Origin of the sequence: Lysobacter capsici (assembly GCF_014779555.2) — a bacterium.
Taxonomy (GTDB): Bacteria; Pseudomonadota; Gammaproteobacteria; order Xanthomonadales; family Xanthomonadaceae; genus Lysobacter; species Lysobacter capsici.
Genome location: NZ_CP094357.1, coordinates 6,028,860 through 6,239,188 on the forward strand (window position 1 = coordinate 6,028,860; position 210,329 = coordinate 6,239,188).

Below are 210,329 nucleotides of genomic sequence, written 5' to 3' on the forward strand. Positions count from 1 at the left end.
TCGCGGAAATAGTTCTGGAACGCGGGATACAGCGCGACGTTGCTGCGGTAGCTGAGGATCAGGTCGAGCTGGATCTCTTGGGCTTCAGGGCGGCGCATATGGAAGCTGTCGAGCTGATAGCCGTCCGGCGAGAGCCGATGCGCCGGCGCGCCATGCGCATGCTGGAAACGGATCGCCTCATCGGTCAACGCGGCCCGGCAGGCGTCGCGATTGTGCGCGCTGGGATCGCGCCAGTAGGCCTGCCACGGCTCCCATTCCTGGCTCAGCCCCTCGATGTAGGCATTGCCGTTCTGGCTGACGATCGCGGCGATGCGCTCGGGGTGTTTCATCGCCAGGCGAAAACCGATCGGCGCACCGTAGTCGAAGACGTACAGCGCATAGCGGGTGAGTTCGAGCGCATCGACGAACCCCGCCATCACCTGCGCCAGGCGATCGAAGCTGTACTCGAACGACGCGCGCGGCGGCGCCAGCGTGTTGCCGAAACCCGGCAGGTCCGGCGCGATCACCCGGTAGCGCTGCGCGAGCAAGGGGATCAGGTCGCGGAACATGTGGCTGGCGCTCGGAAACCCGTGCAGCAACAGCAGCACTGGCGCATCGGACGGCCCCGACTCGCGATAGAAAACGCTCACCTCGCCGACTTGCTGCGTGGCATAGCGAACCGATGCGGTCGCGGTGCTCGCTTCCAATGCCGATGGGTTGTTAGTCGTCGGCTTGCGCCCGTCGCCGTTGGCCCAGGCCGCGCCGCTGATCGCGCCCAGGCCGATCGCGGTGACGAGACTGCGTCGGCCTTGATCCAACGCGCTCTTGTCCAGCCCGCCCTTATTCAACTCGTTCCGATCGAACCCGTTCATCGCCAGTGTCTCCAACGCCGCTGCGTCCATCGACGCGTCGAGCGGGAGTCTAGGCAGTTTCAATAGCGGTAATAAGCCGGTACCGTGGAAATCCAATATTTCAGATGATGAAATCATGGACCGGCTCGACGCGATGCTGATTTTCCTGTCCGTGGTGGACAAGGGTTCGCTGGTCGCGGCCTCGCGCGCGCTGGGGCGATCGCCCGCGACCGTGACCCGCGCGGTGACCCTGCTCGAACAACGCTCGGGCGAGCGGCTACTGCACCGCAGCGCGCGCCGCCTGCGGCTCACCGACAGCGGCGAACGCCATGCCGCCGTGTACCGCTCGGTGCTGGCCGAATTGTCGGAGGTCGAGGACGCGGACAAGCGCGGGATCAAGAACGACAGCGCGCTGAGCGGAAGTTTCGCCATCACCGCGCCGGACTTGTTCGGCCGGCTCAAGCTGTTGCCGGTGGTCGAGGACTTCCTCGCCGAACATCCGCTGGTGCGCGCGCGGGTGCTGCTGTTGAACCGGATCGTGAATCTGGTCGACGAAGGCGTCGACATGGCCGTGCGCCTGGCGCCCCTGCCCGACTCGGGCATCGTCGCGGTCCGGCTCGGCGAGGTCAGGCGCCTGGTGTGCGCGTCGCCCGGCTACATCGCGCGTTGCGGCGCGCCGCGGGCACCGGCCGAGCTTCGCGCGCACGCCTGCCTCGGCGAGGACGAGGCGAAGGAGCGCGAGCTGTGGCAGTTCGTCGATCGCAGCTCGCCGCGCCAGCGCGCGATATCGGTCGCGGTGCAGCCGCGCATCGCCCTCAACGGCGCGGTGGCGGCGATCGACGCGGCGATCCGCGGCAACGGTATTTGCCGAGCGCGTTGCTATCAGGTCATCGAACACCTCGCCGCCGGCCGGCTGGTGCGGGTGCTGCCCGCGTTCGAACCCGAACCGGTGCCGGTGAACCTGCTGTTCCATCGCGTGCCGCGCCGCAATCGGGTGTTGCGGGCCTTCATCGATTACGCGACGCCGCGCCTGCGCGCGGAACTGACGGCGATCGCCGCGGCGATGGTGTAGGCGATGGCTCGACTTCGACGAAAACGATCCAGACGCGTGTGCCGCGCGCCCTGCCCCGGCCGGCCTGCGTTTTGAGAACCCCCGGCGGCGGCCTATAATCGCCGCTCGCCGCGGGCTGCACGCCGCGCGACCACCACCGCACCCTCAAGCCGACGCCAGAGGAATTCACCCCTTTCTGGAAGCGCTTGTCATGCCGGTTTCTACTCGTCCGTGGTTTTCCCGTCGCCTGCCTGGGTCGCGGCCGAATGGCCCGGGCTTACTCGCACCCAGCTCGCTCGCACTCAGCCTGCATCGCATCCTCGCGGCCGGCCTGCTCGGCCTCGGCGCCGTCGGTAGCGCCAGCGCGCAAACGTCGCCCGATCGCGATACGCCGCCGCCGGCAGCGGCCGATCCGCGGACCCTGGAAACCGTCGAGGTCACCGCCAACCAGCTCGGCACCGTCACCGAAGGCAGCGGCGCCTACACGCCCGGCACCATCGCCACCGCCACGCGCCTGGTGCTGACGCCGCGGCAGACCCCGCAGTCGATCAGCGTGATCACCCGCCAGGAGATGGACGACTTCGGCCTGACCGGGATCGACGATGTCATGCGCGTCACCCCGGGCCTGAGCATCGTCACCTACGACAGCGAACGCACCGAGTATTACGCGCGCGGCTTCGCGGTGCAGAACTTCCAGTACGACGGCATCCCGATGCAGCGCGATTCGGCCTATTCGGCCGGCAACACGCTCAGCGACATGGCGATCTACGACCGCGTCGAAGTGCTCAAGGGCGCGACCGGCCTGCTGACCGGCATGGGCGATCCGGGCGCGACCATCAACCTGATCCGCAAGAAACCCTCGCGCGACGCCGTGCGCGGCAGCGCCACGCTCGGCGCCGGTTCGTGGGACGACTACCGCGCCGAGGTCGACGTCGGCGGCCCGCTGACCGACGACGGACGCGTGCGCGGCCGCACGGTGGCCGCGTTCCAGGACGGTCACACGCACAGCGATCATTACCAGCGCAGCACCCAGGTGCTGTACGGCATCGTCGAAGCCGACCTGGGCGAATCCACCTTGCTGAGCGTCGGCGCCGACGCGCAGGACAGCGATCCCAAGGGCTCGAGCTGGGGCGGCATCCCGCTGCTCGACAGCAACGGCGACTTCAACGACAAGCCGCGCTCGTTCAACAACGGCGCGCGCTGGAGCCATTGGCGCCAGTACACGCGCACCGGTTTCGCCACGCTGGAGCATCGCTTCGGCAACGACTGGCTCGTCAAGCTGCAGCTCAACCATCAGGTCAACGGCTACGACGCCGCGCTCGGCGCGGCCGCGTCCGGCAATCCCGATCCGCTCACCGGCGCGGGGGTCGGCCTGTGGCTGGGCCAGTACATCGGCAAGACCGTCAGCAACGCCGCCGACGTATACGTCAGCGGCCGCTTCGATTGGTTCGGCCGCGAGCACGAACTGGTGGTCGGCGGCAGCCTGTCGCGCAAGCGCTGGACCAACACCGGTTACTTCGCGCCGGCCGACTATCCGACCGAGGTGCCCGATTACCGCGCATGGAACGGCGACATCCCCGAGCCGGCCTGGCAGCGCGGTTTCGGCGACAACGTCGTGACCCGCGAGAATGGCGCCTACATCGTCGGCCGCTTCGACCTGGCCGACCCGCTCAAGCTGATCGTCGGCAGCCGCATCGGCAGCTACAAGTCGGTCGACATCGACAAGAGCGGCGTGGTGGTGCCGTACGCCGGCGTGGTCTACGACCTGAACCGGAATTTCTCCGCGTTCGCCAGCTACAGCACCATCTTCAAGCCGCAGAGCTATCAGGACGAACGCGGCCGCGCGCTGGATCCGCTGGAAGGACAGAACTACGAAGTCGGCCTGAAGGGCGAGTTCTACGACGGCCGCCTCAACGCCAGCGCGGCGGTGTTCCAGCTCGATCAGGACAACTACCCCGATCCGACCGGCGGTCGCACGCCGTCGGGCGGCATCGCCTACCGCGCCCTGCCCGGCGTGCGCACCAAGGGTTACGAATTCGAGATCTCGGGCCAGTTGCTGCCGGGCTGGCAAATCCAGGCCGGTTACGCGCACAAACTCGCGCGTCAGGCCGGCGCCAAGGTCTCGACCCTGGAACCGGAAGACCAATTCAGCATTCACACCAGCTACCGTCTGCGCGGCGGTCTGCAGGGCTGGACCGTCGGCGGCGGCGCGCGCTGGCAGAACCAGACCTTCGGCTCGATCCCGCATCCGTCGCTGGGCACGGTCGAACACCGCACGCAGCCGTACTGGTTGCTCGACCTGATGACCCGTTACGAGATCAACGACAAACTGTCGGCGACGCTCAACGTCAGCAATCTGCTCGACAAGCGCTATTACACGATCTTCAGCTACTACAGCACCTACACCTGGGGCGAACCGCGCAACGTGCGCGTGGCGCTGACCTATCGGTTCTGACGAAATTCGCGACGAAAGCTATCGAAGATCATCGCCAGGCAACCGGAACTTTCCCGCAACCCCATCACTCCGACTTGTACCAGGCCCCTGCCGCGGCAACCGCGGCAGTTCGGCCGGACACAGCAGGAGCCAAGGATGTGAGCGAGCGAACGACCACGAAGCGGATCTGGTTCACGGCATCGGGCATCAGCCGCGACGGTTCGATAAAACATTTTGCGGTGTCGCGCAAAGCGGGCGCGATCTACATCCGCGACTTCAGCGGCAAGGAGCATCGCTGCAACCTGCCCACGCCCAGCATCGCCGCGGTGCGGCGGCTGATCGCCTCGCTGTTCAACGTGAGGATCAGCGGCGTGGTGATGCAGCCGGCCTAGAGGTTGTGCATCGACACACGGCCAGAGGACGCGCGGTCACTGCGCAGTCGCGCCGCGCATCGTCACCGGACGCCAAAACCAAAGCGCCCCATCCACACGGATGAGGCGCGCGCATCGACTGCCGCGGTGGCGATCCACGATCAGGGAATGATGCAGCCGCAATTGCGATAGCAGTGGTAGTACGTGACGTCCGTATAGCAATCGTCGCCGCCGCCGTCGGCCAGGCACTGATTGATCGCGGCCGTCTGGCAACGCGAGAAACAGCCGGAATTGCAGGCCGCGAACGCCGTGGTGGCGAAGCTCAGGCCGAACACGAAAGCACACAGGGTCATCAACTTGGTGGTGCGGATCATGCGTCTCTCTCCTTGAGGCCCAGGATCGGGCGCAGGCAGCCTAGCATCGGTGCTGCGTCGCGGAAGAAGGCGATTGCGCACCTGCGTCGCAGAAAAAACGGCTCCGTGTACGCACTAACGCGATCGAAGCGTCGCGCCGACGATCATGGGAACGTGGCGATTAATCGATCGCGCCGGTTCGGCATCGAACCGCGGAATCCTCGCCGATATCGGCACGCGATTGGCGCGACGGCATTCGACTCGATTTCGCACGGCGGTCGACTGGCGCGCCACCGAGCCTGTCGTCGTTCAATCCGCGGCTTCAATGGACTCCGGCAACTTCATGCCCGGCGTCCAGCCGCTTTTCGCCAGGAACGCCTTGGGATCGTCGAGTTCGATGATCTCCTTCAGCACGGCCTTTCGATCCTTCGCTTGCAGGTAATACGCCTTGACGATGCGATAGCCGACCCAGTAGCCCATGTCGTAGGGCTCGTCCGAACCGCTGCGGTAATCGTAGAACCACGCGGTCAAATCGATGCCGTCCATGTCGCGCACGAACGCCGATTCGATCTCAAGCTCCTTGCCGCGCGTCCAGCCCGCATGCTTCGCATTGGCGACCTTGCCGGAAATCAGTTCGCCGATGAATTCGGCCGCGCCTTCGGCCAGCGCGAACCGCAGCACCGTGGCGTTCGGATCGCCCTTCTCGAACTCGGTGACTATCGTCTGCTGGATGTGGGCGTATTCGTGGGCGATGACATGGACGAAACGGTCTTCCACGTCCGGGTTCATGAAGTCCGCGGCGCACAGGGCTTCCAGGCCGATGGTGACGCCGGCCGGGTTGGTGATGCCCACCGGCCGGCCGCGGCCGACCACGATCGCGACCGGCGGGAATCGCGCCTGCGGGTACAAGTCCGCGAGGCGCTCGAACGATACGACGAGGCGTTTTTTCACCGCCGGCAGCGCCGCGAGGCAGTCCTTGGCCTTCGCATACATGGCCGGATCGCTGGCCAGGCGATCGGCGATGCGCTGCGCGGTGACGCGGCGGAGCTTGGCGAACTCGTGCAGGCTCTGGGTGCCGCCGGCGAGGTAGTCCTGTTCGATCTGCGCCACGCTCGGCTTGCCGCCGGTGGCGTCGTACAGCGCATAGAAACGCGTGACATCGTCGATGCGGATGTCCGGGCCTTGCACCTTGCCGGCGTGAGCGGCGGCGGACGCTGCCAGCGCAGCGAGGAAAATCGTCAGACGCAATAGTGTCGGCATGATAGCGAACCTGGAATGGATTGCGTGGCGGCGCATCGGTCGCGGCCATCGCGTGGATAACGGCCCGGCGGTGTCACTCGATGCCGGCATGAAGGCTTCGCCTTGGGCTTGCGCCCGCCGCGAGACCGAAGCTTTGCTTACCGGCCGCGAGGCCGGATGGTGAGGCATTGCGACATCGCGCCGATCGGGCCGTGGCGGTCGTGAAGAATGCTGTGGGTCAGGCCGATGCCGTTGGCGCCGAAGCTGACGCTGGTATCGAGCCCCAGCCATTCGCCGCGCGGCGACGCGAACAGATGCGCGGTGAGATCGAGATTCGGAAACACGACCTCGTCGGTCGAAGCGCGCGGAGTGATGCCGTTGGCGATATCGAGCATGCCCAGCGCGCGCGCGGTGGCGCTGACCTGTTCGCCCGCGATCAGCGAACACGCGGTGCGCAGCCAATAGGATGCGCGTCCTGGTTCGACCTGCGCGCGACGCACCTCGACGCTGCGGACGAAGCCGCCCGGCCACACGCTGCCCGGTTCCCACACCGGCATGGTCTCGACCGGCGCGATCGGCGGCAGCGTGCTGCCGGCCCAGGCCGCGGTGTCGTAGTCCTGCATCAGCCAGGCCCGCAGGATCACCGCGACCCGGCCGGCGTGGCTCAGGCGCGCTTCGACCAGTTCGATCGTGCGGCCGGGCCGCAGCACCGCCACTTCGATGTCGACCACGTCGATCGGCAGCACCCCGAGGATGTCGTAGGACAGGCGCGCGAGCCGCAGCCCGTCGTCGCGTCGCGCATCGCGGTCGGCCTCGACCGCGTGGGCCAGCAGCCCGAACGCGGGTGCGATGTGCTGCTCGGCGGGGTTCCAGCCGCCGCCGACCTGCTCGGTCGCGCGGAAACGATGGCGGTCGACCCGTTCGAAATACGCCGCCGGTGACGGCGGGCCTGGCGAATGCGGCATCTGCGGTTCTCTGCTGCGCGGGCGCTGTTGCGCGCGCTTGTCGGGATGGTACCGATTCGGACGCGATCCACTGTTTTTTTTCGTCACCGCCGCGGCGCGATCGGGCGCGACCGGCTCAGCATCGACTGCGCACCGCGGCGGCGCGCGACGATCGCTCAGGCCGCGCATGCCTCGTTGCGCAACCAGCGGCAAAACGCCTCGACCGCCGGCGAGGCGTCGTCGCCTTGCCGACGCACGATCCAGAAACCGTAGGCGTTCGCCAGGACCGGCTCGAAGGGCTTGATCAGGCGGCCGCGCCGCAGATCGTCCTCGACCAGCGGTGCCACGCCGAGCGCGATGCCGTGCCCGGCGACCGCCGCTTCCTGGGCCAGGTAGATGCTCGCGAACACCGGACCGCGCGTCGCGTCCACCTTGTCCACGCCGCTGGCCTTCAGCCACGCCGCCCAATCCGGCACGCCGGCGCGGCCGGTGGCGCTTTCGTCGTGCAGCAGCGTGTGCTGCCGCAGATCGTCGGGCGTCGCCGGCGGCGACTGTCCATCGGCCAACACCGGCGCGCAGACCGGGAACACCGGCGCGTCCAGGAATCGCTCGGCCCGCACCCCGCTGTAGCCGCCCGGCCCGTAACGGATGGCCACGTCGATGCCGTCGCGGACGAAATCGGCCGGCTCGTTGCCGGTCTCGATGCGCAGCTTGAGCTCGGGGCAGTCGCGATGGAAGCGGTGCAGCCTCGGCGCGAGCCACTTCGCGGCGAACGATTCCATGGTGCTCACGCGCAGGTGCGCGGTGGTGGGCGCGATGGCGCGGTCCAGGGCCAGATCGAGCGAGGCGAACAACTCGCCCAGCGACGCGGCCAGCGCATCGCCCTCGGCGGTCAGCTCGACCGCGCGATGGCCGCGGTGGAACAGTTTCACTCCCAGGTAAGCCTCCAGGCGCTTGACCTGATGGCTGACCGCGGCCGGCGTGACGAACAACTGCTCGGCGGCGAGCTGAAAACTCAGGCATCGCGCGGCCGCTTCGAAGGCCCGCAAGGCATTGAGCGGAACTGGATGGCGGGGCTTCACGAGGAACCTCGAACGCACGGTGCCGGGGTCGCATCCTATCAAGTTAGTTTTACTAAGGCGTGCGCGAAAACATCTCGTTTGTCGGCGACGGCGCCGGCGGAAATGATGCGGCCATCGAAACGGCGGACACGCGGCATGCGATTCGAACTACTGGACCAGGACGTAGCGATGTTCGTCGGCGACGATCACGAATCGGTCGCTTGCGCCTTCTTCGACGGCGACGACGCGCTGCTGGTCGATACGCTCGGCAGCCTGGACGACGCGCGCTGGCTGCGCCGCGTGCTGTGCGAGGAACTGGGCAAGACCGTGCGCGCGATCGTATCGACCCACTTCATGAGCGACCACCTCGCCGGCCTGTCGTTGTTCCCCGACGCGCTGACGATCGCGCATCGGCATTACCGCCACTGCTTCCTGTCGCAGAACCAACGGGTCGACAGGTTCTATCGCGAACCGCGGCTGCTGTTCGACAGCGCGATGACGCTGCGATGGGGCCGGCACGAACTGCGGCTGATCCATAACCCCGGCAAGACCATGGATCACCTCAGCATCGACGTCGCCAGCGCCGATCTGGTCTGCGCCGGCGACAACATCGTCGGCAACATCGTGTACCTGTCCAAGGCCGATCCCGAACTGATCCGCGCGGCGATCGAACGAATGCGGCAATTCGGCCGGCGCAGCGTCGTCGGCGGGCATATCGGCCGGTTTCCCGCCGCCGCGCTCGACAATGCGCTCCATTACCTGGACCAGTTGCAACAAGCGGTCGTGCGCATCCGCGTGGCCGCGACCGCGCAGGCCATCGACGATCGCATCGCCGCGATTGCGATCGAGGCCTGCCTGGCGCCACGGGTCGAACCGACCGGCTTCGAACGCGAATGGCATCGACGCAATCTGGATGTGATCGTCGCCCAGTCGGTGTTCGCGCTCGATGCCGCGCTCGCGCCGCGGGCGGTGCAAGCATGAGTCGCGACGATCTGACGCTGCGCCGCCGCATAGGCCGGCGCGAGTTCCTGTCCGGTTGCGCCGGCCTCGCCGCCGCGGCCTTGCTTCCCGGTGCTCGCGCGTTCGCGGCCACAGGCAGCGACGAACTGCGCATCCAGCGGCTGGCGTGGGCGGGCATCCGCCTGCAACTGCCGCAGGCGACCTTGTTCATCGACCCGCTGATCAATCCCGATGCCTGGGGCGCCGCGCTCAAGGACCCTCTGATTCGCGTCAACGATACCGTCGGCGATACCAGCGTCCTGATCACGCACGCGCATCCCGACCATTTCGACGCGACGGCCGCGGCGCAGGCGCTGAGCCAGGGCGGCACCCTGGCGTATCCGCTGGGAACCAACCCGCTGCCCATGCCCGCGAAGGCGCGCGCGCGGCCCAGCGCGCCGTGGGAGCCGCAACTGCTCGGCGACTTCACCGCCACCGCCGTGCCCGCGTCGGACGGTTACGGCGATCCGCAGGTCTCGTGGGTGGTGTCGGCCGGCGATCGCCGCATCTTCCACGGCGGCGACACGCTCTGGCACGGGCACTGGTGGCGGATCGGGCGCCAGTTCGGTCCGTTCGACGCGGCCTTCCTGCCGGTCAACGGCGCGCGCTTCGGCTGGCGCAAACCGGTCAGCGGCCTGCCCGGCGTGCTGACCCCGGAACAGGCGGTCGCGGCCACGACCATCCTGCGCGCGCGCCGCTTGATTCCCATCCACTACGGCGTGACCGGCATGGACGACTACGTCGAAGTCGACGATCCGATCGGCCGCTTGCGCGAGGCCGCGCGCGACAAGCCCGTCGTCATCCAGCCGATGGCGCCGGGGACGTGGCTGGACTGGACATCCTGACAACGCATGCCCGCGATCGATCCGATCGCGAGCGCCTTGGCCCGGTCATTCCAGCGCCGCATCCACGATCTGCTGCGCTTCTTGCAGCAACCGCCGCAGCTGATCCTCGCTCTTGAAGCTTTCGGCGTAGATCTTGTAGATCGCCTCGGTGCCCGACGGCCGCGCGGCGAACCAACCCTCGGCGGCGACGACCTTGATCCCGCCGATCGCCTCGCCGTTGCCGGGCGCCGCGCTGAGCACCTGTTCGATGGCGTCGCCGGCCAGGCGGTCGGTGCGCAATTGCGCCGGCGACAGCTTCGATAGTTTCGCTTTCTGCGCCGGGGTCGCGGCCGCATCGATACGGCTGGCGAAGGGCTTGCCGAGTTCGTCGGTCAATCGCGCGTAGGCATCGCCGGGGTCCTGGCCGCGACGCGCGGTGATTTCGGCCGACAGCAACGCCGGCACCAGGCCGTCCTTGTCGGTCGACCAGGCCGTGCCGTCGCGCCGCAGCAACGATGCGCCCGCGCTTTCTTCGCAACCGAAGCCGAGCGAGCCGTCGAGCAGGCCGTCGGAAAACCATTTAAAACCCACCGGCACTTCAAACAGCCTGCGGCCCAGACGCTTGACCACGCGATCGATCAGCGCGGTGCTCACCACGGTCTTGCCGACCGCGGCCCGGTCGTCCCAGTGCGGCCGATGCTGGAACAAATAATCGATCAGCACCGACAGATAATGATTCGGCTCCATCAAGCCGCCGCTGCGGGTGACCACACCGTGGCGGTCGTGATCCGGATCGCAGGCGAAGGCCACGTCGTACTGGTCTTTCAACCCGATCAGGCGCTGCATCGCGTAGTTCGACGACGGGTCCATGCGGATCTTGCCGTCCCAATCCGCGGTCATGAACGCGAAGCGCGGATCGACCACGTCGCTGACCACGGTGAGGTCGAGCCGGTAACGCTCGGCGATCGCGGACCAATAGCGCACACCCGCTCCGCCCAGGGGATCGACGCCCATGTGCACACCGGCGCCGCGGATGAGATCGAAGTCGACGATGCTCGCCAGATCGGCGACATAGGTGTTGAGGTAGTCGTGCTCGTGGATGCACGAGGCCGCGCGCGCCTGTGCGTACGGCATGCGCTCGACGCCTTTCAGCCCGGCCTCGATCAATGCGTTCGCGCGATGCTGCACCCACGCGGTGATCTCGGTGCCGGCCGGGCCGCCGTTGATCGCGTTGTACTTGAAGCCGCCGTTGTCGGGCGGATTGTGCGACGGGGTGATCACGATGCCGTCGGCCAAACCGGTGGCGCGGCCGCGGTTGTAGGCCACGATCGCGTGCGAGATCGCCGGCGTCGGGGTGAATTCGCCGCCGCTCGCGATCATCGTCTCCACGCCGTTGGCGGCCAGCACCTCCAGCGCGTTCTCGAACGCCGGCTGCGACAGCGCATGCGTGTCCAGGCCGATGAACAAGGGCCCGTCGATGCCCTGGCTGGTGCGGTAATCGCAGATCGCCTGGCTGATCGCGAGGATATGCCAGGCGTTGAAACTGCGATCGAGCGAGCTGCCGCGATGGCCGGAGGTGCCGAAGGCGACGCGCTGCGCCGCGACCGACGCATCGGGGCGCAGGTCGGCATAGGCGGACAGCAACGCCGGGATGTCGGCCAGAATCGAGGCCGGCGCCGGCTTTCCGGCCAATGGACTGATGATCTGGCTCACGGATGCGATCGCATGGTTGCAATGCCCTGCCGATGGATGCGGCTTGCACTGTACAAAGCCGCGCGTGAGCGCGGCGATGAAAGCCTCGGCATCGGCCGGATGATCCTTCGGCGGCTCGATGCCGTAACACACTGCAGCGCGGCGCCATGCCTTAGCCCAGGCAGACGCCGTCAAGCGCGTGCTTCGTACCAGCCCTTGGACGCATTGACGATACGCACCACCGACAGCATCACCGGCACTTCGACCAGCACGCCGACCACCGTCGCCAGCGCGGCGCCGGAATGCACGCCGTAAATGCCGACCGCCGCGGCGACGGCGAGTTCGAAGAAATTGCTGGCGCCGATCAGCGCCGAAGGCCCGGCCACGCAATGGGCGACGCCAAGCTTGCGATTGAGCAGATAGGAGACGCCGGAATTGAAATAGACCTGGATCAGGATCGGCACCGCGAGCATCGCGATGATCGCCGGCTGGGCGACGATCTGCCGGCCCTGGAAACCGAACAGCAGCACCAGCATCGACAGCAGCGCGACCAGCGAGATCGGCCCGAGCCGCTGCAGCAACGTTTGCAACGCGGCCTCGCCGCCTCGCGCGAGCACCGCCTTGCGCACCACCACGGCGATCGCCACCGGCACCACGATGTACAGGCCCACCGACAGCATCAGGGTCTGCCACGGCACCGTGATCGAGGACAGCCCCAGCAGCAGGGCGACGATCGGCGCGAACGCCACCACCATGATCAGGTCGTTCAACGCGACCTGACTCAGGGTGAACTCCGGGTCGCCGTCGCACAGGTTGCTCCAGACGAACACCATCGCCGTGCACGGCGCGGCCGCCAGCAGGATCAGCCCGGCGACATAAGCGTCGATCTGCTCGACCGGCAGCCACGGCGCGAACACATGGCGGATGAAGATCCAGCCCAGCAAGGCCATCGAGAACGGCTTGATCGCCCAGTTGACGAACAAGGTCACGCCGATGCCGCGCCAATGCCGGCCGACCCGGCGCATCGCGCCGAAATCGATCTTCAGCAGCATCGGCACGATCATCAGCCAGATCAGCACGGCGACCGGCAGATTGACCCGGGCGATCTCGAGCGCGCCCAGCGCGGCGAACGCATCGGGAAACCCATGGCCCAGCGCGGTGCCGGCGACGATGCAGGCCGACACCCACCAGGTGAGATTGCGTTCGAACGAGGCCATCCGCTTGGCCGCTGGCGGCGCCTCGACGGCGGCGTGGCCGCGGTCGCTCATCGGCCGCCGGTCTTGCATGTCGTCACCGCGGTCGTGCATTGGTTCGCGTCCGGCCCGCAGGCCTCGGCGTCGCCGGCGCAGCAGTTGTGGGTCAGGAACGCGATCAGGCCGTTCATCGCCTCGAAGTCCGCGCGGTAGTTGACGTAACGCCCGCGCGCCTCGCCGTGGATCAGGCCGGCGGCCATCAATTCCTTCAAGTGGAAGGACAAGGTCGCGCCCGGCAGCGACAGCGCCTGTGCCAGTTCGCCGGCCATGCGGCCGCCATGTCCGGCTTCCACCAGCTGGCGGAAGATCGCCAGCCGCGAGGCATGGCCCAGTGCGGCCAGGGATTGGGTTGCCTCTGTCATTTCCATTAATCTAGAATAATCGAACAGACAGTCGCGAGCAACCCGTCATGGCCTCTTCGCCCCCGCCTCTTATCGACCTGCCGCATATCGACGCGGCGGCGCTGCCCACGCCCGATCCGGCGCGGCTCGGCGCCGCAAGCCATCGGCCGCGCATCCTGATCCTGTACGGCTCGCTGCGCCCGCAATCGTTCAGCCGCAAGCTGGCGCTAGAGGCCGAGCGCCTGCTGCAACACTTCGGCGCCGACACCCGCGTGTTCGATCCGCACGACTTGCCGATGCTCGACAGCGTCGCCGCCACGCATCCCAAGGTGCAGGAACTGCGCGCGTTGTCGCTGTGGTCGGAAGGCCAGGTCTGGGTCAGTCCAGAGCGGCACGGCGGGGTGACCGCCGTGTTCAAGAACCAGATCGACTGGCTGCCGCTGGAAGAAGGCAGCGTGCGCCCGACCCAGGGCCGCACCCTCGCGGTGATGCAGGTCTGCGGCGGCTCGCAGTCGTTCAACGTGGTCAACGCCTTGCGCCTGCTCGGCCGCTGGATGCGCATGATCACCATCCCGAATCAGTCGTCGGTGGCCAAGGCCTGGCAGGAATTCGACGAACACGGCCGGATGAAACCGTCCGCGTACTACGACCGCGTGGTCGACGTGATGGAAGAGCTGGTCAAGTTCACCCTGCTGACCCGCGCGCACAGCGACTACCTCACCGACCGCTACAGCGAACGCAAGGGCGATCTTGTCTCGCAGCGGCTCGCGGTCGCGTCCGCGGCGATCGAAACTGCCGCGAAGACCGCCACCGAAACCGTCGCCGCGCCGATCGCCGCCGCAACGCCCGCGCCGTGTTGCGCGACCGCCTGCTCTTGAGAACGCCATGCACGCCGTCATCTATCACAATCCGAACTGCGCGACCTCGCGCAACACGCTGGCGCTGATCCGTCACGCCGGCATCGAACCGCAGGTGATCGAGTACCTGCAGCATCCGCCCAGCCGCGAGCGCCTGATCGAATTGATCGCCGCCGCCGGCTTGAGCGTGCGCGAGGCGATCCGCCAAAGCGGTACGCCGTATCTCGAACTGGGCCTGGACGATCCGCGACTGAGCGACGCGGCCTTGCTGGATGCGATGCTGCGCACGCCGGTGCTGATCAACCGCCCGTTCGTGCAGACCGAACTGGGCGTGCGCCTGTGCCGCCCATCGGAACAGGTGCTGGATATCCTGCCGCCGGTCAGCGCGCCGTTCGCGAAGGAAGACGGCGAGGTGGTGATCGACGCGAACGGACAGCGCACTCGATCGCCGCGGCCATGAACGGCGCGCGCCAGGATCGGCCGCGCTATTTACCGATATCGATCCTGTCGCTTGCGTTCGGACCCGCGGTTTCGAACGCCGTCCCGAGCGCCGTCAATGGGCCGGCGTCGCCGCGCTCTCGGTGTGCATCACGCAGCGCCATTGATCGTCCAGCTTGACCCAGGTCGAGGTGTCGTACACCTCCATTTCAATGGGCTTTCCGTTCTGCTCGAATTTCTGATTGACGTGGTAACTGGCGACCGCCACATCGTCGCGCGGAAACACCACGTCCATCCCGGATATCTCGTAGGCGGTCAGTTTGTACCTGCCGTCCTTCGCCATGCGGGTGTAGGCCGCATGGTCGAACTTGTTCGTGCCATGCCCGCTCACCATGACCGCCGGTTCGGTCAGCATCGCGGTGGCGACCTCGGGGGCGCCGTCCATCATCGATTTCCAGAATTCGTTCTCGAGTCGTTCGATCTCGCCTTGCTGTTTGCTCACCGTCATGACCGCGATCCTCTCCAGGATGATCACGCTCATGGATAAGCGCCGCGGCGTTATCATCGGGTGAGCGACGTTGCAACGGCGACCGACCATCCGTCCACGCGCGGGCCGCGTCGCGGCTGACGTGAATTCAGCCACCACCCATCGAGCCAGAGGCCGACGATGTACGCCAAAGCGATGACGCCCATCCTGAACGTCTCGGACATGCAGCGCAGCTTCGCGTGGTTCGAAAAACTCGGCTGGAGGAAATGCTGGGACTGGGGCACGCCGCCGACGTTCGGCAGTGTCGGCTCGGGCGAATGCGAAATCTTTTTCTGCCTGAACGGGCAAGGCGGCCGCGGCGGCGGCGAACGCAGGCCGACCTTCGGCCCGGGCGCCGACGAGGCCGCGGAAACCGGCGTGTGGATCTCGGTGTGGGTCGACGACGTCGATGCCGTTCACCAACGTTGCCTCGAGCAGGGCATCGACATCGCCTGGCCGCCGACCGACATGCCCTGGGGCGTGCGCGAAATGCATGTGCGTCATCCCGACGGACACGTGCTGCGGATCGGCCGCGGTATCGGGCCGAGCTAGCGTCAACGCCTGCGGCCGCGATCAGCCGCCGCGGTCGGCCTCGTGCTGGCGCAGACGTTCGATAAAGGGTTTCTCGCGCAGGCTGCGTTCGATCGCCCACAGCACCGCCAACGCGGCCTCGCTGTCGGGCCCGAGCAATTCGGCCGAGGCGCTCGCCATCGTCGTCAGCGCCGCGCGGATGTTCACAAGTTCCTTGCGCCCCTTGGGCGTCAGCACGATCACGGTGCGGCGTCCGTCGGCCGGATCGGATTTCGAGCGCACCAGCGACAGGCGGGTGAGTTCGCGTATCCACACGATCACCAGCGAATGCGATTGCCGCAGCACGCCGGCCAGTTCGGTCACGCCGAGCGGGCCGTGCTCGTCCAGCGCGAGCAGGGTCGAGATCGTGCGCGGCGGCGCATCGACGCCGACGCTGGGATACCAGTCCTTCGCGCCTTGCACCAGTTCGTCGGCCAGACGCCGCAGCAGATGGGCCAGGAACGCAGGGCCCTGCCGATGGATGAAATCGTTCATGCGTGCGGCCCTTGCCCGGAGGTCGCCGATCCTGCGACGAAACCATATTGCCGGCGGCCCAGATATATGTCAACGTTTACGTAAATCGGAACGTATCCGAGCCGGAAGCGTAGCCATGATCCAACTGCGACATGCACAACTCGCCCTGCTGCTGACCTGGGCGGGCGCGACCGTGCCGGCCATGCACAGCGCACAGGCCGCGGCGGCGAGTTCGGCCACGACCGCGCGCTGCGAGATCGGCAGCTATCGCATGGCCGACGGCAGCGCGCTCGACATCGGTCCGGGCGAACCGGGTCAGCTGCGCTGGCGCCGTACCGACGGACGCACCGGCGCGCTCACCGCCACCGGCGAAGGCCGCTGGATCAGCCGTTACGGCTGGACCGATCGATCCGACGGCCACGTGGTCACCATCGCCGATTGCGGCCAGCGCGGCATCCGCTTCGACGATGTCGCCGGCCGGCGCGAAGCGCTGATTCAAGTGGACACGCGATTCCGCAGCAACGGCGTCGAACTCGCCGGACGCCTGACCCTGCCGCCCGGCGATGCGCGCGTGCCGATCGTGGTGCTGATCCACGGCGCCGAACACAGCTCGGCGCTGGAGGACTATTCGCTGCAACGCCAGTTCGCCAGCGCTGGCATCGGCGTGTTCGCCTACGACAAGCGCGGCACCGGCGTGTCGTCGGGTCGCTACACCCAGGACTATCTGCTGCTGGCGGTCGATGCCGTGCAGGCCGCGCGCGAAGCGCGTCGTCTCGCCGCGGGCCGCGCGGGCCGCATCGGCTACCAGGGCGGCAGCCAGGGCGGCTGGGTCGCGCCCTTGGCCGCGCGTATCGAGCCGGTGGATTTCGTCATCGTCAGCTTCGGCCTGGCGGTGTCGCCGTTCGAGGAGGATCGCGAGGCGATCGAATTCGACCTCAAGCGCGCGGGTTTCGGCGCCGACGCCGTGGCCCCGGCGATGGAAGTGGCGGATGCGACCGCGGCGGTGGTCGAAAGCGATTTTCGCGAAGGCTTCGAACGGCTCGAGGAAGTGAAGCGCAAGTACGCCAGGCAGCCATGGTTCGCGTCGATCCGCGGCAACTACAGCGGCTTCGTGCTGGGCGCGTCGGAGCAGGTGCTGCGCAAGGACGCGCCCGGCATGGTCGAAGGCATCCCGCTGCGCTACGACCCGATGCCGGTGCTGGCCAATCTGAGCGTGCCGCAGCTGTGGCTGCTCGGCGGCCAGGACCGCGACGCGCCGCCCGCCGAAACCCTGCGCCGCCTGGCGAGCTTGAAGCAGGCCGGCCGGCCGATCCGCTGGGTCGTGTTCGCCGATGCCGATCACGGCATGTACGAATTCGAGACGCGCGCGGACGGCGAACGCATCTCCACGCGCCAGCCGGAAAACTATTTCTCGCTGATGCGCGACTTCATCATCGGCGGCTCCGCGGCGACGCCTTAGCGCGATCGGGCCGCGCGCTCACCGCTTGCCGCAAGGCACATCGGGGCAGACGCGCGGCGACGGCAGGCGCTGGAAGGTGTCGTCGTTCCAGCGCAAGGAATCGGCGGCCTGGTCGTAGCGAAACGGCTCGGGCGCATCCAGTCGGGATTTGCTGGCGCCGAACAGGTCCGGGCTGGCCGGTATCAAGCTCAGTCGCATCGCGCCCAGTCGCGCCTGCAGTCCGTCGCGCCCGTGCACGACCTCGAGCCGGCCCAGCCGCTCGCTTTGAAAACTGCCCAGGTAGCGCCGGGTTTGCGCGCGCGGCGGCGACCACGCCCAACCGTTCCAGGCGCTTTCGCCGCGGACCTTTTCCACCGCGTCGCGACGCTTGGCGACGGTGCGGGCCAGACGCGCGGGATACCCGTCGACCAGCGCGCGCAGGCGTTCGCTTTCGCCGCCCTGCCCTGTCGCCAGGCCGATAAACGCTTTCATCAGTTCCAGTTGCACGCCTTCCATCGCACTGTCGCTGTTGACCACCAGCGACAGGCCGGTGTCCAAGGCCGGCAACAGCAGCGTGACCGACACCACGCCGACGTAACCGCCCGGGTGCATCAACACCTGCTGGTTCTTGTACGCACACGAATACCAACCCAGGCTGTAGCCATCGCAGACGAACTCGCCATCGGACAATTCCGCCTTCGCGCGCGGACGTTGCGCGAGCGCGAAACTTCCGGCCGACGGCGTGCCGGTCGGCGAGCGCCGCCGCAGGTTGGCCCGCATCCACGCGGCCATGTCGTCCGACGACGCCAGCAGACCGCCGGCGGCGTGCATGAGTTCATCGGGCTTGGGCGGATACGCGATCCAGGCCTGACCGTCCCAGCGATGATTCCACGTCAGCCGGCGCGCGGGCGCGCGCGAGCCCCGGCTGTAGACCTGATCGAGCCGCAAGGGGCTCAGCACTTCGTGTTGCAGCCACGCCTGCCATGGCCGGCCGGTGCGCGTTTCCAGCGCGGCGCCGTAGATCAGGTCGCCGAGGTTGGCGTAACGAAAGCCCTCACTGCGCGTTTGCGTGTAACACGCGAGCATCGCCGGGTAGTCGGCGGCGGGCACGTCGCGGACGTAGGCGGTCAGGAAGTTCAAGGTGTCGGTCTTCAGGTTTTCCTGATGCGACAACAGGTCGGCCATCGTGATCGTGGCCGGGTCGGCCGGCGCCGGCAGTTCGAGCCGCGGCCAGATCTGCGCGAGCGTTGTATCGAGCGGCAGCACGCCCGTTTCGTCCAGGCGCGCCGCAAGCAGCGCGAGGAAGGATTTGGTCTGCGAAGCGATATAGAACAGCGACCGATGATCGACCCGCCCCGGATGCCCGGCGTGCGCGGTTCCCTGCACGAACAACAGCGGCGTGGCGTCGCCCTGCACGACCACCGCCGACACCGCGGGAAATGCGCCGGGGATCTGTTGCATCCGAGCGAGCGTCTGGCGAATTTCGTTGCTTGCCGTGCGCACCTGTTGCGTGGCGAGCGCGTCGCTGTCGGCGCGGGGCGATTGCGCGGCGGCGGTCGAGGCGATCAACGCCAGTACGATGCCGCCGAGACCGCGTCGAAACGCGGCCGCGCCCGGGCCATGGGTGTTTCGTGTATGCATGCCGATCTCCGTCGTCCGCTGTCGGGGCCTCGCGTGGGTGTCGAGGGTTACGGGGAATGGATACGGTGGATGGCGTTGTGGTTGCGATGTTGGCGCTTGAGGCGAGAGCCGCGGTCGCGGCAATGCGGTCGCGACATAATTTCGAAGTTAGTGTGGTGACGCGGTCGCGGCTTGCGCCGCTCCTACAGGTAGGCCATGTGGCTTTTTCTCGAAGTCGCGCCTACCTTCCAGCGCTGCGAGGCTTGTAGCTCGCGCTAGCAACAGCACACCCGAAGGGCGGCGCACATGGATGTGCGCCGTGCGCCACCGGGACAGGATGTCCCGTGTGGCGCATGCCTGCGTCGGCACCGATCGCGCGGGCCCTTGATTCAAAGAAAAGCATTTTTCTTTGGTTACCTTTTGACCGAAGGGAATCCAGGCGGACTTTTGTCGCTTTTGACAAAAGAAAGTAACTCGGCCGCTTGCGGACGAAAGCTGTTGATCTTGTCTCTGGCTTTAGAGCTTCAAAGCTTTCAAAGCTGCAAGCAGGATCAAAAGCGTTCCGCCGCTAAAGCGGCGGGTCACTTTCTTTTGTCTAAAGCAACAAAAGAAAGGTAACCAAAGAAAAATGCTTTTTTTTGAATCAAATGCCCGCAAGATCGTTGCCGACGCGGGCACGCGCCACACGGGACATCCTTGTCCCGGTGGCGCGCGGCGCACATCCATGTGCGCCGCCCTTCGGGTGTGCTGTTGCTAACGCGAGTTACAAGCCTCGCAGCGCTTGGGGAACACCTGATTTTTGGCTAAAGCACAAGCGAAGCATTGAATAATGTGCCGGGCATGCTGCGATCGTCTCCATCGGTCGCCAGCAGCAAGCGGATGGTGCCCGCCTCCATCTGCGCATCGATTCCCTCGATCTTCTGCAGCGGACTCACCGGCTCGACACGCTCAACTCGCCCATCACTATCGACAATCCCTATCGCCGCGCCGACGCAAGGACCATCGTGATAGGTATCGTCGACATTCTCCGCGACCGCGCTGAACACGATCCGGCCATCGGCCAACACCGACCCATCGGTGAAACCCAATGGAACGCCATCGACCCGGCCCAGATCGACGCTGACGATGCGCGCGGGCAACTCGGGCAAACGCGGGTCGTCGGAGCCGCCCAGCGCATCCAGCACCTCGGCCAGCGGGTAGCCGATCAATGCGTTTTCCGGATGACCGCCGCTGGCGCGTTGCAACAGCACCAGTTCCTGGCCGCGCACCACCGCGCCTTCGATGTTCAAACCGGGAAAACGCGCCTGCAACGCCGCGTACGGCGCGGACAGATCGACCGGACGCGGCGGGCCGCGCAATGCGCCCGATGCGTCCAGACCCAGCAGCACACCGGTGCGTCGGTTCGACTTGGAACCCGAAGCCAGCGCCAACAAGGCGCCATGCGGGTGGCCGGCGAACGGCGGCAGACGGACCAGCGCTTCGAGGTCGGGCTTGAGCGCCTTGCGCGCGGCCGCATCGTCGGGCAACTCGCCCGGGAAGATCCGCGTCCAGCCCGCATCGTGGCGTCCCGCCAGACCGAAGACACCCAAGTGCAGTTCGTCGTCGGCGATCGCGTACAGGACATCGCCGACGACCACGATGCCGCTGGCCGCGCTCAGCCGATCGGGCAGGGCGGCTTGCGCGGCGGAAAACTTCAGCGGACGCAGCGGACGCAGATCGATCATGGCGTTCGCGTCACCGGCGCTTGGGTTTGCTGTGCCACAGCGCGTTGACGATGATCCATTTGCCGTCGAACCGGCCCATATGGAAATAGTCGACGAACCACGGCGTTTCCAGGCGCACCGATGCGGCCTCGTCGGTCACGTCGAGGACCCGGCAAGTCCGGTTCCATTGATCTTTCGGGGTCTTCAGCGCGCCCTGCCTGGTCAGTTCGACCAGTTCTTCCTTCGACATGCGGCGCAGGCCCAGCCGTTCGTATGGCGTGTCGCCGATCACCGCGCGCTTGGCCAGGTCCGGATGCAGTGCGCGCGCGACCCGCTGCGGGTTCGCTTCGAGCTGACCGTCCACGTAATCGAAGCAGGTCGCTTCGATCGCGGCGATCGTGGCCGGGTCGGCGACGGGTGCGGCGGGCGCCGCCGCGGATGCGGCCGCAAGAACCAGCGAAAACGCCAACATCGTGACCTCCATGGGTCGAAACGAAACAGTGTGGGTGCGGTCGTGAACTGCATGCAATCGCGCAATCGCACCACGGACCATGCGTGCGCCACGCATCGAGGCGTACGCGCCGGCGATCATCGGCGCTGCAAACCTCGCCGCACAAGTGCCGCGGTCCACGCGCGATATTCGGACGACTGCCGAAGCATCTGCGTCATCGCCGCCAACGCGCCGGGACATCCGCATGCGCGAGGTCCCGGCACGCCGACGGCGCAACGCTCATCGCGATCCGGCGCCGCCATGCTGGGCGAATGGCCGCGCGCTCCCGTCCATGGCGATCAACTCCACCGTGTACGGCTCCACCCGGCCGTCGGGCATTTCCATGCCCGGCGATCCGGCCGGCATGCCGGGCAGCGTCAGGCCGCGCGCCTGCGGACGCTCGGCGAGCAGGCGCTTGATGTCCTCGACCGGAACATGGCCTTCGATCACGTAGCCGTCGATCTGAGCGGTGTGGCACGAGCCCTTGCCGAACGGAATCCCGAGCCGCTCTTTGATCGGGTGGATGTTGTCCTGATCGCGGACCTCGACCGGAAACCCCGCCTGGCGCAGGTGATCGACCCACAGGCCGCAGCAGCCGCAGGTCGGACTCTTGTGCACCAGCACGCGCGGCCAGGTGTCGGCGACCGCCGACTGCTGAGCCGATGCCGTTGCCGGGACCGGCGTCGCCGCGAGCGCGGTCTCGGGCGGGCGGGCGCAGGCGCTCAAGGCCAACCCGGTTGCCAGCAACAGCGAGCGTCCCGCCGCATGGCTTATTCGCATGTCCGTTCTCCTTGGTGCTGGTTCGCAATAACCGATGGAGTGGGTGAAAGATCAATGTTGATGCTCATGACTGTCTTCCGTTGTCGAGGATGGTTTGGCTGGTGTCGCCGGCTGGGCCATGTCCGCGTGGGTGTCGGCGGCCGGCCGGTTCTGCGAGGACGTCGATTGGCGCGGCGTGGCCGCCGATGCATGGGCATGCGGCTTGCCGTCGGCGTGGGTGTGCGGCGTAGCGCTGCGCGCCGGCGACGGATCGGACGCGTCGCTCATCGCGTCGTGGCCGGCGTGGTCCCGCGGCATGACGCCATCGTGGTCCATCGCTTCGGCCGCATGCGCATGCCCGCCGGTCTCGCCGCCGCCGTGCGAATGGCCGCCGCTGGCGGCGACCAAGGCCTCGTACTTCGGCCGGTCGAGTTTGGGCAGCTGTTGAAGAAATGCCGCCAGATTCCAGATGTAGTCGTCGCCCATGCTCCCGCCCCAGGCCGGCATGCCGCTGGCCTTGATGCCGTGCTTGATCACCCAGAACGCCTCACCGGCGGATACGGTTTTCCGAGTGAGGTCCGGCGGCGCCGGATACAGGCCCTTGCTCAGTTCGGTCGGCTCCATGCCCGGCGCGAGGTGGCAGCCCATGCACATCGCGGCGTAGTTGCCCGCGCCCTGACGGATACGCGCCTCGTCGCCGAGATCGGCCGGCACCCGCAAGGCGTCGGCGCGCACGGCGATGGAGCGGACGCGAGCGGTTTCCAGCAACGCGTACACCGCGCGCGTGTGCGGTTCGTCGGCGGCGACGTTGTAGGCGCCGCTGTAGACGGCGATCGCGCCGACCAGGCTGATGAAACCCGCCGCAACGGCGACGGAAAGGATGGATCGCGCAGCGACGTTCATGGCGCCTCCTTGCGATCAGCTGCAGAACCAAAACCGGAATAGCTATCGGACCTGCCGCGACCTGGCGGAACCCACCGGGACCTAGAGCGAAGGGCTTGCGCGAAGCGGTACGCCTGATGCGGCGCACAGACGCGGCCGCCCAAAGAATCGAATGACATGGGAACTCCACATGCGTCGAGAGATGTCCGTTGAACACGGACACGACCGCCGCGACCGCCGCGCGACAGGCGGGGCGGACACGGCGACACAGGCGCGCGAGGCGCCGATGCATGCTCAGGCGATGGGAGGTCGGATCAAATGCGGCAAGGCCGGCGCGGGGTACGCGAGCGCCAAGTCCCCGGCCGCGCGATCGCGCGCGGCCAGCAACGGCGCCTGAGGCACCATGGGAATCAGCGACGCGCACACCTGCGGGCAGGCGCAGCGACATGCCGAGGATTTGCAGCAGTCCGGCGCGGCGGGGTCGCAAGGTTCTGGCGCCGCGGCGGGCGCATCGGCGTGGTCCGCGTCGTGCTGACTCGCCGTCATCGCCAAGGCATGGCCGGCGCAATGCGATCCCGCGGCCTTGTCCGCCGCGCCGATCGCCCGCTCGCTCCACGGCATCGCCATGTTCACGGACATTTGCACCGACGCGTGCGCCGACCCGATCCCGTTCAAGACCAGGATCAGGCTCAGCAGAACGCGCAGCAGCACGGTCGATACGGACATCGCCGCACGATAACGCATCGCGAAGCGCGCGGCATGTTTACCGGCGTGGGAAGGTTGTCGCGCACGGCCTCGCGCTGTCGCGATACCGACCGCGCCTTCGCGCCGCTTCAACGATACGGCGGCGGCGTCTTCTGTCCGAAAAACACCGGCCAGTGAAGCACCGAGGCGACCGGTTCGCCGTCGAGCACGGCGGGCCGATAGGTCCATTGCAGCGCCGCGAACACGGCCGCGGTGTCGACATCGTCATGCCCGCTGGACTCGCCGACCTTGAGGTTTTTCCTGCCGCCGTCGCGATCGATCTGGATCAGCAGCACGACCTTACCGCGCAGCTTGTCGTCCTTGACCGAGGCGGGCCACTTCGGCGGATTCGCCTTCATCGAGGCGCTGTCGGGCCGGGCCTCGACATCGACTTCGACCGAGGCCCAGCAGCCCTCGTACACCGGAAAATCCACGGGTATGCGCAACCTTCCCGCCGCGGACTGGCCGCCTTCCATGGCCGGGTTGTAACGCCAATGCTTCGCCGCCTCCAGCGCCGCCTCGTCGAAATAGGCCTGGCCACCGGATCGTTCGACCGTCGCCTTGCTGAACTCGCCGTTCTTGTCGACGTCCACCAGCACGATCACCGTGCCGCCCACGCAGGCCTCGATCGCTTGCGACGGATATTTGGCTGGATTGAGCCTGCGCGAGGAAATATCGACGCTGGCACCGATATCCGATGCGTGCTCGGCGGCGACGGGCGCCGCGGCGAATATCGCGACCGCGCCGAGCACGAGCGAAGCAACGGCTTGTTTCATGAGCATCCCTTCATCGAGCCGCGGCCCGTCTCGGGCCCGGTGTTGGTGGTGTGGACGAAGGCTAGCACGCGCGCCGCGACGCCCAGGCCGGCGTTCGATGGCGCGAACGAGGGCGACACGCCGAGCCGCCCTGGAGCGCGCCGGCACGCTGCGCGCGATCACCCACAAGGCGGCCGCGCCTACGACGATCCAGACGCGAGACCGCGAACCTCAATCCGGACTTCGTAACGGCTCCCGGCCGCGTCCCTCACGCCGCGCTTCCGCCATGGAGTCGGCGCGAGTGAGCGCGCCGCGAAGCCGAACTGCCATGAAACTGAAACACAAGCGGCGCCCAATGTCCGTCATTGCGCACTCACTCGTATTCGGTTCGATGCCGAAAGCCGCCAACCGCACCGTGGTCACCACCTTCCGCACCCAGCCGGGCGTCCGCGAGGCGCTGGAGATCGCGGCGGGCATGGAGAACCGCAGCATGTCGAACCTGATGGAGCGGCTGGCGATCGAACACTGCCGCAGCAAGGGGATTGCGATCGCCGGACTGGAAGCCGACGACGACACCCGCGGCCACCGCGGCCCATCCGGTCAAACGGGCTGATCCGCAATCGACACACAGGGGACGTGCTGATGAAGAAATTCCTGGGACCCGGTCTGGCCCTCCTGCTTCTGCTGGGGGTGGCCGCCGGGATCGTGTTTTCGGCCAAGGACAAGCGCGCCGGCGACCAAGCGGCGCGGCAGGCCGCCGCCAGCGATGCCGCGGCCGCGCGCCAGATCACCGTGCGGGTGCTGACCGGCTCGGAGAAACTGGACTTCCTGCGCGACCCCGAACTGACCCGCATCCTCGCCGGCGAAGGCATCGCGCTGGACGTGCAGAAGGCCGGCTCGCGCGAGATCGCGACCCGCCCGGACCTCAAGCAATTCGACGTCGCCTACCCGGCCGGCGCCGCCGCGGCCAAGAAGATCGCCGCGGTCACCGGCTCGCGCCGCGTGTTCAACAGCTTCTACACGCCGATGGCGGTGGCCAGCTGGAAGCAGCTGCTGCCGACATTGGAAGGCAACGGCATCGTCCACCAGCAGGGCGGCACCTATTTCATCGTCGACATGCGCAAGCTGGTCGAGCTGATGGAAAAGGGCGCGCGCTGGAAGGAACTGCAGCCCAATCCCAACTACGCGGTCAGCAAGTCGGTGTTGATCACCAGCACCGACGTGCGCACCAGCAACTCGGCGGCGATGTACCTCGCGCTGGCGAGTTATCTGGCCAACGGCGACAACGTGGTCGATACCGAAACCGTCGCCGACGGTGTCGCCGATCGCCTGGTCCATCTGTTCGCCAAGCAGGGCTATCAGGAAGCCAGCTCGTCCGGTCCGTTCGAGGACTACGTGACCATGAAGCTCGGCAAGAGCCCGCTGGTGATGATCTACGAGCAGCAGTTCCTCGAATACGCCTTCAAGCACCCCGCCGTGGACCCGAACATGGTCCTGCTGTACCCGCAGCCGACCATCCTGACCAAGCACACCATCGTCGCGATCAGCGACAAGGGCGAGCGCTTCGCGCAGGTGTTCGAACGCGATCCGCGCATCCAGGCGATCGCGCACCGCTATGGCCTGCGCGGCACCGACAACGCCGCGCTGTTCGCTCAGGCCAAGGCGCGCAAGCTCGAGGTGCCGCAGACCCTGGTCGACGTGGTCGATCCGCCGACCTACGACCTGCTCGAACGCATGATCTCCCGCATCGAATCCACTCTCGGACACTGATCCCATGACCATGCAGACTTCGTCGCAGCCGGCCGCAGAAACCTCGGTGCTGACCCTGGACATGCCCGAACCGGCCGCGATCGTGCGCGAGCCCGATCAGGCCAGCGCGATGATCCCGTTCAAGGACGAACTGCGCACGCAGCTGTTGTCGCAGGCCGACGGCTTCATCCAGGACCTGCTGACCCTCGACCCGCATTCGGAGGATTTCCGCAGCCGCGTCGACAGCGCGTTCCGCCTGGGCCGCAAGGAAATCGGCGACAGCACCTTGCTGACCAACAAGTTCCTCGACAAGAGTTTCGTCAAGGACGCCGACAGCCCGGCGTTCAAGGTGATGAGCGAGATGCGCATGCTGTTCGAGGACCTCAACCCCTCGAAGGAAGGCGACCTGCTCGGCGTGCACAAGCTGCTCGGCCTGATCCCGTTCGGCAACAAGCTGCGCGCCTATCTGCTGCGCTTCGATGCCGCCGGCGATTCGATCCGCAAGACCATCGACCATCTATACGGCGTGCAGGACGAACTCGCGCGCGACGATCAGGCGCTGTACGCGACCATGCAGAAACTGCTGGAGGCGCTGACCCGACTCAAGGCCGCCGATATGTTCGCCAACGAACTCGACGCCAAGCTGTCGGCCGCGATCGACGGCCTCAAGGCCACCGATCCCGCGCGCGCCAAGGCGGTCGAACAGGAAGTGCTGTTCTACGTGCGCCAGGCGAGCCAGGACATCAAGACCCAGATCCTGGTCTGCATCAACGGCTACAAGATGCTCGAAGGCCTGCGCAAGACCGGGCGCGAGTTGCGCAACGGCTGCGACCGCATGGCCACCATCGGCATGTCCAGCCTGTCGATCGCGGTAACCCTGGCGCGCGCGCAGGGCTACCAGATCAAGGTGATGGATGCATTGGCGTCGAGTTCGAAAGCCATCGAAGGCTTGATTGCCTCGACCTCGACTCAGTTCGGCCAGCACGTCGACCGCGTCGCCGAGTTCCAGAGCAATCCGCTGATCGGCGTGCAGGCGCTGCAGACCGCGTTCGACACCACCTTCGCCGCGCTCGACCGCATGGACGAGTTCCGCGGCAAGGCGATCCAGACCATGGGCGTGAACATCGGCAACCTCAAGACCCTGATCGACAAGGGCGAGGCGCGCATGAACCGCGAAGGCACCGCGATCGCGGCGATGCAGCACGCGACCGCCGCGCCGGCCGGTCCGGTCGCGCTCTGACCTTGCCCGCGACTTCGCCAGGACCCGCCTTGTCAGGAACGACCGCCATGATCCGACTGTTACGCCTGTTCGCCGCCGCCGTGGCCGTGTCCGTGCTGGCCGCGTGCGGCGGCGGCGCGCAGGACGGCGCCTCGCCCGACAGCGACGCCCGTCCGCGACGCGCGTTCACCGTGCTCGCCGGTTCCGAGATCAAGGACGTCGATACGCAGCTCGGCGACGACATCCGCAAGGCGACCGGCATCGATGTGCGCTTCACCTATTCGGGCACGCTCGACGCGATCGACCGGCTCAACGCGGGCGAAGCCTTCGATGCGGTGTGGGTCAGCCACGGCAAGTACCTGGCGATGAATCCCACGCTCAAGTCGCGGATCAAGGCGCAGGAAAAAATCATGCTGTCGCCGGTGATACTCGGCGTAAAGGCATCGAAGGCCGCGGCGCTGGGCTGGGACAAGACCGACCCGACCTGGAAGGACATCGCCGACGCCGCCGGCAGCGGCCGCTTCACCTTCGGCATGACCAATCCGACCGCGAGCAACACCGGCTTCACCGCGGTGATCGGCATCGCCGCGGCGCTGGCGTCCAATCCCGATGCGCTGACCGAAGCCGACGTCGCCAACCCGGCGCTCAAGGCGTTCTATCAGGGCCAGCGCATGACCGCCGGTTCCTCGGGTTGGCTCGCCGATGCCTACGCAAGCGACCCGTCCAAGGCCGACGGCCTCATCAACTACGAGTCGGTGATCCTCTCGCTCAATCACGGCGGCAAGCTGCCCGAGCCGCTGGTGCCGGTGTATCCCAAGGAAGGCATCATCACCGCCGACTATCCGCTGATGCTGCTCGACACCGGCAAGCGCGGCGACTACGACACGCTGGTGGCGTATCTGCGCTCGCCCGCGTTCCAGACCCGGTTGTCGGCCGCGACCTTGCGCCGCCCGGTCAGTCCGGACGCGACCGCGGCGTCGGAGATTCCCAACCGTACCCTGATCGAATTGCCGTTCCCCGGCCAGCCACAGGTCATCGATCGCCTGCTCGACAGTTTCCTCGCCGACATGCGCATCCCGTCGACCTCGCGCTACGTGCTCGACCTGTCGGGCTCGATGGAACGCGACGATCGCCTGGGCCAGCTCAAGACGGCGATGAACACCCTGGCCGGCGGCGACAGCGCATCGCTGAGCTCGCGTTATGCGCGCTTCCAGAACCGCGAACGCATCGGCCTGCTGCCGTTCTCCAGCCGGCCGATGCCGACCCGCACCTTCGACATGGGCAGCGGCGCCGACAGCAACCGCGCCACCCTCGCGGCGATCCAGGCCGCGGTGGAGCCGATGGCCGCCGACGGCGGCACCGCGATCTACGACAGCGTGCGCCAGGCCTTGCTCGAACTGGCCGGCGAGAAACGCAGCCGTCCGGACAAGCGCTATTACACCGTGGTGCTGATGACCGACGGCGAAAACAACGAAGGCATCGACCTGCAGGAATTTCTGCGCTGGCGCGAGAGCCAGGACGATGCGGTCCGATCGATCCGGGTATTCCCGATCATCTTCGGCGAGGCCGACGCCTCGGAAATGAAGTCGCTGGCCGATGCCACCGGCGGCAAGGCCTTCGATGCGAAGTCGCAATCGCTTGCGCTCGTGTTCAAGGACATCCGCGGCTACCAGTGACCTCATCGATCGATGGATAAGCCAGTCGCCCTTCCGACCGCGAACAAACTGCAGCTGTATCTGTACAGCACGCGCAATATCGTCGGCTGCTGCCTGGGCGCGATCGGGCTGGTGTTGCTGTTCACCGGGGTGATCGGCGCGGGCTGGCCGTTGATCGTGGCTGGGCTGTACGCGGCCGGCGCGATCGGCTGGCCGCGCAGCACCCTGGCCGATGCGGTGGCGAACCACGAAATCTCCGCCGATCAATTGGTGCAGCATCTGGACCGGCTGGTGAGCCAGGTCGCCAAGGCTTTGCCGGCCGCAGCGCTGGAATCGTTGCGCAGCATCCAGAACACCTTGCGCGACCTGTTGCCGCGTCTGCGCACGCTCAAGGATTCCAGCGCGCTGTCGGCGCAATCGGCCTTCACCATCCAGGAAACCCTTCGCCGCTATCTGCCGGACATGCTGGCCAGCTATCTGCGGTTGCCGCCGGCGTTCGCGAAGATGCAGGCGCTCGAGGACGGTCGCACCGCCGCGCAGACCTTGACCGATCAGCTGCAATTGCTGGATGGGTCGTTGAAGAAGATCGCGCAGGAAGCCTTCGCCGGCGATGCCGAGGCGCTGATCGACAGCGGCCGGTTCCTGCAGCAGAAGTTCGATCCCAAGCCGGCGTACGAGCTCGCCGTCGATACCAAGGCCGGGGATTCCAAGCCGTAACCGCGGCGTCGCGATCGAGGCGACGCCCACGACCCGATGCGGGCCGCGGGCGTCACCGGTAAACATCAGAGCGGGCAGGGACGGGTGCCGTCTCCGCGCTTGAGGCAGGTGATGAGGTTGGTTTCGCACTGCGCGCTGGTGCCGGCGGCAACGCACAGATCGTAGGTGTTCCAGCAACGGGTGCATGCATTGATGGCCGCGCTGGCGCTCATGAACATCGAACAGCCGAAGACGAATGCGGCCAGGGCCGCGGTGGTGCGTCGCTGCATCTTCATGAAAATCTCCGTTTAGTTGTGTGCTTCCCTACCGCCCGGTCACTCATTGACGGGCCGGCCGATGGTAGGCCCGGGCGAAAATCGTGTCCACACGCGACGAAACGGCCGTGACCGACGGCGCGTTTCGGCCTTCAAGCGGGCTCCGCGATGAGGCGAGTGCATCGTCGTTCGCCGCGAGCGGCATCGATATCATGATGCGCGCCCCATTGCCCGCATCCTCGCCCTCATGCCGACGCGACGGCCGACGCGCTTCGACGATCGCGGCGTTTATGATCGCGTATCGGCCAATCCTGGATGGCGCATTGAACGCTCCCGTCGCGACAAAGAGAAGGCGCATCCGGCGCCGCTGGTATGTCCTGGTGGCGATGGCGCTGGTCGGGGCGGCGTTGTGGCGGCAGTTTCCGGGGCCGCGTTTCGGCCTGGCCTTCACCCTCGCCACCGGCATCGGCCGCGACGCGCTGCAGCAACGCATCGACGGCCTGGAGGACGCGGCGATCCGACGCGCGCCGATGACTGCGCAGGACAGGCAATTCCTAAGTGATTTCTACCGCACCCTGGCCAGCGGCGGAAAGCTGGTGATCCTGGCGCGGCAGACCGGTCGCATGATGGATCACTATCTCGATGGATCGGGCCGCGACTATCGCCTGGATTCGGCCATCTTCACCGGCAACGCCAAGGTCCGCGCGCAGATGGCGCTGCTGGACAGACGCCTCGCCGGCCTGCCCTGTCTCGATGGACAACGCGTCTCCAGCGCGACGTTCTACATGCCCGACCGCAGTCAGACCGATTCGGTGTTCGGCCTGTACTACGGCCGCGTGCATCTCACTCAGAACAAAACCGCCGACGGCTGCCGGCATCACTGGCGCGCCGAGGTCCCATGGGTGTGGCCGTCCTATCCGAGCCTGCGAGCGAAATACGGCGACCCGCATGCGGAAAGTTTTCCGCTGCCCAATCTTCAATCGATCCTGCTTGGCCCGCGACGCGCGCTGCGGGTCGACAACGGGCTGGGCGAGTACCTGACCCAGATCGGGCTGGCGAGGTCGTTCCTGGCCTATGCCGAGTGGGATGAGCAATCGCGAGCCGCCGCCGCGAAGTGATCGACCGCGCGTATCGGCGATTGCTCCAGGCGTCCCGAATCACGTACGTTTGCCGACCGTGCGCGCATCGCGACGGCGCACAACACGCGAAGTCGCCGGCCACCCAGGCGCGGCGGCGAATGGATGCAACACCCGGACAGCCAAGGAGCCGCACCGTGTCGATGGACGATCGAATCTGGAACCTGATGGTGGCCGCCATCGGACAACGCATCGACAGCGCGCCCGCGCTGGCCTTGATCGAGGCCATCGGCGCCAAGCCGCTGCGCGCGGTGACACCGCGCAACCTCTACGATCACACCGCCTCCAAACAGCACGGCCTTTCGGTGACGTGCAAACCGACGCCGAAGCATCGGCCGTATTGGCCGGAGCGCAAGGAAAAGCGCGCCTACATCAACTACATCACCCAGATCATGATCGAGCCGGCCTACACCGGCCCGCTGCCCGGCGGCCTGCGCTGGGGCCTGAGCAAGCCCGAGCTCGATGCGATCGCGAATTTCGAACTGCGTGGTTCGGGCGGTATTCCGTACTGGAATTTGCACGCGCCCGGCCCGCAGGTGAAGCTCGCCGCGACAACCTCCAGCTATGCGCTGTTCCCCGAGGGCCAGCCCGCTTTCGACCGGATCTGGATGCAGCTGGATGAGGAGTCGGACTTCGTGTCCGCCTACGCCGAGTACGAACAGACCAAGCCGCTGGTCTATGTCGAGGACGCTTTCTTCACCGTGTGGTGCGGCTTGAACGGGCTGCTAGACGAAGAGCGATTCAACGCGCAGGTACTGCAACCGCTGCGCGATCGCTCGACCACGCCGCTGGCGTTTCTGCACGGCCCGTGCGGCCGGCTGCTGTGGAGCGGCGACATCCGGCCGCAGTATCTGGCGTTCGTGGCCTTGTACTACAACGGCATCGGCCTGCCGGACGAGCAACGCTGGGTGTCCGATATCAACAAGGCGTTCGCGGTCTCCAACCATTTCCAGGACGACCCCGAGCGGATGACCCAGGACGATTGGGCCAACTACGACGCGATCGCGCCGCTGATCGACGAGCGCTTCGCCCAGTGGCAGCGCGGCGAGCTCAAGGCGGAAGCCAGGACGCCGCGCTAGTCGGACCGGCTCGCTCAACCGCGGCAGCGACGCGGCGAGAGAGGGTCGCTAAAGATTTCGATAGCCGCCTGCGCGCCCGGCTGGTCTCATGACGCCTCGAACAGCGCCACGGATACCGCCCTGGCGCAACCCTCTCGGAGCAACGCATGACCACCCACAATCGAACCGCCACCGTGTTCGGTGCCTATGGCCATACCGGCCGTTTCGTCGTCGCCGAGTTGGTCGCGCGCGGCTGGACCCCGATCCTGTCCGGCCGCGACGCGGGCAAGCTGGCTGACCTCGGCCAGGCGTTTCCCGGACTGCAGCAGCGGCCCGCGTCGATCGAAGACGCCGCCTCGCTGGATCGCGCGCTGGACGGTGCGGCGGCGGTGATCAATTGCGCCGGGCCGTTCCTGGACACCGCCGCGCCGGTGATCGAAGCCGCGCTGCGCGCGCGCATCCACTACCTCGATGTCTGCGCCGAGCAGCAGGCGGTGATCGATATCTACGAACGCTTCGCCGAATCGGCGAAAGCCGCCGGCATCACGATCCTGCCGGCGATGGCGTTCTACGGCGGCCTCGCCGATCTGCTCGCCACCGCGGCGCTCGGCGACTGGAATGATGCCGAGGCCATCGAGATCGCGGTCGCGCTCGACAGCTGGCATCCCACCGTCGGCACCCGCCTGACCGGCGAGCGCAATCATTACCGGCGCCGGGTGGTGTCGAACGGCGCGCTGGCGTTCGTCGCCGATCCGGCGCCGACGCGCGAATGGAGCTTTCCCGCGCCGTTCGCCACCCAGGAAGTGGTCGCGATACCGTTGTCGGAGATCATCACCCTGTCGCGGCATGTGCGCAGCGACGAGGTGCATTCGTACATGAATCTCGCGCCGCTCAAGGATCTGCGCGATCCGAAAACGCCGACGCCGGTGGCGACCGATGCGCAGGGGCGTTCGTCGCAACGGTTCGTGATGGATACCGTGGTGCGCAGGAACGGACAGGCCCGCCATGCCAGCGCGAGCGGACGCGACATCTACGCGATCACCGCGCCGTTGATCGTGGAAGCGCTGCGGCGCATCGGCGATGGACGCAGTCACGCGACCGGGGTCGTCGCACCCGGCGAGGCCTTCGACGCGCGCGACTTTCTCGAAGCCTTGCCGGCGCTCAGTCTGTCGTTCCGGCAGCAGTGAGGTCCATGCGGCCGTCGCATCGCGGCGACCGTCGGATCATTACGCATCGTGATGAAAGGCCGGACCGTTTCGCGGCCCGGCTTTTTCATTTAAGCCAGCGACTAAGCCAGCGAATCACGAGCCGCCCAGCGACGACCCGTGAATCCATCCAGCAACATCGCGGCGACCGCTAGATCTTGAAATCGTCGAACGCCACCTGCTCGTCCGGCACGCCGAGGCGATGCAACAACTGCCGCGTCGCCGCCAGCATCGCCGGCGGGCCGCACAGGTAGAAATCGCAGTCCAGCAACGCGGGATGATCCTTCAGCAGGCGATCGTGCGCGGCCTCATGCACCAGGCCACGCACCAGCGCATCGTCGCATTCGGCCGCTTCCGACAGCACCAGATGCCAGCTGAAGTTAGCGTTGCGCTGCGCCAGCGAAGCCATTTCATCCACGTACGGCGCATCGCGCAGTACCCGCGCGCCGTACCAGTAATGGATGCGTTCCTGCGCGCCCTGGCTGAGCAGCGAATGGATCATCGCGCGCAACGGCGCCATGCCGGCGCCGCCGCCGATGAAGACCTTCTCGCGTGCGTTCGGACGAATCGCGAAGTCGCCGAACGGGCCGCTGAAGTTGACCCGGTCGCCGGGCTGCAAGGTGTACAGATAGGTCGAGCCCTTGCCCGGTGGCTGACGTTTGCGATCCTGCCGGCCCGGACTGAAACGCGCCAGCAAGGTCAGGCGGCCGTCAGTCGCATCGATCGGCAACGACAACGAGTACGAACGACGCACGGCCTCACGGTTGGACAAGGTATCGGGCAAGTCCAGCGCGGCCCAGTCGCCGTGATGCTCGTCGGGCCGGACAATGCGATCGCAAGGCAGTTCGTAGTCGGGCACATGCACCTGCAGATACGCGCCGGGCTGGTACTCCGGCCCCGGCGGCTGCGCCGGCTTGAGCACGATCTCGCGCAGGAACGGCGTGACCGCGCTGACCCGCTCGACCGTGGCCTCGTGCTCGGTCCACAGACTCGCGCCGCCGGCCACCTCGACCTCCATATCGGCGTCCAGCGGCAGATTGCAGGCCAGGCGATGACCGATCTTGAGCTTGCTCTCGCTCAGGTGCGCGCGATCGGCCGCGGTCGGCGCGGGCGGCACGCCGCGATAACGCACCTCGCACAGCCCGCAACTCTGGCCGCCGCCGCAGTTGGACGGCAGTTGCAGGCCGTTGCGCGCCAAGGCCACGTACACGCTGTCGCCGGCCGCGGCCTTGACCGTGCGCAGCTTGCTGCCGTTGGGTGCGTACACGGTCAGTTCGCGCGCGCGGCGCCAACGCTGCGGAACGAACTCGCGCAGATGGAAGCTGGCGACCAGCAGCCACACGCCGGTCAACGCCAGCCACAGGCCGCCGATGCCGGCGCCGATCACCAGCGGGTTGTTGAAGTTCGAGCGATTGGCGTAGTCCATGATGTGCAACATCCAGAACACATCGAACAAGCGCCAGGTGCTGTTGCGATGTTCCAGCACTTCGCCGGTCTGCGCCGACAGGTATACGGTCGTATCCTGCGCATCGTCGAAGTCGACCCGCCACGAACGCGCCTGGTGATCGCGCACTTCCTGGGTCCAGTCCAGCAGGATCGGCGTTTGCGGCTTGCCGGGACCGCTGTACGAGGCCACCGCCAGCGCGCGCGCGAGTTCGCGGTCGATGACTACCGCGCGGCCGGTGCGGGCATCGAACAAACGTTGCCGCTTGCCGTCGAGCGCCTGATACACCGGGCGATCGAGCAACCAGCCCGACACGATCACCTGCGCCGATCCGGCCTGCTTCAACACCTCGCCCGCCGCCAGCACGTCCGCCGGCCAGGCGCGCGGCGCGGGAGCATGCGCGCGGAACTCGTGGCCCTGCACTTTGTCGTGCGGCAGCAACCCCATCATCAGGCCGCTGGCCATCCACAGCACGAACTGCAGACCGATCAACAGGCCGACCCATTTATGCAGCCAACGCATCCACGGCGTCATGCGGTTCGCCTCCAGCGGAAGCTGTAGAACACCAGCCACGCGCCGCTCAGCGCGAACAGCAGGCCGACCGACGCGGCGATGCGCAACAAGGTGTTGTTGACGTCGCTGCGCTCCTGGTAATCCATGATGTGGAACATCCACAGGAAATCGAACCAGCGCCACAGGCTGTGGCGGCGCGCCAGCAGGTCGCCGGTGTCGGGCGAAAAATAGAACGTGGTCGCGCCGCTGTCGGCGAAACGCACCGCCCACATCGGCACCGGCCGTTTCGCCACTTCCTGCGGCGCCTTGGTTACCCATTCCACGCCGATGATCTCGGCTTCGCCCTGGTAGGCCTTGCGCGCCAGCGCGACCACCGTGGCGCGTTCCAGCGGGGTGATCTTCGCGCCGCTGCGCGCGTCGATCAGCGAGGCTTGTTTGTCCTGCCCGATTTTTTCCTGCTTGATCTCGTACACCTCCTGATCCAGCAAGCGCTTGAGCTTGATCGAGGTGATGTTCGGATAACGATCGAGCAAGGCGGCCTGCCCGATCCGCGGCGTGGCCGCGGCGAGCGATTGATTGTGCGCGTGGGCGAGGTGATCGCCGTGAATGATCTCGAGCGGAACGACGGTCATATAGACCCCGCTGATCATCCATAGCAGCGCCTGCACGCCGACGATCAGGCCGATCCACTTGTGGGCGCGGCGCGCCCAGAATGCCGGTTTCATAAAATGTCTCGCAATGCCTGGATACCCTGCCCGCCCCACCGGCTCGCGCCGATGGAACGGGCACCGTCGACTACCAGCGGTAGCCGAACCGCGCATACCAACGCCGACCCAGCAGATCGTAGGTCATGGTGTCGGTGTTGGCGTCGGTGTAGCTCTGGATGAAAGGCGGCTTCTTGTCGAACAGGTTGTCGATGCCGAACGACACCTCGAACGATTTCACCGGCGAGTACTTCAGCTGCACGTTGTGATAACTCACGCTCGGCGAGTGATCGCCGATATCGCCGCGCGCGGCATTGATGTCGTCGGCCTTGCCGATGTACTGCAGGCTGTAGGTCCCCGACCATTCGTCGCGGCTCATGGTCAACGAGGTGAACGCGCGCCAGTGGGTGTAGCTGCCGCGCCCGCCGGTGATCTTGCCCGCGTAGTGGATGACCTGCGCGCCGGGGAACGGGCGCACGTCGTACTTGTCCAGGTACGACACGTCCAGGCTGATACTGGAATCGAACCCGGCCAGCTCGAACTCGTACAGGCCGCCCAGGTCGATGCCCGACACGCGTTCGTCGGCGGCGTTGACCGGCTGCGAGGACAGGAAATCGACCTCGCCAGTGATCGGGTTGCGGGTGAAGTTCTCGTTGCCGCAGAACGGATGCGCCAGCCCGGGCGTGTTGTAGCAGATCGCCAGCTTGGTCGATCCGTCGATGCGCTGGATGGCGTTGTCGATGCGGATGTTGAAGTAGTCCGCGGTCAAGGTCAGGCCCGGCGCGAAGCCCGGCGTCCACACCGCGCCGAGGGTCAGCGAACGCGCGTCCTCCGGTTCCAGGTTCCTGTTGCCGCCCGAGGTGGTCAAAATGGTGTTGCCCGGTTGCACGTAACCGGCCGGCACGCCATAGGCCTGGCAGTTCTGCCGCACCTGCGAGCCGGCCGGCTGGCTGGCCCAGCCGCTGCACGGATCGGTGGTGGTCAGGTTGCCTTCGGCGATGCCGCCGAACAGCTCAGGGATGTTGGGGATGCGGAACGCGGTCGCGTAGTTGGCGCGCAACTTCAACGACGGCACCACCTGCCAGTCCAGCCCGACCTTGTAGTTGATGTCCTCGCCGAACAGGTCGTAGTCCGAATAGCGCACGGCCAGGTTCAAGGTCAGCGATTCGGCCAGCGCGCGGCCCTGCAGCAGCGGCACGGCGAATTCGGCGAAGGCTTCCTTGGCCAGATATTCGCCGGCGATCGGATCTTGTTGGTTGGTGTTGGCGATGCCGAGCACGGTCAGCGGGTCCGGATCGCGCCAGCCGCGCTCCTTGCGCACCTCGATGCCCGAGGCGAACCCGACCCAGCCGGCCGGCAGTTCGAACAGCTGGCCGCTCAGGTTCGCGGTGAAGCTCTTCTGTTCGTTGCCGCCGTGATCGCGGGTGGTGAACAGGATGTAGTCCAGCACCTTCTGCGAGATATCGCCGTAACCGAGGTAATCGCCGCAGGGAATCGCCGCGCCCGGCGCGTTGCTGCAGATCGCCGGGTTGAGCGTGTTGTCGACGCGGTCGAGATTGGCGACCTTGGTCGATCCGTCGGTGCCGGTGTTACGGCCCCAGTTGATCGCGGCCGACCAGTCCCAGTTCATGCCGAGGCGTCCTTCCAGCCCGACCACCGCGCGGAAGGTGTTGGTTTCCTGGAAGAACTCGCGCGGCCCGGCTTCCTGCAGGCGTCTGCGTTGCAGCAGCAGGTTCTGCCCGGTCGGGTTGGTCGGGTGATTGGCCGCGATGTTGATCGGACGATAGACGCCCAATCCGCCCGGCGCCGCCAGCTGGTCCGACTGCCGGTTGGTGTACATCAGCTCGGTGAACAGACTCAGGTCGTCGCTCAACTGCATGTCGCCCAGCATGCTGGCGCTGATGCGCTTGATCGGATTGACCGCGTTGAGGGTCGGGTTGCCGTTGTAGTTGTGCTTGGCGGCCGAGTACGGTTCGTAGAAATTGCCGTCGCCGCCCGGCACCTGGTTGAAATTGATCCGCCGGCCGTCGGCGAGCAAGGCGCGGCCGCCGATCGTGGTCGAACTGCCGACGCACTGCAGACGGCCGTCGACTTCGCCCAGGCCGCACGGCGCGCGCGAAGCCATGTTGACCGTGCCGCCTTCGGAATAACTCAGGCCCGCCATCAGCGAACCGCGATCGCTGTGGGTGCCCCAGACCAGGTCGAACGCGGCATCGTCGCCGTCGTTCTCGAAGGTCTGGCCGTAACGCACCGCCACCTCGGCGCCGTCGTATTTTTTCTTGGTGATGATGTTGACCACGCCGGCGACGGCGTCGGCGCCGTAGATCGCCGAGGCGCCGTCCTTGAGCACTTCGATGCGTTCGATCAACGCCACCGGGATCATGTTGAGATCCACCGAGCTGTTGGCGCCGGTGCCGCCGTTGACGACGCGGCGGCCGTTCAACAGCACCAGGGTGCGGTTGATGCCCAGGCCGCGCAGATTGACCTGGCTGGTGCCGTAGCCGTTCTCGGCCCAGTACGCGTTGGATTGGCTGCCGGCGAAACCGGCCGAGGCCGGCAGGCGTTGCAGCAAGGTGTCGACCGAGGTCGCGCCGGAGCGCTGGATCGCTTCGGCGTCGAGCACGGTGACCGGGCCGACGCCGGACAATTGCAGCCGCTTGATGTGGCTGCCGGTGACCTGGACCGCATCGAGCGTGGTGGCCTGGCCGGTGGTCTGCTCGCCGGCCTGCCCGGCCGCCGGTTGCGCGCCGCTGTCCTGGGCGAACGACGACGGAACAAAACCAACGCACAGCAGCAGGCCGACGGCCGCCGCGAGAGGGTCGCGCTTGAAAAACATGGGTTCTCTCTCCCCGAAAGCTATGACGTGTTCGAAGCCGGCCCGCGGTTCCCGATCGGGAACCAGGCGAATGCCAAGGGCGCGGCGGAATGTCGCCGGAGGCGACCGAACAGGGTCAGGCGATCGGAGGTCGGAACAGTCGCGAGATTTCCTCGCCCACCGGCGGCAGCAGATGTTGGGCGAGATAGTCCGAGGCCAGCAGGTGCTGGGCGGCGAACAAGGGCGCGTTGCGCCCCGGGAAGAAGGTCAGCATGCAGCTGCAGGCGCAGCCGGACAGGCCGTCGCAGTCGCAGTCGTCGTGATGGGCCAGCGGCGAAGCGGGATCGGTGCCGGCGGTCTGCTTGCTCTTATCGACACCGCTGGCGGTGTCGGCGATGGTTGCTTCGGTCTTGGCGGTGGACGTACCCGAATGATGCGATGCACTGCTCTGAGTTCCGCGCCCCAACTCGTTCACCGCCATCCGCGTCGCCGCCCACGCGCTGAAGATTCCGTCCGTGCAGAGCACCAGAATAAGGGCAATTCGCAGGAGCACGCGGAGCGACGGCATGAGCGTGTAGCGAGACCATGAGCTTGTATATACCACAGCAATAACATGCCTATACAAGCACTGTCAAACGCATCGCAGCGCGGCATGCGCGGCCGTTGGCGCGGTTGTATAGACCTGTAATGCTACGGTGCATGGACGCTCCCAAGCCGCACTATCTCAAGCTCAAGCACTACATTCTTCGGCATGTCACCGACGGCGACTGGAAGCCCGCCAGCCGCATTCCCAGCGAGAACGACCTGGTCAAGAAGTTCGGCATCTCGCGCATGACCGTGAACCGCGCGCTGCGCGAATTGACCGACAGCGGCGTGCTCGAGCGGGTCCAGGGCGTGGGCACCTTCGTGGCCGGGCCGAAGGCGGAATCGGCGATGTTCGAGGTGCGCAGCATCCGCGACGAGATCGTGTCGCGCGGCCAGACCCACAGCGTGCAGGTGCTGACCTGCGAATCGGTGCGGGCGCGCGCGACCGTCACCGCGCAGTTCGCGCTGGCGCCGGGCAGCGAGCTGTTCCACACCCGCCTGCTGCACAACGCCAACGGCAAGCCGCTGCAACTGGAGGATCGCTTCGTCAATCCGGCTTGCGCGCCCGAGTACCTGGACCTGGATTTCCACGTCGAGATTCCGCACCAATACCTGATGCGGGTCGCGCCGCTGGAACGCACCGAGCACATCATCGAGGCCGAAGTCGCGCAAAAGCGCATGGCCGCGCAGCTGGCCGTCCACGAAGGCGACCCGCTGCTGGTGCTGACCCGGCGCACCTGGTCGCGCAGTCAGGTCGCCAGCTATGTGCGGTTGATCTGTCCGGCCTCGCAGTACCGCTTCGTCGGCTCGTTCTCGGTCGGCGATTCGCGCTAGCCCCGCTGTCGCCGCATCGGTCGCGCCGCCTGGCGGCGGTCGCGGTTTGCGCCGGCTATAGTGCCCGCCGTTCCCTCACGATCGCGCGCCATGAACCTGATTGCCCACGTAGAAATTCCGGTCCTCGACCTGGATCGCGCCATCGGCTTCTACAGCAGTGTCTTCGGCATCGCGTTCGGCCGGACCGTGCAGGTGCACGACAGCACGATGGCGTATTTCCCGTTCGAACCGGGCCGCGACGGCGCCAGCGGCGCGCTCGCGCAAGGCCCGGAATACGCGCCGGCGACGACCGGCGCGGTGGTGTACTTCAGCGTCGACGACGTCGGCGCGACCCTCGACAAAGCCGTCGCGCTGGGCAGCACGATCCTGTTCCTAGCCTCCGCCGTCACCGAGCGCGGCATGGTCGCCGAGATCAGCGACAGCGAAGGCAATCGCATCGCGATCCAGTCGCGCTGAGGGTTCCCCCGCTGTCCGTGGGTCGCTGCTCAGTGGCTCAACGCGGCGCCGGGCAGGGACGCTGGCCGTCGCCGTAGCTCAGGCAGCCGAGGTAGGACGAGAAGCAATAGGCCGGATCGACGCCGCCGCTGCTCAGGCAGGACTCGTAATTGAGTTCGCAACGCTTGCATACATCGGTCGCGGCGTTCGCGCTGACGAACATCGACATGCCGAATACGAATGCGGCCAATGCCACGGTGCTGATTCCCTGCGCTTTCATCGAAGCCTCCTGAAGTTTCGTCGCCGGCGGATGCGCCGGACCTCGCGCCTTGCATGGCGCCGTGCATAGCCGCCTGATCGTAGGCGCGCATGGCGGCGCGATGTGTGCGCGGCGACGCAGTTCGCCGGCTGCGGCCGATGCTCGGCGATCGGCATTGCGGCGCCCAAGGCAGGCCGTCGAGCCGAATCGCTCGCCGGCCTGCCCGACCGCTTTAAACCATTTCGCGGCCGGCATCATCACAAGCCTTCCTGTCGCTGGCGAATCCGCCTGAGGAAGCTGCATGTCACCCGCAACCCACCGTGTCATCACGATCGTCGTCGCCGTGTTGTTGTCGTGGCCGTGGCTAGGCGCGGCCGCGGCCAGCCCGGATCAGGCCTATGCGCGGGCCAACGCGCAGGCCCCGCAGCTGATTCAAAAGACGATGCAGGACCGACGCATCCCGGGCCTGCAGATCGCGGTGGTCAAGGACGGCAAGGTGGTGCTGTCGGAAAGCTACGGCCTGGCCAACGTCGAGAACCGCCTGCCCGCGACCCGGACCACGCTGTTCCCGATCAACTCGGCGACCAAGTCGTTCACCGGCGTGGCGATGATGCAACTGGCCGAAGCCGGACTGGTGGACCTCGATGCGCCGGTGTCGCGCTATCTGGACGACTTGCCCGAAGCATGGCGCGCGGTGCGCGTGCGCCAGTTGCTCGCGCATACCTCCGGGCTGCCGGATATCCTCGATGAGCAGGGCCTGCTCGGCGGCGGCACCGAGTCGAATGCGTGGGGATTGGTCAAGAAGCTGCCGATGCAGGCGGCGATCGGCGAGCGCTTCGAGTACAACCAGGTCAACTACGCCCTGCTCGCCCGAATCATCGCCAAGCAGAGCAAGATGCCGTACGAACGCTACCTCGCGCAGCGGCAGTTCGCCGTCGTCGGCATGCCCTCGACCCGGTTCGGCGACAGCTACGACCTCGTTCCCGGCGCGGCCACGATCTACAGCTACTTCCCGCGCAAGACCGACGACCCGGGCAGCGCCGAGCGCCTGTCGCACTGGTTCTACGACATGACGCCGAGCCTGTGGGCGGGCGGCGGCATCCTGACCACCGCCGATGAAGTCGCGCGCTGGATGGTCGCGCTGTCGGACGGCCGGTTGATCAACGACGCCAGCCTGCGCGGCATGTGGACGCCGGAGAAATTGAACGACGGCAGCGATGGAAGCTGGTCGGCCGGCTGGCCGGTGCTCGGCACCGCCGCGAATCCGCAACGCGCGGGTATCGGCGGCGCGCGCGCCGCGTTTATCGTCTATCCAAACGAGAAGCTCGCGGTGATCGTGCTGACCAACCTGGTCGGGGCGAATCCCGAGCGCTTCATTCCGCAGATCGCCGCGCTGTATCAACCGGCGCAGCGCGCGGCTGCGCGTTGATTCGCCACCGCAACCGCTCGCGCGTAAACCTCACCCCCATCGCCCATCGGAGCAAGACCGTGCGCAAACTACTCCTCATCGCAGGACTGTCCCTGGGCCTGATCGGCCCGGCCATCGCCGAGTCGCAGGTCGACCTGTCCAAGCTCGACACCGGCATGGCCGGGCCGCGCGCGCAGGTGCTGGTGCTCGGCTCGGTACATCTGTCTGGCATGCCTAAGACCTTCAAGCCCGAGTCGCTGGAACCGGTGCTCGACCGGCTCGCCGCGTTCAAGCCGCAGATCATCACCATCGAGGCGCTCTCCGGCGAAACCTGCGATCTGATGGCGCGCCATCCGGCCGTGTACGCGCTTGAAGACGTGCGCACGTATTGCCGCGACCCCGCGCCCGCGCGGACCGCGACCGGCCTGGACGTGCCCGCGGCCATCGCCGAGGTGCGCAAGACCTTGAAGGACTGGCCGGCGCAACCCACGCCGGCGCAGCGGCGGCGATTGGCGGCGACCTTCCTGGCCGCCAACGATAGCGCTTCGGCGTTCGTGCAGTGGTTGTACCTGCCCAAGTCCGAACGCCATGTCGGCGACGGCCTGGACGCGGCCTTGGTCGCGCTGCTGCAGAAGTTCGAAACGCGCAACGACGAGAGCTTCCAGATCGCTGCGTCCCTGGCGGTGCGGCTGGGGTTGCAACGGCTGTACGCGGTCGACGACCACACGGGCGACAACATTTACATCGACGATCCGCAGCGTTACGGCCAGGCGATCCAGAAAGCCTGGGACACCGCCGGCGAAGCGGCGCTGGCATCGCGTAAACGGCAAGATCAGTTGTCGGCCGATTCGCAGATGCTGGCCCTGTACCGATTAATCAACCAGCCCGAGGCGCAGCGCCTGGCGATCGACGCCGACTTCGCCGCGGCCATGCGCGACGCCTCGCCGCAGCACTATGGCCAGCGCTATGTCGCCGGCTGGGAAGGGCGCAATCTGCGCATGGTCGCCAACATCCGCGCGGCGTTCGCCGATTACCCCGGCGCGCGCGTGCTGTCGATCGTCGGCGCCTCGCACAAGCCCTGGTTCGACAACCTGCTCGGGCAGATGCAGGGCGTGGATGTGATCGACGCCGGAAAAATCCTGAAGTAACCCCGTGCGGCCGGGCCGCGCCGCGGTTATCGTCACCGCAGCGCGGCCGTTGCTTGCGACGGCTTGCCTCGAGCGCGAGCGCGCGACGGCCGCGCGCTGGTTCACTCCGGGAGAGCAGGCAATGCAAAGGACACTGCGGGCGGGCGTGTTGATCGCGGCTCTCGCCGTCGCCGCGAGCGCGCACGCGGCGACGACGACGACGACGGCCAGTCCACCTGACACGGTCACCGCGGGCGCGGGCGCGCCCCTGCCGATCGTCGATATGGACGCGGTCGTGGTCACCGGCGCGCAGCCAGGGCCGGGCTTGTGGAAGTTCCACAAGGGCGATCGCACCTTGTGGGTGCTCGGCACCTTGTCGCCGCTGCCCCAGCATATGACCTGGGTGTCGCGCGATGTGGATGCGGCCATCGCGCAGTCTGGTATCGCGTTGCAGCCACCCGGCTTGTCGGTCAATGCCGACATCGGCCTGTTCGGCCGGCTGTCGCTGATCCCGTCGCTATTCAAGCTGCGCAAGAATCCCGACGGCGCCACCCTCGAGCAGCGACTGCCGCCGGAGCTGTATGCGCGCTGGAGCGTGCTGAAAGCGAAATACATCGGCGGCGACCGCGCGATCGAGCGCTGGCGCCCGGTCTTCGCCGCCAGCGAGCTGTACCAGGCCGCGCTGAAGAAGAACGGCCTGGTCGAAACCGGCGGCATCATCGGGCCGGTGCTGGAAAACGCGGTCAAGAGCGCCGGCATCGCCAAGCAGCCCACCACCTTCACGATCAAGGTCGACGATCCCAAGGCCACGCTCAAGGCCTTCAATGCCTCCTCGCTGGACGACGTCGCCTGCCTGCGCAAGACCCTGGAGCGGCTGGAGACCGATCTCGCGGTGATGCGGACCCGCGCCAACGCCTGGGCCACGGGCGATATCGACACGCTGCGCGCGTTGCCTTACGACGATCAGAACCTGGCCTGCCTCAGCGCGCTGACCGAATCGGGTTTCAGCCAGCGGATGGGCATCGCCAATATCCAGGAGAAGATCGCCGAACGCTGGTATCGCAGCGTGGACGAGGCGGTGCGCGACCATCGCGTGGTGTTCGCCGTGCTGCCGATCACGCAGTTGCTCAAGCCCGACGGCGTGGTCGCCAAGCTGCAGGCGAAAGGCTACGAGGTCGAAGCGCCCTGATCGGTTCGGATTGCTCGGGCCGCCTGTGTACCGGTGGTCAAAGCAGGCCGATGGCGCGACACTGGCGGCCGTCACCGCATGGGCCGCCAGCGTGATCGCGCGGCGGCCCGTCCCGCGATCTTCGATCACAGACAAGTGAGTCGAACGCCGATCCCGCACAGGAGCCGCCCGATGGCCACCGCCTCCAGCAAGAAGGTCGTGCTCGCCGCATTGTTCGGCAACACCGCCATCGCGGTCACCAAGCTGATCGCGGCCGCGATCACCGGCAGCTCGGCGATGCTGAGCGAAGGCATCCACTCGCTGGTCGATACCTGCAACGAACTCCTGCTGCTGTACGGCATGAAGCGCGCGCAGCGGCCACCCGACGCGACCCAGCCGTTCGGTTACGGCCGCGAAGTGTATTTCTGGAGTTTCATCGTCGCCTTGCTGGTGTTCGCGCTGGGCGCGGGCATTTCCTTCTACGAAGGCATCACCCACCTGCAGCATCCAACGCCGATGGAACGCCCGCTCATCAACTATGCGGTGCTCGGGATTTCCATGGTGTTCGAAGGCATTTCCTGGTGGGTGGCGATGAAGGCTTTCCGCGCGACCAAGGGCAGCCGCGGCTGGTTCGAGACCTTTCGCGCCAGCAAGGATGCCAGCACCTTCACCGTGTTGTTCGAAGACACCGCGGCGCTGTGCGGCCTGTCGATCGCGTTCGCGGGCGTCGCCCTGTCGCATGCCACCGGCAATCCGATCTACGACGGCTACGCCTCGATCGGGATCGGCGTGGTACTCGCGGTCGCCTCGTTCCTGCTCGCGCGGGAAACCAAGGGCCTGCTGCTCGGCGAGGCCGCGCATCCGCATGTGCGCGACTCGATCCTGCGCATCGCCGACAGCGACGAGGGCATCCGTTCGGCGAACGGCGTGTTGACCATGCAGCTCGGTCCTAATTCGGTGCTCGCCACCTTGAGCGCTGAATTCGAAGACGATTTGCTGATCCCGCAGGTCGAAGCCTGCGTCAATCGCATCGAGGCCGCGGTGCGCCGCGAGCATCCCGACGTGGTGGCCTTGTTCGTGAAACCGCAGACCGCGCAGGTCTGGCGGCAGCGCATGGCCCGGTTGCGCGACGATCCGCCATCATGACGATGGTCTGAGCGCGGCGCGGTCGGCCTGCATCGCCAAGGCGCGCCAACGCATCATCCGGACTCTTCGTGAGCGGCTCGTTGTCGCCGCGAACCGCGCCGTGCCTGCGTTTAATGCTCTCTTCACCGTGCCACCGTAGGCTGCTTGTGTACCGATCCCCCCGGTTCGGCGGAGATGAAGCGCATTCGCCTGCTGCACGCTCCCATCCGCGCCGTCGCGATCGCGGCGCTCGCGATGTCGTTCGCCGGTTCGGTCGCCGCGGCGGCCGGCACGCAGGCGTGCAAGCAACGCGTGCTGCGGGAATTCGGCTGGCGCTTCGTTTCTTCCGAGAGCAACGCGGTCGAGATCCATCCCGGGCATCCCTGCGACCGGCGCGATCTGGCCGAAGCGAAGGCCGCCGGCGATCTGACCGTCGCGATGCCCGCCGGCCTCGCGGCGAGCGAACGCGAACGCGTGTTCGACGGTTTGTTGCGGCATCCGGCCACTCACTGCGCCTACGGCTTCGCGCTGGGCGCGGCGACGCGGCGCGCGGTCGATCGGCTGGTCGACAACCGCGGCTTCGCTTTCACCGCCGTGCAGATCGGCTGGATCGGCTTCGGCGCGAGCGGATCGGCGCACGACGGCTGGACGCCGATCGCCTTGTTCGGCCGCGGCTACAAGCCTCGCGGCGGCAATTCGCGCGCGATCGACGCCTTCTACGGCGGCCGGGTCCGCGCCGAATGCGGCGTCGGCCGGCAGGTCGCGCAATACGCCACCCAGGCTGAACTCTATGGCCGCGACGGCTTCGACAGCCAGTTCGACGCCGACGAAATCGTCATCGGCACCTTCAATCGCCTGCACCGCACACGCAGCATTCTGCTGGGCAGCTCCGCCGGCGACTTCACCCACGACGGTCGCGCCAGCGCCGCCGCGGCGAGCGGGCGACAGGCGTTCATGGGCTTGCCGGGCTTCGTCTTCCACGTGTTCGACCGCGCCAGCCTGGACGATCTGAACAACCAGGCCGAGAACTTCGTCGTCTACGACGTCAGTGCGCAGGCGGCTGCGGCACTGCGCCGTCATGGCGGCTTCGAGTACTACAACGACCGCAACCGCGAAATCTGGTCGCTGGCGCGATCGTTGAAACTGGACAAGTCGAAACGCTTGTTCGAGCGCCTGCTGTACGAGCGCGATACCGCCCTGCGCGCCGCGTTGTCGGACGATGCGCGCGTCACCGTCGCGAAGATCGACCGCCTGCTCGCCGATCCGTTCTATCGCGGCTTTTCGATCTATGTTCACAAGCTCGGGATCAAGCCGGTCGGTTTCCATATCGCCCGCTTGCTCGACCGCAATCCGCGCACGCCGTTCCGGGTCGAACTGGCCCTACACAATCTGCACACGAGCTTGTACGACCGCTATGTGGCGTATCGGCTGGCGCAGTGCGCCGGCACGGTTACCGACGTTAGTCGCGGATCTTGAAGTCCGGGTTTTCATTGAGGCTGCCATCGACTTCGAGCACTACGAAGCGCTGGCCGTTGGCATGGAATACGACCGGGATCGGGTCGAGGAACATCGGCCGTCGTACGAAGCGCAAGGTCCAGCCGAATTGTTCCAGCGTGGCCAGCGCGTCGAGCTGGGCTGGCTTCAGGCCCTCGCGCAGGCCTGCCGGGCTGACGACTTGCGCGGATTGGCGGCGGTCGCGGTCGGTCATGGGGCGGCGTCTCCTCGCGCGCTACGGGGTAGTGCGCACATTAACGCATGATCGAGGTGGGTCCTGTCGTGTGATGGGGGCCTTATTTTTGGGTTTGCTTTTGAACGGATGGAATCCGGCTGGAACCTTCAAAGGCTTCAAAGGCTTCAAAGCTTCGGAGCTTTGAGGCAAAGGCAACAGCTTCCGCCCGCAAGCGGGCGGGTTACTTTCTTTTGTCTAAAGCAACAAAAGAAAGGTAACCAAAGAAAAATGCTTTGTTGTGAATCAAGTGCCCTCAAGTTCGGTGCTGACGCGGGCACGCGCCACACGGGACATCCTGTCCCGGTGGCGCGCGGCGCACATCCCTGTGCGCCGCCCTTCGGGTGTGCTTTTGTTCTCGCGAGTTACATGCTTCGCAGCGCTTGAGGAACGTTGAGTTCGATGCTGAAAGGCCGGTATTTACGGCGAATCTATTACGCCAACGTACGCAACGTGGGCTCGCGTTCCCATTGCCGGGTCTTGGCCAGCTTGACGAAGGTGGCGGGCTTGTCGGCGGCGACTACGCCGTCGTCGGGCTTGATGCCGGCCGCGGCCAATACCTGGCGTGCGCCGTCGTCGAGGGCGATCGCTTTGAGATGGCCGAATGCGTCGCGGACGAAATCGATCGCCGCCGCTTCGCTCGCCAGGCGTTTGCCCGCGGCTGGCGACAGCACCAGCGCGACCGCGTCGAACACCAGAGACGGCGTGCCGGCGAGTTGTCCGTCGGCGGGTTGTTGCTTGCCGTCGCTGAGCTTGGCGCCGCCGAGTTTCGGCGCGACGATCTTGACCCGCGCGCCGGCCGCCTCCACCGCCTTGCGCAAGGCCTTGAGCGTGGCCGCGTCGGAGCCTTCGTCGATCAGGATGCCGACGCAACGCCCGGCCAGGGTGTCCTTCATCTTGCCGATTAGCTGCAGCATCGGCGAAGGCGGCATGTCCACCGGCTCCACCGCCGCGGGCGGCGCTGGCGGCAGGCGCTCGAGTCCCAGGCCATCTGCGACCCGTTTCGCGAGATCGGCATCGATGTGGCGCAGATGGCCGACGATCGCTTCGCGCACATGCGCGGTCCCGACCTTGGACAGTTCGAACACCAGCGCCGACGCCATGTGCGCCTGTTCGGGCACGGTCTGGCTGCGGTAGAAAAGCCGCGCCTGGCTGTAATGATCGGCGAAGCTTTCCGCGCGGATGCGGCTCTTGACGCCGTCGTCGCCGGCCACCGCCGCACTGCGGAAACCGGCCGGGGTTTCGCGCGGCGAGGTCGGGTCGAGCGAACTGGGTTCGTAGTTGACCCGCCCCTTCGGCACCTGCATCTGCATGTGGCCGTCGCGTTGCTGATTGGTGAACGGGCACTTGGGCGCGTTGATCGGCAGCTGATGGAAGTTCGGCGAGCCCAGCCGCGACAGTTGCGTGTCCAGATACGAGAACAAGCGTCCCTGCAGCAGCGGGTCGTTGGAAAAATCCATGCCCGGCAGGATATGCGAAGGACAAAACGCGACCTGCTCGGTCTCGGCGAAGAAGTTGTCGGGCCAGCGATCCAGCACCATGCGCCCGATCACGGTCAGCGGAATGGTTTCCTCCGGGATCAGCTTGGTCGGGTCGAGATGATCGAACGGCAAGGCATCGGCCTGTTCCTGAGTGAACAGCTGCACCGCGAGTTCCCATTCGGGGAAGTCGCCGTTCTGGATCGCTTCGAACAGATCGCGGCGGTGGAAATCCGGATCCGCGCCGGCCAGCTTGACCGCCTCGTCCCACAGCGTGGATTGCAGGCCCAACTTGGGCCGCCAGTGGAACTTGACGAAGGTCGAGTCGCCGCGCGCGTCGAGCAGGCGGAAGCTGTGGACGCCGAAGCCTTCGATCATGCGCAGCGAGCGCGGAATCGTGCGATCCGACATCGCCCACATGATCATGTGCATCGCTTCGGGCGTGAGCGAGATGAAATCCCAGAACGTGTCGTGCGCGCTGGCGGCCTGCGGGAAGCCGCGATCGGGTTCCATCTTGACCGAGTGCACCACGTCGGGGAATTTCATCGCGTCCTGGATGAAGAACACCGGGATGTTGTTGCCCACCAGGTCCCAGTTGCCTTGCTGGGTGTAGAACTTCACCGCGAACCCGCGCACGTCGCGCGGCGTGTCGATCGAGCCGGCGCCGCCGGCGACGGTGGAGAAGCGGCAGAACAGCGGCGTGCGCTCGCCGACTTCGGTCAGGATCCGCGCGGTGGTGTACTTCTTCAGCGACTTGGTCAGTTCGAAATAGCCGTGCGCCGCCGAGCCGCGCGCATGCACGATGCGCTCGGGGATGCGCTCGTGATCGAAGTGGGTGATCTTCTCGCGCAGGATGAAATCTTCCAGCAGGGTCGGTCCGCGCTCGCTGGCGCGCAACGAATTCTGGTTGTCCGACAGCGGCAGACCCTGATTGGTGGTCAGCGGCGGATGCTTGCCCGAGGCCTGCTGGTGCAGCTCATCGCCGTTGCCGCGTTGATCGCGATCGGCCTTGTTGGCGGAGCTCTGGCTGGCGTTGTCCTGACTGGCGCGAGCGGGTTTGGCGGGTGATGCGGGGCTGGATTTCTTCCTGGCGGCCATGAATGCGACTCCTGAATGGGCGTACATGCCGACAATCGGCTTCGCCCGATCCTGCTCGCACTCAAGTTAAGGTCGTGTGGCATCTCGCATGCGGAAAATGTTGAACCTGTCTGGTTCAGACTCGCGCGGCCGTATTCGACGATGCGTGTGACGCGCGTTGCGATTCATGCGTCAGGCCTCGGGTCCATTCGCCAACGCTCGCGCGGCGGATCGCCCCTTGTTTCGTGCACGACCGGTCCGATCGCGCGCAAACATCAACACCCCGCCGTCGTGTGGCGAACGCTCTCAAACGCCCCAGGCGTTCGCGCTCACCGCGCCGATGGCGCGAACCAGGACTTTCCAGGAGCGGTAAACAGCAAGTAAAGGCCAACGCCATGCGCGAGCAGTTGAACCGCGATGGAGGCCACCTCGACATTGGAAATCGAAATGCCCTGCCGCGCGGCCATGAACGGCGCCGGCAACGCAAGAACCGTGAGAACCAGATAGGTGATGCGAGCCCAGTTCTTGCCGATGGAGATGAATTCGATCAGGAACACCGTGAACAGGGCCGCCACCACACGCACCGCGATCACGAAGCCCGCCGGACGCGGTCCGAAGTCGGAGCTGATGAAGGGCGCCGCCAGCGTGAGCACCAATGCGACGTAAAACAACGCGACAGCGACGCGTACCTGGGAAGGCTTCTTGCTTTTCATGGAGTCGTCCTTGATCGTTCGGTTTTCGTGGTGTTGGGCGCGACACGCGAAGTGCCCAGGCACGCCCATCGAAGAGTGCATTGCAGCTTAGGCATGGTGGCGAAAGCGATCAAGCTGCCGTTTTTGGCTCATACCGCAACCCCAACAGCATAATGTGCGGCGAGCGTAGCCCGGGCATTGCGCTTACCTTTGATCAAGACAACCCGCAGTAACTCGCAGCAAGCAGAACGTATGTCGCGCGTGGTTGTACGGCACATATTTTGTTTGCACTGTGCGCCGACACTGCCTAAAGAAAAACGAGCGGCCTTGACTCCCGTTTGGCAAGCGGTACAAGCTTCCAACGGCATCGCACTCGCACTTCAGACGCATCCATGGTCGGCATCCTAGTCTGACCCGAGCCATCGTTTAGACGCTCTCGTGGGCAGCTCAAGCTTTCGCATTGAAGGGTGACTCGACTCAATGGCAGCAATCGATCGCCTTTACAAGCGCCAAGGACGTTTTCGTATGACCATCAGCCCTGAATTGCAAACCAAGATCGACGCACTCGAAGACGAAAGACTCAAAACCGAGATCATTGATGTGCTTACCGGCCCCGGGAGGAAGCGCGCAAGCGACGAGGCCATTTACGAGTCGATACTGGCCGGTTATGCGCAGGCCAGGGAGCAACGGGCGAGGCTAAGGAAATGGCGGACCGACGAAGTAGCTGCCTTCGCGCAACACTTCAAGGAAGTTCAGCCAAGCGACTACGTCGAATTTCTGCGGCAAGAAAGGGAGTTGAACGAGATCGAGTCGATGCTTGCCTGGGATGTTCGTCGTCTAATGAGGGAATGGATGCCGGGCTTGGACTCCGGCGACCGTTCCGAGCTGTTCCGCAAGTTCAGGGACTATGCCAAGTCAGATTTTAATCAGCCAAGGATAAAGGACGTTTCACCATGACGATCGACCCTGAACTTCAAAGCAAGATCGATGCATTAGAAGACGAAAAACTCAAAGCGCGGATTCTTCGTGCGCTTACAAGTTCCGGCAAGAAACAGGCAACCGATGAGGAAATTTACAAACTGATTCTGTCCTCGTACACCAAAGCCAAGGAGCAAAGGGCCCGACTTAGACAATGGCGGGACGACGAGGTGGCTGCCTTCGCGCAATATTTCAAGCAAAAAAGACCGGAGGAGTATATTGAATTTTTACGACAGGAAAAGGAATTCAACGAAATTGAATCGGGACTTGCGTGGGGAGTTCGCCAGCTTATTTGGGAGTGGATACCAAATTTAGACGGATCGGATTGCACTGCGTTATTCAGCAAATTTCGGGACTACGCCAAATTGGACTTAGCTTGATCAAGGATGATTGATCCGTGGCGAACTATTTCTTAGCCGACACGAGCAGTCTGATTTATGCTTATCGTGCGGGTGGCGCGAAGTTGCTTGATACTTACATAGAGGTAGCCGAGCTAGGACAGTATGAGTTCGTCATATCCAAAACCGTAGAAGCTGAGATTGCAGACGGCCCTCTCAGATTCGAGCTTGGAAAATATATCGCCGACCGAGAAATAGCGATTCTCGAAGTTCCCGAGACGGAAAGGCAGTTGGCATCCACTACCAATCCTGAAGAGCTTAGAAAGCTATCTAAGAACGCAGGCGAACGCTCCCTGCTCGAAATCGCCACCCGCGAACACGCCGAAGGCCGCAACGTCGTCATCTGGTCGGACGACAAGCACTTCGCGTCGCCGCAGATACAGCGTCAGCTGCAGCAGGAATTGCCGGGTTTGCAGACGAAGACCACCGCCGAGTTGCTCGACCAGTCGTTTCGGGACAACTTCATCAGCGAGGCGGAGTATCAGCAGCATCTGGCGGGCTACCGAACGCAGTCCGTTTTCCAGGAAAGCCCGCGTCTGAACTCGTTCGACCCGTCGTTGTCCGGCGCCGCCGCCGATCTGGCCGAAGGCGATGTCTCCTTGCGCGCCCCGAATGGGCAGCGCGGGTTCGCCTCGACAGAGTTGCTGATCGGCGAGTCGCCCAGACACACCTTGCTCCGTTCCGGAGGCCTGCTGGCGACGGGTATCGACGTGAGCCTGAGCGCTCGTCGCGTCGCGGATCAATTGGACCAGAACAATTCGACGGCCGCGCAATCCGAAGCCCAACACGCCGTGGCGCGCAATGCCGGCGGCTGGATCGGCGGCGCGTCTGTCGGCGTGATCGCTACCGCCGCGTCGACCGGCCCCGGTGTCGTCGGCTTCATCGTCATCGGCGGCGCGGCCGTGGCCGGCAGCCATGTAGGCGAGCATGTCGCTGACGTGCTCGACAGCTACAAGACCTTCAAGCAGACCGACCGCGACGGCGTTCATTGGCAGTCGAACGGGCGGCAATGGGTGCGGCAGGATCTGGGCGACATGCTCGACGACGGCCAGAACAAGCCGGTCATGCAGACGTTTTCCGCCGATCCGGAAAAGGCGAACGAACTGAATTACCGGGCCAGCAACGTCGCCACGGAGTTGGCGATGGGAACGCTGCCCCCACCGCGCAATCCGTATTCGCAAGCGGCCGCGCAAGGCGACCCGGCCAGTTTGCGTCGCGCCGATTGGGAGCGTAATCCGCAGACAGGCGCATGGGATCGCAACGTGATCGTCGGGTTCGAGCAGCCCGGCGTGCCGATCATCCGGGTCGATTCCGCCAGCGCCGAGCGCGCGGCCGAACTGGATCGCGCGTCGGCGCAGGTGATCCGCGACAACATCGCCAACGGCCCCGCGCCGATCGCCGCGCGCTATCAGATGGTGCATCGCGGTGAAGGCTGGGAACGGTTCGGCGTCGTGCCGCCCTCGATCCAATCGGCGCTGCGGGACGATTCGCTGATCGCTTCGGATGGGAAGCTGTACCAGCGCGCGGCGGACGGGCAGTGGCAGCGCAACGGCGAGGCCGGAATCGCGGCCGGGAACTTGCGCCAGGAGCTGGAAAGCACGCGCGCGGTGCTGCAGCCGCAGTTGGCGCAGCATGAGCAGCAGGTCGCCGCGGTCGCGCAGCGGCAGCCTCCGACCTTGGAGGACATCGAACGGACCGATTTGCTGGCCACCTACAAGGTTCACAACGTCAACCCCAAGCCGGAGCAGCTCGAGGCGGCGCTGGAAGCGGTGCGGCGCACCCAGCACGAGCACGGCGTCGCTCCGCTGGCGAGCTCGCTGCATCTGGGACGGAACGCGCGCGGCGGCTTCGACATCGACAGCCCGATCGAACACATTGGCCGCGATGCGGACGGCGCCAATCGGGTTCAGGCCGTGACCAGCCCGCTCGAAGTGCAGTTGGCGATGCTGGATCTGCGTTCTCCACCGCCCACGACGCCGCAGCCGCCGGAGTTGCGCATCGCCAATCTGTCGCCGCAGCAACACGATGCGTTGGAACAGGTCGTGCGCGAGGCGAACCGCTTGGGTTTGACGCGCGACGACGTGCAGGACGCGGCGAAGCAAGCGGTCGCGGGCGCGATCGCGGCGGACCGCGCGCCGGAACTGGTGGTCGGTCTTGCCGATGCGGACGCGGGACGAGCGCCACGTGCGCCCGAGGTGCCGCGCGAACCGCAAACGTCATCGCCTGCACCGACGAAACCGCTGCCCGATACGCTCACATCTGAAACGCCGCAGACATCGCAAACGACGCTGCCCCGCACCGATGGCGCGCACTCCAGCAGCGAACCGCCGCAAGCCGAGCCATCGGTCGCGATGCCGGCGCCCGCCGTCGTAGCAGCGGCGGCAGCGCCCATTCGGGACGCGGACGCCGTGCGCGTCGTCGCAAGCCCCGAGCCGGCACCCGTTGTCGCGGCAGCGCCGACCTTGGCGGTGGCCGAAGCGAACCGGCCCACGCCGACCGTCGAGCCGGTCCCTGCGTTTGCATCGGTTCCGCACCAGACTGAAACGGCGGCCGTATCCGCGTCCGCGGCGGTGCCCGCGCCGGATGGGGCAACGGCGATACGCAATCATGAGGCGACGCCATCCCTGGCGACGCCGACGCAAGAGGTCGCCCTCGACGACGGCAACTTGCGGCGTGGCGACCGCGGGCAAGACGTGGAACTGCTGCAGTATCGGCTGCAGCGCGTCGGCTACCAAAGCCCGAACGGCGCGCCGCTGCCGCAGCATGGCGAGTACGACACCGCCACCGAGCAGGCCGTTCGCCAGTTTCAACGCGATCAGGGCTTGCCCGATACCGGCGTGGCCGATCCCACGACGCAGCAGACGATATTGGCGGCGCAGCATGCGCGGATCGAGTCGCAAAAGGCCACCGATCAGACAGCGCCGGCGCCAACTCAGGAATCGGTGCGCGACGTTGCGCGGGCAACGACGACGGAGCCAGCGCAAACGACGCGCGCTCACGATGCCGTCGCGCAGACCGACGCTGGAATGAGAAACGTGGCGCCCGGCGAAACCCGAGCGGACGCGGCGACCGGGCCGGCGCCGCGGACCCCGACCGCGGCGGATGTCGAGACGCACGCACGCAACGGTTCGGCGATGGACGTGTCGCGGTTGTCGCCCAACGATCAGGCGATGTTCGCGAAAATTCGCGGCAACGTATCGACCGACGTGCCGGACGAAACCGTGGCGGCGTTGATGCTCGCGGCCAAACGCAACGGCATAGCCGACGCCGGGAGTATCGGGCCGATCGGTGCCGCCAACGGCAAGCTGTGGTTGGGCAAGGACGTGCCCGGCTTTCATACCGGCGTTTCGCTGTCCGAGCCGCCGCCGGCGCTGCAGGACACGGTGCGCGAAACGCAGGCGTTCAATCGGCAGCGCGATCAGCAACTGGCGCAAGAGGCCGCGCAGCGTGGGCAGGACGATCCGAGCCGCGGCGCGAAGCTGTAGGCCCGACGGCAGGATGGACACGGCTGCACCCCATATGGTCTCCCTGCTCGCGGATCAACGCGCCGGCCCGTACGGGATCGGCGTTGGCGGCCTGCTCGGGGACGTGATGCGGGAGGTCAAGCAGACGCATTTCAAGCGGACCTGCGCGGCCGACGATATCCATCTGGCTGCGTTTTGCCTGGTCTGGTTCGAGCGAATGCAGACGCACTCGACCGCGCTCGCGCGTGCCGCCGAGATCCGGCGTTGGCCCCACCGCTGGCAACGCCGCTTGATCGAGTCGGTGAATCCCGGCTGGCGGGAACGGTCGCAGATGGAATCGGGATTTCCCCGCGAGTTCTGGCAGGCCATTGCCGAAACGGTCCCGCCGCCTAAACGATGAACGACGCCGTTTCGGCGTCGCCTCGATATCGCACCGCCATGCGCGTAAAGCTGCGCACGCCGCACCGAGGGCCGATGCGGCGTGCATGTGGCGGTTTACTGCTTCAGTTCACTCTCAGGACTTCAGGAACGCCAGCAGATCCTGATTGAGCTTGTCCTTGTGGGTGTCGGTCAGGCCGTGCGGCGCGCCCGGATAGACGATCAGCTTGTTGTTCGGGACCAGCTTCGCCGACGCGCGCCCGGCCGCATCGATCGGCACGACCTGGTCGTCGTCGCCGTGCACGATCAGGGTGGGCACGTCGAATTTCTTCAGGTCCTCGGTGAAATCGGTGGCCGAGAACGCGGCGATCGAGTCGTAGGTGTTCTTGTGCCCGCCCTGCATGCCCTGGGCCCAGAACGAATCGATCATGCCCTGCGATTTCTTCGCGCCGTCGCGGTTGAAGCCGAAGAACGGACCGCTGGCGAGATCCTGGTACAGCTGCGAACGGTCGGCGATCGACGCCTCGCGCAGGCCGTCGAACACTTCGAGCGGCAGGCCGCCGGGGTTGGCATCGGTCTTGAGCATCAGCGGCGGCACCGAGGAAATCAGTCCGGCCTTCTTGACCCGCGCGGTGCCGTGACGGCCGATGTAACGCGCCACTTCGCCGCCGCCGGTGGAGAAACCGAACAGGGTCGCGCCGCGCAGGTCGAGGTGTTCGAGCAACTGGCCCAGATCGTCGGCGTAATGGTCCATGTCGTTGCCGTCCCAGGGTTGGCTGGAACGGCCGTGGCCGCGGCGATCGTGGGCGATGGTGCGGTAACCGTTCGAAGCCAGGAACAGCATCTGCGATTCCCAGCTGTCGGCGCTCAAGGGCCAGCCGTGGCTGAACACCACCGGCTCGCCGTCGGACGGGCCCCAGTCCTTGTAATAGATCTGTACGCCGTCTTTGGTGGTGAACGTGCCCATGGTGTCGCTCCTGTGGTTGATGAATTCGTGGTCGATGAGGGGAGAGTGCGGTGTGCGCAGTTACGGCGCGGTGTCGACCAGCACCAGTTCGGCGTCTTCGAGCGCGGTGACGCGGATCGAGGCCTGGTCGCGGATCGCGGCGCCGTCGCGCGCCTGCACCCGCAGGCCGTCGACCTCGACCACGCCCTTGGCCGGCACCAGATAGCCGTAGCGGTTGTCGCCGAACACGTACTCGGCCGATTCGCCGGCGGCCAGGGTCAGGCCCAGCACGCGCGCATCGGCGCGGATCGGCAGGGTGTCTTCGTCGCCCTTACCGCTGGCCAATACAACGAAGCGGCCGGCGCGGTCGCCCTTCGGGAACGGCTTGGCGCCCCAGGTCGGCGCGCCGCCGCGCTGATCGGGAATGATCCAGATCTGGAAGATGCGGGTGGTTTGCGCCTCCAGGTTGTATTCGGCGTGCTGGATGCCGCTGCCCGCGCTCATCACCTGCACGTCGCCGGCTTCGGTGCGGCCGCGGTTGCCGAGGTTGTCCTGGTGGCTGATCGCGCCGTCGCGGACGTAGGTGATGATTTCCATGTCGGCGTGCGAATGCGGCGGGAAGCCGGTGTTGGCCTGGATGGTGTCGTCGTTCCAGACCCGCAGCGCGCCCCAGCCCATGCGGGCGGGGTCGTGGTAGCCGGCAAAGGCGAAGTGGTGCTTGGCGTCGAGCCAGCCGTGGTTGGCGCCGCCGAGGCTGTCGTAGGGGCGAAGTTCGATCATGGCCGTGGTCCCGTGTGTGTTTGCTGTTGAGGCACACGATAGGCGCCTGCGATTGGGTTTAGAATGGAACCGATGGAAAACTATCGTTTCCAAAAACGTCATGAATAAGCTGCCCGACCTGGAAGCCTGGGCGATCTTCGCCAAGGTCGCCGAAACCGGTTCGTTCGCGCGCACCGCCGCCGAATTCGGACTGGCGCAGGCGACCGTGTCCAAGGCGGTCACGCGCCTGGAGACGCGGCTGAAGACGGTGTTGTTCCATCGCACCTCGCGGCGCATGTCGCTGACCGAAAGCGGCCGTGGCGCGCTGGAACGCGCCACTCGCATCCTCGCCGAGGGCGAGGCGGTGGAAGCGGAAATCACCGCCCAGGCCAAGAGCCCCAGCGGCCAGGTGCGGATCGCGGTGCCGATGTCGTTCGGGATCGCGCATCTGTCGCCGCTGCTGCCGGAGTTCATGAAGCGCTATCCGGACATCGCGCTGGAGATCGTGTTCGACGACGGCGTCACCGATCTGGTCGGCGGCGGTTACGACCTGGCGCTGCGCATTTCGGCGTTGGCCGATTCGAGCCTGCTGGCGCGGCGGCTGTGCGGCGTGCGCATCGTGCTGGTGGGGTCGCCGGCCTATTTCGAAACCCATGGGCGGCCCAGCCATCCGCGCGAACTCAGCGAGCACCGCGCGCTGCTCTACACCTATTCGCGCTTCGGCAATGCCTGGCGTTTCAGCCACAGGCGTCATGGCGATTTCTCGATCAGCCTGCCGACGCCGCTGCGGGTCAACAACGCCGAGGCCTTGAATCCCGCGCTGCTGGCGGGATTGGGCGTGGCGCTGCAACCAGAATTCCTGGTCTGGCGCGAACTGCGCAACGGCAAGCTGGAGATGGCGATGCCGGAGTGGTCGCCGCCGCCGATCGCGCTGCACATCGTCACCCCGCCGGGACGCATGCGCCCGCAACGGGTGCAGGCGCTGATCGATTATCTGGCGCGCAAGTTCGAAAAGGCGCCGTGGGCCGATCCGGACGGTTGATGGCGGACGCGAAGGCTCAGCGCGGTTCCTGCAACCGCCCCTGCGCCAATAGCAGGCGACGTGTGATGCCGATCGCCTCGATGAAGCGCTCGTCGTGACTCACCACCAGCAACGCGCCTTCATACGCGCGCAACGCGCGCTCGAGATCCTCGATCGTGCTCAGGTCGAGATTGTTGGTCGGCTCGTCCAGCAACAGCAGTTGCGGCGCGGGTTGCGCATGCAGCACGCAGGCCAGGCAAATGCGCAGGCGTTCGCCGCCGGATAGCGCGCCGACCGGCAACTGGCCGCGATCGCCGCGAAACAGCCAGCGCGCGAGCAGGTTGGCGCGTTCCAGCGGCGACAGATGCGCGGCGCGGGCGGCGAAGTTCGCGGCCACGCTCGCGTCCGGGTCGAGTGCGTCCAGGCGCTGCGACAGCAAAGCGATGCGTCCGGCGCCGCGGCGGATGTCGCCGGCGTCCGGCGCCAGCTCACCGGCGATCATCCGCAGCAGACTCGACTTGCCCGCGCCGTTGGCGCCGAGGATCGCGATCCGTTCCGGCCCGCGGATGGCGATGTCGACGCCGCCCCCCGCGAACAGCGCGCGACCGCCTCGCCGCAGCTGCAACTGCCTGCCGTCGAACAGCAACCGGTCCGTGGGTACGCGCGTCGCCGGCAGGCTCAGGTCGAGTTCGGACGACTCGCGCAACCCGCGGCGGGCTTCGTCGAGGCGTTGCCTCGCCTCCTCGACCCGCGCCGAATGCACATCCGCCGACTTGCCCGCCGCCACCTGCGCGCCGCGCTTGCGGTTGCCGGCGACGATGCGCGGCAAGCCGGCGCTCGCCAGCGAACGACCGGCGTTGCCGGAGCGGCGTTCGGCGCGCTCGCGGGCCTGTTGCTGCTCGCGTTGTTCGCGCTTCACCTGCTGGCGCAGATTGCGCACGTCCTGCTGCGCGGCCTGGGTCTGGCCATCGACCGCGGCCTGGTAGAAGCCGAAGCCGCCGCCGTACACGCGCAGCGCGGACGGGCCGATCTCGGCGATCTGGTCCATGCGTTCGAGCAGTTCGCGATCGTGGCTGACCACGATCAGTCCGCCGCGCCAGGTCTCGACCAGGCGATACAGATGATGCCGCGATGCGCGGTCGAGATTGTTCGACGGTTCGTCCAGCAACAGCAGGTCGGGCCGCCGCAGCAGTTGCGCGGCGATGCCGAGGGAGACGATTTCGCCGCCGCTGAAGCTGTCCAGGCGCCGCTGCAGGGCGATATCGCTCAAACCCAGCCGGGCCAGGTCCGCGCGCGTGCGTTCCTCGAGGTCCCAGTCCTCGCCGACGGTATCCAGCAGCGAGGGGTCCGCCGCACCCTCGGCGATGGCCCACAACGCATCGAGCTTGGCGTGGACGCCGAGCACCTGCGCGACGCTCGCCTCGCCCGAGAACGGCAGGTGCTGCGGCAGGTAAGCCACGACGCCGTGAGTCTCGACCTGCCCGGCCGTGGGCTTGAGCTGCCCGGCCAGCAGCCGCATCAGCGTGCTCTTGCCGCTGCCGTTGGGCCCGACCAGCCCGCAGCGCTGCGGACCGAAGCTGCACGACAGCCCGTCGAACACGGGCGTGCCGTCCGGCCAGGAAAAACCGAGGTTTGCGGCGCGCAGGCAGAAGCCGCGAAAGGAAACATCCGTCATCGACGATCTCCATCGGTGCCGCGCGGACGCGAGCGATCGCGCGGCGGTCAGACCACGACCGATCCGCGGCGCGCGCGTTCGGCGCGGCAGGGCGGATGGGTCGGCGTGAGGTCCCGAGAAGTCGTCTGATTACATGGAGGCTGCCGGTTGAACGTTGCGCCGTAGTTTACCGCGCCGCGACGATCGGGCCAGCGATGCGCAGGATCGCTTCCAGGCCGCCGCCGTCGCGATTGCGCAGCACCAGCGTGGCGCCGATCGATTCGGCCAGTTGCTGGGCGATCGCCAGGCCCAGGCCGGTGCCGCCGGTGCTGCGGTTGCGCGAGGCTTCGAGCCGGTAGAACGGCTGCATCACCTTGCCCAGTTCGTCCTGCGGAATCCCGGGGCCGCGATCGCGCACCTGAATGCGCACGCCGCCGGCCGGGTCGTGATCGAGCTCGAGTTCGGCCGCGCCGGCGTAGTGGATGGCGTTGTCGATCAGATTGCCGACGATGCGCCGCAGCGCATGCGGACGCGTGGTCACCGGGCCGTCGACGCGGCCGGCGAAGGTCACCGGCCGGTCGGTGTCGAGGTAATCGCAGACCAGGCTGTCGAGGAAGGCATTGAGGTCGATCCGTACCGCCGGCTCCGACGCGCCATGCGCGCTGCGCGCATACGCGATGCCTTCGCGCACCAGATGCTGCATCTGGCCGAGGTCGTCGAACATCTTGTCGCGCTCGCTCGATTCGTCCATCGCTTCGGCGCGCAGCTGCATGCGGGTGATCGGCGTCTGCAGGTCGTGCGAGATCGCCGCGAGGATCTGCAGGCGTTCGCGCATGTAGTGGGCGATGCGGTCCTGCATGGCGTTGAACGCGGTGATCGCCTGCGCCACTTCGGTCGGGCCGCCGACCGGCAGGCGCTCGCCCTCGCCGGCCGGATGCAGGGTTTCGGCGGCTTTCGCCAGCCGGCCGAGCGGCCGGGTGGTCAGCCGCACCGCGGCCCAGGTGCACAGCAGCAGCAGCGCCAGCTGGATCGCGAGCACGTAGGGCAGCCATTTCGCCAGCGGCATCACCGAGGGGCGCACGTCGATGACCATCGCGGCGCCGTCGCTCAATTTCAGATGCACCTGGAAATGTTCGCCGTCGCCGGGCACGGCATTGGCGCGGGTCGGGTAACGCGGGCCCAGGGCGCTGGCGATCATCGCGGCCATGTCTTGCGAGGTGCCGCTGACCGGCGGCTCGTTGCGTGCGGCCGCGTCGGCGGCGCCGTCGTCGAGCATGTAATGGAAGGTGCGCCGCCGCAGCAACGGCAGCCAGCGCTCGCGTTCCTGCGGCGGCAGGCGGTCGAGCAGGTTCACCGCGACCACCACGTCCTGCTCCAGGTTGCTCATCAGCATCGAGGTCGCCGCCGTGTAGCGCTCATAGAACAGCAGGCCGAACGACAGCGCGTGCGCGATCAGCAGACCGCTGAGCAGGATCAGCGACAAACGCGAGGCCAAGGTGCGCGGCAACCAGCGCGAGCCGCGGCGCGCGGCCGGCGTCGGCGCCGCATTCGTATTCGCGTTCATTCGCCGTCCCCCAGCAGGCTCACCGGCATGCTGAATACATAGCCTTCGCTGCGCACGGTCTTGATGTAGCTCTGCTCGCGCGCGTCGTCCTGCAGGCGCTGGCGCAGCCGGCTCACCAGCAGGTCGATGGAGCGTTCGAAATGCTCGGCGTCGCGGCCTTGGGTCAGGTTGAGCAGCTGATCGCGGGTGAGCACGCGGTTGGCGTGATCGAGGAACACGTGCAGCAGGCGGAACTCGGCGCCGCTGAGCGCGACCACGGTGTCGTCGGGATCGAGCAGATGGCGCGCGGTGGTGTCCAGGCGCCAGCGTCCGAACGCGATCGTTCGGCTGGCCTGGGTGACCTGCAGGTTCGGCGGCAGCATGCGCGTGCGCCGGATCACCGCCTTGATCCGCGCCAGCAGTTCGCGCGCGGCGAACGGCTTGGTGACGTAGTCGTCGGCGCCCATCTCCAGGCCGATGATGCGGTCGGTCTGGTCGTCGCGCGCGGTCAGCATCACCACCGGGATCGCGCGGTGCTTACCGGCGCGCAGGTTGCGGCACAGGGTCAGGCCGTCTTCGCCGGGCATCATCAGGTCGAGCACGATCAGGTCGACCGCGTGGGTGTCGAGCAGCGCGCGCATCTCGCGCCCATCCGCGGCGACCGTGGCGCGCAGGCCGTTCTTGTGCAGATAGTCGGCGACCATCTGACGGATCTCGCGGTCGTCGTCGACGACCAGGATGTGATCTACGTGGTCCATGCGGGGCCTGTGCGAAGCGCGGTGAGGAATGGAGCCGGCGGCGGAACGTCGACGGCGATTGTGCCACCGCGCGGCGGCGACGCCGCGGCGAGCGCGCTCGGATCTCGCCCGCGCCGCCGCCGGGTCGCTCAGCGTCGCGCCAGCAGCGCGCGGATCCGCGCGTCGGTGACGTCGTATTCGCCCTCACCGTAATGGCGGTAGACGATGCGGCCGTCGCGGTCGATCAGGTACAGCGCCGGCCAGAAGCGGTTGCCGTAGGCGTTCCAGGTGGCGTAGTCGTTGTCCTGCGCCACCGGGTAGTCGATGCCCAGGCGTTTTATCGCGGCCTGCAGATTGCCCGCGCTGTGTTCTTCGTCGTACTCCGGCGTATGCACGCCGATCACCACCAGGCCCTGGTCGCGGTAGCGTTCGTGCCACCGCTTCACATGCGGCGCGACGTGCAGGCAGTTGATGCACGAATAGGTCCAGAACTCCACCAGCACCACCTTGCCGCGCAGCCCGGCCATGCTCAACGCCGGGGTGTTGAACCAGCGCGCGATGCCGGCGAATTCCGGCGCGGCGGCGGCGCGCGCCGCGTCCGCTTGCGCGGCCGGGGTGCAGGCCGCGGCGCTCAGGCACAACGCCAGGCCGGCGATCGCCGATCTCCATATGGCGCGACGGTTCGAGTTCGCAGCGCCGGCAACCGCGGCGGTTTGGGGCAGCGTCATGGTGAAGGCTCCACAGCGTTTGGGAAAGACGAGGTGCGATCGAGCGCGCGGGCCCGCGCCTGCCCGCGCTTGTTGGCCTGCGCCCACTTGCCGACCAGGCGCACCGCGACGGCGGCGCACAGGATCGAGAACGGAATCGCGTACAGCACGCTCATGCTCGGAATGCGCTTGAAGAACGAGTAGCCGAAGATCGCGGCGATCACCCAGATGCCGGCGGTGTGCAGGCGCTTCCACGCCGCCGCGGTCATGTGGCGCGAGGCGAAGCGGAAGGAGGTCAGCGCCAGCAAGGCGATGAACACGTAGCCCAGCGTGCCCGGCGCGTTGGTCAGGGCGCTGCGGCCGGGCCAGAACTGCGGGTTGAGCACACCGTAGGCAATGATCGCCAGCAGGTGCACGAAGTGCGAAAACGCGAACGACAGGCCGATGTAGCGGCGTTCGCGCATCAGGCCGCGGGTGAACTCGTTCGGCACCAGCGTGGCCAGCGAGGACGCCACGAACGCGAGCAGGAACAGGGCGAACGAGCTGCGCGCGGTGGCGCGGATCACCGAACGCACCGCTTCGGTGGTGTCGGGATTCAGCGCCAGGATCAGCGCCGACATCGCCAGGATCAGCGCGCCGATCAGCCAGAACAGCGGCCAGCCGCGGGGGAATCGATAGTTAGCGTTCATCGCAGGACTCCGTTGCGAGATGGGTACCCAGGACCACGCCCTGCTCGCGCAGTTGTCGTAGCAGGTCCAGGCCGTGGATATGAAGTTGCTCGGCGTCGCCGCCGGTTTGCGCGGCCAATGCGGCGAGGTGCTCGCGGCCGCGGTACGCGTTGATTTGCAGTGAGGTCAGCAGGCGATAGGCCAGCGGCGCGATGCGGGCGAACCGCACCTGGTGGTCGCGATCGCGATGCACGAGCAAGGTGGTGGCCTGCGGCGGCGGTGCCTGCGGGATGTGGGAAGGACCGATCTCCAGCACCGGCCAGCGATACGCCAGCGGCATCGCCAACGGCGACAACAGCGGCCGGCCGTCGAGCAGATCGCCGTGCGGATCGTGCGCCGGCGCCTGCGCATCGCTGATCAGCAGGGCCTGTTCCACCCATTCGTAATGCGCGAGTTCGGGCAGCCACGGCGGCAGCGCCAGATCGTCGGCCTGGGTTTCGATGAATTCGACGAACTCGCCGGCGATGCGGGTAAACAGCGGCGTGCGGCTGCGATGGCGGGCATAGAACGCCTGCACCAGCGCGCTCCAGTCCGCGGCGCCGAGGGTTTGCCGGATCACCGGGAAGCCGCCGGCCAGCAGGCTTTCGATCGAGCCCAGGAACAACTCGCGGTACACCCGCATGCGGCGCGCTTCGAGGCCGGGCGGCGACGGATGGCGGGCCGGGTCGCGCAGGTGACGCGCCAGCACGGACTGCTGTTCGCGCAAGGTCTCATGCATGAGCCGGCTCCGGTTGCGCGATGCCGGCGTGCGAGGTCTGCATCGCGCGGATGCGATCGGTTTCGGCCAGCAGTTCGGGCAGCGGCGGGAAATTGAAATCGCGTTCGAGCAAGGTGGGACGCACACCGAAGCGGCGGTAGGCGCTGTCCAGCAGCGACCACACATCGGCCTTGACCGGCGCGCCGTGGGTGTCGACCTTGAGGTCGGCCGCTTCATCGTAGTGGCCGGCGATGTGGTACGAGGCGATGCGCTCGCCGGGCAGGCGGGCGAGAAAGGCCTGCGCGTCGTAGCCGTGATTGATGGCGTTGACGTAAAGGTTGTTGACGTCGAGCAGCAGGTCGCAATCGGCTTCGTCGAGCACGGCGCGGATGAAATCGATCTCGGCCAGGGCCTGATACGGCGCGGCGTAGTACGACACGTTCTCCACCGCGATGCGCCGGCCGAGCACGTCCTGGACCTGGCGGATGCGCGCGGCGACGTGGCCGATCGCTTCGTCGGTGAACGGGATCGGCATCAGGTCGTACAGATGGCCGTCGTCGGCGCAGTAGCTCAGGTGTTCGCTGTACAGGCCGATGCCGTGGCGGTCGTTGAACTGGCGCGTGGCGCGCAGCAGGTCCATGTCGAGCGGCGCGCTGCCGCCCAGCGACAGCGACAACCCGTGGCAACTCAGCGGAAAACGCGCGGACAGTTCGCTCAGCGCGTCGCCGAATTGGCCGCCCACGCCGATCCAGTTGTCCGGCGCGACTTCCAGAAAATCCACCGCGTCGTCGTCCATCGCCAGCAGCGACGGCAGCAGACCGCGGCGCAGGCCGAGACCGGCGGACAGTGAGGGGAGGGTGCGCATGAGGGATTTCCTTGCGGTTCGAAGGCGCCCCTTGGCCAGGGCGAAGGGGCGCGTGGATGCGGCTTACTTGCCGCCGGGGAACTTCGCGAACAGGCCGGCCGGCATCGGCTTGCCGTTGGCCGCGTAGGTGGCCTTGAGGTAGTCGTAGGCCTCCTTCTCGGAGATGAAACCGTCGCCATCGACGTCGAGCTTCGGGAAGTCGGCGGCGCGGGTCGGCGCGACCGCGAGGAATTCGGCGCGCGAAACCCGGCCGTCGCCGCTGCGGTCGGTCTTGGCGAACGAGGCGTCGCCGCACTTGCCTTCGCCGCATTTGCCTTCGGCGGTCTTGCCCGCGGCCTTGGCGTTCGCGCCGCACTTGCCCTCGCCGCACTTGCCTTCGGCGGTCTTGCCGGCGGCCTTGGCGTTCGCGCTCTTGGCCTTGTCGGCACCGCATTTGCCTTCGCCGCACTTACCTTCGCCGGCGGCGTGGCTGGCGGCGACCATGTAGCCCTGGGCGAGCGGCTGCATGGCGAAGGCGGATTGGCCGAGGACCAGGCCGGCCAGGGCGACGCCGAGCATGCCGGCGGTGGTGGAGCGCGAAGCGGATCGGTGATTGTTGACGGACATGGTGGTTCTCCGGATGACGCGCGGCGAAACCGCGCAGAGGTGGGCGCCGCGGACGCGGCGTGGGGCGAAACGAGGGAAAGGAACGCTGGGCCGTCAGGCGACGGCGGAGGACAAGCGGTTGGCGGCGTTGCGGCCGCGCGGCTTGATCGTCAGCGCGATGCCGGCGAAGGCGAGGGTCGCGCCGACCCACGGCAGCAGCAGCGACACGGTCGCGCCGATACCCAGCAGGACCACGCCCCAGGCAGGCGCATCGGCCGACGCGACGGCGACCGGCGCGCGGCGCGATGCGAGCAAGCGGTCGACGCTCAAGCGACCGCCGCCGCCGAGCATCAATGGCAACAGCATCGCCAGGTAGATCAGCGGCAGCTTGTAGTTGCCGTGGCCCTCGTTGCTGATCGCATAGCCCTGCCACAGCTCGGCCAGGCTCGACCAGTCCGACGGCCAATGCACCGCGTAGATCGCCACCACCGTCAGCACCCACAGCGCGGCGGCGACATAGCGCGTGCCCAGGCCGATCAGCAGGGCTGCGGCGCCGGCGAGTTCGGTCCAGGTCGCCAGGGTCCAGTTGAGATCGGCGCCGAGCAGCGAGAACGGCAGCGGAAACTTGTCGCCGAGGTCGGCGAACCAGTTGTCGCCCTGCAGCTTCTCGCGGCCGGCTTCGAAGAATTCCCAGGCCAGCAGGACGCGCAGACCGAGCGGGGCGAGCCACGGCGCGACGCCGTCGACGCGGGACATCAGGGGCGCTGCGGGGGTCGAAGTGGCAGACATCGAAGGTTCCTTGAAGGGGCGGACCGTGCGTTCCGGTGACGCCATTTCAAGCTCGCGGGGTATCGCCCAGGTGTCTGCCGACCCGGGGATTTGTCTGCAAAGTTGGCTGTCGCGGCGGCGGATACACTGCGATACAAATCCGCGGGGCTGGGCCTGGGCCGGTTTCACGACCTGGACCGCAAGCGACGCGGCAGCGGGCTCAAACCTCGGTCAATGAAGGCAGCGGAACATGATCCGAACCTCCGGCATCGCGCTTGCGGCCCTGTACCTGATCGGCTGCGCAGGCGACTCACCTCCCACCTCGGGGGAGTGCCGCGCACTGCTGCAATCCAGAACGGCCACCCGTGCGGAGATGGTCGCGTTCATCGTGCGGGCTAAGCGCGATCTGGATGCCGCTCCCAGGAATCGAATCGATTCGCACACCGAGGGACTGGGCCTATGCACCGGGGCGTTGATGCGCAAGGCGCAATCGATCAAGTAGTTTGGCGCGTGCTCGCGCGATGGCCGCAACATCTGCGATTGGCCATGCGTTCTACTCCGGAGTGATGCTATTTTCGTGGGCGCGGTGAATTGAAACCGGCTTTTGCAGCCGTGACGGTACGTTGCCGATGACGCGCTCGCGTCGAGATGCAGGCAAGCCCGCGGCAAATTCGGCTGTGCTCGTACCTGCCCGCATAAAGAAAAAGGCCGATGAGTCCGTCATCGGCCTTTCCGCTTTTCACGCTTGAGATCGCACGGCCGCCCTTATCGCGACCGGCGACCATCGCCTGATCTCAATGCCAGTTGACGTTCACCGACACGCCCACGATGCGCGGCTCGTTGTAGACCGCGGCCATGTAGTTCTCGATCACGCCCTTGAGGTTCTTCTCGTTGGTGATGTTGCGCGCGAACAAGGCGACTTCATAAGCGCCGTAACCGCCGGTGTAACCGACCTTCAGGCCGCCCTCGAAATTGCCGCTGGCGTTGAATTCCTTCGAGTCGTACAGGACGAAGCTGGTGTAGCCCTGCTTGTTCCAGTCGGTGGCGACGAACAGCGCGCCGCTGTCGCTCAACGGAATGTCGTAGCGCGCGCCCAGGTTGACGCTGTACTTGGGCGCGTTCGGCAACGGATTGCCGTCGATCTGGGCGAAGGTGTTGGCGCCGACCTTGATGGTCGGGTCCTCGACCGTGCACACCACCGCGCCGTTGAGCGCGCAGACCTGCGCGTACACGCGCTTGTCCTGGATTTCGCTGTGCAGCAGGCTCACGCCGGCGGTCAGCGACAGGTTCGGGATCGGACGCCAGTCCAGGTCGGCCTCGACGCCGTAGGCGCGGGCCTTGTCGGCATTGAACAGCACGCCGTTGCCGTTGGAGTCGTTGCCGTTGAGCTGGATGTCGTCGACGGTGTAGGTGAACGCGGTGGCGTTCAAGCGCAGGCGGTTGTCGAACAGGCTGCTCTTGATGCCCGCTTCCCACGACAGGATGGTTTCCGAATCGGCGGTGGTGAAGTCGGCATTGAACACCGCCGAGCGGCCCTGGATGGTCGGGCCGCGGAAGCCGCGCGCGACCTTGGCGTACACGCTGAGGTTCGGGTTGATCTCGTACATCGCGCTCAGGTCCCAGCTGGGCTGGGTGTCGGACAGGCGCACGTCGCGGCGGCCGGTGTAGGTCGACACGCCGGCGGCGGTGTCGGCGGTCTTGAGCAGCCGGGTTTCCTTGGTATCCCGGGTCTGTCGCAGGCCGGCGGTCAAGGTCAGCGCGTCAGTGACCTTGTAGCTGAGTTGTCCGAACGCGGCCCACGAGGTGTTGGAGTTGCGCAGGCGCACCCAGTTGTTGGGATTGCGCGCCGGGCCCTTGAGGAACCACGCGCGCTGATAGAAATCGGTGACGTCGCGGCCGTCGAAGTAGAACGCGCCGACCTGCCATTGCAGCGCGTCGTCGGTTTCGCTGGCCAGGCGGAATTCCTGGGTGAATTGATCCAGATCGCGGATCTGCCCCATCGACTGGCCGAAGCCGTTGGGCACGCCGCGCACCGGGTAATTCGCCGCGGCGCCGCCGTCGGTGTCGCCGCGGCTGTAACCGGAGGTGGTTTCGTAGGCGCTGATCGAGGTCAGCGAGGTTTCGCCGAAGTTGTAGCTCGCCTTGATCGAGCCGCCGTAGGTCTTGTACGCCTGCGGGTTGTTGCCGGCTTCGTCAAAAGCGACCTTGTCGCGCGGCACATCGACCTCGTTGGAACCCTTGACGATGGCGTTGCGCAGGAACAGCGTCGATGTACCGGAGTAATCGCGCGCATGCGCCGAGGCGAGGATCGAGAAATTCTCGCTCGGCGCCAGCAGCAGCTGCACGCGCAGGTTGCGGTCGTCGAAGCCGCCCATCGCGTCCTTCTTCGGCGTGACCGTGCCGTCGGCGCTGGCGCCGGCGAAGGTGTTGTCGACCCAGTCGTCGCGGTGCTGATACAGCGTGGACACGCGGAACGACAGCACGTCGTTGATCGGGCCGCCGATGCCGCCGTCGACCGACACCGTGTTGTAGCTGCCGACGCTGGCCTGCACGCGGCCGCTGAAATCCTGGCTCGGCTTGATGCTGTCGAACTTGATGATGCCGGCGGTGGTGTTGCGGCCGAACAGCGAACCCTGCGGGCCGCGCAGCACTTCGACCTGATCGGTGTCGAACACCGGATTGGATTTGAGCACCACGTGCTCGAGCACCACGTCGTCCTGGATGATCGATACCGGCTGCGAGGCGCCGAGGTAGAAGTCGATATTGCCCAGGCCGCGGATGTAGAAGCGCGGGAAGATGCGGCCGGTGGTGGTTTCGGCGTACAGGCTGGGGACGCGGCCGGACAGCGCCAGCAAGGTGTCGTCGCCGCCGGCGGTCAGCGCGCGCATCGCATCGCCCTGCATCACCCCGACCGAGACCGGCACGTCCTGCAGGTTCTGCTCGCGGCGCTCGGCGGTCACGGTGACCGCGTCGAGCGAAGTCGCCGACTGGGCGGTCGCAGGCGCGGCCGCTTGCGGCGCGTCCTGCGCCGACGCGGCGGTGGCGGCGCAGACCAGCAGCAAGGCACTGCAGGCGCGGGCCAGCGCGGTCATGGCGAGCGGACGGCGGGAAACGGCGGCGCCGCCGCGCAAAGGCAGGCGGGCTTCGGGGTACAGGGACATCGTGGGTGATCCTTTGGGGGAATGCCTGGAGTGCAATGGCGCGCGGCTGGCGCAAGGCCGGCGACCGGTCGCGGATGCTTCCGCGGCACGGCACGGTATGTCACAAGTGTTGCATGCCGGTTGCAGATCGGCGCATGCGGCCGGGCTGGGCGCGAAGCCGCCTGGGCGTGCAAATACCTGCGCTCGCCCGGCGCCATCGACCGACACGATCGATCCAGGATTACAGGGCGATGCAGATCCGCGCCCCCTCATCCCGCCCCCTCGCCGGTCGCTGCCGCAACGCAACAACCTTATGGATCAGTCACTCCCCGGCCTGGTTTGACACGCCGCCGGGGCTGGCCCAGGCTGGTTTCAGCCTGACCACGGGTCAAGTGAATGGAAGCCCATAGCCGCCTGTCTGCCGCATTAGGGATGATCGCCATCATGAGTATGCACAGCGCCGCGCGCGCAAACCCACCGCAGGCGCCGAGCCTGTTCACCGCACCCGCGCCGGTCGCCGCGCCGGTGGTGAAACTCAACCCACATGCGCGCGACGGCCATGTGCTGAGTTTTCATTTCGACGATCTGCCGCAGGCGCTGACCCAGGTCGCCGCCACCGCCGATTTCCAGGTCGCCAACGTCGAATGCGTGCCGGTCGATTACGGCAAGGCGATCGGCGGCGTGCGTCTGGCGCCGCGCCACAGCCTGCCGCTGAGCTTGAATCGCGGCGACGACGGGCGCTATGTCGCGATCGTGCACGTCGACGCCCTGCTCGACGAGGACTATTACGGGCTCGGCGTATGCCGCTGGGAACTGACCACGGCGACCGTGCATTTCCATTCGCCCAGCACCCATTTCGTCGGCGGCTTGAAGGCCGAGCGATTGATCGCGGGCGGCGAGACCGTGCAGTACTACCTGACCCGCGACCTCGCGCAGAAGCCGCGCTCGATGGATTACGTGTACGGCGAAACCGCGGCCGATTTCTACCAGCCCTCGGCCGGTCCGCAGTTCACCTTGGTACTGAACGCCCACAAGGAAGTGCCGTGATGCCCAGCAGCCAGGACTATGCCGCGCTCAGCCAGGACGCCTACAACGATCGCCGGGCCGACCCGACCGTGTCGGTGCCGATCAACGGCGTCGACTACCGCGTGCTCGCCACCGCCAACAATCGCGAAAACGGGTATCAGGGCACGATCTACCAGCGCGTGGATTCGGGCGAGATCATCGTCGCCCATCGCGGCACCGAGCCGACCAACGGGGTCGGCGAATTCATCCGCGACGTCATCCGCACCGACGGCGGCATGGTCGTCAACGGGGTCAACAATCAGGCGCCCGACGCGATCGCGCTGACCCAGCGCGCGATCGACATCGCCCGCGAACAAGGCGAACGCACCGGCCGGCCGCAGCCGCCGGTCGCGGTCACCGGCCATTCGCTCGGCGGCACCCTGGCGCAGATTTCCGCGCACCGGTTCCAGGCCGAGGGCGTGCACGGCGAGACCTTCAACGCCTACGGCGCGGCCGGTCTGAACATGGGCATCCCGGCCGGCGACAACAACCGCATGATCAATCACGTGCGCGCCAGCGACACGGTCAGCTCGGCCAGTCCGCAATACGGCCAGACCCGCGTGTACGCCACCCAGGAAGACGTCGACGCGCTGCGCGACGCGGGCTACGCGAACAACCGCAGGCAATCGTTCTGGCCGGATTTCATCGGCGGCGATCTGCGCAATCCGGTCGGCGTGGTCGCCAGCCGCGGCCTGGCCGCGCACGACATCGCGCCGTTCGCCGGCGGCCCCGGCACGCCGCCGCTGATGACCCGGGCCAATGAGGACCGCGCCCAGCAGTTCGATCCGATGATCGACAAGTTCCGCGGCGACATCGGCGCCGCGCGCGCCGGCATCACCGGCGCTTCGCAGAACGTGCAGGACGGCATTCGCCGCGTGCGCGAGGGTTGGAACGACCTGTTCTCGCACAACGGCCATGTGCAGGGCGCGCCGCTGGTCAGCGACAGCCCGCTGCTGGGGCAGGCCTATGCGGCGATCGACCGCGGCGGCCCGGCGCTCGCCGGCCTGGACCACCGCGCGGTCGCCAGCCTGACCGCCACCGCCGGCGCGCAAGGCCTGCACGAGATCCACCACGTCGCGCGCGGCAACAACGGCACCTTGTTCGCGGTGCAGGGCCAGTCGCCCAACGACCCGGCGGCGTTGCGCGCCTCGGTCGATCTGGAAACGCAGCGGCAACCGTTGGCGGTGAGTTCGCAGCAGTCGGTGCAGCAGGCCGAACAGGCGCAACGCAACAACGGCGCGCAGCAGGAAGCGGTCGAACAGACCCGGCGCAATCCGTCGATGGTGTGATCGCGCGGCGCTCGCGGCTGCGGCGGCGCAAGATGCAAACGCAAGCGGGGCGGATTCGTCGTTACGACGAATCCGCCCTTTTTCCCAGCGGTGTTCGCCGCGATACACGAATGCCCGCTGTCGGCGCGAGCTGCGGCCTATTCGATATGCGCGGCGAATCCGACCCGCTCCGGCGCGATGTGCTCGCGCAAGGTCAGCGCCGGAATCTCGTAATCGCCGGCGTTCTGGCGCCGGTACGCGATCGGCGCGGTCGTCTCCAGCGCGTCCAGGCGTTGCCCGAGCGCATCGCACAGATCGGCGAATCGCGCCTCGTCGGTGCGGCTGCTGCGATAGACCACGAACGGCGGCAGCACGTTGAAGCCGGGGTAATACAACACGCCGTGCTGGATCGGGAACAGCAGGTCGTCGATCGGGCCGTTGATGCCGCGCGGGCCGTAATGCGATTCCCAGCCGCCGGCGGTGACCACCAGCATCGCGCGCTTGCCGGCCAGGCTGCCTTCGCCGTAGCGGTCGCCCCAGTGGCGGTCGGAGTGTTCGCCCACGCCATAGGCGAAGCCGTAGGCGTACACGCGATCGACCCAGCCCTTGAGGATCGCCGGCATCGAGAACCACCACAGCGGAAACTGCAGGATCACCGTATCGGCCCAGCGCAGCTTGTCCTGCTCGCGGGCGATGTCCTCGCGCTGGGTGCCGCTGTCGAACGCGCGCTTGGAATCGCGGGCCGGGTCGAAGCGCGCGTCCGGGTCCTGATCGGTGCTGTCGTCGGCGTCGATCGCCGCCTTCCAGCGCATCGCGTACAAGTCGGACACCTGCACGCTGTGGCCGGCCTGTCGCAGCCGCTGGATCGTGAAATCGCGCAGCGATCCGTTCAAGGAGCGCGGTTCGGGATGGGCGTAAATCAGCAGCACGTTCATGGCGGGGGCCTGCGAGGTCTGAAAGCAGCACGGTAGGCCCCGGCCCGGTATATTGGAAATTGATTTGTGATATTCCAGGTATAGCCATGACTAATCTCAGGCGGCTCGATCTGAACCTGTTGGTGACGCTCGATGCGCTGCTGTCGGAGCACAACGTCACCCGCGCCGCGCAACGGCTGAATTTCTCCCAGCCCTCGATCAGCGTGCATCTGGCCAAGCTGCGCGATGTGTTCGCCGATCCGCTGTTGTTGCCCGGGCCGCGCGGCATGCGTCCGACCGCGCGCGCCGACGAATTGCGCGAGCCCTTGCGTCAGGCCCTGGCCGCGCTGGAGCGCGCGGTCTCGCCCGCGGCCGCGTTCGACCCGGCCCAGGCCGACCGCACCTGGCGCGTGGCCGCGTCCGACTACAGCGAATCCACCGTGCTGTTGCCGGCGCTGATCGGTTTGCGCGCGGCGGCGCCGGGCACGCGCCTGGCGGTGGTGGAAGCCTCGCCCTCGCGCATCGCCAAGCAGGCCGAGCAAGGCGATATCGATCTGGCCTTCCACACCAGCCACGACGCGCCCAGCGGCCTGCGCCGGCGCACCTTGTTCGCTGAGCGTTATGTGTTGGTCGGCCGCGCCGGGCATCCGCGGCTGAAACGGCGGCCGACCCTCGCGCAGTTCTGCAAGCTCGATCATGTGATCGTGTCGCCCGACGGCGGCGGCTTCCACGGCGTCACCGACGATGCATTGGCGCCGCTCGGCCTGCGCCGACGCGTGGTGCTGTCGGTGCCGCACTTCCTGTTCGTGCGCTCGGTGCTGGCGACTACCGATCTGGTCGCGATGCTGCCCGCGCGCCTGGTGCGCGACACGCCGGCGCTGCGGGTGGTCGAACCGCCGGTCGAGGTGCCCGGTTACGAGATGGCGATGCTATGGCACGAGCGCGTGCACCGCGATCCGGCGCATCAATGGCTGCGCGAGCATATCGCCGGCTCGGTGTGAGTGCGGTTCGCTTCGATCGCGATGCGCTCGCGGCGCGCGAACGCCGTGGATCGCGCAAGCACGGCGGATCGCGCAAAAACGAACGGCATGCCCCAGGCATGCCGTTCGCATCGCAACTTGAACGCGACGATCAGACTTCGTTGTTGATCGCGGTCGAGCGTTCCTGCGCGGCTTCGCGTGCGGCCGCGGCCAGCTCGGGCTTGCCTTGCGCTTCGTAGCGCTGGGCGATCTGTTCGCCCAGGGCGACCGCTTCGTTGCCGTAGTCTTCGCGGCTGTTGCCGCTGTAGCTCATGCCGGCGTCGATCTCGGCCTGCACCGCCGCCTTGAAGTCGTTCTTGGTGTCGGTCACGTCCTTCGATTTGGCTTCCCATTCGCCGCGATTCGCCGAGGGCTGCTCGCTGGCCCGGGTCGCCGCGTCGTACTTGGCCCCGGCCGCGTCGGTGGCCTTGGCTTCCGCGGTCGGCGCGAACACCACTTCGCCCGGATAGATCAGGTCGGCGCTGCGGGTGTTCGGATTGGCGGCCGGATCGAGGCTGAACTGCGGATTCGCCGCGAGCAGCTCGGCCAGCGGAATATTGTTGTCGGCGGCGATCTGGCTGAGGTTGTCGCCCGGCTGCACCACGATCGGCTTCATGCCCGACGGCGTAACGACTTGCGCGGTCTCCACCTCGGACTTGGTGTTGACCAGCGCGCCCAGCTGCGGGCCCGCGTAGGACGGGCCATTCAAAGCGGTCATGTGCTGCCTCACGGAGTAGAAAATCTCGTGGCGGCATTGCAGCGCATGTCGCGGCGCGAACAAAGCTGGGGCTGACCCTAGCGGCGGCGCATGCGCATGAACAGGCGCTTCGCGGCCGATCGCGGCGTGTTCGCGGGTGTTCGCGATGCTTCGATCAGGGCCGCTGACTCATCGCATACACCGCCTGCACCACCTTCGCCATGCGCGGGTAATCGAGCCGGTCGTAGGTGTCGCTGGCCTGGTGGTAGGTGTCGCTGCGCAGAAACGCGGTGTCGCTGACCATCCAGGCCGGATAGCCCTGCGCCCAGTAGCTGAGGTGATCGGAGAAATCGACGCCCTGCACCAGCAGCGGCGGCGCGCTGATCGAATGCACCGGCAGATCGGTGGCGCCGGCCATCGTCGCCTTCAGCGCGCGGGTCTGACCGAAGTCGCCCATGCGCCCGACCAGCACCGCGAAATCGCCGCGGTCGGAATACAGCCGGTGCATGCCGCGCACCGGATAGCGCTGGCTGCCGGGCCGGTCGCTGAAACGGCCGATCATCTCCAGCGACAGCATGTACTCGACCTCGCGTCCGGCCTGGCGCAGCGAGCGCGCGTGATGCGCGCTGCCCATGTGTTCGCTGCGGAAATGCGGCGGCTCTTCCAGGGTGTAGGCGACCAGTTCGATCGGCCGGGTCTGCTCGCTACGGCCGAGCATGCGCGCGAGTTCCAGCAGGCCGGCCACGCCGCTGGCGTTGTCGTCGGCTCCGGGGGTGTGGGTCTTGGGCGAATAGCCGCGCGGGTCGTCGTTTTCGACGCCGACGTCGGCGAAGGAATCGTAGTGCGCGCCGATCACCCGCAACGGGCCGGTGGCCGGGCCGAATCGGCCGATCACGTTGCGGTAGACCATGCCTTCGACCGGCACGTCCTGATAGCTGACCTGCGCGCCGGCCAGGCGCAGTTGTTCGTGGATGTAGCGCGCGGCCTGATCGAGGGTTTCGGTCTGATCGTAGCTGCGCGGATACAGGTCCACCGACAGGTGCTTCACATCGAAACGCAAGCGCTGCGGATCGGCGGCCGGCGGCGTGGAGGCGATCGGCCGCACCCACGGCTGCACCACCGCGAACACGATCAGGCCGGCGATCGCCACGACGATGGCGATCAGGTATGCGATCCGTCGCAAGAACTTCAACATGCCTCGATTCCTTTCGATGGGCGGCGGCTCAAGTCCGGCGCCGTTCAAATCCAGCGTTGATCGACCAGTTCGCGCTTGATGTAGGCGTAGTAGATCGGCCCGACGATCAAGCCCGGCATCGAGAACGCCGCCTCCATCACCAGCATCGCCAGCAGCAGCTCCCAGGCCCGCGCCTGGATCTCGCCGCCGACGATGCGCGCGTTGAGGAAGTATTCCAGCTTGTGGATCACCACCAGATAGGCCAGCGCGGCGATCGCGACGTACAGCGATATCGACAGCGCGGCGACGGTGATCAGGGTGTTGGAGATCAGATTGCCGATCACCGGCAACAGGCCGGCGACGAAGGTGATCGCGACCAGGGTCTTGGCCAGCGGCAGGCGGATGCCGAACAGCGGCAGCACGATCAACAGGAAGATCGCGGTGAAGGTGGTGTTGAGCAGGGAGATCTTGATCTGCGCGAACACCACCCGGCGGAACGCGTCGGCGAAGCGGCTGGTGCGGCCGAGCAGTTCGGTGGCGAGCGGGCCGAGCCGGCCGATCGGCTGCTCGTCGTAAAGCGCGATCATCGCGCCGAGCACCATGCCGATGATCAACCGCACCGCGACCTGCGCCACTTCGGCGCCGGCCAGGCTCAGTTCGCCGCGATGCGCCTCCAGCCACGCCGACACCGCGCGCTTGAGGTCGCTCATGTCGTCGGGCAGGTAGGGCTGCGCCCACGGCGGAATCTGCCCGCGCGAGGCGTCGATGATCTCCATCACCCGCGCCAGCAAGGCCTGCTCGCCGCCGGTGTCGACCCGGAAGAACGTCACCAGCCCGAGCACGGCCAGGATCAGCAAGCCGATGATCACGAACGCCAGCACCGCCACCGCGATGATCCGGGCGCGGTCGCCGCGCACCTTGCGCTCGACCAAGGGCGCGAGCACGTGGATCAGCTGGAACACCAGCAGGCCCGACAGCAAGGCGCCGACCAGGCCCAGCCGCAGCACCAGGTACATGCCGGTCAAGGCCAGCAACCACGCGGCGATGCGGCTGACGGGACAGGCCAGGGGCGAACGGTCTGCCGCGGCGTCGGACGCGGCGGCGACGGGGGAACCGGTCATGGCGAACTCTCGAGGGCCGCGCGATCGCAGCGACGACAGTTTACGAGCAGCGCTCGGGCTTTTGATATGCAAGTGAGCAAACGATGTGGATCGGCCGAGGGCGCGATCGCCGGCGCGCGACGCGGACACCGGTCGGTGTCGGTTTTGCCTACGCCATCGCGTTCTATCGCTTGCCAACCCGCGCGTCGCGATCCATCCGCCGCTCGGGCGCATTCTCTCCAGGAGCCCGACATGTCCATCCACACCCATCACCGTAAATCCCGCTCGCGCCACGCCCTGGCCGGCCTGTGCCTGTTCGCCGCGGCCTGCATGGCCGCGCCGGTCCAGGCGCAGACGGCCACCAGCAAGTTGACCCTGACCTACCTCGACAGCTATCTGAGCCCGGCCAACCAGGCGGTCTCGGCCGCGGTCACCTACTCGACCGTTCCGGCGGGCACCACCAGCAGTGGGGGCTATACCTTCCTGGCGCCGTCCGCCGTCACCATCGTCAACAGCGGCACGCGCGTGCCGGGGCCGCGACACACGCTCGAAACCCTCACCCTGTACTGGCAGGGCGCGAGCTGCACGGTGTTTCCGGTGTTCCTGTCGTTGCCCGACAGCAGCTGCGGGTTCGATCAGCCGATCTGGGGCATAAGCTGGGCCGCATTGATCCACAACGACGGCAACGGCAATTATTCGTTCCAGTTGACCGGCGAGCTGTAACCGGCGCACGACGAAAGAGCCTCGCACGCGAGGCTCTTTCGATACGGCGCGATCGGCCGCGCGCGCTTACCGCGGTACGCAGCACCCCACGCGGCCGCCGCCGTAACGGCAGCCGGCCTTGCACGGATAACCCGAATCCGGGTTGACGCACTTGCCGCCGATCATCGTGGTCTGGAACGCGCCGACGGCGCCGACACTGAACGACCCGACGATCGCGAGCGCCAGCAGAATCGCTTTTCACCCTGGATGCGACTTGCTTCATGTTCCCTCTGCTTAGGTTGCGACCTGCGTTGCGTGTTCCCTGACGCGTGAGGCGGTCATCCATACCCGAGCCATGACGCCGCTACTTCGACGCCGATCACGCCCTGGAAGGTCCGCTCGATGCGCCGCCGATGGCATGCGTCGAGCTCGCGCCGGTCTTGGCGCGGGCGACGAACGAGCGACGAAAAACCCGCACGCCGATGCGGCGCGGCGCGAAGTTTTTTTCGTTATCCCGATGCGCATCGCAGATGCGAGGATCGCTGCGCGCGGCATGTCGCGTCGCAACCAAAACGAGCCCGTGCATCGCGACGAAATGCGCGCGATTCGTTATCGGCGACGCGTCAACAAACGTCTTGATGAGCGCGGGCGATTCGTGACTCGCCTCACCGACACGCTCGACGCGAACTGGCTACTGTGTGCCCCTCGCGCTGCCATCGCCATCGCCACTCAGCCAGGCATCGCGCCGACCTTCATCGCATCGCATGGATCGCTTGCGCGGCCGTTCGCATCGTCGCCGCATCGATGACATCCGCATCGGCGCGGCATGCGCAGCCATCGCCGATCCACGCAAACCGTCGCCTGCGTTCGCGCGCGACGCGGCGCGGTCGCCGGACCCAGAACACAGCGCAAGCCGCGATCGACGCAGCACCGCGCTTGCACCACCAGGACGATTCCCACACGGAGGTTTGCCATGAAACGTACATCGAAACCCCTTCACCGCCTGCTCGCTGCCTGCCTGGCGCTCGCCATCGCACCGATTGCGGCCGGCGCGCCGGTCGCTTATTCGCCGCCGCTCAAACCGGCCAAGACCACGCTGGGCCGCTACGACTCGCGCGAGTTCATCGAGGTCAAGTTCGCGCAAGGCAGTGGCGTGGGCTTGGTCAACGGGCGACTGTCGTCGGCCACGCACGGCCGCGGCTCGGTGCTGGACGCGCTCAGCGCGGGCGCCGGCCCGGTCGCGACGGTCGAACCGCTGTTCCGCGCTCCGCCCGCCACGCTCGCGTCCACCACCAAGGACGCGCAACAGCGATCAGGTCGCGCGCTCGCCGACCTGAGCCAGTGGTATCGGCTGCGACTGCGCCCCGGCCAGGACCCGACGCGCGTGATCGATCAACTCAACGCGATGGCGCTGGTTGAGATCGCCTACCCCGCGCCGTTGCCGGCGCCCTCGCCCACCCCCAACTTCAACGCCTATCAGCAGTACCGCGGCCCGATCGCGAGCAACGGCGTCGACACCGATTACGGCTGGAACTACTCCGGCGGCGGCGGCGCGAACATCCGCGTGCTGGATATCGAATACAGCTGGAACACCGACCACGAGGACCTCTCCAAACTGCGCCTGCCCGGCGCGCGCATCGCCAACGGCACCCCGGTCGATCCGTTCGGCAACAGCAACCACGGCACCGCGGTGATGGGCATCCTGTCCGCCGACAGCAACGGCTTCGGCGTCACCGGCCTGGTGCCCGACGCCATTGCCCAGTACACCAACGCGTACAACGTCGAACGCGGCTACGACCTCGCCAACGCGGTGTTCACCGGCGCGTACGCGCTGCTGCCCGGGGACGTGATGGTGCTCGAACAGCAGGCGTTCGGCCCGCCCGGTTGCAGCGGCTATGTTCCGGTGGAATGGATACCGTCGGTGTACGACGCGATCGCGCTGGCGACTTCGCGCGGCATCCACGTGATCCAGGCCGCCGGCAACGGCAACATGAACCTCGACAACGCCGCCTGCTTCGGATCGCCGTTCCCGAACGGTCGCCCGGATTCGGGAGCCATCATCGTCGGCGCCGGCGGGCCGAGCGCGGCCGCGTGCAACAGCGGCGTGCCCGAGCGCGCGAAGCTGTCGTTCTCGACCTATGGCGCGCGGGTCAACCTGCAGGGCTGGGGCGCGTGCGTGACCACCACCGGCTACGGCGATCTGTACAACGCCGGGGTCAACTCGTACTACACGGCCAGCTTCGACGGCACCTCCAGCGCCACGCCGATCGTCGCCAGCACGGTGGTCGCGCTGTCGGGCATCCTCAAGATCCGCGGCTTTACCGCCACTCCGCAACAGATGCGCGATGCGCTGATCGCGACCGGCACCGGCCAGACCGGCGGTGCGCATATCGGCCCACTGCCGAATCTGCGCACGGCGCTCAACTCGCTCGGGCTGTAAACCTGCGATGACCCTTCGCGGACGCGCCGCCGCGCGGCGCGTCCGCGCGGCGGGTACCGATCAGGGAATCGGCGGCAGCGGTGCGGGCTCGCACACCTCGGGCGGACACGGGGTATCGGAAATGCGATCGATCACGACGCTGCTGATGTGGTCCTGATCGAACGGGTGGCCGATGCTGATCTTGGTGCCGCCTTGCCGCGTGGACCAGTAGCCCGACGACGCCCTGGAATGCGGACTCGGCGGCATGTAATCGGGCTGGCCCCAGAAACGCCGCGCGAACGCCATCGCGTCCGGACCGGGCTGGGCCAGTTCGATCGCCAGCATGCTGTTGGCGGGCTCTTTGTTGCTGATCCGCAGATCCACCGCCTTGACCGCCAGCCCGGCGAACCGCCCGCCATTGCCGACAAGGAAGGTGAAGGAGCCATTGTCGGATTCTTTTTTCAGCCGCACCGACAACAGGGTTTCGACGTAGCCGACGCTCAGGCGGTCGGCCGCCGCTACTTCATCCATGGCGTTCTTCAATGCGGTCATGGCGTCGGCCGGCTGGGTTGAGGCTTGCCGCGATGAAGCGGCGTGGGTCGCGCCCGCCTGATTGCTGGCGCCGCCTTCGGCGCGGTTGCACGCGGCAGCCGACATCGCCATCACGCCGATCGCGACGCATCGCAGTAACGGCAGGCGTTGGCTCCGCATGCATCGGCGCAAGCCTTGCGCGATATGCGGCCATCGAGCGTGGGGCCGCGAATGCTGAACTGTCATCGTTCTTCCTTGGCGTGCGCCGCTTCCGGTGGCTTTCGTCCCTCACCCTGGCCCTCTCCCGCAGGCGGGAGAGGGAAGTGTGTCGTGATCTGGGAGTACATCGCTGTGGCGGGCGAATCTACCCCGGGGCCATAAGGTTCGCAAGCAACGCGCGAACCGCGACGGCCCAGCGTGACAACGCGGCGCCTGGCCGCACCGCACCGCACCGCACCGCACCGCACCGCATCGCACTGCGCGGCGCCGCGCCGCAAGACGATGTTGCGCGAGGGCGCATCTGTTTCGTTGCCCTGCCTCAGGCCGCTTCGCCTGCGTCTACGGAGTCGGCGCCGAATCGGCCGCGGCCGGCGACGCGTCGACGGCGACGCCATCGGCCGCGGCCCGTCCGGGCCGCAGCGGTTGAATGCGCAAGCTGCGATTGCGGCATACGTCGATATCGCTGTAGATCACCGCCCGGCCGTTGCCGAAGGTGAAGCGCAGATCGTAGACGCAGTGTTCGCCGACCCATTCGACGGTGGCCGAATCGCCGCCGCCGTCGATCGCTTCGCCCAGCGGCCGGGGCTCGAAGCGGTCGCTGCCGGCGGGCGCGATCGCCAAGGCGACCAGGCGATCGTGCGCGCGGTTGATCAATTCGAAATAGTGCGTGCGCGTGCCGGCCTGGGCGGGCAAGACGGCGGCGAACGAGAACACAGCGGCGATGCTCACAACTGCGGCGCGGGACGATCGCATGGCCAGACTCCGGTGCGGGTGGGCGGTGGCTCGGGCGCCGACGCCATCCGCCGGCGCTCCGATGCGCGCATCACAGCCGTCCCGGGCCGCGCCGGTCCACGCATTCGGGACGAATCGTCGCAGCGGCCGGACCAATCGTAGCGGCGCGATCGAATGCTGTTCCAAGCGCGTCGAGGCGCTTAGGATCGGCGCTGACTCCGCTGCATCGGCCGCTCATGAACATCCAGCTCGGCGACACCGTCATCGGCCTGCGCCGCTACCTCGGCCTGTGGTCGGCGGTGGTGCTGGTGTTCGCGCTGCAGGGTTTGGTGCACGACGCGCTGCTCGGCACGACGGTGTGGTCGATCGTCGACTACCTGCGCTGGTCGATGATCCAGTGGTACACCTGGGCCGCATTGGCGCCGATGGTGTTCCGCCTGGGCGCGCGGCATCCGATCCAGCCGCCGATGCGGGTTCGCTCGGTGCTCACCGCGCTGGTATCCGGCACTGGCGTTCCGCCGCGGTTCCGTTGGCTGATCACCCACCTGCTGGCCGGCGCGGGCATTACCGCGCTGGCACTGGTCATCGGCGCCTTCATCTCGGCATTGCTCGAACCCAGTTCGTTCTTCGAGCAGTTGCAGCAGTACCTCGGCAGGTACGCAGCCGTTGGATTCATGACCTACTGGGCGCTGCTCGCCATCCAGCACTCGTTGCACTACCAGGCCGAAAAAGCCCGCCGCGAAGTCGAGGCCAGCCGGCTCGCGACCGAACTGGCGCGCTCGCGGCTGCAGGTGCTCAAGACCCAGTTGCAGCCGCATTTCCTGTTCAACACCCTGCACGCCATCGTGACCCTGCTCAACGAGGACACGGTGTCGGCCGAGGACATGCTGCTGCGGTTGAGCGAGTTGCTGCGCGCGTTCCTGGAGGACTACGACGGCCAGGAAATCAGCCTGCAGCGCGAACTGGAACTGCTGGACCTGTACCTCGGCATCCAGCGCGTGCGCTTCAAGGATCGGCTGACCACGCAGATCTATGTCGCGCCCGATACCCTGCACTGCGCGGTGCCCAGCCTGGTATTGCAGCCGATCGTCGAGAACGCGATCCGCCACGGCATCGGCCGCCGCGTCGGCAGCGACCGGATCGAGATCGATTGCCGGCGCGAAGGCGACCAGCTGTGCATCGACGTGCGCAATCACAACAGCACGCTCGAAGCAGAACGCACGGCCGAAGGCGACGGCGCGGGCCACGGCATCGGCCTGTCCAATACGCAGCTGCGTTTGCAGGAACTCTACGGCGATGCCGCGCAGCTGCGGCTCGACCTGATCTGGCCGCAGGGCGTGGCCTGCCGCATCCGCCTGCCGTTCCGCGAACTCGACTCGGCCGACGACGCACCGGAGCACATCGGCGCATGAGCCTGACCGCGCTGGTGGTCGACGACGAACCGATCGCGCGCCGCGCGATCGTGCGGCTGCTCGACGCAGATACGGAGATCGAGGTGCTCGGCGAATGCGGCGACGGCGCGTCCGCGGTCGAGGCGATCCGCAACCAGTCGCCCGACCTGGTGTTCCTCGACATCCAGATGCCGGCGATGACCGGCCTGGACGTGATCGCGGCGATCGGCGCGCAGCGCATGCCGGCGACGATCTTCGTGACCGCCTACGAGCAGTACGCGGTGCGCGCGTTCGAGGCCAACGCGGTCGACTACCTGGTCAAACCGTTCAGTCGCGAACGCTTCGCCACGACCTTGCAGCGCGCCAAGTCGCGCCTGTCCGCGGCCGGCGACGCGCAGGCGCGGATCCTGCAGGCGCTGGAAAGCCTGCGCCAGCGCGATGAATACCTCGAACGCATCGCGGTGCGGGTCGACGAGCATGTGATCTTCGTGGCGGTCGACGACATTGTCTGGATCAAGGCCAACCGCAACACCGTGCAGATCCATCTGGCCGATCGCATCCACGAACTGCGCGAAACCATGGCCGCGCTCGCCGCGCGCCTGGACCCGCGCCGCTTCGCCCGCGTGCATCGCTCGGCGATCGTCAACGTGCGGCGGGTGCGGACCATCCACCCGTGGTTCAACGGCCACCATGTCGTGACCATGGACAACGGTCAGCAGCTGCGCATGAGCCGGTATCAGCATGAGGCCTTTCTGCGTCTGGTCGGGTCGCGGCGCGAGGATTGAACACGGCGTGCGTCGCGGCCGTGGCGTAATGATCGGACGCATGCCGGATCGCTCGATGGAGCGTCGCCTGTGAAGTGCCGCGGTCGCGGCTTGCGCCGCTCCTACAGGGCGCGTACGTCGCCACGAAACGTCGTGTGTAACGATAGCCTTCGTGAGCTTGGCCATCCGACTGTAGGAGCGGCGCAAGCCGCGACCGCGAATCCGCGCCTGCGACGAATGCAACATCGCACCACGAACCCCGAGCGCCGATCGCTCACCCCAACCAACGACGAATGCGCCGATACACCTGCGCATCGCCGAGCAGGTCGAGATGGTGCAGGCCGTGGCCGATCCAGCGATGGCTTTTTGGAATGCGCAGGTCGAACGCGGGATCGGGATGCAGCCCCAGCGCACTCGCGACCGGCACCAGGGTGTCGCCGCTGAAGCGCTCCGCCGCGGCGAGGCCGCCGACGTTCGACGCGCCCTCCTTGTCGGTCGATACCGCGATCGCGTAGCTGCGAACCGATTCGGGCAGCGGCAACGGCGTGCGCGGATCGCGGCGGCCGTCGTCGCCGTGCTTGCGCCAGTCGGCTTCGATCAAATTGCCGTGGCGCAGGTCCTGGATGCCGGCGCTGCGGATCTTGCCCAGCCGCGCGAACGGCGCGGTGTACGGGCTCAGCGCGATCAACATGTCGAACCAACTGCCGGCGCGCTCCAGCGGCGCGCCATGATGCGGCGTGCCGAGGAACACCAGGCTGTCGAGCCGGCTCAGCCACTGGCGCTTGCCGCGTTGCGCACTGTGGCAGGCGCTGCGCGCGACCAGCCCGCCCATGCTGTGGCAGACGATCGCGAAACGTTCCACCGGCACCGGCCATTCGCGCAGCAGTTTGTCGAGCTGCGCGGACAGCTCGCGGCCGTTGCTGGAGATGTGGCGGCCGGTGTTGTAATGCAGGTACACCGGGGTCCAGCCGGCGTCGCGGGCGAGCGCGGCGCCGTGGTCGTGGCCGTTCCAGTTCCACTGCAGATCGTTCATGCACAGGCCGTGGATCAGCACCACGACCTTGCCGGTGGCCTGCGGATACGCCGCGGCCAGCGACTTTCGCCCGAGCTTGAGCGGCCGGCCGTCCTTGCGCAGATGCATGTCGATCGCCAGCGGGTTGTCGGTCGCGGCCAGATGGTCGCCGAGCACGCCGTTGAGCGCCGACACCACCGCGCCGCGCTGCGGCAGCGAATCGATCCGGTTCAACAACGGCGCGAACTGGGCCAGGGCGAGGTCCAGGCCGTCGCCGACGAAGCGGGTGATGCCGCGCACGCTGCGGTAGACCAGGCCGGTGATGCCACGGGTCGGGTCGCGCACCGCGGCGCCGAGCGGCGACGGCAGGGCGACGATGGTGGCGTGGACGGATTCGACCAGATCGGTGACGCCGGTGATGGCGTCGATGGTCAGGCGGCCGATGCCGCGCAGGTCGGTGCCATGGCCGATCACGGCATCGGCGGGCGAGCGTTTCGGCATGAGCGTCCTGCGGCGGTTGAGCGGATGCCCAGCCTACTGCACGCGGGGTGGATTGGCGCGCGCGCAGCGGAGCACATCGCCGGTCGCGACCGCGGTGGACCGCGCCATCGGTGCCCGTGGACCGCTTCGACACACGACGACTCGCCGTCGGCGCCGCACATCATCGCCGGCGCAGCGCGCGTCACGTTCGTAGATACCGCGACCGCCGATTCATGCTAATCATCACCTTTGATCTCCCGTGCCGAGCCCCGATGCGCAGTACCCTGCCCCGCCTCACCGCATTCGCCTTGTCGTGTACCTTGGCCGCCGGCTGCGCGCCGGTGCGCTATTACCAAGCACTGTCAGGCAAACAGGTGGCACAGCGCGAACCGCCGCCGATCGTCGAACAAGGGCAGCCGGCGCCGGCGCACCAGACGGTCGCTACCTTCGACGACGGCTTGCGCCTGGCGCGGATTCGCAAGCACGACGAGCAGACCTTCGGCATCGTCGACCGGAACAACCGGGTGGTGATCCCGATCGGCTATCAACACATCATCGATCGCGGCGCCGACGGCTTCGGCGCGATCGGCCTGCAAAGCCTGCGCAGCTTCGATCGCCAGGGGCGCGAGACCGCGACCACCTTGTTCGATCGAGAGCTCCACTTCGTCAACGGCCAGGCCGTCGCGGTCGTCAAGCCGCCCGGCGGCGATTCCGATGCGGAGCGTTACGGGGTCATCGATGCCGACGGCAAGACCGTGATCCCTTTCGAGTACCACCGTGTCTTCGAACGCCACACCCAATCGCGGCCCACGCTGTCGTGGTACCTGGTGCAGCGCGACGTCGGCGCGGCCGGCGAGCCGAAGCGCTATCGCACCGGCCTGCTGGATGCGCGCGGCCGAACGGTGCTGCCGATCGAATACTTCGACATTTCCCCGAACGTGGATGTCGAAGGCCTGGACGAAGGCTGGGCGATGCTGTTCGAGCGCGAGCACAGCGCCGTTGCGATGAACTTCCTGACCGGCGTGCGCATGCCGCGCGCGGGCGGTTCGTTCTATGGCCGCACCGTGGGCTATTCGAGCTTGCTCAATCCCGAGCCGGAAACGCTCAACCCATACGAGAAGATGCAGTACCGCAAGGCCAATCCGGCGCGTTATCGGGTGGAGCTGTTCGACACCCAGGGCCGGTTGGTCTACGACCAGCGCGATATCGGCGTGACCTGGGATATCAAAGGCCTGATCGCGGTGTCGCGCGCGGGCAAGTTCGCGCTGCTCGATGCGCAGGGCCGGCCACTGAGCGAGTTCGTGTACGACGCGGTCAAGGACTTCGGCGGCGGACAGGCGCTGATGGAACGCGACGGCAACAAGGTCTGCATCGACGCGGCCGATCCCGCCGGCACCCAACGCGCCGCGCGCGAATGCCGCAAGGCCACCACGTTGAAGCACAAGAACGATCGTGAGCGCGCGCCGAGCGGTTTCCCCGCCGTCTATCCGCGTTTCGGCGGCTGAAACGCTCGCGTTGCGACGAACGCGGCGCCGGCTTCACCTCCTTGGCTTCACTTCATCGACGTTTCGAATCATCAGCCTCGAATGGCAGGACTTGAATCGCGGCATTCAAGCCGAGGGCACCAACGCCGGCACCCGCAGGCGGCCTTCCAGCAGGTCCATGCCGCGCCGGCCCGGGCCCATGGCGATGCCCGAGGTGACCATGAAAAAGCGTTCGAGTTCGAACGACACGCAGCTGACGATGCAGAACGCGCCCGGCGCGTGCTGGTTGATCGCGTAGTACACGCCGATGCCGTGGCGGCGCAGGTGCGCGATCATCGCGCCGAGCATGGCCTTGGGCGGCATCGCTTCGCGCGCCGGATGGGCCCAGTCGACCCGTTCGAGTTGGTCGGCGCGGACCTGGAAATAGGCGCAATCGCGCAGCTTGCGGTACTCGCTCAGCGTATCCAGCGCCAGACGGCTGTACTCGCGCATCTTCGGCGTGCGCGACTTGATGTCGATGCATTGCACCAGTTCGGTCAGCGCGCGGGTCGCGGCATGCGCGGCGTACAGCGATGCGCCATAGCCGCAGGGAAAGGTTTCCTCGTCGGCGAGGATGTCGGCGGTGGTGGCGATGAAGGCCGGGAATTGCAGGTCGGTGGTCACATCGATCAGCCACACCTCGCGATCGAGCTGTCCGCACACCGCGCGGTGGATGCGCGCGACCTCGTCGGGCAGCGACTGCGGGTCGACGATCACGCCCAGGCGGGTCGGATCGCCCAGGTAATGCGCGATCAGGAACAGCGACCAGGCGTCGCGCTCGACCAGTTCGCCGATCGCGTGGACCGCGGCTTCCTCCAGGCTGGCGCCGATCGCCACGCCGCTGTTGGAGCTGAAACGGATCGCGCTGGTGTAGTCGAAATCGTCGCCTTCGACCAGATTGTGCAGATACGCCGGATAGGTCATGAACAACGGCACCGGCACGGTGTCCTCGCCAGGGCCGTGTTCGTCGAGACGGCGATAGGTGCGGCACGCCAGCTGTTGCTGCGCATTGGCCTCGAACGCGGCCGCGAACGGCAGCGCGGCGTAACACGGGTCCTGCGCGAATTGCTGCGAACGCACCAGCTCGATGGGCTCGTCGGCCGGCGGCTTGCGCGTGTAGTAGTGCTCGACCGCTTCGTACATCGCACCGGTCAGCGAAGCGGCTGCCTCGCCCTTGCCGAAGCCGTTGCTGAGCGCGGCGCCGTCGGCGTCGTACAAGGTGCATACGGTCGAGGCGATGCCCTCGCCGAGCACCTCGATCTGCATGCGCCAGCCTTGATCGCGCACATAGCCGCGGATCACCGCATCGGCGTCGGCCAGCGATCGTTCGCGTTCCAGTGGAATCATGGCATCGCTCCTTGCCTTGCTCGACCGGGCTTGCGCGCAGCGCGGCGGCACGGACGGGTCCGTGCCGCGCGCCCGACGGCAAACCGTCGCCGGCTTACTTCGCGTACTGGTCCAGGAAGGATTTTTCCTTGGCGGTCAGCTCGACCTTGATCTGCTTCTCGCTGATGACCTTGCTGGCGTCTTCGATGAGCGGACGCGGCTTGAACACGGGGATATCGATCGCCTTTTTCATGGTGTCCCTCTTCAGGTGATGTCGCCGATGGCGTGGATGCAGCGACGCCGAAGTCATGACCCTGCGACTTCCGTGTCGACTGCCCGTTTTCTATACCCATGGTGCAAGAACGGTGTCAATCACGCAGGCATCGACATTGCCTGTGTGGAACCGGGATCACGTCCGCATGCGCGTAAGCGCGGCGGATCGGTCCGAATTGCGATTGCATGAACGCGCCGGCGCCGCGGCTCAGCGCGCGACCCGATGCAGTCGCAGGCGCTCGCCCTCGAGCTCGTAGGCGAAGCCGGCGTCGGGCCGGGCCAGAAACCCCCACAGCGGCCGCAGCACCGCTTCGGCCTTGAGCAGCACTTCCTGGAACTCGGCCTGCGGGTCGGACAGCCAGGTGATCGCGCCGCCGGCGCCGAAGGCGACGCTGTCGCCGTCGTAGGACAGGGTGCGGATGCCGATGTTGAGATCGGCGACGCGGTTGTAGCCCAGATAACCGATCGAACCGCAATAGACGCCGCGCGCGCTGCGTTCGAGCCGGTCGATGATCTGCATGGTGCGGCGCTTGGGCGCGCCGCTGATCGATCCGCCGGGGAAGGTCGCGCGCAGCAGATCGATCAGGCTGGTATCGGGCCGCAGCTGCGCTTCGACCGTGCTGACCAGTTGATGCACGGTGCGATAGCTTTCGACTTCGCGCAGCTTCGGCACCTCGACCGTGGCATGCACCGCGACCCGGTTGAGATCGTTGCGCATCAGGTCGACGATCATCAGGTTTTCGGCGCGGTCCTTGACCGATTCGGCCAGATGCCGCGCGTACTGCGCATCGACTTGCGGATCGTCGGAGCGGCGCATCGTGCCCTTGATCGGCTTGGTCTGGATGCGGCCGGTGCGGTCGACGCGCAGGAAGCGTTCCGGCGAAGTGCTCAACACGTGATGGTCGCCGCTGCGCAGGTAAGCGCCGAACGGCGCCGCGTTGCCGCGGCGCAGACGCAGGTACAGCGCGAGCGGATCGAGTTGCGCGCGGAAGCGGAAGTGATTGGTCAGGCAGATCTGGTAGGACTCGCCGTCGACGATCGCGCGGCGACAGTGCTCGATCGCGGCCAGGTAATCGTCGTGGCCCAGGTCCATGTCGACCTCGAGCGTGTCCAGCGGCGCGGGCGGCGGCGGCGGTTCGGGCGCGGGCTGGGCGAGCGTCGATGCGGCCTGCGCGGCGACGGTCTCGAGCCAGCGCTGCGCGTCGGCCGCCTGCGCGGTATGCGGCGCGGCGATCGCGATCGCCCAGGCGCGTCCGCGGCGATGGTCGAAGGCGAGGAAGCGATGCACGCGCATCCACAGCGCATCGGGCAACGGCGTGCCGGGGTTGCCGCCGCCGTCGCCATCGAACAGCGCTTTCATCTCGTACCCCAGCCAGCCGATGAAGCCGCCGCGGAAATCGAACGGCAAGGCGTTTTCGTCCAGGGCAGACGCGGCGTCGGCCGGGATCGGCTCGCCGACCTGCGCCGCGGCGAGTTCGCATTCGATGCGATCGAGCAGGGCGTGTCCGGCCGACAGCGTCGCGTCGTCGTCGGCGATGCGGTAGGCCAGCAGGTCCTCGTCGTCGACCGCGCCCATGAACGAACACGCCGCGCGCTCCTCGACCGCATCCTGGCTGTCGAGCCAGAAGCTGTTGCGCTGCTGCGCGTACAAGGCGTTGAACACGGTTTCCGGATCGAGCTTCGCATTCAGCGGCTTGCACCACAGTTGCAAGGCTTGCGGCGGCGCGATGGGCGCGGCCGGCTGCGGCTCTATCGTCGCCGCGGCGAGACTGACGAAAGCGCGGCCGTGATGGCGATGCACCAGATCGCGGAAATTCGCGATCAGGTCGATGCCGTGTTCGCTCAGGATCGACTCGGGATGGAACTGCACGCCCCACTGCGGGCGACGGCGATGACGCAGCGCCATGATCAGGCCGTCGTCGGTGTGCGCGGTCGCCTGCAACGCGGGCGGCAACGGCGCGGCCGCGATCAGCGAGTGATAACGCACCACTTCGAACGATGCGGGCAAGCCGGCGAACAGCTCGCTGCCGTCGTGATGCAGGCGCGAGACCCGGCCGTGATACGGCTGCGGCGCATGCGCGATGCGGCCGCCTTCGGCGTAGGCGATGCCCTGGAAACCCAGGCACACCCCAAGCAGCGGCAGCGCGCTGTGCGCGATCGCCTGGCGCGCGACGTGGAAGTCGGCCTCGTGCTCGACGCTGCCCGGGCCGGGCGAGACCACGATGCAGTCGTAGTCCTGGTCGGCCCGCAGTCGCTCCCAGCCGCAGGCGTCGTTGCGCAGCACGGTCGGCGCCTGGCCGAACGCGCGCCCGATCTGGTCGGCGAGGTTCCAGGTGAAGGAGTCGTAGTTGTCGATCAACAGGCAACGCATGATCCGGCCATTGTCGTACAAAGCCCGGGCGCGGCGGTGGATTGATGGTGCCCGCGTCGTGATCGGCGCGGGAGCGAACGCCGCTCAGCCCCGCGCGCGCAGGCAACAGGCGATCGAACGCACGCCGCCGTCTTCGAAGGCGATATCGACCTCGAAGGCCTGCCCGGCCCGCACCGTCGGCGACAGATCGGCTGCGGCCAGGAAGCGCAGGCGGCCCTCGTCGACCCGCGCCAGGCGCATCGCCTCGAAGCCGAAGAACGCCCGCACCTGCGGGTATAGCGCCTTGTACAAGGCCTCCTTGGCCGAAAACGCCGCGGCCAGTCCGGCCACCGCATCGTCGAAGCCGGCCTCGATCACCGCCTGTTCGGCCACATCGACCACCACGCCGCGGATCTCGCCGGCCAGGCGCGCGTCGATCCGCGATTCGATGTCGATGCCCAGGCCGATCACGTGCGGATCGGCGCTGGCGAGGCAGACCGCGCGATCGCCGGCGTGCGAGATCGAGGCGATCGCGCCGGCCGGCCAAAGCGGTTCGCGGTCCGGTCCGATCGCGATATCGGCAGAGGCGATCCCCAGCCGCGCCAACGCGCGCCGCGCGCACAGCCGGCCGGCGAGGAATTCGCCGCGCCGCTTGGCCACCGCGCGCGCCAGCTGCGGCGGCAGGCGCAGGCCATGGTCGGGGTACAGCGCATCGTCGTAGGCCTCGAGGCGGAAGCGGCAGGCGTAGCCGGTCAGCGGCTGGCCCTGGGCCTGCGCGTCGAAGGGCGCGGCGTCGTGGATGAAAGCGTTGCGGCCCAACGGCATGCGCTCAGGCCCTTGCGTCGCGCGGCGGCGCGGCGGTCATCGCAGCGATATGGCAGGCGGGCGAGTGCGGGCGACGCGGTGAACGCATGGACGGTCCGTTACGAAGATTGGGTGCGATGCGGGGTGCAGTCTCGGATATATCGCTGGATACGAGCCCGCTGCCTTGGCTCATGGTATCGGCTCGCGACGCAGACGGCCCGCCGAAGCGGGCCGTCGCAAGGCGCGGCGGCATCGCGCCGCCGCGCACTTAGGTGAAACCGACGCTCGGTACGCGACTTAGTTGACGCTGGCCGCGCTCCACGCCCGCGCGATCGTGGTCTGCTCCGGCGAACCGGCGCCGTACAGCTCGGCCGCGGCGGCCAGGGTCGCCGCGCGCGCCTGCGGGTAGGTCGTGCTGGAGGTGAACTTGGTGGTCAGCGCGCGATACCAGATCTTGCCGAACTTGTCGCGGCCGATGCCGACGATGCCGGTGTCGCCGTTGCACACCAGCTGCGCCGGGGTCAGCGTGGTGCCGGCCGGCGTTACCGCGCCTTCGATCGCCAGATAGGCCATGCGGTTGGCGACGCCGGAAGTGTAGTGCGGGTCGTGAATGCCGCCGGCCGCCAGGTTCGGATCGAACCCGCTGCCGCCGATGTAGCAGTTGAACGACTTGCCGTCGGCGCCCTGGTTGTACATGTCGCGGAACGCCAGCCCGCCGGTACGCATGATCTCGCCGATGCGGTAGTCGCCCGGGTCGTTGGGGTGGTTGGCGTAGAACTCGACCAGGGTGCCGAGGATGTCGGAATTGGCTTCGTTCAAGCCGCCGGCATCGCCCGAGTAGGCCAGGTTCGCGGTCGCCGCGTTGACCCCGTGCGACATCTCGTGGCCGGCCACGTCGATGCCGACGATCGGGCCGTAACCGCGGCTGGCGTCGCCGTCGCCGTAGAACATCACCTTGGTCAGGGCGAAATAAGCCGCGTTGACCCCGGTGGTGCCGCCGGTGGAGGTCTTGAAGTTGGTGTGGGCGTAGCTGTTGATGCCCTTGTTGTCGTTGTACAGGCCCAGGCGGCCATGGACGTTCTTGAAATAGTCCCAGGTCGCGCCGACGCCGTAGTGGATGTCGGTGGCGACGGTGGCGCGATCGCTGAGGGTGTTGTTGCCCCAGGTGTTGTCGGCATCGGTGAACAAGGTCGCGCCCAGGGTCGCGCCGAGGATGTCGAACAGGTTGGAGATCGCCGCGCCCTTGGCGTCGTAGACCTTGCCGTTGCCGCGGGTGGTGTCGATCAGGTCGAACTTGGTCGCGCTCTTCTGATCGGTCGGCAGGCTCAGGTCGCCGTAGTAGAACGACTTGCCGGTGCCGATCGCGGCCGCGGTCTGCAACTGATCCTGCACGTCGAGCACGCGGCCATCGCTGGCGTTGACGTAATAGGTGACGAAGCCGGAGTGCTGTTCGGTTTCGTCGCCTTGGACGGTGACCTCGTAGGCGAGCACCGGCGTGGCGCCGCGCGCATACACCACCAGTTCGTTGCCGTGGATCTTGCCGACCCGGCCGTTGAAGCGCGCGCCGGCTTCGATCGCGGCCTGGTCCTTGCCGATCACGCGCGCGCTCAGCGACGGACGCTGCGCGCTGCGCAGGCTCAGCTGCGCGGACTTGAGTTCGCCGCGCCGCGAGGTCACCACCACGTCGCCGCCGATCACGCGCAGGCCTTGATAGCTGCGGGCGAAACGCGCGTGCTGGGTGCCGTCGCGGTCGATCACCACATCGCGCGCTTCGAAACTGTCCGCGGCGCTGGCCCGCAGCAGGCCGGCGTTGCCGGCGATCAGGCCGCGCGCCTGCGCGGTCGCGGCATCCCTGGCGGCGGGGCCGGCCTCGGCGGCGTGGGCGAGCGGCGCCATCAGCAGCGTCGCGGCGATGGCGAGATAGAGTCCTTCCTGTTTGAACCGTCGGGTAGTCATGGCGTCCTTACTCCTTGGCCTTGGGTCGCTACGGCCCGGCGCAGCGCCGGGTCCGGTTCCGATATTCGGCATATTTCAGGTGCCATGACGCACCATTCAGGGGGTGGATCACGGCAAAACTGCGCAGCCGTTCGGAGTTCGTGCTTTTGCCGGACTCGCCGCCGCCGGCTTGCCACCCGCGACGCGCGGTGATCTAAAGTGAGCCGTCGCATGCGCGGCCCGGCCGGTCCGGCCGCCGTGGCCTGCGATGCGATACGCGCCGGGTCGGACGCTCGCGTCCGGGAATTCGCCGGCGCGCCTTCCTGATGAACGGACTCGACACAGGTGCCTGGATGAGAACGATCTTTTGCGTGGTCTTGTGTCTGCTCAGCGGCCCGAGCCTGGCCGGCGGCGAGATCGTTCCCACCGACGATCCGGGCAGCGACTGCGTCGCGGCCACGATCGCCACCCGGCGCAGCGCGGCCAATCGCAAGTACGACGAGGCCTACTGCGCGGTCAACAAGGATCCCGCCGCGTATCGCACCTGCCTGAACAACGGCGCGGCGAACCCGACGATTGCGTTCTTCACCGACCGCTGCGGCGACGCCGAGGACGGCGCCTACGTCAGCTTCAACGGCCAGACCCATCGGGTACGGCGCAAGTCCGAATCGCCGCACCCTCTGGTGCGCTACGCCGGCACCTACACGGGCGAGGGCGTGAGCGTGCGCGTGGTGCCCGGCAAGCTGATCGAGCGTTTCGTCGAAGACGGCGAAGTGCTGGGCGTTACCCACTCGGTCGATGTCTTCATCACCCGGGGCGGCGAGACCGTGAAGATCCCGGCGATCTACGACGACCGGCGCTGACGCGCGACCACGCGACCACACCGCGCCGACGCGAACGACAACGGCCCGCCGAAGCGGGCCGTTGCCATCGCATGCGCCGCATGAGCGGCGCAGCGTGTAGCGATGCAGCTTGAAGCGATGCGGCCGATCAGTTGACCTTGACCGCGCTCCAGGCCCGCGCCACCGCGTTCTGCTCGGGCGAACCGTTGCCGTACAGCTCGCCCGCCGCCGCCAGCGTCGCCGCGCGCGCCTGCGGGTAGGTGGTGTTGGAGGTGAACTTGGCGGTGAGCGCGCGATACCAGATCTTGCCGGCCTTGTCGCGGCCGATCCCGGTCATGCCGGCGTCGCCGTTGCAGGCCATCTGCGCGGGGTTCAGACCGGTACCGGCCGGAGCGACCGAACCTTCGGCCAGGAAGTAGAAGAACAGGTTGCCCACGCCGGAGGTGTAATGCGGGTTGTGCGCGCCGTCGGACAGGGCGGGATCGAAACCGCCGGCGATGTAGCAGTTGAACGACTTGCCGTCGGCGGCCTGGTTGTACATGTCGCGGAAGGCCTTGCCGTCGGTGCGCATCTTCTCGCCGATGCGGTAGTCGCCCGGATCGCTGGCGTTGTTGGCGTAGAACTCGACCAGCGTGCCGATGATGTCGGACGCGGCTTCGTTGAGGCCGCCGGAATCGCCCGAGTACGCTAGCTTGGAGGTCGCCGCGGTCACGCCGTGGGTCATCTCGTGGCCGGCCACGTCGATGCCGACGATCGGGCCGTAGCCGCGCGCGGCATCGCCGTCGCCGTAGAACATGCTCTTGACCAGATCCACGTAGGCCGCGTTGGCGCCGCTGTTGGTGCCGCTGGAGGTCTTGAAGTTGGTGTGGGCGTAGCTCTTGATGCCCTTGCCGTCGCCGGCCAGGCCGGCGCGGCCATGCACGTTCTTGTAGTAATCCCAGGTCACGCCGACGCCGTAGTGGATGTCCACGCCGACGGTCGCGCGATCGCTGGTCGTGTTGTTGCCCCAGATGTTGTCGGTGTCGGTCATCAAGGTGGCGTTGGACGTCGTCGACAGGATGTCGAACAGGTTGGAGACGGCCGCGCCCTTGGCGTCGTACACGCTGCCGCTGCCGCGGGTGGTGTCGATCAGGTCGAACTTGGTCGCGCTCTTCTGATCGGTGGAGATGCTCATGGTGCCGTAGTACAGCGACTTGCCGGTGCCGGTCGCGGCGGCGGTCTGGATCTGGTCCTGCACGTCGAGCACCTTGCCGCTGGCCGCGTCGACGTAATAGGTCACCAGGCCCGAATGGCGGCTGTTGCCCTCGCCCTGCACGGTCACCTCATAGGCCAGCACCGGCTTGGCGCCGCGCGCGTAGACCACCGGCTCGTTGCCGCGCACCTGCTCGATGCGGCTGCCGAAGCGCGCGCCGGCCTCGACCGCGGCATCGTCCTTGCTGATGCGCGGGGTCAGCGACGGACGCTGCTTGCTGCGCAGGGTCAGCAGGGCCGAACGCAACTGGCCGCGCTGCGACTTGACCACCACGTCGCCGCCGATCACCCGCAGCCCGCGGAAGCTGCGGTCGAAGCGGACGTGCTCGGTGCCGTCGCGGTCGACGATGGCGTCGCGCGCATTGAAGCTGTCGTCGCTGTTGCCTTGCAACGCGTCGAGATGATTTGCAATCAGACCGCGGGCCTGGTTCATCGCCAAGGCCTTGCCGCTGTCGGCGGCGTGAACGGCGGGCGCCGCCAGCGCGGCGACCACGGCGAAACTCAGCACGGCGCGCTTGGGCAGATTGGAATGCAATGACATACGTGACTTCCCCTAAATGACATCGAAAGCCGAACGGATCGGCGGCGGACAGCGGCGGTGGCGTCGGCGCTGTGCGCATCCTCGATCGATAACGCAAGCCGCGGCATGCGTGAGCGAGGGGAAATCGGGGGTAAAAATGTGCGGCTACGCAGAGTTTCGCGAACTCTTGCAAGCGATGCATTTCGTTTGTGTACGAAGTATGTCCATGCCGCGACCACGGGCCGCGATCGTTCGTACTTGAGCGTATGGACGCATCGATGTGCATGCGCCGTCACTGCGATGTGACACCGATCGCGCGGATGGATCGACGCCATCCGGCGACGCGGGATCGGGCCGCATGCCTGAACTTATCCGAGCAACCCGCAGCGCGCGGCGCGCGCGATGCGGGCGATCGCGATCAGTCTTCGACGATCGCGTGCGGCATGAAGCGCGAGGTGTCCTGGGTGATCGGACTGGCGTCTTCGCGGATGCCCATGCCGGCGGCCTGGTCGGCGACGACCCAGCTGCCGATCAACGGATAATTCGCCGCGCCGTCGTCGCCGTCGAAACGCGGCAACGGATGGTGCGCCTGACGGATGGTCGGGCCGTCCTGATACGGGCCGTCGCTGCGCAGGCGTTCGCCGCTGGCGCTGACCAGTTCGATGTTGGCGCCTTCGCGCGAGAACAGCGGCTTGCGCACCCAGCCCGCGGCGAGCTCGGCGGTTTGCGCGGCGGCGTCCTCGAAATGCGCTTCGAGCAGATTCGGATGATCGCGATGGCGTTCCCACAGCAAGGGCAGCACGCCCTTGTTGCTGAGGATCGCCTTCCAGGCCGGCTCGATCAGCTGCACCTGCGAGGCGGCGAGCTTGGGGCCGTATTCCTCGACGAACATCCATTCCAGCGGATACAGCTTGAACAAGGTCTTGATGACGCGGTCGTCGCCGTCGGTGAACCAACCCTCCTTGCTCAGGCCGATGCCTTCGATGCTCAGCTCCAGCGTGTCCACGCCGGCCTGTTCGGCGCAGTCGCGCAGATAACGCACCGTGCCCTGGTCCTCGACCGAATCCTCGACCGCGGCGAAATGCACCGGCGTGGCGATGCGTTTTTCGCGCGACAAGGTCGCGAAGGTTTCGATCAGCAGTTCCTGGATGCGGTTGTACTGATCGCTGCCCTCGCCCAAAGCGCCGCGCGCGATGGCCTGCTCCAGCCACAGCCATTGGAAGTACGCCGCTTCGTACAGCGAGGTCGGCGTGTCGTAATTGAGTTCGTACAGCTTGGCCGGGCCGCGGCCGTCGTAGGCCAGGTCCATGCGCCCGTACAGATGCGGCTCGCGCTGACGCCACGAGGCGGCGATCCAGTCCCAGTAATCGGTCGGAATCGCCAGCCGGGTCAGCAGTTCTTCCGAACCGACCACTTCATCGACCAGCGCCATCGACATGTCGTGCAGCTCCTGGGTGGGCTGCTCGATGTCGTCCTCGATCTGGCGCAGGCCGAAGGCGTAGTACGCCGATTCGTCCCAATACGCTTCGCCGTCGATGGTGTGGAAGTGGAAACCCAGCGACTGGGCCTGTTCGCGCCAATCCGGGCGCGGGGTCGTGAGGATGCGTTTCATGCCGCTCCGATGAACACTGCGATCGCCGCGCGCCGAACGGTTCGGCGCGCGCGAGTACGACCTAGATGGGGCCGACCCCGGGGCCGAATCAACCGCCCCAGCTGCCGCCGCGACTGGAACCGCTGCTGCGGCTGCCGCCGAAGCCGCCGCGCGCGGCCGCGCTGGAGCCGAAACCGGCGCGCGAGACGGTCATCGCGCGCGCCGGCAATGCGGTATTGCCGTACTTGCCGTAGACCGTGCCGCTGCTCTTGCCGACCAGCTCGCCGCCCGGACGCAGATAGCCGCCGCTGCGGTAGTCGCGGTACAGCGGCGACACGCCGCCGATGCCGTAGTAGCCGCGCGGCTGCATCGCCTGGCTCAGCGCGTAGCCGATCAGGAAGCCCGACATCGAGGGCATGTAGCTGTGGCTGGTGGTGCTGGCGTTGGCGGCGACCGGCGCGGGCTGGCAGGCGCCGAACTGGTCGTTGCACTCTTTCTCGCTTTCGAAGCGCGGCGCGAGTTTTTCGTGCTCGACCAGCGCCTGCTGGTAAGCCTTCTCGCATTCGGCCGGCGAGATCTCGGTCTGCGCCGCGCAATCCTCGCGCGAGGTCAGCACCTTGCCGCTGGGTTCGTCGTCGCCGCAGCCGGTCAACACCGCCGGCACCGACACCGCCATCAACACCAGCCGCAGCTGGCGCGAACGTTTGCTGTTGCGATCGTGGACAGTCATGGCGGCGCTCACGGGGTCATGGCGGCGGCGTTGATCAGGCCGACGCTGACCGATACGCCGGCCGAGAAGATGCCGGCGGCGGTCTGGTTGAGGGTGATCTGCTGCGACAGCTTGGGCGCGACCAGGCGCGCGAGCAGGAACGCGACCGCCTGCACCACCACCGACACCGCGCCCCAGATCGCCGCGTCGATCAGGCTGACCGAGTTGGAGATCGCCGAATGCAACGGCAGGGCCAGGCCGATCAGGGTGCCGGCGAACGCGGTCGCCGCGGCGCTGTTGCCTTCGCGGATCAGGCTCAGCTCGCGGTGCGGGGTGATCAGCACCAGGGCGAGCGCGGCCAGCACCAGCACGCCGATGCCGATGCCGGCGTAGGCGAGGAAGTTGAGGAAGCTGTGGGCGGTGATCGGGGCGTCCATGGAGAGAGTCCTTGCGGCGGAGTGATGCGGTGGAAGCGTTCGCGCTGAAGCAGCGCGCGGGCGCTCAGGTGATGTCGAGATCGGCCGTGGTCAGGTCGATGCCGATCGCATAGGTAACCACGAACTCGCTCGGACCGTAGTCCTCGGCGGTGACCAGCAGGAATTCCTCGCGGTCCAGTTCGGGCACTTCGCGCCGGTACAGCATGGCGTAGTGGGTCAGGTCGTCGTCGCGGCGCGGCGGGTCGTGGCGGTACAGCACTTCGTCGTAGATCACCGGCGGCGCCTTGCCGCCGGTGCCGAGCTGGTCGCCGAATTCGCGATACCAGGTGCGCCCGGCGTAGTCGATCCGGTCGGCGCCCAGGTGCGGATGCTCGTGGATGAAACGCTTGAATTCGGCCTGATTGGCCGGGTTCACGGTTTCCTGGAACACGAACGCCTTGATCCCCTCGACCTGGCCGCTGGCGGTGCTGACCTGCAGATACGCGTCTTCGTCCAGATAGAAACGGTGCAGCGCGTGGCCGCCGCCCAGGTCGATGTGGCCGTAGCACGGGATGCCCTGGTGGCCTTCGGGCAGGCGCAGCGTCCACGCCTGCGGATGGGCGCGGAACGGCAGGGTGTCGAACGCGACCCGGCCGTTGATGCGCAGGCCCAGCGGCAATTCGTGCGCGAACGGCAGCGTCGCCGTCTGCGATGTCTGCTTCTTGCCGCCGAACAATCCGTCCAACCAACCCATTGCGTTTACCTCGTCAGGCTTTGAATCGATTCGCTTGCGACCGGTTCGTTATCGATCGACCCACATTGCATCAGCGTTGCGCCGGAGCGTATTCAATCGGGTCGTACTCCATCGCGCGGCTTCAAACCGCGGCCGCCGCGAGCGAGGCCCACGGCACCCGCGCGCTGTCGATGCGCGCGTCGGCAAGGTAATACAACAAAGTACCCGCCGCGATCTCGTCATGATCGGGCGGATTGAGCACCGGCGCGGCGGTGCGGCCGTCGCGGTAGCCGATCCACAGCGCCGACTGGGCGCGAAACGCGGCCGCGAGCCGGCCGGCGCGCACCGGCGCGGCATCGGCCGGCACCTGCAAACTGAATTGGGTCGGGCCGCCCGCGCCGAGCCATTCGCCGGCGACCAGCGAACTGCCGGCGTCCTGCGCGGCGCGCGCGATCACGTCCACGTGCAGCGGCCGGGTGCATTCGACATGCGGGTAGTGGCTGCGCACCAGTTGCGCGACCGCCGCGGATTCGAAATGCGCGACCACGTGCGCGCCGGGCTTGTGCGCCATCAGCGCGAACACCGCCGCCAGCGAGCGATCGTCGTGGTCGGTGTGGACGATCACCCGCGCGGCCTGGGCGATCGCGGCGCGCGGGTACTCGTTGCAATCGGCGTAGGACTCCACCACGACGAAGCGGATCTGCTCGGGCAGCGGGTTCTCGCTCAGGCCCTCGGCGATCAGCACGATGCCTTCGTCGTCGGTGTGGGTGTCGGCCAGCAGCAGTTGCACCAGCCGCTGGGTTTCGCGGCCGTGCCAGCCGATCAGCACGGTGTGGCCGTGCATGTCCTCGTAGCTCATCTTGCCCACCTGATGGCGCTTCCAGAAATTGAGCAGGCCGGCGCTGGTCTTGGCCAGCACCGAGGCGAACAGCGCGATCGCGCCGGGCATCACGAACAGCGCCGCCGCCCAGCGTCCGGCCGGCGTGCCCGGCGACAGGTCGCCGTAGCCGATCGTGCTGGCGGTGGTCATGTAGTAGTAGACGAACGAATCCCAGCCCAGCAGCTTGTCTTCGCCGGCCCAGGCCAGCAGCAGCCAGGTGCCGGTCATGTGCAGCACCAGCGCGGCGGCGACCACGCCCCAGCTGATCCGGCGCAGATGGCCGCGCAGGCTGCGAAAGAGTTTGCCGATTACGATCATGTCAGCCGGTTCGCCTGGTTACGTCCATGCCACGCGGCTTGAAGCCGATGATGCTGGGGGTGTTGCGGGTGGTGGTGTCGTGCTTGGTCGTGGTTCTTGTATTGGTGTGGCGTTGGCTACTGAATTGCTTGTACGGGTTGCGTTGCGTGCTGCGTATTTTCAAACCAACCGCGATCTTTCACGCCGTCATTCCCGCGAAGGCGGGCTCTGCCTTACTTCGGCGTAGCCGAATATCCAGGGCCTTTCGTGCGAGAACCTTTGAAGTCGCTGGATTCCCGCGTTCGCGGGAATGACGGTCTGGAAGGATGGCGCTGAAGTCTCTGGATTCCCGCCTTCGCGGGAATGACGAGCAAGAGCAATGGGAACGGCAAGGGCAAGAACAACGGTAAGAGCAACGGCAACAACGCAAACGCCCTGCAAAAGCCCGGTCCCGCACCCGCGGCGGCCATCGACCGCCGCAGGCCCGCGAGCCGCCGTTACTCCTTGCGCTCGACCTTGTCGGTTTCCTTCACTTCCACCGCCGGCAACGACAGCGGCTCGTGGCTGAGCTGCTGCACCGGCTTCTCGCGGAAGCGCTCGAGGATGTTCTCGACGCTGGTCGATTCCGGCAGCAGGCCGGCGTTGGCCAGCTTGGCGTTGAGATCGCCGTCGCCGCTTTCCGATTCCAGCTGCGCGGCGGCTTGCAGGCGCGCGCCGCGCTCGGCCTGACGGGTCTGGATGCGTTCGAGCGAATCCAGCGCGGTGGTGACCTTGCCGGTGGCGCCGGAATGACGCGCGGCGACCGCGGTCTGGGCGCGCTGCACCGCCTCGGTGGCCTTGACCGTGTCGACCTGCTGCTTGACCCGCGCCAGCTTGCGCTCGGTGGCGGTGATCGCGGTCTTGAGCTGGTTGATGCTGGCGTCGTAGCTGTTGATCGCCTGCTCGTCGTTCTTCAGGTCGGTCTCGACCACCGCCAGGCGCTCGGCGACTTCGCGCGCCAGGGCCTCGTCGCCCTTGCGCAGCGCGCCGGCGATGTAGGTCTCGTACTCGGCCTTCTTGGCGAAACGGTCCTTGCTGCGGTTGGCCTGCAGCTGACGCTGCGCCATCACCTTGGTCAGCTCTTCCTTGGAACGGATCAGCTCGGTGCCGGCGTCGCGAATTTCCTGGTCGAGGATCTTCAGCGCATTGGCGTCGACGACGGCCTGACCGGCCTCGTGCGCGGTGCCGCGGAACAGGGTCAGGATTTTCTGCAGGATGCTCATGCGGTCACCAGATAGGACTTGAGGGCTTCCACCGCGTCGATCGCGTTGTCGGCCAGGGTGCGGATTTCCAGCTCGATCTGCTCGGCGGTGGAATCGGGCGCCATTTCGCCGAACACGATGTAGACGTCGCGTTCGTTGATCGTGGTCAGGCCCAGGTTGGACAGCGGGTTGATCGGGTTCAGGCGCAGGCAGGCTTCGTTGAAACCGGCCGCGTCGCGGACCTGACCGGCCTCGACCAGCGGGGTAGAGACGAAGATCTCGCGATCGGTCAGGGCGATGGTGATGCCCAGGTCGCCGCTGTCGGGCAGGGTCACCTGGATCGCGCCGTCGGCGGTCGGCACTTCTTCGACGTGCTCGGCGCCGAAGGAAGCGCCCAGGCGGGTCAACAGTTCTTGTGTGGTCCAGCGGGACATAGGTCGGTCCTTGAAGGGAAAGGCTGACAGGCGCGGGGGCGTCCGGATCGCGGGGCGCGGCGGCGGGCGCCGTCGCGGCTCCGGCGATCATCGTCCGTGACCGAGCTCATGGATCGCAAAGGTTATAGGGGCGGGCGGCGGGCGGCGCAAGGCGCATAGGTCGCAAGTCATGGGCGCGCGATCGCGCGCGAGCCCTGCGCCGGCTGCGTTTGCGGCCGATCCGGTGGCGCGCGGCGGCGCGCGTCGCGGTCCAGCCCGCGCGGCGCGCGCTTGAGCTAAACTGTCGGGCGGAACTACCCACCGGCATTCCCGGCCCGTGGCCCCTGCCCCAGCGCAGACGGCCGACGGCGTCGTCCCGGCGGGTCCGTGCAGCGGCCGCGCCGATCCCCGGTAGCGGCCTCGTCGATGGCTCTATGTGCCCCGGACGGGGTACACGCAATAGGTGGATCGTGCGCAATTACGACCTCGAATTCCTGAAGAAATTCTCGATGGTGATCGGCTTTCTCATGCTGGTGACCCTCGGCCTGATGATCGCGGCCTACTTCGTCCACAAGCAGTTGCCGCAGGAAATCGATCCGCGCGCGGCCAAGCGCACCGAAAACCGGATCGGTCCGGTCGGCGCGGTCTACGCCGGCGCGACCGGCGCGGCCTCGCAGCAGGCCGCGGTCGCCGCGGCGGCGGCCAAGGCCGCCTCGCAGGTCGCCTACGACGGCACCCTCGACGGCAAGGTGATCTTCGACAACCTGTGCGCGGGCTGCCACAAGTCCGGCGCCGGCGGCGCTCCGACCCTGGACGCCTCGCACTGGGCCGCGCGCATCCCGAAGGGCAAGGACACCTTGCACAAGCACGCGCTGGAAGGCTTCACCGGCACCAGCGGCGTGATGCCGCCGAAGGGCGGCAACCCGGCCCTGAGCGCGCAGCAGGTCGCCGCGACGGTCGACTGGATGCTCGACAACATCAAGTAAGCGCGGCGCTTTCAGCGCTTGCCGGCTTGCAACGACGCCGCCTTCGGGCGGCGTTTTTGTTTTGGGGATTGGGGATTGGGGATTGGGGATTGGGGATTGGGGATTGGGGATTGGGGATTGGGGATCGGGGATCGGGGATCGGGGATCGGGAATCGGGAATCGGGAATCGGGAATCGGGAATCGGGAATCGGGAATCGGGAATCGGGAATCGGGAATCGTAAAAAGGCTCCGGTCGCCATGCTTTCGCCGCAAGGGGTTCCCCCCTTTGCAAAAGAGGGGCCAGGGGGATTCGCTTTTGCTCTTGATTCGCTGCGATCTGTGGCTAAAAGCGAATCCCCCTGCCCCCCTTTTCCAAAGGGGGGAACAGCAAAAGCGGCAAGTGCTTGCCTGTTAGCTCCTCACCGCCTTCTCCTTTCTCCCCGTCTCCCCTTCTCCGCGCTTCCCGCTTCCCGCTTCCCGCTTCCCGCTTCCGCCAGTCTTCATGTCGACGGCCGCCGGTACTCGCCACCACCACCCATCCAGCCGCCACACAACACACGCGACAGCGCCACATGGCTGCGGATAATGGCCGTTCCAACGCCCAGCCCGAGTCCGCCATGACGCGATTCCGCCCCGCCCTCGCCTTCGCGCCCTGCCTGCTGCTCGCGGCCTGCGCCACCGCACCGCGCGCCGAGCGCGCCGAAGGGACGCTCGCGATCGGCGCGGTCCAGGGCCACGGCGCGGCCAGTGCGCTGGTCGGGCAGACGGTCACGATCGAAGGCCGGGTCACGCTCGCGCGCGCCGGCGCGGACGCGGCGCCGGGCTGGGTCGTGCAGGACGGCGGCGACGGCGATCCGGCCAGCTCCGATGCGATCTGGGTCACCGGTGCGGCCGCCGCGAGCCTCACGCCCGATCAGCTGGTGCGCATTACCGGCCGGGTCCGCGAGGCCGCGGTCGACAGCGGCCGCCGCAGCCCGCCGCGCACGCTCACCGCGATCGACGCCGAACGGATCGAACCGTCGACCTCGCGCGCGCAGCGCAAGGCCCTGGCCGCGATCGCGCCGGTCGCGATCGACGCCGCGCCCGACTGGTCGCGCCTGGAAGGCATGCGCGTACGCATCGCCGCGCCGCTGACCCTGGGCGAACGCGATCCGAAGACCCACACCCTCAGCGCATCCTTCGACGGCCCGCTGTGGCAACCCGGCGAACGCGCCGCACCCGGCAGCGACGCGGCGCGCGCGATCGCGAGCGACAACGAACGCCGTCGCCTGGTGCTCAGCGGCGACGCCACCACCCTCACCACCGCCGCATTCGCCGCGCGCAGCGGCAGCCGGCTCGACGCGGTCGACGGCATCGCCTGGCCGGTCGGCGGCCACGACGGCATCGTCCTCACCGCCGCGCCGACGCTGCAGCCCGCGCCGCGCCCGCAGGCGCCGCAAGTCGCCGGCGACCTGCGCATCTCCGCGTTCAATCTGGAGAACCTGTTCAACGGCGACGGCCGCGGCGGCGGTTTTCCGACCCCGCGCGGCGCGCGCACCCAGGCCGAGTACCACGCCCAGTTGGCTAAACTGGTCGAGACCATCCACACCCTCAACCCCGACGTGGCCGCGTTGATGGAGCTGGAGAACGACGGTTACGGCCCCGACTCGACCCTGGCCGATCTGGTCGCCGCGCTCGACCGCGCCGACGCGGCCGACGGCGGCGCGCAGGATTGGCGCTTCGCCGCGCCGTGCAAGCAACCGTGTGCGGCCGGCGTCAAAGGCCCGGGCGACGACCAGATCCGCGTCGGACTGATCTACCGCGGCCAGCGCGTGGCCGCGCGCGGCCTGGCGGCGACCTTGCAGCAAGGCCCGTTCGGCCCGCTCGCGCGCGTGCCGATGGCGCAGGCGTTCACCGCGCTCGGCGCCGGCAAGCGCCCTGGGCCTGCCTTCGTCGTGGTCGCCAACCATTTCAAGTCCAAGGGCTGCGGCAAGAACGCGGCGGGCCTGGACAAGGACCAGGGCGACGGCGCGTCGTGCTGGAATGCCGCGCGCACCGATTCGGCGCAGCGTCTGGACGCGTGGCTCAAGACCGACCCGACCGGCAGCCGCGGCGATCTGACGATGATCGTCGGCGATCTCAACGCGCACGCGCAGGAGCAACCGCTGCGCACGCTGTACACGGCCGGCTGGCTGGATGCGTTCGCGGTGGCCAAGGTCGAGGCGCCGTATAGCTATGTCTACGACGGCGAACTGGGCCGGCTCGATCACGCCCTGCTGTCGCCGTCGCTGGCCGCGCGGCTGCGCGGCGCGGCCGAGTGGCATACCAATGCCGACGAACCCGAGCAGGCGGGCTATCGCGACGGCGGTGCGGGGCCGTGGCGCAGTTCGGATCACGATCCGGTGCTGCTCGGGTTCGACTTGATGCCGCGTTGAGCGATGCGGGGCAGGTTCGACGCGATCGGGTCGAACCGTCCGCGCAACACACCGAGACGGGCGATGTCTGGCGCGCGCGGAAAGTCCGGCCCCGACGCGCTGCGATCCGCCGTCCTCGAAATCCGATGGCGACGCGCGGCCCGCGACCGCTGTACTCGGCCTGTCCGCACGCGCCGCCCAGGCGCGCGCAACACACCGTCGTAACACCGCGCTCACCGCGCCCCGTATCATGCCGGGCATGAGCACCCCCGCCTTTCCCAGCGACGCTTCCACCGCGCTGAGCCTGCCCGGTCCGGCCGGCGCGATCGAGATGATCGTCGAGGCCGCCGAAGCGACGCCGCGGCCGATCGTGGCCATCGTCTGCCATCCGCTGCCGACCGAGGGCGGGACCATGCACAACAAGGTCGTCACCATGACCGCGCGCGCCCTGCGCGAATGCGGCGCGGCGACGGTGCGCTTCAACTTCCGCGGCACCGGCGCGTCGCAAGGCGAGTTCGACCAGGGCGAGGGCGAAGGCGACGACCTGCGCGCGGTCGCCGCCTGGGTGCGCGCGACGCGTCCGGACGCTCAGCTGTGGCTGGCCGGTTTCAGCTTCGGCGCCTACGTCTCGCTGCGCATGGCCGATGAGTTACAGCCCAAGCTGCTGATCTCGATCGCGCCGCCGGCCGGACGCTGGGACTTCGACCGGATCGCGCCGCCCAGCGGTTATCCGTGGATCGTGATCCAGGGCGAAGCCGACGAGATCGTCGATCCGCAGGCGGTCTACGCCTGGCTCGACGGCCTGCGCCAGCCGCCCGAACTGGTGCGCATGCCCGATACCAGCCACTTCTTCCATCGCCGCCTGATCGACCTGCGCGGCGCGATCAAGCATTCGGTCCGCCCGCATCTGCCGCCGGAGACCGCGGCGAGTCCCGCGGCCGATTCCGCGGCCGACCCGGCCTGATCCGCTGCGCCATCACCGTCATCACCGCATTGCCTCCACAGGATTCCCCACGATGCGCCACGCCCTGAGCCTCGCGCTGCTGTCGCTGTGCGCCAGCCTGGTCGCGACCGGCTGGTCCGGCGACGCCGCGGCCGCCGGCATCGCCTGCGCCAAGGCCGCCAGCAAGAACGAACGCGCGATCTGCGCCGACCCGGTGCTCGGCCGTCGCGACGGCGAACTCGCCCAGGCCTATCGCGCCGCGCTCAAGGCCAGCGCCTACGGCGGCCAGTTGAAGAAAGACCAGCTCGCCTGGATCAAGGAACGCGACCGCTGCGACGGCCAGGTGCGCTGTCTGCGCATGGCCTATGTCGAACGCCTGACCGAACTGCAACCGGCCGCGATCGCCGGCAAATTCCAGTGGGACGGCGACTGGACCCGCAGCGACGGCGGCGCCACGCTCAACCTCAAGTCGCTGGGCGGCGACAAATACCAGATCGAACTGCAGGCCAGCTCCGGCGCCAACACCGGCCTGCTGTCGGGCCGCGCGCGCGCGGTCAACGACAACGAAATGGTCTACAAGGGCAAGACCGGCGCCGACGGCGACAACAGCCGCTGCGAGCTGACCTTCCATCGTTTCCACCGCCAACTGCAGATCGAACAGCAGCACACCAGCAACGACTGCGGCGCCGGCCTGGGCGTGCATTTCAGCGGCCGCTACCTGCCCGGCCTGGGCGAGGCGGTCGCGACCACCCAATGGAACCTGCTCGATCTGGGTCTGTTGCTCAAGCCCGAGGACGACGCCAGCCTGCGCCGCCTGCTCGGCGACGATTACGATCTGCTGGTCGAACGCCTGGACGTGATCGACACCCGCGCCGATCAGGAAGGCCTCGATGCCACCGTCACCAACGGCTACGTGCGCGGCCTGGCCAGCGACATGCGCGCGCTGCTGATCCAGAGCGCCGACGGCGGCAAGTTCTGGGTCGCGATCCGCGCCCAGGACAAGCAGGGCAAGCCCGAACTGCGCTACTACAGCAACGACCCGGCCTGGACCGCGAAACTGCCGCGGACCATCGACACCTGGTCCGACGGCTACCAGGAACACCCGCCGGTGCGGCTGATGTCGGCCGGCGGCCGCGTGCTGCGTTCGCCATGAGTCAGACCGCCGCGCACCCCGCCGATGCAACCGCGATGACGCCGTCGCAGGCCTATGCCGCCGGTGTCGCCCGCGGCGACTGGAGCGACGATCCGGCCCAGCACCCGGCCCTGCGCGAACTCGACCGCATCCACGCCGGCGTGCTCGATCCGCCCAGCCAGAGCCTGTTCGACCGTCTGCGCGGCAAGCCGCGCGAAGGCGTGCGCGGGCTGTACCTGTGGGGCGGCGTGGGCCGCGGCAAGACCTTCCTGATCGACCTGTTCTACGAACACCTGCCGATCGCCGAGAAGCGCCGCACCCACTTCCACCGCTTCATGCGCGAGGTGCATGCGCAGTTGCGCAACCACGCCGGCGAGAGCGACCCGCTGGCCAAGATCGTGCGCGAATGGCGCGACCAGCTGCGCGTGCTCGTGCTCGACGAGTTCTTCGTGATCGACATCGGCGACGCGATGCTGCTCGGACGCCTGCTCGACCGCATGTTCGCCGAGGGCGTGACCCTGGTGACCACCTCCAACACTCAGCCGGCCAATCTGTACGCCGACGGCCTGCAGCGCGACCGCTTCAAGCCGGCGATCGAGCTGATCGGGCGCCACTGCGAAACCGTGCTGCTCGACAGCGCCCAGGACTACCGCCTGCGCGCGCTGACCCGTTCGCCGGTCTACCGCGCGCCGCTGGACGCGCAATCCGACGCCTGGCTGGCCGGGCGCTGGAAGGAACTGGCCGCCGGTTGCGCGAGCGCGAGCGGCCCGCTGCGCATCGAAGGCCGCGACATCCCGGTGCGCGCGCTGGCCGACGGCCACGCCTGGTTCGATTTCGCCGCATTGTGCGAAGGCCCGCGCGCGGCCAGCGACTACATCGAGATCGCGACCGAGTACCACACCGTGCTGCTCGGCGGCATTCCGCGCTTTCCCGGCGGAATTCACGACGACGCCGCGCGCCGCTTCATCAACCTCATCGACGAGTTCTACGACCGTCACGTCAACCTGGTGTGCACCGCCGACGAGGCGCCGACCGGCCTGTACCAGGGCCATCGCCTCGCCGCCGCGTTCGAGCGCACCGCCTCGCGCCTGATCGAGATGCAGTCGGCCGAATACTTGGCGCTGGAGCATCGCGGCTGAGGCCGCGCACGGTCCGATCACACGGTCGATCACGATCGCGCGGCGCCGCTGGGCACATCCGTGCTGCGCATCGCAACTCGCGCGAGCACCGGTTCGCGCGCGCATGCCGCTATCGGCCACACCGCGACTGAACGCCGCGCCGGCGCGGCGCGCGCCGCGCCCGGACCGTCGCCGCGCGCGGCCCACTCGCGCGCAAACCGGCGCTGCGCCGCGACACGAAAGCACAAATACCCTGTTTTTCAGGGTTTTTTCTCGCCCGCGACGAATCCGCGCGCGACCGCTGGGATGCGCCTAAACCTTCATTCGCAAGGGATTTTCCGGCCGCGATGCGCGCGCGGACCGGCGCGCAACTGAAAAACAGCCACTATTTGCATCGAAAACTCTTGGCGGCGCGTCGAGCTTGCCCTACATTCCGCCTTGCCGAGGGGTTATCCAGGCAACCCATCCATCCAACGAGTCTTACCGGAAAAAACTATGGCTACGAAAAAACCCGCTGCAAAGAAGAAGGCCGCTCCGAAGGCTGCTCCGAAGGCCGCCGCCAAGCCGGCCGCTCCGAAGCCGATCAAGGAAGTGCTGAGCAAGTCCGCTCTGGTCGCTCACCTGGCCGAAACCACCGGTGTCGTCGCCAAGGACATCCGTTCGATCCTCGGCGCGCTCGAAGGCGCCGTGCATGCCTCGATCAACAAGAAGGGCGCGGGCGCTTTCACCCTGCCGGGCCTGCTGAAGATCACCGCCGTCAGCGTGCCGGCCAAGCCGAAGCGCAAGGGCATCAACCCGTTCACCAAGGAAGAGCAGTGGTTCGCCGCCAAGCCGGCCACGGTGAAGGTCAAGGTCCGTCCGCTCAAGAAGTTGAAGGACGCCGCGGCCTGATGACCGCTGGTGCGGCGTGCCCTGGGCCGCCGCATCGCTCCGCTTCGCCGGACGCCGCCTTCGGGCGGCGTTCTGCTGTTCGGCGATCGCTTCGGGCGATCGGTTGCGGACGGCCCGCATCGCGAGCATCGGGCTGATCGCGCCGCGCGTCGCGCCATCCGCGGCGACCCGTCCGCTGTTTGCGCGATCGGTTTGTAGAAGCATCGGCGGCAATATGAAAAGCCTGAATGCGTCAGCCGCGCGCCGCATTCAGCAGGCGCGGTTTCGATGTGCGGCGGTGTGCGCCATGGCATAGTGCGCACACTTGTTCTGGAGCAGTACCGTGGATCCGATCAGCCTGGAAGAACTGGCGTTGCTGGACGTGTTGCAACGCATCGATCAGGGTCAGCCGCTGACCCGGCATTCGCGGGCGCTGCACGATCGGTTGATCTCCACTGCCCTGGTCGAGGTGGGCCTGATCGTTCCGGGCGAAGAACCCGGTCTGCAGCTGACCGACGCCGGCGTGGAGCGCTGCAAGTCGCTGCGTCACCGCGTCGCCGCCGATACCGAGGCCTTGCAGGTGCTGCGAGAACGCGAAGAGGCCGGCGCGCCGTCGCCGGCGCAGACCGATGTCGCGCGCGGCGGCTTGAGCCAGATCGGCCGCGGCGATGATGCCGATTCGGTGACGATCGATCTGTCCCAGGCCGGTTGATCGGGCCGATCGGGCCGACCGCTTGATCGCGTCGCCGCGACGCATACGCCCCCATCCAAGCCGATCCACTCGCCACACCGCGTCGGCTTGCATCGCGCGCGTCGATCCCGATATCGGGAGATTCCGACCGCGAATCCACGCCCACGCATGACGCCGTTCGATCGCCATCTCACTGCCTGGAAGCTCGTGCCCGACGGCGCGCCGATCCACACCCACAGCAGCGACCTGCTGCCGGTGCGGCGCGATGGCGAAGCGGCGATGCTGAAGATCCCGCGCGACGCCGAGGAAAAATTCGGCGCGCTGATGATGCGCTGGTGGGACGGCGACGGCGCCGCGCGCGTGCTGGCCTTCGATGAGGACGCGTTGCTGATCGAACGCGCCTGCGGCCCGCGTTCGCTGAGCCACATGGCGCGCAACGGCCGCGACCAGGACGCCACCCGCATCCTGTGCGAGACCATCAACCGCCTGCACGCGCCGCGCGCCGCGCCGCCGCCGTCCGAACTGGCGCCGCTGACCCAGTGGTTCGCCGATCTGGACACCTATGCGCGCAGCCACGGCGGCGTGCTGGCGCGCTGCTGGCAGATCGCCCAGGAACTGCTCGCGCAGCCGCGCGAGGTGCGTCCGCTGCACGCCGACATCCATCACGAAAACGTGCTCGACGCCGGTCCGGGGCGCGGCTGGATCGCGATCGATCCCAAGCGCGTGATCGGCGAGCGCGGCTACGACTTCGCCAATCTGTTCACCGACCCCGATGCGGACACCGCGCTGGCGCCGGGCCAGTTCGAACGCCGGCTGGACGATGTGGTCAAGTACGGGCGGATCGAACGGCGGCGTCTGCTGCAATGGATCGTCGCGTATCAGGGGCTGTCGGCGGCGTGGTTCCTCAGCGACGAGGAGGAACCGGCAAAGGAGTTCGCGATCATCGGCATGGCGCTGGCGCAGCTGGATCGGTGATCATCGTGCGACCGATCGCGCGATGGAGAGCGCTCCGATGACCCGAACCCGTACCTGGTGCCTGCTCGCGCTCGCACTGATCATGCCGCTCGCGCACGCCGCCGACCATTGCCGCGCCGGCGAGGTCGCGTATTTCGCCTGCCAGACCCGCGCCAAGAAGCTGATCTCGCTGTGCGGCACCGCCGCCGGCAAGACGCCGAGCGCGCTGCATTACCGCTTCGGCCCGCCGGGCAAGGTCGAACTGGAATATCCTTCGGCGAGCGCCGCCGATTCGCTCGCGCGGTTTTCCTACAACGAGTACACGCGGGCGATGACGTATTACGTCGACATCGGCTTCGCCAACGGCGGCTATCGTTATGCCTTGTTCAAGCGCTACGACGGCACCGAATCGCCGGTCACCGATTACGGCATCAGCGTGACCGCGCCGGATGGGCGCGACACCACCATCGAATGCGTCGGCAAGACCACCCAGCGCTTGCCCGAGCTCGCGCCGGTTCTGCATTGCGACAAGGAGCATGCGTTCGGCTGTCCCGGTGGCTGATCGCGCACGGCGATCTTGCGCGATGTGCCTCGCTTGAGATCTTTGTGCGGCAAGATCCTACAGGTAGTCAATACGGATTTCGCTTGAGCCTGAAGCCGCGCATTTCATCCAGCGCTGCGAAGTCGCTGACTCGCGTTAGCAAAAGCACACCCGTAGGGCGGCGCACATGGATGTGCGCCGTGCGCCACCGAGACAGGATGTCTCGTGTGGCGCATGCCTGCGTCTGCGCCGAACTTGCGGGCCCTTGATTTAAAGAAAAGCGTTTTTCTTTGGTTACCTTTTGACCGAAGGGAATCCAGGCGGACTTTTGTCGCTTTAGACAAAAGAAAGTAACTCGGCCGCTTGCGGACGAAAGCTGTTGATCTTGCCTCTGGCTTCAAAGCTCTAGGGCTTTAAAGCTCTAGAGCTTCAAAGCTGCGAGCAGGATCAAAAGCTTCCGCCACTAAAGCGGCGGGTCACTTTCTTTTGTCTAAAGCAACAAAAGAAAGGTAACCAAAGAAAAATGCTTTGTTGTGAATCAAGAGCCCGCGCGTGCGGTGCAGACGCAGGCATGCGCCACACGAGACATCCTGTCTCGGTGGCGCACGGCGCACATCCATGTGCGCCGCCCTACGGGTGTGCTCTTGTTCTCGCGAGCTCCGAGCTTCGCAGCGCTGGATGAACTGCGCCACTTCACACCCGAGCCGAATCTATATGGCCTACCTGTAGGAGCGGCGCAAGCCGCGACCGCGGGAAAACAACCACATCGCAAGCCGCGTCGTCGTAACGGCGCAGGGCGGCGAAGCCCGTGCTATTCCCGGGCCACGCGCTGAATGCAATTTCGGGTGTCCGATCCGAACAATCGCAATTCAATAACGCAGCGAAAAAGAACCACGAACCACCCAATCAACACCACCCACCTCCCGCAAGCGATGTCCAAACCGGTGTCAGCGTCGCGGCGAAGTTTCAACGCTCCGCCGCGGCCTCCCAGCCGCCGCCCAGCGCCTTGTACAGATTCACCTCGGCGGTCAGCGCATCGCCCTGCAGTTGCAGCACGGTGAGTTCGGCGTTGAACAGGTTGCGCTGCGCATCGAGTTCTTCCAGGTACGAAGCGTAGCCTTCGTTGTAACGGTTGTGGGCGATCCGCAGCGCCTCGCTCAGCGCTTGCCGCTGCTGCTGCGCCTGCTCGCGCTGTTCGCGCAGTTGCGCGATCGCGGCCAGCGCGTCCTCGACTTCGGCGAACGCGGTCAGCACGGTCTTCTGATAACCCAGCACGGCCTGGTCGCGGCGCGCGGCGCCGGCCTGGACCTGCGCGCGCAGGCGGCCGTGATTGAACAGCGGCGCGAGCACGCTGCCGCCGACGCTCCACAAGCGGATCGGATCGCCGCGCAGCAGGCTGGAATCGAGGCTGCCGAGCGATCCGGTCAATCGCAACGACGGCAACAGTTGCGCGCGCGCCGCGTCCAGGCTGCTGTCGGCCGCGGCGATCTGCGCCTCGGCTTGGGCGATGTCGGGACGTCGGCGCAGCAGTTGCGAGGGCACGCCGGCTGCGGGCAGCGCGGGTGCGGCGATTTCGTCCAGCGCGCGCCCGCGCGGCACCGCCTCGGGCGCGCGGCCGAGCAGCACCGACAAGGCGTCCTCCTGGCGCCGGATCGCCAACCGCAGCTGCGGCACGACCTGCGCGGTGGCGCGGTATTCGGCCTGCGCCTGGGCCAGTTCCAGGCGCGAGCTGTAACCGGTGTCGAAGCGGCGCTGGGCGACCTTGAGCGCGCCTTCGCGCGACACCAGCGTGCGTTGCGCGACCTCCAAGCGCGCATCGCTCGCACGCAGCCCCAGATAGGCCGACGCGACCGCGGCGGCGACGCTGAGCCGCACGCTGTCGGCGCCGGTCTGGCTGGCCAGCAGGTTGGCGCGCGCGGCGTCGGTCAATGCGTCGAGCCGACCCCACAGGTCGACTTCATAAGCGGCCTGGAACTGCGGCTGGCTGACGTCGGAGATGTTGGCGCGACCGGTCGCGGCGCTGACGCTGCGCGAGCGTTGCGCGCTCGCGGTCAGATCAAGCGTCGGCCATTGCGCCGCGCCCTGCGCGTCGAGCAGCGCGCGCGCCTCGGCGACGCGCGCGGCGGCCAGGCGCAGGTCGGTGTTGCCGGCCAGCGCGGTGTCGACCAACTGGCTCAGCACCGGATCGTTGTAACCGCGCCACCAGTCGCGCTGCACCGCGATGCCGGCGCCGGGTGCGTCGCGCCAGGCCGGCGGCGGTTCGACCGTGCTCGGCGGCGGCGCGACGGTGACGCAGGCGGCGAGCGCGCTGACCGCCAACGCGAGCGCGGCGATGCGCAGCGAAGCGATCGGCAACGCGCCGTATCGTGTGCTGGCCATGCGGGGGATCGCAACGCGCGGCATCGGCAGGCGCAGGCTCATCGCGCCGGGTCCGTCGCGTTGGACGGCGGCGTGGGCGACGCTTGCGCAGACGGTGCAGGCGACGTGGTCGGTTGCGAAGCCGGAGCGTGCGAGGGTTCGTTGCGCGCATTGTTCGCCGGCGCAGCAGTGCTTGCATCCGGCGCCGAACCCGGGTTCGAGCCCGCGCTTTGTTCAGTCGATGCATTCACGGGCGCCGCATTCGCCGCACCACCCGCATCGCGCGCCGCATTCGCCGCCGCGGCCTGTTCGTCGCGACGCACCGCGTCTTCGTCGATCGCGCTCGCGGTATCGACCGTGGCTTCCACCGACATGCCCGGGCGCAGGCGCGCGGCCAGCTCCTGATCGGCGTCGATCGCGATCCGCACCGGCAACCGCTGCGCGACCTTGGTGAAATTGCCGGTGGCGTTGTCGGTCTTGATCACGCTGAATTCCGACCCCGTCGCCGGCGACAGGCGTTCGACATGCCCATGCAACACCGCGCCATCGAGCGCATCGACCCGAAACGAGGCGGCCTGTCCAGGCTTGATCCGCGCGGTCTGCGATTCCTTGAAGTTCGCCACCACCCACACCCGCGACGGCACCAGCTGCATCAACTGGGTGCCGGGGGTGACGTACTGGCCCAGGCGCACGCCGATCTCGCCGAGCTGGCCGTCCTGCGGCGCATGGATGCGGGTATTGGCCAGATCGATTTCGGCCAGCCGCAACGCGGCTTCGGCGTTGGCGACCGCGGCGGTCAACGCGTCGCGGTTGACGATCACCGAACGCACATCTTCATCGGCCGAACGCCGCGCGGCCTGCGCCTGACCCAGGCCGGCCTCGGCCTGACGCAACGCGGCGAGGGTCTGGTCGCGTTCGCGCAAGGACAGCGAGCCGTCGCCGACCAGCGCGCTGGCGCGGCGCATGTCGGCCTGGGCGCGGGCGAGGTTGGCCTGCGCGGCGGCGAGCTGGGCCTCGACGTTGGCGACCGCGGCTTCGCGTACGCGCCGGGCCTGGGTCGAGTTGGACAGATTCGCCTGCTGCGCGGCCAGATTGGCGCGCGCCTGATCGACCCGCTGGCGGTAGTTGCGATCGTCGAGTTCGACCAGCACCTGCCCGGCCTTGACCCGCATGTAGTCCTGTACCCGCACCTGGGCGACGTAGCCGTCGACCTTAGGCGCGACCACGGTGACGCTGCCGCGCACGTAGGCGTTCTCGGTGGTCTGGCGCGCGCTGGAGAACGGCCACAGCCGCCACGCGTACAGGATCAGCAGCACGCCGACGATCGCGATCACGATCGCGGGGATGGTGGCTTTGGACTTGAAGGGCGTCTTCAAAGGCATGGGGCGTCCTTCGGATCAGGGGCGGGCGGGAGCCGCTGGCGGGGATTGGATCGCAACGGCCGTGGTGGGCGCGTCGTCGGGTGGATCGGCGGGCGCGGGCGCGGCGGCGGGCGGGCCGAACGGGCCGGGCACTTGCGAGGCGAAACTCACCACGGTGTGGCCGCGCCGCCACAGCTGCCAGCGCATCAGCATGGCCCACACCAGCACCAGCGCGGCCAGCCACGCCACCGCCAGGAACACGTCGTTGTAGGCCAGCACCCACGACTCGCGGGTGACCTGCTGGCTCAGCGAGGTCAGCGCCTGATTGCCGCGCGCGGCCGGATCGCCGACCACCCGCGCGACCGCGCCGCCGAGCTGCTGGGTGCGCAGCACCACCTGCGGATCGCCGAGGCTGAGCTGGTTCATCAGGTGCTGGTAATGCGCGGTCTGTTGCCGGGCGAGGTAGGTGCCGAGCACGGCCGAGCCGAGCAGGCCGCCGAGCGCGTTGGTGGTGCTGAACAAGACGATGAAGGTAACCAGGTTGCGCACGCCGTCGGCGACCACCCGCACCAGCGCGAGCAGGATCGAACTGGCCAGGAACATCGATGCGGCCATCGCGATCAGGGTCTGGGTGATGTAGAAATTCGCCGGCCGGGTCAGGTTGGTCGCATGCGAATCGATGTAGGCGCACACCCCGACGATCGCCACCGCGATCAGCCCGAGCATGTCGAAGCGCTGCTTGGGCAGAAACGGCAGGGTCACCACGAAGCCGCCGACCGTGCCGATCAACACCAGCCAGAACAGGGTGTGCATCTGGTCGTTGAGCAGGCCGAGCACGTTGAGCAGGCCGACCGCGCCGACCGATTGCTCCGACAGCACCATGCGCGACAACACGATCGCCAGCCCCAGCCGCACCATGTAGCCGCCGTGCAGCAGCCAGCGGATGTTGACCATCGGCCTGGAGCGGTTCATCTCGATCACCACGAACGCGCCGGCGCAGATCACCGCCACCACCAGGCATTGGCCCAGCCACGGCGTGTCCAGCCACCAGCGCAGGCGGCCCTGGGTCAGCACCACGCAGACCAGCGCGATCGCGCTGGCGTACAGCGGGAAACTGGCGATGTCCCAGCGGTCGAACATGTTCTGGCGCGGCACCGGGGTGACCCGCAGCAGGTTGATCGCGGCCAGGCAGGCCAGCGCCAGGCCCAGTTCGAACATCACGATGCCGTGCCACTGCGCGTTGAGCAGCAGGCTCTCGGCGATGATCCGCGAGATCGGCGCGCCGGTCTGCAACGCGGCGAAGCCGAACATCAGGCCGATCACTTTCTTCGGCCCGGCGAACACCTCGGCCATGTACAGCACGGTCAGCGAACTCAGCGGCGCCGCGGCGATGCCGAGCGCGGCGCGCGCGGCGATCGCCGAGTCCAGGTCGTTGGCGAGCAGATGCACCACCGCGGCGACCACGAACAGGCCAATGCCCAGGTCGGCGAACAGGCGCAGGCCGTAGTGCAGACGGAACTTGGTCAGCAGCAGGCTGGCCGGGATGTTGGTGGCGAAGTAGGCGGTCAGCAGCCAGGTCGCCTCGGCGCTGGTCGCGCCGAGCGCGCCCTGCACCTGCTGCAGGTTGGACGCGACCAGGTTCATGCCCAGGCTCTGGGTCAGGCCGAGCAGCAGCGAGATCGAGACGAACCCGGCGATGCGCCAGCGCGACATCGGCGCGGGCGCGGCGGGTGGACCGGCGGGCGGCGAAGCGTCGGTCGGCGGCGCCGGGCCCGTGGCGGCCGACGGCGCGCTCGCGGGCGGCGCGGCGTCAGCGGCGGACGGCGAAGAGCTGGTGGCGGAGGTGCTGGCCATGGATCGAGGCACGCGGCTCCGGCGGGTTGCAGGCGTTAGTAGGCAACAGCGAGCGGTCAAGGATCAAGCGCGCGCGTGTCGGTTGGGCTGTCCCATTACGCCGGAATACTGCGCCGCGTGCGTCGGCGGGATGTGATGCGGCGCTTAGTTCGCTATCGTGCGCGGATCGTTGTCGCGACCGGGTTCAGGGGGAAACCGGCGCAGGCGCGATCCATGGAATCCGCATGAACATCGAAGAAGATCCGTACCGCCGGCCGGAACCCGCGCCGCGCGGCGCCCTGGAGCTGGGCGACGGACCGCTGGAGTTCTCGACCTCGCGCAGCGAGCGCAATTCCGGGCCGAAGGGGCTCGGCGGTTGGCTGATCGTGGTGGCCATCGTGATGTTCTGGGCGCTGCTGAGCTTGCTGGGCACAATGGGCCTCACATCCAGCCAACTGGCCGCGCTGGACCCGGGCGACGCGCTGCGCGCGCCCTTGCGCGTACGCATGGCCGCCGATGGCCTGTTGATCGCGCTGAACATCGTCGCCATCGCGCTGTTCTTCATGAAGTCGCGATGGTTTCCGCGGGTGTTCATCGCCTGGTTGGCGCTGGGTGCCCTGGCGGGCGTCGTGGTATTCGTGCTGGCGCGCCAGACCGCCGGTATCGCACCCGAATACTCGTACCGATTCGGCGGCGCCATGGTGAGTGCGTTGTTCTACGGTGGGGTCTGGATCGCCTACACGATCATGTCGGATCGGGTGAAGAACACGTTCGGTTCCTGAAACCGTCTCGGGATTCGTCGGCGATTGGCGCAAGCTTCGCCACGCCGATCGTTCGCGAGCAGTGTCGGGATGCGTGTCGGCCGTTTGAACGATCGCGGTTCGCGAGCGACGTTCGTGACATCCGGCGAGCGTCGTGGTTGTGAGGTCGCGGTCGCGGCTCGCGCCGCTCCTACAGGGGCAGTCGACGGTCACGGTAGCTACCTGTAGGAGCGGCGCAAGCCGCGACCGCGACACCACACACACGTCGCGACCTCGATGCCGATGCGCGCCTCCGATTACCCGGCCACCACCCCGCGCCGCCGCAACGCCAGCAACCCATACACCGCCACCAGCGCGACCAACGACGCCACGATCGCGCCCCACTGCCGCGCCGTCATCGTCGCCAGGATCGCCGCCATGGTCAGCACCGCGAGCAACGGCATCGGCCAACTGCCGCCGGGCATGCGGAACGGTTCGCCCGCGCCGCGCAGGTCGCGCGCCTGCGCGCGCCAGGCCGCGATCGATACCGCCGCGAACAGCAGGCAGATCGCGCCGCCGGAAATCAGCGCCAGGGTTTCGAAATTGCCGATCAAGGCCAGCACCAGGGCGATGCCCGCATGCGCGAGCAGACCCACCCGCGGCACGTGGTAGCGCGCATCGACCCGGCCGAACGCGCGCGGCAGATAGCCGTCGCGACCCAGCGCGAACAACAGACGCGAAGACGAGAACAGGTTGCCCATCAGGAAACCGGTCATCGACACACCGGCGGTGATCAGCAGCAGCCCATGCGCCGGCGACCAGATCGTGCCGGCCGCGTCGGCCACCGGCGCGGTGCTGTCGGCCAGGCGCGCGCCGAGCAGGCCCTGGCAGGCGACCTGGATGCCGATGTACAGCAGCACCACGACCACGATCGCCGACAAGGTCGCGCGCGGCACGTGCCGGGCCGGATCGCGCACTTCGCCGGTCGGCACCAGCGCGGTTTCCATGCCCGAATAGGCGAACACCACCAGCACCATCGACGAACCCAGCGCGCTCCACGACGGCAGCTCGGTCCAGCCGACATGATTCCAGTCGACGAAGAACAGGCCGGCGCTGGCGAGCAGGAACAACGGCGTGAGCTTCAACGTCGCCAGCAGCACGATCATGCGCGCGCCGAGCTTCACCCCGAACGCGTTGAGCGCGAACAGCGCGACATACACCGCGGCGATGAACAGTCCGCGCGGCAATGGATCGCGGAACAGCGTCCAGGCATTGCCGGCCTGTTCGGCCAGCGCCGCGGCGACGCCGGCGCTGGAGGAGGTGTTGCAGATCCACATCAACGCGCCGGTGAGGAAACCGGCGAACGGCCCGAACGCGACGCCGACGAAGGTGTAGGGCCCGCCGGTCGCGCTGGCGCGGCTGCCGATGGCCGAGAAGCACAGCGCGATCGGGATGATCGCGATCGCGCCGGCCACGAACACCAGCGGCGCGCTCGCGCCCATGCGTCCCATCAGCAGCGCCGGCAGCATGAAGATGCCGGCGCCGACGATGATGTTGATGATCGAAGCGCCCAGCTGGAACGGCCCGAGCGCGCGCACCAGGGCGGCTTCGCCTTGCAGGGTGGCGGGCGCTGGGTCGGTTCTGCCTGTGGGGCCGCTGTGCGCGCGGTGATCGCCTGCGTGGCCGTCGTCTGTGCGCCCGTCGATCGAGGATGCGGTCGCGGTTGCGCCGGATTGCTGCGCGCTCGGCGCCGACGGATCGGCGGGAGAGGTCGGAACGGGCGGATCGACGGCGGTCATGGCGGCTTCCCGGCGGGTCGGGCGCAGCCTCGCATGGCGGAGGAGGAAAGGCGAGGTGAGGTGCAGCAAAGCGGGGGCTGGTGCGCGTGATAGCGATCACCGCGTGCAGCTTTCATTGCAACGCGGAGAAGCGCGCACTCCCCCTGCCCCCCGCATGCGCATTTCCCCCCTTTGAAAAAGGGGGGTTGGGGGGGGATTTGCTCTTGACCGCAAGCGCTTCGCTGCGATGACCGAAGTTGCGTGCGCCAGAAAGTTACCGCGTCGGCTTGGGAGTAAAAGCGAATCCCCCCTGCCCCCCTTTTCCAAAGGGGAGAAAAGCACTCAACCGGGAATTGTGGTTGCGATCTCTCTGTGGGACGGCATGCGATGTCGCCAGCGAAGACACTCATCGCAACACTCGCAACTTCACATCCCCTCGCGCATGAAATCCACGAACACCCGCAGCTTCGTCGGCAATTGCTTGCGCGCCGGGTAGTAGATGTAGAACCCCGGAAACGGCGGCTGATAATCCGCCAGCGCCTCGACCAGGCGCCCGGCCCGCAGATCCTCGCGCGCGATCGGTTCGAACAGCTGCGCCAGTCCCAATCCGGCGCGCGCGGCGCTCAGGATCATCATGCCGTCGTTGCAGATCAGCCGGCCCTGCACGTCGACTTCGAAGTCGCGGCCGTCGCGGCTGAACTCCCACGGGTACAGGCGCCGGCTGCCCGGCAGGCGCAGACGGATGCAGTCGTGGCCGACCAGCTCCTGCGGCGTGCGCGGCGCCGAATGACGCTCGAAGTACTCCGGCGTGGCCACGATCACCTGCCGCTGCAGGCCGCCGACCGGCAACGCGATCATGTCGCGCGCCAGGCATTCGCCCAGGCGGATGCCGGCGTCGAAACCGCCGGCGACCAGGTCGGCCAGCGTGTCGTCGGCGAACAGCTCGACTTCCAGCTCCGGATAGCGCGCCAGGAACGCCGGCAGCCGCGGCTCGATCAGAATCTTCGCCGCGGTGCGTCCGACATTGATACGCAGCCGCCCGGTCGGGCGGTGTCGCACCGCGTCGAGGTCGTCGAACGCGGCCTCGATCTGCGCCAGCCCCGGCCCGATCTGTTCGAGGAAGCGCGCGCCGTGCTCGGTCAGGCCGACCTGGCGGGTGGTGCGGTTGAGCAGGCGCACCCCGAGCTTGCTCTCCAAAGCGCGGACGGTCTGCGACAGCGCCGACGGCGACACCTCCAGCTCGGCCGCGGCGCGGGTGAAGCTGCCGAAGTGGGCGACCCGGGCGAAGGCCAGGACGGCGGGCAGAGGATGGGCGGCCACGATGGCTCCCGAAGCGATAATCGAGCCCCGATTATGAAGCAAATCTTCAAGAGCCATTCGGATAACGCTGGTTTTTCGCGCAATCAGATCGGCCTAAAGTGCATCCACGCCTTTACCGGGCGCGCCGCCATTCCCCCACCGCGCCCCGTCCCTTCCGATCAGGAGCCCCACCATGACCACTCTTCCGACCCGCCGCCTCGGCCGCAACGGCCCCACCGTGTCCGCCCTGGGCCTGGGCTGCATGGGCATGAGCTTCGCCTACGGCGCCGCCGACGAAACCGAATCGCTGGCCACCCTCGACCGCGCGCTGGAACTGGGCGTGAGCTTCCTCGACACCGCCGACATCTACGGCCCGCATACCAACGAGGAATTGCTGGGCCGCGCCTTGAAGGGCCGGCGCGAGCAGGTGTTCCTGGCGACGAAGTTCGGCATCGTGTTCGATCCGGCACGGCCGCAGGCGCGCGGCGTCAGCGGCCAGCCCGATTACGTGCGCAGCTCGATCGAAGGCAGCCTCAAGCGCCTGGGCACCGACCACGTCGACCTGTACTACCAGCACCGCATCGACGCCTCGGTGCCGATCGAGGAGACCGTCGGCGCGATGGCCGAACTGGTGCGGCAGGGCAAGGTGCGCTATCTCGGCCTGTCCGAACCGTCGGCGGAAACCCTGGAGCGCGCGCACGCGGTGCATCCGATCACCGCGGTGCAGAGCGAATACTCGCTATGGACCCGCGACCCCGAGCGCAACGGCGTGTTCGAGGTATGCGAACGCCTGGGCATCGGCTTCGTCCCGTACAGCCCGCTGGGCCGCGGCTTTCTGACCGGCAACATCACCAGCGCCGATCAGTTGCAGAGCGACGATTTCCGTCTGACCACGCCGCGCTTCCAGGGCGACAACTTCGCCCACAACCTGGCGCTGGCGCAGCAGGTCAAGGCGATCGCGGCCGATAAGGGCTGTACGCCGGCGCAGTTGGCCTTGGCCTGGGTGTTGGCGCGCGGCGAATACTTGGTGCCGATTCCGGGCACCAAGCGCCGCAAGTATCTGGAAGACAACGTCGGCGCGTTGCAGGTGTCGCTGTCGGCGGCCGAGCGCGCGCAACTGGATACATTGTTCGCGCCGGAAGCGGTCGCGGGCGATCGCTACACGGCGGTCGGGATGGCGTTGATCGGGCGTTGATGGTTGTGCGATGGGCCGTAGCGCTTTGTGTCGCGGCCCGTTGTTTTTGGGGGGTAGGACACCGGGATCTGGAAGTAAAAGCAAATCCCCCCTGCCCCCCTTTTGCAAAGGGGGAAAAGCAAAAGCGCGTGCGTCACTTCACCACTGATGCCGCACGGCCAACAGCGCCGGCACCGTCGTAATCGTAGTTGTAGTTGTAGTTGTAGTTGTAGTTGTAGTTGTCGTTGTCGTTGTCGTTGTCGTTGTCGTTGTCGTTGTCGTCGCAGCATGAAGATCGCACGCGCAATTACATAGCCCACTTTGGAAAAGGGGGCGAGCGCCCCGCGTAGGCACGAAGCAAGATCGCAGGCGTAGCGCGGGGGATTCGCTTTTCGATCCGACGCGGCGATCTTGGCGCAAAAAGCAAATCCCCCCTGCCCCCCTTTTTCAAAGGGGGGAACAGCGAAAGCGCGTGCGTCACTTCACCACTTATGTCGCATCGCCGACACCGCCAGCACCCGAAGCCCCCTACAACGGCTTCGCTCCCGCGGCGATGGCGGACTTGGCCGCCGCAATGGAGGGGCCTTCAGGCCGAGGCGTTCGCCCAGCGCAAAGGCCCTTCCGACGGGTACGCTCGTGCGCACCCGCCGTCGCGATGCTCAGTCGATGATGATTTCCGGCATCAACGGGCAGTTCTGCGGCGCGGCGCACAGGTTGTGCTGATGCGCGCAGACGCCGTAGTCGCCGCCGGTGGCGGTCATGCAGGCATTATAGATATCCATGCATTCGATACAGCTGCCCGCCGAAGCGGTGGACGCGAAGCCGGCGGCGAATACGAACGCGGCGGCGAACAGGGTCTTGTGGCGAATGGAACGCATACGAACCTTCTCCTTGGTCGGCAGCGGGAAACAACGCGGACGCAGGTCAGATCTCCGGCATCAGCAAGCAGCCCGCGCGGTCGGCGCAGATGTTGTACTGATGCACGCAGAGCCACTGCTCCGCATCGGGCTTCGACATGCAATAGTCATAGGTATTCATGCACCCGTCGCAGCGGGGATTGAACTGCGCCGACGACGCCGAAGCGAAACCCGCGGCGAACACGAACATCGCGGCCAACAACGTCTTGTGCTGGGAAATGCGCATAACGACCTTTCTCCTTGGTCTGTGCCGGATGGGCGGGGCTGACGCTGCGCACGAATCGCCACGACGCGGATGGTCGATGACGATGCGGATGGCGACAGCAAACCGCCATCGACGCGCACGTCGATGGCGGGCGAGGCCGATTAGATCGGCATCAGATGGGCATGTACGGGCAGTTGTAGCGACCGGCGCAGATGTTGTACTCGGTCACGCAGGCGTCGATCGAGGCATCGGGCTGACTGACGCAGTAGTCGTAGGTGCCCATGCAGGAATCGCAGCGCCAATCGAACGAGGCCGAAGCCGTCGAGGCGAATGCGGTGGCGAACACGAATGCAGCGGCGAACAACGTCTTGTGGCGGGTGATACGCATTGACCTGTCTCCTTGGTCGGTGCCGGAACGGCCGCGCCAGCATGCCCGTGGCGGTTGCGCCGCTATGTGACTGGGTTCACGCCTGGGCAAACCTCGCGCCGATCGGGTGCGCGGTTCCCTTCGGGCGCGACGCGATCGGCCACGCCCAGGCGGTCAGTCGCCCAGCACCGAGCAATGATGGAGGCGCATGCACCGCTCGTAGCGTTTCTGGCATAGCACCGCGACGGCATCGGGCTGCAACACGCATTGCTCATAGTCGGTCACGCACGCGATGCAGTCCGGATCGGGCTGCGCGGACGCCACCGAAGAAAATCCCGCCGCGAATACGAAGGCGGCGACGAAGCACGCAGTGTGCCGAGTGATGCGCATGGACCTGTCTCCCTGGCCGGTGCCGGAACGGCCGCGCCAGCATGCCCGCGCGAACACGCCGCCGATGTGATTGGGCTCACGCATGCGGGCGCGCTCGATGCGAGTCCGGACAACCCCGCCGGACCGCGCCGATAACCGATGCCGCGCGCGCGACCGGAACACCGCGTTGCGCGAATACGCCGCTCGCCCGCGTATCGCCGCGCGCGGATACCTTTTAGGATCAAAGACCCTCACTGCTGCGGAGTTTGCGATGCCCTGGTCCGATCGCGCGTCGATCTCGTTGTTGGCGCTGGCCCTGTCGGTCGCGTCGGCGTCGTCCGCCCAGGCGCAGGCCGCTCCGGCCGACCCGGCGCGGATCGCCGAGGCCGCGCATGCGGTCAACGGTCAGGTCGTGGGTTGGCGCCGCGACATCCACCAGCACCCCGAGCTGGGCCAGCAGGAAGTCCGCACCGCGAAACTGATCGCCGACCAATTGCGCAAGCTCGGCCTGCAACCGCGCACCGGCATCGCCCATACCGGCGTGGTCGCGGTGCTCAAGGGCGGCAAGCCCGGGCCGAAGATCGCGATCCGCGCCGACATGGACGCGCTGCCGGTGACCGAACCGGCCGGGCTGCCGTTCGCGTCCAAGGTCACCGCCGATTACCGCGGCCAGCCGGTCGGGGTGATGCACGCCTGCGGCCACGACGCGCACGTGGCGATCCTGCTCGGCGTGGCGACCGCGCTGGTCGCGCAGAAGGATCAGCTGCCGGGCGAGGTGATGTTCGTATTCCAGCCGGCCGAGGAAGGCCCGCCGGTCGCGGGCGCGCCGTTCGGCGCCAAGCTGATGCTCGACGAAGGCGTGTTCAAGGACTTCAAACCCGAGGCCGTGTTCGGCCTGCACGTGTGGGCCGGATTGCAGGTCGGCGAAGTCGGCTACCGCAGCGGCCCGATGCTGGCCAGCGCCGACGAATGGAGCCTGACCGTGCGCGGCAAGCAGACCCACGGTTCGCGGCCGTGGGACGGGGTCGACCCGATCACCGTCGGCGCGCAGATCCTGCTCGCCAGCCAGAGCCTGATCGCGCGCCAGATCAATATCGCCGCGACTCCGGTGGTGCTGACCGCCGGCCAGTTCAACAGCGGCGTGCGCTTCAACATCATTCCCGACGAAGCCAAGCTGGTCGGCACTTTGCGCACCTTCGACGCCGACGTGCGCGAGGACGTGATCGCGCGCCTGCGCCGCACCGCGCAGGACTACGCGCACGCGGCCGGCGCCACGGCCGAGTTGCAGGTGGTCAACAACGCGCCGGCCACGGTCAACGACCCGGCGCTGACCCGGCGCGTGCTGCCGTCGCTGCAGCGCGCGGCCGGGCAGGACAAGGTCAGGGAATCGGGACTGGTGACCGTGGCCGAGGATTTCTCCCAGTTCGCCAACACCGTGCCGGGGTTTTATTTCTTCGTCGGCTCGACCGCGCAGGGCACCGACCCGGCGAAGGCGCCGATCAACCATTCGCCGAACTTCATGCTCGACGAAGGCGCGCTCGAAGTCGGCACCAAGACCATGCTGCAGGTCGCGCTGGATTATCTGCACGGGCCTTGAGGCATGGACGAATCCGCGCCGGGACGCGCCACGCGCACCATGAACGGCGAGGCGGACGATGCGACTTCGCCGTCCGCCGCCGTCGCATCCGCGCCGCTGCGACTGAGCGGGCAGGTGCGCGAACTGGAGCGCACGATCGAATCCATCCGCAGCCCCGGCCGCGGCGTCCTGACCCAGTTCGCGGTCTATCGCTTCCGCCTCGATCGCCTGCGTCTGGCGTTCTACGCACCGATGTCGGAAGACGAATACGCGCCGCCGCCGCTGAGCGAAGACGACCGCGTGGAAATAATCGCGCAGCGCTACACCGGGCGGCGACCCGACGCCGATGGAATCGGCGACGACGGGGTAGTCCTCGCGCTGGATAACCGCCAGAACGCTCGCCGCTACGTTTGCCACAGCATCTTCCGCTGGCTGGCCCTGGTGGACATCGCGCCAGTCGGCTACACCCCGCGCATGCTGCGCACGGCGCTTTACTGGACCGTAGGGATGTCGGTGGCTGCGATCGTGCTCGTCGCGGCCATCATCGGATTGGATGCAGCGTTGTCGTCCGGCCAACCGTCGTGGTCGTGGCTGCTCGATGAAGGCCTGTGGGTGGTCGCGCTGGTCGATGCGGTGATCTGGGTGCCGGTGGCGGTCTTGCAACTGCGCTGGCGATTGGGGTGGCCGACCCGACGTCAGCGCTACACCGATCAGGCGTATGCGGCGATGGGCTTCGGCTCGGCGTTGCGGCCGGTGGCGGGGGTGGTTGAGTTGTAGGGCGGTGCGATTTGCGCTGAGGCGGTGGATGCGCGGCTGGGGTTGGGCTGTGCTGTGGCTAGTCTGAGTCTGAGTCTGGGTTTTGGGGTTGGGTCTAGGTCTAGGTCTAGGTCTAGGTCTAGGTCTAGGTCTAGGTCTTTCGAACATTCTCACGCCTACTTCAAACATCCACGCAACCCACCTACCGTCATTCCCGCGAAGGCGGGAATCCAGCGCCTTTCGGGCGAGAACGCTTGAAGTCACTGAATTCCCGCTTTCGCGGGAATGACGTTCTGGACAAATGTCGCTGAAGTCTCTGGATTCCCGCTTTCGCGGGAATGACTTTCTGAAAAGATGACGCTGAAGTCTGGATTCCTGCTTCGCGGGAATGACGTTCTGGAAGGATGTCGCTGAAGTCTCTGGATTCCCGCCTTCGCGGGAATGACGGTAGATGGTTGCGTGGAAATCGTCCAAACGTCGCAACGGCTTGAGCCTAGTAGCGAGCCCCGAGCGCCGAACCGCTTTTCCCGACTCCCGACTCCCGACTCCCGACTCCCGATTCCCGTCCCCAACCGACCAACGTCGCGCATCCCCACCGCCCCCCATCGGCTAGCATCGAACCTTTCCCGCCCGGAGTTCCGTCGATGAAGCGTCCGCTGTCCGTCGCGTTGCGTTGCGCCCTGAGTCTCGGCGTCCTCGCCGCCCTGCCGCTGGCCGCCGCCGCGCAATCGGGCGAACGTCCCGAGGTCGCCGCCGCCGCGGCCAAGGTCAAGGCCGACGTGATCGCCTGGCGCCGCGACTTCCATCAGCATCCGGAACTGTCCAACCGCGAGGAACGCACCTCGGCCAAGGTCGCCGAGCACCTGCGCAAGCTCGGCCTCAAGCCGCTGACCGGGATCGCCCGCCACGGCGTGGTCGCGATCATCGAAGGCGGCAAGCCCGGCCCGAAGATCGCGCTGCGCGCCGACATGGACGCGCTGCCGGTGACCGAGCAGGTCGATCTGCCGTTCGCGTCCAAGGCCACCGCGACCTTCCGCGGCGAGACCGTCGGGGTCATGCACGCCTGCGGCCACGACGCCCACACCGGCATCCTGCTGGGCATCGCCGATGCGCTGGTGGCGATGAAGAAAGACCTCCCCGGCCAGGTGATGCTGGTGTTCCAGCCGGCCGAGGAAGGCGCGCCCGCCAACGAGGAAGGCGGCGCCTCGCTGATGCTCAAGGACGGCCTGTTCAAGGACTTCAAGCCCGAGGCCATGTTCGGCCTGCACGTGTTCTCGACCCTGCCCGCCGGCCAGCTCGGCGTGCGCGGCGGGCCGCTGATGGCCGCGTCCGACCGCTTCAGCATCAAGATCAAGGGCCGCCAGACCCACGGCTCCACCCCGTGGGGCGGGATCGACCCGATCGTCGCCGCCGCCGACGTGGTCGGCACCGCGCAGACCATCATCAGCCGCCGCACCAACATCGCCAAGCTGCCGGCGGTGGTGACCTTCGGCTCGATCAAGGGCGGCATCCGCTACAACATCATTCCCGACGACGTCGAAATGACCGGCACCATCCGCACCTTCGACGAAGGCATGCGCCAGGCGATCTTCAAAGACCTCAAGAACGTCGCCGACCACGTCAGCGCCGCGCACGGCGCCCACGCCGAAGCGCAGGTGCCCGACCAGGACGGCAACCCGGTCACCTACAACGACCCGGCGCTGACCGCGCGCATGCTGCCCAGCCTCAAGGCCGTGGCCGGCGACAAGAACGTGATCGAAATGCCGCTGGTGATGGGCGCGGAGGATTTCTCGTACTACGCCAAGGAAGTGCCGGCGATGTTCTTCTTCGTCGGTTCGACCGAAGCGGGCGTGGACCCCTCGACCGCGCCGAGCAACCATTCGCCGAAGTTCAAGCTCGACGAGAGTTCGCTGGATATCGGCCTGCGCGCGATGCTGCAGGTGACGCTGGATTATCTCAACGCACCGAACGCCGGATGAGCGATGGGGTTGTTGCGCTAGCGGCTTGAACCGCGACGGCGACCTCGCGACGACGGCACAGCCGCCGCCGCGCGGCACGGCAGCTACCTGTAGGAGCGGCGCAAGCCGCGACCGCGACCTCGCGACCACGACGCAACTGCGCTCGCGCGGTCGCGGCTCGCGCCGCTCCTACAGCGTGAAGCCAGCCATCGCCACGATCGGACATATCGACCACGATCGCCGCGCGATGCGACAGCCACCTGTAGGAGCGGCGCAAGCCGCGACCACGCCCCATCGACAACGACGCCCCCAAACCCGACGGCGCCATCGCAACGCCCGCCCCCGCATCCGTCGGTTCGCGCCCCCGGCCAGCCAAGCCGCTAAAATCGCCGAATGACTTCCCACGACCTCCCCCTCGGCCGCCACGTCGACTACCCGCGCGAGTACGACGCCTCGCTGCTGTTCCCGATCGAACGCGCGCTCGGCCGCGCCCACCTGGGCCTGCGCGACGACGCCCTGCCGTTCGTCGGCTACGACCGCTGGCACGCCTACGAACTGAGCTGGCTCGACCGCCGCGGCAAGCCGCGCGTGGGCACCGCGACCGTGTCGGTGCCGGCGACCTCGCCGCACCTGATCGAGTCCAAGTCGCTCAAGCTCTACCTCAACTCCTTCAACGCAACCGCCTTCGACGACGAGGCCGCGGTACTGACGACGATCGCGCGCGACCTGTCGGCCGCGGCCGGCGCGGCGGTCCAGGTCGCCGCCGGCCTGCCGGCGATCGGCGCCGACGAGCCCAGCGAATCGATCGACGAGCTCGACGTCGCGATCGACGACTACGGCCCGCCCAAGGCCGAGCACCTGGCGATCGAGTCCGACACGATCGTCGAGGAGCGCCTGAGCAGCGCCCTGCTCAAGTCCAACTGCCCGGTCACCGGCCAGCCCGACTGGGCGCGCGTCACCCTCGCCTACCGCGGGCCGAAGCTCGACCGCGCCGCGCTGCTGCGCTATCTCATCTCGTTCCGCGACCACGCCGAGTTCCACGAGCAGTGCGTCGAACGCATCCATGCCGACCTGAGCCAGCGCACCGGGCCGCAGTGGCTGTCGGTGGAAGCGCGCTACACCCGGCGTGGCGGGCTGGACATCAATCCGTGGCGCGGCAGCCCCGGCCTGAGCCCGCCGCGCGCCGGCCGCGACGAGCGCCAATAGACCGGTGCGCACATCGCCTACACAGGGCCTGTGCCACCGCGTCACCGGCAAAAACCCAGGTGGAATCCGCTCATTCAGTTTCGTTATGGGCGTTCACGCGGACGCTATGTCTTTTTAACAAGCGTCATGTCATGTTCCGCTTCGCCACTTCGGCAGGAGCCCTCAACCCATGACTACCCCGGATAAGAAAGCCGATTTTTCCGATGTGAACGTCAACGTCGACACCACCGCGCAGAAGGTCGAGAAAGCCGATTTCTCGGACGTCTCGGTCAACGTCGACACCACGGCCGAGAAAGTCGGCGAGCAGACCTACACGGTTGAGAAGGGCGACACGCTCTCGCACATCGCCAAGCAGGTCTATGGCAAGTCGAGCAAGTGGAACGCGATTTTCGAAGCCAACCGCGATCAGCTTGACGATCCCGACAAGATTCAGCCCGGCCAGGTCCTCAAGATTCCGGCCGCCAACGACTGACCCGTCGATTGCGTTTCAACATCAACAACTACTGTCTTTGTCAGGAGATCCACCATGCTGATCCGCACTCGCACCCATTACGCCATTGCCGCCGCCCTGGTCGCCTCGCTCGCCCTGGCCGGCTGCAAGAAGAAGGAAGAACCCGCTCCGCCGCCGCCGGCGGTCGAAACGCCCGCTCCGGCCCCCGCTCCGGCGCCTGAAGCCACTCCGGCTCCGGCCGCGCTGAGCGTGACCTCGGTGACCCTGGGCACCGCCGCGGGCGCCGACAAGAAGATCGCCGCGCCGACCACCAGCTTCAAGCCGACCGACAAGACGATCATCGTCTCGGTGGCGACCGACGGCGCCGCGAGCAACCAGGACGTCTCGGCCAAGCTGCTGTTCCAGGACGGCCAGACCGTCGAGGACAAGAAGCAGACCCTCAACACCGCCGGCGCGGAAACCACCAACTTCGAGTTCACCAAGGCCTCGCCGTGGCCGGCCGGCAAGTACAAGGTCGAAGTCAGCGCGAACGGCGCGGTGGCCAACACCACCGAGTTCGAAGTCAAGTAAACGTCTCTCTCCGCCTGAGTGGGCGGGCAAGCAGGGCGCGGCTTATTGCCGCGCCCTTTTTTTTCGGCTGCGATTTGGCCGCCGAGGTCGACTTGTTCCGGCGATCGCGTTGACTGCCGCGCATCGAAGGCCACCGTCCATGGCGACGGTCCACGCACCGCCCGCGTCAGCATTCCCCCCTTTGAAAAAGGGGGGTTAGGGGGGATTTGCTTTTGCTTTTCAAACGCCGAAGAGCAAAAGCAAATCCCCCGCGCCATGGCGGCGCCACAAACTCACCTGCGCCGGGCGCCCGCCCCCTTTGTCAAAGGGGGCGACGATTGACGTGGCTCGCCGAGAGTTGGCAGATCCGCGGCGAGACTCGGGCATGGCGGGATTCGATTCGGGATTCGGGATTCGGGATTCGCGGGAAGCGCGAAGCGGAAGCGGAAGCGGAAAAATCCCGCCAGCCCCCAGCCCCACCCACGCACTAAGCCCGCGGAAACTCCCCATCCACATACACCCACCGCCCATCGACCCGAACGAACCGGCTGACCTCATGCAGCCGCACCGCCGAGCCGCCGCCGACCCGGTAGCGCGCGACGAATTCGACCACCGCCGCGTCCTCGCCCTCGCGCCGGTGGCGCTTGACCTGCAATCCCAGCCAGCGCACCGACGGATCGACCTCCAGATCGGTCGGACAGGTGTCCGCATGCCAGCTCGCGCGCAGATACTCCAGATCGCCGACCGCGTACGCGCTGTAACGCGAGCGCATCAGCTGTTCGGCGGACTCGGCCGTGGCCGTGCCGGCATGCAGCCGCCCGCAACAGGTGGCGTAACGGCGCGTGGCATCGCAGGGACAGGCGGCGGGCAGGGGCAGGCGGGCGGTCATGGGGTATTTTCGGCGCAGACACGCCGCTGCGACTACCATGCGCGTCCCCCTTCGCCGCACGAGTCCCTCCATGAAAGCGCCCGCCTACCTCGACGACGCCCAGATCGAACGCCTGGCCGACCTGCTCGACCAGCGCGCCGTGCCGCACAAGGGCTTCAACCTGGAGGCGCTGGACGGCTTCCTGTCGGCCCTGGTGGTCAGCCCCGCGCAGCCCGAGGCCGGGCAGTGGCATCCCGTGGTCTGGGGCGGCAAGGAACCGCGCTGGAACGACGAGGCTGAGGCCGCCGAGGTCCACGCCCTGCTGCAAGGCCACTGGAACATGGTCAGCGCGCGGGTCCGCTACGGCGACGACGACCTGCCCGACCACCTGGCGCCGCTGCTGTGGCTGCCCGAGGAACCCGAGACCGAACAGCCCGACGAACTCGACGTCGGCCGCGACTGGTCGTTCGGCTTCTTCCGCGCGGTCGAATTGAACGAGGCGGCCTGGGACCAATGGCTCGACGACAATGACTGGATCGATGAGATCTTCACCCTGTTCGACCGCCTCGCCAGCGGCGAAGTGATGGGTGAAGACCCCGAAGCGCCGGGCACCCCGATCAGCTACCGCGAACGCCTGGAAATCGTCGCCGGTCTGCCGGGCATGCTGGCCGACCTGCACCACCACCGCATCGAAGCGCTGACCCCGCGCGAACCGCTGCGCCGCGAAGACACCCCCGATCGCAACGATCCGTGCCCGTGCGGCAGCGGCAAGAAATACAAGAAGTGCCACGGGGCCTGATTCGTCGTGCGCGTGGCCGGCCCCTACGGATCCGGCCGCGCCCTCATGTCATCTCGTTGAACACACATTGCGGCACACACTCGGCCGATCGCGAGCGCATGCGCGTCGGCCGGCGGCTCGATCGCGCGTAGATCGGCGCCGCGCGCGATACCGATCCACGCCGCGCATCGGGTATCGTCCGGACCGAATCGCCCGTCTCCGCACCGCTCGCATGCGCGACACGCAACTGGGTTTCCACTATTCCTGGTCGGATTTGCGTCCGGTACGGCCGCTGGTGCTGGCGGTGCTGCTGGCCGAACTCGTCGGCGCGGCGATCGGCTGGTCCAGCTTGTCGGCGCCCAGCGGGTTCGTGCGGTTGTGGTTCGGCGCCGCCCTGTCGGCGCTGCCGGGGTTTGCGCTCGGCCTGATCGCGCAATGGCTGTCGGGGCGCGAGCGGTTCGCGACCCACCCGGTGTTGATCCGCCGCATCGGTTTGATCGCGGCGCTGCTGACCCTGGCCGCCGGACTGATGTTGATGCTCGGCCTCGACGCCGAATTCGGCCAACCCCGCTGACCTGCTTCTTCGCGCGGGCGCCGGGCCTGGATCGTGCTTGCGCCGCCGATGGCGGTCGATGAGAAAATCGCGCCTGTCCTTCCCGTACCCGACGTCATGTCGTCTGCCGCCCACCCCTGCCTGAGCTGCGGCGCCTGCTGCGCCCGTTTCCGCGTCGCCTTCCACTGGAGCGAGACCGACGCGCACCCGCACGGCGTGGTGCCCAGCGAACTCACCCAGCCGCTCGACCCGCACCGCGTCGCGATGCGCGGCACCTATGCCGGCGCGATCCGCTGCACCGCTCTGCGTGGCGAAGTCGGCGCCGATGCGCACTGCGGCATCTATGCGCAACGGCCCTCGCCGTGCCGCGAACTCAAACCGGCGTGGGAAGACGGAACGGCGAGTCCGCAGTGCGACAAGGCGCGCGCGGCGTATGGGATGGAGCCGTTGTCGCCGCCGGATTGGATTCGCGCCGAAGCGAGCGACCTCGCCTACGATTCGCATGCGGATATTCAGCGATCGTAACCACCGGCCTCTCCCAGCACACCACGCTCCGGCGCAATCGCGGTGTCGCGTACGTAGTACAACTGCTTGTGGCCCTTGGCCGCGTACTTCGTCCTGACCCACTCGGCGTAGCCACGGCTCTGGAAACGGGCCATCTCGAATTCGTTGCCGTGATCGTCCACGCGCCAAAGCCACCATCGCGCCGGGCCGAGTTCGGGCTGGATCGCAAGCAGCTCGCTTTGATCCAGGCAAAGATGGGCCAAGGCGTTATCGAAATCGCGACGGCTATCGTGCGAGGTATCGGCCACCGACAAGTGAACTCGCTCGGCGCCAGGCGAACCGTTCGGATAGGCGTCGACCAGATAGATGGTTCCTCCGATACGCAGTACCGCGACCCGGCGCAATCCCAATCCGTCCTCTTCGCATTCGTCGAACGACCCGATATCCCAACGCCGCTCGAACTCCTCGCACGTCCACGGCAGCACGCACAACCAGAAAGGTTCGATCCGGTTCCAACATTCAGCAGCAATGCGCTGCACGCTCATGAATCATTCCTCGCATAGTGCACCCGGCGCACTGCCGATGCAGTTAGAGGCTACGGCCAGTTTGGCATCCGATTCGCCCCTCTTCCCCCTGAAACACAGCGACCCACCGCGCACTTTGCCTCGCCCCGCCCGAACCGCGACAATGGCGGGCCGGGTCGCAGCGCCATCGCGTCCCGCAAGGACCCTGCTCCGCCCCGTGCGCCCGCGCACGGTGGCCCCACTGGAGATCGTAATGACCGAGTTCGTAGCGACGCCGCCCGCAGGCGGCGCCAAGATCACCAAGAGCCCGACCGGCCTGAATGTGCCGGATCGCCCGATCATCCCGTTCATCGAAGGCGACGGCACCGGCCCGGACATCTGGCGCGCTTCGGTGCGCGTGCTCGACGCCGCGGTCGCCAAGGCCTACGGCGGCAAGAAGAAGATCGAGTGGCTCGAGGTCTATGCCGGCGAGAAAGCCAACAACACCTACGGCACCTGGCTGCCCGACGGCACCGTGCAGGCCTGTCGCGACTACTTGGTGAGCATCAAGGGCCCGCTGACCACGCCGGTCGGCGGCGGCATCCGCTCGCTCAACGTCGCGCTGCGCCAGATGCTCGACCTGTACGTCTGCCTGCGCCCGGTGCGCTGGTTCGAGGGCGTGCCCTCCCCGGTCAAGAAGCCCGGCGACGTCGACATGGTGATCTTCCGCGAGAACACCGAGGACATCTACGCCGGCATCGAATGGGCCGGCGGCAGCGCCGACTCGCAGAAGGTGCTCGACTTCCTGCAGAAGGAATTCCCGCAGGCGTTCGACAAGATCCGCTTCGGCACCGCCGAAAAGAACGCGGCGTGGCTGGGCGAACTGCAGGCCATCGGCGCTCCGGCGCGCGATCTGCCGGTCGAAGTCGGCCTGGGCATCAAGCCGGTCAGCCGCCTGGGCACCGAGCGTCTGGTCCACAGCGCGATCAGCTATGCGATCGAGAACAAGCGCAAGTCGGTGACCCTGGTCCACAAGGGCAACATCATGAAGTACACCGAAGGTGGCTTCCGTGACTGGGGCTATCAGGTGGCGCGCGACTTCTTCGGCGCGGTCGAACTCGACGGCGGCCCGTGGCACGTGATTCCCGAAGGCAAGCCGGGCGCGGGCCTGATCATCAAGGACGCGATCGCCGACGCCTTCCTGCAGCAGATCCTGCTGCGTCCGCGCGAGTACGACGTCTCGGCGACCTTGAACCTCAACGGCGACTACCTGTCCGACGCGCTCGCCGCCCAAGTCGGCGGCATCGGCATCGCGCCGGGCGCGAACATCAACTACGTGACCGGCCACGCCGTGTTCGAGGCGACCCACGGCACCGCGCCGAAGTACGCCGACCTGGACAAGGTCAACCCGGGTTCGGTGATCCTGTCGGGCGAGATGATGCTGCGTTACCTGGGCTGGACCGAAGCGGCCGATGCGATCATCGCCGCGATGGACAAGGCCATCGGCAGCAAGCGCGTGACCTACGATTTCGCCCGCCTGATGGACGGCGCGACCGAGGTCAAGTGCTCGGAGTTCGCCGACGAGATCATCAAGCACCTGTAATCGGGGCTTTGATGGGATTCGTGCAAAAGGGCGCTTCGGCGCCCTTTTGTTTTCAACGCGTAAATCGGTTGCTACCTGTAGGAGCGGCGCGAGCCGCGACCGCGACATCACGCTTGCGTCGTATCTGTGGTGGCGCGGTCGCGGCTTGCGCCGCTCCTACAGGGGGCAATCGATGCAGCGAAAAGGCCCGGCGGATGCCGGGCCTTTCGCGTACAACCGTCGCCGCAAGCACAATCAGCGCATATACGGCGCCTGCGCGTTGTCGACCTGCTTGCGCTGAATCTCTTCGATCTTGGCCCGCTCTTCCTCGGCGGTCATGCGGTGCTTGGGCGCGATGTTGGGCTCGATCAGGCGCATCCAGTTGCGGGTGATCTGCTTGCTTTCTTCCTCGCAGCGCAGCGCGCGCGCTTCGGGCAGGCGGCCGCTGGTGACGATGCGCAGGTACTTGCCCGGGTTGTGGCCGTAGACCATGCACTGCAGGTTGAAGTAACGCTGCGCGCCGACCGAGTGTTCGTCGGCATAGGTCGCCATGTCGTGCTGGCCGTCGTCGGTGGCGATGAAGAAGGTCGCCGCCAGCTGCAGTTTCTGGGCGATGTCGCCGGCCGATTCGTCGGCGCTGACGAACGACAGCATCAAGGTCGTGGCGAGCTGGTCGACCGCGTCTTCCTCGCGGCCGGTCGACGGCAGGTCGAGCATGTCGACCAGCGCGTGGCCGGTTTCGTGCAGCATCAAAAAGCGCAGGTTGGCCATCAGGTAGTTGAGCTGATCGCGGGTGCTGCCGCCGCTGGCCTGGGTCATGGCCGCGCCCTGGCGGACCAGGAACTCGAGCATTTCGTAGCACAGCACGATGTCGCCCTTGTCCTTGGCGTAGAACGCGTTGACCGTGCCGCATTCGGCCGCGATGTAGTGGATCGGCCGCGGCAAGGTCAGCCAGCCGTCGAGCTGGTTGACCTCGGGCAGTTGCTTGAGCACGTCGATCTCGCGCGCCATGTTGTACATCGGCAACAGGTCGGGATTGCGCGGCGACACGTATTCGTAGGTGAAGTGGGTGCCGTCGGCTTTTTCGGCCGGCACTTCGGCCGCGACCGGCACCACTTCGGCCGGCGGGGTAATGGCCTCGACCGGCTTGACCGGCACCGCGGCGGCGGTGGCGAGGGGCGCCACGACGGGCGCGGCGGCCTGCTTGGCCTGCCATGCGCTGTAGCCCCAGATCGAGCAGACCGCGATCAGGGCCGCTGCGAGAATGCCGATGATGATCTTCTGTACCATGTGAGTGGCTCTTGTCAGGAATGGCGCGGGACACGACGATCCCGATTCCGAGCGCACAAGACGCGGCTGACGATTGGACTTCCCCGATGGCCGTTCCAACCGGCGCCAGTTGCCTCCTTGCACCGTCGGGATCGGATGGTACTCCGATATTTCTGAGGATTGCATCGAATTTTTGACAGTTGCGCTCGCCGATTTGCGGCCGGGCAAGGGCCGCGCGCGGCGGCCGGGCCGGCGCCGCGCCGCGATCTCGCACACGACGTTTAGGGACGACACGCCATGACCGATACCGACCTGCCTCTCGACGGCCCGTTTGCCGGCGTCGACCTCGCCCAGGTGGACCCCGCGCTGCGACGCGGCTTCATCGAAGCGGCGCAGGATTTCGCCGACGTGATCGCCGGCCGTTCGCCGCGTCACGCCGGTGAGGATCGCGAAGGCCCGGTAGCTTCCGACGGCGGCAGTCGCTGGTACCGCGGCCATGGCTACAACCTGCTGGTGCTCAAGCGGCTGTCGCAATTCGGCGGCGTGGCCGGGCTGGTGTACGGGCCGGTCCTGAGCTTCGACGAAGCCTTCAGCCCGCACGAACGGCAACTCAGCGCCACCCGTTTCTACACCTACGACGCCTTGCGCGCGTTGCTCGGCCCGTCGGCCTGAACCGTGCCGAGCTGGGCGCGCGGTCTTTGGTTGCTGTGTGTCGCGGTCATGCTGCCGGCCTGGGTGCATTGGTATTACGTGGTCGGCCGATTCGATCTGGCCTCGTTCGCCGAGATGAGTCCGGCGCGATTTCTCGGCGAACTGGCGCTGGTGGCGCTCGCGCTGTTCGTGGTGTCGGTGCTGCCGTGGTCGCTGTGGCTGGGCTGGCGACGGCGGCGGCATGGGCCGCGCCGTCGCGATGCCTGGATCGGCGCGGTCGCGATGACCGCGGCCACGCTGCTTGCGCTGCACGTCAATCTCGCCGCGTATGCGCCGTTCTACGGCAACACTTGGGCGCGGTGGGAGCCGACCTTCGAACTGGTCCTGCCGCAATGGCCGTGGTTGCTGACGAGTGTTTGGCTGACGGTCGCGCTGGAGTTGGCGGTTGCGGCACGTGTGAGGCGACGGCTACCAAAGTAAGCGTGCCGCGCCAATGAAAGCCCACTTTGTAAAAGGGGGCGGCGCCCGGCGTGGTGCGATTCGTGCGTAAGACTGGCGCGCGGGGGATTCGCTTTTGCTCGCGCAGTGGGAGCAAAAGCGAATCCCCCCTTCCCCCCTTTGGAAAAGGGGGGAAAAGCATGGGGTGCGGGACGTGACGAAGAGGCGCGGGGCGGCCGCGCGTTGTTAGTCGCCGTGCCGGCACGTGTGCGGCGACGGCTGCAAAAATAGAATGTGCCGCGTCAATGAAAGCCCACTTTGTAAAAGGGGGCGGCGCCCGGCGTGGTGCGGTGCATGCGAAAGACTGGCGCGCGGGGGATTCGCTTTTGCTCGCGCAGTGGGAGCAAAAGCGAATCCCCCCCTTCCCCCCTTTTCCAAAGGGGGGAAAAGCATGGGGTGCGGGACGTGACGAAGAGGCGCGGGGCAGCCGCGCGTTGTCAGTCGCCGTGCCGGCGCGTGTGAGGCGACGGCCGCAAAAACAGAACGTGCCGCGCCAATGAAAGCCCACTTTGTAAAAGGGGGCGGCGCCCGACGTGGTGCGGTGCATGCGAAGGACTGGCGCGGGGGGATTCGCTTTTGCTCCCGGAGTAGACGCAAAAGCGAATCCCCCTGCCCCCCTTTGCAAAGGGGGGAAAAGCACGGGCTATGGGGAAATAGAGAAGAACGGGGGGAAGCGGTGCTGTTCGGGCGATGGCTTGAACGATGACTCGCTCAACAATCGTTGTTCTCGTACACCGTCCGCTCCAGCTGATCGTCGAGCTTGTCGCGCTCGGCCTTGCCCATCGCCGTCTTGCTCAGCTGCACCGGCAGCAGCCGCTCGCCGTCGGGGCTGATCCATTTGCCCTTGAGCGTGCCGCCCTTGTCGACCAGCATCATCGCGCCGGTGACGCCGGTGCCCAGGCCCGACTCGACCAGGGCCAGGTGGCCCTTGCGGTCGTCGGTGGCCTGCAGCAGCAGCCATTTCGATACGCCGTCGTAGCGGTAGATCGCGCTGATCAGGCGACGGTCGCCGCCGCAGGGCGCCGGTTCGCTCTTCAGGTACAAGGTCACCGCGCGCTCGCCGACGCGGCCTTTGTACAAGGTCGTGGTGGTCGCGTCGCGGCCTTCGACTTCGGCCGCGTTCGCCAGCGGCATCCGGACCGCCGCGCCCGCGCCGCACAGCAATGCGAGCACGCACAGCACCCGCAGCCCCTGCATCCAACGCCTCTGCGTTGGGCGTGCGCGCGCAACGCGCGGCGTCGACGTCCCGGTCGGGTGGCTCATGATGGTTTCATCCGTAAACGAATCGATACGGCCGCGAGCATGCCACAGGCCAACGACGGTCGCCGTACACTCGAGCCATGGACCACGCATCCGCCCCCACCGACGCCGCACCCGGCGAAGCCGAAGCCGTCGCCGGCCAGATCCGCGACGCCTTCGCCGATTACCACGCGCGTTTCGCCGCGATCACCCGCCGCGCTCAGGGCCGGTTCGAACGCAGCGACTGGCAGGGCGATCGCGCCGACGCGGTCGAACGCATCGAGCTGTACGACCGCTGCATCGCCGAGGCCAGCGATGCGCTGCAGGCGCGGCTGGGCGAGCGCGCGGGCGATCGCGTGCTGTGGTCGGCGGTGCATGCCGCGTATGCGCAAACCGTCGCGCCGCTGCTCGACGGCGAGTTGTACAAGACCTTCTTCAACACGCTCACGCGGCGATTCTTCAAGACCCGCGGCGTCGACCCGTCGATGGAATTCGTCGCCCTCGACATCGAGCCGACCGATTCGATCACCCATCCGGTCGCGCGCCATAGCTACGCGGTGTCGGAAGACCGGCTGGTCGAAACCTTCATGCGCGTGCTCGACGACTACCCGTTCGCGGTGCCGTACGCGCATCGCACTCGCTGCGCGGCGGGGATCGCGGTGCGCCTGCAGGAAGACCTGCAGCATTGGGGCCCGCATCCGGTGCGCGCGGTCGAGTTGCTCGACACGGTGTTCTATCGCGAGCGCCGCGCGTATTTGATCGGGCGTGTGTTCGGCGAGCGTTCGTTCTCGCCGTGCGTGATCGCGCTGGTCAACGAGGACGGCGCGCTCAAGGTCGATGCGGTGCTGACCGTGCGCAGCGAAGTCGTGCAGTTGTTCAGTTATTCGCGCAGTTACTTCCATGCCGACCTGGGCACGGTCGGCGATGCGGTGGTATTCCTGCGCACCTTGCTGCCGGGCAAGCCGATCGACGAGTTGTACACCGTGCTCGGCCGCGCCAAGCAGGGCAAGACCGAACGCTACCGCACCTTCTTCCGCCAGTTCGCGGCGCAGTCGGGCGAGCGGCTGATCCGCGCCGAGGGCGAACGCGGCATGGTCATGGCGGTGTTCACCCTGCCCAGCTATCCGCTGGTGTTCAAGATCATCCGCGACCATTTCGCCTACCCGAAGGAAGTCGCGCGCGAGGAAGTCGAGGCGAAGTATTCGCTGGTGTTCCATCACGATCGCGTCGGCCGCCTGGTCGATGCGCAGCCGTTCCGGTTCCTGCGCTTTCCGCGTTCGCGTTTCGCGCCGGACCTGCTCGACGAGTTGCTCAGCACCTGCGCCAAGAGCATCAGCCTGGACGGCGACGATCTGGTCTTGCACCTGTGCTATGTCGAACGCCGACTGCGGCCGCTGAATCTGTACGTGCGCGAGCAGACGCCCGAGGCCGCGCGCGCGGCGGTGATCGACTACGGCCAGGCGATCCGCGATCTGGCCCTGAGCAATATCTTTCCGGGCGATCTGCTGCTGAAGAATTTCGGCGTGTCGCGGCACGGGCGCGCGATCTTCTACGACTACGACGAGCTGTGCCTGGTCAGCGACTGCCGCTTCCGGCCGGTGCCGGCGCCGCGCAATCACGAAGAAGAAATGGAATCGGGTCCGTGGTTCTATGCGCACGGCAACGATGTGTTTCCCGAGCAGTTCCCGCGTTTCCTCGGCCTGTCGCCGCCGCTGCTGGGCGCGTTGATGCACGCGCACGGCGACATCTTCAAGGTCGAGTGGTGGAAGCGGGTGCAGGACGGGCTGGCCAGCGGGCAGCACAACGACGTGGCGCCGTATCCGTCGCAGCGGCGCTTGCCCTGAGCCTCGCGCTCAATGCGCGGCGAACGCCGCGGGCAGATCCGGCAAGCTGGCCAGGTTCAACTCCAGCCGGGTCGCGCCGCCGTCGGCTTCGGCGCCGATGGTGAACACGCCGGCGGCGACGATACGCAATTCGGCCTGTCCATCCACCACCGGCACCTCGCGCACCATCGAATGGAAGGTCGGGTGCAGGTGGATCGTGACGGTACCGGTCAGCGGCCGCGCCGGGTCGAGCGAGCGCACGCGGATCGTCACCGCGCAGGTGCTGCCGGCCTCGTCCAACGGCTGCACCTGGGCACTGAGCTCGCGGTCGCGAGCGATCGGCGCGCCGCCGAACCGGCCCAGATTCGGATCGGAATTCCATTCGCTCTCCGGGTTGTCCGCGGAGGGCCCGGCATGGGTTTCGAACGACTCATCGTGCAGCGCCTTTATCCAGTCCTTGCTATCGCGCCACTTCAGCACGCGCAGCGGCTCGACCGTGCCGCTGTCCAGGTAGCCGGCCATGCGGCTGTACATGTCGCTTTCGCGTTGCGCCTGCTGGGTTTGTTTCTCGGCCTCTTCGGTCTGGCGCGCGGCCTGCTCGGCCTGTTCGCGCGCCAGCTGCGCCTGACGTTCGGCCTCGGCCTTGCGTTCGCGTTCGGCCTGGGTGTCGCGCTCGGCCTGTTCGGCCTGTTCCCTGGCCCGCGCCGCGTCGGCCTCGGCCTGGCGCGCGCGCCGCTCGGCGGCTTCGCGGTCGCGTCGCTCGCCCGCGACCGCGGTCTCGTTGTGTTCCAGGTAATAGACGAACGCGGTGCGGGTCCAGATGTAGAACCCGATGAAGCCGAACAGCAGCGAGGCCAGCAGGACGAAGCCGGCGCTGGCCGCGCCGTTGGCGCCCAGGCCCCATTCCAGCGCGACCTGGCGCGACAGGCGCTGGAACGCGATGCCGATGCTCTGCGCCTCGACCAGGCCGATGCCGACTACGATCTTGGTCAGCCAGTCGCTGATCTGCTCCAGGTTGGTGTTGTGGGTGAAGCCGCCGCCGTTGTTGCCGCCGGCATGGCCGTCGGCGCCCGGCAGCGCCACCGTCAGGGCGCGCGGGATGCCGAACAGAAAGCCCAGGGTGGCGCCGGCCAGCAAGGCCGCGAGCACCGCGCCGAGCACCGCGCCGACCACGTAGTCGGACACCGCCAGCGCCGCGCTCAGGGCGATGCCCGCGAACAACCACGCCAGCAGGCGCAGGGCGGTGCGTTCGATCGCGGCCACGCGCTTGCGCGCGTCGCTCGCCGGGTCGGGATTGCGTTGGTCGCTCATGACGGCATCCCCCGTTGCCTGATCTGCGTGCGTTCCTTCGCACAGACCAACGCATACGGACGGGACGCTCGGCCAGCGTCACCACCGCGACCATGCGATGGCGAGGCTCAGACGCAGCCGTGCGCGCCGCAGTCGCGCGGGTTTTCGATCCGGGCGCTCTGCGCCGGCCACAACCGCAACCACGCGCGCCAGCCGGTGATTACCTCGGTCCGCGCGGCTTGAACGCGATGCGAGGCCGTTGCGGCCGCGGCCCCGGCCTTCGCCCCGCCGGCCGCAGTCTTGGAACCGGCGCCGGCCGCGACCGTCGACGCGGCGCGGTGACCGATCTGCGCGCCGTCCTCGCCATCCTCGTCCGCATCGCGCGGATCGACGAAATGACCGTGCAGGAACATCAGGTTCTTGTAGATATTCATGGCGTCGTCTCCCTGCCAATCCTTCGGTGGAAGCCAGCGCGGCCCGAACGTGCGGCGCACTGGCTTATTGAGTGATTCGCAAGGTACGCTCGCCCGATTCGGCAAAAAAGCGACGTGTTTGCAAGCCAGACTTGAATCAGGTTGAAGGCGGCCGCGCGCTACGGCGACCGCCCTCAGGCCCGGGCCGAACGCCCCGTCCGACGGACCCCACGCGATGAACCGACCTCCGCTGCACGCCCTGCTGGGCTTCGCCACCGCCGCGCGCACCGGCAACCTGACCCGCGCCGCCGAGTCGATGCACCTGACCGTCAGCGCGCTCAGTCACCAGATCCGCACCCTGGAAGAACGCCTGGGCCGGCGCCTGTTCGAACGCGGCCCACGCGGGGTGCGCCTGACCGCCGACGGCGAGCGGCTGCTGTCGGTGGTCGCGCCGCACCTGGACGCGCTCGACCACGCCCTGCGCCCGTACAGCCCGCGACGCGACGACGTGCTGACCCTGAGCCTGATGGCCTCGATGGCCTCGGCCTGGCTGGTGCCGCGGCTGGGCGGCTTCGTCGCCCGCTACCCGCAGCTCGAACTCAATCTGTTTTCCTCGACCGCGCTGGTCGATTTCGATCGCGAGCCGGGCATCGACGCGGCCATGCGCGGCGGTTACGGCCGCTGGCCGGGGCTGGTGATCGAGCATCTGTTCAACGAAACCCTGGTCCCGGTCGCCAGCCCGGCGCTGATCGAGCGCATGGGCGGGCTGCCGGCGCAGGAGGACCTGCACCGCTGGCCGCTGCTCGGCGACCTGTCCACGTATTGGCAGGACTGGTTCGACCGTTACGGCGGCAAGCGGCCGAACCGCTACATCGCCCATTTCGACGATTCCGAGACCATGCACCGGGCCGCGGTCGAAGGCCTCGGGGTCGCGCTTGGCCGCCTGGCGCGCACCCGGCTGCTGATCCAGAGCGGCCAGCTCGTGCCGTTGAGCCAGGGCCGGCTGCAGATCGACTGGGGCCATTACCTGGTCTATCCCGAACGCTCGGTCGATCACGCCGGGCTGGAATCGTTCCGGACCTGGCTGCACGAGCAGGCGCGCGCTTACGTCGCGCAGATGGAAGCCGACGTGGCCTCGGGCCGCGGCGCCGACATCGAGGACCGCTCCTGCGGCAAGCCCGGCGCGGCCGACGGCCCGCCCGATCAGGCCGCCGACAGCGACGCCGGGGCCGAGGCGACGGCCAAGCCGAAGCGCAAGCGGCGCTGAGCCGGGCCGGCCGCGATCCGGCCGCGGCGCCTGCAACGACCCGGGCACGGGCCATGCTCGGGTCGCCCCGCATCCCCGATCCTGAACGCATGCGGTAGGCTGGCGCCCTCACTGAAGCTCACCGGAGTCTGTTGCATGGAACGTAACCGCCCCGCCCGATTGCTGCTGCTCGCCGCGCTGCTGCCCGGCCTGACCGCGATCGCGCACGCCCAGGACACCAAGTCCGAGCCCGCGCCCGCCACCGGCGAACCGGCCCCGACCAGCGCAACGACGACCGACGCCGCGCCGAGCAACGCCGCTGACGCCGCCGCGGCCGCCGCCCAAACCGCCGCGAACGAAGCCGCCCAGGCCGCCGAAGCCGCCCGGGCCAGCGCCACCGCGGCCGCCGCCGCGACCGAAACGAAGCCAACCGAAGTGGCCGCGCCGACCTCCGCGACCCAACCGGCCGAAGCGACCGCACCCGCCGCCCAGCCCACCGAAGCCGTCGCTCCGGGCCCGGCACCCAAGCCGGTCGAAGCGCCCGCGCCCAAGCCCGTCGAAGCCGCCGCCCCGGTCGCCGCGACCCAACCGGCCGAAGCGACCAAACCCGCCGCCAAGTCGGCCGAGCCCAAGCCGACCACCAAGCCCGCGACCAAGCCCGCCGGCGACGTCGGTTCCCCGAGCCTGCGCGCCGCCGTCGCCGGCAGCTGGCGCGACCCGAAGAACGTCGCCCGCGACGGCTACCGCCACCCGCTGGAAACGCTGACCTTCTTCGGCGCCAAGCCCGAGCAGACCATCATCGAAATCACCCCCGGCGGCGGCTGGTACTCGGAAATCCTCGCCCCGTTCCTGCGCGAGCGCGGCAAGTACGTCGCCGCCGTGGTCGACCCGGACACCCAGTCCTCCGACGGCGCGCGCAAGTACCAGACCAAGGCCAAGGCCACGCTGGAACAGAAGTTCGCCGCCTCGCCGGCGCAGTACGACAAGGTCGTGATCGCCGCCTACGACAGCTTCAAGCCCGCGTTCGGTCCGGCCGACTCGGCCGATCTGGTGCTGACCTTCCGCAACGTCCACAACTGGCGTTCGGCCGGCCAGGCCGAGGTGATGTTCCGGGGCTTCTATGACGTGCTCAAGCCCGGCGGCACGCTCGGCGTGGTCGAGCATCGCGCCAAGAGCGACGTGCCGGCCGACGACAAATCCGGTTATGTCGGCCAGGCCCAGGTGATCGCGCTGGCCGAAGCGGCCGGCTTCAAGCTCGAAGCCAAGAGCGAGATCAACGCCAACCCGCGCGACACCAAGGACTACCCGAACGGCGTGTGGACCCTGCCGCCGGTCAACCAGCACGACGCGGCCGACGACGCCAAGTACCAGGCGATCGGCGAAAGCGACCGCATGACCCTGCGCTTCCGCAAGCCGCGCTGATCGATGCGCCGGCCGTTGGCGCGCGTCGTCGCCGCGCTCGCGGCGGGCGCGCTGGCAGCGTGGGCGGCCGGGGAGCTGGCGATGTCCTTGATCGCCAGCTATTTCATGGCCGAGTACGGCCTGTCCTCGGTCAGCATCGGCGCCAGCGCGATCGCTTACTGGAAGGCCTGCATGGTCGCGGTATGGGTCGTGTCGCCGCTCGCGTTCTGCGCGGCCGGCGGCCTGGTCTGGCGCGGACTGCGACCACGCAAGCGCGATTGATCGGCGCCACCGGGCGGCGGGCGCCGCGATCGGTTTGGCGCCGCGCGCGGGCCTGCGCGATCATCCTCGGATGCTTATCGCGTTCAACAAACCCTTTGGGGTGCTGTGCCAGTTCACCGACCGCAGCCAACCGCCGCGGCCGACCCTGGCCGGCTTCGGCCTGCCGCCCGACGTGTACGCGGCCGGGCGGCTGGATCACGACAGCGAAGGGCTGTTGCTGTTGACCGACGACGGCGGCCTGGCCCATCGCCTCACCGACCCGCGCCACAAGCAACCGAAAACCTACTGGGTGCAGGTCGAAGGCGACCCCGGCGAGGAGGCGCTGCAAACCCTGCGCGACGGGGTCGACCTCAACGACGGCCGCACCCTGCCGGCGCGGATCGAACGCCTCGACCCACCCTCGCTGTGGCCGCGCGATCCGCCGGTGCGCTTTCGCAAGACCGTGCCCGACGCCTGGCTGGCGATCACCATCCACGAAGGCCGCAACCGTCAGGTGCGGCGCATGACCGCGTCAGTCGGCCTGCCGACCCTGCGGCTGGTGAGAGCGGCGATAGGGCCGCATCGGCTGGACGCGTTGCAGCCGGGGCAGTGGCGGCGGGTCTGAGCCGCGCGCGGTTTTTCCATCAGCGCTGTGGATAACCGCCACGCTCCGCGCTCATGACGAACAGTGCCGCAACGCCTCGTCGGGCGTGCGCACTTCCACGCCATTGCAGAAATGGCCCGGGATCACGCAATCCAGATACGGCCGCGCCAGACGCTTCGACTCGGCCTTGCTGGAGATCGTCGGCGGCGTCTGCGCGCCGACCTGGGTCACGCAGCGCTCGTGTTTGTTGGTCACGTACTCGCGGCACTTCGGCGGCGTCAACGTGGTGGGGCCAGGCTCGTTGCCGTCGCACAGGGTCAACGCGGTCTCGCGCCACAACAGATAGAACTCGTGCTTGGGGATCGGGTTCTGCTCGATCGTGGGGATGCTGTACGCGGGCTTGGCGAACCATTGCAGGTAGGCGAACACCGCGGCGGCGGCGAGGACGATCAACAGCAGGATCTTTTGCATGGCGGCTCCGTGGGTTCGCACCGATCACACCATGGCGGTGATGCGATACGGCATTGTCTCGCAGTCGGGATTCGGGATTACGAGCGCTGCGCCAATCAAGGGATCGCCACGCTCGGCGGGTTGGTGGTCGCGCTGCAATCGATCGGCACCGCGGTCGTGCCGATGCGGCAGGACACATGTGCCGCTTCCGGCGAACACGGCACGTTATCTCGCGCAAACGAAGCGCCTCTAGTACATCGCAACGTCGCCGATTCTCAGTATTCGCTGCCGCTCATACCGCGTCGCCGCCCGTCGAGACGGCGCTCCCCGGCCCCGCCCTAAACAAATTTCGCCAGCCCCGGATGCACTTGGGTATGGACCGCCCGCGACCGGGTGGCCGGCGACCAGGAGCGGACCATGTCGGCAGTGATTTCCGGAAACGGCCTCGGCCTGTTCAACAGCTCGGCCAGCCAGCTCGGCACGGGCCTGGGCGGTCGCGCCCGGTTCGGCCAGGGCCTCGACGACCAGTACGTCAACATCGCGACTGGCAACCTGATCCTGCACAGCCAGGACGAACAGCTGCTGTTCCGCGGCATGACGATCGGCGCCCAGCGCACCTACAACAGCCGCGGTCTGCTGTCGCAGGTCGGCGGCGATGGCTGGATCACCGGATTCGAACGCCGGGTCGAGTTGCTGTCCGGCACCGTCAACACGGCCGGCAGCGTTATGCGCCGGCACACCGGCGACGGCTCGTACCAGGATTTCACCTTTGTCAGCGCCAATACCTATCGGTCGACGACCGGCGATGGCGCGCACGACACCCTGACCTTCGTCAACGACAGCTATTGGGCGTGGGTCGAGGGCAGCAGTCTGCGCGAAGAGCGCTACGCCGATCACGCCAACGCCACCTATCAAGGCCGCCTGACCTTCCTGCGCGAGCAGAAATCCGACGGCGCCGCGCCGACCAGCTGGAACGTGCTCTACGACGCCAACGGCCGCATCACCGAAGTGCAGGCGGTCGAAACCGGCAGCTCGGAAGCCTTGCTGTTCGGCTACGACGCCAATGGCCGCTTGATCAGCCTGTCCACGCGCAGCGCGGGCGTGGTCAACGGCCAGGTCACGTACGAGTACGACGGGGCCGGCCGCCTGAGCGCGGTGCTGGTCGATCTGACGCCGGACGATCCGAGCGGCGACGACGACAGCTACGACCCGACCCAGCTCGCCAACAACGACGGCTACCACTTCCGCACCGTCTACACCTATGTCGACGCCAGCAGCCTGCAACTGAGCCAGGTCCGGCAGAGCGACGGCACGTTGGTGAGTTACACCTACGACGCCCAGGGCCGGATCAAGACGCTGACCCGCGGCGACAGCAACAACGACGACAGCGACGGCGTCGGCAACACCCTGAGCTTCAGCTACGACCCGGCCAACCGGACGACCGAAGTCGCCGATTCGACCGGCCGTTCGTGGGCCTACGTCTACGACGCGGCCGGGCAATTGCTGGAAACGCGCGCGCCGGCGGTGTCCGGGCTGCGCGAGGTGACCCAGTACAGCTACGACGCCAGCGGCAACCTCACCCGCATCAAGACCCTGCGCGGCGCCAGCACGCTGAGCGAGAGCGCCTACCAGTACGACGCCAACGGCAACCTGCTGTGGCAATGGGACAGCATCGATCCGGCGACCGGCGCCGCGGCCAAGGCCATCCAGCGCACTTACAGCGCGGACAATCAGCTCACCGCCGAAACCGTCTACACCGGCGTGGACGCGGACGGCGCGCTCGCCGGCTCGGCCCCCAGCGGCGGCCTGACCACGACCTATGTCTACGATTCGCGCGCGCGGCTGCGCTTCGTCGTCGACGCCGCTGGCGCCGTGCAGGAGTACGAATACGACACCAGCGGCAACGGCATCGGCCAGTTGTCCAAGACCCGGCGCTACCTCGGCGCGGCCTACACCGGCGCGCGCACGCTCACCGACCTGAGCAACTGGACGACGCCGGCGCAACGCGCGCAAAGCACGCTGACCGTGTCCAGCTACGACCTCAAGGGCCGGCTGTCGGGCACCTGGTCCTACGCGACGGTGGACGCGTCCGGCAACGGGGTGGAGAACGATGCCGCCGAGATCGTCCAATACCTCTACAACGCCCAGGGCCTGCTGACCCAGCGCCGGGTGATGCGCAGCTCGACCGCGGCCGTCGACGACGGGCGCGACGTCAGCCAGACCACGACCTACCTCTACGACGGCATGAACCGGCTGCTGTCCGAGGTGGTGACCGAGAAAACCGGAGCCGCGGCCGAGCAGCTCAAGCGCACCGTCACCGCCTGGATCTATCAGGACTCCGGCGCGAGCGTGCGCACGATCGTCGAAGGCGGCCTGAGCAGCAACGACGGCATCGCCAGCAACGATCTGGTCCGTGTGGAAGTCCGCAATCAGGCCGGCGTCGTCATTCTCGTCAGCGAATCCGCGCTGTCCGGCGGCGCCACCCGCAGTACTAATCGCTACTACGACAACACCGGCCGCCTGCGCGCCAGCCAGGACGCGTCCGGCGCGTTGAGTTATGTCTTCTACGACGAGGAAGGCCAGGTAGCGGGCGAGGTCGATGCGACCGGCGCGGTCCGCGAATTCGTCCGCGACGATCTGGGCCGGGTCGTGCAGATCAAGGACTACGTGACCCGCGTCGACACCAGCGCCTGGCTGGTGTCCGGCAGCGTGGTGCCGGCTTCGCTGGCGGCGATCCGGCCCGCGGTCCAGGCCGACGACCGCAAGACCAGCCAGAGCTACGACGCCCTGGGCCGTCTGACCAGCCAGGACAGCGGCATCGATGGCGCACAGACCCTCTACAGCTACGACGGCGCCGGCCGGCTGGTGCAGACCAGCCGCCAGGACATCGCCGGCACCACCCGCACCACGCGGTATTTCTACGATGCCCAGGGCCGGCAGACCGGTCAGCTCGACGCCGAAGGCTATCTGGTCGAGCACGTCTACGACCTCGCCGGCCGCCGCATCGCCACCACCGCCTATGCGACCGCGACCGTCGTCGCCCAGCGCGCCGGCGGCAGCCTGGCGCAACTGCGTCCGGCCGCGCACGCCGACGATCAGACGGTTCGCTGGTTCCACGACGGCCGCGACAACGTCGTCGGCCAGCTGGACGCCGAAGGCTACTTCACCGAATTCGTCTTCGACCAGGCGCGCAACCAGCGCGCGGTGCGCGCCTACGCGCTCAAGTTGACCGGCCTGAGCGGCAGCGAGGCGTTCTCCGCGCTGCGAACCGCCGCGAGCGCCGACGCGGTGCGCGAGACCCGTCGCAGCTACGACGAGCAAGGCCGCCTGATCGTCGAGCTGAACCCGGAAGGCACCAGCACCCAGTACAGCTACGACGTCGCCGGCCGCCTGATCCGCACCCAGGTCGCCGCCGGCACCAGCGAGGTGCGCGAGGGGCGCCTGCGTTACAACGTATTCGGCGAACTCATCGGCGAACTCGGCGGCAAGGGCGCGCCGCAGGCGACCGCCGGCATGAGCGAGGCGCAGCTCGACGCGGTCTATGCGCAGTACGGCGTGCGCCACAGCTACGACGCGCTGGGCCGGCGCAGCGAAAGCATCGACGCGGCCGGCAACAAGACCTGGTACTTCTACGACAAGGCGGGCCGTCCGACCTTCGTCGTCAAAGGCGTGCACGACGCCAACGGCGTGCAGAACGCGCAGGGCGAGGTCGTGGAAACCCGCTACACCGCGTTCGGCGATATCCAGGACGTCACCGCCTATACCGGCCGCATCGCCTTCGCCACCGCCGGCAGCGCCGGCGCCGTCGCCAGCGCTCTGTCGACGATCGCCTACGTCGCCGCCGCCGACAGCCGGCGTTCCTACACCTACACCGCGCGCGGCCGCGTCGCGACGGCGACCGACGCCGAGGGCGCGGTCACGCGCTACACCTACAACGCCTTCGACGAGCGCACCCGCGAAGAGCGCGCGTTCGCCACCTCGGTCAGTTCCATCACCGACTACCAGTACGACAAGCGCGGCCTGCTGATCCAGCGCAGCGAGGCGGTGGGCACGGCCGAGCAACGCGCCGCGGGTTGGGTTTACGACGCGTTCGGACGCGCGCTCACCGCGACCGATGCGCGCGGCAACGCCACCGCTTACGCCTACGATCGCCTGGGACGGCAGATCGGCCGCAGCCACAAGGTGACCTACGGCGCCGAGGTCCACTGGAGCAGCAGTTACGACGCCTTCGGCCGCGTGCTGACCACCACCGATGCCAACGGCAACGTCACCGCCTACGCCTACGACGACGCCAACCGCAGCCTCACCCTGACCACGCCGGAAGGCAACAGCGTGGTGACCGTGCACAACCGGCACGGCCAGTCGGTGTCGGTGACCGAACCGGTGAGCGCCGGCAAGAGCATCACCCGCAGCTTCGTCTACGACCTGGACGGCAACCTCATCGAGGCCAGCGACGGCGCCGGCGGCGTGAGCCGCAGCGAGTACGACGCGCGCGGCCTGCTCAGCGCCACGGTCGACGCCTCCGGGCGCCGTGTCGAACTGCGTTACGACGCGGTCGCGCGCCTGCTGCAGCGGATCGAGGATCCGGCCGGCCTGGCCTTGACCACGCACTACGCCTACGACGGCCAGGGCCGACAGCTCTCGGTCACCGACGCCAGCGGCCGCGTCAGCAGCCAGCGCTACGACCGCAACGGACGCTTGCTGGAACTGACGCTCGATCCGGGCTCGCTCGGCCTGCGCACCAGCTACGCCTACGACGCGCAGGGCCGTCAGATCACCGTGACCGATCCGGACGGACGGGTCGTGCAATACGCCTACGATGCGCTCGACCGCCGCATCAGCGAGCGGGTCGATCCGAACGGCCTCAACCTCACCACCGGCTACGTCTACGACAACAACGACAACCTGATCCGTCGCGTCGACGCCGGCGGCGCCATCACGCGCTATGTCTACGACGAAGCCAACCGGCTGATCTATACGGTCGATCCCTTGGGCGTCATGACCCGCCAATGGTTCGACCAAAGCGGCAAGATCGTGGCGGTGCGCACCTTCGTCGTCGCGACCGATCCGGCCGCGCTGTCCGACGCCACCACCATCCAGCAACTCGATACGCGCCTGAGCTGGACGGTCCCGGACCTGGGCGAGTTCCGCGTGTACGACAAGGACGGGCGCCTGCGTCTGGTCCTCGATCACTCCGGGGCGGTGACCGAGACGAGCTACGACCGCTCGGGACGGGTCGTGGCCACGCGCCGCTTCAGCGGGCCGACCTATTGGGACAACGACCTCAACAACCAGATGTTCGCCGGCACCGCCACGCCGGCCATGGTGCTGGCGAACGCCGGCGTTCCCGCCGCGAACGACGCTACCGATCGGGTCGAATATCGGATCTACGACGATGCCGGTCGGGTGCGCCTGCGCATGGACGGGCTCGGCGGCGTGACCGTCTACGCTTACGACGCCGCCGGCCGGGTCGTCGAGGAAACGCGCTATGCCCAGCCGGTGGCGACCGCGCAGCTGGCGTCGGTGAAAGCCGCCATCCTCAACGGGACCGCCGACCTCGCCACCGTCGTTTCCTACATTCCGGCGGGGCAGAACCAGCTCATCCGTCAGGTCTACGACGCAGCGGGCCGCTCGCGTTACAGCATCGACGCCACCGGCGCGGTGACCGAGCGCTTCTACGACGGCGCCGGCCGCGTGGTGGCCACTCGCGCCTACGCACGCTCGGTCACCCTGCCGGCGGCCTTGCTGGCCAAGATCCGCGGCGGCGATGCCAGCGCGCATGCCGAGCTGGCGGCGCACATCGCTTCATCGGCGCTCGCCGACGACGCGCGCGACTTGCGCAACTACACCGTGCACGACTCCGCCGGTCGGGCGCGCTATGAGATGGATGCGCAGGGCTTCGTCATCGGCAAGCTCTACGACGGTGTCGGCCGCCTCACTGTTTTCAGGAGATACCTGAGCCTCAGCGGACCCAGTGCCGATCTGCGCGCGCGCATGCTGGCAGGCACCGCGACGACGCAGGACATCCTGGCGGGGCTGCCGCCGATCTCGGGCCAGGTCCGCGAGGTAAGGAACCACTACGACGCCGGCGGGCGTCTGCGCTACGTGTTGACCAGCCACGATGCCAGCAGCAATGCGGTGCTCGAACGTCGCTATGACAACGCCGGCCGTGTGATCGAAGAGATCGCGTACGGCGTCACCATTCCGATCAATGCGTCCTCGACCCTGAGTGCGACCGCCACCGCCGTGGCCGCCGCCGGCGGCGCGAGCGCGAGCAATCAGCACCAGACCCGCTACGTGTACGACATCGCCGGTCGCCTGCGCTTCGCCATCGACGATGCCGGCGCGGTGGTCGAGCGCCGCTACGACGGCATGGGCCGCACCATCGATCTGCGCCAGTACGGCGCCGTGATCCCGACCTCGACCGCGGCGACCGAAGCCGCCGTCGCCGCGGCGGTCGCCGGGCAGACCGACGTGCGCAGCACGCGCACCGCCTACGACGGCGCCGGCCGGGTGCTGTCGGTCACCGATGCGTTGAACAAGGTCGAGGCCTACACCTACGACTCGCTGGGTCAGGTCAAGACCTACACCAACAAGAACGGCCACAGCTGGGACTACGGCTACGACGCGGCCGGTCGACGTGTGTCGCAGACCGCGCCGGCGGTGTGGGTCGCGACGGTCGACAACGCCGGCAACCAGACCTATGCCTCGCGCCGCATCGTCGAGCGCACCGAGTACGACGCGCTCGGCAACGTCACCGCGCGCATCGAGAATGCCGATACCGCGCAGAGCCGCGTCACGCGTTACGAATACGACAGCCGAGGCCACCAGATCCGCACCGTCCTGCCCGACGCCGGCAGGATCGATCCGGCGACGGGTCTGCTGGTCGCCACCGGCGTGCAGCCGACGCTGGAGGTCGGCTACGACGCGCTGGGCCGGGCCGTGGTGCAGAAAGACACCCTCGGCAATTACAGCTACAAGGTCTACGACGACGCCGGGCGCCTGGCCTACGACATCGACGCGGAAGGCTACGTCACCCGCTACCGCTACAACGGCTTCGGTGAGCAGACCCAACTGACCCGCTACGCCGCGCGCTGGAACACCGCGGCGCTGACCGGCTGGAGCGCGGGCCAGGCGGTCACCCTGACCCAGCTCCAGGCCGCCGGCGTGATCGCCGCCGGCGCCAACGACCGCAGCCTCACCACCTCCTACGACTTGCGCGGACTGGCGGTGCGGGTCGATCAGTCGCAGGTCGCCTACTACACTCAGTCCGGGACCGTCGCGACCGGCACCCCGACCACCGTGGCCGCATTCGACGGTTACGGCCGCAAGGTCAAGGAATCGGTGCTGCTGGAAGGCGTGGCCGGGCAGGCCGACGCGGTGTGGGCGCACAGCTACTTCTATTACGACGAACTCGATCGCGTGACCATGACGGTCGACGCCGAGGGTTACGTCACCCGCAACCAGTACAACGCCAACGGCGAGCTCACCGAAACGATCGAGTACGCCCGCGCCGTCGCCACCGCCAACCTGAGCGGCACCAACCCGCCGGCCCTGCCCGCCGCCGGCGACGCGGTCGTCGGTTACGACCGCATCACCCGGTTCACCTACGACGCGATGGGCCGCAAGTCGACCCAGGTGCAGGTGCGCCACTACCACGACAACAACGGCACCAGCGGCGTTCGCGATATCGGCGCGCAGTTCGGCTACGACGGCGAAGGCAACCTGATCACCTCGGTCAGCGACGCCGGCACCACCACCACCGTCTTCGACGCGCTCGGACGCGCCGTCAGCGTGACCGAACCGGTGCGCAGCGTCGTCACCGACGCCAGCTTCGGCGCGTTGGCGGCCAGCCTCGGTAACGACCTGACCTCCGCCGCGCTGTACCAGCAGGTCACGCCGTTCACCGAAATGATCTACGACGCCTTCGGCAACGCCGTGCAGACCCGCCGCTACGGCAACGGCCGCACGCCGCAGGGCGGCGGCGGCTGGGACAACGCCAAGGACCAGGTCGAGAAGATCCGCTACGACGGGCAAGGTCGCGCGGTCGTCACCTACGACAGCTACGACAACGCCACCACCATCGCCTACGACGCCGCCGACCGCGTGACCCTGCGCTGGTACCTGCTGCGCAGCGGTTCCGACAGCAGCCTCGACCGGGTGGTCTACAACAGCTATTCCTACGACAAGCTCGGCCGTCAGCTCAACGTGCAGCAGTCGCGTTTGCTGACCAACGGAAGCACGAGCAACAGCGACAGCAACGAATGGGCCGCGTACAACGCGTTCGGAGAACTCATCCGCAAGGAGCATGTCGGCCAAGACGGCGCCATCGTCTACAACTACGACGCCGCCGGCCGCCTGATCGACTCCAACGAGAATTTCGGCGTCCGCCACTTCGGCTACAACCTGGCCGGGCACCAGGTGCGCGAATCGCATCTGGCCGCGCTGCATCCGGACCAGAACAACAGCACCGTCTGGCTGACCACCGACGCGATCACCTGGAATACCACCGATCGCCTGGGCCGCGTCACCGCCACGCGCCTGCCCTCGCACACCGCCGACACCGCGCTCACCACCACCGTGCAGCAGCAGCTGGACCGCTGGGGCAATGCGCTGCAACGCACCGACGCGCGCGGCTACCAGACCAACTACCGCTATAACGAATACAACCAGGTCGTGCGCGACGAGCGTCCGGACGTCGAAGTCGTATCCGAGACCGGCGACCGCCAGATCCTGCGCCCGGTCAACCAGTGGTTCTACGACGCCTTCGGCCGCCTGACCGGCACCCGCGACGCCAACAACAATGTCCGCACCAACACCTATGACGCGGTCGGCCGCCTGATCCAGTCCAGCGACGCGCTCGGCAACACCACGCGCTACGCCTTCGATGCGCTCGGCAACCAGCGTCTCACCCAGGCGCCCACGGTGTTCGAGGGCAGTTACATCGCCTTCAAGGATTACGACCGCAACGGCCGCCTGGTCGAAATCGGCGACTATCTGCCGACGACCAACGCCGCCACGCGCACCCGCGCCTCGCAGCAGCGCTACACCCTGAACCAGAACGGCGACCGCACCCAGGTCTTCGACGCGCTGGGCAACGTGGCGCGCTACGACTACGACGGCCGCAACCTGATCGTGCGCAGCCAGACCGCGGCCGGCGTGATCAACAGCTACGCCTACGACAGTCAGGGCCACAAGGTGCGCGAGAGCAACGCACTCTCGGGTTCGTCCACCACGCTTGATCGCGACAACGAGACCGTCAATCTCAACGAACTGACCTGGAACTACGACGTCTACGGGCGCCTGATCGACCGTAACGATCTTGGCGGCCGCGATTACGATTATTTCTATCACCACCTGACCGGGCAATTGGCGGCCGAGAGTCAAGACGGCGGCGGCGCCAGCATGGGCATCCGCAGGCCTCGCTACTACGCAAACGGTTTAATCCGCGAAATCGTCGAGGAAGGCACCGGCGGCCAGATCTTCCGCTACGAATACGACGCGGCCGGCAACCGCACCATGGAGGAAGTCGAGGCCACCGACGCCGGGCAGCAGCAGGTGCATACCGTTACCCGCACCAGCTACGACAGCCACAACCGCATCTCGCAGGTGCTGCAGTACACCGTTACCTCGGGCACGCAGAAACTGGTCTTCGACCTGGGCTACGGCTACGACGCCGTCGGCAACCGCCGCGTCGTCATGGCCTCCTCCGATTACGGCACCACCTCCGGTGGTGGCACCCCGCCGAGCGGCGGCAACCTGCCGCCGGTTTACAACGGCGGGCTCGTCAACCGCACCGCCGTGGCCGGTAATACGGTGGATTGGCTCCTGCCCGCCGGGACCTTCACCGATCCCAACGGCGACACCCTGACCTATCAACTCGTGGTGGAAATCCCCGCACACGAAGAGATCTACAAAAACCCCCAGGACGGGGGCTGGGAAACGCGTACCAGGCCTGCCGAATGGGTCGACGCCGCCCAGGCCGGCCTGTCGATCGACGGGCTGGGCCGCATCACCGGTCGCCCGGCCGTGCTGCAGGGCAACGGCTGGCGCTTCAACAGCTACAACCTGCGCGTGCTCGTGCGCGACCCCAGCAGCGCCAGCGCGTTTGGCGCCTTCAGTCTGCAACTCAACGAAGCGCCGACCGCGCCGGCCGTGGGCGCGCAGAACCTGCGCGTGGGCGTGGCCTGGAGCTTGGTGATTCCGCCCGGCAGCGATCCCAATAACGATCCCCTGACCTATTCGGTGCAGGGCCTGCCGGCCGGCATCGCGTTCGACCCGTCCACCCGCACCCTTAGCGGCACGCCCACCACCGCCGGCAGCAGCACCGTCACCCTGACCGTCAGCGACGGCCACGGCGGCAACACCCAGACCTCATTCGTCCTCACCGTCGCCGACAACCGGCCCCCGGTGATGCCTGGCATCTCCGACCAGAACGCCACCGCCGGCGGCAGCTACGCCTTCGAGCTGCCGTGGGCCAGCGATCCGGATCTCGACCCGGTCAGCTTCAGCCTCAGCGGCGTGCCGGCCGGACTCAGCTTCAACCCGTCCACGCGTCTGCTCAGCGGCACGCCGAGCACCGCCGGCGACTACTTGCTGACCTACACCGCCAACGACGGCGTCGGCGGCACCGCGTCCACCAGCTTCTGGCTGCATGTGGCCGCGCCGACACCGGTGAATGTCGCGCCGCGCGTCGCCGTCGCGCCCGGCAGTTACGACATGGTCACCGGCCAGTCCGGTCAGTTCTTCCTGTCGCCCGGCACCTTCGTCGACGACAACGGCGATGCGCTGACCTACACCGTCGTCAGCAAACCGACCTTCCTCAACTACAGCTTCAACGCCAGCACCGGCCACCGCTTCTACGGCACGCCGACCGGCACCGGCCAGCGCACCGTGGTCCTGCGCGCGACCGATCCGTCCGGCGCGTATGTCGAGGTGAGCTTCACCTTCTTCATCGACGGCGGCGGCAACCGCATGGCCGCCGCGCCCTCCGCCGAGAGCAGTCAGGTGCAGGTCGCCGAGCCGGCGGCGATGTCGATGTCGACGCAGAGTTCGACGTCGACGCCCCTGCCCGGCACCTCGCTGTCCAAACGCATCGAGTACTGGTTCACCTACGACGGCGAGAACCGGATCGTCATCAACAACGGCAGCCTGGTCAACGGCCAGGTTCAGGTGGTCCGCCAATACGACTCGTACGCCGCGGCCTACGACGCCAACGGCCGCCAGATCGCCCAGACCCGCCTGGACAACAGCGGCGACGCCAACAGCTTCGACATCTACCGCGCCCGCTACGACCTGCGCGGCAACAAGATCCAGGAGTTCCACGTCAACGCCGGCGGCGACAGGACGGAAGGCGATTTCAATCAGGCGCGGACTTTCAAGTACGACGCCAATAATCGTCTGATCCAGAGCGAGTCGTTCTATCGCTTCGGCGAGGAACGCGAAGTCGACAACGCCCATGGCCCCAATGAGGTGCCGATCATCATCCAGATCGGCGGCTGGCTGGAGAGCCGCCAGACCTATGCCTACGACCCCGACGGCCGCATCACCCAGCAGCTCAACGAGACCCGCAAGACCGACTGGAGCAAGAAAGACTTCGGCTACGACGGCATCACCGACATCACCCGCGACAGCGTGATCCGCTACACCCTGGGTGACGGCACCACCTCCGGTTACGACAGCGCCGGCCGCATAGCTGGCTACCAGTACCTGCAGTACAAGGGCGAGGCCGGCACCCAGCTCGACTACCAGCACACCTTCACTTCGCAGTACGAAGGCCGCGACAGCTATCTGGAAAAGACCGTCGAAGGCATCAGCAGCAACAACGACTACAAGGCCACCACCAACACCCTCGACTACGATGCGCACGGCCGCTTGCGTAGCCAGATCGAAGACACCCCGCTCAAGAACGGCAGCATCGACAAGCGTGCCCGCTATTACACCTACAACGGCGAAGGCCAGGTGCAGTCGCGCCGCGAGGGCACGCTGAGTCAGAGCAACGTCTTCATCCAGACCGCGAACCAGCAGTTCCGTCCCAACTACCTATACGCCTACGCAGCCGGGCAATCGCTGGCCGAGCTCACCGAAGCTGGGCTTAATCCGTCCCTGGCCCTTGCTCCGCGTCTAAGCGGCGTCGGCGGCTATCAGGCTGGCGGCGGCCAACAGGTCGCGGCCCAGGCCGGCGACACGCTGAAGAGCCTGTCCGCCCGCATCTATGGCAGCGACGCGTATTGGTACGTCCTGGCCGATGCCAACGGCCTGTCCGATCCCGGCCAGGAAATCGCAGCCGGCACCTTGCTGACCGCGCCGGAGGTCAAGGTCAGCCGCAACGATGCGAATACCTTCAAGCCCTACGATCCCGGTCAAACCGTCGGATCGACGACGCCGAGCTTGCCGTATATTCCGCCGCCGCCCGAAGCCGGCTGCGGCACCTTGGGCATCGTGTTGATGGTGGCGATTGCCATCATCGTTACGGTGTACACCGCAGGTGCGGCCGGCAGCGCGATGGGCACCACCATGAGCACGACAACCGCAGCGGCAGGTACCACCACAGGCACGGTCGCCGCTGCGGGCGGCGCAACTGCGGGCGGCTTCGGCAGTGTGATGGCGACCGGCGCAAGCGTTCTTACGGGCGGCTTCGGCACCACTGCAATGGTCGTCGGCGGTGCCGCAGGCGCGTTCATGGGTAGCGTCGCCAGCCAATTGGTTGGCAAATCACTAGGTATCATTGATCACTTCAGCTTGCGCAGCGCGGTCCAAGCAGGTGTGAGTGCCGGTTTGACAGCTGGCTTGGCAAGCACGCCATTGCTAGAGAATGCAACCGCCTTACTGGGCGGATCGCGCTTCGCTCAAGGCGCGGTAAACGCGGTTACTGGCCAACTCACCAGCTATGCCGCAGCCAAGATTGCCGGCGTCGAGGCTTCTTTCAGCTGGCGTCGTATTGCAGACGCCGTAGTCACCACCACATTCACCAGCGGACTGAACGCGGCGGCTATGCCGAAGATCGGATCGACGTTGGGGATTGACCTCAGGACCGAAGGCGGCCAGTTCGCTGCCGACATGATCGGTAACACGCTCAGTGGCAGCGTTGCCATGCTTGTCCACCGCAAGTTCGGACTCGGTGGGGATATCAATTATGGTCGGGTATTGTCAGATGCGTTTGGCAACGCGTTAGCTAATGCGATATCTGGCACGCACGCACGATTGGCCAACGAGGCGTCCATTAGTGCGTTGAGCCAGTTGTCCGAATCAACTTCGCCCTCAGGACAAGACGCGGGTGTTCGCGGTGGTTTTAGCGCCACGCCGAGAACTCACTACAGCGAAAACACTTTCGAGAATCTCTTTAACCTTGATCCCATTACAGTTACCGCAAGCTACAACCGATGGACGGGCGGTTGGGACGATTGGGTCTGGAGCAGGGAGGATCAGCGCTGGATCGATTCGTATCGGGTGCTGCTGAACGCTCATGGGCCCGCGCACGGCCCGCAAGTACAGGATTGGAGCCGCCCGCAAGGGATCAAGACCCCGGCCCCGGCGCCTGTCGTCGTGAACAAACCGACCTGGGGAATGAAAACAATCGCCGCGGGCATGATGATGGCCGACAACTCCATCAGGTACGGTCAAACCACCGCCGGTGTGCTGGTAGGCATTCCTGTTTCGGCTGCCAAAGGCGTGTACGGCCTCTTTCAGTGGGATGTGATGAATCGCGGCGAAGCGCTGTATCAACTCACCGGGGGTTACCTGGGGCAGGATTCGCATCGCCAGATGACGCAGACACGGGAGGGATTGCGGACATTCCTTACCAGCCCTGTGGAGCAAAGCAAGCGCATGATCGGCGAGTGGACCGCGGAGACCATGGCTGCGCATAACCGGGACGAACATTTCACCGTAGGCATGCGTTCGGTCGAAGTTTCCATGAACATGGTTACCTCGGTCGCCGGCGGCGCAGGCGCCGCACGATCGGCGATCAACGGAACACGCGCTATGGCAGCGGGAACGGCTGACATCGTGGCAACCATGCGTAGCCTGAAGAACATCGATGGGCCAGGAGCGACGCCGTGGTATGGGCGTGATTTGGATATTGATGCCCAACCTCTTCTTGGGAAATACTTTGAGCCCAGTTCGGCTGTTGTAGTAGACACAGTATTGGCAGCAGAAGGCTCGGGAACGCGTGGAGTTGGCAGTTTTTATGCGACCAATGGCGACTTGGTGCAGAGCATCGCAACTCGCGCGGACAACTGGGGAATACGTCAAGGGCTTGGCAATGGCCCAGTGGCCGGCACTCTCAAGCATGGCTACGCAGAAGTGTTACTGCATCGGTATCAGCGCATGTTCGGTGATCGAGGCCTGTCCGCTGAAGTTCGATACGTCAATGGGAACTCTTGGCGTCCTGGAGACCCCATTTTGAGTTCGGTCCGACTTGATGTCGTCGATGGGCCACTCACGAATCCGACTAATATCTGGGACTACAAATTTGGTAACGCCGTCCTTTCGCAATCTCGGATCACCCGCATCCAAAGCAGTATCCCGAACGGCGCAAATGTTCCTGTTACCATGGTAAAGCCATGAGCGACAAGCGTGCTGCCCTGATGAAAAAGTATGCGCCGATATCGAAAGCCCAATTGAAGGCCATTGTCATCGATTACGCGTCGATGTTTCCCGACTGGAGTCTTCTGCCGGAAGGCTCTGGAATCGTTAGAAGTCTTGGCCCCGTGCAGCAAATGATTTGGTTTCAGAAAATGAGTTCTGCGGCGTATCGACCGACACATGTAATGAATACCACGGTCTCGCCGATGCCCAGGATGTTGCATCAGTTGCTCGACGTGAAACATCGCGAGATCGAGGTTGGCTGGCATGAGCGCAAGTTATCCCAGACCATAATCGCGATGGAACAACAGTTCCGGCCCGCTATTCGCAGGCCGTTGAACGTCGCTGAAATATTGGAGCTGTGCGAGATCGAGTCGCGACGGGACTCGCTAAATGACTTGATGATGCTGGCAATTCTTTATGCGTGGTTTGAGCGCAAAACCGAAGCACTCGATTGCTGTTCGCGGATGCAGCTTTGTCCACTACCCACACTGGCTCCGGCCCCCGAATGGGAAGCTATGATGCGCGCTTTTGGCGATCAGCTTGCCAATGCCGTTGAAAACGGTAATGGCAGGTCGTTTTTGGAGGCTGCAATTGAAAGGCAACTGATTGGATAAGTTGCAAACGCGGTATTGGCAACAGAAGGTGCAGGAACGCACGGAGTTGACGGTGTTTATGCGATGGATTTCAAACAGGGGTCAGCGTGGACTTTCTATCCGCTCGCTGTTCCTGATCGAGGCTCAGACGTACACCCAAATTTTTGTCGGCCCGTGCGTCGTTATAACCGCGCTTCGATCATGACCCGGAACCGGGCAATACCGAGTAAAAGTTGCCGCTACAACCTCAGTCCAACAAGCCCCGCTCTTTCGGGTTTAGCGCCTCTGCAACCAACCGGACATGAGCCCGTTGTCGGCTCACGCCATCCGCGCCCTCGACCAGCCAAGCCGAATGCGCCGTAAGTAACGCTTAAGGCCGGCTCACAAAGTCCATTCGCACCATCGCTTAGCGGACGACAATCACAGCGCCGATCTCAGCTACACGCCTGACGCTACGCCAACTCAATCTGCCCGCAAGAGCGCCGGTTAAGTCCAGCTCCCAACCGATTTCATTCGGATTCGCGACGGCGCAGCGCACCCCCGACCGAGCACCTGCGAAATCCCGCCACCGCCCCCACCCGCGCGACCCCGAATGGACCGTGGCCACACCCCATCTGCGACCACCATCGCAACACCTCCCCCATTCGCCGCGCCGCCTGAGAAATCGACCCGGTTTGATCCCGCCGCGATGCTGGAACCGTCCCCGCGCACCCACTAGCGTCGACGGTTAGCTACGCGCCTGGCGCTACGCCACCGCGGTCTGCTCATTGGAGGAGCCCGGCCCATGTCCACCCTGCGTTCGCTTTCCCTCGGCATCGGCGCCGCTCTGTGCGTCGGCACCGTCAGCCTGCTGTCCCCCGCGACCGACGCCACCGCCGCCGGCCGGGTCACGGCCGCCGCCACCGACTTCGAACAGGCGCCGCCCGCGGTCGACGCCATCCACATCACCTCGCTCGGCCAGCAGACCGGCGGCAACGCGCTGCTGGCGCTGACCTACAGCAAGGGCCAGGACCTGCCGACCCAGATCCCGTTCAACGCCGGCGACACGACCGTGCAGTTGCAGCAGGATCCGTCCAATCCCCAGCGCTACACCGCGCTCATTCCGTTCGACTTCGACGGCTTCGTCCGCGAGCAGGAAAACCGCCAGATCCTGGCCCAGTCGCAGGAGCTCGTGCCGGAGTTCTCCGGCCGCGAACTGGTGGGCCAGGCGACCGTGCAGTTCCTCGACCCGAACACCCTGCGCGCGCAGATCCTCGCCGGCACCCCGATCCTGGTACCCGGGCCGGTGCTGCCGTGGCCGGCGGCGCTGGTGCGCCCGGAGCGCTCGCTGATGGTCACCCACCCCGGCGTGGTCGAAGACCCGAGCCGCACCTTCGACGCCTGCACCGGCGCCGGCAATCCCAACGGCGCGTGGACCTTCAACCGGATGATGACCAACATGGCCAATCAGCCGATGACCGGGGTGCTGCCGGCGGATTTCGTCGAAAACTGGATGCGCACCTGGGGCACCTCGACCAGCATCAACACCTTCCCGGTGAACCTGCGCTCGCAGGTCATCACCCAGGTGCTCAACACCTGGCCGCGCATCGCCTCCACCGGCAAGCTCGACCTCAACCGGTCGCCGTTCCGCCTGCTGGCGATCGTCAACCGCATCGACATGCGCGGCAACAGCGCCTACGGCGGCGGCAACGCCGGCGAAACCCGCTTCGTGTTCGGCGTGCTGCGGCGCAGCGGCACGACCTGCGTGGCCGCGCCGTTCACGGTGATCCTGGAGTACGCGCCGAACGTCAACGGCTGCCCGGCGGTGCGCAACCTCGCCAATCAATGGGGCAACCTGGGCACGCTGAGCCTGGGCTCGGCCACCTACAACGCCGCGTTGCAGGCGATCACCGATCCGGTCATCGCCGCCAATGCCTCGCCGCGCAAACCCAACGGCAGCGCGATCAACCAGATCCGCAGCAACGAGTTCCTGCAAAACCCATGGGAACTGCGCGAGTTCAAGATCCTGCAAGGCAGCCCGCAGTTGCGGATCGTGCCGGCCGCGCAGACGCCGCATCACAGCCGCAACAACACCGCGCTGTTGGCCAACTACATCAACACCTTCAACACCCAGATCCTCAACAACACCTACATCGTGCCGCTGAGCTATCTGGGCACGCCGTTCCAGAGCGGATCGGTGATCAATCCCAGCCCGCAACAGGTGTGGAAGGCGCCCGGCATCCTCAACAACAACGGCCGCAACAAGTTCTCGGTCAACACCTGCGACGCCTGCCATGGCGCCGAGACCCAGACCACCAGCTTCCTGCATGTCGCGCCGCGCTCGCCGGGCGTGCAGTCGGTGCTGTCGCGGTTCCTGATCGGCAACGGCAGCCTGGCCGCGCCGACCACCTTCACCATGCCCGATCCGGTCAGCGGAACGCCGCGCACCTACGGCGATCTGCAACGCCGCCAGACCGACCTGGCGACCTTGCAGAGCAGCACCTGCCTGTCCGGCAGCCTGTTCCACGAGGCCACCCGGGCGGTGCTGACCGCAAGCCACTGAGCCACGCGCGGGGCGGCTTCGGCCGCCCTGCCGCGCGCGCCGAAGTCGTTGAAGTCCGACCCGTCTTCGCAGGAGCCTTGCCATGTCCGGTCTTCGTTCGATCACCTTCGGGTTCGTCGCCGCCGTCTGCGCGGCGTCGGCCTATCTGCTCTACCCCGCCCCCGCCGACAGCGCGAACGCTCGCGTCGTCGCCGCCGCCGATGACGGCGGTTTCGATCTGATCCCGCCGACCGTCGCCGACCTGTACATCACCGCGCGCACGCAAGACAGCCAAGGCAACAACGCGCTGCTGGCGGTGACCTACGCCGCCAACCAGGCGCTGCCGGCCAGCCTGCCGCTGCAGGTCGGCGGTCGTCAGGCCACCCTGGCCCGCGACAGCCAGAACCCGCAGCGCTACACCGCGGTCATCGCCTTCGATTTCGATGCTTTCCTGGCCGAACAAACCCGCCGCCAGCAACTCGCCCCGAGCAAGCCGTGGGTGCCGCGCTTCGACGGCCGCGAACACATCGGCGATGCGCCGTGGGCGTTTCTCGATCCGGCTCAGCTACGCAGCGACATCGCGCGCCAGGTCGCGATCCGGATTCCGCGCGACGTCCTGCTCGGCCCGCCGATCGCGATCAGCGCGCCGCGCTCGCTGATGGTGGTCCATCCGCTGGTGGTCGAGGACCCGACCCGCACCTATGACGCCTGCACCAACACCGGCAATCCCAACGGCGCGTGGACTTTCAACAAGCTCATGACCGACATGGCCAACCAGCCGGTCACCGGGGTCGACCCGTCGGACTTCGTCGCCCAGTGGCTGCTGGCGCATGCCGGCGCCTCGACCGTCAACGGCTACACCGTCGACGGCTCGCCCGCGTTCTCGCAAATCCTGAGCGAATGGCCGCGGCTGTCCGGCGGCAAGCTCAACCTGGCCAAGTCGCCGATGCGCTTGCTGGCGATCGTCAACCGGGTCGACCTGCGCACTAATTCGGCCTACGGCGGCGGCAGCGCAGGCGAAGGCCGGTTCGTGTTCGGGGTGATCCGGCCGATGACCGGCGGCGGTTGCCAGGAAGTCCCGCTGACCGTGATCCTCGAATACGGCGTGCCGAAACTCGGATGCCCGGCGGTGCGCAGTTATGCCCAGCAATGGGCCGGCCTGAGCACGCTGGTGCTGGGCTCGTCGGGCTACAACGCCGCACTGCAGGCGCTGACCGATCAGTTCGCCCTGGCCAACGCCTCGCCGGGCAAGCCCAACCGCAGCGCGATCAACCAGGTGCGCACCAACCAAGAACCGTGGCATCCGTTCTGGGACTGGCGCCAGCGCGAGGACCAGCTGACCACCGCCGGCCCGTGGCTGCGGCCCGCGACCACCAAGCAGACCCCGGACCGGTCGTTCAACACCACCGCCTCGGCCAGCCCGCGCCTGCCCCAGTACGTCAATGCCAACGCGCCGGCGATTCTGGCCGGCACTTACCGGGTGCCGCAGATCTACGCGGGGACGCGATTCCTGGGCGGCGATACGGTCACCGAACCGTATTGGCAGCACAACCTGATCGCCAACAACAACGCCCGCCACAAGTTCTCGCTCAACACCTGCGGCGCCTGCCACGGCCCGGAAACCGACACCGACTTCACCCACATCGCCCCGCGCGCCAGCGGCGCGCAGGCCGCGTTGTCGAGCTTCCTGACCGGCGCGCCGGCCGGCGGCACCCTGGACGCCCCGATGACCTACACCCTGCCCGATCCGGCGGTGCCGACGACCTTGCGCAGCTACGGCGACCTCGCGTTCCGCCAAAGCCATCTGTCGACCTTGGCCAGCAGCAGCTGCCCCAGCGGCGGGCTGTTCACCGAACTGCATTTCTTCCCGATCGCGATGTCGGCCACGCACTGACGCGCGCGGCGCGCCGCGGCGCTACTTCGGCGCCGTCGGCGTGGCCGTGATCGGCACCGAGTTCGCCCCGGGCCGGCTCAGAATCACCACCCCGCCGAGCACCACCGCGGTGCCGATCAGCTGGATCGCGGTGATCGGTTCGCCGAGCACCCAGGCGCCGAGAAACACCAGCGACACCGGCCCGATCACCGAGAACTGCGCGGCGGTGCCGGCGCCGAGCCGCGCGACCGCGGCCATGGTGAAGGTCACCGGCAGGAAGGTGCAGAACACCGCGTTGGCCGCGGCCCAGGCATACACCTGCCACGGCAGGCCCAGCAGCGCCGACGGCGGACGCGCGATCAGGTAGTGGATCATCACCGCCGCGGTCGAGACGATCATCGCGTAGGCGACCAGCTGCAACGAACCCAGCCGCTTGACCAGTTGGCCCGACATCGCCAGGTACAGCGCATAACTCACCGCCGCGCCGAGCACCAGCGCGCTGCCGAACAGCACGTGATCGCCCTGCACGCGCAGGTTCTCGACCATCACCAGCACCACGCCGGCGTAACTGACCGCCAGCGCGATCCATTCCTTGGCCGCGACCTTGCGCTTGAACGCGAACAGCCCGATCAGCAGCACGATGGTCGGATTGAGGAACAGGATCAGCCGCTCCAGCGACACCGGCACGTACTCCAGCCCCCAGAAATCCAGCAGGCTGGACAGGTAATAGCCCAGCACGCCGAGGATCACGATCAGGCCCCAGTCGCGTCGCGACGGCAGCGCCTGGCGCGCGCGGGCGCGGCGGGTTTCGCGAATGCCGAGCAACGCGAACAGCGGCAGCGAGAACGCCATGCGCAAGGTCAGCACCTGCAGCGAGTCCACGCCGTAGCGGTACTGCAACTTGGCCAGGATCGCCTTGGCCGAAAACAGGATCGCGCCGCTCGCGGCCAGGGCGATGCCGACGCGGCGGGCGGTGGCGACGGGTGCGGCGGCGGTGGTGGCGGCGGCGTTCATGGCGAGGACAGTCGGGGCAAGGCGCAGCCTAAGGCGGAAACGGGCGACGCGGCAGACTCAGTTGCCGCGTTCGCGCGCCGGTACAGATGCGGGGCAGATTCGATGCAGATGCCGATACAGGCGCTAGCAGATGCCGATACAGGCGCTATACGGGTGCGATCGCGGCCAGTCGCGATCGCGGCTCAGGCCTCGGCGCTCGCCGCATCCAGCGCCGCGATCTCGTCGGCCGCCAGGCTCAGCCGCGTCGCCGCGAGCAACTCCTGCAGCTGCGCCACGCTGGTCGCGCTGGCGATCGGCGCGGTGATCGACGGCCGCGCGATCAGCCACGCCAATGCGACCTGCGCCGGAGTCGCGCCGTGCGCGCCGGCGACTTCGTCGAGCGCGGCCAGGATGCGCAGGCCGCGCGCATCGAGGTACTTCTCGACCGCGCCGCCGCGCGCGCGGCTCTTGCCCAGGTCGGCGCGGCTGCGGTACTTGCCGGTCAGAAATCCGCTGGCCAGCGCGTAGTAATTGATCACCCCGATCCCGCGTTCGCGCACCAGCGGTTCCAGCTGCGCTTCGAACACGTCGCGGTCGTAGAGGTTGTAATGCGGCTGCAAGGTCTCGAAGCGCGGCAGCCCGTGCCGTTCGGCCACGTCCAGCGCCTGCGCCAGGCGCGCGGCGGAATAATTGGACGCGCCGATCGCGCGCACCTTGCCCTGCTCGATCAGCCGCGCGAACGCGCCCAGGGTGTCTTCCAGCGGCACGCTCGGGTCGTCCTCGTGGGCCTGGTACAGATCGATGACCTCGGTCCGCAGCCGGCGCAGCGAATCCTCGGCCGCAGCCTGGATATTGGCCGGCGACAGCCCCGGCCGCTGCGACCATTTGGCGACCTTGGTCGCGATCGCCACCCGCTCGCGGCGACCGCCGCCCTGGGCCAGCCAGCGCCCGATCAGGGTCTCCGACTCGCCGCCGCGGTTGCCCGGCACCCACGAGGAATACATATCCGCGGTGTCGACCAGGGCAAAGCCGGCATCGACGAAGCCGTCGAGCAGGGCGAACGTGGTCGCTTCGTCGGCACTCCAGCCGAACACGTTGCCGCCGAACGCCAGCGGCGCGACACGCAGGGACGAGCGACCGAGCGGACGCAGGCTCATTGGGATTTCCTTAATGGACACGGCTGCATGATGCGCCGCCGCAAAAGCTGCGGACAGGCCGAATTTGCAACGCCGCGTTGCCGACTGCGGCAGCTTGTCGCAGCGGTGTGAACAATTCAGCTTTATGGGTGACCATCCCGCCTTTGCGTGAAGGTTTCTGTTAACTTTCCACACGATTTCCATGCAATTCATGTATGCGAAATCGGCGTGAAATCACGCTTCCCCAGGTGATCCAGGGATCTACAGGACGTATGAGCACACCCGCGACATCCACCGGCCGAATTCTTGTCGTGGACGACCAGGCCGCGAACCTGCGCGTGGTGACCGCGTTATTGTCCCGGCAGGGCTATGAAGTGGTCTCGGCCTCCACCGGCGACGAGGCGCTGCGGCTGTACGCCGAGTCCCCGCCGGACCTGATCCTGCTCGACGTGATGATGCCCGGCATGGACGGCTTCGAAGTCATGTCCGCGCTGCGCGCCGGTTCGCCGCTGCGCGTGCCGGTGGTGTTCGTGACCGCCGCCCACGACCGCGACCTGCTGCTGCGCGCGTTCGACGCCGGCGTGGTCGACTACGTCACCAAACCGTTCCTGCCCGAAGAACTGCTCGCCCGGGTCAACGCCCACGTCGGCCTCAAGCTGACCCGCGACCGCCTCGAACGGGTCGCGCGCGAACGCGAGGAGCTGGTCAACCTGGTCGCGCACGACCTCAAGAACCCGTTGACCAGCGTGCTGTTCGCCAGCGACCTGCTGATCAACCACGGCTGCAAGCCCGAGCGCGTGCCGCGCTATCTGCAGATGATCCACGAGAGCGCCGACGACGCGCTGGGCTACATCCGCCACTACCTGGAAAGCCAGGCCGGCACCCGCGAACGCGCCGAGCAGAACGGCCGCGCCGACCTGAGCGAAACCCTGGACTGGCTGGTGCGCCGCTACGAGATGCAACTCGACGCGCGCGGCATCCGGGTCGAGATCGCGCCGCCGCCCAGCGGCGCGGCGAAGGTCGCGATGGACCCGCGCGTGTTGCGCCAGGTCAGCGAGAACCTGGTCACCAACGCGATGAAATACGCCCCCGGCAGCGACCTGCTGCTGGCCGCGCGCAACAGCGCGCCGGGCTTCTGGCAACTGATCGTCGCCGACCGCGGCCCGGGCATTCCGGCCGCGCGCCAGCGCGAACTGTTCAAGCCATTCGTGCGCCTGCACGACGACGAAATCGACGACGGCCTGTCCAACGGCCTGGGCCTGTCGCTGGCCAAACAGATCGTGGTCAACGCCGGCGGGCAGCTGTGGTACGAATCGCGCAAGAGCGGCGGCTCGCGCTTCATCATCGAGTTGCCGGAAGCCAGCGGCGAATAAAGTTGCCCCACCGCGCCACCCACCCGAATGGGTTCCCCCCCCTTTGCAAAAGGGGGCCGGGGGATTCGCTTTTACGCTCAGATCGCAGCGAACCGCACGAAAAGCGAATCCCCCGCGTTGCGCATCTGCCAGTAACGATTGCGCGCCGGGCGCCGCCCCCTTTTCCAAAGTGGGCAATCATCAACGCGCTCGAGTGATGGAAAGCGGCCCCTCCGACAACCTCCTTCGTATCCACCACGAAGGGTCCCCCCCTTTGCAAAAGGGGGGCCAGGGGGGATTCGCTTTTACGCTCAGATCGCAGCGAGCCGCACGAAAAGCGAATCCCCCGCGCTGCGCATCTGCCAGCAACGATTGCGCGCCGGGCGCCGCCCCCTTTTCCAAAGTGGGCAATCATCAACGCGCTCGAATGATGGAAAGCGGTCCATCCGACAGCCGCCTTCGTATCCACCACGATGGGTTCCCCCCCTTTGCAAAAGGGGGGCCAGGGGGGATTCGCTTTTACGCTCAGATCGCAGCGAACCACACGAAAAGCGAATCCCCCGCGTTGCGCATCGATCAGCAACGATTGCGCGCCGGGCGCCGCCCCCTTTTCCAAAGTGGGCAATCATCAACGCGCTCGAATGATGGAAAGCGGTCCATCCGACAGCCGCCTTCGTATCCACCACGATGGGTTCCCCCCTTTGCAAAAGGGGGGCCAGGGGGGATTCGCTTTTGCGGTCAGATCGCAACGAACCGCACGAAAAGCAAATCCCCCGCGTTGCGCATCGATCAGCAACGATTGCGCGCCGGGCGCCGCCCCCTTTTCCAAAGTGGGCAATCATCAACGCGCTCGAGTGATGGAAAGCGGTCCATCCGACAGCCGCCTTCGTATCCACCACGAAGGGTTCCCCCGTTTGCAAAAGGGGGGCCAGGAGGGATTCGCTTTTACGCTCAGATCGCGGCGAACCACACAAAAAGCGAATCCCCCGCGTTGTGCATTGACCAGCAACGATTGCGCGCCGGGCGCTGCCCCCTTTTCCAAAGTGGGCAATCATCAACGCGCTTGAGTGATGGAAAGCGGTCTATCCGACAGCCTTCTTCGTATACATCACGAACGACTGCATCCAACAACGAAAAGGCCGACGCAATGCGCCGGCCTTTAATGTTTCGCGATGCTATCGGCTCGTGTGCGACGGCGTCTTACCTAACGCCATCGTGCGGTTGGTTCGGCAACGACTCTGATGTCATCCGCACCGACCCAACCGCAACAATCAAGCCAAACCCGAACTCACTCGTTCGGCGATTCTTCGCTCGCCTGTCGCGTGGTGCGACGGCGCGAGTTCTGACCGTTGGCGCGACGCGCTTCGACGCGGCGGGCGCTGCCTTCGATCGGTTCCTCGGATTGCAGGCGCGCCTTGCGGCGGGCCGCGGCGTACCACAGCAGGCCGGCACCGGCGACGGCCGCGACGGCGACCACCGGGTTGCGGCGGATGAAACCGCCGGCGGTGCGGGCGCCGGTCTTGAGCGCGCCGAACTTGGCGCCGGTTTCCAGCCATTGGCCGGCCTTGGGCGCGGCTTCCTTCAGATTGGCGCTGATCGCATGGACCAGTTCCAACGCGCGGTCGGGCAGGGATTCGAACTTGCTCATCGTGTCAGTCCTGGACGAGAAACGATGACCAGTGTCGGCCGATCACCGTTGAAATTTTGTGAGCGCTGCGGCCGGGGACCGGCTGTTGGCTGAATGTCTGGGGGACGGGAATCGGGAATGGGGAGTCGGGAATCGTAAATGCGGCCGCTCGGCGCTCTGGTTCCTGCGATTGCCGACTCCCAATGTCTGGACGGGAATCGGGAATCGGGAATTGGGAGTCGGGAATCGTAAAAGCGGCCGCTCGGTGCTCTGGCTCCTACGATTCCCGATTCCCAATGTCTGGGCGGGAATCGGGAGGGAGAGTCGGGAATCGTAAGAGCGGCCGCTCGGCGCTCTGGCTTCTACGATTCCCGACTCCCGATTCCCCATTCCCGGCCCCACTCAAGTCCCACGCGGCTTGGCCCGATGCGTCGCCGTCGCCGTCCACGGGTCGTCGGGCCAGGGATGACGGGGATAACGGCCTTTCATCTCTTTCCTGACTTCCAGATAGCCGCGTTCCCAGAAACCGCGCAGGTCCTGGGTGACCTGCAGCGGGCGGCCGGCCGGCGACAGCAGGTGCAAGGTCAGCGGCACGCGGCCGTCGGCGATGCGCGGGGTTTCGGCCAGGCCAAACAATTCCTGCAGCTTGACCGCCAGCACCGGCGCGTCGGCGCCGATGTGCGGGTCGTGGTGTTCGGCTTCGAAGCGATAGTGGATCGCGCGCTCCTGCCCCGACGGCACCGCGATGCGCGTGGGCACCAGGGTCTCGAGTTTCTGCCGCCAACTCCAATCAGCGAGCGAGCGCAACGCATCGCCGAACGCGGCTTCGTCGAGCGCATCGAGCCGGGTCTTGCCGCGCAGCGCGGGCTTGAGCCATTCGTCGAGCGTGGCCAGCAAACCTTCGTCGCTCAGATCCGGCAGCGCGTGCTCGCCTTTCGCCAACTCCGGCATCCACTCGCGCAGACAGCGCACGCGCGCGCGCCACTGGCGCAGGCCTTCGGTCCACGGCAACGCGTCCAGGCCGAGTTGGCGGACCGCGTCGACCAACGCGTCGGCGTAGCGCGCCGGATCGGGTTTCGCCAGCGGCCGGCTGTCGAGCACGATGCGGTCGTAGCGGCGTTCGCGCACCGCCGCGATGCCGCGCGCGGCGGCGTCCCAGATCACCCGGTCTTCGCTGACGAAGCGCTGCGGGAATTCGCGCTGCAGGCGGGTTTCGTCGAGCGGCGCGGCGCGCAGGATGCGCGCATCGCGCGGGTCGTCGCGCAGTTCGCTGATCACCAGCCACGGTTCGCCGTACACCGCGCTGTCGTCGAACAGCTTGGCGCTGCGGCCGTTGGCGAGTTGGTAGCGGTACGGATCGCTGGGATGTTGATGGGCGATGCGATCGGGAAACGCGTGCAGCAGCAGGTCGCCGAGCGCATGCGCGGGCAAGCTGGCCGGCGGCGCGATATCGACGCGCAAACGGCGACGCCATTGCTTGGCCGCCTGATCGAGCGTCGCCAATGCCGAACGCGAGGCGTCGGCCGGCGCGCGCCCAGCGCGGAACGCGGCCAGCGCCTGCCAGCGCGCGGCCAGCGCATCGCCGCCGCTGCGCAGCGGGTCGCGCGCTTCGATCAATGCGGCCAGGTCGCAGGCCAGGGCTTTTTCGCGCGCATCGCTCGGCGCCAGCAGCATCGCCGCGAGCCGCGGGTGGGTGCCGAGCGCGAGCATGCGTTTGCCGAACGCGGTGATGGTCGGCGCGGTCTGTTCGCTGCCTTCCAACGCGCCCAGCCGCAACAGCAGTTCGCGCGCCGCGCCCAGTGCGCCGCTCGGCGGCGCGTCGACGAAGCGCAGGCCGGCGTCGCCCCAGGCCGCGAGTTCCAGCATCAGTCCGGCCAGTTCGACCTGGGCGATCTCGGGCCGGCGCTGCGGTTCCAGCCGCTGCGATTCGGGCCACAGCCGGTACGCCCAGCCTTCGGCGACGCGACCGGCGCGGCCGGCGCGCTGATCGGCCGAGGCCTGCGCGATCGCCACCACGTCCAGGCGGGCGAAGCCGCTGTTGGGGTCGTAACGCGGTTCGCGGGCGAGACCCGAATCGATCACCACGCGCACGCCCGGCAAGGTCACGCTGGATTCGGCGACGTTGGTCGCCAGCACCACCCGGCGGCGGCCGTCGGGATCGGGTTGCAGCACCCGGCTTTGTTGTTCGACCGGCAACTCGCCGTGCAGGCTCAGCACATCGATACCGCGCAAGGCCTCGCTGCCGGCCAAGGCGGCGTCAGCGCGCGCGATCTCGCGCTGGCCGGGCAGGAACACCAGCAGATCGCCGGGATGCTGCGCCAGCGCGTGTTCGACCGCGCGCTTGAGCTGATGTTCGAGCTTCTCCTCGCGCCGCGCCGCAAAGTGACTCACGTTGACCGGATAACTGCGGCCGGCGCTGCTCAGCCGCGGCGCGTCGAGAAACTGCGCGAGGCGTTCGCCGTCGAGGGTCGCCGACATCACCACGATGCGCAGGTCCTCGCGCAGCGAGGCCTGCACGTCCAGCGCCAATGCCAGGCCGAGGTCGGCGGCCAGATGGCGTTCGTGGAATTCGTCGAACAGCAACGCGCCCACGCCTTCGAGGGTGGGATCGTCCTGGATCATCCGGGTCAGGATGCCTTCGGTGACCACTTCGATCCGGGTCGCGGCCGACACCTTGTTCTCGAAGCGGATGCGATAGCCGACGCTCTCGCCCGCGCTTTCGCCGCGCTGCCGGGCCATGAAGTTGGCGGCCGCGCGCGCGGCGACGCGGCGCGGTTCCAGCACGATGATCTTGCGGCCCTGCAGCCACGGCGCGTCGAGCAGCGCCGGCGGCACCTGAGTGGTCTTGCCGGCGCCGGGCGGGGCTTCCAGCACCAGGCGCGGATGCGCGGCGAGGCTGTCGCGGATCCGCGGCAACAGGGCATCGATGGGGAATTGAGCGTGGGTCACGCGCGCAAGGATAGCCGCGCGGCGTCGTTACGCGGGCGTCGATGCGTTCGCGCGACCGCGCCGGAACCTTCAATCGGCGCCGAAATCGCCGCAGCCGTACCACGCGCCGGCGCGGCCGCCGTTGGCGATCACCGCGTACGGATGGGTCCGCCCGGCGCTGTCCCTGCATGGCGCGCCGGCCGCGGCGGGCGCGATCATCACGATCAATTCGTCCTGGCGATCGCCGGATGTCAGCGGGCCCTGCAAGGCGTACTGGCCGATCCTGGGCTTAGCAACCACGCTGAGCGCGCCGAACGACACCCCCACGCGCGCCGGCGCGACCAGGTTGTAGCGCAGGGTGCCGGCCTTGTTCGCGCCGATCACCACGCCCCAGCCGGCGTTGCCGCCGCGGAAGGTCTGCCTGGGGAACTCGGCGGCGGCCGCGGGCATCGCCGTCGCAAAGACGCCCCCGCTCAGCATCAGGATCAATCCGACGGGCAACCACGGCGAAGCGCTGCGCATGAGCGGCTCCATGACGGCGGGCGCGCCGTCTTCATGGCTGCAAACGCTGCGGGCTACGCGCCGTGAAGGCCACTACGCAGACTCTCGCGGCCGCGACGCACCGGCGCGCGCTTGGGCGCCCGCGCCGCAGCCACTAGACTGCGCGCTGTTCTCCGCCTCGCCCACCCGCATGCAACTGATCGACATCGGCGCCAACCTCACCCACGACAGCTTCGATCCCGACCGCGACGCGGTGCTGCAACGCGCCCGCGACGCCGGGGTGACGCGCATGGTGATCACCGGCGCCAGCCGCGAGCATTCGCCCAAGGCATTGGAACTGGCGCGGCAACACCCGGGCGAGCTGTTCGCGACCGCCGGCGTCCATCCGCATCACGCGATCGAGTACACCGCCGAATGCGACGCGGAAATGCGCGAGCTGCTGGCGCACGAGCAAGTGGTCGCGGTCGGCGAATGCGGGCTGGACTACTTCCGCGACTTCTCGCCGCGTCCGGCGCAGCGGCGCGCGTTCGAGATGCAGTTGCAGAACGCGGTCGACACCGGCAAGCCGCTGTTCCTGCATCAGCGCGACGCGCACGAGGACTTCATGGCGATGATGAAGAACTTCGACGGCAAGCTCGGCGCGGCGGTGGTGCATTGCTTCACCGGCAGCCGCGAGGAGCTGTTCGACTACCTCGACCAGGACTGGCACATCGGCATCACCGGCTGGCTGTGCGACGAACGCCGCGGCCTGCACCTGCGCGAACTGGTCAAGCACATTCCCGCCGCGCGGCTGATGATCGAGACCGACGCGCCGTACCTGTTGCCGCGCACAGTCAAGCCGGCGCCGTCGCACCGGCGCAACGAACCGAAGTACCTGGCGCATATCGTCGAGGAACTCGCGCGCGATCGCGGCGAGGACGCGGCGGTCACCGCGGCGAACACCACCGTGACCGCCAACGCGTTCTTCCGCCTGCCGCCGGCCTGAGCCTGCGCGGGCCGCGCGCGCCGAATCTGTACGGACTGATCAGTCCAGCTTGATCAGTCCAGGGTGAAGTTGCCGCAGCCGTACCACAGCTTCGGCCAGGGCTTGTGCTTGCTGCCGGTCGCGGGTTTGGCCGACGCCGGCACGACCATGATGGCGTAGGTGTACGGGCCGTAGACGCCGCCGATATTTCCCTTGTTGTCCTTGCAGGTTTCGCCGAGCTTGACCGGCGCGATTTTCACCGTCAGCGCGCTCTTCTCCGCGCCGATCACGCCGAGCAACTGGTACTGACCCGGTTGCGACGCCTTGACGTGCGTCAGCGGGCCGTTGAGCCGTTCGGCGGACTGCGGGACTTTCAACTCGTAGACCACGGTCGTGCTTTGCGTGAGCTTGATCTTCCAATCGATATTGCCGCCGCGGAACGCCGGCGAGGGAAAGGTGATGGCCTGCGCGGACACGCAGGGCGCCGCGAACGCGGCGGCCAGGGCCAGGGCGGCGGCGAAGAGAATGCGCATGGGAGAGTCCTGAGAAGGGCGACATGGGCCGCCGGTACCGCTATCAACGCGCGGTCGCGGTCTCCGTGAAGCCGGACCGATGCGGACTGCCGCGCGCGGCGGCGGAAACTCACGACGCGAAAAAACATCGGCCCCCTCGCGCATGCGGGAGGGGGCCGAAGTCGGATCAGGCGCGTAGGCGGCGATTCACCGCTGCTCGCGCCCCGCGTTCGCGCGCGACTTCATCGTCGGGGCGCGACCGTTCCGCCGATCAGTACTTCCATTCGAACGCCACGTTGTAGCGACGGCCGAGCAGGTCGTAGGTGCCGATGCCGATCGCCGGGAACGGCGGGTCCTTGTCGAACAGGTTGGTCACCGCCACGCGCACCTGCGCGCGGTCGTTGAAGCGATAGCGCATGCCGCCGTTGACCAGCCAGTAGCTGTCGACGCTGAGGATGTCGCGGGTTTCGCGCGTGTTGAGCACGTCGAACTGCGCGCGGCTGAGGTAGTTGGCCGACAGGTTCACGCCGAACCTGCCCTTCTCCCAGGCGCCGCTGAACTGGTACTGGCGCTTGGACGTGCCGATCTCGCCGACCGCCTGGTCCGGGCTGACGCCGGTGTTGTCGACGGTCAGGTCGACCGGGAAGTAGCCGGTCACGCCGAACGCGAAGTTGCCCAGGCGCTCGGTCTTGAAGCGGTACGCCAACTCGGCCGAGTAGGCCTCCATGTTGAAGTACTTGCCATTGACGAAGCCGCTGACGAAGGTCGTCGCCTGGCCGGCCGTGTTCGGCGGGCCGCCCGGCGCGTTGCGGGTGATCTTGCTGCAGAACGCGTTGGCGTTGGGGATGTTGCCGGCGTCGAAGTCGTCCGCGTCGAAGCAGGCGCGGGCGATTTCCGCCGCGGTCAGGTTGCTGATCACGTCGGTGATCTTGATGTTGTAGTAGTCGGCGGCGAAGGTCAGGCCTTCGAGGAACGACGGCGCCCAGGTGAAGCCGTAGGTGTAGGAGTCCGCCGATTCGTTCTTCAGGTTCGGGTTGCCGCCGGACACGCCCTGGATCGAGGCGCCGCTGGCGGTGGAGGTGAACGGCGTGCCCGGACCGTAGCCGTAGTAGTTCAGGAAGGCCTGGCAATTGGCGGTGCGCTGAGCCTGGCGCGCGCCGCCGGCGTTGATGAAGCGCCCATCGCAGGGGTCGTTGGTGACGAACTGGAACGAGGTCGCCTGCGGCAGGAACGCTTCGGTGATCGCTGGCGAGCGCAGCGAACGGGTGAAGTTGCCGCGGATTTCCAGATCCTCGAACGGCTTCCACTGCAGGCCGTAGGTGTAGGTGTCGAACTTGCCGTTGATGCTGTTGTCGACCTGGCGGTACTTGCCGACCACTTCGAGCTTCTTCAGCAGCGGCACGTTCGCCTCGGGATTGACCAGCGGCACGACGAACTCGCCGAACCATTCCCGGGTCGAGTACTCGCCCTGCAGCGGGGTGATCGGCACCGAGCGGCCCAGGCCCTGGGTCAGGAAGGCGCCCGGATCGAACAGGCCGCTTTCCTTGCGGTACTCGAAGCCGACGTTGTACTGGATCGGGCCGCTCCACAGGTCGAACAGCGTGCTCGAGACGTTGGCGTTGAAGATCTTTTGTTCCTGCAGCGCCTGCGACGCGGTGCGGGTGGTGACGTAATTGCGCGCGGCCGCGCTCGGACGGCCTTCGCCGAACAGGTCGAGCGGGACGCAGTTGGGATCGGCGATCGGCCTGCCGCCGCCGGGAATCACCAGGCCGGCGATCGGCGTCGGCGAGCAGACCACCTGGCCTTGCGCGTTGCGGGTCACGTTGAGCGCGTTGATGAAGTTCTGCTGGACCAGCGAGGTGCCGTAGGCGCGCGAATCGCTGCGGCCGTAGTTGGCCGAGGTTTCCCAGTAGAACGTGCGCTCGCCCAGATCGAAGTCGCCTTCCAGGCCGACCACGACGCGACCGATTTCGGTGGTGCCGCTGCCGTTGTTGGTGACCAGATCGCGCGATGCGCGCGACAGGTTGAACGCGGCGACGCCCAGGCCCTGCAGGGTGGTGCGGGCCTGATCGGTCAGCAACGCATAGTTGCTCGGGAAGCGGATCATCGCGCTCAAGCCGCCGAACAAGGGCGCGTTGAACACCCACTGGTCGGCCAGTTCGGTGGACTCGGCCGAATAGAACGAACCCTCCAGGAACACATCGACGCGGTCGGTCAGGCCCCAGCGCGCGGTGGTGTTGAACGACATGCGCTTGAGGTCGGAGGTGATCTGCCCGGCCTCGACCAGGCTCAGGCCGTCGCCGCCGCTGGCGTCGGTCTGCGAGAACGGCGTGCCCTGGTTGTAGGGGACCAGATTGCCGCTGCGGTCGAAGCCGAGCACGGTATTGGCGCCGGGACCGAAGCCGTTGGCGATCAGGTTGCCGCTGCCGGGCTTGAACGCGCCCGTGGTCGGCGAGATCAGGCCGCCGAACGGCGTCGACCAGATGTGCCGGTTCTTGATCAGCACGCCGTTGGGGATGCCGTCGTTGGAGCCGGTGTTGAACGGGATGTTCGGGTTGTAACGCCCGTCGTTGGCCGGCGTGCGGCCCGGGAACAGCGTCGCCATCTGGCTGGCGAGCGGGTTGGTGGTGTTGAAATAACCGTCGGCGAAGAAGTCGCGTTCTTTCTGCAGCACGCCCTTGACGTCGTCGTAGCTCAGCGAGAAGGTCACGTTGCCGCGGCCTTCGTCGAAGCCCGCGCCGACCAGCGCCCATACGTTGTAGCGCTCGTTGTCGCCCTCGCCGGTGACGCCGTAACTGGCGCCGAACTCGACGCCTTCGTAGTTCTTGCGCAGGATCACGTTGACCACGCCGGCGATCGCGTCCGACCCGTAGGTCGGCGCGCCGCCGATGGCGACGTTTTCGATGCGCTCGACCATCGCGGTCGGGATCGCGTTGAGGTCGACCTGCACGCCCGGCGCGGCCGGTCCGAACAAGGTCGTCGGCGAACTCGACACGTAGCGGCGGCCGTTGACCAGCACCAGGGTGCGGTTGCTGCCCAGACCGAACCGGTTGACGAAGTTGACGCCGGTTCCGAACCCGGACTGGTTGCCCTCCGGGGTGATGCCGGCGCCGAAGCCGGGAATTTCGTTGAGCGCATCGGCGACATTGGTCAGGCCGCGGTCGCTGATGTACTGCTTGGTCACCACGGTCGCCGGCTCGAGCGTGTCGAAGCCGGCGCGGCGGATGCGCGAACCGGTCACGACCATGCGGTCCAGGTCGGTCGGGCTCTTGCTGGCCGCGCCGGTTTCGGGTTCGGCGGCGGCGGGCGCCTGTTGCGCGAACGCGGGCGTGGCGATCGCCACCAGAATGCCGAGCATGAGCGGGCGGCGGCGCAAGCAAGCTTGGCGCAAGTGTGTGCGGTTCATGAGTTCTCCCCCGAGAAAGCCCAGCCGATCCGGCCGGGAAACGCATTAATAGAAGCTCGGGCGGACCTTGCGCAACAGGGAATTAAAATTGCATAAATCGATTATATAACGCATTGATTTTACTAAAAATTAATTATCGGTTTTTTGCCGACATGCTCAATACGGATCAGTATCTGCGCTAGTCCGGGCAAAACAAATAACGGAATATGTAAAACCCATTGCACATTAATTGTGATTATTGGCACTTTCTATATTGATACTGTGCGGCCCGGCGAAAACCATCCCGCGCCGCGGCCCCGAGCGGGCCGAACCCGGCGCGACGATTGCGGCACCCGGTCGCGATTGCGCCACGCGATGCTCATTGCGGCTCGCCCGCGAACCGATGCGGCTCTATCCTCGCGGACCTGATCGTCTCGCGCCGCCTCGCCGCGAGCGCGTCGCCCCATCGCCACCTGGATGACCGGATGTCCGACCTCGCCTCTCCCGTTCGCTCGCCCGCCCTGGCTCCGCTCGCGCTCGCCGCGAACCTGTTGGTGTTTTCCGCCGCCTTCGTGCTGATCGGCCTGATAACCGCGGCCAACGTCCAGACCGAGGTTTCCGGACTGGTGCAGGCGGTCGAATGGCTGTGTTCGATCGGCTTGCTGATCGGTTTCGTGCTGGTCGTCAGTTGCATGCTGAGCGATCGCCACGGCGCGCCGCGGCGGCCGTGGGCGACGGTATTGGCCGCGCTGGTGTTGATCTTCGGCCTGGGCGTGGGCTGGGCGATGCTGCAAGGCCAGGTGCTGAACGGCTTGCGTTCGAGCTACAGCGTGCAGCAACTGCTCGCCTGGACCGCCGGCATCGCCGCGCTCAAGGTGGTGGCGATCAACCTGGTCGCCCTGCCGATCGCCTGGCGCCTGGGCGGCCGCGGCACTACGCCGGTGGCGTGGCGCGGTTGGCATCGCCGGGTGATCGGCGCGCTGGCCGGCGGCTTCCTGTGCGCGGGCGTGGCGCTGCTGCTGCAGAACCTCGCCGCGGCCTACACCTCGCTGGGCCACGGCGAACAACGCGTCGGCATGAGCGTGGTCGCGCTGGCGGTCGGGCTGATCCAGGCGTTGATGATCCTGGCGCTGCCGGTGCGGCGCGGCTCCGGCGCCTTGCCGGCGCTGCTTTCGGCGCTGCTGACGCCGCTGCTGATCGTGGCGGCCTCGCTGGCGCTGCTGGCGGTGAACTCCAACAGCTGGGGCATGACCAGTCTGATCGCGGTGGTGTTGCTGATCCTGCTGCTGGCGCCGATCCTGTCGTGGCTGCTGCTGCGCTGGCTGCACGGGCGCAGCTATCGCGCGGAATGATCGCCGGTCATCGGCGGAACCGGCAACGAAAACGGCCCGCGATGCGGGCCGTTTTTTATTCGCTGTCGTTGGATAACGGCCGCATGGCGACACGCGGCTTGGTGCCTGCGATCAATACACCGCCAGGTCGCCGCAACCGCCGGTCAGCGCGTCCATGCCGTCGACATGCACCTGCACGCTGTGCATGTGCTTGTTGTCGCCGTCGTCGATGCACTCGCCGGCCTTGATCTCGATCGTCATCGGCTTGGCGCCCTGCTTGGTGGCCAACTCGCCGCTGAGCACGATCAGGCTGCTCGATGCGTCGGCCGGCTGACCGTTGTAGCGCGCGCTGCCGCTGGCCTTCTCGCCGCCGCTGCCCCAGGTCAGCTCGACCTGGTGGTTCATCTCGCCGGTGGCGTGGATGTCGATGCTCCAGTGCTCGCCGAAGCCCTTGAACGCGGGCACCGGACTGACCTTGCCGACCTGATCGGCGCCGATCTTGCCCATCGGCTGATCGGCCGGCGCGGCCGGAGTGGGATCGGCCGCGGGCGCAGCCGTGGCGGCCGTGGCGGCCTTGTTCGCATCCACGGCCGGCGGATCGGCGACCGGCGGCTTGGAACAGGCGGCGAGAACGGCCACGGTGAGGATCGCGGCGAGGGGCATCAGGCGCATGAGCGTTCCTTGAGGCAGAAATTAGTTCACAGGAGCGAGCAGTGAGTAAGAGCAAGCGTGAAGCGGGCGCGAAGGCGTGAGAAACGAGTGCATGCCTTTACTCATTCCTCGCTCCTGTGAACTCATTCAAGGCAGGAATGAGTGCACAGGAGTGAGCAGTGAGTAAGAGCAAACCGAAGCGGGCGCGAAGGCGTGAGAAACGAGTAGCTGCCTTTACTCACTCCTCACTCCTCACTCCTCACTCCTCTGAACTCATTCCTCAGCTCCTGAGCCCTACGCCGCGCTTGAGCAGCCACAACGCCAGCGACGACAGCGCGACCACGAACGCGATCATCAGGCCGTAGGCCATCGGCAACGGCACGTCGCTGCTGCCGAGCAGGCCGTAGCGGAAGGCGTTGACCATGTAGAAGATCGGGTTGGCGTGGGTCGCCGCTTCGGCCCAGGCCGGCAGCAGCTTGACCGAGTAGAACACGCCGCCCAGGTAGGTCAGCGGGGTCAGGATGAAGGTCGGCACGATCGCCACGTCGTCGAACTTCTTCGCGTACACCGCGTTGATGAAACCGGCCAGCGAGAAGATCGTCGCGCCGAGCAGCACCGTGGTGAGGGTCACCAGCGGATGCGGGATGCGCACGGCGGTGAAGCACATCGCGATCATCAGCACGATCGCGCCGACCATCAGACCGCGCAGCACGGCGCCGGCGACGTAACCCCACAGGATCACCCAGTTGGGCATCGGGCTGACCAGCAACTCCTCGACATGTCGACCGAACTTGGCGCCGAAGAAACTCGAGGAAATATTGCCGTAGCTGTTCTGGATCACGCTCATCATCACCAGCCCGGGGACGATGAACTCCATGTAGGTGTAGCCGCCCATGTCGCCGATCCGCGAGCCGATCAGGCCGCCGAAGATCAGGAAGTACAGGGTCATGGTGATCGCCGGTGGCACCAGGGTCTGGCCCCAAATGCGCAGGATGCGCGCGACTTCGCGGCGCACGATCGTGCCCAGCGCGACCAGGTTGCGGCGCGCGGCGGTGGGCTCGACGGTGTTGGCCGGCTGCACCGGAAGGATCTGGCTCATGCGGCGGTCTCCGTCGATGCGGCGCTGGAATCGATGGGTTGGTTGATCATGCGCACGAACAGTTCCTCCAGCCGGTTCGACTTGGTCCGCATCGAACGCACGCGGATGCCGGCCTGGCCGAGCGCGGCGAAAATGCGGTTGAGGTCCATCGCGCGCGGCATGTCCACGTCCAGCGTGTGATCGTCGCTGGCGAGCATGGTCACGCCCTCGATGCTCGGCAACGCGGCCGGCAGGGTGCCGTCGATGTCGAACAGGAAACCCTCCACGTCGAGCATCGCCAGCAAGGTCTTCATCGGCCCCTGCTGGACGATCCGGCCCTGGTCGATGATCGCCAGGTTGCGGCACAGGTGCTCGGCTTCTTCCAGGTAGTGGGTGGTCAGGATGATGGTGGTGCCGGCGGCATTGATCTCGCGCAGGGTCTTCCACATGCCGCGGCGGATTTCGATGTCGACGCCGGCGGTGGGTTCGTCGAGGATCAGCAGACGCGGCCGGGTCATCATGGCGCGCGCGATCATCAACCGCCGCTTCATGCCGCCCGACAGGGTGCGGCTCATCATGTTGGCCTTTTCCCACAGCTGCGCGCGCTTGAGTTCTTCCTCGGCGCGCACCAGCGCGACCGCGCGCGGCACGCCGTAGAAGCCGGCGTAGTTGACCAGGATGTCGAGCGGCTTCTCGAACATGTTGAAGTTGAGTTCCTGCGGCACCAGCCCGATCAGGCGCATCGCCGCGTCGCGATGGCGGATCAGGTCGGTGCCGAAGATCTCCACCGCGCCTTCGCTCAAGTTCACCAGCGAGCTGACGATGCCGATCAGGGTCGACTTGCCGGCGCCGTTGGGGCCGAGCAAGGCGAAGAAATCGCCTTCGGCCACGTCCAGGGAGACGCCCTTGAGCGCCTGCACCTTGTTGTCGTAGGTCTTGCGCAGGTCGCGCACGCGCAGGGCGGGCACGCTGGCGGAGGGAGCGGCGGCGGGCAAGCCGGCCGTGGCCGAACTGGGGCCCGTGGCGGGGGCCGTTGGCTGGGTCATTGCGGGGTGGTCTCGATCGCTGGCCGCGGGCCTCGCGGCGAATGGCTTAGTATAGGCGGCCCCGTGGCGGCACTCCGGCCACAGACTGTTGCGAAATCCCGCGTTGCGATGCCCGGCACGGGTCGCGCCCGGCCGACGCGGTCGACGGATACGCCCGGGCTTTGCACAGTCGGGTATTGCGCCACCGCCTTGGGTCCGGATCGGCCTGATTGGAGCCGGCTCGGTTGAGGTCTGCCTGGTTGAGACCCACTTGGTTGAGACCACTTGGCTGAAATCGCGCGGTTCGACCGCGGCGGCCCAGCCGGTCGCGACACCCGCCGGTCCGATCGCCGCTTCGGCCGGACCGCCCACCGAGAACGCCCTCCACATGAAGCCGTCCCGCACATGAAGCAATTCCCGCTCAAGCTCGTTTCGCGCCGGATGCTGGCCCCCACGGTCGGCCACTACGTGTTCCTGCGCGACGACGGCGAGCCGCTGGACTACATCCCGGGCCAGTTCATCCAGGTCCACTTCCAGTACGCCGACGGCACCTCGACCAAGCGCAGCTACTCGCTGGCGACCATCCACGACCACGCGCTCGGCGCGGGCGAGACGGTCGAGATCGCGGTCAGCTACGTGCCCGGCGGCGCGGCGACGGCCTTGTTCGAAGGCTTGAACGAAGGCGACCCGATCCTGGCCAGCGGCCCGTTCGGACGCTTCTGCCTGATGCCGGCCGACGCCAATCGCCGCTATCTGTTGATCGGCACCGGCACCGGCGTGACCCCGTACCGGGCGATGCTGCCGCAGCTGGAAACCCTGATCCGCGAGCGCGGCATCGAGGTGGTGCTGCTGTTCGGCGCGCGCACCCCGGACGAGTTGCTGTACGGCGACGAGTTCCGCGCCTTCGCCGAGCGCGAACCGAATTTCCGCTTCATCCCGTGCTTCTCGCGCGAGCTGCCGGCCGATCCGCACCCGGACGTGCGCCAGGGCTATGTGCAGCAGTTCCTGGCCGAATTCAGCCCGAACCCGGACGGCGATATCGCCTACCTGTGCGGCAACCCGAACATGGTCGACTCGTGTTTCGAGGCGCTCAAGGAGTATGGGTTGCCGGTGCCGCACATCCGGCGCGAGAAGTACGTTTCGTCGAAGTGAGCCAGCGACTGGCGAGCGGCGGGTGGGTGCGCCGTCGTCGCCGTCGGATCCGATCGCGGTGGTTTGAAGATTCGCGGTCGCGGCTTGCGCCGCTCCTACAGGGAGCGCTGCGCAAGTCCGGCCTGCCCCTGTAGGAGCGGCGCAAGCCGCGACCGGGTGACATCCCGTGGCGGCGCAAATCCGCCGCAGCAGCCAGCGCCGCGCTAACCACGGCGATTTTCAGCCAACACCAGGAGCGCTGCGCAAGTCCGGCCTGCCCCCTGTAGGAGCGGCGCAAGCCGCGACCGCGTGACATCCCGTGACGGCGCAAGCCTGTCGCCAGCCACGAAGGCCGGACGGGTCGCGGCGGTTTTCGTCGGTGGATAAAGCAACGCATGCGGCCGATGGCGAAAGCGGCCACGGTTGGCCGGGCTTCGGGTTGAAGCACCGGGCTTCAACTTCTTCCTCTTCGAGTGGTCACATCCTCCGCGTAGCTCCCGTCTGTCATCCTTGAAGGCGCACCCGCCTTGGCGATGAGACACCGACCATGCATCGATTCGGAACTGGACACCGGCCGCGTTACGCGGTCGTGGGATTGGCCGCGACGCTCGCGGCGCTGATTCTCGGCGGCTGCGGCCGCGACATCCCGCCCGCCGCCGCGGGCGCGGCGAACAAGGGCGAAAGCACCGCCGCGATCAAGCGCCGTTACGGCCGGATCGTGTTCGACCCGTGCACGCTGTCGTCGCCGCAGGCGGCCGGCACCATCGCCGCGCAGTGCGCGCAGTTCGAGGTGCCGCAAAACCCGGCCGAACCGGGCGGCAAAAAGCTCAAGCTCAACATGGCCTGGCTGCCGGCCACCGACGAAGCCGGGGTCGCGCCCGATCCGGTGTTCTTCCTCGCCGGCGGCCCCGGCCAGGCCGCGACCTCGTCGTGGCCGCTGGTCGACGGCGCGTTCCGCGAAGTGCGCAAGCACCGGCATATCGTGCTGATCGACCAGCGCGGCACCGGCCGCTCGGCGCCGCTGCTGTGCCGCGGCGCCGCGGGCGTATCCGAGGACGCAGCGGCCGCGCCGACCGATCCGCAGGCCGCGAACGACGCGATGCTGCGCGCGGTCGAGCGCTGCGCGAAGGAACTCACCGTCGACGCGCGCCACTTCACCACCACCGACGCGATCGCCGACCTCGACGCGGTGCGCGCGGCGATCGGCGCCGACAAGATCGACCTGGTCGGCGTGTCCTACGGCACCCGCGTGGCCCAGCAGTACGCCGGCCGCTACCCGCAGCACACCCGCGCGGTCGTGCTCGACGGCGTGGTGCCCAACGAACTGGTGCTCGGCAGCGAGCATGCGCAAAACCTCGACAGCGCCCTGGCCCAGCAATTCAAGCTGTGCCAGCAGACCCCGGCCTGCCGCACGCGCTTCGGCAGCGAGCCGCGCGAGCAGCTGCGCCAGCTGATGGCGCGGCTGCAGGCCGAACCGGTCGAAGTCGACTACCGCGATCCGAACACCGGCGAGCAGAAGCGCGAGCGGGTCACCGCCGGCCACGTCGCGATGCTGACCCGGATGTTCTCGTACGCGCCCGAAGCGGCCTCGCTGTTGCCGCTGATGCTCAACGAGGCCGACCAGGGCCGCTACGGCCCGCTGATGTCGCTGTCGACCATGATCGGCGGCCAGCTCGACGAAGACCTCAACTACGGCATGCAGCTGTCGGTGATCTGCGCCGAGGACGCCGACCTGTTCAAGCCCAACCCGGCCGACGCCGGCACCGTGCTCGGCGACGACATGCAGACCACGCTGGCGGCGCAGTGCAAGGTCTGGCCGACCGGCCAGCGGCCGAAGGACTTCCATGCACCGTTCAAGTCCGACGGCCCGGTGCTGCTGCTGTCGGGCGAACTCGATCCGGTCACCCCGCCGCGCTACGGCGAGCAAGTGCTCAAACACCTGCCCAACGGCCGCCACCTGGTGCTGCGCGGCCAGGGCCACGGCGCGCTGCGCATCGGCTGCACGCCGAAGCTGCTGGGCCAGTTCATCGAGACCGCCGACGCCAAGAAACTCCAGGCGCGCTGCCTGGATACGCTGGGCTACGTGCCGCCGTTCGTTTCGTTCAATGGGTGGGAGCCCTAAGAGCCGGGAATCGGGAATGGGGAATCGGGAATCGCAAAGCTCCCACCCCGCTCCGACGCACCGCTTTCACGATTCCCAATTCCCGATTCCCCATTCCCGGATTCCCATGATCACCGCCCACGACCTGCATAAAGCCTTCAAGACCAAGACCGGCACCGTCAACGCCGTGCAAGGCGTCGATTTCCAAGCGCACGACGGCCAGATCACCGGTCTGCTCGGGCCCAACGGCGCCGGCAAGACCACCACCTTGCGCATGCTCTACACGCTGATGCAGCCAGACCGCGGCGAAGTGCGCGTGGACGGCATCGACGCGCGCAAGGACCCGGCCGCGGTGCGACGCGCGCTGGGCGTGCTGCCCGATGCGCGCGGCGTGTACAAGCGCCTGACCGCGCGCGAGAACATCGCCTACTTCGGCGAACTGCACGGCATGAGCCGCGCCCAGATCGAGCAGCGCACCCGCACCCTGGCGCAGGCGCTGGACATGGGCGACATCCTCGACCGCCAGACCGAAGGCTTCTCGCAAGGCCAGCGCACCAAGACCGCGATCGCGCGCGCGCTGGTCCACGACCCGCGCAACGTGATCCTCGACGAACCCACCAACGGCCTGGACGTGATGACCACGCGCGCGATGCGCGGGTTCCTGCGCGGGCTGCGCGAAGAAGGACGCTGCGTGATTTTCTCCAGCCACATCATGCAAGAGGTCGCCGCGCTGTGCGACCGCATCGTGATCATCGCCAAGGGCCAGGTCGTGGCCGCCGGCACCGCCGACGAACTGCGCGCGCAGACCGGCGAAGACAATCTGGAAGACGCCTTCGTCAAGGCGATCGGCAGCGACGAGGGCCTGCACGCATGAAGACCGGTTCGTTTTCCGCCATGTGGGCGGTGATCCGCAAGGAACTGCGCGACATCTCGCGCGATCGCCGCACCCTGGCCATCGCCTTGTTGCTCGGCCCGTTGCTGTATCCGTTGCTGATGCTCGGCATGGGCGCGCTGGCCGAGAACCGCGCGCGCACCCAGCTCGACACCGAACTGCGGGTGCCGGTGCGCGGCGCCGAACACGCGCCGAACCTGATCAAGTTCCTCGCCACCCAGAACATCGTCGCGATCCCCGCGCCGGCCGATCTGGACGCGGCGATCCAGCAGCAGGACTTCGACGTCGGCCTGATCATCGCCGCCGACTACGCCACGCAGTGGAAGGAAGGCCAACCGGCGCTGGTCGAGATCGTCCAGGACAGCACCCGCCGCGACGCCGAGATCCCCAGCCGGCGCGTGCGCGCGGCGCTGGAGGGCTACAGCCGCCAGGTCGGTGTGTTGCGTCTGTTCGCGCGCGGCATCGCCGCCAACGTCGCCCAGCCGGTCAACGTCGGCGACCGCGACGTGGCCACGCCCGAAGCCAAGCGCGGCCTGGTGCTGTCGGCCTTGCTGCCGTACCTGCTGATCATGACCTCGTTCATCGGCGGCGCGTACCTGATCATCGACGCCACCGCCGGCGAGCGCGAACGCCAGTCGCTCGAACCGCTGCTGGCCACGCCGGCGCCGCGCGGCGCGATCGTCAGCGGCAAGATCGCCGCGGCCTGCATCCTCGGCTTGATCTCGCTGCTGCTGACCTTGTTCGCGTTCAAGCTCAGCGCGCAGATGAGCAGCGGCATCGGCCAGATGCTCAACGTCAGCTTCGCGGCGATCGGCAAGATGCTGCTGATCCTGCTGCCGATGTCGTTCATCGGCACCGCGCTGCTGACCTACCTGTCGGCCGCGGCCAAGAGCCTGAAGGAAGCGCAGAGCCACATCACCTGGCTGATGCTGATGCCGCTGATCCCGACCTTCGTGCTGATGGTCAATCCGCTCAAGACCCAGCTGTGGCAGTTCACCGTGCCGTTCCTGTCACAGAATCAGCTGCTGTTGAAGGTGATCCGCGGCGAAGCGATCTCGGGGCAGATCTGGGCGGTGTATCTGGCGACCGCGTTCGCGTTGGCGGCGGTGCTGTGGTTCGCGGCGGTGCGGCGGTATCACAACGAGAAGCTGGCGATTGCGGGGTGATGGAGTGGGGGGATGTGGCTGAGGCTGGAGCTGGAGCGAAAGCAAAAGCGAATCCCCCCTGCCCCCCTTTTGCAAAGGGGGGAAAAGCACTGCGCTGCACAGCACACCTCACGCACGCGCACGCACCACGCACCACGCACCACGCACCACAGCATGCATCACAGCGCGGTGCGGTGGGTGCGGTGGGTGCGGTGGGTGCGGTGGGTGCGGCAGCCATGCTTTCATCCGCGCGCATGAATCGGTGCCCACTTTGGAAAAGGGGGCACGCGCTTGCGAACCATCGAGGTCGAGGCACCGATCGTTGCGCGGGGGATTCGCTTTAGCCGCGCCGCCGCGATCGCGTACCCGCGCACCCACGCATGGATCCGCGATGCCGCACGACGCACTCATTCATCGACAAAGACGAACGCCCGCTGCAGGAATCGCGAAAACGATTCGGCGATGAAGTAAACGTTCTGGTACTTCGCTTCCGCCGGCATCGCCCTGCCGGTCTCCTCGCGGTAGTCGCGCTCGTCCCATTCGTGCTCGTGGTCCCACCAGTAGAACCCCGGGGTTCGGTCGCGCGCATCGATCAGGCAGACCAGATTGCCGGCCCCATCGGTGGCGACCGGCAGACTGCGATCGGGCAGGCGACCTTGGTAATTCCGCAACGCCCAGTCGAAGCCCAGACGATCCGGCAGGCGCTCGTCGGCGCCGAAGAAGGTCGCGACGATCGAACCGGCGAAGCGCGCGTTCGCGATCTCCGTGTCCGCCGCGTGCAGGTACTCGGGACGGTCGCGCAGCGGCTCGCTGGCCACCTCTTCCTTGAAGTTCAGCCCGCCGCCCAGGCGGGCGAGGAAGTCGCGGTAGTCCCCGGGCAGTTCGAAACCGATCCGGCGTTCGAGCTGCCGGATCGCGAAGGGGTCGAGCGGCGCGAAGGCATCGGCCGTGGCCCTGGTCACGCCGCCGAGCCGCTGTAGTTCGTTCTGGTAATTCATCGTCTCTCCATGGCGGAGCGAGGGCCTGGACGCGACGCGCGACCGCGTCGTCTGGTCCAGGCCGGCGACGTGATCGTGCCGACCCGCATCCCCGGCCGAGGCGCGCCGCGCACGATCGCCACCGCCCGTGGCCGGCACGGTACGGTACGGCCGCGTGCGACCGCTTCGGCGAAGTCGCCGGTCCGCTCGCCAAGCAAGCCCAGCCGCGAACGAAAAAGCCCGGCTCGCGCCGGGCTTCTTCGTTTCCTTCGATCACCCAATCAACCCGATCAACCGCCCGGATTGAACCCGATCGTGCGACGCGTGGTGACTGGCGCCGGGACCGGCTGGAAGCGCCACTTGCGCACCGCGTTGACCGCTTCGCGATCGAACACGCGGGCCGGGTTCGAACGCACCACGCGGGCCGCGGTGACCGAACCGTCGGTGCCGACGGTGAACTCCACCTGGACCTCGCCCGAGGTGCCGGCGCGCAGGGCTTCGGGCGGATAGCGCGGGGCCGGCGTCGACACCGCGCGCAGATCGCTCGGCGCGGTCGCGGCGGCGGCCGGCGCGGGCGCCGGGGCGGGCCGTTCCGGCGCGCGCTGCTCGGTGGCGCGCTGTTCGGCGGCCCGTTGCTCGGCCGCGCGCTGTTCGGCCGCGCGCTGGGTCGCGGCCTGACGCTCGGCCGCCTGCTGGGTCGCCAGCTGCTGCGCGGCCTGCTGCTGCTGCGCCTGCTGCTGGGCCAGACGCTGCTTCTCCAGCTCGACCTGCTTCTTGGCCTGTTCCTCGGCGGTGAGCTTCTCCTGCTCGGCGCGCTTGGCCACCGCATCCTGCTGGGCGGCGATCGACGCCTTCAACCGGGCCAGCGCCGGGTGCTGGGCGTCGGCGCGTTCGATCAGCGCGGCCAGGCGCTGGGCTTCGACGAAGTCCTCGCGACCCACGCTCTGCTCGGTCGCGATGACCGTCATCGGCAGCAGGTCGGTCAGCGCGCTGGAGGCCACGGCGTCGGCCGGGGCTTTTTCGCGCAGGGCCAGGTAGTACTCGACGGCGTTGTCCTCGGCCGGCGCGTACAGACGGTTTTCCACATACGCCTTGCGCGCCGCTTCGCGCAGCTGATCGACCGTCAGCGACGAGACCTTGGCCGAAACCGCGGTTTGCGCGGTCGGTGCCGGGGCGCCGGCGGCCGGCGCGGGCGCCGCATCCGTGGGCGCGGCGGCCTGTTCTTTCTTGCCGCAGGCGGCGAGCACGAATCCGAGCGCGAGCACCGCGGACACCTGCTTTACAACGGACAGCCGGCTGCTACGCCGATTATGAATAGCGACGATCATTTGTTTAAAGCTCCCCTGAAATACGCGAGACCCGTCCGATACGGGGCCGGGCGCACGTCCGATAGGACGCGCTAGCGGGCCGCGTTTGTCAAGCGTTCAGGTAGTAGTGGGCTACGGGATAGGCGTCAGACGCCGAGTGTGCCACCCATCGCGGCCGCTACCGATACCGGGTGTGTCGGTTTGCGCGGGCAGTCGCGACTGCGTCCACAGTTTCGGCCGGGCCGGCGACAGGCGGCGCGGGCGATGTCGCAGCGGTGAAACATGGCCGCGAGGCGAGGTCCGCCCACCGGGTTCGGCCGGGGCCGCGGCGCGCGGCGAGGCACTGCGCCGGGCAGCCGCGCGCCAGCCCGGGGCGCGCGGGCGGCGATCGGCCCGCGCGATCGGCCCGCGTGCTTGCCGCCGCCCGTCGTGTTCTAGAATCCCCGCACCACAGGCAGGGAGCGGGACATGAGCATTCTGGGTTTCATCAAGGGCGAGTTGCTGGAAATCATCGAGTGGACCGATGACTCGCGCGACACCCTCTCGTTCCGCTACCCGGACGACGACAAGGAAATCAAGAACGGCGCGCAGCTGATCGTGCGCGAGTCGCAGCAAGTCCAGTTCGTCGCCGCCGGCCAGTACGCCGACCTGTTCAACCCCGGCAAGCACACCCTCAAGACCGAGAACATCCCGATCCTGTCGACGATCCTCGGCTGGAAGTACGGCTTCAATTCGCCGTTCAAGTGCGATGTCTATTTCCTCAACACGCGGCTGTTCACCGGCAACAAGTGGGGCACTTCCAACCCGGTGATGATGCGCGACGCCGATTTCGGCATCGTGCGCCTGCGCGCGTTCGGCACCTACGATTTCCGCATCGTCGACTCGGCCAAGTTCCTCAAGGAAGTGGCCGGCACCGACCAGAATTTCCGCCTCGACGAATTCGCTGACACCATGCGTTCGCGCATCGTCAGCGTGTTCACCGACGCGCTCGCCACCGCCAAGGTGCCGGCGCTCGATGTGGCCTCGCGCTACGGCGAACTCGGCGACGCGTTGCTGCCGATCATCAACCCCGCGATGACCAGCAAGTACGGCATCGAGATCACCGGTTTCGTGCTGGAAAACGTGTCGGTGCCGCCGGAAGTCGAGAAGGCGATCGACGCGCGTTCGAGCATGGGCGCGGTCGGCAACCTCAACGACTACGTCAAGTTCCAGATGGGCACCTCGATGGCCAACGGCAGCGACGGCGGCGCGGCCGGCGGCGCGGCGCAGATGGCGATCGGCTTCGGCATGGCTCAGGAAATGATGCGCAGCATGCAGAACCAGGCCCCGCAGGCCGCGACCGGCGCGGTCCCGCCGCCGCTGCCGGGCGCCGCCGGCGCGCTGGAGGTGCTCACGCCCGAACAGGCCGCCGCCACCCTGGGCGTGTCGGTCGAGGACGTCGAGGCCGCGATCGCCTCGGGTGACCTGAAGGCGCGCAAGATCGGCAACGCCACCCGCATCGCCAAGGCCGCGCTCGAAGAATTCCTGCGCGGCTGATGAACAACGCGACCGTCGGAAAACATCCCTGCCCGGAGTGCGGCGGGGATCTGCAATGGAATGCGGCGAAGCAATCGCTGGCCTGCCCCTACTGCGGCACCGTGGTGCCGCTGGAACAGGCCACGTCCGCGCCCGGCGACGGCAGCCCGGCGATGGTCGAGCACGACCTGCTCGAAGCGCTCAAGCGCATGCAGGAACCGGCCGGCGGCCCGCCGCCGTTGCCCGCGTCCGCCGCCTCGGGATCGCAGGACCCCGACCTCGCCGCCATCCACGCGGCGGTCGAGCAACTGGCGAAGACACCGGGCGCGGGCACGCGCACGGCGAGCCGGTGGAGCGTGCAGGCCGGCGACACCCGCCTGCAGGGCTCGCAGAACGGCGGCGCGCTCGACCTGCTGCAGAGCATGGCCGCCACTCCGCAGGACCAGCGCGGCTACGGCGCGCAGCGGCGTGAAGTGCAATGCCGCAGCTGCCACGCGATCTCGGTGTTCGTCGACGGCAAGGTCGCCGACCGCTGCGAATTCTGCGGCTCGCCGTCGATCATCGAACACGAATCGCTCGGCGACGCGATCACCCCGCAGAGCGTGCTGCCGTTCAAGATCAGCGACGGCCAGGTGCGCGATTCGATCCGCGCCTGGTACGGCACGCGCTGGTTCGCGCCGAACCGGCTCAAGACCGCGGCGCTGACCGACACGCTCAAGGGCATCTACCTGCCGTACTGGACCTTCGACGCGCACGTCTCGGCGAACTGGACGGCCGAAGCGGGTTATCACTACTACGAGACCGAGAGCTACACCGAAAACGGCCAGCGCAAGACCCGCCAGGTGCAGCGCACGCGCTGGGAAGACGCCTCGGGCTCGCTGCGGCATTTCTTCGACGACGAACTGGTGCCGGGCACGGTCGGCGTGCATCAGGACCTGCTGCAGCAGATCGGCTCGTTTCCGACCACCACCGACCTCAAGCCGTACTCGCCCGAGTTCGTGCGCGGCTGGCTGGTCGAGCGTTACCAGGTCGACCTGCGCCGCGCCGCGCAATCGAACGAAACCTTGATGCAGGAGCAGACCCGCGCCCTGTGTTCGGCGCAGGTGCCCGGCGACACCCAGCGCAACCTGCAGGTCGACGCGACCTTCCGCGGCCGCACCTTCAAACACATCCTGGTACCGGTGTGGCTGGTCAGCTACACCTACGGCTCGCGCAGTTTCCAGGTATTGGCCAACGGCTACACCGGACAGATCGCGGGCGAGCGGCCGTACAGCTGGGTGAAGATTTTCTTCGCGGTGATGGCGGCGTTGATCGCGGCGGTGGTGATCTTCGGGGTGTTGGGGCGTTGATCGCGGGATGGTGATTTTCGCGGTGCTGCGGCGCTGATCGCGGAAGCGGTGATTTTCGTAGTGTTGCGGCGCCGATCGCGGAAGCGGTGATTTTCGCGGTGCTGCGACGCGGATCGCGGAGACGGTGATTTTCGCGGTGCGGCGTCGCTGATCGCGGAGACGGTGATTTTCGCAGTGCTGCGGCGCGGATCGGTGCGTTGGGCGGCGGCCGCGCTGTGGATAACGCGCGGCGATGGTGATTCGCTCGGTGGTGGCGTCTGTCGGCTGTGGATATCCGACGTATCGGTCGCGCTCGATGCACATGACGGGTTCGGTCTGCCGAACCGATGCGTTCGGATTGATGCAGCCCGGCATCACGACGTTGCGCCCTTGTTGGTTGGCGGCTGCGGCTTGCCTCGCCCGAACCTTTGGTTCGACCAATAATTTCCATTGCATCGCCCGCTCCCTGTAGGAGCGGCGTAAGCCGCGACCGCGGAAATTCAGCCACGGCGTAAGTTGCGAGGTGGCTGTATTGGCGCGGTCGCGGCTCGCGCCGCTCCTACAGGTAGGCCACGCCGCTTTTGCTTGAGCTTGAAGCCGCGCAGTTCATCCAGCGCTGCGAGGCTTGTAATTCGCAAGAACAACAGCACACCCGAAGGGCGGCGCACATGGATGTGCGCCGTGCGCCACCGGGACAGGATGTCCCGCGTGGCGCATGCCTGCGAAGGCACCGCAGGCGCGGGCAATTGCATCGCCAACTCCCTGTAGGAGCGGCGCAAGCCGCGACCGCGAAAATTCAGCTGCGGCGCAAGTTGCGAGGTGGTTGTATTGGCGCGGTCGCGGCTCGCGCCGCTCCTACAGGTAGGCCATGCAGGTTCGGCTTGGGCCGGAAGCCTCGCAGTTCATCCAGCGCTGCGAAGCCCGGAACTCGCGAGCACAACAGCACACCCGAAGGGCGGCGCACAGGGATGTGCGCCGTGCGCCATCGGGACAGGATGTCCCGTGTAGCGCATGCCTGCGCCGGCACCGCAGGCGCGGGCAATTGCATCGCCTGCTCCCTGTAGGAGCGGCGCAAGCCGCGACCGCGAAAATTCAGCTGCGGCGTAAGTTGCGAGGTGGTTGTATTGGCGCGGTCGCGGCTCACGCCGCTCCTACAGGTAGGCCATGCAGGTTCGGCTTGGGCCTGAAGCAGCGCAGTTCATCCAGCGCTGCGAGGCTTGTAACTCGCGAGAACAAAAGGACACCCGTAGGGCGGCGCACATGGATGTGCGCCGTGCGCCACCGAGACAGGATGTCCCGTGTGGCGCATGCCTGCGAATGCATCGCACGCGCGGGCCCTTGATTCACAAAAAAGCGTTTTTCTTTGGTTACCTTTTGACCGAAGGGAATCCAGGCGGACTTTTGTTGCTTTAGACAAAAGAAAGTGACCCGCCGCTTCAGCGGCGGAACGCTTTTGATCCTGCTTGCAGCTTTAAAGGCTTCAAAGCTTCAAAGCTCTAGAGCTATTGGAGCCGAAGGCAAGATCAACAGCTTTCGTCCGCAAGCGGCCGAGTTACTTTCTTTTGTCAAAAGCGACAAAAGTCCGCCTGGATTCCCTTCGGTCAAAAGGTAACCAAAGAAAAACGCTTTTTTGTGAATCAAGGGCCCGCAAGTTCGGCGCAGACGCGGGCATGCGCCACACGAGACATGCTGTCTCGGTGGCGCACGGCGCACATCCATGTGCGCCGCCCTTCGGGTGTGCCTTCGCTAACGCGAGGCAGTAACCTCGCAGCGCGGGAGGCGGAACTCGACATCAGGCGCATGCCAGAGCGAAGCAGAAGCAAGCGACAGCGACAGCGACAGCGACAGCGACAGCGACAGCGACAATTTCAGATTGCACAAGCAATCCAAACATGTATTTTTGGTACGTCGTCGATGCCGGCCGAAGTTATCCACACCGCGCTCGCCAAACGACAAAACCCGGTCGTGATGCTCGCCAGTCCGCAGCCAACCTCGGGCAAACCCACCAACTATTGATTACCAGTCAATAGTAATTAGCCAAAAACCCCATTTTTCGGCAAAGACCAACGGCCGACACTGCGCATCCCATCCACCGGATGCCCGCCATGCCCCTCGCCCTCCTGGCCCTGACCCTCGGCGCCTTCGCCATCGGCACCACCGAGTTCGTCATCGTCGGCCTGATCCCCACCATCGCCGCCGACCTCGGCGTCGACCTGCCCTCGGCCGGGCTGCTGGTCAGCCTGTACGCGCTCGGCGTCGCCATCGGCGCGCCGCTGCTGACCGCGCTGACCGGGCGGGTGCCGCGCAAGACCCTGCTGGTCGGGCTGATGGCGCTGTTCACCGTCGGCAATCTGGTTGCCTGGCTCGCGCCGGGGTACGCCACGCTGATCGTCGCGCGCATCCTCACCGGCCTCGCCCACGGCGTGTTCTTCTCGGTCGGCTCGATCATCGCCACCAGCTTGGTGCCGAAAGACAAGGCCGCCAGCGCCATCGCGACCATGTTCAGCGGCATGACCGTGGCCTTCGTCACCGGCATTCCGATGGGCACCTTCATCGGCCAACACTTCGGCTGGCGCACGACCTTCCTGGTGGTCGCCGGGTTCGGCCTGATCGCGATGCTCGGCAGCGCGTTGTTCGTGCCGAAGAAGATCGCCCACGCCACGCCGGCGCCGCTGCTCAAGCAGGCCGCGGTGCTGCTGCAATCGCGCTTGCTGCTGGTCTATGCGATGACCGCGGTCGGTTACGGCGGTTCGTTGATCGCCTTCACCTACCTCGCGCCGATCCTGCAGGACATCGCCGGTTTCAGCCCGAACATGGTCAGCCTGGTGTTGCTCGCCTACGGCGTATCGGTCGCGTTCGGCAACGTGTGGGGCGGCAAGCTCGCCGACCGGCATGGCCCGATCAAGGCCTTGAAGACGATCTTCTTGCTGCTGGCCGCGGTGTTGTTCGTGCTGAGCTTCACCGCGCATAGCCAATGGTTGGTGGTAATCACGGCATTGGCCTGGGGCGCGGTCGCGTTCGGCAACGTGCCGGGTCTGCAGGTGTACGTGGTCAAGCAGGCCGAGCATTACTCGCCGCAGGCGGTCGATGTCGCCGCCGGTTTCAACATCGCCGCGTTCAATCTCGGCGTCGCCGGTGGCTCCTGGGCCGGTGGCCTCGTCGTCGCTCACCTCGGCCTGGGCCACACGCCGTGGGTCGGCGCGCTGGTGGTGCTCGGCGCGTTCGGTCTGACCGCGTTGAGCGGCTGGCTGGATCGTCGCGACGGCCTGCCCGATCGCGCCAGCGGCGCCGTCGTGGTCGCGCACTGATTTGTTTTTCCATCACTTGAGGATTTCCCCATGAACCTTCCCGCCTTCGGCCTCGGCACATTCCGTCTCAAGGACCAGGTCGTCATCGACTCGGTCCGCAACGGCCTGGAACTGGGCTATCGCGTCATCGACACCGCGCAGATCTACGGCAACGAAGCGCAAGTCGGCCAGGCCATCGCCGACAGCGGCGTGGCCCGCGACGAACTTTTCATCACCACCAAGGTCTGGGTCGACAACCTGTCCAAGGACAAGCTGATCCCCAGCCTGCGCGAAAGCTTGAGCAAGCTGCGCACCGATCGGGTCGACCTGACCTTGATCCACTGGCCGTCGCCGGGCGACGCGGTGTCGGTGCGCGAATTCATGACCGCGTTGGCCGACGCCAGGACACAAGGGCTGACCCGCGCGATCGGTGTGTCGAATTTCAATATCGATCTGATGCAACGCGCGATCGATGTGGTCGGTGCCGATGCCATCGCCACCAATCAGGTCGAACTGCATCCCTATCTGCAGAACCGCAAGCTCGCTGAATTCGCCAAGCGCCAAGGCATCGCGCTGACTTCGTACATGACCCTGGCCTATGGCAAGGTGCTCAGCGATCCGATCCTCGTCGAGATCGCGCGCAAGCACGACGCCACGCCGGCGCAGGTCGCGCTGGCCTGGGCGATGCAGCTGGGTTACGCGGTGATTCCGTCCTCGACCAAGCGCGAGAACCTGGCGAGCAATCTGTTGGCCACCTCGCTGCGCCTGGGCGACGACGACATGGCGCGCATCGCCACGCTCGATCGCGGCGAGCGCTTGACCGATCCCGGCAGCCTTGCGCCTGTGTGGGATTGAGCGCGGCGGCATAGCCGCATGGCCTACCTGTAGGAGCGACGCAAGTCGCGACCGCGAATCATCGCCAACGACGCCACCGGCCTACCGAACGCGACACCGCAACCGCTCGATTCTTGCCCCCACGGAAAAGATCGTTTGCTCCACACCCTGTTTTTCAACCGCGACCGCATCTCCACACTTCCCCCATCCCGAATCCCCGAGAACCGCCATGCTGTTCACCTCCCACCGCCTGGGTGACTTCGACACCCGTAACCGCATCGTCATGCCGCCGATGACCCGCTCGCGCGCCGGCCGCGGCGATGTCGCCACCGAGCTGATGGCGCAGTACTACGCTCAGCGCGCCGGCGCCGGCCTGATCGTCAGCGAAGGCACCCAGATCAGCCGCCAGGGCCAGGGTTATGCGTGGACGCCGGGCATCTACAGCGCCGAACAGGTCGCCGGCTGGCGCAAGGTCACCGATGCGGTGCATGCGCAGGGCGGCCGCATGTTCGCGCAGCTATGGCATGTCGGCCGCGTCTCGCACGTCGCCTTGCAGGAAGATGGCGCCGCGCCGGTGTCGTCGTCGCCGCTGACCGCGATCGGGGTGAAAGTGTTCGTCGATGTCGAAGGCCGCGGGCCGGAAGCCGGGGTCGGCGAGATGGTCCAGCACTCCACGCCGCGCGCGCTTAACGTCGAGGAAATCGCCGGCATCGTCGCCGACTTCGCCCAGGCCGCGCGCAACGCGCTCGACGCCGGGTTCGACGGGGTCGAACTGCACGGCGCCAACGGCTATCTGATCAACCAGTTCATCGATTCGCAGGCCAACACCCGCGGCGACGAATACGGCGGCTCACTGGCCAATCGCCTGCGCTTCCTGCGCGAAGTCGCGCAAGCGGTGTTCGACGTGGTCGGCCCCGGCCGCCTGGGCGTGCGCCTGGCGCCGTTGACCACCTTGCAAGGCGCGGTCGACGACACCCCGCAGGCGACCTATCTGGCCGCGGCGAAAATCCTCGACGACATCGGCGCGGCCTATATCCACATCGCCGAAGCCGATTGGGACGACGCACCCGGCATGCCCGACGCGTTTCGCGAAGCGCTGCGCATCGTGTTCGGCGGCAGTCTGATTTATTCAGGCCGCTATACGAAACAACGCGCCGAGGAAGCCTTGCGCAAGGGCTGGGCCGACCTGATCGGTTTCGGCCGGCCGTTCATCGCCAATCCGGATCTGCCGTACCGGCTCGAACACGATCTGCCGATGAACGAAGGCGATCGCACGCGTTATTTCGGCGGCGGCGCGCAAGGCTATACCGACTATCCACGCGCGGCGTGACCGCATCGCGCGTGGTTCCACCGGCGGCGCGGCCTGGCCGCGCCCACGGCGCTATGACTTCACGATTTCCATCAGTTTCCCGAACCCGTCCACGACGTCGTACCTGACCTCCTCGCCGGCGTGGCGCCGATTCATCGCCTCGAAGAATTTCCGCGCGCACTGGGTTTTCGTCTTCTCGACCGCGCGCAGTTCCATCGACGCCATCGAGCCCTTGGTCTCGGCGACGAAGTAGATGTGCTTGACGCTGCCTTCCTTGAACGCGATCGCCCAGTCGGGGTTGTAGTCGCCGACCGGCGTGGGAATCGAAAATCCCCGAGGCAGCTTGGCGTAGACCACCACGTCGGTGGCGGTGTCCAGTTCCTTCACGAATTCGCGTTCGACCATCGAATCCGTCAGCGCGTAGTCGTAGACGTGCTTGTTGAGCTTGTCGCCGGCCTTGCTGAAATCCTGCTTGCTTTGTCTGGAGGTAAAGATATCCAGATCGAACCTGTCCTCGACCGGATCGTAAGCCAGGTGCTCGACGATGACCGTGGCTTTTTGTTCGTTGATCATCCGGATCGCTTCGGCGATGAAGCTTTCCGGATTGCTTTTGTATTGGGCGAACACCGCGGCGTTCACGCCCGTCAGGATCGCGGCCACGGTGCGGCGGGTCAGCCGCGTGCCCTCGGCGATCTGGCCGATCAGGTCGTAGGCCACCTGCGAATGCGCCGAGCGCTTGTCGTATTCGACCTCGGTTTCCAGCACCCTGAAGCTGGCGCCGCGCTTGAGCGCGTCCGGTTCGATCCGGCTCAGCTGTTCGCCTGTCTGGATCGTGTATCGCAACGGCGCGACCCGCAGGCCTTCGTCTTTGTCGTTGAGCGCGGCGACGGCCTTGGCGACAAGTTCGTCGGAATCGAAATCGACGCTGTACGCGGCCTTGCGGTTGATGCGCTGCCACAGCGCCTTGAACTCGCGCTTTTCGAAGTTCGCGTTGAGCGGATTGGTCTTGGTCCGGCGGTCATCGCCGATGTCGGGAAGCTGGCCGTCGCTGAAGATCGTATCGATCAACCTGAACACCTGCTGCGCGTGCGGCTGCAACTCCTCCGGCAACGGCGCCAGCGCGCCGTGCTGCCTGGCCTGGCGATAAGCATCGGTGATGCGGTCGGCATCGTCGGTGTAATCGTTCTTGACCAGGTATCGGTAGATCTGCTTCGCCAGCTGCGGTGAAACCTCGAGATCGCCGCCCGCCGTGCGCAACACCTTACCCGCGAAATAGTCTTCGCTCGCCTGCCTGGGCCGCGCCGACAAGGAGCCGCTGATGTCCTTTTGCAAGGCGGCGACGAAGTCCTTGTAGCTTTCGCCGGCCACCACGGTCAGCACGTTGATGTCGTGCACGGTGGCCGGATGGTCCATGCGCTCGCCGTTCTGGTCGACCGACAGGCGCAGCCCGCGTCCGACCTCCTGCCGGCGCGAGATGGTGTGGTCGCTGTGCTTGAGCGCGCAGATCACGAACACGTTCGGATTGTCCCAGCCTTCGCGCAGCGCGGAATGCGAGAAGATGAAACGCACCGGTTCGTCCAGCGACAGCAATCGTTCCTTGCGCTTGAGAATCAGATCGTACGCATCCGCGTCGCTGGACAGGCCGGCGTTCTCGCCGCGCTTTTCCACCTCGGGATCGACCATCCGCCTGGTCTTCTTGTCGATCGAGAAATAGCCGCTGTGGGTATCTTCCGGCGCGATGGCCTTCAGGTAACGCGTGTACGGCGTTTCCTCCAGCGCGAGCATCTCGCCCAGATACTGCCGGTACTCGTCCTCGAACACCCGCGCGTACTCGCCCTTTTCGTCCTCGGCGGAATAGTCGCGGTACTTGGCCACCTCATCGATGAAGAACAGGCTCAGCACTTTTACACCCTGATGGAACAGCGCCTGTTCCTTGTCGAAATGGGCCTTGATGGCTTCGCGGATCTGGATGCGGCGCAGCAGGATTTCGTCGACGTCGCCGATCGCTTCGCCGACCGCCAGTTCCACGCCGTTGGCGAAGCTCACGGTGTCGGCATTGGCGTCGATTTCGTCGACCACGAAGCCGCGGTACTGCTCCAGCGCGTTGGAAAATTTCGCCGACAGCAGATTGTCGCCCTTGCTCAGTTTCCTCACCACGCGCCCGATCGTGCCGTCGGCCCGCCGATGCTCGAGTTCCAGCCGCGCCAGCGGCGGCCGGTCGCTGGAGATCTCGATCGACTGCAGATACAGGTAGGCATTGGTGCCCGCCAATCCCTTCACCGAGATGCCGCGCACCGCGATCTTCTTGACCAGCTTGAGCTGATACGCGTCCAGCGCGTCGAGGCGGTGAATCTTGTTATGCACGGTCTTGTGCGTGGCCGAATAGCGCAGAACCGCCAAGGGCTTGAAGTTGCCCAGCGAATCCAGGGTCTTGCCGCCTTCCATCTTTTGCGGCTCGTCGAGGATCATGATCGGGCGCACCGCGCTGATCACGTCGATGGGACGGCGCGAACCGAAATCGTCCAGCTCTTCGTAGATCCTCCGCGCATCCTTGGCCGTGGCGTTGAACGCTTGCGCGTTGATCACCATCACGTTGATGCCGGCGTCCGAGCTGAAGCTCTCCAGGTGATGAAGCTGCTTGGAGTTGTAGATGAAGAACCGCGCCTTCTTGTGATACGTCTCGAGAAAGTGCTCGGCGGTGATCTTCAAGGATTGGGCGACGCCCTCGCGGATCGCGATGCTGGGCACCACGATGATGAATTTGCTCCAGCCGTACTGACGGTTGAGCTCGAACAAGGTCTTGATGTAGCAGTAGGTCTTGCCGGTGCCGGTTTCCATCTCGACATCGAGATTGACCTGCGCGACCTTGGTCTGGACCAGATGCTCGGAGACGTCCAGATTCTGCCGGCGCTGCACCTGCCGGATGTTGTCGAGCAACTCGTTTTGCGAGAGCACCAGCTCGGCGTTACAACAGTCCACTTGGTAGTCGCCCAGCGGCAGCGCGGCTTGCGGACCCTCGGACCGAAGCGATTGCGCCGCCGGATATTCGCGATGGCGAATTGTTTCCCGCGGCGCGGGCTGTCCCCGGAAGCAATCGACCACCGCCTCCACGGCCTGCGTCTGATAGTCCTGGGTCTTGAACTTGAGCTTCATGGCTTCGCGCGTCGGCTCAGATGCATCTGACTTCGGTCGCCGGCGACAGCAGTTTGAAAAGCTGCTCGACGTTGATCTTGGCCGCGCTGTCCTTGAAGCCGGCGTCGCGGAACACCGCGCGCAACGGCTTATGCGCCGTTAGCTCCTTGACGAAGGCCTCGTCGATGCCGCCCTCGGCGTCGAAGCAGGCGGCCAACGCGGCGCCGTCGACGAAGAACACGGTTTTTTCCCGGACGATCGCGCGGCGAATCGGCAAGGTCAGCTCCAGGCCCCAGTCGACCAGCACCTGAAACAGCAGATCGTCGGCGCCGCGATCGGGCTTGACGTTATCGATGCTGTCGAGCAGATCCTGTTGCGCGGTCTGATCGGGACGATGGTGGACCTGCTTCAGGTTGGAGCTGTCGACCTTCAGCACCCGGAAGCCGACGTCGCGGTTCCAGTCCGGATGGCAATCGCCTTGCAGGACCTTGGAACCCGAACGCCGGATCCGTTCCTTCGACAACTGCGCGATATCGCCGAAGCCCTCCTTGAACGCATCCGAATCGGGAGCCAGGACTTCGGGAAGCTGGACCAGAATCGCCCGGCGATTGCCGCCGTCCTCGGCGTTGCATTCGAACATCGCCTGCGCGGTCGTCGCCGATCCGGCGAAAAAATCCAGCACCAGGCCATCCTTCGGCATGCCCTGGCTCATCAGCGCCTTGATCAACTCGACCGGCTTGGGAAAGGAAAACAATTTCGCGTCGAACAACTCCTTGAGCGCCTTGGTGGCGGAGCTGTTCATCGGCGTCACGAGCGTGCTCTGGCCGGCATTGCCGCCGGGCCGCTCGATCCACGACGACACCGGCAGCGTGGACTTGATCGCTTCGGACGCGAATCGCTTGAGCATCGGCGTGCCGCCGGCGCTCTTGGGAAAGATCACTTTTCCTTCGGCGATCTTGCCGGCCATGGTGTGGCGGCTGTAAGGCCAGTAGCGTCCCTTCGGCGGATAGAACTCGTTGCCGGTGTCCGGATCGGTGATCGGGTAATAGGTGTCGCCGCCGGGCTTGCCCGCGCTGAGGTTGTCGGAGATCCACGGCCCGCGCGGGTCGTTGTCGGGATTGGTGTATTTCTCGAACGTGCGCTCCACGCCCTTGAGCACCGCCTGCGACTTCGAATAGATCAAAACGTATTCGTGGTCTTCGCTGAGGTTGGTCACCGCGTCCATCGCGCCGCTGCGCCGCTTCCAGACGAAACAACCCAGGAAGTTGTCGTGGCCGAAGATCTCCTCGCAGACTTTCTGCAGGTTGGCCCGTTCGTTGTCGTCGATGGAGATGAAGATCAGGCCGCCGTCGCGCAGCAACTGCCGCGCGATGCGCAGGCGCGGATAGATCATCGACAGCCAGTCGGAATGGAAGCGTCCGTTGCTCGGCGCGTTGTGCACCAGCCGTTCGCCGAGTTCGTTAGTGTAGCCGCTCTTGCGCTTGAACTCGGTCGCGGCCGACTTGAAGCTGTCCTTGTAGATAAGATCGCTGCCGGTGTTGTACGGCGGATCGATGTAGATCATGTCGATCTTGCCCAGGTAACCCTCGCGCATCAGCTTCAACGCGTCGAGATTGTCGCCTTCGACGAACAGGTTTGCGGTGCTCGCGAACTCCACGCTTTCGCTTTCGTACGGACGCAGCGCCGCGTCGACCGAGGCGTTGGACAGTGCCAGGGCTTCGCGCTTTCCCGGCCAGTCGAGTTGGTAACGCTCCTGCGGCCCGTCCACGGCGCGATCGCCGAGCAGTTGCCGCAGCTTGTCGAAATCCACGCTGCGACGCAGGCTTCCGTCTTCGCCCCGGGTTTCGGTCATCAGTTCCGGGAAGCCTTCGGCGAGGCGTTCGACCAGATCGCGCGATGCGTCGTCGCGGGGCGTGCTCAACGTTTCGATCGCCATGATTCACCAGCCGCGCGCCGCGGAATTTCAGTTTTCGCCGAGTCGGTAGCCCGCTGCGACCAGGGCCCAGAAGAATGCTTGATTGTTGACACGGTATTTCAGGTGACCTCGATACGGCCTGTGGCCCTGTTCGACATCTATCTTCAGCGCCGCGAACTCATCGAGGAGGTCGTGCTCGCTGTTGAAATAGATGCGGTATTCGCCGCCCCACTTATTCGGTTGATGCTGGTAGTTCGGCCCGGATTCCGGCGTCTGTCCGGTCCTTTCCCCGTACTCGTTCTCGAAGGCCGCGGCGACGTCCGGGTTGATCTCGACTTCCAGCAGCACATCGCTGGCGTTGTTCTTGAAAAAATCCACTTCCATTATTGCATTCCTTGCAGTGATGGTTCGGTTGTATGGCCTGGTTCGGATCGCCGATGCGGGCGGAATTGCCGGCGTAATCCGGGCCTGGAATCCCGCGTCGATCGCACCGGAGCGCCCGGCATCGGCCCAATCTCGACCGACGGCTCGTCGGGCGCGGCTATCGGCAGTATGTGGCCGTCCCCATCATTTGCCGATACAGAAGCTCGAAAAAATATGCCCGAGCAGATCGTCGGCGCGCACGCGGCCGGTGATCTCGCCCAAGGCGTCGTGGGCCTGGCGCAAGGCCTCGGCCGCGAGATCCAGCATCTCGTGATCGAGCTGCGCGCGCGCATCGTCGAGTTCCTCGCGCGCGCGCAACAGTGCATCGACATGACGCGCGCGCGCGGTGAACGCGCCTTCGCTGGCGTCGGCCGCGTCGCCCTGCGCCAATGCGCGCAAACGCGCGTGCAGGCGATCGAGCCCGGCGCCGCTGCGCGCGGAAACGAACACCCGGTCTTCGCCGCCGATGTCGGCCGGCGTGGGCGAGCCGTAATCGGATTCGATCAGGTCGATCTTGTTGTAGACGTACAGGCAGGCCGGCACGCCGGCGATCGCGTCGGCGACGCAGGCCAGGCCGCTGTCGGGATCGCGCGCGTCCAGCACCACGATGGCGAGATCGGCGCGGACCAGTTCGCCGCGCGCGCGCCGCATGCCTTCGCGTTCGATCGCGTCGCCGCCATCGCGCAGGCCGGCGGTGTCGACCAAGGTGAGTTCGACGCCGTCGAGTTTGACCGTCTCGTGCAGCAGGTCGCGGGTGGTGCCGGCGATGTCGGTGACGATGGCGCGGTCGCTGCCGGCGAGCGCGTTCAACAACGAACTCTTGCCGGCGTTGGGCGGGCCGACGATCACTGCATGCAAACCATCGCGCAGGCGGCGGCCGCGTTCGGCGGCGGCGAGCAGATCGTCGAGCGCGCTCGAGGCGGCGGCGAAGCGCGCGCGCAAGGCCGCGCCGCCGAGCGTGTCGAGCGATTCGTCGGCGAAATCGATCGCCGCTTCGACGTGGACGCGGATCGCCAGCACATCGTCGGCGAGCGCTTCGACCCGGCGCGAGAATTCGCCGTCGAGCGCGCGACGCGCGGCGCGCGCGGCGCGCGCATCGCCGGCCGCGATCAGGTCGGCGACCGCTTCGGCCTGGGCGAGATCCAGGCGGCCTTCGAGAAAAGCGCGTTCGCTGAATTCGCCGGGCCGCGCGCGGCGCGCGCCCAAGGCGCACACGCGCGCGAGCAATTCCTCCAGCAGCGCCGGGCCGCCGTGCGCCTGCAGTTCGACCACGTCCTCGCCGGTGTAGCTGGCCGGCGCGGCGAAGTACAGGGCGATGCCGTCGTCGAGGGTCTCGCCCTGGGCGTCGCGGAAATGCACGTAGTGGGCGTGGCGCGGCTGCAGTTCGCGCGCGGCGATGGCCTGGGCGATCTCGAGCGAGCGCGAGCCCGACACGCGGACGATGCCGACGCCGCCGGCGCCCGGAGCGGTGGCGATCGCGGCGATGGTGTCGCGGGCGGGAGCGGTGGTCATGGCGGCGATGATAAATGCCGGGGACGGGGGCGTGCGTGTTTGTCGGGGGTCGCCATCAAACCCCGGCCCGGCGTGCTGTTTGCTCGTCATCCCCGCGAAGGCGGGGATCCAGAGACTTCAGAGCCCTGCCTGGATGAAGCCCTGGATTCCCGCCTTCGCGGGGATGACGGGCACACACAGTGGCCAGATCCCGAAGCTCGAATCGACATCGACATCGACGCCGACTCCGAAGAATCCAACCATCCCTGTCGCCACAAACACGAAGCCCGCCAGACGGCGGGCTTCGTATCAAACCAAATCGACAACGACCTCAGTCCTTGTCTTTATCCTTGCCCGGCGTGGCCGAGGCCTCGGCGTAACGCTTGGTCGTCAGCCACTGCTGCAACAGACCCAGACCGCCGTTGGCCACCTGATACAGCACCAGACCGGCCGGCAGGAACGCCAGGATCACGCCGAAGATCAGCGGCATGAACTGCATCATCTTGGCCTGCGCCGGGTCCATGCCGGTCATCGGCGTGAGCTTCTGCGTGGTCCACATGATCGCGATGTTCATCAGCGGCAGCACGAAGAACGGGTCGCGCGCGGTCAGGTCGTGGATCCACAGCATCCACGGCGCATGCCGCAGCTCGACCGATTCGGCGAGCATCCAGTACAAGGTCATGAAGATGATCATCTGCGGCAGCAGCGGCAGACAGCCGCCGACCGGGTTGATCTTCTCCTTCTTGTACAGCTCCATCAGCGCCATCTGGAACTTCTGCTTGTCCTCGCCGTAGCGCTCCTTGAGCTGGGCCACGCGCGGCTGGAACTTGCGCATCTTCGCCGCCGACTTGTACTGCGCGGCCGACAGCGGATACAGCGCCAGCTTCAGCAGCACCACCAGGCCGATGATCGCCCAGCCCCAGTTGCCGAACAGGTTGTGCAGTTTTTCCAGCAGCCAGAACAGGCCGTTGGCCAGGGTCGCGAAGATGCTGTAGCTGCTGAAGTCGACCGCGCGGTCCAGGCCCTGCACGTTCTGCGCTTCGATCGCCTTGACCAGCTTCGGGCCGATCCACAGGCGCGCCTCGGTCTCGGCCTTGCCGCCGGGGGCGACGGTGACGCCCGGGCCGAGGTCGCGGATCAGGTACTGCGGCAGACCGCCGGCGTTGAGCTGCTCGAGCGAGAACTGGCCCTGGTCCTTCGTGCCCGGAATCCAGGCGGCGAAGAAGTGGTGCTGCAGCATCGCGATCCAGCCGCCGGTGACCTGCTTGTCGAGCTTGCCGTCGTCCTGGAACTTATCGAACTTGCGCTTCTCGTACTTGTCGGTCGGGCTGTACCACGCCGCGCCCTGGAAGCTGTACTGCTCCGGGCTGAAGGGGCCCTTGTGGACCAGTTCGCGCGGCACCCGGCTGAGCTGGCGGTAGACGAAACCCGACCACGGCGCGGCGCTGGCGTTGACGACTTCGTCGCGCACCTTCACCGCGTAGTCGCCGCGGCGGAAACTGTAGGTGCGGGTGATGGTCACGCCGTTCGGGCCGGTCCACACGAACGGCACCGACAGGTCGCGCGCGCCGTCGGCGAGGACGACGTTGCGCTGCGGGCCGGCGAAACGGAAACCCGACTCGTGCGTCGGCGCGGCGTTGCCCTGGCTGACCCAGCCGCTCTGGGCCACGAAGAACAAGGTCGAGTCGCTGGCCAGCAGCCGCATCGGCGGGCTGTTGGGCTCGGAGGTGATCGGATACTTGAGCAGGTCGGCTTCGCTGAGCTCGCCGCCGCGCAGGTTCACCTTGAGCACGTCGGTGGTCACGGTGACGATGCCGTCGCTGGCGTCGGCCGCGGCGGCGGGAGCGCCCGCGGCCGGCGAACCGGGCACGGCCGGCGCGGCGCTCGGCACGCCGGGCACCGCGGCCACCGCGCCATTGGCGGCGCTGGGCACGGTGCTGGCCGGCGCGACGATCGGCGGCGCGGCGGTCGGCGGCGGCGCGGATTTCTCCTTGCCCCACTCCATCCACAACAAGGTCGCCACCATCAGCCAGGCGAGGATCAGAAAAGCACGGGTCTGGTTCATGGGCAGCAGGCAGGCTCAGCCGGGACCGGGGTCCGGCATGGGGTCGGAAGGGGAAGCGGCCGGCATTGTGCCGGGCGCCGCAGTTGCGGGCAATGCGGGCGCCGGCCGGGGCGCGGCGCGCTTGAGCAGACTCAGGAAGGCCGCGCGGAGTTCCTCGCCGCTGCAGCGCGAGGCGCCGGGTCGGGCGACGAGGACGTAATCGCCGCGCGGAAGCTCGTCGCGCACATGGCGAAAGGCGTCGCGCAACACGCGCTTGATGCGGTTGCGGCCGACCGCGTGCGGATCGACCTTGCGCGACACCGCCAGGCCCATGCGCGGCGCGAGGTCCGGATCGGGCTGGAAATGCAAAGCGAGCACGGGCAGCGCCACGCGCCGGCCATGCTTGAAGATTCGGTCGAAATCGGAGCGCGCGCGTACCCGCGCGGTGCGCGGGAAGCGGGTCGAATTCATCGGATGCGATCGGTGACGCGACGCAGGATCGGCACGACAGGCGCGATCAGACGCGGCGCGTTCGCCGGCAACGCTTAGGCGGTGAGACGCTTGCGGCCCTTGGCACGACGACGGGCGAGAATCTTGCGGCCGTCGGCAGTCGCCATGCGGGCACGGAAACCGTGGTCGCGCTTACGCTTGAGGTTGCTGGGCTGGTAGGTGCGCTTGGTGGCCATGATTCGGCTCGAATGTAGACGGCGTAGAGGACCGCGGATTCTATAGAACCGCAACAGTCCGGGTCAAGCCTTTGTTTAGTTTGGGCTTTGCGATCCGTGACCCGCGCCGCCTTACGGCCCGCCCCAGCCTGTGCATGAACCTGTGGATTAGTCCTGTTCCGGACCCGGCCTCGATGGTAGTCTGACCGACCCCCCGGCCTTCTGTGTCGCGATGCGAGCATCGTGCGCGGGGCCGCTTTCGCCCGTCGCCAGCCGCGCCCCTGCAGTTCGCGCGCCGGCCGGTCGACCGAGTCAGCTACACGCACGCACAAGAAGACGCACTACAG

The 210,329-nt window shown here is 67.1% G+C and carries 180 protein-coding genes and 1 pseudogene (1 of these 181 only partly in view); 87 read left to right on the forward strand and 94 right to left on the reverse strand.

What is annotated here, in order from left to right; genetic code table 11:
- Positions 1-851, reverse strand: partial view of an alpha/beta fold hydrolase gene (locus IEQ11_RS24930; protein ID WP_191821556.1) — the 5' portion only. 193 nt of this gene lie to the left of the window's left edge; the window shows 851 of its 1,044 coding nt (coding positions 1-851); its start codon is at positions 849-851; its stop codon lies off the left edge, out of view.
- A 115-nt stretch (positions 852-966) separates the two neighbouring features.
- Here IEQ11_RS24930 and IEQ11_RS24935 point away from each other — a divergent pair, with 115 nt between their 5' ends.
- The 3 genes from IEQ11_RS24935 to IEQ11_RS24945 all read left to right on the forward strand — a co-directional run bounded on the left by IEQ11_RS24935 (position 967) and on the right by IEQ11_RS24945 (position 4,707).
- Positions 967-1,902: a LysR family transcriptional regulator gene (locus IEQ11_RS24935; protein WP_191821557.1), complete on the forward strand. Its 936-nt coding sequence runs from the start codon at positions 967-969 to the stop codon at positions 1,900-1,902.
- A gap of 190 nt (positions 1,903-2,092) precedes the next feature.
- Positions 2,093-4,336, forward strand: a complete 2,244-nt coding sequence (locus IEQ11_RS24940) for a TonB-dependent siderophore receptor (protein ID WP_191821558.1) — start codon at positions 2,093-2,095, stop codon at positions 4,334-4,336.
- Positions 4,337-4,554: 218 nt separating this feature from the next.
- Positions 4,555-4,707 (forward strand): hypothetical protein, encoded by a 153-nt coding sequence (locus IEQ11_RS24945; protein WP_191821559.1) that lies wholly within the window; start codon positions 4,555-4,557, stop codon positions 4,705-4,707.
- Between the two features lie 140 nt (positions 4,708-4,847).
- Here IEQ11_RS24945 and IEQ11_RS24950 read toward each other — a convergent pair whose 3' ends face one another.
- The 4 genes from IEQ11_RS24950 to gcvA form a co-directional block, all read right to left on the reverse strand.
- Entirely contained in the window at positions 4,848-5,060 is a 213-nt protein-coding gene (locus IEQ11_RS24950; protein ID WP_036105448.1) for a hypothetical protein, read from the reverse strand.
- A 288-nt stretch (positions 5,061-5,348) separates the two neighbouring features.
- Complete coding sequence (locus IEQ11_RS24955; protein WP_191821560.1) at positions 5,349-6,299, reverse strand: DUF2268 domain-containing putative Zn-dependent protease; 951 nt, start codon at positions 6,297-6,299, stop codon at positions 5,349-5,351.
- Between the two features lie 137 nt (positions 6,300-6,436).
- Positions 6,437-7,243 (reverse strand): thioesterase family protein, encoded by an 807-nt coding sequence (locus tag IEQ11_RS24960; protein ID WP_191821561.1) that lies wholly within the window; start codon positions 7,241-7,243, stop codon positions 6,437-6,439.
- Positions 7,244-7,398: 155 nt separating this feature from the next.
- Complete coding sequence (gene gcvA, locus IEQ11_RS24965; protein ID WP_191821562.1) at positions 7,399-8,304, reverse strand: transcriptional regulator GcvA; 906 nt, start codon at positions 8,302-8,304, stop codon at positions 7,399-7,401.
- A gap of 135 nt (positions 8,305-8,439) precedes the next feature.
- On the opposite strand from gcvA, the gene IEQ11_RS24970 reads away from it, so the two are divergent.
- Together IEQ11_RS24970 and IEQ11_RS24975 are read left to right on the forward strand one after the other, a co-directional pair.
- On the forward strand, positions 8,440-9,264 hold the full coding sequence (locus IEQ11_RS24970; protein ID WP_191821563.1) for an MBL fold metallo-hydrolase: 825 nt from the start codon (positions 8,440-8,442) through the stop codon (positions 9,262-9,264).
- Positions 9,261-10,127, forward strand: a complete 867-nt coding sequence (locus IEQ11_RS24975; protein WP_191821564.1) for an MBL fold metallo-hydrolase — start codon at positions 9,261-9,263, stop codon at positions 10,125-10,127. The genes IEQ11_RS24970 and IEQ11_RS24975 overlap by 4 nt, the downstream gene beginning before the upstream one ends.
- A 45-nt stretch (positions 10,128-10,172) precedes the next feature.
- On the opposite strand, the gene pgm is transcribed toward IEQ11_RS24975, so the two are convergent.
- The 3 genes from pgm to IEQ11_RS24990 form a co-directional block, all read right to left on the reverse strand.
- On the reverse strand, positions 10,173-11,819 hold the full coding sequence (gene pgm, locus IEQ11_RS24980) for a phosphoglucomutase (alpha-D-glucose-1,6-bisphosphate-dependent) (protein WP_191821565.1): 1,647 nt from the start codon (positions 11,817-11,819) through the stop codon (positions 10,173-10,175).
- A gap of 170 nt (positions 11,820-11,989) precedes the next feature.
- Positions 11,990-13,015 (reverse strand): ACR3 family arsenite efflux transporter, encoded by a 1,026-nt coding sequence (arsB, locus tag IEQ11_RS24985; RefSeq protein ID WP_191821581.1) that lies wholly within the window; start codon positions 13,013-13,015, stop codon positions 11,990-11,992.
- 47 nt (positions 13,016-13,062) lie between these two features.
- Positions 13,063-13,419: an ArsR/SmtB family transcription factor gene (locus tag IEQ11_RS24990; RefSeq protein ID WP_191821566.1), complete on the reverse strand. Its 357-nt coding sequence runs from the start codon at positions 13,417-13,419 to the stop codon at positions 13,063-13,065.
- Positions 13,420-13,460: 41 nt separating this feature from the next.
- On the opposite strand from IEQ11_RS24990, the gene arsH reads away from it, so the two are divergent.
- Positions 13,461-14,270: an arsenical resistance protein ArsH gene (gene arsH / locus IEQ11_RS24995; RefSeq protein ID WP_191821567.1), complete on the forward strand. Its 810-nt coding sequence runs from the start codon at positions 13,461-13,463 to the stop codon at positions 14,268-14,270.
- Between the two features lie 7 nt (positions 14,271-14,277).
- Positions 14,278-14,709: an arsenate reductase (glutaredoxin) gene (gene arsC, locus IEQ11_RS25000; protein WP_191821568.1), complete on the forward strand. Its 432-nt coding sequence runs from the start codon at positions 14,278-14,280 to the stop codon at positions 14,707-14,709.
- A gap of 93 nt (positions 14,710-14,802) precedes the next feature.
- Here arsC and IEQ11_RS25005 read toward each other — a convergent pair whose 3' ends face one another.
- Positions 14,803-15,228, reverse strand: coding sequence for a nuclear transport factor 2 family protein (locus tag IEQ11_RS25005; RefSeq protein WP_191821569.1), 426 nt, complete (start codon positions 15,226-15,228; stop codon positions 14,803-14,805).
- 141 nt (positions 15,229-15,369) lie between these two features.
- Here IEQ11_RS25005 and IEQ11_RS25010 point away from each other — a divergent pair, with 141 nt between their 5' ends.
- Entirely contained in the window at positions 15,370-15,765 is a 396-nt protein-coding gene (locus tag IEQ11_RS25010) for a bleomycin resistance family protein (protein WP_228464539.1), read from the forward strand.
- A gap of 21 nt (positions 15,766-15,786) precedes the next feature.
- Here the strand turns inward: IEQ11_RS25010 and IEQ11_RS25015 are convergent, their stop codons facing one another.
- Positions 15,787-16,278, reverse strand: coding sequence for a MarR family winged helix-turn-helix transcriptional regulator (locus tag IEQ11_RS25015; protein ID WP_191821571.1), 492 nt, complete (start codon positions 16,276-16,278; stop codon positions 15,787-15,789).
- 115 nt (positions 16,279-16,393) lie between these two features.
- On the opposite strand from IEQ11_RS25015, the gene IEQ11_RS25020 reads away from it, so the two are divergent.
- Positions 16,394-17,716, forward strand: a complete 1,323-nt coding sequence (locus IEQ11_RS25020; RefSeq protein ID WP_228464541.1) for an alpha/beta hydrolase family protein — start codon at positions 16,394-16,396, stop codon at positions 17,714-17,716.
- Positions 17,717-17,734: 18 nt separating this feature from the next.
- Here the strand turns inward: IEQ11_RS25020 and IEQ11_RS25025 are convergent, their stop codons facing one another.
- Positions 17,735-19,336 carry a serine hydrolase domain-containing protein gene (locus IEQ11_RS25025; protein WP_191821572.1) on the reverse strand — a complete coding sequence of 534 codons (1,602 nt, stop codon included), beginning with the start codon at positions 19,334-19,336 and terminating at the stop codon, positions 17,735-17,737.
- Positions 19,337-19,621: 285 nt separating this feature from the next.
- Here IEQ11_RS25025 and IEQ11_RS25030 point away from each other — a divergent pair, with 285 nt between their 5' ends.
- A complete protein-coding gene (locus IEQ11_RS25030; protein WP_247024672.1) occupies positions 19,622-19,933 on the forward strand; it encodes a hypothetical protein in 312 nt (103 codons plus the stop codon).
- 185 nt (positions 19,934-20,118) lie between these two features.
- On the opposite strand, the gene IEQ11_RS25035 is transcribed toward IEQ11_RS25030, so the two are convergent.
- The 6 genes from IEQ11_RS25035 to IEQ11_RS25060 form a co-directional block, all read right to left on the reverse strand.
- Positions 20,119-21,039, reverse strand: a complete 921-nt coding sequence (locus IEQ11_RS25035) for a DUF6929 family protein (protein ID WP_191822479.1) — start codon at positions 21,037-21,039, stop codon at positions 20,119-20,121.
- 10 nt (positions 21,040-21,049) lie between these two features.
- Complete coding sequence (locus IEQ11_RS25040) at positions 21,050-21,490, reverse strand: nuclear transport factor 2 family protein (RefSeq protein ID WP_096418709.1); 441 nt, start codon at positions 21,488-21,490, stop codon at positions 21,050-21,052.
- Between the two features lie 258 nt (positions 21,491-21,748).
- On the reverse strand, positions 21,749-22,288 hold the full coding sequence (locus IEQ11_RS25045) for a DUF411 domain-containing protein (protein ID WP_191822478.1): 540 nt from the start codon (positions 22,286-22,288) through the stop codon (positions 21,749-21,751).
- Between the two features lie 51 nt (positions 22,289-22,339).
- Positions 22,340-23,170 carry a c-type cytochrome gene (locus tag IEQ11_RS25050; RefSeq protein WP_191822477.1) on the reverse strand — a complete coding sequence of 277 codons (831 nt, stop codon included), beginning with the start codon at positions 23,168-23,170 and terminating at the stop codon, positions 22,340-22,342.
- Between the two features lie 273 nt (positions 23,171-23,443).
- Positions 23,444-23,875 carry a CopL family metal-binding regulatory protein gene (locus IEQ11_RS25055; protein WP_191822476.1) on the reverse strand — a complete coding sequence of 144 codons (432 nt, stop codon included), beginning with the start codon at positions 23,873-23,875 and terminating at the stop codon, positions 23,444-23,446.
- A 107-nt stretch (positions 23,876-23,982) separates the two neighbouring features.
- The gene (locus IEQ11_RS25060; RefSeq protein ID WP_247024887.1) at positions 23,983-24,831 is read right to left on the reverse strand and encodes an energy transducer TonB; all 849 of its coding nucleotides are present in this window, start codon (positions 24,829-24,831) and stop codon (positions 23,983-23,985) included.
- A 145-nt stretch (positions 24,832-24,976) separates the two neighbouring features.
- Here IEQ11_RS25060 and IEQ11_RS25065 point away from each other — a divergent pair, with 145 nt between their 5' ends.
- The 5 genes from IEQ11_RS25065 to IEQ11_RS25085 are packed head-to-tail and all read left to right on the forward strand — an operon-like array spanning position 24,977 to position 29,988.
- Positions 24,977-25,261, forward strand: coding sequence for a hypothetical protein (locus tag IEQ11_RS25065; protein ID WP_198338932.1), 285 nt, complete (start codon positions 24,977-24,979; stop codon positions 25,259-25,261).
- A gap of 29 nt (positions 25,262-25,290) precedes the next feature.
- Positions 25,291-26,418 carry a hypothetical protein gene (locus IEQ11_RS25070; RefSeq protein ID WP_191822474.1) on the forward strand — a complete coding sequence of 376 codons (1,128 nt, stop codon included), beginning with the start codon at positions 25,291-25,293 and terminating at the stop codon, positions 26,416-26,418.
- Positions 26,419-26,422: 4 nt separating this feature from the next.
- Complete coding sequence (locus tag IEQ11_RS25075) at positions 26,423-27,637, forward strand: toxic anion resistance protein (RefSeq protein WP_052756496.1); 1,215 nt, start codon at positions 26,423-26,425, stop codon at positions 27,635-27,637.
- Positions 27,638-27,684: 47 nt separating this feature from the next.
- A complete protein-coding gene (locus IEQ11_RS25080; protein ID WP_191822473.1) occupies positions 27,685-29,292 on the forward strand; it encodes a substrate-binding and vWA domain-containing protein in 1,608 nt (535 codons plus the stop codon).
- Between the two features lie 12 nt (positions 29,293-29,304).
- Entirely contained in the window at positions 29,305-29,988 is a 684-nt protein-coding gene (locus IEQ11_RS25085; protein ID WP_191822472.1) for a hypothetical protein, read from the forward strand.
- A 65-nt stretch (positions 29,989-30,053) separates the two neighbouring features.
- On the opposite strand, the gene IEQ11_RS25090 is transcribed toward IEQ11_RS25085, so the two are convergent.
- Positions 30,054-30,263 (reverse strand): hypothetical protein, encoded by a 210-nt coding sequence (locus tag IEQ11_RS25090; protein ID WP_191822471.1) that lies wholly within the window; start codon positions 30,261-30,263, stop codon positions 30,054-30,056.
- A 107-nt stretch (positions 30,264-30,370) separates the two neighbouring features.
- On the opposite strand from IEQ11_RS25090, the gene IEQ11_RS25095 reads away from it, so the two are divergent.
- The 3 genes from IEQ11_RS25095 to IEQ11_RS25105 all read left to right on the forward strand — a co-directional run bounded on the left by IEQ11_RS25095 (position 30,371) and on the right by IEQ11_RS25105 (position 33,623).
- Complete coding sequence (locus IEQ11_RS25095; RefSeq protein WP_191822470.1) at positions 30,371-31,360, forward strand: hypothetical protein; 990 nt, start codon at positions 30,371-30,373, stop codon at positions 31,358-31,360.
- 161 nt (positions 31,361-31,521) lie between these two features.
- Positions 31,522-32,457, forward strand: coding sequence for a hypothetical protein (locus IEQ11_RS25100; protein WP_191822469.1), 936 nt, complete (start codon positions 31,522-31,524; stop codon positions 32,455-32,457).
- A gap of 146 nt (positions 32,458-32,603) precedes the next feature.
- Positions 32,604-33,623, forward strand: coding sequence for a saccharopine dehydrogenase family protein (locus IEQ11_RS25105; protein ID WP_191822468.1), 1,020 nt, complete (start codon positions 32,604-32,606; stop codon positions 33,621-33,623).
- A gap of 169 nt (positions 33,624-33,792) precedes the next feature.
- Here the strand turns inward: IEQ11_RS25105 and IEQ11_RS25110 are convergent, their stop codons facing one another.
- The 4 genes from IEQ11_RS25110 to IEQ11_RS25125 all read right to left on the reverse strand — a co-directional run bounded on the left by IEQ11_RS25110 (position 33,793) and on the right by IEQ11_RS25125 (position 39,685).
- Positions 33,793-35,619: a 2Fe-2S iron-sulfur cluster-binding protein gene (locus tag IEQ11_RS25110; protein ID WP_191822467.1), complete on the reverse strand. Its 1,827-nt coding sequence runs from the start codon at positions 35,617-35,619 to the stop codon at positions 33,793-33,795.
- A complete protein-coding gene (locus IEQ11_RS25115) occupies positions 35,616-36,323 on the reverse strand; it encodes a PepSY domain-containing protein (RefSeq protein ID WP_191822466.1) in 708 nt (235 codons plus the stop codon). Before IEQ11_RS25115 ends, IEQ11_RS25110 begins: the two co-directional genes overlap by 4 nt.
- A 70-nt stretch (positions 36,324-36,393) precedes the next feature.
- Positions 36,394-39,138 carry a TonB-dependent receptor gene (locus tag IEQ11_RS25120; RefSeq protein ID WP_191822465.1) on the reverse strand — a complete coding sequence of 915 codons (2,745 nt, stop codon included), beginning with the start codon at positions 39,136-39,138 and terminating at the stop codon, positions 36,394-36,396.
- A 115-nt stretch (positions 39,139-39,253) separates the two neighbouring features.
- Complete coding sequence (locus IEQ11_RS25125) at positions 39,254-39,685, reverse strand: CopL family metal-binding regulatory protein (protein ID WP_191822464.1); 432 nt, start codon at positions 39,683-39,685, stop codon at positions 39,254-39,256.
- 131 nt (positions 39,686-39,816) lie between these two features.
- Here IEQ11_RS25125 and hutC point away from each other — a divergent pair, with 131 nt between their 5' ends.
- Complete coding sequence (gene hutC, locus IEQ11_RS25130) at positions 39,817-40,536, forward strand: histidine utilization transcriptional repressor HutC (RefSeq protein WP_051547945.1); 720 nt, start codon at positions 39,817-39,819, stop codon at positions 40,534-40,536.
- Positions 40,537-40,626: 90 nt separating this feature from the next.
- Entirely contained in the window at positions 40,627-40,992 is a 366-nt protein-coding gene (locus tag IEQ11_RS25135) for a VOC family protein (protein ID WP_036115630.1), read from the forward strand.
- Between the two features lie 37 nt (positions 40,993-41,029).
- Here the strand turns inward: IEQ11_RS25135 and IEQ11_RS25140 are convergent, their stop codons facing one another.
- On the reverse strand, positions 41,030-41,251 hold the full coding sequence (locus IEQ11_RS25140; protein ID WP_046658471.1) for a hypothetical protein: 222 nt from the start codon (positions 41,249-41,251) through the stop codon (positions 41,030-41,032).
- A gap of 322 nt (positions 41,252-41,573) precedes the next feature.
- Between IEQ11_RS25140 and IEQ11_RS25145 the strand changes: the two genes are divergently transcribed.
- From IEQ11_RS25145 to IEQ11_RS25165, 5 genes are all read left to right on the forward strand, one after another.
- The gene (locus tag IEQ11_RS25145) at positions 41,574-42,659 is read left to right on the forward strand and encodes a serine hydrolase domain-containing protein (protein ID WP_425494696.1); all 1,086 of its coding nucleotides are present in this window, start codon (positions 41,574-41,576) and stop codon (positions 42,657-42,659) included.
- Positions 42,660-42,718: 59 nt separating this feature from the next.
- On the forward strand, positions 42,719-43,786 hold the full coding sequence (locus IEQ11_RS25150) for a DUF5694 domain-containing protein (protein ID WP_247024674.1): 1,068 nt from the start codon (positions 42,719-42,721) through the stop codon (positions 43,784-43,786).
- 121 nt (positions 43,787-43,907) lie between these two features.
- Positions 43,908-44,954, forward strand: coding sequence for a TraB/GumN family protein (locus tag IEQ11_RS25155; protein WP_191822462.1), 1,047 nt, complete (start codon positions 43,908-43,910; stop codon positions 44,952-44,954).
- Positions 44,955-45,125: 171 nt separating this feature from the next.
- A complete protein-coding gene (locus tag IEQ11_RS25160) occupies positions 45,126-46,079 on the forward strand; it encodes a cation diffusion facilitator family transporter (protein WP_228464763.1) in 954 nt (317 codons plus the stop codon).
- 174 nt (positions 46,080-46,253) lie between these two features.
- Complete coding sequence (locus IEQ11_RS25165; protein WP_191822460.1) at positions 46,254-47,534, forward strand: hypothetical protein; 1,281 nt, start codon at positions 46,254-46,256, stop codon at positions 47,532-47,534.
- Here IEQ11_RS25165 and IEQ11_RS25170 read toward each other — a convergent pair.
- The 3 genes from IEQ11_RS25170 to IEQ11_RS25180 form a co-directional block, all read right to left on the reverse strand.
- On the reverse strand, positions 47,518-47,766 hold the full coding sequence (locus tag IEQ11_RS25170; protein WP_046658473.1) for a hypothetical protein: 249 nt from the start codon (positions 47,764-47,766) through the stop codon (positions 47,518-47,520). The two genes, IEQ11_RS25165 and IEQ11_RS25170, sit on opposite strands and share 17 nt — an antisense overlap.
- 452 nt (positions 47,767-48,218) lie before the next feature.
- Positions 48,219-50,360, reverse strand: coding sequence for a catalase (locus IEQ11_RS25175; RefSeq protein ID WP_191822459.1), 2,142 nt, complete (start codon positions 50,358-50,360; stop codon positions 48,219-48,221).
- 308 nt (positions 50,361-50,668) lie between these two features.
- Positions 50,669-51,052, reverse strand: coding sequence for a hypothetical protein (locus IEQ11_RS25180; RefSeq protein ID WP_191822458.1), 384 nt, complete (start codon positions 51,050-51,052; stop codon positions 50,669-50,671).
- Between the two features lie 504 nt (positions 51,053-51,556).
- On the opposite strand from IEQ11_RS25180, the gene IEQ11_RS25185 reads away from it, so the two are divergent.
- The 4 genes from IEQ11_RS25185 to IEQ11_RS25200 are packed head-to-tail and all read left to right on the forward strand — an operon-like array spanning position 51,557 to position 56,271.
- Positions 51,557-51,988 carry a hypothetical protein gene (locus IEQ11_RS25185; protein WP_191822457.1) on the forward strand — a complete coding sequence of 144 codons (432 nt, stop codon included), beginning with the start codon at positions 51,557-51,559 and terminating at the stop codon, positions 51,986-51,988.
- Positions 51,985-52,389, forward strand: coding sequence for a hypothetical protein (locus IEQ11_RS25190; protein WP_191822456.1), 405 nt, complete (start codon positions 51,985-51,987; stop codon positions 52,387-52,389). Before IEQ11_RS25185 ends, IEQ11_RS25190 begins: the two co-directional genes overlap by 4 nt.
- Positions 52,390-52,406: 17 nt before the next feature.
- A complete protein-coding gene (locus IEQ11_RS25195; RefSeq protein WP_191822455.1) occupies positions 52,407-55,892 on the forward strand; it encodes a peptidoglycan-binding protein in 3,486 nt (1,161 codons plus the stop codon).
- A gap of 34 nt (positions 55,893-55,926) precedes the next feature.
- Complete coding sequence (locus IEQ11_RS25200; protein ID WP_191822454.1) at positions 55,927-56,271, forward strand: GIY-YIG nuclease family protein; 345 nt, start codon at positions 55,927-55,929, stop codon at positions 56,269-56,271.
- 114 nt (positions 56,272-56,385) lie between these two features.
- Here the strand turns inward: IEQ11_RS25200 and IEQ11_RS25205 are convergent, their stop codons facing one another.
- Positions 56,386-57,216, reverse strand: coding sequence for an alpha/beta fold hydrolase (locus IEQ11_RS25205; RefSeq protein ID WP_046658479.1), 831 nt, complete (start codon positions 57,214-57,216; stop codon positions 56,386-56,388).
- 60 nt (positions 57,217-57,276) lie between these two features.
- Positions 57,277-57,975 (reverse strand): pirin family protein, encoded by a 699-nt coding sequence (locus IEQ11_RS25210; RefSeq protein WP_046658480.1) that lies wholly within the window; start codon positions 57,973-57,975, stop codon positions 57,277-57,279.
- Positions 57,976-58,075: 100 nt separating this feature from the next.
- Between IEQ11_RS25210 and IEQ11_RS25215 the strand changes: the two genes are divergently transcribed.
- Positions 58,076-58,996, forward strand: a complete 921-nt coding sequence (locus IEQ11_RS25215) for a LysR family transcriptional regulator (protein WP_191822453.1) — start codon at positions 58,076-58,078, stop codon at positions 58,994-58,996.
- 16 nt (positions 58,997-59,012) lie between these two features.
- On the opposite strand, the gene IEQ11_RS25220 is transcribed toward IEQ11_RS25215, so the two are convergent.
- The 9 genes from IEQ11_RS25220 to IEQ11_RS25260 all read right to left on the reverse strand — a co-directional run bounded on the left by IEQ11_RS25220 (position 59,013) and on the right by IEQ11_RS25260 (position 67,247).
- On the reverse strand, positions 59,013-60,650 hold the full coding sequence (locus IEQ11_RS25220) for an ABC-F family ATP-binding cassette domain-containing protein (RefSeq protein WP_191822452.1): 1,638 nt from the start codon (positions 60,648-60,650) through the stop codon (positions 59,013-59,015).
- 166 nt (positions 60,651-60,816) lie between these two features.
- Positions 60,817-62,193, reverse strand: a complete 1,377-nt coding sequence (locus IEQ11_RS25225) for a sensor histidine kinase (RefSeq protein WP_191822451.1) — start codon at positions 62,191-62,193, stop codon at positions 60,817-60,819.
- Entirely contained in the window at positions 62,190-62,930 is a 741-nt protein-coding gene (locus tag IEQ11_RS25230) for a response regulator (protein WP_036113045.1), read from the reverse strand. Before IEQ11_RS25230 ends, IEQ11_RS25225 begins: the two co-directional genes overlap by 4 nt.
- Before the next feature lie 128 nt (positions 62,931-63,058).
- On the reverse strand, positions 63,059-63,637 hold the full coding sequence (locus tag IEQ11_RS25235) for a thioredoxin family protein (RefSeq protein WP_191822450.1): 579 nt from the start codon (positions 63,635-63,637) through the stop codon (positions 63,059-63,061).
- Positions 63,634-64,305: a cytochrome b family protein gene (locus tag IEQ11_RS25240; RefSeq protein ID WP_191822449.1), complete on the reverse strand. Its 672-nt coding sequence runs from the start codon at positions 64,303-64,305 to the stop codon at positions 63,634-63,636. Before IEQ11_RS25240 ends, IEQ11_RS25235 begins: the two co-directional genes overlap by 4 nt.
- Positions 64,295-65,062 carry an HvfC family RiPP maturation protein gene (locus IEQ11_RS25245; protein WP_191822448.1) on the reverse strand — a complete coding sequence of 256 codons (768 nt, stop codon included), beginning with the start codon at positions 65,060-65,062 and terminating at the stop codon, positions 64,295-64,297. The genes IEQ11_RS25240 and IEQ11_RS25245 overlap by 11 nt, the downstream gene beginning before the upstream one ends.
- Positions 65,055-65,906 (reverse strand): HvfB family MNIO-type RiPP peptide maturase, encoded by an 852-nt coding sequence (locus IEQ11_RS25250; RefSeq protein ID WP_191822447.1) that lies wholly within the window; start codon positions 65,904-65,906, stop codon positions 65,055-65,057. Before IEQ11_RS25250 ends, IEQ11_RS25245 begins: the two co-directional genes overlap by 8 nt.
- Positions 65,907-65,969: 63 nt before the next feature.
- Positions 65,970-66,512 (reverse strand): HvfA family oxazolone/thioamide-modified RiPP metallophore, encoded by a 543-nt coding sequence (locus IEQ11_RS25255; protein ID WP_191822446.1) that lies wholly within the window; start codon positions 66,510-66,512, stop codon positions 65,970-65,972.
- 93 nt (positions 66,513-66,605) lie between these two features.
- Positions 66,606-67,247 (reverse strand): HvfX family Cu-binding RiPP maturation protein, encoded by a 642-nt coding sequence (locus IEQ11_RS25260; RefSeq protein WP_191822445.1) that lies wholly within the window; start codon positions 67,245-67,247, stop codon positions 66,606-66,608.
- A gap of 262 nt (positions 67,248-67,509) precedes the next feature.
- On the opposite strand from IEQ11_RS25260, the gene IEQ11_RS25265 reads away from it, so the two are divergent.
- Positions 67,510-67,761 (forward strand): hypothetical protein, encoded by a 252-nt coding sequence (locus IEQ11_RS25265; RefSeq protein ID WP_191822444.1) that lies wholly within the window; start codon positions 67,510-67,512, stop codon positions 67,759-67,761.
- Positions 67,762-68,053: 292 nt separating this feature from the next.
- Here IEQ11_RS25265 and IEQ11_RS25270 read toward each other — a convergent pair whose 3' ends face one another.
- Entirely contained in the window at positions 68,054-70,420 is a 2,367-nt protein-coding gene (locus tag IEQ11_RS25270) for a TonB-dependent receptor (protein ID WP_191822443.1), read from the reverse strand.
- 423 nt (positions 70,421-70,843) lie between these two features.
- Between IEQ11_RS25270 and IEQ11_RS25275 the strand changes: the two genes are divergently transcribed.
- Together IEQ11_RS25275 and IEQ11_RS25280 are read left to right on the forward strand one after the other, a co-directional pair.
- Positions 70,844-71,446 (forward strand): hypothetical protein, encoded by a 603-nt coding sequence (locus tag IEQ11_RS25275; RefSeq protein WP_153019090.1) that lies wholly within the window; start codon positions 70,844-70,846, stop codon positions 71,444-71,446.
- The gene (locus IEQ11_RS25280; RefSeq protein WP_191822442.1) at positions 71,446-72,753 is read left to right on the forward strand and encodes a Tle-like phospholipase domain-containing protein; all 1,308 of its coding nucleotides are present in this window, start codon (positions 71,446-71,448) and stop codon (positions 72,751-72,753) included. Before IEQ11_RS25275 ends, IEQ11_RS25280 begins: the two co-directional genes overlap by 1 nt.
- A 137-nt stretch (positions 72,754-72,890) precedes the next feature.
- On the opposite strand, the gene IEQ11_RS25285 is transcribed toward IEQ11_RS25280, so the two are convergent.
- Positions 72,891-73,667: an NAD(P)H-dependent oxidoreductase gene (locus IEQ11_RS25285; RefSeq protein ID WP_191822441.1), complete on the reverse strand. Its 777-nt coding sequence runs from the start codon at positions 73,665-73,667 to the stop codon at positions 72,891-72,893.
- Positions 73,668-73,753: 86 nt separating this feature from the next.
- Here IEQ11_RS25285 and IEQ11_RS25290 point away from each other — a divergent pair, with 86 nt between their 5' ends.
- The gene (locus IEQ11_RS25290) at positions 73,754-74,647 is read left to right on the forward strand and encodes a LysR family transcriptional regulator (protein ID WP_036113071.1); all 894 of its coding nucleotides are present in this window, start codon (positions 73,754-73,756) and stop codon (positions 74,645-74,647) included.
- 130 nt (positions 74,648-74,777) lie between these two features.
- Here the strand turns inward: IEQ11_RS25290 and IEQ11_RS25295 are convergent, their stop codons facing one another.
- From IEQ11_RS25295 to IEQ11_RS25305, 3 genes are all read right to left on the reverse strand, one after another.
- Positions 74,778-75,383 carry a LysM peptidoglycan-binding domain-containing protein gene (locus IEQ11_RS25295; RefSeq protein ID WP_191822440.1) on the reverse strand — a complete coding sequence of 202 codons (606 nt, stop codon included), beginning with the start codon at positions 75,381-75,383 and terminating at the stop codon, positions 74,778-74,780.
- Between the two features lie 154 nt (positions 75,384-75,537).
- The gene (locus IEQ11_RS25300) at positions 75,538-76,557 is read right to left on the reverse strand and encodes a M28 family peptidase (protein ID WP_191822439.1); all 1,020 of its coding nucleotides are present in this window, start codon (positions 76,555-76,557) and stop codon (positions 75,538-75,540) included.
- 44 nt (positions 76,558-76,601) lie between these two features.
- Entirely contained in the window at positions 76,602-77,567 is a 966-nt protein-coding gene (locus tag IEQ11_RS25305; protein WP_191822480.1) for an AI-2E family transporter, read from the reverse strand.
- A gap of 321 nt (positions 77,568-77,888) precedes the next feature.
- On the opposite strand from IEQ11_RS25305, the gene IEQ11_RS25310 reads away from it, so the two are divergent.
- The 3 genes from IEQ11_RS25310 (at position 77,889) to IEQ11_RS25320 (ending at position 80,778) form a co-directional block, all read left to right on the forward strand.
- A complete protein-coding gene (locus tag IEQ11_RS25310; RefSeq protein ID WP_191822438.1) occupies positions 77,889-78,359 on the forward strand; it encodes a hypothetical protein in 471 nt (156 codons plus the stop codon).
- Between the two features lie 397 nt (positions 78,360-78,756).
- Positions 78,757-79,146: a hypothetical protein gene (locus IEQ11_RS25315; protein WP_157754300.1), complete on the forward strand. Its 390-nt coding sequence runs from the start codon at positions 78,757-78,759 to the stop codon at positions 79,144-79,146.
- A gap of 165 nt (positions 79,147-79,311) precedes the next feature.
- A complete protein-coding gene (locus IEQ11_RS25320) occupies positions 79,312-80,778 on the forward strand; it encodes a S8 family serine peptidase (RefSeq protein WP_191822437.1) in 1,467 nt (488 codons plus the stop codon).
- A 60-nt stretch (positions 80,779-80,838) separates the two neighbouring features.
- On the opposite strand, the gene IEQ11_RS25325 is transcribed toward IEQ11_RS25320, so the two are convergent.
- Both IEQ11_RS25325 and IEQ11_RS25330 read right to left on the reverse strand, forming a co-directional pair.
- Positions 80,839-81,309 (reverse strand): hypothetical protein, encoded by a 471-nt coding sequence (locus IEQ11_RS25325; protein ID WP_191822436.1) that lies wholly within the window; start codon positions 81,307-81,309, stop codon positions 80,839-80,841.
- A 537-nt stretch (positions 81,310-81,846) separates the two neighbouring features.
- Positions 81,847-82,425, reverse strand: a complete 579-nt coding sequence (locus tag IEQ11_RS25330; protein ID WP_191822435.1) for a hypothetical protein — start codon at positions 82,423-82,425, stop codon at positions 81,847-81,849.
- 50 nt (positions 82,426-82,475) lie between these two features.
- Between IEQ11_RS25330 and IEQ11_RS25335 the strand changes: the two genes are divergently transcribed.
- Positions 82,476-83,651 (forward strand): sensor histidine kinase, encoded by a 1,176-nt coding sequence (locus tag IEQ11_RS25335; RefSeq protein WP_191822434.1) that lies wholly within the window; start codon positions 82,476-82,478, stop codon positions 83,649-83,651.
- A complete protein-coding gene (locus IEQ11_RS25340; protein ID WP_191822433.1) occupies positions 83,648-84,415 on the forward strand; it encodes a LytR/AlgR family response regulator transcription factor in 768 nt (255 codons plus the stop codon). The genes IEQ11_RS25335 and IEQ11_RS25340 overlap by 4 nt, the downstream gene beginning before the upstream one ends.
- A gap of 253 nt (positions 84,416-84,668) precedes the next feature.
- Here IEQ11_RS25340 and IEQ11_RS25345 read toward each other — a convergent pair whose 3' ends face one another.
- Complete coding sequence (locus IEQ11_RS25345) at positions 84,669-85,907, reverse strand: lipase family alpha/beta hydrolase (protein WP_057923300.1); 1,239 nt, start codon at positions 85,905-85,907, stop codon at positions 84,669-84,671.
- A gap of 116 nt (positions 85,908-86,023) precedes the next feature.
- Between IEQ11_RS25345 and IEQ11_RS25350 the strand changes: the two genes are divergently transcribed.
- Complete coding sequence (locus tag IEQ11_RS25350) at positions 86,024-87,391, forward strand: WG repeat-containing protein (protein WP_247024676.1); 1,368 nt, start codon at positions 86,024-86,026, stop codon at positions 87,389-87,391.
- Positions 87,392-87,496: 105 nt separating this feature from the next.
- On the opposite strand, the gene IEQ11_RS25355 is transcribed toward IEQ11_RS25350, so the two are convergent.
- The 5 genes from IEQ11_RS25355 to IEQ11_RS25375 form a co-directional block, all read right to left on the reverse strand.
- Positions 87,497-88,756 (reverse strand): YcaO-like family protein, encoded by a 1,260-nt coding sequence (locus IEQ11_RS25355; RefSeq protein ID WP_191822431.1) that lies wholly within the window; start codon positions 88,754-88,756, stop codon positions 87,497-87,499.
- Positions 88,757-88,850: 94 nt separating this feature from the next.
- Positions 88,851-88,988: a hypothetical protein gene (locus IEQ11_RS25360; protein WP_157754304.1), complete on the reverse strand. Its 138-nt coding sequence runs from the start codon at positions 88,986-88,988 to the stop codon at positions 88,851-88,853.
- A 228-nt stretch (positions 88,989-89,216) separates the two neighbouring features.
- Entirely contained in the window at positions 89,217-91,379 is a 2,163-nt protein-coding gene (pabB, locus tag IEQ11_RS25365) for an aminodeoxychorismate synthase component I (RefSeq protein WP_191822430.1), read from the reverse strand.
- An 84-nt stretch (positions 91,380-91,463) separates the two neighbouring features.
- Positions 91,464-92,183 (reverse strand): 4'-phosphopantetheinyl transferase family protein, encoded by a 720-nt coding sequence (locus tag IEQ11_RS25370; protein WP_191822429.1) that lies wholly within the window; start codon positions 92,181-92,183, stop codon positions 91,464-91,466.
- A 276-nt stretch (positions 92,184-92,459) separates the two neighbouring features.
- Positions 92,460-94,118, reverse strand: coding sequence for a M4 family metallopeptidase (locus IEQ11_RS25375; protein WP_191822428.1), 1,659 nt, complete (start codon positions 94,116-94,118; stop codon positions 92,460-92,462).
- Between the two features lie 332 nt (positions 94,119-94,450).
- On the opposite strand from IEQ11_RS25375, the gene IEQ11_RS25380 reads away from it, so the two are divergent.
- Positions 94,451-94,960, forward strand: a complete 510-nt coding sequence (locus IEQ11_RS25380) for a hypothetical protein (protein WP_191822427.1) — start codon at positions 94,451-94,453, stop codon at positions 94,958-94,960.
- A 127-nt stretch (positions 94,961-95,087) separates the two neighbouring features.
- On the opposite strand, the gene IEQ11_RS25385 is transcribed toward IEQ11_RS25380, so the two are convergent.
- The 8 genes from IEQ11_RS25385 to IEQ11_RS25420 all read right to left on the reverse strand — a co-directional run bounded on the left by IEQ11_RS25385 (position 95,088) and on the right by IEQ11_RS25420 (position 103,011).
- Positions 95,088-96,731, reverse strand: coding sequence for a M4 family metallopeptidase (locus IEQ11_RS25385; protein WP_191822426.1), 1,644 nt, complete (start codon positions 96,729-96,731; stop codon positions 95,088-95,090).
- A gap of 397 nt (positions 96,732-97,128) precedes the next feature.
- Positions 97,129-98,322: a glutathionylspermidine synthase family protein gene (locus IEQ11_RS25390; protein ID WP_046658505.1), complete on the reverse strand. Its 1,194-nt coding sequence runs from the start codon at positions 98,320-98,322 to the stop codon at positions 97,129-97,131.
- Positions 98,323-98,410: 88 nt separating this feature from the next.
- Entirely contained in the window at positions 98,411-99,031 is a 621-nt protein-coding gene (locus IEQ11_RS25395; protein WP_046658506.1) for a DUF1190 domain-containing protein, read from the reverse strand.
- A gap of 8 nt (positions 99,032-99,039) precedes the next feature.
- Positions 99,040-99,447, reverse strand: a complete 408-nt coding sequence (locus IEQ11_RS25400) for a DUF350 domain-containing protein (RefSeq protein WP_036113111.1) — start codon at positions 99,445-99,447, stop codon at positions 99,040-99,042.
- Between the two features lie 64 nt (positions 99,448-99,511).
- A complete protein-coding gene (locus IEQ11_RS25405; RefSeq protein WP_191822425.1) occupies positions 99,512-100,180 on the reverse strand; it encodes a DUF2491 family protein in 669 nt (222 codons plus the stop codon).
- Positions 100,181-100,301: 121 nt separating this feature from the next.
- Complete coding sequence (locus tag IEQ11_RS25410) at positions 100,302-101,357, reverse strand: potassium channel family protein (protein WP_191822424.1); 1,056 nt, start codon at positions 101,355-101,357, stop codon at positions 100,302-100,304.
- A 476-nt stretch (positions 101,358-101,833) separates the two neighbouring features.
- Positions 101,834-102,598 (reverse strand): PspA/IM30 family protein, encoded by a 765-nt coding sequence (locus IEQ11_RS25415; protein ID WP_036113120.1) that lies wholly within the window; start codon positions 102,596-102,598, stop codon positions 101,834-101,836.
- Positions 102,595-103,011, reverse strand: coding sequence for a YjfI family protein (locus tag IEQ11_RS25420; RefSeq protein ID WP_096417846.1), 417 nt, complete (start codon positions 103,009-103,011; stop codon positions 102,595-102,597). Before IEQ11_RS25420 ends, IEQ11_RS25415 begins: the two co-directional genes overlap by 4 nt.
- A 449-nt stretch (positions 103,012-103,460) precedes the next feature.
- On the opposite strand from IEQ11_RS25420, the gene IEQ11_RS25425 reads away from it, so the two are divergent.
- From IEQ11_RS25425 to IEQ11_RS25470, 10 genes are all read left to right on the forward strand, one after another.
- Positions 103,461-103,976: a c-type cytochrome gene (locus IEQ11_RS25425; RefSeq protein WP_036113126.1), complete on the forward strand. Its 516-nt coding sequence runs from the start codon at positions 103,461-103,463 to the stop codon at positions 103,974-103,976.
- Between the two features lie 596 nt (positions 103,977-104,572).
- Positions 104,573-106,369, forward strand: a complete 1,797-nt coding sequence (locus IEQ11_RS25430; RefSeq protein ID WP_191823880.1) for an ExeM/NucH family extracellular endonuclease — start codon at positions 104,573-104,575, stop codon at positions 106,367-106,369.
- A gap of 238 nt (positions 106,370-106,607) precedes the next feature.
- Positions 106,608-107,312, forward strand: coding sequence for an alpha/beta hydrolase (locus tag IEQ11_RS25435; protein WP_191823881.1), 705 nt, complete (start codon positions 106,608-106,610; stop codon positions 107,310-107,312).
- A 52-nt stretch (positions 107,313-107,364) separates the two neighbouring features.
- Entirely contained in the window at positions 107,365-108,444 is a 1,080-nt protein-coding gene (locus tag IEQ11_RS25440) for a lysozyme inhibitor LprI family protein (RefSeq protein ID WP_096417855.1), read from the forward strand.
- A 35-nt stretch (positions 108,445-108,479) separates the two neighbouring features.
- On the forward strand, positions 108,480-109,562 hold the full coding sequence (gene zapE, locus IEQ11_RS25445) for a cell division protein ZapE (RefSeq protein ID WP_191823885.1): 1,083 nt from the start codon (positions 108,480-108,482) through the stop codon (positions 109,560-109,562).
- Between the two features lie 474 nt (positions 109,563-110,036).
- The gene (locus IEQ11_RS25450; RefSeq protein ID WP_096417861.1) at positions 110,037-110,432 is read left to right on the forward strand and encodes an HU family DNA-binding protein; all 396 of its coding nucleotides are present in this window, start codon (positions 110,037-110,039) and stop codon (positions 110,430-110,432) included.
- Between the two features lie 16 nt (positions 110,433-110,448).
- Positions 110,449-110,727 (forward strand): hypothetical protein, encoded by a 279-nt coding sequence (locus IEQ11_RS25455; RefSeq protein ID WP_191823882.1) that lies wholly within the window; start codon positions 110,449-110,451, stop codon positions 110,725-110,727.
- Between the two features lie 27 nt (positions 110,728-110,754).
- Entirely contained in the window at positions 110,755-111,123 is a 369-nt protein-coding gene (locus tag IEQ11_RS25460; RefSeq protein ID WP_157754308.1) for a hypothetical protein, read from the forward strand.
- Between the two features lie 147 nt (positions 111,124-111,270).
- Positions 111,271-112,077 (forward strand): aminoglycoside phosphotransferase family protein, encoded by an 807-nt coding sequence (locus IEQ11_RS25465; RefSeq protein WP_191823883.1) that lies wholly within the window; start codon positions 111,271-111,273, stop codon positions 112,075-112,077.
- Positions 112,078-112,114: 37 nt separating this feature from the next.
- On the forward strand, positions 112,115-112,618 hold the full coding sequence (locus IEQ11_RS25470; protein ID WP_191823884.1) for a hypothetical protein: 504 nt from the start codon (positions 112,115-112,117) through the stop codon (positions 112,616-112,618).
- A gap of 945 nt (positions 112,619-113,563) precedes the next feature.
- On the opposite strand, the gene IEQ11_RS25475 is transcribed toward IEQ11_RS25470, so the two are convergent.
- Genes IEQ11_RS25475 through IEQ11_RS25485 form a run of 3 tightly spaced genes read right to left on the reverse strand, consistent with a single transcriptional unit; the run spans position 113,564 to position 118,029 of the window.
- Positions 113,564-114,976, reverse strand: coding sequence for an efflux transporter outer membrane subunit (locus IEQ11_RS25475; RefSeq protein ID WP_191822586.1), 1,413 nt, complete (start codon positions 114,974-114,976; stop codon positions 113,564-113,566).
- Between the two features lie 38 nt (positions 114,977-115,014).
- Complete coding sequence (locus IEQ11_RS25480; RefSeq protein ID WP_191822587.1) at positions 115,015-116,337, reverse strand: HlyD family secretion protein; 1,323 nt, start codon at positions 116,335-116,337, stop codon at positions 115,015-115,017.
- Between the two features lie 15 nt (positions 116,338-116,352).
- Positions 116,353-118,029: an efflux MFS transporter permease gene (locus IEQ11_RS25485; RefSeq protein WP_082648828.1), complete on the reverse strand. Its 1,677-nt coding sequence runs from the start codon at positions 118,027-118,029 to the stop codon at positions 116,353-116,355.
- Here IEQ11_RS25485 and IEQ11_RS25490 point away from each other — a divergent pair.
- Together IEQ11_RS25490 and IEQ11_RS25495 are read left to right on the forward strand one after the other, a co-directional pair.
- A complete protein-coding gene (locus IEQ11_RS25490) occupies positions 118,013-118,306 on the forward strand; it encodes a hypothetical protein (protein ID WP_191822588.1) in 294 nt (97 codons plus the stop codon). The two genes, IEQ11_RS25485 and IEQ11_RS25490, sit on opposite strands and share 17 nt — an antisense overlap.
- An 88-nt stretch (positions 118,307-118,394) precedes the next feature.
- Complete coding sequence (locus tag IEQ11_RS25495) at positions 118,395-118,931, forward strand: DUF2569 domain-containing protein (protein WP_191822589.1); 537 nt, start codon at positions 118,395-118,397, stop codon at positions 118,929-118,931.
- 275 nt (positions 118,932-119,206) lie between these two features.
- Here the strand turns inward: IEQ11_RS25495 and IEQ11_RS25500 are convergent, their stop codons facing one another.
- Both IEQ11_RS25500 and IEQ11_RS25505 read right to left on the reverse strand, forming a co-directional pair.
- Positions 119,207-120,688, reverse strand: coding sequence for an APC family permease (locus tag IEQ11_RS25500; RefSeq protein ID WP_191822590.1), 1,482 nt, complete (start codon positions 120,686-120,688; stop codon positions 119,207-119,209).
- Between the two features lie 405 nt (positions 120,689-121,093).
- Positions 121,094-121,990: a LysR family transcriptional regulator gene (locus IEQ11_RS25505; RefSeq protein ID WP_051547859.1), complete on the reverse strand. Its 897-nt coding sequence runs from the start codon at positions 121,988-121,990 to the stop codon at positions 121,094-121,096.
- 169 nt (positions 121,991-122,159) lie between these two features.
- Here IEQ11_RS25505 and IEQ11_RS25510 point away from each other — a divergent pair, with 169 nt between their 5' ends.
- A complete protein-coding gene (locus tag IEQ11_RS25510) occupies positions 122,160-123,161 on the forward strand; it encodes an aldo/keto reductase (protein WP_191822592.1) in 1,002 nt (333 codons plus the stop codon).
- 133 nt (positions 123,162-123,294) lie between these two features.
- Here IEQ11_RS25510 and IEQ11_RS25515 read toward each other — a convergent pair whose 3' ends face one another.
- The 5 genes from IEQ11_RS25515 to IEQ11_RS25535 all read right to left on the reverse strand — a co-directional run bounded on the left by IEQ11_RS25515 (position 123,295) and on the right by IEQ11_RS25535 (position 125,103).
- A complete protein-coding gene (locus IEQ11_RS25515; protein ID WP_191822593.1) occupies positions 123,295-123,441 on the reverse strand; it encodes a hypothetical protein in 147 nt (48 codons plus the stop codon).
- A gap of 358 nt (positions 123,442-123,799) precedes the next feature.
- Positions 123,800-124,018 carry a hypothetical protein gene (locus IEQ11_RS25520; RefSeq protein ID WP_036114276.1) on the reverse strand — a complete coding sequence of 73 codons (219 nt, stop codon included), beginning with the start codon at positions 124,016-124,018 and terminating at the stop codon, positions 123,800-123,802.
- 46 nt (positions 124,019-124,064) lie between these two features.
- Positions 124,065-124,283 carry a hypothetical protein gene (locus IEQ11_RS25525; protein ID WP_046658522.1) on the reverse strand — a complete coding sequence of 73 codons (219 nt, stop codon included), beginning with the start codon at positions 124,281-124,283 and terminating at the stop codon, positions 124,065-124,067.
- 151 nt (positions 124,284-124,434) lie between these two features.
- Positions 124,435-124,650 carry a hypothetical protein gene (locus tag IEQ11_RS25530; protein ID WP_046658523.1) on the reverse strand — a complete coding sequence of 72 codons (216 nt, stop codon included), beginning with the start codon at positions 124,648-124,650 and terminating at the stop codon, positions 124,435-124,437.
- A 153-nt stretch (positions 124,651-124,803) separates the two neighbouring features.
- Positions 124,804-125,103, reverse strand: coding sequence for a hypothetical protein (locus IEQ11_RS25535; protein ID WP_191822594.1), 300 nt, complete (start codon positions 125,101-125,103; stop codon positions 124,804-124,806).
- 166 nt (positions 125,104-125,269) lie between these two features.
- Between IEQ11_RS25535 and IEQ11_RS25540 the strand changes: the two genes are divergently transcribed.
- The 6 genes from IEQ11_RS25540 (at position 125,270) to IEQ11_RS25565 (ending at position 131,515) form a co-directional block, all read left to right on the forward strand.
- On the forward strand, positions 125,270-126,595 hold the full coding sequence (locus tag IEQ11_RS25540; protein WP_191822595.1) for a M20 family metallopeptidase: 1,326 nt from the start codon (positions 125,270-125,272) through the stop codon (positions 126,593-126,595).
- A 3-nt stretch (positions 126,596-126,598) separates the two neighbouring features.
- Positions 126,599-127,351 carry a hypothetical protein gene (locus IEQ11_RS25545; protein WP_191822596.1) on the forward strand — a complete coding sequence of 251 codons (753 nt, stop codon included), beginning with the start codon at positions 126,599-126,601 and terminating at the stop codon, positions 127,349-127,351.
- A gap of 623 nt (positions 127,352-127,974) precedes the next feature.
- Positions 127,975-129,309, forward strand: coding sequence for a M20 family metallopeptidase (locus tag IEQ11_RS25550; protein ID WP_191822597.1), 1,335 nt, complete (start codon positions 127,975-127,977; stop codon positions 129,307-129,309).
- 372 nt (positions 129,310-129,681) lie between these two features.
- Positions 129,682-130,494, forward strand: a complete 813-nt coding sequence (queF, locus tag IEQ11_RS25555) for an NADPH-dependent 7-cyano-7-deazaguanine reductase QueF (RefSeq protein ID WP_191822598.1) — start codon at positions 129,682-129,684, stop codon at positions 130,492-130,494.
- A gap of 169 nt (positions 130,495-130,663) precedes the next feature.
- Positions 130,664-130,966 carry a LysM peptidoglycan-binding domain-containing protein gene (locus IEQ11_RS25560; protein WP_096417911.1) on the forward strand — a complete coding sequence of 101 codons (303 nt, stop codon included), beginning with the start codon at positions 130,664-130,666 and terminating at the stop codon, positions 130,964-130,966.
- Between the two features lie 54 nt (positions 130,967-131,020).
- The gene (locus IEQ11_RS25565) at positions 131,021-131,515 is read left to right on the forward strand and encodes a hypothetical protein (protein ID WP_046658529.1); all 495 of its coding nucleotides are present in this window, start codon (positions 131,021-131,023) and stop codon (positions 131,513-131,515) included.
- A gap of 466 nt (positions 131,516-131,981) precedes the next feature.
- On the opposite strand, the gene IEQ11_RS25570 is transcribed toward IEQ11_RS25565, so the two are convergent.
- Positions 131,982-132,383, reverse strand: a complete 402-nt coding sequence (locus tag IEQ11_RS25570) for a YchJ family protein (RefSeq protein WP_191822599.1) — start codon at positions 132,381-132,383, stop codon at positions 131,982-131,984.
- A 70-nt stretch (positions 132,384-132,453) separates the two neighbouring features.
- On the opposite strand from IEQ11_RS25570, the gene IEQ11_RS25575 reads away from it, so the two are divergent.
- The 3 genes from IEQ11_RS25575 to IEQ11_RS25585 all read left to right on the forward strand — a co-directional run bounded on the left by IEQ11_RS25575 (position 132,454) and on the right by IEQ11_RS25585 (position 134,218).
- Complete coding sequence (locus IEQ11_RS25575; RefSeq protein ID WP_191822600.1) at positions 132,454-133,161, forward strand: UPF0149 family protein; 708 nt, start codon at positions 132,454-132,456, stop codon at positions 133,159-133,161.
- Positions 133,162-133,372: 211 nt separating this feature from the next.
- A complete protein-coding gene (locus IEQ11_RS25580) occupies positions 133,373-133,714 on the forward strand; it encodes a hypothetical protein (protein WP_191822601.1) in 342 nt (113 codons plus the stop codon).
- A 96-nt stretch (positions 133,715-133,810) separates the two neighbouring features.
- Positions 133,811-134,218 (forward strand): YkgJ family cysteine cluster protein, encoded by a 408-nt coding sequence (locus IEQ11_RS25585; RefSeq protein WP_191822602.1) that lies wholly within the window; start codon positions 133,811-133,813, stop codon positions 134,216-134,218.
- Here IEQ11_RS25585 and IEQ11_RS25590 read toward each other — a convergent pair.
- Positions 134,206-134,742 carry a hypothetical protein gene (locus IEQ11_RS25590; protein WP_228464797.1) on the reverse strand — a complete coding sequence of 179 codons (537 nt, stop codon included), beginning with the start codon at positions 134,740-134,742 and terminating at the stop codon, positions 134,206-134,208. The genes IEQ11_RS25585 and IEQ11_RS25590 overlap by 13 nt on opposite strands.
- A 232-nt stretch (positions 134,743-134,974) precedes the next feature.
- Between IEQ11_RS25590 and icd the strand changes: the two genes are divergently transcribed.
- Positions 134,975-136,303 (forward strand): NADP-dependent isocitrate dehydrogenase, encoded by a 1,329-nt coding sequence (gene icd, locus IEQ11_RS25595; protein ID WP_191822603.1) that lies wholly within the window; start codon positions 134,975-134,977, stop codon positions 136,301-136,303.
- A 234-nt stretch (positions 136,304-136,537) separates the two neighbouring features.
- On the opposite strand, the gene IEQ11_RS25600 is transcribed toward icd, so the two are convergent.
- On the reverse strand, positions 136,538-137,572 hold the full coding sequence (locus IEQ11_RS25600; RefSeq protein WP_052756508.1) for a DUF4344 domain-containing metallopeptidase: 1,035 nt from the start codon (positions 137,570-137,572) through the stop codon (positions 136,538-136,540).
- Between the two features lie 276 nt (positions 137,573-137,848).
- On the opposite strand from IEQ11_RS25600, the gene IEQ11_RS25605 reads away from it, so the two are divergent.
- Both IEQ11_RS25605 and IEQ11_RS25610 read left to right on the forward strand, forming a co-directional pair.
- Positions 137,849-138,223, forward strand: coding sequence for a hypothetical protein (locus tag IEQ11_RS25605; RefSeq protein ID WP_057923327.1), 375 nt, complete (start codon positions 137,849-137,851; stop codon positions 138,221-138,223).
- A gap of 3 nt (positions 138,224-138,226) precedes the next feature.
- Positions 138,227-138,682 carry a hypothetical protein gene (locus IEQ11_RS25610; RefSeq protein WP_191822604.1) on the forward strand — a complete coding sequence of 152 codons (456 nt, stop codon included), beginning with the start codon at positions 138,227-138,229 and terminating at the stop codon, positions 138,680-138,682.
- Positions 138,683-139,411: 729 nt separating this feature from the next.
- Here the strand turns inward: IEQ11_RS25610 and IEQ11_RS25615 are convergent.
- A complete protein-coding gene (locus IEQ11_RS25615; protein WP_191822605.1) occupies positions 139,412-139,897 on the reverse strand; it encodes a hypothetical protein in 486 nt (161 codons plus the stop codon).
- A gap of 143 nt (positions 139,898-140,040) precedes the next feature.
- Between IEQ11_RS25615 and aceK the strand changes: the two genes are divergently transcribed.
- A complete protein-coding gene (gene aceK / locus IEQ11_RS25620) occupies positions 140,041-141,783 on the forward strand; it encodes a bifunctional isocitrate dehydrogenase kinase/phosphatase (protein ID WP_191822606.1) in 1,743 nt (580 codons plus the stop codon).
- A 9-nt stretch (positions 141,784-141,792) separates the two neighbouring features.
- Here aceK and IEQ11_RS25625 read toward each other — a convergent pair whose 3' ends face one another.
- On the reverse strand, positions 141,793-143,073 hold the full coding sequence (locus tag IEQ11_RS25625) for a pYEATS domain-containing protein (protein ID WP_191822607.1): 1,281 nt from the start codon (positions 143,071-143,073) through the stop codon (positions 141,793-141,795).
- A gap of 107 nt (positions 143,074-143,180) precedes the next feature.
- Positions 143,181-143,546: a hypothetical protein gene (locus IEQ11_RS25630; protein ID WP_191822608.1), complete on the reverse strand. Its 366-nt coding sequence runs from the start codon at positions 143,544-143,546 to the stop codon at positions 143,181-143,183.
- A 154-nt stretch (positions 143,547-143,700) separates the two neighbouring features.
- Between IEQ11_RS25630 and IEQ11_RS25635 the strand changes: the two are divergent.
- The 4 genes and pseudogenes from IEQ11_RS25635 to IEQ11_RS25655 form a co-directional block, all read left to right on the forward strand.
- Positions 143,701-144,603, forward strand: a pseudogene (locus IEQ11_RS25635) (LysR substrate-binding domain-containing protein); the annotation flags it as partial.
- A 543-nt stretch (positions 144,604-145,146) separates the two neighbouring features.
- Complete coding sequence (locus IEQ11_RS25645) at positions 145,147-146,133, forward strand: class I SAM-dependent methyltransferase (RefSeq protein ID WP_425494697.1); 987 nt, start codon at positions 145,147-145,149, stop codon at positions 146,131-146,133.
- 81 nt (positions 146,134-146,214) lie between these two features.
- The gene (locus IEQ11_RS25650) at positions 146,215-146,394 is read left to right on the forward strand and encodes a hypothetical protein (protein WP_191822610.1); all 180 of its coding nucleotides are present in this window, start codon (positions 146,215-146,217) and stop codon (positions 146,392-146,394) included.
- A 70-nt stretch (positions 146,395-146,464) separates the two neighbouring features.
- Entirely contained in the window at positions 146,465-146,998 is a 534-nt protein-coding gene (locus tag IEQ11_RS25655; RefSeq protein WP_191822611.1) for a pseudouridine synthase, read from the forward strand.
- Positions 146,999-147,049: 51 nt separating this feature from the next.
- Here IEQ11_RS25655 and IEQ11_RS25660 read toward each other — a convergent pair whose 3' ends face one another.
- Complete coding sequence (locus tag IEQ11_RS25660; protein WP_191822612.1) at positions 147,050-147,448, reverse strand: hypothetical protein; 399 nt, start codon at positions 147,446-147,448, stop codon at positions 147,050-147,052.
- Between the two features lie 396 nt (positions 147,449-147,844).
- Here IEQ11_RS25660 and IEQ11_RS25665 point away from each other — a divergent pair, with 396 nt between their 5' ends.
- From IEQ11_RS25665 to IEQ11_RS25680, 4 genes are all read left to right on the forward strand, one after another.
- Complete coding sequence (locus tag IEQ11_RS25665; RefSeq protein WP_191822613.1) at positions 147,845-161,995, forward strand: putative Ig domain-containing protein; 14,151 nt, start codon at positions 147,845-147,847, stop codon at positions 161,993-161,995.
- Positions 161,992-162,630, forward strand: coding sequence for a hypothetical protein (locus tag IEQ11_RS25670; protein WP_191822614.1), 639 nt, complete (start codon positions 161,992-161,994; stop codon positions 162,628-162,630). The genes IEQ11_RS25665 and IEQ11_RS25670 overlap by 4 nt, the downstream gene beginning before the upstream one ends.
- Positions 162,631-163,393: 763 nt before the next feature.
- Entirely contained in the window at positions 163,394-165,151 is a 1,758-nt protein-coding gene (locus IEQ11_RS25675) for a hypothetical protein (RefSeq protein WP_191822615.1), read from the forward strand.
- 82 nt (positions 165,152-165,233) lie between these two features.
- Positions 165,234-167,024: a hypothetical protein gene (locus IEQ11_RS25680; protein ID WP_191822616.1), complete on the forward strand. Its 1,791-nt coding sequence runs from the start codon at positions 165,234-165,236 to the stop codon at positions 167,022-167,024.
- 21 nt (positions 167,025-167,045) lie between these two features.
- Here IEQ11_RS25680 and IEQ11_RS25685 read toward each other — a convergent pair whose 3' ends face one another.
- Both IEQ11_RS25685 and IEQ11_RS25690 read right to left on the reverse strand, forming a co-directional pair.
- Positions 167,046-168,017 (reverse strand): DMT family transporter, encoded by a 972-nt coding sequence (locus tag IEQ11_RS25685; RefSeq protein WP_191822617.1) that lies wholly within the window; start codon positions 168,015-168,017, stop codon positions 167,046-167,048.
- A gap of 182 nt (positions 168,018-168,199) precedes the next feature.
- The gene (locus tag IEQ11_RS25690) at positions 168,200-169,153 is read right to left on the reverse strand and encodes an aldo/keto reductase (protein ID WP_191822618.1); all 954 of its coding nucleotides are present in this window, start codon (positions 169,151-169,153) and stop codon (positions 168,200-168,202) included.
- A gap of 290 nt (positions 169,154-169,443) precedes the next feature.
- Between IEQ11_RS25690 and IEQ11_RS25695 the strand changes: the two genes are divergently transcribed.
- On the forward strand, positions 169,444-170,505 hold the full coding sequence (locus IEQ11_RS25695; protein WP_036114216.1) for a hybrid sensor histidine kinase/response regulator: 1,062 nt from the start codon (positions 169,444-169,446) through the stop codon (positions 170,503-170,505).
- A 1,267-nt stretch (positions 170,506-171,772) separates the two neighbouring features.
- Here IEQ11_RS25695 and IEQ11_RS25700 read toward each other — a convergent pair.
- The 3 genes from IEQ11_RS25700 to IEQ11_RS25710 all read right to left on the reverse strand — a co-directional run bounded on the left by IEQ11_RS25700 (position 171,773) and on the right by IEQ11_RS25710 (position 175,561).
- A complete protein-coding gene (locus IEQ11_RS25700) occupies positions 171,773-172,132 on the reverse strand; it encodes a hypothetical protein (protein WP_191822619.1) in 360 nt (119 codons plus the stop codon).
- 381 nt (positions 172,133-172,513) lie between these two features.
- Positions 172,514-175,060 (reverse strand): ATP-dependent helicase HrpB, encoded by a 2,547-nt coding sequence (gene hrpB, locus IEQ11_RS25705; protein WP_191822620.1) that lies wholly within the window; start codon positions 175,058-175,060, stop codon positions 172,514-172,516.
- Positions 175,061-175,129: 69 nt separating this feature from the next.
- Positions 175,130-175,561 (reverse strand): hypothetical protein, encoded by a 432-nt coding sequence (locus IEQ11_RS25710; RefSeq protein ID WP_191822621.1) that lies wholly within the window; start codon positions 175,559-175,561, stop codon positions 175,130-175,132.
- A gap of 169 nt (positions 175,562-175,730) precedes the next feature.
- On the opposite strand from IEQ11_RS25710, the gene IEQ11_RS25715 reads away from it, so the two are divergent.
- Positions 175,731-176,525, forward strand: coding sequence for a TatD family hydrolase (locus IEQ11_RS25715; RefSeq protein WP_191822622.1), 795 nt, complete (start codon positions 175,731-175,733; stop codon positions 176,523-176,525).
- Positions 176,526-176,578: 53 nt separating this feature from the next.
- Here the strand turns inward: IEQ11_RS25715 and IEQ11_RS25720 are convergent, their stop codons facing one another.
- Together IEQ11_RS25720 and IEQ11_RS25725 are read right to left on the reverse strand one after the other, a co-directional pair.
- Positions 176,579-177,037, reverse strand: coding sequence for a hypothetical protein (locus IEQ11_RS25720; RefSeq protein WP_191822623.1), 459 nt, complete (start codon positions 177,035-177,037; stop codon positions 176,579-176,581).
- Positions 177,038-177,287: 250 nt separating this feature from the next.
- Positions 177,288-180,374, reverse strand: coding sequence for a TonB-dependent receptor domain-containing protein (locus tag IEQ11_RS25725; protein WP_191822624.1), 3,087 nt, complete (start codon positions 180,372-180,374; stop codon positions 177,288-177,290).
- A gap of 512 nt (positions 180,375-180,886) precedes the next feature.
- Between IEQ11_RS25725 and IEQ11_RS25730 the strand changes: the two genes are divergently transcribed.
- Entirely contained in the window at positions 180,887-181,753 is an 867-nt protein-coding gene (locus IEQ11_RS25730; protein ID WP_191822625.1) for a hypothetical protein, read from the forward strand.
- A 111-nt stretch (positions 181,754-181,864) separates the two neighbouring features.
- Here IEQ11_RS25730 and IEQ11_RS25735 read toward each other — a convergent pair whose 3' ends face one another.
- The 3 genes from IEQ11_RS25735 to IEQ11_RS25745 all read right to left on the reverse strand — a co-directional run bounded on the left by IEQ11_RS25735 (position 181,865) and on the right by IEQ11_RS25745 (position 184,414).
- The gene (locus IEQ11_RS25735) at positions 181,865-182,404 is read right to left on the reverse strand and encodes a hypothetical protein (protein WP_191822626.1); all 540 of its coding nucleotides are present in this window, start codon (positions 182,402-182,404) and stop codon (positions 181,865-181,867) included.
- Between the two features lie 259 nt (positions 182,405-182,663).
- Entirely contained in the window at positions 182,664-183,482 is an 819-nt protein-coding gene (locus tag IEQ11_RS25740; protein WP_036103255.1) for an ABC transporter permease, read from the reverse strand.
- Entirely contained in the window at positions 183,479-184,414 is a 936-nt protein-coding gene (locus IEQ11_RS25745; RefSeq protein ID WP_411920678.1) for an ABC transporter ATP-binding protein, read from the reverse strand. Before IEQ11_RS25745 ends, IEQ11_RS25740 begins: the two co-directional genes overlap by 4 nt.
- A 477-nt stretch (positions 184,415-184,891) precedes the next feature.
- On the opposite strand from IEQ11_RS25745, the gene IEQ11_RS25750 reads away from it, so the two are divergent.
- The 4 genes from IEQ11_RS25750 (at position 184,892) to IEQ11_RS25765 (ending at position 189,776) form a co-directional block, all read left to right on the forward strand.
- The gene (locus IEQ11_RS25750) at positions 184,892-185,638 is read left to right on the forward strand and encodes a ferredoxin--NADP reductase (protein ID WP_036103258.1); all 747 of its coding nucleotides are present in this window, start codon (positions 184,892-184,894) and stop codon (positions 185,636-185,638) included.
- A gap of 526 nt (positions 185,639-186,164) precedes the next feature.
- Positions 186,165-187,739 carry an alpha/beta hydrolase gene (locus IEQ11_RS25755; RefSeq protein WP_191822628.1) on the forward strand — a complete coding sequence of 525 codons (1,575 nt, stop codon included), beginning with the start codon at positions 186,165-186,167 and terminating at the stop codon, positions 187,737-187,739.
- A 106-nt stretch (positions 187,740-187,845) separates the two neighbouring features.
- Positions 187,846-188,592, forward strand: coding sequence for an ABC transporter ATP-binding protein (locus IEQ11_RS25760; RefSeq protein ID WP_036103264.1), 747 nt, complete (start codon positions 187,846-187,848; stop codon positions 188,590-188,592).
- Positions 188,589-189,776: an ABC transporter permease gene (locus IEQ11_RS25765; RefSeq protein ID WP_191822629.1), complete on the forward strand. Its 1,188-nt coding sequence runs from the start codon at positions 188,589-188,591 to the stop codon at positions 189,774-189,776. Before IEQ11_RS25760 ends, IEQ11_RS25765 begins: the two co-directional genes overlap by 4 nt.
- Positions 189,777-190,162: 386 nt before the next feature.
- On the opposite strand, the gene IEQ11_RS25770 is transcribed toward IEQ11_RS25765, so the two are convergent.
- Both IEQ11_RS25770 and IEQ11_RS25775 read right to left on the reverse strand, forming a co-directional pair.
- Positions 190,163-190,891, reverse strand: a complete 729-nt coding sequence (locus IEQ11_RS25770) for an SMI1/KNR4 family protein (protein ID WP_191822630.1) — start codon at positions 190,889-190,891, stop codon at positions 190,163-190,165.
- A 131-nt stretch (positions 190,892-191,022) separates the two neighbouring features.
- The gene (locus IEQ11_RS25775; RefSeq protein ID WP_036103275.1) at positions 191,023-192,060 is read right to left on the reverse strand and encodes an energy transducer TonB; all 1,038 of its coding nucleotides are present in this window, start codon (positions 192,058-192,060) and stop codon (positions 191,023-191,025) included.
- 447 nt (positions 192,061-192,507) lie between these two features.
- Between IEQ11_RS25775 and IEQ11_RS25780 the strand changes: the two genes are divergently transcribed.
- From IEQ11_RS25780 to IEQ11_RS25800, 5 genes are all read left to right on the forward strand, one after another.
- Positions 192,508-193,575 carry an SPFH and helix-turn-helix domain-containing protein gene (locus tag IEQ11_RS25780; RefSeq protein WP_191822631.1) on the forward strand — a complete coding sequence of 356 codons (1,068 nt, stop codon included), beginning with the start codon at positions 192,508-192,510 and terminating at the stop codon, positions 193,573-193,575.
- Positions 193,575-194,903 (forward strand): TFIIB-type zinc ribbon-containing protein, encoded by a 1,329-nt coding sequence (locus tag IEQ11_RS25785; protein ID WP_191822632.1) that lies wholly within the window; start codon positions 193,575-193,577, stop codon positions 194,901-194,903. Before IEQ11_RS25780 ends, IEQ11_RS25785 begins: the two co-directional genes overlap by 1 nt.
- Positions 194,904-196,987: 2,084 nt before the next feature.
- A complete protein-coding gene (locus tag IEQ11_RS25790) occupies positions 196,988-198,190 on the forward strand; it encodes an MFS transporter (RefSeq protein ID WP_191823240.1) in 1,203 nt (400 codons plus the stop codon).
- A gap of 30 nt (positions 198,191-198,220) precedes the next feature.
- Positions 198,221-199,024, forward strand: coding sequence for a 2,5-didehydrogluconate reductase DkgB (dkgB, locus tag IEQ11_RS25795; protein ID WP_191823239.1), 804 nt, complete (start codon positions 198,221-198,223; stop codon positions 199,022-199,024).
- Between the two features lie 208 nt (positions 199,025-199,232).
- Positions 199,233-200,333 (forward strand): alkene reductase, encoded by a 1,101-nt coding sequence (locus IEQ11_RS25800; RefSeq protein WP_191823238.1) that lies wholly within the window; start codon positions 199,233-199,235, stop codon positions 200,331-200,333.
- Positions 200,334-200,384: 51 nt separating this feature from the next.
- On the opposite strand, the gene IEQ11_RS25805 is transcribed toward IEQ11_RS25800, so the two are convergent.
- The 7 genes from IEQ11_RS25805 to rpmH all read right to left on the reverse strand — a co-directional run bounded on the left by IEQ11_RS25805 (position 200,385) and on the right by rpmH (position 210,003).
- Complete coding sequence (locus IEQ11_RS25805; protein WP_191823237.1) at positions 200,385-203,465, reverse strand: type III restriction-modification system endonuclease; 3,081 nt, start codon at positions 203,463-203,465, stop codon at positions 200,385-200,387.
- A 16-nt stretch (positions 203,466-203,481) separates the two neighbouring features.
- A complete protein-coding gene (locus tag IEQ11_RS25810; protein ID WP_228464965.1) occupies positions 203,482-205,365 on the reverse strand; it encodes a site-specific DNA-methyltransferase in 1,884 nt (627 codons plus the stop codon).
- Positions 205,366-205,407: 42 nt separating this feature from the next.
- A complete protein-coding gene (locus tag IEQ11_RS25815) occupies positions 205,408-205,743 on the reverse strand; it encodes a hypothetical protein (protein WP_191823235.1) in 336 nt (111 codons plus the stop codon).
- A gap of 183 nt (positions 205,744-205,926) precedes the next feature.
- The gene (gene mnmE, locus IEQ11_RS25820; RefSeq protein WP_191823234.1) at positions 205,927-207,294 is read right to left on the reverse strand and encodes a tRNA uridine-5-carboxymethylaminomethyl(34) synthesis GTPase MnmE; all 1,368 of its coding nucleotides are present in this window, start codon (positions 207,292-207,294) and stop codon (positions 205,927-205,929) included.
- Positions 207,295-207,604: 310 nt separating this feature from the next.
- Complete coding sequence (gene yidC / locus IEQ11_RS25825) at positions 207,605-209,338, reverse strand: membrane protein insertase YidC (RefSeq protein ID WP_191823233.1); 1,734 nt, start codon at positions 209,336-209,338, stop codon at positions 207,605-207,607.
- 15 nt (positions 209,339-209,353) lie between these two features.
- Positions 209,354-209,788, reverse strand: coding sequence for a ribonuclease P protein component (gene rnpA, locus IEQ11_RS25830; RefSeq protein WP_046658563.1), 435 nt, complete (start codon positions 209,786-209,788; stop codon positions 209,354-209,356).
- Between the two features lie 74 nt (positions 209,789-209,862).
- Positions 209,863-210,003, reverse strand: a complete 141-nt coding sequence (gene rpmH / locus IEQ11_RS25835) for a 50S ribosomal protein L34 (protein WP_027083663.1) — start codon at positions 210,001-210,003, stop codon at positions 209,863-209,865.
- Positions 210,004-210,329: the final 326 nt, after the last annotated feature.

Coding starts and splice junctions, on each gene's coding strand:
- IEQ11_RS24935 (WP_191821557.1), top strand. CDS start 967: ATGGACCGGCTCGACGCGATGCTGATTTTCCTGTCCGTGGTGGACAAG.
- IEQ11_RS24940 (WP_191821558.1), top strand. CDS start 2,093: ATGCCGGTTTCTACTCGTCCGTGGTTTTCCCGTCGCCTGCCTGGGTCG.
- IEQ11_RS24950 (WP_036105448.1), bottom strand. CDS start 5,060: ATGATCCGCACCACCAAGTTGATGACCCTGTGTGCTTTCGTGTTCGGC.
- IEQ11_RS24955 (WP_191821560.1), bottom strand. CDS start 6,299: ATGCCGACACTATTGCGTCTGACGATTTTCCTCGCTGCGCTGGCAGCG.
- IEQ11_RS24960 (WP_191821561.1), bottom strand. CDS start 7,243: ATGCCGCATTCGCCAGGCCCGCCGTCACCGGCGGCGTATTTCGAACGG.
- IEQ11_RS24970 (WP_191821563.1), top strand. CDS start 8,440: ATGCGATTCGAACTACTGGACCAGGACGTAGCGATGTTCGTCGGCGAC.
- IEQ11_RS24975 (WP_191821564.1), top strand. CDS start 9,261: ATGAGTCGCGACGATCTGACGCTGCGCCGCCGCATAGGCCGGCGCGAG.
- arsB (WP_191821581.1), bottom strand. CDS start 13,015: ATGGCCTCGTTCGAACGCAATCTCACCTGGTGGGTGTCGGCCTGCATC.
- IEQ11_RS24990 (WP_191821566.1), bottom strand. CDS start 13,419: ATGGAAATGACAGAGGCAACCCAATCCCTGGCCGCACTGGGCCATGCC.
- arsH (WP_191821567.1), top strand. CDS start 13,461: ATGGCCTCTTCGCCCCCGCCTCTTATCGACCTGCCGCATATCGACGCG.
- arsC (WP_191821568.1), top strand. CDS start 14,278: ATGCACGCCGTCATCTATCACAATCCGAACTGCGCGACCTCGCGCAAC.
- IEQ11_RS25005 (WP_191821569.1), bottom strand. CDS start 15,228: ATGAGCGTGATCATCCTGGAGAGGATCGCGGTCATGACGGTGAGCAAA.
- IEQ11_RS25010 (WP_228464539.1), top strand. CDS start 15,370: ATGACGCCCATCCTGAACGTCTCGGACATGCAGCGCAGCTTCGCGTGG.
- IEQ11_RS25015 (WP_191821571.1), bottom strand. CDS start 16,278: ATGAACGATTTCATCCATCGGCAGGGCCCTGCGTTCCTGGCCCATCTG.
- IEQ11_RS25020 (WP_228464541.1), top strand. CDS start 16,394: ATGATCCAACTGCGACATGCACAACTCGCCCTGCTGCTGACCTGGGCG.
- IEQ11_RS25025 (WP_191821572.1), bottom strand. CDS start 19,336: ATGCATACACGAAACACCCATGGCCCGGGCGCGGCCGCGTTTCGACGC.
- IEQ11_RS25030 (WP_247024672.1), top strand. CDS start 19,622: ATGGATGTGCGCCGTGCGCCACCGGGACAGGATGTCCCGTGTGGCGCA.
- IEQ11_RS25035 (WP_191822479.1), bottom strand. CDS start 21,039: ATGATCGATCTGCGTCCGCTGCGTCCGCTGAAGTTTTCCGCCGCGCAA.
- IEQ11_RS25040 (WP_096418709.1), bottom strand. CDS start 21,490: ATGTTGGCGTTTTCGCTGGTTCTTGCGGCCGCATCCGCGGCGGCGCCC.
- IEQ11_RS25045 (WP_191822478.1), bottom strand. CDS start 22,288: ATGCGAATAAGCCATGCGGCGGGACGCTCGCTGTTGCTGGCAACCGGG.
- IEQ11_RS25050 (WP_191822477.1), bottom strand. CDS start 23,170: ATGAACGTCGCTGCGCGATCCATCCTTTCCGTCGCCGTTGCGGCGGGT.
- IEQ11_RS25055 (WP_191822476.1), bottom strand. CDS start 23,875: ATGTCCGTATCGACCGTGCTGCTGCGCGTTCTGCTGAGCCTGATCCTG.
- IEQ11_RS25065 (WP_198338932.1), top strand. CDS start 24,977: ATGAAACTGAAACACAAGCGGCGCCCAATGTCCGTCATTGCGCACTCA.
- IEQ11_RS25070 (WP_191822474.1), top strand. CDS start 25,291: ATGAAGAAATTCCTGGGACCCGGTCTGGCCCTCCTGCTTCTGCTGGGG.
- IEQ11_RS25075 (WP_052756496.1), top strand. CDS start 26,423: ATGACCATGCAGACTTCGTCGCAGCCGGCCGCAGAAACCTCGGTGCTG.
- IEQ11_RS25080 (WP_191822473.1), top strand. CDS start 27,685: ATGATCCGACTGTTACGCCTGTTCGCCGCCGCCGTGGCCGTGTCCGTG.
- IEQ11_RS25085 (WP_191822472.1), top strand. CDS start 29,305: ATGGATAAGCCAGTCGCCCTTCCGACCGCGAACAAACTGCAGCTGTAT.
- IEQ11_RS25090 (WP_191822471.1), bottom strand. CDS start 30,263: ATGAAGATGCAGCGACGCACCACCGCGGCCCTGGCCGCATTCGTCTTC.
- IEQ11_RS25100 (WP_191822469.1), top strand. CDS start 31,522: ATGGACGATCGAATCTGGAACCTGATGGTGGCCGCCATCGGACAACGC.
- IEQ11_RS25105 (WP_191822468.1), top strand. CDS start 32,604: ATGACCACCCACAATCGAACCGCCACCGTGTTCGGTGCCTATGGCCAT.
- IEQ11_RS25110 (WP_191822467.1), bottom strand. CDS start 35,619: ATGACGCCGTGGATGCGTTGGCTGCATAAATGGGTCGGCCTGTTGATC.
- IEQ11_RS25115 (WP_191822466.1), bottom strand. CDS start 36,323: ATGAAACCGGCATTCTGGGCGCGCCGCGCCCACAAGTGGATCGGCCTG.
- IEQ11_RS25120 (WP_191822465.1), bottom strand. CDS start 39,138: ATGTTTTTCAAGCGCGACCCTCTCGCGGCGGCCGTCGGCCTGCTGCTG.
- IEQ11_RS25125 (WP_191822464.1), bottom strand. CDS start 39,685: ATGCCGTCGCTCCGCGTGCTCCTGCGAATTGCCCTTATTCTGGTGCTC.
- hutC (WP_051547945.1), top strand. CDS start 39,817: ATGGACGCTCCCAAGCCGCACTATCTCAAGCTCAAGCACTACATTCTT.
- IEQ11_RS25135 (WP_036115630.1), top strand. CDS start 40,627: ATGAACCTGATTGCCCACGTAGAAATTCCGGTCCTCGACCTGGATCGC.
- IEQ11_RS25140 (WP_046658471.1), bottom strand. CDS start 41,251: ATGAAAGCGCAGGGAATCAGCACCGTGGCATTGGCCGCATTCGTATTC.
- IEQ11_RS25155 (WP_191822462.1), top strand. CDS start 43,908: ATGCAAAGGACACTGCGGGCGGGCGTGTTGATCGCGGCTCTCGCCGTC.
- IEQ11_RS25160 (WP_228464763.1), top strand. CDS start 45,126: ATGGCCACCGCCTCCAGCAAGAAGGTCGTGCTCGCCGCATTGTTCGGC.
- IEQ11_RS25165 (WP_191822460.1), top strand. CDS start 46,254: ATGAAGCGCATTCGCCTGCTGCACGCTCCCATCCGCGCCGTCGCGATC.
- IEQ11_RS25170 (WP_046658473.1), bottom strand. CDS start 47,766: ATGACCGACCGCGACCGCCGCCAATCCGCGCAAGTCGTCAGCCCGGCA.
- IEQ11_RS25175 (WP_191822459.1), bottom strand. CDS start 50,360: ATGGCCGCCAGGAAGAAATCCAGCCCCGCATCACCCGCCAAACCCGCT.
- IEQ11_RS25180 (WP_191822458.1), bottom strand. CDS start 51,052: ATGAAAAGCAAGAAGCCTTCCCAGGTACGCGTCGCTGTCGCGTTGTTT.
- IEQ11_RS25185 (WP_191822457.1), top strand. CDS start 51,557: ATGACCATCAGCCCTGAATTGCAAACCAAGATCGACGCACTCGAAGAC.
- IEQ11_RS25190 (WP_191822456.1), top strand. CDS start 51,985: ATGACGATCGACCCTGAACTTCAAAGCAAGATCGATGCATTAGAAGAC.
- IEQ11_RS25200 (WP_191822454.1), top strand. CDS start 55,927: ATGGTCTCCCTGCTCGCGGATCAACGCGCCGGCCCGTACGGGATCGGC.
- IEQ11_RS25205 (WP_046658479.1), bottom strand. CDS start 57,216: ATGGGCACGTTCACCACCAAAGACGGCGTACAGATCTATTACAAGGAC.
- IEQ11_RS25210 (WP_046658480.1), bottom strand. CDS start 57,975: ATGATCGAACTTCGCCCCTACGACAGCCTCGGCGGCGCCAACCACGGC.
- IEQ11_RS25215 (WP_191822453.1), top strand. CDS start 58,076: ATGAATAAGCTGCCCGACCTGGAAGCCTGGGCGATCTTCGCCAAGGTC.
- IEQ11_RS25220 (WP_191822452.1), bottom strand. CDS start 60,650: ATGACGGATGTTTCCTTTCGCGGCTTCTGCCTGCGCGCCGCAAACCTC.
- IEQ11_RS25225 (WP_191822451.1), bottom strand. CDS start 62,193: ATGAACGCGAATACGAATGCGGCGCCGACGCCGGCCGCGCGCCGCGGC.
- IEQ11_RS25230 (WP_036113045.1), bottom strand. CDS start 62,930: ATGGACCACGTAGATCACATCCTGGTCGTCGACGACGACCGCGAGATC.
- IEQ11_RS25235 (WP_191822450.1), bottom strand. CDS start 63,637: ATGACGCTGCCCCAAACCGCCGCGGTTGCCGGCGCTGCGAACTCGAAC.
- IEQ11_RS25240 (WP_191822449.1), bottom strand. CDS start 64,305: ATGAACGCTAACTATCGATTCCCCCGCGGCTGGCCGCTGTTCTGGCTG.
- IEQ11_RS25245 (WP_191822448.1), bottom strand. CDS start 65,062: ATGCATGAGACCTTGCGCGAACAGCAGTCCGTGCTGGCGCGTCACCTG.
- IEQ11_RS25250 (WP_191822447.1), bottom strand. CDS start 65,906: ATGCGCACCCTCCCCTCACTGTCCGCCGGTCTCGGCCTGCGCCGCGGT.
- IEQ11_RS25255 (WP_191822446.1), bottom strand. CDS start 66,512: ATGTCCGTCAACAATCACCGATCCGCTTCGCGCTCCACCACCGCCGGC.
- IEQ11_RS25260 (WP_191822445.1), bottom strand. CDS start 67,247: ATGTCCCGCGTCGACGGCGTCGCGCCGTGGCTCGCCCCGCTCGGTCTG.
- IEQ11_RS25265 (WP_191822444.1), top strand. CDS start 67,510: ATGATCCGAACCTCCGGCATCGCGCTTGCGGCCCTGTACCTGATCGGC.
- IEQ11_RS25270 (WP_191822443.1), bottom strand. CDS start 70,420: ATGTCCCTGTACCCCGAAGCCCGCCTGCCTTTGCGCGGCGGCGCCGCC.
- IEQ11_RS25275 (WP_153019090.1), top strand. CDS start 70,844: ATGAGTATGCACAGCGCCGCGCGCGCAAACCCACCGCAGGCGCCGAGC.
- IEQ11_RS25280 (WP_191822442.1), top strand. CDS start 71,446: ATGCCCAGCAGCCAGGACTATGCCGCGCTCAGCCAGGACGCCTACAAC.
- IEQ11_RS25285 (WP_191822441.1), bottom strand. CDS start 73,667: ATGAACGTGCTGCTGATTTACGCCCATCCCGAACCGCGCTCCTTGAAC.
- IEQ11_RS25290 (WP_036113071.1), top strand. CDS start 73,754: ATGACTAATCTCAGGCGGCTCGATCTGAACCTGTTGGTGACGCTCGAT.
- IEQ11_RS25295 (WP_191822440.1), bottom strand. CDS start 75,383: ATGACCGCTTTGAATGGCCCGTCCTACGCGGGCCCGCAGCTGGGCGCG.
- IEQ11_RS25300 (WP_191822439.1), bottom strand. CDS start 76,557: ATGTTGAAGTTCTTGCGACGGATCGCATACCTGATCGCCATCGTCGTG.
- IEQ11_RS25310 (WP_191822438.1), top strand. CDS start 77,889: ATGTCCATCCACACCCATCACCGTAAATCCCGCTCGCGCCACGCCCTG.
- IEQ11_RS25315 (WP_157754300.1), top strand. CDS start 78,757: ATGCGTCGAGCTCGCGCCGGTCTTGGCGCGGGCGACGAACGAGCGACG.
- IEQ11_RS25320 (WP_191822437.1), top strand. CDS start 79,312: ATGAAACGTACATCGAAACCCCTTCACCGCCTGCTCGCTGCCTGCCTG.
- IEQ11_RS25325 (WP_191822436.1), bottom strand. CDS start 81,309: ATGACCGCATTGAAGAACGCCATGGATGAAGTAGCGGCGGCCGACCGC.
- IEQ11_RS25335 (WP_191822434.1), top strand. CDS start 82,476: ATGAACATCCAGCTCGGCGACACCGTCATCGGCCTGCGCCGCTACCTC.
- IEQ11_RS25340 (WP_191822433.1), top strand. CDS start 83,648: ATGAGCCTGACCGCGCTGGTGGTCGACGACGAACCGATCGCGCGCCGC.
- IEQ11_RS25345 (WP_057923300.1), bottom strand. CDS start 85,907: ATGCCGAAACGCTCGCCCGCCGATGCCGTGATCGGCCATGGCACCGAC.
- IEQ11_RS25355 (WP_191822431.1), bottom strand. CDS start 88,756: ATGATTCCACTGGAACGCGAACGATCGCTGGCCGACGCCGATGCGGTG.
- IEQ11_RS25360 (WP_157754304.1), bottom strand. CDS start 88,988: ATGAAAAAGGCGATCGATATCCCCGTGTTCAAGCCGCGTCCGCTCATC.
- pabB (WP_191822430.1), bottom strand. CDS start 91,379: ATGCGTTGCCTGTTGATCGACAACTACGACTCCTTCACCTGGAACCTC.
- IEQ11_RS25370 (WP_191822429.1), bottom strand. CDS start 92,183: ATGCCGTTGGGCCGCAACGCTTTCATCCACGACGCCGCGCCCTTCGAC.
- IEQ11_RS25375 (WP_191822428.1), bottom strand. CDS start 94,118: ATGACTACCCGACGGTTCAAACAGGAAGGACTCTATCTCGCCATCGCC.
- IEQ11_RS25380 (WP_191822427.1), top strand. CDS start 94,451: ATGAGAACGATCTTTTGCGTGGTCTTGTGTCTGCTCAGCGGCCCGAGC.
- IEQ11_RS25385 (WP_191822426.1), bottom strand. CDS start 96,731: ATGTCATTGCATTCCAATCTGCCCAAGCGCGCCGTGCTGAGTTTCGCC.
- IEQ11_RS25390 (WP_046658505.1), bottom strand. CDS start 98,322: ATGAAACGCATCCTCACGACCCCGCGCCCGGATTGGCGCGAACAGGCC.
- IEQ11_RS25395 (WP_046658506.1), bottom strand. CDS start 99,031: ATGACTGTCCACGATCGCAACAGCAAACGTTCGCGCCAGCTGCGGCTG.
- IEQ11_RS25400 (WP_036113111.1), bottom strand. CDS start 99,447: ATGGACGCCCCGATCACCGCCCACAGCTTCCTCAACTTCCTCGCCTAC.
- IEQ11_RS25405 (WP_191822425.1), bottom strand. CDS start 100,180: ATGGGTTGGTTGGACGGATTGTTCGGCGGCAAGAAGCAGACATCGCAG.
- IEQ11_RS25410 (WP_191822424.1), bottom strand. CDS start 101,357: ATGATCGTAATCGGCAAACTCTTTCGCAGCCTGCGCGGCCATCTGCGC.
- IEQ11_RS25415 (WP_036113120.1), bottom strand. CDS start 102,598: ATGAGCATCCTGCAGAAAATCCTGACCCTGTTCCGCGGCACCGCGCAC.
- IEQ11_RS25420 (WP_096417846.1), bottom strand. CDS start 103,011: ATGTCCCGCTGGACCACACAAGAACTGTTGACCCGCCTGGGCGCTTCC.
- IEQ11_RS25430 (WP_191823880.1), top strand. CDS start 104,573: ATGACGCGATTCCGCCCCGCCCTCGCCTTCGCGCCCTGCCTGCTGCTC.
- IEQ11_RS25435 (WP_191823881.1), top strand. CDS start 106,608: ATGAGCACCCCCGCCTTTCCCAGCGACGCTTCCACCGCGCTGAGCCTG.
- IEQ11_RS25440 (WP_096417855.1), top strand. CDS start 107,365: ATGCGCCACGCCCTGAGCCTCGCGCTGCTGTCGCTGTGCGCCAGCCTG.
- zapE (WP_191823885.1), top strand. CDS start 108,480: ATGACGCCGTCGCAGGCCTATGCCGCCGGTGTCGCCCGCGGCGACTGG.
- IEQ11_RS25450 (WP_096417861.1), top strand. CDS start 110,037: ATGGCTACGAAAAAACCCGCTGCAAAGAAGAAGGCCGCTCCGAAGGCT.
- IEQ11_RS25465 (WP_191823883.1), top strand. CDS start 111,271: ATGACGCCGTTCGATCGCCATCTCACTGCCTGGAAGCTCGTGCCCGAC.
- IEQ11_RS25470 (WP_191823884.1), top strand. CDS start 112,115: ATGACCCGAACCCGTACCTGGTGCCTGCTCGCGCTCGCACTGATCATG.
- IEQ11_RS25475 (WP_191822586.1), bottom strand. CDS start 114,976: ATGGCCAGCACACGATACGGCGCGTTGCCGATCGCTTCGCTGCGCATC.
- IEQ11_RS25480 (WP_191822587.1), bottom strand. CDS start 116,337: ATGCCTTTGAAGACGCCCTTCAAGTCCAAAGCCACCATCCCCGCGATC.
- IEQ11_RS25490 (WP_191822588.1), top strand. CDS start 118,013: ATGCGCCAGCGCGACATCGGCGCGGGCGCGGCGGGTGGACCGGCGGGC.
- IEQ11_RS25485 (WP_082648828.1), bottom strand. CDS start 118,029: ATGTCGCGCTGGCGCATCGCCGGGTTCGTCTCGATCTCGCTGCTGCTC.
- IEQ11_RS25495 (WP_191822589.1), top strand. CDS start 118,395: ATGAACATCGAAGAAGATCCGTACCGCCGGCCGGAACCCGCGCCGCGC.
- IEQ11_RS25500 (WP_191822590.1), bottom strand. CDS start 120,688: ATGACCGCCGTCGATCCGCCCGTTCCGACCTCTCCCGCCGATCCGTCG.
- IEQ11_RS25510 (WP_191822592.1), top strand. CDS start 122,160: ATGACCACTCTTCCGACCCGCCGCCTCGGCCGCAACGGCCCCACCGTG.
- IEQ11_RS25520 (WP_036114276.1), bottom strand. CDS start 124,018: ATGCGTTCCATTCGCCACAAGACCCTGTTCGCCGCCGCGTTCGTATTC.
- IEQ11_RS25525 (WP_046658522.1), bottom strand. CDS start 124,283: ATGCGCATTTCCCAGCACAAGACGTTGTTGGCCGCGATGTTCGTGTTC.
- IEQ11_RS25530 (WP_046658523.1), bottom strand. CDS start 124,650: ATGCGTATCACCCGCCACAAGACGTTGTTCGCCGCTGCATTCGTGTTC.
- IEQ11_RS25535 (WP_191822594.1), bottom strand. CDS start 125,103: ATGCGTGAGCCCAATCACATCGGCGGCGTGTTCGCGCGGGCATGCTGG.
- IEQ11_RS25540 (WP_191822595.1), top strand. CDS start 125,270: ATGCCCTGGTCCGATCGCGCGTCGATCTCGTTGTTGGCGCTGGCCCTG.
- IEQ11_RS25545 (WP_191822596.1), top strand. CDS start 126,599: ATGGACGAATCCGCGCCGGGACGCGCCACGCGCACCATGAACGGCGAG.
- IEQ11_RS25550 (WP_191822597.1), top strand. CDS start 127,975: ATGAAGCGTCCGCTGTCCGTCGCGTTGCGTTGCGCCCTGAGTCTCGGC.
- queF (WP_191822598.1), top strand. CDS start 129,682: ATGACTTCCCACGACCTCCCCCTCGGCCGCCACGTCGACTACCCGCGC.
- IEQ11_RS25560 (WP_096417911.1), top strand. CDS start 130,664: ATGACTACCCCGGATAAGAAAGCCGATTTTTCCGATGTGAACGTCAAC.
- IEQ11_RS25565 (WP_046658529.1), top strand. CDS start 131,021: ATGCTGATCCGCACTCGCACCCATTACGCCATTGCCGCCGCCCTGGTC.
- IEQ11_RS25570 (WP_191822599.1), bottom strand. CDS start 132,383: ATGACCGCCCGCCTGCCCCTGCCCGCCGCCTGTCCCTGCGATGCCACG.
- IEQ11_RS25575 (WP_191822600.1), top strand. CDS start 132,454: ATGAAAGCGCCCGCCTACCTCGACGACGCCCAGATCGAACGCCTGGCC.
- IEQ11_RS25580 (WP_191822601.1), top strand. CDS start 133,373: ATGCGCGACACGCAACTGGGTTTCCACTATTCCTGGTCGGATTTGCGT.
- IEQ11_RS25585 (WP_191822602.1), top strand. CDS start 133,811: ATGTCGTCTGCCGCCCACCCCTGCCTGAGCTGCGGCGCCTGCTGCGCC.
- IEQ11_RS25590 (WP_228464797.1), bottom strand. CDS start 134,742: ATGAGCGTGCAGCGCATTGCTGCTGAATGTTGGAACCGGATCGAACCT.
- icd (WP_191822603.1), top strand. CDS start 134,975: ATGACCGAGTTCGTAGCGACGCCGCCCGCAGGCGGCGCCAAGATCACC.
- IEQ11_RS25600 (WP_052756508.1), bottom strand. CDS start 137,572: ATGGTACAGAAGATCATCATCGGCATTCTCGCAGCGGCCCTGATCGCG.
- IEQ11_RS25605 (WP_057923327.1), top strand. CDS start 137,849: ATGACCGATACCGACCTGCCTCTCGACGGCCCGTTTGCCGGCGTCGAC.
- IEQ11_RS25615 (WP_191822605.1), bottom strand. CDS start 139,897: ATGCAGGGGCTGCGGGTGCTGTGCGTGCTCGCATTGCTGTGCGGCGCG.
- aceK (WP_191822606.1), top strand. CDS start 140,041: ATGGACCACGCATCCGCCCCCACCGACGCCGCACCCGGCGAAGCCGAA.
- IEQ11_RS25625 (WP_191822607.1), bottom strand. CDS start 143,073: ATGAGCGACCAACGCAATCCCGACCCGGCGAGCGACGCGCGCAAGCGC.
- IEQ11_RS25650 (WP_191822610.1), top strand. CDS start 146,215: ATGTCCTTGATCGCCAGCTATTTCATGGCCGAGTACGGCCTGTCCTCG.
- IEQ11_RS25655 (WP_191822611.1), top strand. CDS start 146,465: ATGCTTATCGCGTTCAACAAACCCTTTGGGGTGCTGTGCCAGTTCACC.
- IEQ11_RS25660 (WP_191822612.1), bottom strand. CDS start 147,448: ATGCAAAAGATCCTGCTGTTGATCGTCCTCGCCGCCGCCGCGGTGTTC.
- IEQ11_RS25665 (WP_191822613.1), top strand. CDS start 147,845: ATGTCGGCAGTGATTTCCGGAAACGGCCTCGGCCTGTTCAACAGCTCG.
- IEQ11_RS25670 (WP_191822614.1), top strand. CDS start 161,992: ATGAGCGACAAGCGTGCTGCCCTGATGAAAAAGTATGCGCCGATATCG.
- IEQ11_RS25675 (WP_191822615.1), top strand. CDS start 163,394: ATGTCCACCCTGCGTTCGCTTTCCCTCGGCATCGGCGCCGCTCTGTGC.
- IEQ11_RS25680 (WP_191822616.1), top strand. CDS start 165,234: ATGTCCGGTCTTCGTTCGATCACCTTCGGGTTCGTCGCCGCCGTCTGC.
- IEQ11_RS25685 (WP_191822617.1), bottom strand. CDS start 168,017: ATGAACGCCGCCGCCACCACCGCCGCCGCACCCGTCGCCACCGCCCGC.
- IEQ11_RS25690 (WP_191822618.1), bottom strand. CDS start 169,153: ATGAGCCTGCGTCCGCTCGGTCGCTCGTCCCTGCGTGTCGCGCCGCTG.
- IEQ11_RS25700 (WP_191822619.1), bottom strand. CDS start 172,132: ATGAGCAAGTTCGAATCCCTGCCCGACCGCGCGTTGGAACTGGTCCAT.
- IEQ11_RS25710 (WP_191822621.1), bottom strand. CDS start 175,561: ATGCGCAGCGCTTCGCCGTGGTTGCCCGTCGGATTGATCCTGATGCTG.
- IEQ11_RS25715 (WP_191822622.1), top strand. CDS start 175,731: ATGCAACTGATCGACATCGGCGCCAACCTCACCCACGACAGCTTCGAT.
- IEQ11_RS25720 (WP_191822623.1), bottom strand. CDS start 177,037: ATGCGCATTCTCTTCGCCGCCGCCCTGGCCCTGGCCGCCGCGTTCGCG.
- IEQ11_RS25725 (WP_191822624.1), bottom strand. CDS start 180,374: ATGCTCGGCATTCTGGTGGCGATCGCCACGCCCGCGTTCGCGCAACAG.
- IEQ11_RS25730 (WP_191822625.1), top strand. CDS start 180,887: ATGTCCGACCTCGCCTCTCCCGTTCGCTCGCCCGCCCTGGCTCCGCTC.
- IEQ11_RS25735 (WP_191822626.1), bottom strand. CDS start 182,404: ATGCGCCTGATGCCCCTCGCCGCGATCCTCACCGTGGCCGTTCTCGCC.
- IEQ11_RS25740 (WP_036103255.1), bottom strand. CDS start 183,482: ATGAGCCAGATCCTTCCGGTGCAGCCGGCCAACACCGTCGAGCCCACC.
- IEQ11_RS25750 (WP_036103258.1), top strand. CDS start 184,892: ATGAAGCAATTCCCGCTCAAGCTCGTTTCGCGCCGGATGCTGGCCCCC.
- IEQ11_RS25755 (WP_191822628.1), top strand. CDS start 186,165: ATGCATCGATTCGGAACTGGACACCGGCCGCGTTACGCGGTCGTGGGA.
- IEQ11_RS25760 (WP_036103264.1), top strand. CDS start 187,846: ATGATCACCGCCCACGACCTGCATAAAGCCTTCAAGACCAAGACCGGC.
- IEQ11_RS25765 (WP_191822629.1), top strand. CDS start 188,589: ATGAAGACCGGTTCGTTTTCCGCCATGTGGGCGGTGATCCGCAAGGAA.
- IEQ11_RS25775 (WP_036103275.1), bottom strand. CDS start 192,060: ATGATCGTCGCTATTCATAATCGGCGTAGCAGCCGGCTGTCCGTTGTA.
- IEQ11_RS25780 (WP_191822631.1), top strand. CDS start 192,508: ATGAGCATTCTGGGTTTCATCAAGGGCGAGTTGCTGGAAATCATCGAG.
- IEQ11_RS25785 (WP_191822632.1), top strand. CDS start 193,575: ATGAACAACGCGACCGTCGGAAAACATCCCTGCCCGGAGTGCGGCGGG.
- IEQ11_RS25790 (WP_191823240.1), top strand. CDS start 196,988: ATGCCCCTCGCCCTCCTGGCCCTGACCCTCGGCGCCTTCGCCATCGGC.
- dkgB (WP_191823239.1), top strand. CDS start 198,221: ATGAACCTTCCCGCCTTCGGCCTCGGCACATTCCGTCTCAAGGACCAG.
- IEQ11_RS25800 (WP_191823238.1), top strand. CDS start 199,233: ATGCTGTTCACCTCCCACCGCCTGGGTGACTTCGACACCCGTAACCGC.
- IEQ11_RS25805 (WP_191823237.1), bottom strand. CDS start 203,465: ATGAAGCTCAAGTTCAAGACCCAGGACTATCAGACGCAGGCCGTGGAG.
- IEQ11_RS25815 (WP_191823235.1), bottom strand. CDS start 205,743: ATGGAAGTGGATTTTTTCAAGAACAACGCCAGCGATGTGCTGCTGGAA.
- mnmE (WP_191823234.1), bottom strand. CDS start 207,294: ATGACCACCGCTCCCGCCCGCGACACCATCGCCGCGATCGCCACCGCT.
- yidC (WP_191823233.1), bottom strand. CDS start 209,338: ATGAACCAGACCCGTGCTTTTCTGATCCTCGCCTGGCTGATGGTGGCG.
- rnpA (WP_046658563.1), bottom strand. CDS start 209,788: ATGAATTCGACCCGCTTCCCGCGCACCGCGCGGGTACGCGCGCGCTCC.
- rpmH (WP_027083663.1), bottom strand. CDS start 210,003: ATGGCCACCAAGCGCACCTACCAGCCCAGCAACCTCAAGCGTAAGCGC.